The organism is Caulobacter sp. SRI_008 (assembly GCF_057586355.1).
In genome coordinates this window covers 1-187,087 of sequence record NZ_JBYCZS010000009.1, presented here as the reverse complement: position 1 = coordinate 187,087, position 187,087 = coordinate 1, and the positions used below count along the sequence as shown (strand labels likewise).

The 187,087-nt window shown below is 69.6% G+C and carries 159 protein-coding genes and 2 tRNA genes; 79 read left to right on the top strand and 82 right to left on the bottom strand.

Going from position 1 to position 187,087, the window contains the following annotated elements:
- Nucleotides 1-566: 566 nt before the first annotated feature.
- The 8 genes from AC2YHT_RS10420 to AC2YHT_RS10385 form a co-directional block, all read right to left on the bottom strand.
- Nucleotides 567-2,000, bottom strand: coding sequence for a GDL motif peptide-associated radical SAM/SPASM maturase (locus tag AC2YHT_RS10420; RefSeq protein WP_487289593.1), 1,434 nt, complete (start codon nt 1,998-2,000; stop codon nt 567-569).
- Nucleotides 2,001-2,203: 203 nt separating this feature from the next.
- Nucleotides 2,204-2,383 carry a DUF1843 domain-containing protein gene (locus tag AC2YHT_RS10415; protein WP_487289592.1) on the bottom strand — a complete coding sequence of 60 codons (180 nt, stop codon included), beginning with the start codon at nt 2,381-2,383 and terminating at the stop codon, nt 2,204-2,206.
- Nucleotides 2,384-2,389: 6 nt separating this feature from the next.
- Nucleotides 2,390-2,563, bottom strand: coding sequence for a DUF1843 domain-containing protein (locus AC2YHT_RS10410; RefSeq protein ID WP_487289591.1), 174 nt, complete (start codon nt 2,561-2,563; stop codon nt 2,390-2,392).
- 233 nt (nt 2,564-2,796) lie between these two features.
- Nucleotides 2,797-3,657: a 3-mercaptopyruvate sulfurtransferase gene (sseA, locus tag AC2YHT_RS10405; protein WP_487289590.1), complete on the bottom strand. Its 861-nt coding sequence runs from the start codon at nt 3,655-3,657 to the stop codon at nt 2,797-2,799.
- A 74-nt stretch (nt 3,658-3,731) separates the two neighbouring features.
- Nucleotides 3,732-4,730, bottom strand: a complete 999-nt coding sequence (locus AC2YHT_RS10400; protein ID WP_487289589.1) for a cysteine synthase A — start codon at nt 4,728-4,730, stop codon at nt 3,732-3,734.
- Between the two features lie 221 nt (nt 4,731-4,951).
- Nucleotides 4,952-5,236: a hypothetical protein gene (locus AC2YHT_RS10395; protein ID WP_487289588.1), complete on the bottom strand. Its 285-nt coding sequence runs from the start codon at nt 5,234-5,236 to the stop codon at nt 4,952-4,954.
- 10 nt (nt 5,237-5,246) lie between these two features.
- The gene (locus AC2YHT_RS10390) at nt 5,247-6,473 is read right to left on the bottom strand and encodes a class I SAM-dependent methyltransferase (RefSeq protein WP_487289587.1); all 1,227 of its coding nucleotides are present in this window, start codon (nt 6,471-6,473) and stop codon (nt 5,247-5,249) included.
- A gap of 89 nt (nt 6,474-6,562) precedes the next feature.
- Nucleotides 6,563-8,023, bottom strand: a complete 1,461-nt coding sequence (locus AC2YHT_RS10385; RefSeq protein ID WP_487289586.1) for a cryptochrome/photolyase family protein — start codon at nt 8,021-8,023, stop codon at nt 6,563-6,565.
- Between the two features lie 79 nt (nt 8,024-8,102).
- Here AC2YHT_RS10385 and kdsA point away from each other — a divergent pair, with 79 nt between their 5' ends.
- From kdsA to AC2YHT_RS10365, 4 genes are all read left to right on the top strand, one after another.
- Nucleotides 8,103-8,984 (top strand): 3-deoxy-8-phosphooctulonate synthase, encoded by an 882-nt coding sequence (gene kdsA, locus AC2YHT_RS10380; protein WP_487289585.1) that lies wholly within the window; start codon nt 8,103-8,105, stop codon nt 8,982-8,984.
- Between the two features lie 264 nt (nt 8,985-9,248).
- Entirely contained in the window at nt 9,249-10,250 is a 1,002-nt protein-coding gene (gene rfaD / locus AC2YHT_RS10375) for an ADP-glyceromanno-heptose 6-epimerase (RefSeq protein WP_487289584.1), read from the top strand.
- A 13-nt stretch (nt 10,251-10,263) separates the two neighbouring features.
- A complete protein-coding gene (locus AC2YHT_RS10370) occupies nt 10,264-11,502 on the top strand; it encodes an FAD-dependent oxidoreductase (RefSeq protein ID WP_487289583.1) in 1,239 nt (412 codons plus the stop codon).
- Nucleotides 11,503-11,589: 87 nt separating this feature from the next.
- Nucleotides 11,590-13,074, top strand: a complete 1,485-nt coding sequence (locus tag AC2YHT_RS10365) for a hydroxymethylglutaryl-CoA synthase family protein (protein WP_487289582.1) — start codon at nt 11,590-11,592, stop codon at nt 13,072-13,074.
- A gap of 7 nt (nt 13,075-13,081) precedes the next feature.
- Here AC2YHT_RS10365 and AC2YHT_RS10360 read toward each other — a convergent pair whose 3' ends face one another.
- Both AC2YHT_RS10360 and AC2YHT_RS10355 read right to left on the bottom strand, forming a co-directional pair.
- On the bottom strand, nt 13,082-13,468 hold the full coding sequence (locus AC2YHT_RS10360) for a type II toxin-antitoxin system VapC family toxin (RefSeq protein ID WP_487289581.1): 387 nt from the start codon (nt 13,466-13,468) through the stop codon (nt 13,082-13,084).
- Nucleotides 13,465-13,725: a type II toxin-antitoxin system VapB family antitoxin gene (locus tag AC2YHT_RS10355; protein WP_487289580.1), complete on the bottom strand. Its 261-nt coding sequence runs from the start codon at nt 13,723-13,725 to the stop codon at nt 13,465-13,467. The genes AC2YHT_RS10360 and AC2YHT_RS10355 overlap by 4 nt, the downstream gene beginning before the upstream one ends.
- Before the next feature lie 58 nt (nt 13,726-13,783).
- Between AC2YHT_RS10355 and AC2YHT_RS10350 the strand changes: the two genes are divergently transcribed.
- The gene (locus AC2YHT_RS10350) at nt 13,784-14,986 is read left to right on the top strand and encodes an acetyl-CoA acetyltransferase (RefSeq protein WP_487289578.1); all 1,203 of its coding nucleotides are present in this window, start codon (nt 13,784-13,786) and stop codon (nt 14,984-14,986) included.
- A 32-nt stretch (nt 14,987-15,018) separates the two neighbouring features.
- Nucleotides 15,019-16,164, top strand: a complete 1,146-nt coding sequence (locus tag AC2YHT_RS10345; RefSeq protein ID WP_487289576.1) for a DUF3089 domain-containing protein — start codon at nt 15,019-15,021, stop codon at nt 16,162-16,164.
- A 132-nt stretch (nt 16,165-16,296) separates the two neighbouring features.
- Here AC2YHT_RS10345 and recG read toward each other — a convergent pair whose 3' ends face one another.
- The gene (gene recG, locus AC2YHT_RS10340; RefSeq protein WP_487289594.1) at nt 16,297-18,372 is read right to left on the bottom strand and encodes an ATP-dependent DNA helicase RecG; all 2,076 of its coding nucleotides are present in this window, start codon (nt 18,370-18,372) and stop codon (nt 16,297-16,299) included.
- Between the two features lie 99 nt (nt 18,373-18,471).
- Between recG and AC2YHT_RS10335 the strand changes: the two genes are divergently transcribed.
- A complete protein-coding gene (locus AC2YHT_RS10335) occupies nt 18,472-19,206 on the top strand; it encodes an alpha/beta fold hydrolase (RefSeq protein WP_487289575.1) in 735 nt (244 codons plus the stop codon).
- Here the strand turns inward: AC2YHT_RS10335 and AC2YHT_RS10330 are convergent.
- Genes AC2YHT_RS10330 through tcyJ form a run of 4 tightly spaced genes read right to left on the bottom strand, consistent with a single transcriptional unit; the run spans nt 19,203 to nt 21,778 of the window.
- Nucleotides 19,203-19,526 (bottom strand): hypothetical protein, encoded by a 324-nt coding sequence (locus AC2YHT_RS10330; protein ID WP_487289574.1) that lies wholly within the window; start codon nt 19,524-19,526, stop codon nt 19,203-19,205. The two genes, AC2YHT_RS10335 and AC2YHT_RS10330, sit on opposite strands and share 4 nt — an antisense overlap.
- Before the next feature lie 60 nt (nt 19,527-19,586).
- A complete protein-coding gene (locus AC2YHT_RS10325) occupies nt 19,587-20,327 on the bottom strand; it encodes an amino acid ABC transporter ATP-binding protein (RefSeq protein WP_487289573.1) in 741 nt (246 codons plus the stop codon).
- The gene (gene tcyL / locus AC2YHT_RS10320; protein ID WP_487289572.1) at nt 20,324-20,977 is read right to left on the bottom strand and encodes a cystine ABC transporter permease; all 654 of its coding nucleotides are present in this window, start codon (nt 20,975-20,977) and stop codon (nt 20,324-20,326) included. Before tcyL ends, AC2YHT_RS10325 begins: the two co-directional genes overlap by 4 nt.
- Before the next feature lie 3 nt (nt 20,978-20,980).
- On the bottom strand, nt 20,981-21,778 hold the full coding sequence (tcyJ, locus tag AC2YHT_RS10315) for a cystine ABC transporter substrate-binding protein (RefSeq protein ID WP_487289571.1): 798 nt from the start codon (nt 21,776-21,778) through the stop codon (nt 20,981-20,983).
- Nucleotides 21,779-21,947: 169 nt separating this feature from the next.
- Here tcyJ and AC2YHT_RS10310 point away from each other — a divergent pair, with 169 nt between their 5' ends.
- Complete coding sequence (locus AC2YHT_RS10310) at nt 21,948-23,426, top strand: M48 family metallopeptidase (protein WP_487289570.1); 1,479 nt, start codon at nt 21,948-21,950, stop codon at nt 23,424-23,426.
- A 19-nt stretch (nt 23,427-23,445) separates the two neighbouring features.
- Here the strand turns inward: AC2YHT_RS10310 and AC2YHT_RS10305 are convergent, their stop codons facing one another.
- Nucleotides 23,446-24,561 carry a beta-ketoacyl-ACP synthase III gene (locus AC2YHT_RS10305; protein ID WP_487289569.1) on the bottom strand — a complete coding sequence of 372 codons (1,116 nt, stop codon included), beginning with the start codon at nt 24,559-24,561 and terminating at the stop codon, nt 23,446-23,448.
- 307 nt (nt 24,562-24,868) lie between these two features.
- Here AC2YHT_RS10305 and AC2YHT_RS10300 point away from each other — a divergent pair, with 307 nt between their 5' ends.
- Complete coding sequence (locus tag AC2YHT_RS10300) at nt 24,869-25,405, top strand: porin family protein (RefSeq protein ID WP_487289568.1); 537 nt, start codon at nt 24,869-24,871, stop codon at nt 25,403-25,405.
- Nucleotides 25,406-25,484: 79 nt separating this feature from the next.
- Here AC2YHT_RS10300 and AC2YHT_RS10295 read toward each other — a convergent pair whose 3' ends face one another.
- Entirely contained in the window at nt 25,485-25,967 is a 483-nt protein-coding gene (locus AC2YHT_RS10295; RefSeq protein ID WP_487289567.1) for a DUF805 domain-containing protein, read from the bottom strand.
- A 170-nt stretch (nt 25,968-26,137) separates the two neighbouring features.
- Between AC2YHT_RS10295 and AC2YHT_RS10290 the strand changes: the two genes are divergently transcribed.
- On the top strand, nt 26,138-26,512 hold the full coding sequence (locus AC2YHT_RS10290) for a hypothetical protein (protein ID WP_487289566.1): 375 nt from the start codon (nt 26,138-26,140) through the stop codon (nt 26,510-26,512).
- A complete protein-coding gene (locus AC2YHT_RS10285; protein ID WP_487289564.1) occupies nt 26,509-27,429 on the top strand; it encodes a sterol desaturase family protein in 921 nt (306 codons plus the stop codon). The genes AC2YHT_RS10290 and AC2YHT_RS10285 overlap by 4 nt, the downstream gene beginning before the upstream one ends.
- A 126-nt stretch (nt 27,430-27,555) precedes the next feature.
- Here AC2YHT_RS10285 and AC2YHT_RS10280 read toward each other — a convergent pair whose 3' ends face one another.
- Together AC2YHT_RS10280 and AC2YHT_RS10275 are read right to left on the bottom strand one after the other, a co-directional pair.
- Nucleotides 27,556-28,878: an oligogalacturonate lyase family protein gene (locus tag AC2YHT_RS10280; RefSeq protein WP_487289563.1), complete on the bottom strand. Its 1,323-nt coding sequence runs from the start codon at nt 28,876-28,878 to the stop codon at nt 27,556-27,558.
- The gene (locus tag AC2YHT_RS10275) at nt 28,875-30,839 is read right to left on the bottom strand and encodes a rhamnogalacturonan lyase (RefSeq protein ID WP_487289561.1); all 1,965 of its coding nucleotides are present in this window, start codon (nt 30,837-30,839) and stop codon (nt 28,875-28,877) included. Before AC2YHT_RS10275 ends, AC2YHT_RS10280 begins: the two co-directional genes overlap by 4 nt.
- A gap of 348 nt (nt 30,840-31,187) precedes the next feature.
- On the opposite strand from AC2YHT_RS10275, the gene cysT reads away from it, so the two are divergent.
- From cysT to AC2YHT_RS10260, 3 genes are read left to right on the top strand one after another with little or no spacing between them, the layout of a single operon-like run.
- Nucleotides 31,188-32,057 (top strand): sulfate ABC transporter permease subunit CysT, encoded by an 870-nt coding sequence (gene cysT / locus AC2YHT_RS10270; RefSeq protein ID WP_110118593.1) that lies wholly within the window; start codon nt 31,188-31,190, stop codon nt 32,055-32,057.
- The gene (gene cysW / locus AC2YHT_RS10265; protein WP_487289560.1) at nt 32,057-32,899 is read left to right on the top strand and encodes a sulfate ABC transporter permease subunit CysW; all 843 of its coding nucleotides are present in this window, start codon (nt 32,057-32,059) and stop codon (nt 32,897-32,899) included. Before cysT ends, cysW begins: the two co-directional genes overlap by 1 nt.
- A gap of 12 nt (nt 32,900-32,911) precedes the next feature.
- Nucleotides 32,912-33,931, top strand: a complete 1,020-nt coding sequence (locus tag AC2YHT_RS10260; RefSeq protein ID WP_487289559.1) for a sulfate/molybdate ABC transporter ATP-binding protein — start codon at nt 32,912-32,914, stop codon at nt 33,929-33,931.
- Between the two features lie 123 nt (nt 33,932-34,054).
- Here the strand turns inward: AC2YHT_RS10260 and AC2YHT_RS10255 are convergent, their stop codons facing one another.
- Genes AC2YHT_RS10255 through AC2YHT_RS10245 form a run of 3 tightly spaced genes read right to left on the bottom strand, consistent with a single transcriptional unit; the run spans nt 34,055 to nt 37,563 of the window.
- A complete protein-coding gene (locus AC2YHT_RS10255; RefSeq protein ID WP_487289558.1) occupies nt 34,055-35,041 on the bottom strand; it encodes a transglutaminase family protein in 987 nt (328 codons plus the stop codon).
- Between the two features lie 4 nt (nt 35,042-35,045).
- Complete coding sequence (locus AC2YHT_RS10250) at nt 35,046-35,987, bottom strand: alpha-E domain-containing protein (protein ID WP_487289556.1); 942 nt, start codon at nt 35,985-35,987, stop codon at nt 35,046-35,048.
- A 34-nt stretch (nt 35,988-36,021) separates the two neighbouring features.
- Entirely contained in the window at nt 36,022-37,563 is a 1,542-nt protein-coding gene (locus tag AC2YHT_RS10245; protein ID WP_110122104.1) for a circularly permuted type 2 ATP-grasp protein, read from the bottom strand.
- 261 nt (nt 37,564-37,824) lie between these two features.
- Here AC2YHT_RS10245 and AC2YHT_RS10240 point away from each other — a divergent pair, with 261 nt between their 5' ends.
- From AC2YHT_RS10240 to AC2YHT_RS10210, 7 genes are all read left to right on the top strand, one after another.
- Nucleotides 37,825-39,606, top strand: coding sequence for an autotransporter assembly complex protein TamA (locus AC2YHT_RS10240; protein WP_487289553.1), 1,782 nt, complete (start codon nt 37,825-37,827; stop codon nt 39,604-39,606).
- Entirely contained in the window at nt 39,603-43,775 is a 4,173-nt protein-coding gene (locus tag AC2YHT_RS10235) for a translocation/assembly module TamB domain-containing protein (protein ID WP_487289552.1), read from the top strand. Before AC2YHT_RS10240 ends, AC2YHT_RS10235 begins: the two co-directional genes overlap by 4 nt.
- 100 nt (nt 43,776-43,875) lie before the next feature.
- Nucleotides 43,876-45,135 (top strand): hydrolase, encoded by a 1,260-nt coding sequence (locus AC2YHT_RS10230; protein ID WP_487289550.1) that lies wholly within the window; start codon nt 43,876-43,878, stop codon nt 45,133-45,135.
- Nucleotides 45,136-46,140, top strand: a complete 1,005-nt coding sequence (locus AC2YHT_RS10225) for an arginine N-succinyltransferase (protein ID WP_487289549.1) — start codon at nt 45,136-45,138, stop codon at nt 46,138-46,140. It begins immediately after the preceding gene.
- Nucleotides 46,137-47,585, top strand: a complete 1,449-nt coding sequence (astD, locus tag AC2YHT_RS10220; protein ID WP_487289547.1) for a succinylglutamate-semialdehyde dehydrogenase — start codon at nt 46,137-46,139, stop codon at nt 47,583-47,585. Before AC2YHT_RS10225 ends, astD begins: the two co-directional genes overlap by 4 nt.
- Nucleotides 47,582-48,919 carry an N-succinylarginine dihydrolase gene (locus AC2YHT_RS10215; protein ID WP_487289546.1) on the top strand — a complete coding sequence of 446 codons (1,338 nt, stop codon included), beginning with the start codon at nt 47,582-47,584 and terminating at the stop codon, nt 48,917-48,919. Before astD ends, AC2YHT_RS10215 begins: the two co-directional genes overlap by 4 nt.
- Nucleotides 48,916-49,422 (top strand): N-acetyltransferase family protein, encoded by a 507-nt coding sequence (locus AC2YHT_RS10210; RefSeq protein ID WP_487289545.1) that lies wholly within the window; start codon nt 48,916-48,918, stop codon nt 49,420-49,422. The genes AC2YHT_RS10215 and AC2YHT_RS10210 overlap by 4 nt, the downstream gene beginning before the upstream one ends.
- Before the next feature lie 126 nt (nt 49,423-49,548).
- On the opposite strand, the gene AC2YHT_RS10205 is transcribed toward AC2YHT_RS10210, so the two are convergent.
- From AC2YHT_RS10205 to AC2YHT_RS10185, 5 genes are read right to left on the bottom strand one after another with little or no spacing between them, the layout of a single operon-like run.
- Nucleotides 49,549-50,448, bottom strand: coding sequence for a polysaccharide deacetylase family protein (locus AC2YHT_RS10205; RefSeq protein ID WP_487289544.1), 900 nt, complete (start codon nt 50,446-50,448; stop codon nt 49,549-49,551).
- Nucleotides 50,435-51,379 (bottom strand): polysaccharide deacetylase family protein, encoded by a 945-nt coding sequence (locus AC2YHT_RS10200; RefSeq protein WP_487289543.1) that lies wholly within the window; start codon nt 51,377-51,379, stop codon nt 50,435-50,437. The genes AC2YHT_RS10205 and AC2YHT_RS10200 overlap by 14 nt, the downstream gene beginning before the upstream one ends.
- Before the next feature lie 12 nt (nt 51,380-51,391).
- Nucleotides 51,392-52,252, bottom strand: a complete 861-nt coding sequence (locus AC2YHT_RS10195; RefSeq protein WP_487289541.1) for an isocitrate lyase/PEP mutase family protein — start codon at nt 52,250-52,252, stop codon at nt 51,392-51,394.
- Complete coding sequence (locus AC2YHT_RS10190; protein ID WP_487289540.1) at nt 52,249-52,737, bottom strand: LeuD/DmdB family oxidoreductase small subunit; 489 nt, start codon at nt 52,735-52,737, stop codon at nt 52,249-52,251. Before AC2YHT_RS10190 ends, AC2YHT_RS10195 begins: the two co-directional genes overlap by 4 nt.
- Entirely contained in the window at nt 52,737-54,032 is a 1,296-nt protein-coding gene (locus AC2YHT_RS10185) for an aconitase/3-isopropylmalate dehydratase large subunit family protein (protein WP_487289539.1), read from the bottom strand. Before AC2YHT_RS10185 ends, AC2YHT_RS10190 begins: the two co-directional genes overlap by 1 nt.
- Nucleotides 54,033-54,150: 118 nt before the next feature.
- Here AC2YHT_RS10185 and AC2YHT_RS10180 point away from each other — a divergent pair, with 118 nt between their 5' ends.
- Together AC2YHT_RS10180 and AC2YHT_RS10175 are read left to right on the top strand one after the other, a co-directional pair.
- Complete coding sequence (locus AC2YHT_RS10180; protein ID WP_487289538.1) at nt 54,151-55,341, top strand: acyl-CoA dehydrogenase; 1,191 nt, start codon at nt 54,151-54,153, stop codon at nt 55,339-55,341.
- 120 nt (nt 55,342-55,461) lie between these two features.
- Nucleotides 55,462-56,184, top strand: a complete 723-nt coding sequence (locus tag AC2YHT_RS10175; protein ID WP_487289537.1) for a hypothetical protein — start codon at nt 55,462-55,464, stop codon at nt 56,182-56,184.
- A 275-nt stretch (nt 56,185-56,459) separates the two neighbouring features.
- Here AC2YHT_RS10175 and AC2YHT_RS10170 read toward each other — a convergent pair whose 3' ends face one another.
- From AC2YHT_RS10170 to AC2YHT_RS10125, 10 genes are all read right to left on the bottom strand, one after another.
- Nucleotides 56,460-57,242: an enoyl-CoA hydratase/isomerase family protein gene (locus tag AC2YHT_RS10170; RefSeq protein WP_487289536.1), complete on the bottom strand. Its 783-nt coding sequence runs from the start codon at nt 57,240-57,242 to the stop codon at nt 56,460-56,462.
- Nucleotides 57,239-58,570, bottom strand: a complete 1,332-nt coding sequence (locus tag AC2YHT_RS10165; RefSeq protein ID WP_487289535.1) for an amidase — start codon at nt 58,568-58,570, stop codon at nt 57,239-57,241. Before AC2YHT_RS10165 ends, AC2YHT_RS10170 begins: the two co-directional genes overlap by 4 nt.
- A 1-nt stretch (nt 58,571) precedes the next feature.
- Nucleotides 58,572-59,969 (bottom strand): phenylacetate--CoA ligase family protein, encoded by a 1,398-nt coding sequence (locus AC2YHT_RS10160; protein WP_487289534.1) that lies wholly within the window; start codon nt 59,967-59,969, stop codon nt 58,572-58,574.
- A 20-nt stretch (nt 59,970-59,989) separates the two neighbouring features.
- On the bottom strand, nt 59,990-61,345 hold the full coding sequence (locus tag AC2YHT_RS10155) for an MmgE/PrpD family protein (protein WP_487289533.1): 1,356 nt from the start codon (nt 61,343-61,345) through the stop codon (nt 59,990-59,992).
- A 536-nt stretch (nt 61,346-61,881) separates the two neighbouring features.
- Nucleotides 61,882-62,991, bottom strand: a complete 1,110-nt coding sequence (locus AC2YHT_RS10150) for a CaiB/BaiF CoA transferase family protein (RefSeq protein ID WP_487289532.1) — start codon at nt 62,989-62,991, stop codon at nt 61,882-61,884.
- The gene (locus AC2YHT_RS10145; protein WP_487289531.1) at nt 62,988-64,148 is read right to left on the bottom strand and encodes a CaiB/BaiF CoA transferase family protein; all 1,161 of its coding nucleotides are present in this window, start codon (nt 64,146-64,148) and stop codon (nt 62,988-62,990) included. The genes AC2YHT_RS10150 and AC2YHT_RS10145 overlap by 4 nt, the downstream gene beginning before the upstream one ends.
- A complete protein-coding gene (locus AC2YHT_RS10140) occupies nt 64,148-65,329 on the bottom strand; it encodes an acyl-CoA dehydrogenase family protein (protein WP_487289530.1) in 1,182 nt (393 codons plus the stop codon). The genes AC2YHT_RS10145 and AC2YHT_RS10140 overlap by 1 nt, the downstream gene beginning before the upstream one ends.
- Nucleotide 65,330: 1 nt before the next feature.
- Entirely contained in the window at nt 65,331-65,852 is a 522-nt protein-coding gene (locus tag AC2YHT_RS10135; protein ID WP_101715660.1) for a MaoC family dehydratase, read from the bottom strand.
- Nucleotides 65,853-65,949: 97 nt separating this feature from the next.
- The gene (locus AC2YHT_RS10130; protein ID WP_487289529.1) at nt 65,950-66,753 is read right to left on the bottom strand and encodes an HpcH/HpaI aldolase/citrate lyase family protein; all 804 of its coding nucleotides are present in this window, start codon (nt 66,751-66,753) and stop codon (nt 65,950-65,952) included.
- Nucleotides 66,754-66,805: 52 nt separating this feature from the next.
- Nucleotides 66,806-67,690 carry a polysaccharide deacetylase family protein gene (locus AC2YHT_RS10125; protein WP_487289527.1) on the bottom strand — a complete coding sequence of 295 codons (885 nt, stop codon included), beginning with the start codon at nt 67,688-67,690 and terminating at the stop codon, nt 66,806-66,808.
- Between the two features lie 120 nt (nt 67,691-67,810).
- Here AC2YHT_RS10125 and AC2YHT_RS10120 point away from each other — a divergent pair, with 120 nt between their 5' ends.
- Both AC2YHT_RS10120 and AC2YHT_RS10115 read left to right on the top strand, forming a co-directional pair.
- Nucleotides 67,811-68,125: a hypothetical protein gene (locus AC2YHT_RS10120; RefSeq protein WP_487289525.1), complete on the top strand. Its 315-nt coding sequence runs from the start codon at nt 67,811-67,813 to the stop codon at nt 68,123-68,125.
- 2 nt (nt 68,126-68,127) lie between these two features.
- Nucleotides 68,128-68,967 carry an SDR family NAD(P)-dependent oxidoreductase gene (locus AC2YHT_RS10115; RefSeq protein ID WP_487289524.1) on the top strand — a complete coding sequence of 280 codons (840 nt, stop codon included), beginning with the start codon at nt 68,128-68,130 and terminating at the stop codon, nt 68,965-68,967.
- A gap of 162 nt (nt 68,968-69,129) precedes the next feature.
- Here the strand turns inward: AC2YHT_RS10115 and AC2YHT_RS10110 are convergent, their stop codons facing one another.
- Nucleotides 69,130-69,777, bottom strand: a complete 648-nt coding sequence (locus tag AC2YHT_RS10110) for a glutathione S-transferase family protein (RefSeq protein WP_487289523.1) — start codon at nt 69,775-69,777, stop codon at nt 69,130-69,132.
- Between the two features lie 180 nt (nt 69,778-69,957).
- Here AC2YHT_RS10110 and AC2YHT_RS10105 point away from each other — a divergent pair, with 180 nt between their 5' ends.
- Entirely contained in the window at nt 69,958-70,326 is a 369-nt protein-coding gene (locus AC2YHT_RS10105; protein WP_487289521.1) for a GNAT family N-acetyltransferase, read from the top strand.
- Here AC2YHT_RS10105 and AC2YHT_RS10100 read toward each other — a convergent pair.
- The 4 genes from AC2YHT_RS10100 to AC2YHT_RS10085 all read right to left on the bottom strand — a co-directional run bounded on the left by AC2YHT_RS10100 (nt 70,299) and on the right by AC2YHT_RS10085 (nt 73,617).
- Entirely contained in the window at nt 70,299-70,763 is a 465-nt protein-coding gene (locus AC2YHT_RS10100; RefSeq protein ID WP_487289520.1) for a hypothetical protein, read from the bottom strand. The genes AC2YHT_RS10105 and AC2YHT_RS10100 overlap by 28 nt on opposite strands.
- A gap of 30 nt (nt 70,764-70,793) precedes the next feature.
- On the bottom strand, nt 70,794-70,934 hold the full coding sequence (locus AC2YHT_RS10095) for a hypothetical protein (RefSeq protein ID WP_487289518.1): 141 nt from the start codon (nt 70,932-70,934) through the stop codon (nt 70,794-70,796).
- Between the two features lie 74 nt (nt 70,935-71,008).
- Nucleotides 71,009-72,010 carry a zinc-binding dehydrogenase gene (locus AC2YHT_RS10090; protein WP_487289516.1) on the bottom strand — a complete coding sequence of 334 codons (1,002 nt, stop codon included), beginning with the start codon at nt 72,008-72,010 and terminating at the stop codon, nt 71,009-71,011.
- Nucleotides 72,007-73,617: an FAD-binding oxidoreductase gene (locus tag AC2YHT_RS10085; RefSeq protein ID WP_487289515.1), complete on the bottom strand. Its 1,611-nt coding sequence runs from the start codon at nt 73,615-73,617 to the stop codon at nt 72,007-72,009. The genes AC2YHT_RS10090 and AC2YHT_RS10085 overlap by 4 nt, the downstream gene beginning before the upstream one ends.
- 113 nt (nt 73,618-73,730) lie before the next feature.
- Between AC2YHT_RS10085 and AC2YHT_RS10080 the strand changes: the two genes are divergently transcribed.
- Entirely contained in the window at nt 73,731-74,729 is a 999-nt protein-coding gene (locus tag AC2YHT_RS10080) for a zinc-binding dehydrogenase (protein ID WP_487289513.1), read from the top strand.
- A 196-nt stretch (nt 74,730-74,925) separates the two neighbouring features.
- On the opposite strand, the gene AC2YHT_RS10075 is transcribed toward AC2YHT_RS10080, so the two are convergent.
- From AC2YHT_RS10075 to AC2YHT_RS10065, 3 genes are all read right to left on the bottom strand, one after another.
- Nucleotides 74,926-76,254, bottom strand: coding sequence for an MFS transporter (locus tag AC2YHT_RS10075; RefSeq protein ID WP_487289512.1), 1,329 nt, complete (start codon nt 76,252-76,254; stop codon nt 74,926-74,928).
- 194 nt (nt 76,255-76,448) lie between these two features.
- Nucleotides 76,449-76,524 (bottom strand) — tRNA-Lys (locus AC2YHT_RS10070).
- 188 nt (nt 76,525-76,712) lie between these two features.
- Nucleotides 76,713-76,788 (bottom strand) — tRNA-Lys (locus tag AC2YHT_RS10065).
- 84 nt (nt 76,789-76,872) lie between these two features.
- Here AC2YHT_RS10065 and AC2YHT_RS10060 point away from each other — a divergent pair.
- The gene (locus tag AC2YHT_RS10060) at nt 76,873-77,211 is read left to right on the top strand and encodes an Hpt domain-containing protein (protein ID WP_487289511.1); all 339 of its coding nucleotides are present in this window, start codon (nt 76,873-76,875) and stop codon (nt 77,209-77,211) included.
- Nucleotides 77,212-77,218: 7 nt separating this feature from the next.
- On the opposite strand, the gene AC2YHT_RS10055 is transcribed toward AC2YHT_RS10060, so the two are convergent.
- From AC2YHT_RS10055 to gcvA, 5 genes are all read right to left on the bottom strand, one after another.
- Nucleotides 77,219-77,737 (bottom strand): flavin reductase family protein, encoded by a 519-nt coding sequence (locus AC2YHT_RS10055; protein WP_487289509.1) that lies wholly within the window; start codon nt 77,735-77,737, stop codon nt 77,219-77,221.
- Between the two features lie 29 nt (nt 77,738-77,766).
- Nucleotides 77,767-79,056 (bottom strand): cation:proton antiporter, encoded by a 1,290-nt coding sequence (locus tag AC2YHT_RS10050; protein WP_487289508.1) that lies wholly within the window; start codon nt 79,054-79,056, stop codon nt 77,767-77,769.
- A 404-nt stretch (nt 79,057-79,460) separates the two neighbouring features.
- Complete coding sequence (locus AC2YHT_RS10045) at nt 79,461-79,745, bottom strand: hypothetical protein (RefSeq protein ID WP_487289507.1); 285 nt, start codon at nt 79,743-79,745, stop codon at nt 79,461-79,463.
- On the bottom strand, nt 79,742-80,077 hold the full coding sequence (locus AC2YHT_RS10040) for a chorismate mutase (RefSeq protein ID WP_487289506.1): 336 nt from the start codon (nt 80,075-80,077) through the stop codon (nt 79,742-79,744). Before AC2YHT_RS10040 ends, AC2YHT_RS10045 begins: the two co-directional genes overlap by 4 nt.
- Before the next feature lie 37 nt (nt 80,078-80,114).
- Nucleotides 80,115-81,071 carry a transcriptional regulator GcvA gene (gene gcvA / locus AC2YHT_RS10035; RefSeq protein WP_110120251.1) on the bottom strand — a complete coding sequence of 319 codons (957 nt, stop codon included), beginning with the start codon at nt 81,069-81,071 and terminating at the stop codon, nt 80,115-80,117.
- Nucleotides 81,072-81,294: 223 nt separating this feature from the next.
- Between gcvA and cobA the strand changes: the two genes are divergently transcribed.
- The 5 genes from cobA to AC2YHT_RS10010 are packed head-to-tail and all read left to right on the top strand — an operon-like array spanning nt 81,295 to nt 85,442.
- Nucleotides 81,295-82,158, top strand: a complete 864-nt coding sequence (gene cobA / locus AC2YHT_RS10030; RefSeq protein WP_487289504.1) for a uroporphyrinogen-III C-methyltransferase — start codon at nt 81,295-81,297, stop codon at nt 82,156-82,158.
- Nucleotides 82,155-82,523: a DUF2849 domain-containing protein gene (locus AC2YHT_RS10025; protein ID WP_487289502.1), complete on the top strand. Its 369-nt coding sequence runs from the start codon at nt 82,155-82,157 to the stop codon at nt 82,521-82,523. The genes cobA and AC2YHT_RS10025 overlap by 4 nt, the downstream gene beginning before the upstream one ends.
- A gap of 9 nt (nt 82,524-82,532) precedes the next feature.
- The gene (locus AC2YHT_RS10020; protein ID WP_487289500.1) at nt 82,533-84,191 is read left to right on the top strand and encodes a nitrite/sulfite reductase; all 1,659 of its coding nucleotides are present in this window, start codon (nt 82,533-82,535) and stop codon (nt 84,189-84,191) included.
- Nucleotides 84,175-84,699: a DUF934 domain-containing protein gene (locus tag AC2YHT_RS10015; RefSeq protein WP_487289499.1), complete on the top strand. Its 525-nt coding sequence runs from the start codon at nt 84,175-84,177 to the stop codon at nt 84,697-84,699. Before AC2YHT_RS10020 ends, AC2YHT_RS10015 begins: the two co-directional genes overlap by 17 nt.
- Entirely contained in the window at nt 84,699-85,442 is a 744-nt protein-coding gene (locus AC2YHT_RS10010) for a phosphoadenylyl-sulfate reductase (RefSeq protein ID WP_487289497.1), read from the top strand. Before AC2YHT_RS10015 ends, AC2YHT_RS10010 begins: the two co-directional genes overlap by 1 nt.
- A 3-nt stretch (nt 85,443-85,445) precedes the next feature.
- On the opposite strand, the gene AC2YHT_RS10005 is transcribed toward AC2YHT_RS10010, so the two are convergent.
- From AC2YHT_RS10005 to AC2YHT_RS09985, 5 genes are all read right to left on the bottom strand, one after another.
- A complete protein-coding gene (locus AC2YHT_RS10005; protein ID WP_487289496.1) occupies nt 85,446-86,885 on the bottom strand; it encodes a glycosyltransferase family 2 protein in 1,440 nt (479 codons plus the stop codon).
- The gene (locus tag AC2YHT_RS10000) at nt 86,882-87,925 is read right to left on the bottom strand and encodes a HEAT repeat domain-containing protein (protein ID WP_487289495.1); all 1,044 of its coding nucleotides are present in this window, start codon (nt 87,923-87,925) and stop codon (nt 86,882-86,884) included. Before AC2YHT_RS10000 ends, AC2YHT_RS10005 begins: the two co-directional genes overlap by 4 nt.
- Complete coding sequence (locus AC2YHT_RS09995) at nt 87,926-89,005, bottom strand: YaiO family outer membrane beta-barrel protein (protein ID WP_487289493.1); 1,080 nt, start codon at nt 89,003-89,005, stop codon at nt 87,926-87,928.
- A complete protein-coding gene (locus AC2YHT_RS09990) occupies nt 89,002-89,409 on the bottom strand; it encodes a response regulator transcription factor (RefSeq protein WP_487289491.1) in 408 nt (135 codons plus the stop codon). The genes AC2YHT_RS09995 and AC2YHT_RS09990 overlap by 4 nt, the downstream gene beginning before the upstream one ends.
- Before the next feature lie 190 nt (nt 89,410-89,599).
- Entirely contained in the window at nt 89,600-90,091 is a 492-nt protein-coding gene (locus AC2YHT_RS09985) for a 3D domain-containing protein (protein ID WP_487289490.1), read from the bottom strand.
- A 189-nt stretch (nt 90,092-90,280) separates the two neighbouring features.
- Here AC2YHT_RS09985 and AC2YHT_RS09980 point away from each other — a divergent pair, with 189 nt between their 5' ends.
- The 3 genes from AC2YHT_RS09980 to AC2YHT_RS09970 are packed head-to-tail and all read left to right on the top strand — an operon-like array spanning nt 90,281 to nt 92,369.
- Nucleotides 90,281-90,868: a glutathione S-transferase family protein gene (locus tag AC2YHT_RS09980; RefSeq protein ID WP_110120262.1), complete on the top strand. Its 588-nt coding sequence runs from the start codon at nt 90,281-90,283 to the stop codon at nt 90,866-90,868.
- Between the two features lie 17 nt (nt 90,869-90,885).
- Nucleotides 90,886-91,917, top strand: a complete 1,032-nt coding sequence (locus AC2YHT_RS09975; protein WP_487289489.1) for a phospholipase C/P1 nuclease family protein — start codon at nt 90,886-90,888, stop codon at nt 91,915-91,917.
- Between the two features lie 5 nt (nt 91,918-91,922).
- Nucleotides 91,923-92,369, top strand: a complete 447-nt coding sequence (locus AC2YHT_RS09970; RefSeq protein WP_487289488.1) for an NUDIX domain-containing protein — start codon at nt 91,923-91,925, stop codon at nt 92,367-92,369.
- A 3-nt stretch (nt 92,370-92,372) separates the two neighbouring features.
- On the opposite strand, the gene AC2YHT_RS09965 is transcribed toward AC2YHT_RS09970, so the two are convergent.
- Both AC2YHT_RS09965 and AC2YHT_RS09960 read right to left on the bottom strand, forming a co-directional pair.
- Nucleotides 92,373-92,792 (bottom strand): hypothetical protein, encoded by a 420-nt coding sequence (locus AC2YHT_RS09965; RefSeq protein ID WP_487289487.1) that lies wholly within the window; start codon nt 92,790-92,792, stop codon nt 92,373-92,375.
- 3 nt (nt 92,793-92,795) lie between these two features.
- Complete coding sequence (locus AC2YHT_RS09960) at nt 92,796-93,125, bottom strand: hypothetical protein (protein ID WP_110120265.1); 330 nt, start codon at nt 93,123-93,125, stop codon at nt 92,796-92,798.
- 101 nt (nt 93,126-93,226) lie between these two features.
- Here AC2YHT_RS09960 and AC2YHT_RS09955 point away from each other — a divergent pair, with 101 nt between their 5' ends.
- Entirely contained in the window at nt 93,227-93,568 is a 342-nt protein-coding gene (locus AC2YHT_RS09955; protein WP_487289486.1) for a (2Fe-2S) ferredoxin domain-containing protein, read from the top strand.
- Between the two features lie 24 nt (nt 93,569-93,592).
- Complete coding sequence (locus AC2YHT_RS09950) at nt 93,593-94,324, top strand: TlyA family RNA methyltransferase (RefSeq protein ID WP_487289485.1); 732 nt, start codon at nt 93,593-93,595, stop codon at nt 94,322-94,324.
- On the opposite strand, the gene phhA is transcribed toward AC2YHT_RS09950, so the two are convergent.
- Together phhA and hspQ are read right to left on the bottom strand one after the other, a co-directional pair.
- Nucleotides 94,321-95,196, bottom strand: a complete 876-nt coding sequence (phhA, locus tag AC2YHT_RS09945) for a phenylalanine 4-monooxygenase (protein ID WP_487289484.1) — start codon at nt 95,194-95,196, stop codon at nt 94,321-94,323. The two genes, AC2YHT_RS09950 and phhA, sit on opposite strands and share 4 nt — an antisense overlap.
- Nucleotides 95,197-95,277: 81 nt before the next feature.
- Entirely contained in the window at nt 95,278-95,607 is a 330-nt protein-coding gene (gene hspQ / locus AC2YHT_RS09940; protein WP_110120268.1) for a heat shock protein HspQ, read from the bottom strand.
- Nucleotides 95,608-95,767: 160 nt separating this feature from the next.
- Here hspQ and AC2YHT_RS09935 point away from each other — a divergent pair, with 160 nt between their 5' ends.
- From AC2YHT_RS09935 to AC2YHT_RS09890, 10 genes are all read left to right on the top strand, one after another.
- A complete protein-coding gene (locus AC2YHT_RS09935) occupies nt 95,768-96,889 on the top strand; it encodes a Ppx/GppA phosphatase family protein (protein WP_487289483.1) in 1,122 nt (373 codons plus the stop codon).
- The gene (locus tag AC2YHT_RS09930; RefSeq protein ID WP_199228478.1) at nt 96,886-97,593 is read left to right on the top strand and encodes an RlmE family RNA methyltransferase; all 708 of its coding nucleotides are present in this window, start codon (nt 96,886-96,888) and stop codon (nt 97,591-97,593) included. Before AC2YHT_RS09935 ends, AC2YHT_RS09930 begins: the two co-directional genes overlap by 4 nt.
- A gap of 314 nt (nt 97,594-97,907) precedes the next feature.
- The gene (locus tag AC2YHT_RS09925; RefSeq protein WP_487289482.1) at nt 97,908-98,111 is read left to right on the top strand and encodes a hypothetical protein; all 204 of its coding nucleotides are present in this window, start codon (nt 97,908-97,910) and stop codon (nt 98,109-98,111) included.
- 132 nt (nt 98,112-98,243) lie between these two features.
- Nucleotides 98,244-99,707, top strand: a complete 1,464-nt coding sequence (guaB, locus tag AC2YHT_RS09920; RefSeq protein ID WP_487289480.1) for an IMP dehydrogenase — start codon at nt 98,244-98,246, stop codon at nt 99,705-99,707.
- A gap of 3 nt (nt 99,708-99,710) precedes the next feature.
- Nucleotides 99,711-100,106 carry an MAPEG family protein gene (locus AC2YHT_RS09915; RefSeq protein WP_487289479.1) on the top strand — a complete coding sequence of 132 codons (396 nt, stop codon included), beginning with the start codon at nt 99,711-99,713 and terminating at the stop codon, nt 100,104-100,106.
- Nucleotides 100,107-100,111: 5 nt separating this feature from the next.
- Entirely contained in the window at nt 100,112-101,389 is a 1,278-nt protein-coding gene (locus AC2YHT_RS09910) for an RsmB/NOP family class I SAM-dependent RNA methyltransferase (RefSeq protein ID WP_487289478.1), read from the top strand.
- Nucleotides 101,390-101,420: 31 nt separating this feature from the next.
- Nucleotides 101,421-102,980, top strand: coding sequence for a glutamine-hydrolyzing GMP synthase (gene guaA, locus AC2YHT_RS09905; RefSeq protein ID WP_487289477.1), 1,560 nt, complete (start codon nt 101,421-101,423; stop codon nt 102,978-102,980).
- Nucleotides 102,981-103,527: 547 nt separating this feature from the next.
- The gene (locus tag AC2YHT_RS09900; RefSeq protein WP_487289476.1) at nt 103,528-108,009 is read left to right on the top strand and encodes a DUF7507 domain-containing protein; all 4,482 of its coding nucleotides are present in this window, start codon (nt 103,528-103,530) and stop codon (nt 108,007-108,009) included.
- Nucleotides 108,006-109,805, top strand: coding sequence for a type I secretion system permease/ATPase (locus AC2YHT_RS09895; protein WP_487289475.1), 1,800 nt, complete (start codon nt 108,006-108,008; stop codon nt 109,803-109,805). The genes AC2YHT_RS09900 and AC2YHT_RS09895 overlap by 4 nt, the downstream gene beginning before the upstream one ends.
- The gene (locus AC2YHT_RS09890) at nt 109,802-111,178 is read left to right on the top strand and encodes an HlyD family type I secretion periplasmic adaptor subunit (protein ID WP_487289474.1); all 1,377 of its coding nucleotides are present in this window, start codon (nt 109,802-109,804) and stop codon (nt 111,176-111,178) included. Before AC2YHT_RS09895 ends, AC2YHT_RS09890 begins: the two co-directional genes overlap by 4 nt.
- A 21-nt stretch (nt 111,179-111,199) precedes the next feature.
- On the opposite strand, the gene AC2YHT_RS09885 is transcribed toward AC2YHT_RS09890, so the two are convergent.
- A complete protein-coding gene (locus AC2YHT_RS09885; RefSeq protein WP_487289472.1) occupies nt 111,200-111,835 on the bottom strand; it encodes a glutathione S-transferase family protein in 636 nt (211 codons plus the stop codon).
- Between the two features lie 99 nt (nt 111,836-111,934).
- Here AC2YHT_RS09885 and AC2YHT_RS09880 point away from each other — a divergent pair, with 99 nt between their 5' ends.
- The 13 genes from AC2YHT_RS09880 to AC2YHT_RS09820 all read left to right on the top strand — a co-directional run bounded on the left by AC2YHT_RS09880 (nt 111,935) and on the right by AC2YHT_RS09820 (nt 139,344).
- Nucleotides 111,935-112,927, top strand: coding sequence for an AraC family transcriptional regulator (locus AC2YHT_RS09880; protein ID WP_487289471.1), 993 nt, complete (start codon nt 111,935-111,937; stop codon nt 112,925-112,927).
- Between the two features lie 248 nt (nt 112,928-113,175).
- A complete protein-coding gene (locus AC2YHT_RS09875) occupies nt 113,176-119,088 on the top strand; it encodes an autotransporter domain-containing protein (protein ID WP_487289470.1) in 5,913 nt (1,970 codons plus the stop codon).
- 126 nt (nt 119,089-119,214) lie between these two features.
- Nucleotides 119,215-120,948, top strand: a complete 1,734-nt coding sequence (locus AC2YHT_RS09870; RefSeq protein WP_487289469.1) for a ShlB/FhaC/HecB family hemolysin secretion/activation protein — start codon at nt 119,215-119,217, stop codon at nt 120,946-120,948.
- Between the two features lie 26 nt (nt 120,949-120,974).
- A complete protein-coding gene (locus tag AC2YHT_RS09865; protein WP_487289468.1) occupies nt 120,975-127,442 on the top strand; it encodes a YDG domain-containing protein in 6,468 nt (2,155 codons plus the stop codon).
- 116 nt (nt 127,443-127,558) lie between these two features.
- A complete protein-coding gene (locus AC2YHT_RS09860) occupies nt 127,559-127,936 on the top strand; it encodes an MmcQ/YjbR family DNA-binding protein (protein ID WP_487289467.1) in 378 nt (125 codons plus the stop codon).
- A 4-nt stretch (nt 127,937-127,940) separates the two neighbouring features.
- Nucleotides 127,941-128,237, top strand: a complete 297-nt coding sequence (locus AC2YHT_RS09855) for a putative quinol monooxygenase (protein ID WP_487289466.1) — start codon at nt 127,941-127,943, stop codon at nt 128,235-128,237.
- 205 nt (nt 128,238-128,442) lie between these two features.
- Nucleotides 128,443-128,958 carry an RNA polymerase sigma factor gene (locus AC2YHT_RS09850; protein ID WP_487289465.1) on the top strand — a complete coding sequence of 172 codons (516 nt, stop codon included), beginning with the start codon at nt 128,443-128,445 and terminating at the stop codon, nt 128,956-128,958.
- Between the two features lie 63 nt (nt 128,959-129,021).
- On the top strand, nt 129,022-130,005 hold the full coding sequence (locus tag AC2YHT_RS09845) for a FecR family protein (protein WP_487289464.1): 984 nt from the start codon (nt 129,022-129,024) through the stop codon (nt 130,003-130,005).
- 141 nt (nt 130,006-130,146) lie between these two features.
- Nucleotides 130,147-132,486, top strand: a complete 2,340-nt coding sequence (locus AC2YHT_RS09840) for a TonB-dependent receptor (protein ID WP_487289463.1) — start codon at nt 130,147-130,149, stop codon at nt 132,484-132,486.
- A gap of 102 nt (nt 132,487-132,588) precedes the next feature.
- A complete protein-coding gene (locus AC2YHT_RS09835) occupies nt 132,589-133,419 on the top strand; it encodes a glycosyltransferase family 2 protein (RefSeq protein WP_487289461.1) in 831 nt (276 codons plus the stop codon).
- The gene (locus tag AC2YHT_RS09830) at nt 133,416-134,171 is read left to right on the top strand and encodes a polysaccharide deacetylase family protein (protein WP_487289460.1); all 756 of its coding nucleotides are present in this window, start codon (nt 133,416-133,418) and stop codon (nt 134,169-134,171) included. Before AC2YHT_RS09835 ends, AC2YHT_RS09830 begins: the two co-directional genes overlap by 4 nt.
- 122 nt (nt 134,172-134,293) lie before the next feature.
- Entirely contained in the window at nt 134,294-137,218 is a 2,925-nt protein-coding gene (locus AC2YHT_RS09825) for a M16 family metallopeptidase (RefSeq protein ID WP_487289459.1), read from the top strand.
- Nucleotides 137,215-139,344, top strand: a complete 2,130-nt coding sequence (locus tag AC2YHT_RS09820; RefSeq protein WP_487289458.1) for a tetratricopeptide repeat protein — start codon at nt 137,215-137,217, stop codon at nt 139,342-139,344. The genes AC2YHT_RS09825 and AC2YHT_RS09820 overlap by 4 nt, the downstream gene beginning before the upstream one ends.
- A gap of 94 nt (nt 139,345-139,438) precedes the next feature.
- Here AC2YHT_RS09820 and katG read toward each other — a convergent pair whose 3' ends face one another.
- The gene (gene katG, locus AC2YHT_RS09815) at nt 139,439-141,673 is read right to left on the bottom strand and encodes a catalase/peroxidase HPI (RefSeq protein ID WP_487289456.1); all 2,235 of its coding nucleotides are present in this window, start codon (nt 141,671-141,673) and stop codon (nt 139,439-139,441) included.
- 273 nt (nt 141,674-141,946) lie between these two features.
- Here katG and AC2YHT_RS09810 point away from each other — a divergent pair, with 273 nt between their 5' ends.
- The 4 genes from AC2YHT_RS09810 (at nt 141,947) to AC2YHT_RS09795 (ending at nt 148,488) form a co-directional block, all read left to right on the top strand.
- Nucleotides 141,947-142,549: an RNA polymerase sigma factor gene (locus tag AC2YHT_RS09810; RefSeq protein ID WP_487289455.1), complete on the top strand. Its 603-nt coding sequence runs from the start codon at nt 141,947-141,949 to the stop codon at nt 142,547-142,549.
- Nucleotides 142,518-143,492 (top strand): FecR family protein, encoded by a 975-nt coding sequence (locus AC2YHT_RS09805; RefSeq protein WP_487289454.1) that lies wholly within the window; start codon nt 142,518-142,520, stop codon nt 143,490-143,492. The genes AC2YHT_RS09810 and AC2YHT_RS09805 overlap by 32 nt, the downstream gene beginning before the upstream one ends.
- Before the next feature lie 105 nt (nt 143,493-143,597).
- On the top strand, nt 143,598-146,825 hold the full coding sequence (locus AC2YHT_RS09800) for an outer membrane beta-barrel protein (protein WP_487289453.1): 3,228 nt from the start codon (nt 143,598-143,600) through the stop codon (nt 146,823-146,825).
- Between the two features lie 40 nt (nt 146,826-146,865).
- Nucleotides 146,866-148,488, top strand: a complete 1,623-nt coding sequence (locus AC2YHT_RS09795; protein WP_487289452.1) for an alkaline phosphatase D family protein — start codon at nt 146,866-146,868, stop codon at nt 148,486-148,488.
- Between the two features lie 17 nt (nt 148,489-148,505).
- On the opposite strand, the gene AC2YHT_RS09790 is transcribed toward AC2YHT_RS09795, so the two are convergent.
- From AC2YHT_RS09790 to gltX, 9 genes are all read right to left on the bottom strand, one after another.
- On the bottom strand, nt 148,506-149,522 hold the full coding sequence (locus AC2YHT_RS09790) for a Rieske 2Fe-2S domain-containing protein (protein WP_487289451.1): 1,017 nt from the start codon (nt 149,520-149,522) through the stop codon (nt 148,506-148,508).
- Nucleotides 149,519-150,646 carry a hypothetical protein gene (locus tag AC2YHT_RS09785; protein ID WP_487289450.1) on the bottom strand — a complete coding sequence of 376 codons (1,128 nt, stop codon included), beginning with the start codon at nt 150,644-150,646 and terminating at the stop codon, nt 149,519-149,521. Before AC2YHT_RS09785 ends, AC2YHT_RS09790 begins: the two co-directional genes overlap by 4 nt.
- Nucleotides 150,643-151,818 (bottom strand): ATP-grasp domain-containing protein, encoded by a 1,176-nt coding sequence (locus tag AC2YHT_RS09780; protein ID WP_487289448.1) that lies wholly within the window; start codon nt 151,816-151,818, stop codon nt 150,643-150,645. The genes AC2YHT_RS09785 and AC2YHT_RS09780 overlap by 4 nt, the downstream gene beginning before the upstream one ends.
- Entirely contained in the window at nt 151,806-153,065 is a 1,260-nt protein-coding gene (locus tag AC2YHT_RS09775; protein WP_487289447.1) for a cell division protein FtsA, read from the bottom strand. The genes AC2YHT_RS09780 and AC2YHT_RS09775 overlap by 13 nt, the downstream gene beginning before the upstream one ends.
- A complete protein-coding gene (locus AC2YHT_RS09770; protein ID WP_487289446.1) occupies nt 153,062-153,907 on the bottom strand; it encodes an MBL fold metallo-hydrolase in 846 nt (281 codons plus the stop codon). The genes AC2YHT_RS09775 and AC2YHT_RS09770 overlap by 4 nt, the downstream gene beginning before the upstream one ends.
- Entirely contained in the window at nt 153,904-154,905 is a 1,002-nt protein-coding gene (locus AC2YHT_RS09765; RefSeq protein WP_487289445.1) for an NAD-dependent epimerase/dehydratase family protein, read from the bottom strand. Before AC2YHT_RS09765 ends, AC2YHT_RS09770 begins: the two co-directional genes overlap by 4 nt.
- Nucleotides 154,905-155,909, bottom strand: a complete 1,005-nt coding sequence (locus AC2YHT_RS09760; RefSeq protein WP_487289443.1) for a 3-oxoacyl-[acyl-carrier-protein] synthase III C-terminal domain-containing protein — start codon at nt 155,907-155,909, stop codon at nt 154,905-154,907. The genes AC2YHT_RS09765 and AC2YHT_RS09760 overlap by 1 nt, the downstream gene beginning before the upstream one ends.
- A 142-nt stretch (nt 155,910-156,051) precedes the next feature.
- The gene (gene gltA, locus AC2YHT_RS09755; RefSeq protein ID WP_487289442.1) at nt 156,052-157,332 is read right to left on the bottom strand and encodes a citrate synthase; all 1,281 of its coding nucleotides are present in this window, start codon (nt 157,330-157,332) and stop codon (nt 156,052-156,054) included.
- 67 nt (nt 157,333-157,399) lie between these two features.
- Nucleotides 157,400-158,821, bottom strand: a complete 1,422-nt coding sequence (gene gltX, locus AC2YHT_RS09750; RefSeq protein ID WP_487289441.1) for a glutamate--tRNA ligase — start codon at nt 158,819-158,821, stop codon at nt 157,400-157,402.
- Between the two features lie 178 nt (nt 158,822-158,999).
- On the opposite strand from gltX, the gene AC2YHT_RS09745 reads away from it, so the two are divergent.
- Both AC2YHT_RS09745 and AC2YHT_RS09740 read left to right on the top strand, forming a co-directional pair.
- Nucleotides 159,000-161,060, top strand: a complete 2,061-nt coding sequence (locus AC2YHT_RS09745) for a ComEC/Rec2 family competence protein (RefSeq protein ID WP_487289440.1) — start codon at nt 159,000-159,002, stop codon at nt 161,058-161,060.
- A 50-nt stretch (nt 161,061-161,110) separates the two neighbouring features.
- Nucleotides 161,111-161,881 carry an isocitrate lyase/PEP mutase family protein gene (locus AC2YHT_RS09740; protein WP_487289439.1) on the top strand — a complete coding sequence of 257 codons (771 nt, stop codon included), beginning with the start codon at nt 161,111-161,113 and terminating at the stop codon, nt 161,879-161,881.
- Here the strand turns inward: AC2YHT_RS09740 and AC2YHT_RS09735 are convergent, their stop codons facing one another.
- The 7 genes from AC2YHT_RS09735 to AC2YHT_RS09705 form a co-directional block, all read right to left on the bottom strand.
- Nucleotides 161,882-162,277, bottom strand: coding sequence for a TonB family protein (locus AC2YHT_RS09735; RefSeq protein WP_487289437.1), 396 nt, complete (start codon nt 162,275-162,277; stop codon nt 161,882-161,884). It abuts the gene before it with no gap.
- A 96-nt stretch (nt 162,278-162,373) separates the two neighbouring features.
- Nucleotides 162,374-163,321 carry a bifunctional helix-turn-helix transcriptional regulator/GNAT family N-acetyltransferase gene (locus tag AC2YHT_RS09730; RefSeq protein WP_487289435.1) on the bottom strand — a complete coding sequence of 316 codons (948 nt, stop codon included), beginning with the start codon at nt 163,319-163,321 and terminating at the stop codon, nt 162,374-162,376.
- Nucleotides 163,322-163,468: 147 nt separating this feature from the next.
- The gene (gene lexA / locus AC2YHT_RS09725; RefSeq protein WP_487289434.1) at nt 163,469-164,176 is read right to left on the bottom strand and encodes a transcriptional repressor LexA; all 708 of its coding nucleotides are present in this window, start codon (nt 164,174-164,176) and stop codon (nt 163,469-163,471) included.
- Between the two features lie 304 nt (nt 164,177-164,480).
- A complete protein-coding gene (gene lepB / locus AC2YHT_RS09720) occupies nt 164,481-165,278 on the bottom strand; it encodes a signal peptidase I (protein ID WP_487289433.1) in 798 nt (265 codons plus the stop codon).
- A 246-nt stretch (nt 165,279-165,524) separates the two neighbouring features.
- Nucleotides 165,525-166,313, bottom strand: a complete 789-nt coding sequence (gene trpC, locus AC2YHT_RS09715) for an indole-3-glycerol phosphate synthase TrpC (protein WP_487289432.1) — start codon at nt 166,311-166,313, stop codon at nt 165,525-165,527.
- Entirely contained in the window at nt 166,310-167,338 is a 1,029-nt protein-coding gene (gene trpD / locus AC2YHT_RS09710; protein WP_487289431.1) for an anthranilate phosphoribosyltransferase, read from the bottom strand. The genes trpC and trpD overlap by 4 nt, the downstream gene beginning before the upstream one ends.
- Before the next feature lie 15 nt (nt 167,339-167,353).
- Nucleotides 167,354-167,950: an anthranilate synthase component II gene (locus tag AC2YHT_RS09705; protein WP_110122092.1), complete on the bottom strand. Its 597-nt coding sequence runs from the start codon at nt 167,948-167,950 to the stop codon at nt 167,354-167,356.
- A 149-nt stretch (nt 167,951-168,099) separates the two neighbouring features.
- Here AC2YHT_RS09705 and AC2YHT_RS09700 point away from each other — a divergent pair, with 149 nt between their 5' ends.
- Both AC2YHT_RS09700 and AC2YHT_RS09695 read left to right on the top strand, forming a co-directional pair.
- Nucleotides 168,100-168,306 (top strand): hypothetical protein, encoded by a 207-nt coding sequence (locus AC2YHT_RS09700; protein WP_199228632.1) that lies wholly within the window; start codon nt 168,100-168,102, stop codon nt 168,304-168,306.
- Nucleotides 168,307-168,410: 104 nt separating this feature from the next.
- Nucleotides 168,411-170,522: a multicopper oxidase family protein gene (locus AC2YHT_RS09695; protein WP_487289429.1), complete on the top strand. Its 2,112-nt coding sequence runs from the start codon at nt 168,411-168,413 to the stop codon at nt 170,520-170,522.
- A 177-nt stretch (nt 170,523-170,699) separates the two neighbouring features.
- On the opposite strand, the gene trpE is transcribed toward AC2YHT_RS09695, so the two are convergent.
- Nucleotides 170,700-172,232, bottom strand: a complete 1,533-nt coding sequence (gene trpE / locus AC2YHT_RS09690; RefSeq protein WP_487289428.1) for an anthranilate synthase component I — start codon at nt 172,230-172,232, stop codon at nt 170,700-170,702.
- Nucleotides 172,229-174,205: a peptidylprolyl isomerase gene (locus AC2YHT_RS09685; protein ID WP_487289427.1), complete on the bottom strand. Its 1,977-nt coding sequence runs from the start codon at nt 174,203-174,205 to the stop codon at nt 172,229-172,231. Before AC2YHT_RS09685 ends, trpE begins: the two co-directional genes overlap by 4 nt.
- A gap of 163 nt (nt 174,206-174,368) precedes the next feature.
- On the opposite strand from AC2YHT_RS09685, the gene tpiA reads away from it, so the two are divergent.
- Nucleotides 174,369-175,130 (top strand): triose-phosphate isomerase, encoded by a 762-nt coding sequence (tpiA, locus tag AC2YHT_RS09680; protein ID WP_487289426.1) that lies wholly within the window; start codon nt 174,369-174,371, stop codon nt 175,128-175,130.
- 894 nt (nt 175,131-176,024) lie between these two features.
- Here the strand turns inward: tpiA and AC2YHT_RS09675 are convergent.
- Entirely contained in the window at nt 176,025-176,540 is a 516-nt protein-coding gene (locus AC2YHT_RS09675) for a GNAT family N-acetyltransferase (RefSeq protein ID WP_487289425.1), read from the bottom strand.
- Between the two features lie 144 nt (nt 176,541-176,684).
- Here AC2YHT_RS09675 and secG point away from each other — a divergent pair, with 144 nt between their 5' ends.
- The 5 genes from secG (at nt 176,685) to eno (ending at nt 181,763) form a co-directional block, all read left to right on the top strand.
- Complete coding sequence (gene secG / locus AC2YHT_RS09670; protein ID WP_487289424.1) at nt 176,685-177,110, top strand: preprotein translocase subunit SecG; 426 nt, start codon at nt 176,685-176,687, stop codon at nt 177,108-177,110.
- Between the two features lie 88 nt (nt 177,111-177,198).
- Nucleotides 177,199-178,851 carry a CTP synthase gene (pyrG, locus tag AC2YHT_RS09665; RefSeq protein WP_487289423.1) on the top strand — a complete coding sequence of 551 codons (1,653 nt, stop codon included), beginning with the start codon at nt 177,199-177,201 and terminating at the stop codon, nt 178,849-178,851.
- Nucleotides 178,852-178,966: 115 nt separating this feature from the next.
- Nucleotides 178,967-179,149, top strand: coding sequence for a 50S ribosomal protein L32 (gene rpmF / locus AC2YHT_RS09660; RefSeq protein ID WP_110122084.1), 183 nt, complete (start codon nt 178,967-178,969; stop codon nt 179,147-179,149).
- A gap of 223 nt (nt 179,150-179,372) precedes the next feature.
- A complete protein-coding gene (locus AC2YHT_RS09655) occupies nt 179,373-180,374 on the top strand; it encodes a retroviral-like aspartic protease family protein (RefSeq protein WP_487289422.1) in 1,002 nt (333 codons plus the stop codon).
- Between the two features lie 108 nt (nt 180,375-180,482).
- The gene (gene eno / locus AC2YHT_RS09650) at nt 180,483-181,763 is read left to right on the top strand and encodes a phosphopyruvate hydratase (RefSeq protein ID WP_487289421.1); all 1,281 of its coding nucleotides are present in this window, start codon (nt 180,483-180,485) and stop codon (nt 181,761-181,763) included.
- A 75-nt stretch (nt 181,764-181,838) separates the two neighbouring features.
- Here eno and AC2YHT_RS09645 read toward each other — a convergent pair whose 3' ends face one another.
- Nucleotides 181,839-182,729 carry an alpha/beta hydrolase gene (locus tag AC2YHT_RS09645; protein ID WP_487289420.1) on the bottom strand — a complete coding sequence of 297 codons (891 nt, stop codon included), beginning with the start codon at nt 182,727-182,729 and terminating at the stop codon, nt 181,839-181,841.
- Nucleotides 182,730-182,764: 35 nt separating this feature from the next.
- A complete protein-coding gene (locus tag AC2YHT_RS09640) occupies nt 182,765-183,346 on the bottom strand; it encodes a hypothetical protein (RefSeq protein WP_487289419.1) in 582 nt (193 codons plus the stop codon).
- 392 nt (nt 183,347-183,738) lie between these two features.
- Here AC2YHT_RS09640 and AC2YHT_RS09635 point away from each other — a divergent pair, with 392 nt between their 5' ends.
- The 4 genes from AC2YHT_RS09635 to AC2YHT_RS09620 form a co-directional block, all read left to right on the top strand.
- Entirely contained in the window at nt 183,739-184,035 is a 297-nt protein-coding gene (locus AC2YHT_RS09635; protein ID WP_058348879.1) for an FtsB family cell division protein, read from the top strand.
- A gap of 175 nt (nt 184,036-184,210) precedes the next feature.
- The gene (gene pdhA, locus AC2YHT_RS09630) at nt 184,211-185,242 is read left to right on the top strand and encodes a pyruvate dehydrogenase (acetyl-transferring) E1 component subunit alpha (protein WP_487289417.1); all 1,032 of its coding nucleotides are present in this window, start codon (nt 184,211-184,213) and stop codon (nt 185,240-185,242) included.
- Nucleotides 185,239-186,606, top strand: coding sequence for a pyruvate dehydrogenase complex E1 component subunit beta (locus tag AC2YHT_RS09625; protein ID WP_487289416.1), 1,368 nt, complete (start codon nt 185,239-185,241; stop codon nt 186,604-186,606). Before pdhA ends, AC2YHT_RS09625 begins: the two co-directional genes overlap by 4 nt.
- Before the next feature lie 147 nt (nt 186,607-186,753).
- The coding region (locus tag AC2YHT_RS09620) for a biotin/lipoyl-containing protein (protein WP_487289414.1) at nt 186,754-187,087 on the top strand (334 nt) is incomplete at its 3' end.

The window sequence follows — 187,087 nt, the reverse complement described above, 5'->3', positions numbered from 1 at the left end:
CCGCTCGATCGCATCCCGCCGCCGCATGGTCGCTGGCCGCGCGCCCCTTCGGTGCGGCGAGACGGGGTTATTATGCAGCGGTTCTGAGCGCGTCTGATCCAGGGCGGTGGGAAAGTTGTAAGGGTTTGGATTGGTTGGGTTTTGGTTTGCCCCGGGCGGGGATCCAGCTTCGTCTATCCCCGTCCGCGCCCCCCCAACCCGTAAAATCCCCGCGAAAGCGGGGACCCAGGCTTTTTCTGAAACGCGTGGCGCTCGACGATAAAACACCTGGGTCCCCGCTTTCGCGGGGATTTTACGGAGGAGGAGGGATGCGCTGAGCCCAGTCTCGCCCCCTCCGTCACGGCGCTGATAGCGCCGCGCCACCTCCCCCGTTTCACGGGGGAGGAGCGAAGTCGGCGTCCGCTTTCTGAGAGACCCCTCACCCGACCTCGCTCCGCGAGGCCACCCTCTCCCGCAAGGGGAGAGGGAACAGGCGGTGCGTTTCAGAAAAAGCCTGGGTCCCCGCTTTCGCGGGGATTTTACGGGGGAGGGGCGTTCGGCGCACCTCTCCCGTAAGGGGGGAGGGATCAGGCGCCTTCCCGGATCCCCGACAGCAGCCGCTGCGCCTGCTCGATCAGGGCCTGGCGGCGTTCGGCCGCTTCGGCGTGCTGGCGTTCGACCAGTGCGATGTCGGCGGCGCAGTGTGGGCAGTCGGTTTCGTGGGGCCAGACATACTGGTCGCAGGAGCGGCAGACGTTCAGCCGCGGCGGCAGGGCGCCGCCGGCTTCCGAGCGTTCGCGATGATGCACGTGCACGGCGGCCGGGTCGCGGATGGGCAGGGGGACGGTCTGGGCGCCGGGGATGGGTTCGCGCACCAGGGCGAACTCGCCGACGGCGAAGCTGTCGGGCGGGGCGTCCTTGACCTTGGTCACCCGCTCGCGCCAGCCATGCTTGGCCAAGTCGAGCACACGGTGATGGCAGTAGGGATTGTCGCCGCGCTTGCCCAGCAGGGATTCCGAGGTCCAGGTGCAGCCGGCCCGGCAGACGTCGGCGTAGTAGCAGGTGCGGCAGTAGCCGTAGAGCTCCTCGACGTCGCGCACGCGGCCGAAGGCCATCTTTTCGCTGTAGCGCCAGATGTCCTCGATGCTCATCTCGCGCACGTTGCCGGCGGCGTAGAGCGAGGTGGCCAGGGACGGGCAGCCCTTGATCGTGCCGTCGGCCTCGATGCCGATGCCGCCCTGGCCGGCGGCGCAGCCGGTCCAGTGGTCGGTGTCGTCGCCCAGCCCGCGCCACATCCGCTCGTAGGGGCCGAAATAGCCGACATTGTTGCCGACGATCATCAGCAGGCCGCGCTCCAGCCCCTCGCGGTACAGGCGCGCCAGCAGGGGCATGACGTCGAGCAGCTGGTAGGGCTGGAGCAGCAGGCCGGGATTGTCGACGGCGTTGCCCATGGCCACGGTCAGCTGGATCTGCCAGTGGGTGGCCCCCGCGGCGATGATCCGCTCCATCAGTTCGGGCAGGTGCTGGGCGGTCTCGGCGCCGATCTGGGTGTTGACCGAGACGGCCAGGCCCCGGGCCTTGGCCCGTTGCAGGGCGCTGATCGCCTGGTCGTAGGAGCCGGGCACGCCGCGCACCCGGTCGTGCAGCTCGGGCAGGCCGTCGATTGACACGCCGACGCCTTGCAGGCCCGCGTCGGCCGCCTCGTCCAGCCGCTTGTCGGTGAGATTGCGGGCGCCGGTCTGGATGGCGGTGCGGATGCCGTTCTGGCGGCTCCGGCGGATCAGCTCGATCCAGTCGCGGCGCAGATAGGCCTCGCCGCCGATCAGGGTGATCTCGCGCGTGCCCAGGGCCGCCAGGTGATCGATCAGGTCGAGAGCTTCTTCGGTGTTGAGCTCGTCCGGCCGGGGGCGCCCGGCCCGCGAGCCGCAGTGCTGGCACTTGAGATTGCAGGCCAGGGTGACTTCCCAGACCACGTGCACCGGCACCAGATCAACATGATCGCGATCCGTCCGGTAACGCACCGACTTGCCTTCCGGCGGCGCGTAGGGATCCCGCAGGAGCGCTCCATGCGTAGATGCTCCTTCTGCGGAGGCCTCTTGTACGGACGCCCCGTGCAAGGATGGAAGAGTGTCGGTCATGCGCGTTCCTTCCCCGAAACGCCCTGAGACGCGGGGATGCGGGCGCTTCCGCCGGCCCATCGAAGAGCGGCGGAAACGCCGCCCCGTCAGTAGCTCTTCTTGCCTTCCAGCTTGGCGATCTCGAGCTTGAGCAGCGCCAGCAGGGTGGGGATGTCGCCGTATTCGTCGAGGTGGGCCTGGGTCGCGGCTTCGGCTTCCTTCAGGCGCGACAGCTCGCCGGAGGCGATGGCGTCGGTCACGGCGACGCCGTAGGGTTTGATGCTCATGGTGCGTCAGGCCTCGAGCTTGGCGATTTCGAGTTTCAGGGCGGCCAGCAGGGTCGGCACGTCGCCGTACTGCAGGACGTGAGCCTCGGCCTCGGCGGCCAGCTTCTTCAGCGTGTCGAGGTCGCCGGAGGCGACGGCGTCGGTGATGGCGCCGCCATAGAGCGGTCGGAAGGACGACATGACGTTTTCTCCCCACGGGCGCGCCGGTCGGTCCGCCGGTCGCGCGGTTGCGTGCTCGGCGCGGTTGGCGCGCCGATGGTCCTTAAGCTGACGGGCACTTGTGGGGAGCGGCACGCGACTTGGCCGCGGTCCGACGCGGCGCAAGGCCGACCCCCAACGCTTCGAGGGTCAGCCAGCCGCTACGGAATGTCAATTTAAGATTGTATATAGAAAATGTGTAATCTTGGGTGTTTTTACACAGCCGGGCCGGTTTCCACCGGCGCGTCGTCGCGGCCGCCCCATTCGGTCCACGAGCCGTCGTAGACCGCCGCGCGCGGCTTGCCGAGGCGGTGCAGGGCCAGCGAGACCACCGAGGCGGTGATGCCCGAGCCGCAGGTCGTGGCGATCGGCTTTTCGATGTCGACGCCGGCGTCGGCGAAGACGGTCTTCAGCTGTTCGGCGGGCAGCATGGTCGCGTCGGCCGCCAGGATCGCCGCCAGCGGGATGTTGCGCGAGCCGGGAATGTGACCGCTCTTGAGGCCGGCGCGGGGCTCGGGAACCTCGCCGTTGAAGCGCGGCGCGGCGCGGGCGTCGATCACCTGTTCGCGGCCGGTTTCCAGGTTGCGCTTGATCTGGTCGAAGCTACGCACGAGGTCGGCCTGCAGGCGCGGGGTGAAGTGGCGCTCCTGCGGGGCGGCGGGACCGTCTTCCAGCGGACGGTCCTCGGCGATCCACTTGGGCAGGCCGCCGTCCAGCACCACGACATCCTCGTGGCCCATGACGCGAAAGTTCCACCACACGCGGGCGGCCGGCAGGATGCCGGTGCTGTCGTAGACGACGATGCGCGCGCCGTCGCCGAGGCCCAGCTTGCGCACCCGAGAAGCGAACTTCACGCCGCTGGCCAGCATGTGCGGCAGGGGCGAGGTCTCGTCGGCTATTTCGTCGATGTCGAAGAACACCGCGCCGGGGATGTGGCCGGCCTCGAATTCCTCTTTCGGGTCGCGCGGCGTGCCGGGCATGAACCACGAGGCGTCGACGATGCGCACGTCCGGGGCGTCGAGGTGGTCGGCCAGCCAGGCGGTCGAGACGAGCGGGTCGATGAGCGTGGCGGACATGACGGGCCTCTTGCGGGCTTGGGAACGCGAGGGCGGCAACTTCACGTGCGTCGCTCGCCCACGCAAGCGCGCCCTTACAGCCAGGGCGGCGTCGGCAGGCCTTTTTCGGCCAGGAAGGCGGGGTTGAAGAGCTTGCTCTGGTAGCGCGAGCCGTGGTCGCAGAGGATGGTCACGATGGTGTGGCCGGGGCCCAGGTCCCTGGCCAGGCGCACGGCGCCGGCGACGTTGATCCCCGTGGAGCCGCCCAGGCACAGGCCCTCGTGTTGCACCAGGTCGAAGATCTGCTCCATCATCTCCTCGTCGGAGACGCGGTAGGGATGGTCGATGGCCAGGCCTTCGAGGTTGGCGGTGATGCGGCCCTGGCCGATGCCCTCGCTGATCGAGTTGCCCTCGGCCTTCAGTTCGCCGTCGGCGTACCAGCTGTAGAGCGAGGCGCCGCCCGGGTCGGCCAGGCCGATCTTCACGCCCGGCTTGCGCTCGCGCAGGGCCTGGGCCACGCCCGCCAGGGTGCCGCCCGAGCCGACGGCGCAGATGAAGCCGTCGACCTTGCCGTCGGTCTGCTCCCAGATCTCCGGGCCGGTCGTCTGGTAGTGGGCCTGCCGGTTGGCGACGTTGTCGAACTGGTTGGCCCAGATCGCGCCGTTCGGCTCGGTCTTGGCCAGCTCCTCGGCCAGGCGGCCGGAATAGCGGACGTAGTTGTCGGGGTTGGAGTAGGGGACGGCGTCCACCTCGACCAGCTCGGCGCCGAGCAGGCGGATGGCGTCCTTTTTCTCCTGGCTCTGGGTGCGCGGGATGACGATCGTCGTCTTGTAGCCCAGGGCCGAGGCGACCATGGCCAGGCCGATGCCGGTGTTGCCGGCCGTGCCTTCGACCACCCGGCCGCCCGGGCGCAGCAGGCCCTTGGCTTCGGCGTCGCGGATGATGCTGAGCGCGGCGCGGTCCTTCACCGACTGGCCGGGGTTCATGAACTCGGCCTTGCCCAGGATCTCGCAGCCGGTGGCCTCGCTGGCGCGGTTCAGGCGGATCAGCGGCGTGTTGCCGATGGCTTCGAGAACGTTGGGCGTGACGGGCATGGTCGAAATCTTACGTCTTCGCGCGGGAAAGCGCCGTTAGGGCCAGGGTAGATCGCGATGCGGCCGCCCGGATCAATCCAGATTTCCTGAAAGCGCCGGTCCAGAGCCTGCCAATTTTGGATGAAGCATCCAAAATTGGCAGGCTCCAGTTTCAAAGATTTGGAGCGCGCCCGGGCGGGTTAGCCGCGCGCACCTAACCCTGGCGCGCTCCGGGCTCAGCATCAGTGCGTCGTCGGCTGGGTCTGGATGACGTTGAGCAGGGCGAGGCCCCCGGCCGTGGCCGTCGCCGCGCACCAGGCCCCGCACAGCCCTTCTATGCCCACGAGGCTGTTCTCAACCGCGTCGGCCATGATGCCCTCGGCCACCAGAGAGGAGGGCTCGCCCAGCAGCTGGTTGTCGTGCAGCTCGCGGCACCAGGCGCCGACCGCCTCGGTCGGCGTCTCGGCGTCGAACTGCGAGAGGTAGGTGCCGCCGTGATAGTCCAGGACCAGGGTGAAGAGCGACACTGCACGTCTCCTAGCTGCGACTTAGGCCCAATTGAATGACATTGGTCCGCTCCGTGCGGAAGCCCGCTTCGCAATAGGCCAGGTAGAACTTCCAGAGCCGGCGGAAGCGTTCGTCGAAGCCCAGCGGGCGGATGTCGTCCCAGGCCGCTTCGAACCGCTTGCTCCATTGCGACAGGGTGTCGGCGTAGTCCTGGCCAAAGCGCCGGACGTTTTCCCAGGCAAGGCCGGCCCTGTCGGTCTCCTGCTTCAGGCGCTGCTCGCTGGGCAGCATGCCGCCCGGGAACACGTAGCGCTGGATGAAGTCGGTCTGCCGACGGTAGTGGGCGAAGAGCTCGTCGCGGATGGTGATGATCTGCAGGCCGGCCAGGCCGCCGGGCGCCAGCAGATCATGGATCCTGCCGAAATAGGTCGGCCAGTATTCCTCGCCGACCGCCTCGAACATCTCGACCGAGACCACGCCGTCGAAGCGGCCCTGGACGTCGCGATAGTCCACCAGCTGGATGTCGACCTTGTCGGCCAGGCCCTGGGCGAAGAGGCGCTTGCGGGCGAACTCGTGCTGGGCCGGCGAGATGGTGATCGCCGTCACCTTGGCGCCGACCTCCCTGGCCGCGTACTCGGCGAAGCCGCCCCAGCCGCAGCCGATTTCCAGCACGTGCTTGTCGGGCGTCAGGGCGATCGACTGGGCCAGGGCCTCGTACTTGCGGGTCTGGGCGGCCTCCAGCGCGGCGTGGCGATCCTGGTCCCAGAGGGCCGACGAATAGGTCATCGTCGGGTCCAGCCACTGGGCATAGAAAGCGTTGCCCAGGTCGTAGTGGGCGTGGATGTTGCGCTTGGAGCCTTCGCGGTCGTTGCGCCGCGAGCGGTGGAACAGCAGGTTCATCAGCCGCGTCAGCGGATTGCCCTGCACCAGGGCGGCCAGCTTGTCGAAGTTTAGGGCGAAGGCGGTCAGCACGGCCGGAAGGTCGGGGGTGTCCCACTCGCCGGCCATGTAGCCCTCGGCGAAGCCGATGTCGCCCGAGGCGAAAGCCCGCCGGATGAAGCGGTAGTCGCGCACCCGCACCACGGCTTCGGGACCGGGCGTGCGGCCGTCGATGCGGATGGGCTGGCCCGTGGGCAGGACGAAGGTCAGGGACCCGATCGCCCAGTTCTCGCACGCGACCCGGATAGCCGCGCGGAAAGCCGCCGGGGCGGCGCGGAGGTGGTCGTTACGCCAAGAGGCGTGCAGGGTGTCGGTCATCGGCGCTCCCGTCCCGTACCTGGGACAAAATCAGACCCCCAAAAAACCGAGTCTTCAGATGGGAACGTGCGCGGCTGTTCGCCAGGGGATCACTCCCCGGAAGCGTCACCGCGCAATTGGCGATAGGCCTCGAGAGCCCGCGCCCGCGCCTGTCCGTGATCGACGATGGGTCTGGCGTAGCTACGCTTGGCCTCGACCGAAAGATGCGCGGGCGCTGTCCAAGGTTGATGGATGACGCTGTCGGGCAGGTTGGCCAGCTCCGGAACCCACTTGCGGACATAGGCGCCCCTGGGGTCGAACTTCTCGCCCTGGCCGATCGGGTTGAAGATCCGGAAGTAGGGCGAGGCGTCGGCGCCGCTGCCGGCCACCCACTGCCAGTTGCCGACATTGTTGGCGAGGTCGGCGTCGACCAGGGTGTCCCAGAACCAGGACTCGCCGTCGCGCCAGTCGACCAGCAGGTGCTTGATCAGGAACGAGGCGGTGATCATCCGCACCCGGTTGTGCATGAAGCCGGTGGCCCACAGCTCGCGCATGCCCGCATCGACCAGCGGATACCCGGTGCGGCCCTCGATCCAGGCCTCCCGGCCCTTGGGGTTCTCCGTCCAGGGAAAGGCGTCGAACTCGGGCCGGAAGTTGCGCTCCGGCAGCTGGGGCCAGTTGAACAGGATCGAATGGTTGAATTCGCGCCAGCCCACCTCGGACAGGAACTTCTCGATCTCGCCGTGGGGCGCGTCGCCGGCCTCGGCGGCGGTGCGGGCGGCGGCCCAGACCTGGCGCGGACCGATCTCGCCGAAGTGCAGGTGCGGCGACAGGCGCGAGGTGGCCTCCAGGCCCGGCACGTCGCGGCCCTCGCCATAGCCGTCGACGGCGCCTGACAGAAAGTCGTCCAGCCGTTGCAGGGCGCCGGCCTCGCCGGGCGTCCAGATGGAAAAGCCCTTCGACCAGTCGGGCTTGCGCGGATGCAGGCCCCAGCCGTCGAGGGCGTCGCTGTGGGGCCAGTGCTCGGGGGCTTCCAGGCGCTTGGGAGCGCGTTCGACCTCGACATGGGTCAGGTGCGCCCGGGCGGCGCGCCAATAGGGGGTGAAGACCTTGTAGGGCTGCTTGGAGCCGTTCTGCACGGTCCAGGGCTCGTTCAGCAGGCCGGCGATGCAGCTTTCCACCACGACGCCGTCGGCCTTCAGCGCGGTCTTGATCTCGGCGTCGCGGGCGATGGCGGCCGGTTCGTACAGGCGATTCCAGACCACGCCAGCGGCCTGGGCGTGGACGATCACGTCCTTCAGCACCTGCTGCGCCGGGCCACGCCGCAGCACCAGTTTCGAGCCGATCGCTTTCAGGCTTTCGGAGAGCGCCCGCAGCGACTTGTCGAGCCACCACAGGGAGGCCGCGCCCATCGGCCGCACGCCGGGCGTCTCGTCGAGTATGTAGAGCGGGATCACCGGCCGGCCCGTGTCGGCGGCGGCCTTGAGGGCGGGATTGTCGGCCAGGCGCAGGTCGTTGCGCAGCCACACGATGACGGGTCCGGGAACGCCTGGATCGATCCGCACTTGCACCTTTCCGCCGTTGAGGCCACCTGTGGGCCAAATTCAGCGCCTACGTCTGTCGGCCTCACCTTTATTCGGAAGTCCCGCCTTGAGTCAGCCCGTCGCCCCCAACGCCGTCGTCCCCAATTCGGTTGTGGAAGTGAAGACCGAGACCGGCAAGGCCGTTCGTATCGGCAACGCCGAGCGCCTGACCTTCATCGCCGGTCCGTGCCAGATGGAAAGCCGCCAGCATGCGCTGGAGACGGCTCACGCCCTCAAGGAGATCGGCGAGCGCCTGGGCGTCGGCCTGATCTACAAGACCAGCTACGACAAGGCCAACCGCACCTCGGCGACGGCGGCGCGCGGCATCGGCCTCTATGACAGCCTGCCGATCTTCCAGGAGATCCGCGAGGTCACCGGCCTGCCGACCCTGACCGACGTGCACGAGATCAGCCACTGCGCCCCGGTGGCCGAGGCCGTCGACGTCATCCAGATCCCGGCCTTCCTGTGCCGCCAGACCGACCTGCTGCTGGCCGCGGCCGCCACCGGCCGGGCGATCAACATCAAGAAGGGTCAGTTCCTGGCCCCCTGGGACATGAAGAATGTCATCGCCAAGGTCACCGGCGCGGGCAATCCCAACGTCCTGGCCTGCGAGCGCGGCGCCTCGTTCGGCTACAACACCCTGGTCTCCGACATGCGCAGCTTGCCGATCATGAAGGAGATCGGCTGCCCGGTGGTGTTCGACGCCACCCATAGCGTGCAACAGCCGGGCGGGCAGGGCACGTCGTCGGGCGGCCAGCGCGAGTTCGTGCCGGTGCTGGCCCGCGCCGCCGTCTCGATCGGCGTGGCCATGGTGTTCATGGAAACCCACCCCGACCCCGACCACGCTCCGTCGGACGGCCCCAACATGGTGCCGCTGAGCCAGTTCGAAGGCCTGGTGGCCGAACTGCTGGAGTTCGACGCCCTGGCCAAGCGCAAGCTGGCGGCTTGAGGCAGGGCTGTCGGGCGGCGCGTTGCCGCGCCGGTCGAGGGCTTATCATCTATCCAAAGAAGTTCGCCTCCCTCGCCCTCGTGGCGAGGGCCCATGCCGGCGTCTGCTCAGACCTCGGTCGTTCTGCCGAGATCTGAGTGGCGGAACCATGGATCCTGGGCACTAGGCCCAGGAAGGCGGGATTGGGTTGGCCGGGGAAGGTGACGGGTCTTCACGAGAAGCCCTCGCTATTGCCCCTCCATCCCCCTGTGCCATAACCCGCCCATGTCCAGACGCATCGTTCTCGTCACCGGCGGCGCCGGGTTCATCGGCTCCAACATCGTCGCCAAGCTCTGCGAGGATCCGGCGCTCGACGTCGTGGTCTGCGACTGGCTGGGCCAGGCCGCCGAAGGCAAGTGGCGCAACATCGCCAAGCACCCGATCGCCGACTTCGTCGCGCCCGAGCAGCTGTTCGACTGGCTGGCCGTGCGCGGCGACGAGGTCGAGCTGGTGATCCACATGGGCGCGATCTCCTCGACCACCGAGCCGGACGCCGACCTGATCGTGCAGTCCAACTTCGTGCTGTCGCGCGACCTGTGGCGGTGGTGCGCCAGGAACGGCACGCGCCTGATCTACGCCTCGTCGGCCGCCACCTATGGCGACGGCGACCAGGGCTTCGACGGCAAGGACGACATCGACAGCCTGATGGCTCTGCGCCCGCTGAACGCCTACGGCTGGTCCAAGGCGCTGTTCGACGTCTTCGCCGTGCGCGAGGCTGCCCGCGGTCACGCCCCGCCGCAGTGGGTGGGCTTGAAGTTCTTCAACGTCTACGGCCCCAACGAGGACCACAAGGGCGGCATGAAGTCGGTGGTCTGCCAGATCTGGCCGAAGATCCAGGCCGGCGAGGGTGTGCGCCTCTTCAAGTCGCACCATCCCGACTACGAGGACGGCGGCCAGTTGCGCGACTTCGTCTATGTGCGCGACGTCGCCGACGTCATCGCCTGGCTGGCCAAGAGCCCGCACGTCAACGGCGTCTACAATCTCGGCTCGGGCAAGGCCCGCTCGTTCAAGGACCTGGCCGAAGCCACCTTCAGCGCCGTCGCCCGCGAGCCCGAGATCACCTATTTCGACATGCCCGAGGTGCTGCGCGGCAAGTACCAGTACTTCACCCAGGCCGACATGAGCCGCCTGCGCGCGGCCGGCTACAACGCGCCGATGACCTCGCTGGAGGACGGCGTCGCCGACTACGTCGCCGGCTTCCTGAACACGGACGACCCCTACCGCTGACGAGAGGCCCGTCATGACCGCCGATCCCGCCGTTCTCGAAGTCGATTGCTGCGTGGTCGGGGGCGGTCCGGCGGGGATGATGGTCGGGCTGCTGTTGGCCCGGGCCGGGGTGAAGGTCGCGGTGCTTGAGAAGCACGGCGACTTCCTGCGCGATTTCCGGGGCGACACCGTCCATCCCTCGACCCTGCAGGCCGTGGCCGACCTGGGCTGGCTGGACGAGTTTCTGAAGCTGCCGCACACCGAGGTTCGCAGCCTGTCGGCGCAGATCGGCGACGAGACGATCCATCTGGCCGACTTCCATGGCCTGAAGACCGCCGCGCCGTTCGTCGCCCTGATGCCGCAATGGGACTTTCTCGACTTCCTGGCCGGCCAGGGGCGGCGCTATCCGACTTTCGACCTGCGGATGAACGCCGAGGCCCTGGGGGCGATCGAGCTTGGCGGCCGCATCGTCGGCGTGCAGGCGCGCACGCCCGACGGGCCGCTGGAGGTTCGCGCCCGGCTGGTGATCGCCGCCGACGGCCGCCGCTCGCTGTTGCGCGACGCCGCCGCCCTGCCGGTCGAGGACCTGGGCGCGCCGATGGACGTGCTGTGGATGCGGCTGTCCCGCAAGCCGACAGACGACCCGGAGGCGCCGCTGGGCCGCGCCAGCGCCGGGCGGCTGTTCGTCACCATTCCGCGCGAGGGCTACTATCAGTGCGGCTACGTCGCCGCGAAGGGTGGGTTCGACGCGATCAAGGCGGCCGGGATCGAGGCCTTCCGTCGGCAGGTGGCGCAGGCCGCGCCGGCATTGGCCGACCGCGTGGAGGAACTGGCCAGCTTCGACGACGTCCACCTGCTGACCGTCACCGTCGATCGCCTGACGCGGTGGTCCAAGCCGGGTTTGCTGTGCATCGGCGACGCCGCCCACGCCATGTCGCCGGTGGGCGGGGTGGGGATCAATCTGGCGGTCCAGGACGCGATCGCCGCCGCCAACCTCCTGCACGACGCCTTCGCGCTCGACGACGCTGCGCTGGAGGAGCGCGCCCAGGCCGTCCAGCGTCGCCGCCTGCCGCCGACCCGGGCCATGCAGTCGCTGCAGCTGCTGATCCAGAACCGCCTGGTCAGCGCCGCGCTCAGCGGCAGGCCCCTGAAGCCGCCGGCGGTGATGCGGCTCTTCGAGCGCTTCCCACGCCTGCGCCGCATCCCGGCCCGGGTGCTGGGTCTCGGCTTTCGCCTGGAGCGGGTGAGGTCGAAGAACGCCTTTCCCGGTTGACCAAGGGGCACGCTTGCGGAGCCTTGCCGCGCGCGTAACCTGAACCCTGATAAGTCGCCGGGACAGGCGTGCGTCAGGGAGTGGAACATGGTCGGCATCGCCGCCTGGGGCGCCTATGCGCCGCGCCTTCGCCTCAGCCGCAAGGCGGTGGTCGCCGCCAACGCCTGGATCGCGCCCGGCCTTGCCGGCAAGGCCAAGGGCGAGCGGTCGATGGCCAACTGGGACGAAGACGCCCTGACCATGGCCGTCGAGGCCGCCCGCGACGCCCTGGGGCCTGAAGACGAGGGCCGCGCCGCGATCGATGCGGCGATCTTCGCCTCCACGACCGCGCCCTTCGCCGATCGCCAGAACGCCGGGATCCTGGCCGCCGCCCTGACCCTGGAGCCCTCGATCGCCTCGGCCGACGTCACCGGCTCGCAGCGTTGCGGCCTGACGGCCCTGGGCCAGGCCCTGGACGCGGCCGCCGCCGGCAAGCGGGTGCTGGTCGCGGCCGGCGAGCACCGCCGGGCCCGCGCCGCTTCGCCCCAGGAGCTGGACTTCGGCGACGCCGCCGCCGCCTTCGTCGTCTCGCCCGACGGCGCCGCGGCGACGTTCCTCGGCCGGGGCACGGTCACCGACGACTTCGTCGATCACTTCCGGGGCTCGGACGCGCAGTTCGACTATGCCTGGGAGGAACGCTGGATCCGCGACGAGGGGATCGTCAAGCTGGTCCCGCCCGCCATCTGTGACGCGCTGGACGCGGCGGGCGTCTCGGCCGGCGAGGTGGACCACTTCTGCTTCCCTTCGGTCTTCCCCGGCATGGGCGCGACCCTGGCCAAGACGCTGGGCGTTCGCCCCGAAGCTGTCCGCGACACCCTGGCCGCTCAACTGGGCGAGGCCGGCGCCGCCCACGGCCCGCTGCTGCTGGCCCACGCGCTGGAGCAGGCCAAGCCGGGCGAGATCATCCTGGTCGCCCAGTTCGGCCAGGGCGCCGAGGCGCTGGTCTTCCGCGCCGGCGACGGGCCTGGAAACAGTGCGCCCGCCCGCGGGGTGACCGGCGCGCTCGCCGACCGCCAGGAAGAGACCAACTACCTGAAGTTCCTCGTCTTCAACGACCTCGTCGAATGGGACCGGGGCATGCGGGCCGAGAAGGACAACAAGACGGCCCTGACCACGCTCTATCGCAATCGCGACCAGATCCTGGGCCTGGTCGGCGGCCGCTGCCGCGAGACCGGCGTCGTCCAGTTTCCCCGCACCCGCATCTCGGTGGCCCCCAACAATCCGGCCGTCGACACCCAGGAACCGTACCGCTTCGCCGAGCGCCGGGCGCGGGTGCTGACCTATTCCGCCGACTACCTGACCTTCTCGATGAGCCCGCCCAATCACTACGGCATGATCGTCTTCGAGGGCGGCGGGCGGATCATGCTTGACATCACCGACGTGGCGCCGGGCGAGGTCGAGACCGGCCTGCCGGTGAAGATGGTCTTCCGCATCAAGGACCGCGACGAGAAGCGCGGTTTCGTCCGCTACTTCTGGAAGGCCGCGCCGGACCGGACAGCGGTGGCGGCGACCACGGCCCAGGCGGCGGAGTAGGCCGGTGTCAGAGCGCGCGCTTCACGTCGGTGGCGGCGAAGTCCTCGCCCTTGAACAGCAGAGGCAGGCCGCGCGCCTTGGCCAGGGCGTAGGCGAAGCAGTCGCCGAAGTTCAGGCCGTGGCGGCCGGAGCCGTACTTGGCGAAGGCCTGCTGCGCGAGCGCCAACTGCGGCGCGTCGAACGGCGCCAGGCCGACGTCGAATTCGTCGATGAAAAGGCTGATGTTCTCGACCTCGGGCTCGCCTTTTCGCCGCAGGCAGACGACCTGCAGTTCGAGGCGGGTCGCGGTCGACATCAGAAGAGCATCCGCGTCGGCGACGATCTTCATGAACGCGTCCGCCTCGGGCTCATCCCAGAGGATGGCCAGAACCGCGGACGTGTCGAGGATGATCACTTCGGCAGGCCGTCTTCGTCGTACAGCATCTCTTCTGGCGTTCGGGGATCGAGGATCGGAAGCGCGGCCGAACGCTTCTGCAGCTCGGCCATGAAAGCCAGCTTTTCCTCGCGTGTCTTGGCCTGCTGCGTAGGCGGCATGCGATCGCGTTCGGCTCGCACGGCGTGGGCGAACACGTCGCTCAGGCTCACGCCCTTACGATCCGCCAGTTCCTGCGCCAAGCGCAGCGTTTCCTCGTCGTGGATTACCATGCCCATGGGCGCGACGATACACCCGATCAATACGCCCGAGAAGGCGAGCTAAGGGAGACCCACGATGGCCAGCGGCATCCGCGACAAGGTCGCCATTCTCGGCATGGGCTGCAGCAAGTTCGGCGAGCGCTGGGACGCCGGGCCCGACGACCTGATGGTCGAGGCCTATGTCGAGGCGATGGCCGACGCCGGGATCGAGGCCAGCCAGCTCGACGCGGCCTGGTTCTCGACCCACATCGACGAGATCGGCACGGGCAAGGGCGGCACGCCGCTGTCGATCGCGCTGCGCCTGCCCAACATCGCCGTCACCCGGGTGGAGAATTTCTGCGCCTCGGGCTCGGAGGCCTTCCGCGGGGCGGTCTACGCCGTGGCGGCCGGGGCGGCCGACATCGCCCTGGCCGTCGGGGTCGAGAAGCTGAAGGACACCGGCTATGGGGGCCTGCCGTTCGGCGCGCCGGGCACGCTGACGCCGCAGGTCATGCCCAATGGCTCGGCCCCCGGCAACTTCGCCCAGCTGGCCAGCGCCTATCGCGCCAAGCACGGGGTCTCGAAGGAGGATCTGAAGCGGGCCATCGCCCACGTTTCGGTCAAGAGCCACGCCAACGGCGCCAAGAACCCCAAGGCTCACCTGCGCAAAGCCATCACCGCCGAGCAGGCCCTGAACGCGCCGATCATCGCCGAGCCGCTGGGCCTGTTCGACTGCTGCGGCGTCTCGGACGGCGCGGCCGCGGCGATCGTCACCACGCCGGAGATCGCCCGGGCCCTTGGCAAGCACGACCTAGTCACGGTCAAGGCGCTGCAGCTGTCGGTCTCCAACGGCTACGAGAGCCAGTACAACGGCTGGGACGGCAGCCACTTCCACACCGCCCGCATCGCCGCCGGCAAGGCCTACAAGGAGGCCGGCATCGAGCGCCCGCGCGAGCAGATCTCGATGATGGAGGTGCACGACTGCTTCTCGGTGACCGAGCTGGTCACCATGGAGGACCTCTTCATCTCGGCCGAGGGGCGAGGCTGGCGCGACGTGCTGGACGGCTTCTACGATGCCGACGGCGGGGTGCCGTGCCAGATCGACGGCGGCCTCAAGTGCTTCGGCCATCCGATCGGCGCGTCTGGCCTGCGCATGCTCTACGAGATGTACCTGCAGCTTCAGGGACGGGCCGGCGAGCGCCAGCTGCGTGATCCCCTTATCGGCATGACCCATAACCTCGGCGGCGCGCCGGCCAGCAATGTCTGCTCGGTGGCCATCATCGGACGGGAAGGGGCGTAGTGCGCCGCCGCGCTCTGGTGTAGTCGAGGGGCATGGCGGGACGCTTCAAGGGTTTCAAGCGCTGGATCTTCGTCGGATGCGTCCTCTTCCTGGGGACCGTCCTGACGGCGGCGTTCTATTGGCGCTACGACATCCTGCGCACCACCCTCGACCCGAAGGTGCCGTTCCAGACCTACGATCCGCCGCCGGCCCCCAACTACGCCGATCCGGCCGCCTGGGCGCTGCTGCCGAGGGGCGCGACCGGCATGGACCGCGCCGCCGACGTCTTCTTCGTGCACCCGACCACCTTCGACGGCGGGCGGGACTGGAACGCGCCCTACGACCAGCCCAAGGCCAGCCGCTATCTGAACCGCGTGGTGCTGCCCAACTACGCCGCGCCGTTCGCGCGGGTGGGGCGGATCTTCGCGCCGCACTACCGGCAGGCCAGCCTCTACACCTTCCTGACCTTGCGCGACGACGCCCGCGAGGCCCGCCGCTTCGCCTATGGCGACGTGCGCGAGGCCTTCCGCGCCTGGCGCGACCGCTACGACAAGGGCCGGCCGCTGGTGATCGTCGGGGTGGAGCAGGGCGGGAGCCTGGCCGCCCGGCTGGTCGCCGACGAGATCGCGCCCGACCCGGCGATGAAGGCCCGCCTGGCCGGGGTCTATCTGATCGAGACCGCCGTGCCCGCCGACGAATATGTCTCGACCTCGCCGGTCCCGGCCTGCGTGCGCCGCGATGAGGCCGGCTGCGCGGTGGCCTGGGCCTCGCTGACCGACGGCGACTTCCAGAAGGCCCAGGAGCTGCTCGCCCGCTCCCTGACCTGGATCGGCGGCGACCAGCTTGAGAACCTCAACGGCCGCCAGCCGCTGTGCGTCAACCCGGTGTTCGGGGCGCGCACCGACGAGCGCGCTCCGGCCCGCCTGAACCTGGGCGCCGTCAACGCCACGGGCCTGGAATGGGGCGCCCGCCCGGCCTTCCTCAAGCGCCAGGTCTGGGCCCAGTGCGAGAACGGCCTGCTGCACACCGGGAGGCCCAAGTCGCCGTCCCTGCGGGACACCGGCTCGTGGACGGATCGCCGCAAGGTGGACGGCTACAACCTGTTCTGGGCGGATATCGAGGCGGATGCGGCCGCGCGGGTGGCGGCGCTGGGAAAGCGGCCGACGGGCTTAGCTCCTAAGGGACCTCTCCTTCCGTAAAATCCCCGCGAAAGCGGGGACCCAGGCTTTTTCTGCAACCCACGGCGCTCGACGATAAAACACCTGGGTCCCCGCTTTCGCGGGGATTTTACGGGGTGGTGGACTGACGGGAGTGGGGCCGCCGTAGGCCGGCTACCCCGCGTCGTTGAGCCCCGACGCCGGCTTCCAGTCGAACAGCGCTTGCAGCGTGCGCACCGCCTCGCCGCGTGGCGAGGTCAGGCCGGGGTCGCGGGCCAGGATCAGGCGGGCGTCGTCGGCGGCGACGGCGATCAGGTCGCGGTGGGCGACGGGGTCGGCCAGGCGGTAGGCGGGGAAGCCGCTCTGCTTGAGGCCCAGCGGATCGCCGCCGCCGCGCAGCTCCAGGTCCTTCTCGGCGATCTCGAAGCCGTCGTCGGAGCGGCGCAGGATGTCGAGCCGCTGCTGGGCGACTTCCGACAGCGGTGGGTCGTAGAGCAGCACGCAGGAGCTTTCGCGCATGCCCCGTCCCACGCGCCCGCGAAGCTGGTGAAGCTGGGCCAGGCCAAAGCGGTCGGCGTGTTCGATGACCATGATGCTGGCGTTGGGCACGTTGACGCCGACCTCGACCACGGTGGTGGCGACCAGCACCCCGACCTCGCCGTCGACGAAGGCCTGCATGACCGCGTCCTTCTCGGCCGCCGGCATCTGGCCGTGCACCAGGCCGACGCGCGAGCCCAGGATCTTCTTCAGGTCCGCCGCGCGATCCTCGGCCGCCCGCAGGTCCACCTTCTCGGATTCCGAGACCAGCGGGCAGATCCAGAAGGCCTGGGCGCCGCCCTCGATGGCGACCCGCAGGCGATCGACGATCTCGGGCACGCGCGGCGTCGGCGCGGCGCGGGTGGCGACCGGCGTGCGGCCCGGCGGCTTTTCGTCGATGCGCGAGACGTCGAGATCGCCGAACACAGTCAGTTCCAGCGTTCGGGGGATGGGCGTCGCCGACATGGCCAGCAGGTGGACGCCGTCGCCCTTCTCCTGAAGCCGCCGGCGCTCGTTGACGCCGAAGCGGTGCTGCTCGTCGATGATGGTCAGGGCCAGGCTGTTGAAGGCCACATCGTCCTGGAAGAGGGCGTGGGTGCCCACGGCCACGGCGGCCGAGCCGTCGGCCAGCTTCTGGAGCTTGGCGGTTCGCGCCGCGCCCTTGTCGCGGCCGGTCAGCAGAACGACGGCCAGGCCCTGGGCCTCCAGCGGCGGGGCCAGGGTCTCGTAGTGCTGGCGGGCCAGGATCTCGGTCGGGGCCATCAGGGCCGACTGGAATCCGGCGCCGGCCGCGTCGGCCATGGCCAGCATGGCCACCACCGTCTTGCCCGAGCCGACGTCGCCTTGCAGCAGCCGGCTCATCCGCTCGCCGTGGGCGAGGTCGCCGCGCACTTCGGCCAGCGCCCGCACCTGGGCGCCGGTCAGGCGGAAGGGCAGGGCCTTTTCGGCCGCCTCGGCCAGGTCGCCGGAGACGATGCGCGGCCCCGGCTGGGCGCGTTTGCCGGCCTTGCGCTGGGCCAGGGCCAGCTGGTGGGCCAGCAGCTCGTCATAGGCCAGGCGCCGGCGGGCGCGCGACAGCGGCGAGAGGTCGGCTTCGCTTTCGGGGCCATGCAGCCGCTCGAAGGCCTCGCGCCAAGGCGGCAGGCCCTCGCGTTCCAGCCAGGCGGGATCCTGCCACTCGGGCAACTGCGGCGCGCGCGACAGGGCCTCCAGGGCGAACTTGCGGAAGGTGCGCGAAGGCAGGCCCGCCGTGGCGGGGTAGACCGGTTCCACGGGCGGGATCTCGTCGACCCGCTCGGCCTCGAGCATGTAGTCGGGGTGAGCGACCTGGATCTCCGAGCCGTAACGCTCGACCTTGCCGCTGACCGCGCGCCGCGCGCCCACCGGATGCTGGCGCTCCAGGTGCGGGCCGTGGCCCTTGAACCAGGTCAGGGTGACGAAGCCGGTGTCGTCCCAGCCGCGGATCCGCCAGGGCTGGCCGGCGCGCTGCGGCGGCAGGTGGGCGTCGATGGTGACGACGAAGGTCGCCACCTGACCGTCCTGGGCCAGGGCGGCCGTGGTCGGCGTGCGGCGGATCAGGGCCTGGGGCAGGCTGAACAGCACGTCGCGCACCAGCGACCCGGCCAGCCTCTCGACCAGGGGCGCGACGCGAGGCCCCACCCCCTTCAGGGTCGAGATCGCGGCGTACAGCGGAAAGAGCGACTCGGGGCGCATCGGCGGCAGGATAGCCAAGCCGCGCTGTTCCCGTCCCGTTCGCCTTGCGCGAATTTGTGGATCGGCTCGACTGGCGCGTCATTTCACCGAGAGTCGTGCATGCCCTTCGCCACCCATCGCGGCCAGAAGATCCACTACACGGTCGAGGGCCAGGGGCCGCTCGTGGTGCTGCAGCACGGTCTGTTCATGGACGCCGCCAGCTGGCGAGCCAACGGCTTTGTCGCCGCTCTGGCGAGGCGCTTCACGGTGGCCTGCATCGACTCCCTGGGCCATGGGCTCAGCGACAAGCCGTCGGAGCCCTCGCTCTACGACCAGGAACAGAGGGCGGGCGACATCGTGGCCGTGCTCGACGCCCTGGGCGCGGAGAAGGCCCATCTGGTCGGCTATTCGATGGGCGCCTGGATGGCGGTGGGGGTGGCCAAGCATCACCCCGAACGCCTGGCCTCGCTGACCGTCGGCGGCTGGGACTTGGTCAATGGCGTGCCCAAGGGACCGGCCGGACCGATCCGCTTCGACATCTTCTGGGGCTTCTCCCAGCAGGTCGCGCCGGCGCTGGTGGCCTGGGTCACGCCGGAGATCGTGCCGGCGATGCAGGCCTGCTTCGAAGCGCTGGGCCAATTGGACGGCGCGCCCGAGGCGGTGCTCGGGGCGGGCGTTCCGGTGCTGCTGTGGGACGGGATCGCCGATCCCTATCACGGGCCGTCCCAAGCCTTCGCGGCGGAGAACGGTCTGCCGTTCGTGTCGACGGCCGGCGATCACCTGGGGGCGATCATCACGCCGGCCTCTGACGTGGTCGAGCGGCTCGGCGAGTTCTTCGCCGAGGCTCGAGGTTAGTCTTTAGGCGCTTCGGGGGACGGTTCGGGGTTGCCGACCGGCGACAGCGCCGCCAGCAGATCGGCCAGTTCGTCGGCGCGGGCGGCGCCCGAGACGTTCAGGCGCACGTAGAGATATTCAGCCGCATGCTTCTCGACGGCTTCGGAAAAGCCGCGCGTGGAGTCATGCAGATTGTTGGCTTCGCCAGCGAACACCACGTCGCCTTCGGCGTTGAGATACAGGTAATTGCCAGCGATCGTGGTCCGCGGGTCGCGATCCTCGGCCAGCTTGTAGCGATAGACGGCGCCGGAGGCGCCTTTCAGGTCGATATAGGGTTTCACGAATCCTCGCCTCTAGACACACGGCGTAGCCCGGAGGCGTGCCGGGCGCCAGAGGCCAAATTATGGCTGCAAGCTTCGCAATTTACTGAGAAACCTTTGGGTACGTTCCTGACGGGGCGATGCGAAAAGCTCCGCCGACGGTCCCGCTTCGAGAATACGGCCCTCGTCCATGAAGATCGTGCGGTCGGCGACCTCGCGCGCGAACTCCATCTGATGGGTGACGATGACCATGGTTCGCTTCTCGGCGGCGAGGTCGCGGATCACCGCCAGCACCTCGCCCACCAGCTCCGGATCGAGGGCCGAGGTCGGCTCGTCGAACAGGATGACCTCGGGGTCCATGGCCAGGGCCCGGGCGATGGCGCAGCGCTGCTGCTGGCCGCCGGAGAGGGCGCGGGGATAGGCGTCGGCGCGATGGGCGAGGCCGACCTTGGTCAGCAGGGCCAGGGCCTTCTCGCGGGCCTTGGCGGGCGGATCGCCGCGCACCACGATCGGCGCCTCGGCGACGTTCTGCGCCGCGGTGCGATGCGGGAAGAGGTTGAAGCTCTGGAACACGAAGCCGACCCGGCCCTTCAGCGCCCGGGCCAGGGGAACCTTGCCGCCGGCCGCGACGCCGGCGATCGACAGCGTGCCGCCGTCCAGCGCCTCCAGTCCGGCCAGGCACCGCAGCAGGGTGCTCTTGCCCGAGCCGCTGGGACCGATGACGGCCACCACCTCGCCAGGGGCGACGTCGAGGTCGACGCCGTCCAGCACCGTGGTGTCGCCGAACCGCTTGACGAGGCCCTGGGCCAGGATGGCGCTCATCGGCGGGCCTCCGCACGGCGTTCCAGCCAGCCCTGGCCCAGGGCGAGCAGGCTGGAGACGATCCAGTAGATGGCCGCGGCGCTGAGATACATGGCGAAGATCTCGTAGGTGCGGGCGGTGATCAGCTGGGCCTGGCGGAACAGTTCGGGCACCTGGATGGTGGCGGCCAGGGAGGTGTCCTTCACCAGGCTGATGAAGCTGTTGGACAGCGGGGCCACGGCGGTGCGGGCCGCTTGGGGCAGGATGATGCGGCGCATGGCCTGGCCGCGGGTCAGGCCCAGCACGGCGGCGGCCTCCCATTGTCCCTTGTCGACGGCGGCGATGGCGCTGCGCAGGATCTCGCCGGCATAGGCTGCGACGTTCAGCGAAAAGCCGATGCCGGCCGCGACCAGCGGCGGCAGTTCCAGCCCCAGCTGCGGCAGGCCGTAGTAGATCAGGAACAGCTGCACCAGCAGCGGCGTCCCCCGGAAGGCCGAGACATAGATCGCCGCCGGCCAGCGCAGCAGCGGCGATCGCGACAGCCGCATCAAGGCCAGGCCAAAACCGAGCACGAGGCCCAGGCCCATGCCGATCAGGCTGAGCGCCACGGTGTAGACCGCGCCTTTCAGCAGCAGCGGGGTCGACTGGGCGATGAGCTCGGCGGCGGTCATCGGCTACAGCGTCACGTCCTGGGCGAACCATTTCTGCGAGATGGCGGCCAGCCGGCCGTCGGCGCGCAGGGCGTCGATGGCCTGGTCGATCAGCACCTTCAGGGCGGGATCGCGCTTCATGACCACGCCCTGGCTCTGCGGGGCGAAGGGCGGGCCTGCGGCGACGAGGTCGGGGGCGGTCTTCAGGAAGTCGGCGGCGACCAGGCGGTCGTTCAGCACCGCGTCGATGCGACCGGCCCGCAGGTCCTGGTACTTGGTCGGATCGTCGTCATAGGTGCGGATCTGCGCTTTCGGCTGGTTGTCGCGCAGCCACTGCTCGTAGTGGGTGCCCAGGCCCACGCCGACCTTCTTGCCGGCCAGGTCGGCGGGGCCGACGACGCCGCCCTTGCCCTTGGGCGTGATGATCAGGATGCCCGAGACCGTGTAGGGCTTGGAGAAGTCGTACTTGGCCTCGCGCTCGGGCGTGATGGTGATCTGGTTGATGACGACGTCGGTGCGGCCCGACTCGAGCGCGCCCAGCAGGCCGGCGAACGGCGCGGGGAAGAACTCGGGTTTCACCTTCATCTGCTCGGCCAGGGCCCTGGCGAAGTCGACGTCGAAGCCGGTCAGCTGGCCGTCGGCGCCCTGGAAATTGAACGGCGGATAGGTGCCTTCCAGGCCGATACGGAGGGTCTTGGTCGCCTCGACCCGCGCCGCGCCGCTCTGGCCCGCGCCGGCCTCCTTGCCGCCGCAGCCGGCCAAGGTGAGGGCGCTTCCGGCGCCCAGGCCCAGCAGGACGTCACGACGGGCAAGGAATCGCATGGCGGGCCTCGAAGCAAAGGTCATCAGCGCAGTTCTATACCGAGGCTTGGCCGCCGCCAGGGGGAAGACGCTTGTGTGACCGTCGATGCGCGACCTGACGGCGATTTAACCTGACGCGGAGCATCGGCTCTGGCTTGCTGCCGCCAGTTTCAGTTGGGGGACTTGAAAGATGGCCCAGAGCTTCGATCCGGCGGCGGCCACCGCCGCCTATCTGGCGCAGCTGCCGCCCGAGGCCCACGCCAAGGCGACGGCCTACACCCAGGGCGGCCACTGGCTGCTGCTGTGGGGCGCGCTGGTCGCCATCCTCGTCTCGTTCCTGATCGTCCGCAGCGGCCTGCTGACCGGGCTGCGGCGCAAGGTCGAGGGGCGGCGCACGCGGCCCGTGCTGGCCAGTTTCGTGGTCGGGGTCGTCTATCTGGTCGTCGACAGCGTGCTGTCGCTGCCGTGGGCGGTCTACAGCCAGTGGTGGCGGCAGAAGCAGTACGGCCTGACCAGCCAGGCCTTCAGCGGCTGGCTGATCGAGGGCGCGATCTCTCTGGCCATCACCGCCGTGATCGGCGGCCTGTTCTTCACGCTGCTCTACGCCCTGATCCGAAAGGCGCCGCGCACCTGGTGGGTGTGGAGCGGCGGCCTGACGGCGGTGTTTATCGCCGCCAGCCTCTTGCTGGCGCCGCTCTATATCGAGCCGATCTTCAACCACTACACGCCCGCGCCCGCCGGTCCGGTGCGCGACGAGGTCGCAGCCATGGCCAAGACCGTCGGCGTGCCGTCCGACAAGATCTTCGTCTATGACGGCTCAAAGCAGTCCAACGCCTATACCGCCAACGTCTCGGGCCTGTTCGGCTCGGCCCGCGTCGCCATGAGCGACACCATGTTCAAGAAGGGCGCGGACATCGCCGAGGTGCGCGGCGTAGTCGGCCACGAGATGGGCCACTACGCCCATCAGCATTCGATCTGGATCGCCGGGGTCATGAGCCTGCTGGCGATCGCCGCCTTCTTCCTGGTCGACCGCCTGTTCGCCCCGGCCGCGCGCCTGCTGGGCGCCGACCAGGTCAGGGGCGTGGCCGATCCGGCCGGCCTGCCGGTGCTGAGCGCCGTGCTGACCGTGCTGTTCCTGCTGGCGACGCCGGTGACCAGCAGCCTGATCCGCATCGCCGAAAGTGACGCCGACCGCTTCAGCCTGGTGCACTTCAACGAGCCGGACGGCCTGGCCAAGGCCCTGGTCAAGACCATCGAATACCGCGCCGCCACGCCGGGCCGGCTGGAGGAGATCATCTTCTACGACCATCCCGCCGTCGGCCGCCGGATCCAGCGGGCGATGGACTGGAAGGCGGCGCATCCGAAGGCTTCGCCGACCGCGGCGCTCGACGCGGCGGCCAGGGCGGCCTTCGTGGGCCGTACGGTGATGTTGCCGCCGCCCATGCCCGTGGGGACGGGCGGCGTCGTTCTAAAAGCCGACGGTTCGTGGTTTCAGCGGCACGACTTCGGTGTGGAGCAGGGGCGCTATGCGATCGACGGCGGCAGGCTGTGCCTGACTTCCGAGAAGGGCGCGCGCACCTGCTACGCGATGGGCCGCAACGGCCAGGGCTGGACCCTGGCCGCCGAGGGCGGAGCGCCGGTTTCGGTGACGCTGGAGCCGATCGCCTGACGGCGTTCCGGCCGAGGCGTCAGCGCTTCCTGACGAACACCGTGCCGGCCGAATAGCCGGCGCCGAAGCTGCAGATCAGGCCCGTGTCGCCGGCGGCGAAGTCGTCGTTGGCGGTGTGGAAGGCGATGATCGAGCCGGCCGAGGAGGTGTTGGCGTATTCGTCGAGAATAATGACGTTCTCGCCGGCCTCGGGATCGCGGCCCAGCACCTTGCGGGCGATCAGGTCGTTCATGTTGATGTTGGCCTGGTGCAGCCACAGGCGCTTCAGGGCCGTGGCGTCCAGGCCGATGTCGCCAGCGTGCTCGACGATCATCTCGCTGACCATCGGCACCACCTCGCGGAACACCTTGCGGCCTTCCTGCACGAACAGCTTGTCCTTGGCGCCGATCCCTTCCGGGGCGGCGTTGTTGAGGAAGCCGAAGTTGTTGCGGATGTTGTTGGAGAACTGGGTCTTCAGGCGCGTGCCCAGGATCTCCCAGCCGCCCGTGGCCTGCGAGGCCTCTTCGATGATCACGGCCGTGGCCACGTCGCCGAAGATGAAGTGGCTGTCGCGGTCCTTGAAGTTCAGGTGGCCCGAGCAGATCTCCGGATTGACCATCAGCACGGCCTTGGCGCTGCCGGTGGCGATGAAGTCGGCGGCGGTCTTGATGCCGAAGGTAGCCGACGAGCAGGCGACGTTCATGTCGAAGGCGAAGCCCTCGATGCCGAGGGCCTGCTGCACCTCGATGGCCATGGCCGGATAGGCGCGCTGCATGTTCGAGGCCGCGCAGATCACCGCGCCGATCTCCGACACCGGCTTGCCCCAGGCGGCGATCGCCTGCTGCGCGGCCTTCACCGCCATCTCGGCCAGGATCGAGATCTGGTCGTTGGGACGCTCGGGCAGGACCGGCCGCATGACCTCGGGGTCGATGATGCCGTCCTTGTTCATCACGAAGCGCGACTTGATGCCTGAGGCCTTCTCGATGAATTCGGGCGAGGAGGGGGCCAGGGCGACCACTTCGCCGGCTTCGATCGCCTCGGCGTTGGCGGCGTTGAAGCGTTCGACATAGGCGTTGAAGGCGTCGACCAGTTCGGTGTTCGAGATGCTGAACGGCGGGGTGAAGAGTCCCGTGGCGGCGATGACGGCTTGATGCAAGGCGACTGTCCCGATGGCCGGCGCGCGACATGGGCGCGCCGATCTGATCACTGTTTGGTCGGGATCAATAGCACGCCCCGCGCCCGCGTCACCTGCTGCCGACCGTGTCCCTGGCGCATCGGCCGCGGCTATTCGCCCTGCCGTTGGGGAACCTTCCGGGGCTGGCCACAATCCCCGGTGCAAATGTCGGAAACGACACGCAATGGCCCCAAACAAGTCCGCGGACGGTCAAATACGGGCCGCGTTGGCCCCATACCCAGAGGAGGCTGAGGGAGCACAAGAAATCCCAGTACCATGGAGTAAAAAAATGAAGGTTCTCATGTCTGCGGCCCTGGCCGCCGCGTCGGTCGCTGCTGTTCCGGTTCTGGCCCATGCTCAATCGACGTCGCCGGAGATCTACGGCAACCTCGGTTACAACAGCTCGCGCGCGGAAGGCGCCGACACCGGCGCCATCCAAGGCCGCCTGGGCGCGAAGCTGACCCCGCACTTCGGCGTCGAGGGCGAACTGTCCGGCGGCGTGAAGGACGACAACATCGACCGCGCCGGCGTCCGCTCCAACCTCGAGCAGACCCACTCGGCGGCCGTCTATGGCGTCGGCTTCCTGCCGGTGACCCCGAACATCGACCTGATCGGCCGCATCGGCTACGGCAACACCCAGTTCAAGCAGACCACGGCCGGCGTGCAGAGCAAGTACGACGCCGACAGCGTCAACTACGGCGTCGGCGCCCAGTACAAGTTCGACGACAAGAACGGCGTGCGCGTCGACTACACGCGCCAGCAGTTCCGCGACAACGACGCCGACGACGCCAACGTCGTCTCGGTCGGCTACGCCCGGAAGTTCTAAGCTCCAGGCCTGAAACGAAGAAAGGCGCGTCGCCCTCGCGGGCGGCGCGCCTTTTCGTGTTCGGCTTCCGAGCGCGCGGTCAGACCGCGGGCGGAGCCTGTTCGGCCGTCGGGTAGTGATAGTGGTGGTGAACGGTCCCGGGACCGCTGAAGCCGTCGCGACCCTTGGGGTCCGGCCCGTAGCGGTTCGGACCAGGCGTGCCGTCGAGCAGGTCGAAGATGAAGATCACGAAGCCGCCGAACGGGATGAAGCCCAGCAGCAGCCAGAAGCCCGACTTGTCGCTGTCGTGCAGGCGGCGCACGCTGACGGCTAGGTACGGAATGAACAGGGCGAGAGTCACGAGGCCGAAGAGGCTGATCAGCAGCACGGCGGCGACGCCCGCGGCGGCGTCCGGCTGCGTCGACCCGTTGGCGCCCAGGCCGGTGAGCAAGATGGCGACGACGCTCGCCACCGTCAGGGCCAGGTACACCAAGACGCGGAACAGGAAGAACAGCCAGTATTCCGAGCGCGTGGCCCGCCCCTCGAACTCGGCGTACTTGCGCAACGGCTCCAGCATCTGCATCGAAAAGGTCCAGGATTTCGCGCGGAACGCGCATGGTTCGGTTTCGTCAAGTCTATGGGGTTGTAAGCCTCGCCGTAAAGCCGCCTCCGCCGCCGAGGCTTGACCCGGCGGTTCCCGCGTCCGAACGTTCTTGGAAAACAAGAGCATCGGGGGGAACGTTGAGTTTGATCATGGTCATTCAGCTGGCCGGCTCGGCCGTGGCCGTCGCCGCCTTGGTGGCGCTGGCCGCCTGGGCGCGACTCGCCCGGCCGACGCCGCCGCTCGACGTCGACGCGGCCATGCGCCTGCTGGCCGAGGAGTTTCCGGATCACCGCATCGACAGCGTCTGGCTGGCCGGCGACGGCGCCGGTCTGGTCGCCCGCTCGGGCGCCGAGGCGCTGGTGCTGTGGCGGCGCGGCGACAGCTATGTCGCCCGCAGCGCGCCCTGGGCCGGGGTCGTCGCTAGCGGCGCGCAGGACGGCCGGATCAGGCTGCCCGGCGTCGACGGCGCGCCGCGCCTCGTTCTGGGCGACCGGCCCTGGCCGCCGGTGGAGACGGCCGCGTGAAGCCGGCCTTCGATCCCGTCCAACTGGCCATCCCGTTCTTCGTGGTCGCCATCGTGCTGGAGGTGCTGCTGGCCCGCTTCGGCAAGGCCAAGGCCAACTACGAGCCCCGCGACGCGGCGACCTCGCTGATGATGGGCCTGGGCAACAGCATCGTCGGCCTGCTGACCGGCGGCGCGGTCTTCGCCGCCAGCCTGTGGGTCTACGAACATCGGATCTTCACGATCCCGATGAACGCCGTCTGGGCCTGGGTCGTGCTCTTCTTCGCCGAGGACCTGACCTACTACTGGTTTCATCGCCTGAGCCACGAGCGGCGGTTCTGGTGGGCCAGCCACGTCAACCACCACAGCTCGACGCACTACAATCTGACCACAGCGCTGCGGCAGACTTGGACCGGCGGGGTGGCCGGGACATGGCTGCTGTGGCTGCCGCTGTCGTTCCTGGGCTTTCCGCCGGCCATGGTGGCGATCCAGAAGGGGATCAGTCTCGTCTACCAGTTCTGGATCCACACCGAGGCGGTGCGCCGCATGCCGGGCTGGTTCGAGGCGGTGTTCAACACGCCCTCGCACCACCGGGTGCACCACGCCCGCAACGCCCGCTATCTCGACGCCAACTACGCCGGCATCCTGATCATCTGGGACCGGATGTTCGGCACCTTCATCCCCGAGGACGACGCCGAGCCGTGTCGCTACGGGATCGTGCGGAACCTGCCGAACTTCAACCTCTTCACCAACGTCTTCCACGAGTGGATCGGCATCGGCAAGGATCTGGCGGGGGCGCGTTCGCCGCGTGAGGTGGCGGGCTATCTGTTCGGCCCGCCAGGGTGGAGCCCGGACGGGTCGCGCGAGACCTCGCATACGCTGAAGGCCCGGTGGCGGGCGCGGGAAGAGAAGGCGGCGGCTGCCGACAACCATCCGTGAAATCCCCGCGAAAGCGGGGACCCAGGCTTTTTCTGCAACCCGCCGTGCTTGACGATAAAACACCTGGGTCCCCGCTTTCGCGGGGATTTTACGGGAGGATATTCCCGTACCCGGAGGTCAAGGTCGCTATTTCGCCTTCGCCAGCTCCACCGCATAAACCTGCTGACCGCCGTGCATGTTGGAGCGGAACACCAGCCACTTGCCGTCGGGCGTGAAGTTGACGTTGGGCTCCAGGCGGTAATCGTGGCCGCTCATGTTGACCAGGCGCTCGGCGTCGATGACGCCCGGGCGGATCAGGTGCTCGGAGTCGGGGGCGTGGATGCCGGCGACGTCCGGGATGCCGCGCGGATGCATCAGGTAGAGCCACTTTCCGTCCGGCGCGTGGGCGACCATCTCGGCGTCGCCGCCGTCGCCGGCGAACAGCTTGCCGTCGGGGCTGGAGTTGAAGTGCACCGACCAGGCGTTGCGCTCGACGTGGTACCAGGTGCGCTTGCCGGTGGCGATCTCATAGCCGGCCACCCAGAAGTCTTCGCCGCGCGGGGTCTGCAGGTCGTACCAGACGGTCTTGCCGTCGGTGCTGAACCATTCGTGCCCGGCGATCTCCATGTTCATGGTGCGGGTGTGGATCTTCACCGGCTTGGCGTCGGCCTGATCCGTGCGCAGCAGCCACAGGCGGTCGACCTTGTGCCAGGGACCCTCGTGGCAGAACATCAGCAGGTTCGGGTCGGTCGGCGAGAACTGCAGGTGGTTCAACCAGTCGGTCGCCGCGTGCACCACGCGCTTCTGGCCGGTGCGCAGGTCGATGACGAACATCTCCATCGGGATCTTCGAGTCGAGCCGCTCGTTCAGCCGCACCTCCTTGGCCTCGGCGAAGGGCAGGGGCTTGCCGTCCGGACCGTTGGCGGCGTAGGCGGCCTGATCATAGCGGGTGTCGCGCTTGAGCACGCCGTCGGGGCGGGTCTCGATCTTAGGATCGCTCACCACCACCCCGCCCAGCAGGGTCTCGTCGGCGTTGATCGTCTGGATGTCGCCACGGTCGAACGTGGCGACGATCCGGACCTTCCTGCTGTCGATATCGACGGCCTTGACCACGCGGGTCTCGCCCTCGGTGACGATGAAATAGGCCGAGCGCGTCTTGCGGCCGACGAACAGGAACTTGCCGTTCTCCTCGACCAGCGGCGCCAGCTTGCGGGTGGCCAGATCGACCGTGCTCAGGCCCTTGGGCGTGGAGATCACCAGCTTGTCGCCCTGGGGCGTGTAGCCGTTGAAGTTGAAGTAGAGACTGCTCGAGCCCGGCTCGTCCGACAGGCGCACGACGCGGTGGCCGGTGTCCTTGTCGATCCATTCGCGCGGCGGCTCGGCGGCCGGCGTTTGGGCCAGCGCGGAGGGCGCGAAGGCGGGCAGGGCGATGGCGAAAGCGGTCGCCAGGCCGATCAGGGCGTTCTTCACGGCTTCACCTTCACGATGGCGATGTCCGGACGTTCCGGGTTCTTCATGCCGTTACCCAGGAAGAAGCTGGTGTGCGGCGGCTGGTTGTAGGCGGTGTTCTGCCAGGCGATCCCGGCGCGATAGACCGGGTCGTGCATCAGGGTCACCAGACGGCGGTCGGTCGGATAGGGCGTGACGTAGATCCGCAGGAAGGTGTTGTCCTCCGAGCGCAGGATCAGCTCCTCGCGCCAGTCGCCCAGGATGTCGGCCGACAGGGTGGGGGTGGCCTTGGTGCCGTTGTTCGACAGCATGCCCTCGGCGGTGAACAGCACCTTGGTCTGGCCCGTGGTCCAGTCCCACTTGCTGATCTGGTTGCGGTCGAGCAGTTCGCGCAGTTCGTCGCCGTCCCACCAGATGCCGAAATTGGTCTGGCGCGGGTGCTTCACGCCTTCGATCGGCTTGCCCTTCACGGTGTAGAGCACGTCGGAATTGCTGGCCCAGACCTCGGCGCCGGGGAAGCGCGGGTCGATGTCGAAGGCCACGCCCCGGCCGGTGTCGCTTTGCGTCGGCGTGGTCCACAGCACTTCGCCGGTCTTGGCGTCGACCATGGCCGAGCCGATGCCGCCGTTCATCTTCGGGCTCTCGTTGACGCCGAAGCGCTCCAGGCCCGGACGGGTCGGATCGAGATCGCCCAGGTGCAGGGTGTCGCCGTGATAGAGCTTGGCGGTCCACAGCGGCTTGCCGTCGTCGTCGATCGCCATCGAGCCGTAGACGACCTCGTCGCGGCCGTCGCCGTCGACGTCGGCCACCGCCAGCTGGTGGTTGCCCTGGCCGCCGAAGCCTTCCGGCACGCCGGGGGCGGCGCTGTCGAACACCCAGCGCTGGACGATCTTGCCATCGCGGAAGTCCCAGGCGCTGACCGTCGTGCGGGCGTAGTAGCCGCGGCCCATGACGATGCTGGGCCGCTGGCCGTCCAGATAGGCGGTGCCGGCAAGGAAGCGGTCGGAGCGGTTGGCGTAGCCGTCGCCCCAGAGCTTGGTCATCTGCTCGGCGGTCGGCTGGTCGGTGGTCGGGTCGCGCGGAGCGGCGAAGCGGACCGAATCGAGCGCCGCGCCCGTGCGACCGTCGAACACGGTCAGGAACTCGGGACCCTTGAGGATGCGCCCGGTCAGCTTGGCCACCTTCGTGCCGTCCGGCTTGATCTCGGCGCCGGTCTTGTCGTTGGTCGGCCGCTCCTCGGGGCCTTCGCGCCAGTCGGCGTTCGGGTCGCCCAGCACCTTGCCGGTCCCGTCCACCGTGCCGTCGGAGGTGCGCACGGCGATCTCGGCCCGGCCGTCGCCGTCATAGTCGAAGACCTGGAACTGGGTGTAGTGCGCGCCGGCGCGGATGTTGCGGCCCAGGTCGATGCGCCACAGGCGCTTGCCGTCCAGGGTGTAGGCGTCCAGCAGCACCGGGCCGGTGTAGCCGGCGAAGGCGTTGTCCTTGGAGTTGGTCGGGTCCCACTTGAGGACGATCTCGTAGCGGCCGTCGCCGTCCAGGTCGCCGACCGAGGCGTCATTGGCGGTGTACTCGTAGGCCTGACCGTCCGGGGTGACGCCGCCGGGCGGCTTCTGCAGCGGGATCGTCAGGAAGCCGTCCTTCAGGGCGGCGGTCTCGCCGGCCAGGGCGACTTCCTTGCCCTTGATCACGGTCTTGAGGCTGTAGCGCGAGCCGGCGACGCCGGTCTTGTCGACGAAGTTGGTGGCGAAGGCGAGCGGCTTGGCGTTCAGCTTCTTGCCGTCGCGATAGAGGTTGAAGGCCAGGCCCAGGGCGTCGTCGCCGCTGAGGCGCCAGGACACCAGCACGCCGCCGTCGATGGCGGGGGCGGCGACCAGGCCGCGGTCGAGGCGTTCGGCCTGGCGGGGCGCGGCGAGGACGGGAAGCGCCAGCAGCGAGGCGGCGGCGGACGCCAGCATGGCGGCCTTGCGGAAGCGACGAGGCATGATTTCCCCCCAAAGGGACCTTGAACTTTGTTGCCGCGATCTTCGCACGACGGCCAGAACGCGCAACACATTTCCCATAAATTGCGTTGTGACTTCACATTGTGAAACTCGCTTGGCGCCGGTTGAGCGAGCCGCCGATTTCGCTTCTCGGTTTCGAGGCGCGGGGGCAGGGTGCCGGCGAGACAGATTTTCTGCGGGGTTCGCCCGCTAAATCTCAATTGACCCCACAGAGGTGGTGGGGATTTAAGCGGTCCAGCTTGACGCCGCGCCGGCGCCGGGAGGATGGCTGGCGCATTCTTATCTTCCAAGGCCTTCGGCCGCAGACGGATCCAGGACGACGATCAGACGATGACCGCCGATTCCCCCGCCGCGCAACGCCCCGTCGCGGCGCGCCGTCCCTTGTTCCGCCGTCGTTCGGCCATTCCCGGTTTCGGCCTGACCCTGGGCGTGACCCTGTCGGTCCTGTCGCTGATCGTGCTGATTCCGCTTTCGGCCGTGGCCCTGAAGGCCGCCGAGCTGTCGCCGAGCGAGTTCCTGGCCGCCGCCTTCTCGCAACGGGCGCTCGCCGCCTACCGCCTGACCTTCGGCGCGGCCCTGGTCGCGGCCGTCGTCAACGGCGTGTTCGGCGTGCTGACCGCCTGGGCGATGGTGCGCTACGAGTTCCCGGGCAAGACCGTGCTCAACGCCCTGGTCGACCTGCCGTTCGCCCTGCCGACCGCCGTGGCCGGCATCGCTCTGGCCACCCTCTACGCCCCCAACGGCTGGGTCGGGCAGTTCTTGACGCCTCTGGGCATCAAGGCCGCCTACAACCCGATCGGCGTGACCATCGCCCTGGTGTTCATCGGCCTGCCGTTCGTGGTGCGCACCATCGAGCCGGTGATGCGCGACCTGTCGGCCGACGTCGAGGAAGCCGCCGCCAGCCTGGGCGCCGGCCGCTTGGCCACCATCTGGCGGGTGATCCTGCCGGCCCTGGGCCCGGCCTGGCTGACCGGCTTCGCCATGGCCTTTGCACGGGGCGTGGGCGAGTACGGCTCGGTGATCTTCATCGCCGGCAACATGCCCTACAAGTCCGAGATCGCGCCGCTGCTGATCATCATCCAGCTGGAGCAGTTCCAGTACGCCCAGGCCGCCACGATCGCCGTGGTCATGCTGGTGGTCTCGTTCCTGATGCTGCTGGTGATCAACGCCATCCAGGCCTACTCGCGGAGGTTCGTCTGATGGCCCGCGCCCGTCACCCCACCGAGGATCCGACCTGGGTCAAGGCGCTGGTCCTGGCCGTCGTCGCGGCCTTCCTGGCGCTCGTCCTGATCCTGCCGCTGGCCGCCGTCTTCGCCGAGGCCCTGCGCAAGGGCCTGGCCGTGGCCATCGAGGCCATCGCCCACGCGGACGCCCTGGCGGCGGTCAAGCTGACCCTGATCACGGCAGCGATCACCGTGCCGTTCAACGTCGTCTTCGGCCTTTGCGCCGCCTGGGCCGTGGCCAAGCACGACTTTCCGGGCAAGGCGTTCCTGATCACCCTGATCGACCTGCCGTTCTCGGTGTCGCCGGTCGTGGCCGGCCTGATCTACGTGCTGGTGTTCGGCCTGCAGGGGTGGTTTGGCGAATGGCTGCTGGACCACGACATGAAAGTGATCTTCGCGGTGCCCGGCATCGTGCTGGCCACGATCTTCGTGACCTTCCCGTTCGTCGCCCGCGAACTGATCCCGCTGATGCAGGAGCAGGGCGTCAGCGAGGAGGAGGCCGCCATCTCGATGGGCGCCTCGGGCCTCTACACCTTCTGGCGGATCACCACGCCCAACGTGCGCTGGGGCCTGCTGTACGGCGTGCTGCTGTGCAACGCCCGCGCCATGGGCGAGTTCGGCGCTGTGTCGGTGGTCAGCGGCCACATCCGCGGCCTGACCAACACCATGCCGCTGCACGTCGAGATCCTCTACAACGAGTACGACTTCGTCGGGGCCTTCGCGGTCGCCGCGCTGCTCTGCCTGCTGGCCATCGTCACCCTCGTGCTCAAGACCGCCCTCGAAGTCGCCCAACCGGCCGTGCGCCGGGGCGGCCACTAACGGAACGCCGCCATGACCATCTCCATCCGTTCCGTCCAGAAGCAGTTCGGCCGCTACCCGGCGCTGAACAATGTCGACCTGGAGATCGCCGACGGCGAACTGCTGGCGCTGCTGGGGCCGTCGGGCTCGGGCAAGACCACGCTGCTGCGCGCCATCGCTGGCCTGGAATTTCCCGACAGCGGCCAGGTGCTGTTCCACGACAACGACGTGACCTACGCCTCGGCCGCCGCGCGCCGGGTGGGCTTCGTCTTCCAGCAGTACGCGCTGTTCAAGCACATGACCGTGGCCAAGAACATCGCGTTCGGCCTCGACGTGCGCAAGGGCAAGGACAAGCCGCCGAAGGCCGAGATCGCCCGACGCGTTGATGAGCTGCTGAAGCTGGTCGAGCTGGACGGCCTGGGCGGCCGCTATCCGTCGCAGCTGTCTGGCGGTCAGCGCCAGCGCGTGGCCCTGTCGCGGGCGCTCGCGGTGCAGCCTAGCGTGCTGCTGCTCGACGAGCCGTTCGGGGCCCTCGATGCGACGGTCCGCAAGTCGCTGCGCAAGGAGCTGCGTCGTGTGCACGACGCCACCGGCGTCACCACCATCTTCGTCACCCACGACCAGGAAGAGGCCCTGGAGCTGGCCGACCGCGTCGCCATCCTCAACAAGGGCAAGATCGAGCAGATCGGCACCCCGCGCGAGGTGCACGACAATCCGGTCTCGGCCTTCGTCTGCGGCTTCGTCGGCGAGGCCAGCCGCTTCGAGGGCCAGGTCTCGGGCGGTCGCTTCACGGCCGGCCCGCTGGTCCTGCCGGCGCCCGGCGTCGCCGATGGCGCGGCCGTGGGCTTTGTCCGTCCGCATGATTTCGTGCTGGCCGACGACGGCGTCGAGGCCAAGGTCGAGCGCGTCAACGTCCAGGGCGCCCTGGTGCGCGTCGACGCCGTCCTGGCCAGCGGCGGGCGGATCGAGATCGCCGCCTCGCGCGCCGACGCCGACCGCTTCGTCGGCTCGGTGAAGGTTGCGGCGGCCAAGAGCCACGTCTACGCGGCTTAAGTCACCAGATGCTCCCCCTCTGGGGGAGCTGTCGCGAAGCGACTGAGGGGGTCTGGCGCTGGCGCCGGCCCCCTCCGGCCCTCTGGTCGCCTCCCCCTGAGGGGGAGGCTCTACGAAACCGACCTACTGCTGTTGTTGTTGCTGCTGCTGACGCTGCTGGTCCTGATGGACCGCGGCGGCGTCGCCGCGGCGGCGGCCGCCGAAGGCGGCGGGCTTGGCCAGGCGCAGGAACTCCGGCTCGGCCAGGGCCGCGCGAGCCCGGCGCACCGTCACACCGACGGCCAGGTGGCTCTCGGCGTCGCCCTTGTAGACCCCGCGCGAAGGCGTGACGTCGGCATAGTCGCGGCCGACGGCCACGGCCACGTGGCGCTCGCCCGTCAGGCAGTTGTTGGTCGGATCGAAGCCCACCCAGCGCAGGCTGGGTAGGAAGACCTCGATCCAGGCGTGGGTCGCGTCGGGATCGGAGCGGTCGCCGGCGTCGCGGTCGGTGAACAGGTAGCCCGAGACATAGCGCGCGGGCAGGCCCCAGCTGCGGCAGATGGCCAGCATGATGTGGGCGAAGTCTTGGCAGACGCCGCTGCCGGCCTCCAGGGCCAGGTCGATCGGGCTGTCGGCGTCGGTGACGCCGGGCTGGTAGCCGAACGACTGGTAGAGGGTCTCGTTCAGCCGCTTCAGCGCCGTCAGCGGATCCTGACGGCGCAGGTCTTCCAGGTCGTGCTTGGCGATGAACGCCAGCAGTGCGTCGGTCGTCTGCACGAAGCCGTGCGGCCGCAGGAAGTCGAAGCACTCGCCGCGCACGAATTCGCTGCGCAGGCGGTCCCACTCGCCGGTGTCGAGCCTGTCGGGCAGGTCGGCGGCGCGTTCGGTCTCCACCGCCGAGCGGGCGATGATGGTCAGGCGGTCGTGCGGCTGGGGCACGTCGAAGTGATAGACCGCGTTGCCGAAGCTGTCGGCGTAGGAGAACAGCTGGCCGGCCGGATCGATGTCCAGCTCGAAGCTGACCAGCCGCTGGCGCGCGCCCTTCTGGGGCTGCATCCACAGCTCCATCAGGCTTTCGCGGACCGGCCGCTCGTAGTGGTACTGGGTGACGTGGCGGATTTCGAGCAGCATGGGATCAGGCCGGCAGTCGCAGTTCGAGGGGATAGGAGACGAAGGTTTCGTAGATGGCTTCGTGGATGCGGGCGCACTCGTTGACCACGGCGGTCAGCAGCGAGCCGGCCCCGCCGGCCTCAAGCTCGTCGACGTCGGCGAACTGAAGGCGGGCCTTCAGCTTGCCGGCCAGGCGCTCGGGCGCGGCGCGGCCGGCGGCCTCGACGTGGCGGGCCAGGGTCGCCAGGTGCTCCTCGATGCGCGAGGTGGCGAACCGGATCGAGCGGGGGAAGTCCTCGTCGAAGACCAGGAACTCCAGAATGTGCCGGGGCTCGATCTCGGCGGTGTAGACCCGCAGGTACGGCTCCAGCGCGCAGGCCATGCGCAGCAGGCTGACCAGCGCCAGGTGGTCGTTGATCTCGCGGCCGGGCGAGGGCGCGAAGCACACCTCCAGCAGGCTGGAGACCAGCTGCGCCCGCTCCAGGTACATGCCCAGCATCATGAACCGCCAGCTTTCGCCGTGGCTCATGGTGGCGTCGGCCGCGCCCTTGAACAGGTGCACGTCAGCGATGACGTCGTGCAGGAAGGCCACCGAGTTGTCGGCGAACTCGGCCTCGGCATTGGGATCGGTGACCCGCAGATAAAGGACGTTCAGCCGCTCCCAGGTCTCTGTGGTGATCTGGTCGCGCACCTGGCGGGCGTTCTCGCGGGCCGTGGTCAGGGACGAGACCACCGAATTGGGGTCCGACCGGTCGAGCACCAGGGCCAGGGCGGCGTCATAGGGCGACACCTTGCCGGTCTCGCTGTCGCCGACGGCCGAGAGGGCGATCCACACCGCCTGGACGCCGGAATCGGTCTGGTCGAGCGTGGCGTTCAGCATCACGCTGGACAGCCGCGACAGGTGTTCGGCGCGCTCGATATAGCGGCCCAGCCAGTAGAGGCTGTCGGCGACCCGAGCGAGCATCATGCGAGCGAATCCTTAAACTTGGGGAGCGCCAGCATCATTGGCCGTTCCCCTTGTGACCGTTGGAGTGGCCATTGCCGTTGCCGTTGGAGTGGCCGTTCTCCTCGGCCAGCACCCAGGTGTCCTTGCTGCCGCCGCCCTGGCTGGAATTGACCACCAGCGAGCCGCGCTTCAGCGCCACGCGGGTGAGGGCGCCGGGGGTCACGATGGTCTTTTCGCCCGACAGGATGAAGGGCCGCAGGTCGACGTGGCGCGGTTCGATGCGGCCGTCCACGAGGCACGGCGCGGTCGACAGCTGGATGGTCGGCTGGGCGATGTAGTTGCCGGGATCGGCCTTCAGGGCTTCGGCGAACTCGGCGCGCTCCTGGGCGCTGGCGTGCGGCCCCACTAGCATGCCGTAGCCGCCCGAGGCTCCCACGGCCTTGACCACCAGCTTGTCGAGATTGGCCAGCACGTGGCTGAGCTGGCTCTTCTCGCGGCAGAGATAGGTCTCGATGTTGGGCAGGATCGGGTCTTCGCCCAGGTAGTAGCGGATGATGTCCGGCACGAAGGCGTAGACGGCCTTGTCGTCGGCCACGCCCGTGCCCGGGGCGTTGCAGATCACCACGTTGCCGGCGCGATAGGCGTTGAACAGGCCCGCGGCCCCCAGCGACGAATCCCGGCGGAAGGTGAGGGGGTCGATGAAGTCGTCGTCGACCCGGCGGTAGATCACGTCCACCCGGCGCAGGCCCGTGGTGGTGCGCATGTAGACCATGTTGTCGTGGACCACGAGGTCGCGGCCCTCGACCAGCGGCACGCCCATCAGGCGGGCCAGATAGGCGTGCTCGTAATAGGCGCTGTTGTAGACGCCGGGGGTCAGCACCACGACCTGCGGGTCCGAGCGCCAGTCGGCGCTCATGCTCTTGAGCGTGGCCAGCAGCAGGTCGGGATAGCGCTCGACGGGACGCACCCCGGCCTCGCGGTAGGTGCCCGGGAAGGTGCGCTTGGCCGCGTCGCGGTTGGCCAGCATGTAGGAGACGCCCGACGGGACGCGCAGATTGTCCTCCAGCACGGCGAACTGGCCGTCCTGGCCGCGGATCAGGTCGCTGCCGCAGACATTGGCGTACGACTTGTGCGGCACGTAGAGGTTCTGCATCTCGCGCCGGTACGAGGGCGCGCCCAGCACCAGGTCGCGGGGCACCACCCCGTCCATCAGGATCTTCTGCTCGCCGTAGATGTCGGCGAGGAACATGTTCAGCGCCAGCAGGCGCTGGGTCAGGCCCGACTCGATCTTGGCCCATTCGGCCGCCGGGATGATTCGCGGAAACAGGTCGGTGGGAATGATCCGCTCGGTCGCGCTGCCCGCGCCGTAGACGGTGAAGGTGATGCCCTGCAGCAGGAACGAGCGCTCGAGGGTCTTCTGGCGATCGGCCAGGGCCGAGGCGCCCAGGGTCGCCATCCGCGACTGCAGCGGGGCGTAGTGGCCGCGCACTTCGCCGCCCGGAGCGAACATTTCGTCGTAAGCCACGCCGGGCAGATAGGCCGCCCCCGTCATCGGCAGGTTGGGGGCTTCGTCCAGGCTCTGTATTTTCGCCGCCACGCCTGTGTCCACCTTGGTTGTCCGTCTCTTGGACCCGCGCCGAAGCGGCGCTGGTCGATGGAAACCTAGAACGCCTCGAAAAGGTTCGCGGCGGATTTCGCGCTCCGCCGCGCCAATGCGCACGACTGCTCATCATTTGGGCGCCAATTGCCGGGCCTGAGAAGGCGCCATCGTTCGCCCTCGCAGCATTTCGCGGCGTGACAGGCGTGAAGCGCCCGACTACACGAGGCCAGGGGGCGCTCCGCGCGGGGACGAAGCTTGGTGCGTAAGACGACAGTCCTGGGCCTGGCCGCCGTCATGGCGGCCTTCGCGGCTCAGGCGCATGCGGACGAACCATCGGCGACCATCACGGGCGTCGAGGATCGCGCCCTGCGCGAGGCGATTCAGCGCGCCTTGACCGAATCCGACGGCCCGCCCGGCAGCCGCTCCGAAGCCCGCCGCCGCGCCCGCGACGCCGCCGACGACGCCGTGGCCGTGCTGCGCGCCGAAGGCTACTACGCCTATGTCGTCGAGCCCGACGTCACCGAGGCTGATCCGCCGCGCGGCGTGGTCAAGGTCACGCCCGGTCCGCTGTTCGTCTTCGCCGATCCCCGCATCGACTGGTCGGGCGAGCCGCCGGACGAGGGCGTTCGCGAGCGCGCCTTCTCGGTGCTGGGCCTGACCGAGGGCTCGGCCGGCCGCGCCGCCGAGGTGCTGGGGGCCGAGGGGCGCGCGGTCGCCCAGGTCCAGAAGCTGGGCTATGCCGACGCCATGGCCGATCCGCGCCAGGTGATCGTCGACCATGCCGACCACACCGTGCGCCCGACCTTCGTCATCGCCTCGGGCGAACTGGTGAAGGTCGACGGCGTCGAGCTCTCGACCAAGGGCCGCACCAACATCGTCTGGCTGCGTCGCCTCGCGCCCTGGAAAGAGGGCGACGTCTACGATCCCGAGGACGTCGCCGAGCTGGAGCGCCGGCTGCGCGACACCGGCGTCTACGACACCGTCTCGGTGGCGCTGGCCCCCAAGGACAAGGCGCTGGAGAACGGCCTGCGTCCGATCCAGGTGACCCTGGCCGATCGGGCCTCGCGCACGCTGGAACTCGGCGCCGGCTATTCGACCAGCGAGGGCCCCGGCGTCGACGTCAAATGGATCCGCTACAATCGCCTGCGCCGGGCCGACACCACGACCATCACCACCCAGGTCGCCAAGCTGGAAAAGAGCCTGGAAGGTTCGGTCGCCCTGCCGCACTGGGGCCGGCCGCAGCAGACCCTGAAGCTGACCAGCAAGGTGTTCGGCGAGACGACCGACGCCTATGACGAAACCGGCGCCACCATCAGCGCCGACCTGACGCGCCGCCTGCAGGCCACGCGCTACCAGACCTACGGCGTGTCGCTGGACCTGTCGCAGACCACCGAACTGACCTCGGCCAGCGGCGGCACTGTGGGCCAGCGGCTGAACCTGGCGACCTTCACGACCCTGGCCGCCTACGCCTGGGACCATTCGGACAACATCCTCGATCCCAAGCAGGGCTGGCGGATCGAGGCCCGGGCCGAGCCGACGGCGATCACCGGCGACACCAGCCTCGTCTACATCCGCACCCAGGCGCAGGGCGCGGCCTATATCCCGTTCGGCGAGAACGCCAAGACGGTGCTGGCCGGTCGGCTGAAGCTGGGCGCCATGCTGGGCGGCACCATGCCCGAAGTGCCGGCCTCGCGGCGCTTCTATTCCGGCGGCGGCGGCTCGGTGCGCGGCTATTCCTACCAGGCCATCGGCCCGCGCCTGTCGGACAACACCCCGCAGGGCGGCCTGTCGCTGTTCGAGGCCTCCCTCGAAGTGCGCCATCGCTTCACCGAACGCTGGGGCGGGGTGTTCTTCCTCGACGCCGGCGCCGTGGGCGTCGAGCCCACGCCCAGCGCCGACGACTTCAGCGCCGGCGTCGGCTTCGGCGTCCGCTACGACCTGGGCTTTGGCCCGATCCGCGCCGACTTCGCCGTGCCGCTCGAAAAGCGCAAGGGCGACCCGGCCTTCCAGATCTATCTCAGCATCGGGCAGAGCTTTTGACCGACGCCGCACCGCCGCCAGAACCCGTCGAGCAGGTCGCAGAAGCAGCGGTCAAGGTCGCGCGCCGCATCGGCGGGCCCGGCTGGTTGATCATCGTCTCGGTGACCCTGGTGGCGATCGTCGCCCTGTTCCTGGGCGTGGTGCGCTACGGCGTGATCACGCCGCAGGGGCGGGCGTTCCTCGAAGCCCGCACCAGCGGCCTGAAGCTTGGCCGCATCGGCACGCTGAAGATCGAGGGCCTGTCGGGCGACATCTGGCGTGACTTCGGCGTGCGCCGGCTGACCATCTCCGACGAGAAGGGCGTCTGGCTGGAGGGCGCCGACCTTCACGTCGTCTGGCGGCCGCGCGAGCTTTGGTGGCGCCGCTTCCACGCCGACAACATCGAGGCCCGCCAGGTGACGCTTGTGCGCCGCCCGACGCTGGGTCCCAAGGGCAAGTCGAGCGCCGCGCCGGTGTCGGTCGATCTCGACGCCTTCAAGCTGCGCCTGGTCTCGCGGCCGGCGTTCAGCAACGTGTTGGGGGACTTCGACGTCTCCGGCGCCTTCGAGATGGCGCGCCTGGGAGGCCAGGCCGGCCGGCTGTCGGCCGCCAGCCGCCTGCACCCGGGCGATCACCTGGATCTCGTCTTCGACCTCGGCCGCGACCAGACCCTGCTGCTGACCGCCACGGGACGCGAGGCCAAGGGCGGCGCCCTGGCCGGGAGCCTGGGCCTGCCCGCGGACCGCCCGTTCCAGCTCGACGCCAAGGCCAACGGCACCACCCAGGCCGGCGCCTTCACCATCCGCGCCCAGACCGGCGACACCGTTCCCCTGCGGGCCGGCGGCGCCTGGACCGCCCAGGGCGGCTCGGCCAGCGGCCATGTCGACCTTTCGGCCTCCAGCCACACCGACCTGTACGAGCGGATGTTCGGCGCGGCGGTGGACGTCGATCTCGTCGGCCGCAAGGCCGGGTCCTCGACCGATCTTTCCCTGAAGCTGCGCGCGCCGAACCTCAGCCTGGACGCCAAGGGCCTGGCCGACATCAGCCAGCGCCGCACCGCGCCGGAAGGCGTGACCTTCTCGGCCTCTGTTCGCGATCTCTCCAAGATCACCCCGATCCCCAAGATGGGGGCTGCCAAGGCGCAGGGCGTCTTCAAGCTCGGCGCCGACGGCTTCTCGATCGAAGGGCCGGCCGACGTCGCCAATCTGGAGCTGCTCGGCTACCGCTTGGCGCGGGCCCGCGGTCCGGCCTTCGTCGGCTGGAAGAAGGGCGAGCTGACCATCCGCGCCTCGGCGACCACCGAGGGCGGGGCGGGCGAGGGCCTGCTGGCGCCGCTGGGGCGCTCGCCCAAGGCCGAGTTCGAGGGCGCGCGCCTGAAGGACGGCCGCTTCCTGATCAAGCACGCCAAGATCGTCGCTCCCAACATCGTCGTCGACGGCAAGGGCGAGCGCGGCCTGCTCGGCGGCCTGTCGTTCGACGGTTCGGCCAAGGTCGCTTCGCTGACGCCGATCCGTCCGGGCATGAAGGGCGCGGCCGACATCAAGTGGTCGGCCAGCCAGGCCCGCGACAAGCCTTGGAACTTCACCGCCGACGCCAAGGGCGCCGGCTTCGCCACGGGTCTTTCCGAGCTCGACCGCCTGCTCGGCGCCGCGCCCAAGCTCAGCGCCCGCGCGGCCTGGGACAACGGCAAGCTGTCGGTGGCCGACGCCAAGCTCGACGGCGCCTCGGCCCGCGCCAAGGCCTCGGGGGTCATGACGCCCGGCAACAACCTGGCCTTCAAGCTCGACTGGTCGGCCGAAGGGCCGTTCGGCGCCGGGCCGGTGGAGGTCAGCGGCAAGGCCTCGGGCGACGGCGCGATCACCGGGACGCTGACCGCGCCCCGCGCCGACCTCAAGGCCGCCTTCGACAGCATCGACCTGCCGCGCCTGCCGCTGAAGGACGCCAAGCTGGCTCTGACCTTCGCCAAGCTGCCTGACGGCGGCGACGGCACGGCGTCCCTGCAGGCGACCAGCCAGTACGGGCCGGCGCGCGGCAAGACGGCCTTCCGGTTCGCGCCGGGCGGGCTGGAGCTTTCCGATCTCGACATCGACGCCGGCGGCCTCAAGGCCCAGGGCGGCGCCTCCTTGCGCGACGGCCGTCCCGCGACCGCCGACCTGAGCGTGGCCGTCGGCCCCGGCGCCTTCCTGGCCCAGGGCTCGGTGAAGGGCGCGGTCAAGCTGGTCGACGCGCCCGGCGGTCCGAACGCCACGCTCGACCTCGTCGCCCAGGACGTCGCAGGCGGCGCCTGGAAGCTGCGCACCGCCACCATCAAGGCCAACGGCCCGATGAGCCGCCTGCCGCTGACCCTGGACGCTCGCGGCGAGGCGCCGGCCGGTCGCTGGAACCTGGCCGGAGCCGGGGTGCTGGCCCAGCAGACCGACGACTACCTGCTGACCCTCGACGCCAAGGGCCGCATGGCCCGGACCGACATCTCCACCCGCGAGTCCGCCCAGATCCGCTTTGGCGGCGCGCGCACGACCAGCAGCCTGCGCTTGAACCTCGGCGACGGCCGCGCCGACCTCGATCTCGACGTCGGCGGCGAGCTGGCCAATCTGCGCGCCGACCTGGTGGGCGTCAGCCTGACAGCCCTCAATCCCGATCTGGCCGGCCGCATCGACGCCCGGGTCTCGATGCGCGGCCAGGGCGAGGCGCTGGACGGCGAGCTCGACGCCAACCTGTCGGGCGCCCGCGAGCGCGGGGCCAAGGAGAACCAGTCGCTGGACGCCACGATCCACGGCGACCTGCGCGACCGGGTGATGACCATCAAGGCCAGCGGCTCCAACCCGCAGGGCCTCAAGGCCGAGGCCGACCTTACCCTGCCGACCGAAGCCTCGGCCAAGCCGTTCCGCCTCGCCATCGACCGCCGCCGCGCGGTGCAGGGCCGCTTCCTGGCCCAGGGCGAGATCAAGCCGCTATGGGACCTGCTGATCGGGCCCGAGCGCGGCCTGTCGGGCAAGATCGACGCCGAGGGCTCGCTGGCCGGCACCCTGGCCGACCCGCGCCTGATCGGCCGCGCCGCCCTGACCGGCGGCAAGTTCGAGGACGGCCAGTCGGGCCTGCGCCTGCAGGACGTCGCCATCACCCTGGCCCTGGCCGACAACGCCATCGACGTCAGCCAGGCCCAGGGCGCCGACGGCCGAGGCGGTACAGTGTCGGGCCAGGGGCGGATCAGCCTGGCGCGCGACGGCGTCGGCAGCTTCCGCCTCGACATGAAGAACTTCCAGGTCATCGACAACGAGCTGGCGAAAGCGTCCGCCACCGGACAGACGACGATTAACCGCGACGCCGCCGGCAAGGTGAAGCTGACCGGGGCCCTGACCATCGACCGCGCCGACGTTTCGGCCCAGTCCAAGACCCCGGCCGGCGTCGTCTCGATGGACGTCATCGAGCGCAATCGCCCGCAGGACCTGGTCCAGGGCGTCGAGGTTCGCCAGCGGCGGGCCGATTCCGGCATGGCGCTGGACGTCACCCTGAAGGCGCCGCGGCGGATCTTCGTGAAGGGCAGGGGCCTGGACGTCGAACTGTCGCTCGACGCCCATGTCGGCGGCACCACGGCAAGCCCCAGCCTCGACGGCGTGGCCCGCGTGGTGCGCGGCGAGTACGACTTCGCCGGCAAGCGCTTCGAGTTCGACGACGACGGCGTGGTGCGCCTGGCCACCCAACTGGAGCGGATCCGGCTGGACCTGACCGCCACCCGCGAGGACGACGCCTTGACCGCCGTCATCAAGATTTCGGGCACGGCCGCCAAGCCCGAGATCACCCTGACCTCGACCCCGGAACTGCCGCAGGACGAGGTGCTGTCGCAGGTGCTGTTCGGATCGTCGGCCGCCCAGCTGTCGCCGATCGAGGCCGCCCAGCTGGCCTCGGCCCTGGCGTCGCTGGCCGGCGGCGGCGGCTTCGACGTCATCGGCAACCTGCGCAGCTTCGCCCGCCTCGACCGCCTGGCCTTCGCCGAGGGCACGACGGGCATGACCGTGTCGGGCGGCAAGTACGTCACCGACGACGTCTATGTGGAGATCATCGGCGGCGGCCGCGAAGGGCCGGCGGCGCAGGTCGAATGGCGCATTCGCCGGGCGCTGTCGCTGGTCTCGCGCCTGGGCGGCGACGGCGACGCCAAGCTTTCGGTGAAATGGCGAAAGAACTATAGGTAGCGCAAGGCTGTTGCGCGGGCCTGCGGTTTCCTCGCCAAAGGAAACAACGTTTTGCCCGCGGCCCTTGGACTAGGCTCTGGTCAAGGGAGACAGCGAATCCATGCGGATCGACGACGAAGATCGGGCTGTCCTGGGGAGTTTGGCGGCCGACGGCCCCCGGATCATCGACCGGGCCGTGGCTTGGTGCGCCATCAACTCGGGAAGCCGTCACATCGCGGGCCTGGAGCGGCAGCGGCAGGTTCTTGCCGAAGCCTTCTCGGTGCTGCCCGCCGCCCCGACCGATATCCCGCTGACCGCCTCGCCCGAGATCGCCGCCGACGGGCGGGAGATCGCGCAGCTTCATCCGCCGGCCATCGCCGTCGTCGTGCGCCCGGAGGCGACGGTCCAGGTCGTGCTGACCGGCCACTACGACACCGTCTACCCCGAGACCTCGGCCTTCCAGACAGTCTCCACCCGTCCGGACGGCGCGCTGCACGGGCCTGGGATCGCCGACATGAAGGGCGGGATCTCGGTGATGCTGGCGGCTCTGGAGGCATTCGAGCGCCACCCCAAGGCAGCCAATCTGGGCTACCGCGTGCTGCTGTCGCCCGACGAGGAGATCGGCTCGATCGCCTCGGCCCCGGTGCTGGCCGACTTCGCGCGGCTGGGCCATGTGGGCCTGACCTACGAGCCGGCCCTGGCCGACGGGGCGCTGGCCAGCGTGCGCAAGGGCTCGGGCAATTTCCACGTCGTGGTCCACGGCCGCGCCGCCCACGCCGGCCGCGACTTCGCCTCGGGCCGCAACGCGGTGATGGAGGCCGCGCGTCTGGCCCAGGCCCTGCACGCCTTGAACGGCCGCCGCGAGGGGGTCACGCTCAACATCGCCAAGATCGACGGCGGCTCGCCGCTCAACATGGTGCCCGACATCGCCGTGCTGCGGTTCAACGTCCGCTTCCCCTCGGCCGTCGACGCCGCCTGGCTGGAGGGCGAGATCGCCGACATCGTCGCCTCCACCTCGGCCGACGGCCTGCACGCCCACCTGCACGGCCGCATCACCCGCGGCGCCAAGCCGTTCAACGCCGCTCAGGAGCGGCTGTTCGGCGCGGTGAAGGAGGTCGGCGCGCTGCTGGGCCAGGACATCGCCTGGAAGCCGTCCGGCGGCGTCTGCGAGGGCAACAACCTCTTCGCCTCGGGCCTGCCCAACATCGACAGCCTGGGCGTGCGCGGCGGCGACATCCACAGCGAGGCCGAGCACGCCTGGCCGGCCAGCTTCGTCGAGCGCGCCCAGCTCTCGGCGCTCACCCTGATCAAGCTCGCGAACGGCGATATCGACGCCCACGCGATCCGCGCGGCCATGGCCGCCGTACCGGAGATCCTCTGAATGCTCGTCGTCCGTCCCGCCGGTTCGGCGGATTTCGACTCCCTGATGGAGTTGGCCGTGCTGTCGGGGCGGGGCTTCACCAGCCTGCCCGAGGACGAGCCGACCCTGCGCGAACGCCTGGCCCTGTCGGAAGCCAGCTTCCAGGCCGGGGTCGCCCCGCCCGAGGCCTGGTACACCCTGATGCTGGAAGACCTGGAGACCGGCGTCATCGACGGCGTCGCAGGCGTCAAGGCCAGCGTCGGCCTCAAGCGGCCGTTCTTCTCGTTCCGCGTGGTGACCCTGGCCCAGTCGTCGCCGGTGCTGGAGATGCGCTTCGACCACAAGGCCCTCGTCCTGGTGAACGAATGCGCCGGCTGGTCGGAGGTCGGGTCGCTGTTCCTGCGACCGGAAAAGCGCAAGGGCGGGGCCGGGCGCCTGCTGGCTCAATCGCGCTACATGCTGATCGGCATCGAGCCGCAGCGCTTCGCCGAGATGGTGCTGGCCGAGCTGCGCGGCTGGTTCGACGAGGACGGCTCGTGCCCGTTCTGGGAGCACGCGGCCAGCAAGTTCTTCCGGCTGGATTTCGACCAGGCCGATCTGATGAGCGCCTCGACCAACGGCCAGTTCATCCTCGACCTGGCGCCGCGCCACCCGATCTACACCGAGTTGCTGGCCCCCGCCGCCCGCGATGTGATCGGCAAGGTGCACCGCGACGGCGAGGCCGCCCGGGCGATGCTGGAGCGCGAGGGCTTCCGCTACCAGGGTCTGGTCGACCTGTTCGACGCTGGCCCGACCGTCGCCGCGCCGCGCGACGACATTCGTACCGTGCGTGACGCCCGCCGCCTGCGGGTGAAGATCGGCGAGGATGCGTTCGGCGAGGAGGCCCTGATCTCGACCACCGACGTCGCCCGCTTCCGGGCGGTGCGGGCCGCCGTGCTGATCGACGGCGAGGCGGCGATCCTCGATCGCGAGGCGGCCGATGCTCTCGGCGTCGGCGAAGGCGACCATGTGCGGGTGAAGGCATGAGCGGCGTATATATCGACGGCGTCTGGAAGAGCGGGCAGGGGCCCGAGGCCGTCTCCACCGACCCGGCGACCGGCGAGGTCGTCTGGCGCGAGGCCACGGCCTCGTCCGTTGATGTCGAGGCTGCCGTGGCGGCGGCTCGCAAGGCCTTCCATCCCTGGGCCGACCTGCCGCGCGAGGAGCGGATCGCCATCCTGCGCCGCTACAAGGATGTGCTGCTCGAACGCGCTGCACCCTACGCCGAGACCCTGAGCCGCGAGACCGGCAAGGCGCTGTGGGAGACCAAGGCCGAGATCGGTTCGATGGCCGGCAAGGTCGACGCCTCGATCAAGGCCTATGACGAGCGGACGGGCGTCGCGGAAAACGCCATGCCCTTCGGCCGCGCCGTGCTGCGCCACCGGCCGCATGGCGTGATGGCGGTGTTGGGGCCGTTCAACTTCCCGGGCCATCTGCCCAACGGCCACATCGTGCCGGCCCTGCTGGCTGGCGACACCGTGGTCTTCAAGCCGTCGGAAGAGACGCCCCTGGCCGGCCAGTTGCTGGTCGAGGCGCTGGAGGCGGCAGGCGTGCCCGCCGGCGTCGTCAACCTGGTGCAGGGCGGACGCGAGGTCGGCCAGGCGCTGATCGATCAGGAGATCGACGGCCTGCTGTTCACCGGCTCGGCCCAGGCCGGGACCTTCTTCCGCCGCCACTTCGCCGACCGGCCCGACGTGATCCTGGCCCTGGAGCTGGGCGGCAACAATCCGCTGGTGGCCTGGCAGGCCGGCGACCCGGCCGCCGTCGCGGCCCTGGTGGCGCAGTCGGCCTTCATCACCACCGGCCAGCGCTGCTCGTGCGCCCGCCGCCTGATTGTGCCGGACGGTTCGGAGGGAGAGGCGATCGTCGAGGCCGTGCTGGCCCTGGTTCCAAAGCTGTCGATCGGTCCCTGGAACGGCGAGGAGCCCTTCATGGGCCCGCTGATTTCCGAACGCGCCGCCGGCCACGCCCTGGCCGCCGCCGGCCGCATCGAGGGCAAGCGTCTGCTGGAACCGGGACGTGTCGAGGGCCTGTCGGGCGCCTTCGTCTCGCCGGGCCTGATCGACGTTACCGGCGTCGATGTGCCCGACGACGAGATCTTCGCGCCGGTCCTGCAGGTGCGCCGCGTCGCCTCGTTCGACGAGGCGCTCGTTGCGGCCAACGCCACACGCTACGGCCTGTCGGCCGGGCTCGTGACCGAGAACCCGGCTCTCTGGGACCGATTCCTGGCGCGGATTCGGGCCGGGGTCGTCAACCTCAACCGTCCGACCACCGGCGCGGCCGGGACCATGCCGTTCGGCGGGCTGGGGGCTTCGGGCAACCACCGGCCCAGCGCCTTTTACGCCGCCGACTATTGCGCCTATCCGGTCGCCAGTTTCGAGGCCGGCGCGGTGCTCGACACGACCGGCGACATCAAGGGCCTTCGCCCGTGACGGCCGTCGAGGCCAATTGCGACGGCCTGGTCGGCCCGACCCACTCCTATGTCGGCCTGTCACCCGGCAACATCGCCAGCCAGGTCAACGCCGGCCAGGTCTCCGACCCGCGCGCGGCGGTGCTGGAGGGGCTCGACAAGATGCGCCGCCTGGCCGACTGGGGCGTGCCGCAGTTCGTGCTGCCGCCCCACGAGCGTCCGGACGTCGGTTTTCTTAAGGCGATCGGGTTCACGGGCTCCGACGCCGCCGTCATCGAGACCGCCTGGAAGACCGCCCCGGCCCTGGCCGCCGCCGCCTGCTCGGCCTCGCCGATGTGGGCCGCCAACGCCGCCACCGTGACGCCCAGCGCCGATGCGGCCGACGGCCGGGTGCACTTCACGCCCGCCAACCTGCTGACCAACCTGCACCGCAGCCTGGAAGGGCCGCAGACCGCCAGGGCTCTGCGCCGGCTGTTCCCGGACGAGGCCCGCTTCGCCGTCCACGACCCGCTGCCGACCCAGCCGCACTTCGCCGACGAGGGCGCGGCCAACCACGTGCGGCTCTGCGCCGAGCACGGCGCGAGCGGCGTCAACCTGTTCGTCTGGGGCCGCGAGGCCTGGGAGCACTGGAGCGGTGCCTATCCGGCCCGCCAGACCCGCGAGGCCTTCGAGGCGATCCAGCGCCGCCACGCCGCCGCCCGCGCCGTCTTCCCCCGCCAGGGCCGCCGCGCCATCGCCGGCGGGGCCTTCCACAATGACGTCGTCTGCGTCGGCACGCGCGAGACCCTGTTCTTCCACGAGGCCGCCTTCGAGGATCGCGCCGCCATGGAAGCGCAGGTCCGCCGCGCCGCCGAGGGCCTGTTCGAGCCGGTGTTCGTCGAGGTCTCCGAGGTCGACCTGCCGATCGAGGACCTGGTGAAGAGCTATCTCTTCAACTCGCAGCTTCTCGTCCTGCCTGGCGAGGACCGCCTGGTGCTGCTGGCGCCCGGCGAGACCCGCGACAATCCCCGCGCCCGCGCGGTCGCTGAGGGGCTGCTGGCCTCCAACGGCCCGATCGGTCGGGTGGAATACGCCGACGTCCGCCAGAGCATGCGTAATGGCGGCGGTCCCGCCTGCCTGCGGCTGCGGGTGGTGCTGACCGACGAGGAACTGGCCGCCGCCAATCCCGCCCAGCGGTTCGACGCGGCCCTACACGCGCGCCTGGCCGACTGGGGCGCTCGACGCTACCGCGACCGCCTGGCGCCGGCCGATCTGGCCGATCCGTCGCTGTTGATCGAAAGCCGCGAGGCCCTGGACGAGCTGACCGCGATCCTAGATCTCGGCGGCGGCTTCTATCCCTTCCAGAGAGACGCATGAGCTTCTCTATCCGCCCGACCCGCGCTTACGACGCGATCCCGGTCGCCGCCGTCCATCGCGCCACGGCCGCGATGCCAGGCGGCATCGCGCGCCAGCCGGAGGAGATCACCGACGGCTATATCGACCGGATTCTGCACGAAGCCCTGGCCGACGGCGTGGGCTTGGTGGCTGTGGACGAAGGCGGCGTCGTCATCGGCGAGATCCACGCCGTACGCATTCCGGTGAAGCTGTTCTCGCACGTGCTGTCGGACCTGACCGTGGCCGTGCATCCGGACTGGCGGGGCAGGGGCGTCGGCTCGGCCCTGTTCCAGGCGTTGTTTGCGGCCGCGCGGGCGATGGATCCGCCGATCGTGCGGGTGGAGCTGGGGACCGGCGCCGGGAACGCGGGCGCGATCCGGCTCTATGAGCGGCTGGGGTTTCGCATCGAGGGCCGGCTGGAGAAGCGCGGCCGGTTCCCGGACGGGACGTTCGAGGACGACATCGCGATGGGGCTGATCCTCTGATCCCTCTCCCCTTGCGGGAGAGGGTGGCCTCGCGGAGCGAGGTCGGGTGAGGGGTCTCTCAGAACGTTCCGCGCGACCCCTCATCCGTCGGCTTCGCCGCCACCTTCTCCCGCAAGGGGAGAAGGGTCAGGAGGCGATCTCGCTCGCCGTCATCGCCTTGACGCCGATCTCCTCAAGCCCCGCCAGCAACCGCCGCAAGGCCGAAATCCGGAACGGTTGCCCGGTCACGTACGGCGTCAGGGTGAAGCCCAGCACCCGCCCGCCGAACCGCTCGGCGCCGTCGGCCAGATAGCTGGCCGCCTCCAGCACCTGGCCCGCCCACTCGTCCTCGGTCTGGCGGCGGTCGATCATCAGCGACCGGTCGTCGAGTTCGTTGGACAGCGGCAGGCCGATCACCTCGCCGGCGTCGGTGGTCATGGCCACCGGAACCTCGTCCTGCTCCCAGTCCAGGCAGATGTCGAAGCCCGCCGCGCTGATCAGGTCGAGCGTCGCGAACGACTGCTGCCGGGCCGGGCTCAGCCACGCGCGGGGTTTGAGCCCCGCCGCGTCGAACCGCGCCCGCACCTCAGCCACCCAGGCGGCCTCCGTCTCGCGATCGAGGCCCCCCCAATGAATGTGGGTGGTCGACAGGCCATAGGCGGCGATCTCGTGGCCGTCGGCCAGGATCGCCTCGACCAGGGGCTTCAGCCGCTCCAGCTGGTCGGCGTTGATCGGGAAGGTCGCCTTCAGCCCAGCGGCCTTCAGGGCGTCGAGGATGCGGTAGACGCCCACCCGGTTGCCGTAGTCGCGCGTCGTGTAGTGGCGCAGGTCCGGATAAGGGGTGACCATAGCGCCGGGGTGCTTGAACGGCTTGCCCGGTGGATTGAGCGGATGGTGCTCGATCGGCACGACGATCATCGCCGCCACGGCCGAGCCGCCCGGCCAGGCGATCGGGGGGCGCACCGTCGAGGGCCGCCAAGCGTAGCGGTCCTGGTCCATGCCGTAGGACCTGTGCGGATAGATCAGATGCTCGTCAGGCAGTGGCATGGTCGAACCCCGTTCCTGGCGTGGCCAGGCCGCGCGCGGCGATGTCGGCCACGGTCTGGTCGAAGTAGTTTTCGCGATAGTGCTGCGCGATCTCGCGAGCCGTGGTGATCCACACCTCGTCGTGGCCGGCGATGTGGCGCAGGGCCTCCTCGAACGGCCGAATGCGGTGCGGCTGGCTGACGAGATAGGCGTGCAGCGGGATGCACATCACCGTGCCCGACTTTTCGCCCTCTTCCAGCAGTTGGTCGAAGTGGCGCTTGAGCACGTCGGCGTAGCGCCAGGGGCTCATCGACAGCGCGCCGTAGGTGATGACGTCGTTGACCTCGAGCGAATAGGGCATCGAGATCAGCTTGCCGGTCTTGGTCTTCACCGGCTGGGGCTGGTCGTCCTGGAAGAGGTCGCAGGTGTACCAGAAGTCGTTTTCGGCCAGCAGGTCGAAGGTCTTTTCGGTGTGGGTCAGGGCCGGGGCCAGGTAGCCGCGGATGCGCTGGCCGGTGGCGGCCTCGACCGAGCGGATCGAGTCCTCGATCACCGCCCGCTCCTGAGCCTCGTCCATGCCGTAGGAGAAGCGGGTGTTGTAGATGCCGTGGCTGAAGAACTCCCAGTTCCGCGCCACGCAGGCCTCGATGATCTCAGCGTGATGGTCGAGCAGGCCCACCGACAGCGAGATCGAGCCGCGCATGCCGTACTTGTCGAGCAGCTCCATCAGCCGCCAGTGGCCGACCCGGTTGCCCCAGTCGCGCTGCGAATAGCCCACCACGTCCGGCGACGGCTTGGGCCAGCCCGGACGCTGCGGGTTCTTGGGCGGATCGAACTCGTAATATTCGATGTTGGGCGCGATCCAGAAGGCCAGCTTCTTGCCGTCCGGCCAGACGATCTTGGGCCGGTCTCTGTAGGGCCAATGGTCGTAGAGGTTGGGATCGGCCTGCATCTGACGCTCCACTCAGCCGGCGGCGTAGGCCGCGCCGGTCGTGACCATTTCAGCAAGGCCGATGCGGTCGTTCACCCCGCCCATGTCGATCATCCGCTCTGCGAACGGACGCGTCGCGCCATTGGCCTTCAGGCTAGCCAGGAAGGCCTCGGCCGTCGGCACCAGGGCGCGCACCAGGGCGCCGGGCGAGATCACCAGCTTGAAGCCGATATTGCCCAGCTCCGTCACGTCGAGCAGCGGGGTCTTGCCGCCCTCGACCATGTTGGCCAGTAGCGGCACGCGCCCGGCGAAGGCATGGGCGATGGCGCTCATCTCGCCCAGAGACCGAGGGGCCTCGACGAACAGCACGTCGGCGCCGGCCTCGACATAGGCGTGGGCGCGGTCGAGCGCGGCTTCGAAGCCCTCGACGCCGATCGCATCGGTGCGGGCGATGATCAGGGTCTGGTCGCTGGCGCGGGCGTCGAGCGCCGCGCGGATCTTGCCCGACATCTCCTGGGTCGAGACCAGGCCCTTGTCCGACAGGTGGCCGCACTTCTTGGGGAAGGTCTGGTCCTCGAGCTGGATGGCCGAGGCCCCCATGCGCTCGAAGATCCGCACCGTGCGCTGCACGTTGACGGCGTTGCCGAAGCCGGTGTCGCCGTCGACGATCAGGGGCAGGTTCACCCGCTCGGACACTCGGCCGACCACGTCGGCCACGTGGTCGAACGACACCAGGCCGATGTCGGGCCGGCCCAGCTGCGTATAGGCGATCGAGGCGCCGGAGAGGTAGACGGCCTCGAACCCGGCCTGCTCGATCAGCAGGGCCGAGAGGGCGTCATAGGCGCCGGGGGCCAGCAGCGGCGTGTCTTGGGCGAGGCGGTCGCGCAGGCTCATGCGGCGGCTCCCTTCAGGCGTCGTTTCAGGTGGGGGATCAGGCCGCCGTCGTCGATCATCGCCATCAGGTGCGGCGGGATCGGCGTCAGGGCGTAGGTCTTGCCCGTGGTGATGTTCTCGAGGCGTCCAGCGACCGGATCCAGGAGGATCCGATCGCCGTCCGTCATCTCGCCGACCTGGGGAAACACGAAGGCCGGCAAGCCGAGGTTGATGGCGTTGCGGTAGAAGATGCGGGCGAACGAAGTCGCAAGCACCGCAGAGACGCCAAGGAGTCGAAGGGAGACGGCCGCCTGCTCGCGCGACGAGCCGAGGCCGAAGTTTGCACCGGCGAACACCACGTCACCGGGCCGCACAGTGCTGGCGAAGTCCGGGGCGATGGCGCGCAGGCAATGCTGCGCCAGCTCGGTCGGCGGCAGCTTCATCAGGTTGCCCGGGGCGAGCAGGTCGGTGTCGATGGCGTCGCCGAAGACGAAGGCGCGGGACATCAGGCGGCTCCCGTCAGATAGGGGCGGGGATCGACGATGCGGCCGGCCGTGGCGGCGGCGGCCACGGCGTAGGGCGAGCCGAGATAGACGTTCGCCCCCGCGTGGCCCATCCGGCCCTGGAAGTTGCGGTTGGTCGAGGAGATGCAGGTCTCGCCCTCGGCGAGGATCCCCGCGCCCATGCCGGCGCAGGCGCCGCAGCCCGACGGCATCAGCACCGCGCCGGCCGCCAGCAGGGTCTCCATCACACCCTCGCGGGCAGCCAGTTCGGCGGTGCGGGCCGAGCCCGGGGCCACCAGCAGCCGCACGCCCGCCGCCACGCGGCGCCCCCGCAGCACGGCGGCGGCCATCCGCAGGTCCTCGATCTTGGCCCCGACGCAGGCGCCGATATAGGCTTGGTCGATGCGGACCTCGGTAAACTCGGTCGCGTCGCGGGTGTTGGCCGGGGAGTGCGGCGCGGCGATCTGCGGCGCAAGGTCCGAGGCGTCGAAGCGATGGACGGCGGCGTAGGTCGCGTCGGCATCCGAATGCAGGGCCAGGGCCGCCGCCTCGTCCGTCACCGGCGCGCCGCGCGCGGCCAGATAGGCGAAGGTCACGGCGTCCGCCGCCACGACCCCGGTCTCGGCGCCCAGCTCGGCGGCCATGTTGGCCAGCACCATGCGCTCGGCCATCGGCATGGCCTCGACCAGCGGGCCGGCGAATTCCACCGCCTTGAAGGCGTTGTCCATGCCCAGTTCCCGGCACAGGAACAGCATGACGTCCTTGGCCGTCACGCCCGGCTGGAAGGCGCCGGTCCACTCGACGCGGATCGTCTCCGGAACGGCCAGCCAGGTCTCGCCCGTGGCGGCGATGGCGGCCATGTCGGTGGCACCATAACCGGCGGCATAGGCCCCGAAGGCCCCGGCCGTCGGCGTATGGCTGTCGCCGCCGGCGATGAAGGCGCCCGGACGGATCAGGCCGTGCTCGGGCAAAACAAGGTGGCAGATGCCGACCATGTCGAAGAAGGCCGAGACGCCATAGTCGCGGGCGAAGTCGCGCGTGCCTTTGAGGATCGCCGCCGATTCCGCATCGACGGCCGGCACGTAGTGGTCGGAGACGATGGCCACCTTGGACGGGTCCCACAGGCCCACGCCCAGCTCTTCCAGCAGGGGACGCCAGCGGCGCGGGCCGCTGCTGTCGTGCGCGAAGGCCAGATCCACCTTGGCCGTCACGAGGTCGCCGGCGCGCACGCTCGGCAGGCCCGCGGCCTTGGCGATCACCTTCTCGACGAGCGTCTTGCCGCCCACTTGGCCAACCAACCTAATCGCCTCCCGGTCAAATCCAGCGGCGACCGGGGTAGGCGCGGGGCCCCCGGCTAGAAAGGCGGAAGTTCAGATCAATTGCTGTGCGGTCATTTCCGGCCGCCGGAGGACTACGATGCCCCTCGACGCCGCTCGCACCATTCCCGCCTTCGACTGGAAGGACCCGCTCGCCCTCGACGCCCGCCTGACCGAGGACGAGCGCCTGATCCGCGACGCCGCTCGCGCCTATGCGCAAGAGCAACTGCTGCCGCGTGTGGTCAGCGCCTATGCCGACGGCCGCTTCGATCGCCAGATCATGACCGAGATGGGCGAGCTTGGCCTGCTCGGCTCGACCCTGCCGGAAGAATACGGCGGCGCGGGCGTCAGCCACGTGGCCTACGGCCTGGCCGCCGCCGAGATCGAGGCCGTCGACAGCGGCTATCGTTCGGCCATGAGCGTGCAGTCCTCGCTGGTCATGTACCCGATCTACGCATTCGGTTCGGAAGAGCAGAAGCGGAAGTGGCTGCCGGGCATGGCGCGCGGCGAGCTGATCGGCTGTTTCGGCCTGACCGAAGCCGACGGTGGCTCCGATCCCGGCTCGATGCGCACCGTGGCCCGCGAGGTCGACGGCGGCTACGTGCTCAACGGCGCCAAGATGTGGATCACCAACAGCCCGATCTCCGACGTCGCCCTGGTCTGGGCCAAGCTCGACGGCGAGATCCGCGGCTTCCTTGTCGAGCGCGGGACCGAAGGCTTCACCACCCCGAAGATCGACGACAAGCTGTCTTTGCGCGCCTCGATCACCGGCGAGATCGTCCTGCAGGACGTGCTGGTGCCCGACGACGCCATCCTGCCGAACGTCAAGGGTCTGCGCGGACCGTTCTCGTGCCTCAACAAGGCCCGCTACGGCATCGCCTGGGGCGCGATGGGCGCGGCGCGTTTCTGCCTGGAGACCAGCGCCGCCTATGTCGCCGACCGCGTCGTCTTCGGCCGTCCGCTGGCCGCCCGCCAGCTGATCCAGAAGAAGCTGGCCGACATGCAGACCGAGATCGCCCTCGGCTTCGAAGGCGCCCTGGCCCTGGGCCGCCGCCTCGACGCCGGCGACTGGGTGCCGGAAGCCATCAGCCTCTTGAAGCGCAACAACTGCGGCAAGGCCCTGATCATCGCCCGCGAGGCCCGCGACATCCACGGCGGGGCCGGCATCTCCGGCGCCAGCCACGTGATGCGCCACGCGGCCAACCTCGAGACGGTCAACACCTACGAAGGCGCGGCCGACGTCCACGCCCTGATCCTGGGCCGGGCGATCACGGGGATCGCCGCTTTCTGATCGCGCGAGATCCTCGTCCTTCGACAAGCTCAGGATGAGGATCTCGACTGAACCGCCGTTTCCGTAGCCCTCATCCTGAGCCTGTCGAAGGACGAGGGCGGTTCCACAATCGAGACCGCCATGAAGCACCAGACCATCCGCGGCAAGATCCTCTACACTTCGCGCAAGCCGGGCCGCGAAGGCCAGGAGCGGGGCCGCGAGCACTTCTCCATGACCCGCCACACCGACGGCAAGGTCACCATCCGCGCCCAATGCGAGATCGAGGAGCCGGATCCCACCGTCCTGCGCGACGCCGTCTACTCCCTCGACGAGAACAATCGCCCGATGGACTTCCACCTGCGCCTGACGGTCGGCGACAAGTTCATGGGCTCGGGCTGGTTCCGCTTCGGCGACGACTTCATCGAGTGCGAGAGCTATGGCCCGTCGATCGGCCGCCTGTCGCAGCGCGTGCCGATGAACGGCCATTTCGACGGCTTCGGCACCCATCCGATCATCGGCGACGCCTACATGTGCAAGGTGATGGACGTCGCCAAGGGGCCGCACAAGCGCAAGCTTCGCGTCTTCCTGCCCTCGGTCGACCATCGTGGTGCGACCCCGCCGCAGATCGTCGAGAGCGGCATCACGCTCGAATATGTCGGCGACGAAGAGGCGACCACGCCGGCCGGAACCTTCGCCTGCCGCCACTTCCGCTTCCTCGGCGAGGACGGCGGCATGGTCAGCAAGGACGGCGAGCATCCGACCTACGACATGTGGGTCACGGCCGATGAGGACTCGCTGTTCGTGAAGGGCGGCGTCGGGGGGTACATGCAGACCTGGTACGAACTGGTGGAGTTGGAGCGGTAGGGGCGCAGTCGCAAATTCCTCTCTCTTAGAGAGAGGGAGGGGCCCGCCGCGAAGCGGTGGGAGGGTGAGAGGTTTCACCGCTTGCCGGCAAATCCCGGCTGGTGGTGGAAACCTTCAACAGACCGCGACATTGCCTTGAAGTGGCGAAGCTTTTCGCCAACCAAACATGCGCGGAACAACCGCGCTCGATCCTGAGAGATTATAACCGCTCACCCTCCCACGCCTGCGGCGCGGGCCCCTCCCTCTCTCGATGAGAGAGGGGCGAAAAAGGGAGCTCACCGCTCCGGAAACACCGGCTTCCGCTTGGCCAGGAACGCCGTCCGGCCCTCGATGAAATCCGGCCCCGACACCGAGGCCACGAACGCCGCCCGCGTCGCTACGTCGTCCTCGACCGCGCCGGCCAGGATCGCCCGGATCGTCGCCTTGATCGCCCGCACCGAGCGCTGCGACGCCGCCGCGATCTCGGCCGCCTTGGTCGCAACGGCGGCCGGAACATCCGCTTCAATCGCGTCGATCAGGCCCAGCCGCAGCGCCTCCTCGGCCCCGAGCAGGCGTCCGGTGAACAGGATGTCCCTGGCCGCCGACGCCCCGACGGCGTCGACCAGGCGCTTGGTGTCTTCCAGGCTGTAGGTCAGGCCCAGCTTGGCCGGGGTGATCGCCAGCCGCGCGTCCGGCGCGGCGATCCGCAGGTCGCAGGCCAGGGCCACGGCCAGGCCGCCGCCGACGCATGCGCCTTCGATGGCGGCCAGCACCGGCTTTTCCAAGCCAGCGATCGCCCCGATCCCGGCCGCGATGGCGGCGTTGTAGTCGGCCGCGCTCTGCGGCGTGGCATAGACCGCCTCGAACTCGCCGATGTCGGCCCCGGCCGCGAAATGGCCGCCACGGCCGGTGATGACCAGCACCTTGGCCTCTGAGGCGGCGAAGGCCGCGCAGGCGTCGGGCAGGGCGCGCCACATGGCCAGGGCGATGGCGTTGCGCTTGGCCGGCCGGTCGAAGGCCAGGGTCGCGACGTCGCCGTCGATGGTCAGGGTCAGCGCCCCGTCGGCGAAAGCGGTCATCGGAAGGCCTCCGGAACGGCGGCTGAGGGCAGGGCTTCGGAGAGCCGTGCGGCCAGCGCTTGGGTAGCGCCGTCGGTCATACCGATCACCTGCAGCGACAGCGGCAGGCCGTCGGCCTCGCCGGCCGGCAGGGCGAAGGCCGGGGCGCCCAGCACGTTGCCGAGCGCCGTGAGGTCGGCCTGGCTGGCTGGAACCGCGTTGCTGAAAGCGAAAGCCTGATGCGGTGTTGTCGCCGTCAAAAGTCCGGTATAGGGCGCTGTCGCAGCGAGGATTTTCCGTCTGCTTTCAGTCAGAAGTCGATAGGCCTCGGCCAGCTTGGCCGGCGTCTGGCGCGCGCCCCAAGCCAGCAGTGATCGCAGCTCCGGCGTGAAGCCTTCCGGGTCCAGAGCCAGGGCGCGGCGATGCTCGACGCCGCCCTCGACCTCGCTGATCAGCAGACCGGCGCGGCGCAGGGCGCCCAGGTCCAGATCGTCGATTCGCAGCTTCTCCAACCGCCAGCCGGCGGCCGTAAGGGCTTCCAGCGTGCGGGCGAAATTCTCCGCCACCGCCGGTTCCAGCTGCACCAGGCCGTCGAGGTCGAGCACCGCCAGAGGCCGGCCGTCCGGCGCGGTCGTGGTCGCCACGCCGCAGGCCTGGGCGATCAAGGCCGCGTCCGCCGCCGAGCGGGCGTGGACGCCCACGTGGTCCAGCGTCCAGGACAAGGCGGTTACCCCGCCTGTCGCGATCGCGCCCAGGGCCGGCTTGTAGCCCACGACGCCGCAATAGGACGACGGCAGGCGCACGCTGCCCATGGTGTCGGTGCCCAGGGCCGCCGCGCACAGCCCGGCCGCCACGGCGGCCGCCGAGCCGCCCGACGAGCCGCCGGGGGTGAAGCCGGCGCGATGTGGGTTCTCGCAGCGCCCCAGGAAGACGTTGTCGTTGGTCGCGCCCAGCGCGGCCTCGTGCATGTTCAACGTGCCGAGGATCACCGCCCCGGCCGCCCGTAATTGGGCCACGCAGGCGGCGTCGGTCGGCGCGACATTGCGGGCGTAGGCTTTGATCCCCGCGCTGTGGACCAGACCTTCGACGGCGATGTTGGCCTTCACGGCGATCGGCGCGCCGTCGATCGGCGACAGCGGCGTTCCGGCCGCCCAGCGCTGGGCGCTGGCTCGGGCCTCGGCGCGCGCGCCGGCCGCGTCCAGTTCGACCACGGCGTTGATCGCCGGGTTCAGCCGCTCGATCCGCGCCAGATAGGTCTCGGTCACGTCGACGGGGCTGAGGCCCGCCGCGTAGAGCGCCGGCAGGCCGGCGACGCCGGCCGCGACGATGGGGTCGGAGAAGCTCGCCACCTCAGTAGCGCTCGTCGATCAGGCGGATCGGCTTCTGGCGCACGTCGATCTGGGTCAGGCCGGCCGTGGCGCCCTTAGGGGCCAGCTCGATCTCGACCTCGATGCCGATCTTGCGCTTGAGGATCTCGCCGTAGAAGCTTGCGATATCTCGCCATTCGGACGTGTCGGCCGTGGTCTCGGCGGTCACGGCGAAGCTGTCGCGGCCGGTGGCGTCGCGACGCGCGCGGCAGATGAACTCGCCCGCGAAGGCCGGCGCGTGCTCCAGCATCGCCCCCACGCCCTGCGGGAAGATGTTGATCCCGCGGATCTTGACCATGTTGTCCGATCGCCCGAGGAAGCCCTCGATGCGCTGGAACACCACGTCGATCGACGACGGTTTCGGGATCGCCCGGGTCACGTCGTGGGTGTTGAAGCGGATCAGCGGATAGAGGTCGTCCTTGAACAGGCAGGTGACGACCATGTCGCCCAGCTCGCACGGGGCCACGGCCGCGCCGGTGTCGATGTCGCAGATCTCCAGATAGTGGGCGTCTTCATGGACGTAGAGGCCGTCGCGGTCGGGGCCTTCGCCGGCGATCAGGCCGGTGTCGCCGACGCCGTACCAGTCGAAGCACTTGGCGCCGCCCCAGGCCTTCTCCATCGCCGCCCGGTCCTCGCGGCCCAGGTGCGCCGAGATCAGCCGCACGGGGATATCGCGCCCGGGCTCGATGCCCATCTCCAGCGCCGTGTCGGCCAGCTTCTTCAGATAGTCGCCGAAGCCCACCAGCACGGTGGCCCCGAAGCGCTTCATCACCTCGACCTGCTGGGCCGAGCGGGTCTCGACCCCGGTGCCGGCCGACAGGAAGGTCGCGCTGGTCCAGCGGGTCACGGCCTCGCGCACATAGTGGCCGCCGTTGATCATGCCGTGGCCGTAGACCGAGTGGATCACGTCGTCCGGCCGCAGGCCCTGGAACTGGTAGTTGCGGGCCAGCAGCAGGTTCTGCACCTCGCGGCTCTTGGGCCCGAACAGCAGCACTTGCGGCGATCCCGTGGTGCCGGAGGTGGTGTGCAGCATCACCGGCGGCCGCTGGCCTTCGGGGTAGCCCTCGAAGCCGGCGAAGTCGCCGAACGGGGGCTTGCGCTCCAGCGAGTCCATGATGTCGGACTTGTCGAAGCTGGGCAGGCCCGGCAGGTCGTCCAGCGAGCGGATGTCGCCGGGCTGGACGCCCGCCGCGCCCCACAGGCGCTGATAGAAGGGCGTCTTCCAGGCGCGATCGACGCAGCGCAGGAACAGGCGGTTCTGCCGCCAGCGCAGCTCGTCGCGGCTGGTGGTGGTGGCGAACTGGGTGAAGGCCTCGCCGATCGGGTGGTCGGCGACGAGGGCGGGGTAGTCGAGCGACTGCCAGTAGGTCTGGTGAGACATGAGAACCTTGGGGGAGAAAGCTAGCCGCCGCTGGCGAGGAGGAAGACCTCGCGGGCGTCGGCCAGGGTGTCGAAGCGGTCGAAGAGGTCGGTCAGCGGGGCGTGGGCGGCCTCCATGCCAACGAAGGCCAGGCATGAGCGGGACTTTTCCAGGTGCTCGTCGCGGCTCATCGGGAAGTCGGGCGAACCGAGCTGGGCGGTGACGTCGAGCACGATCTCGCGGCCGTCCTTCAGGCGGGCCACGGCGCGGGCCGGCACGAAGGCGGCGGGATCGGGATTGCCGTCGCTCTCGACGACGATGCGAGCGGCCAGGGCCAGGACGTCCGGCTCGTTCAGGCGCTGCGGCGTGTAGTCGTCCAGGCCCACGCGGCCGCGGGTCAGCATGACGGCGGCCAGATAGGGCAGGCAGAGGCGGGCGTAGGCGGTGTCCATCTCCGGCTTGGCGATGCGGCCCACCAGGTGGCGGATCAGCGGCGGGGCCGAGTAGGTCAGGCTCTCCAGATCGTCCGGACCGACGCCGTGCTCGGTCGCCAGCTTGCGCACGGCCACCAGCCCGCCATGGCAGGCGCGGCCGGTGGGGAAAGGCTTGCAAGACACCTCGGCGATCCGGCGGCGGCTCGGCAGGTCGGCCAGCACCGGCCCGAGGTCGAAGCCGGCCTCGAACAGCGGCAGGTAGCCGAACGGACCCTCCAGCCAGTCGCGCGGACCGGGCAGGCCGGCCTGCGCGACGTCGATGGCCTGTAGCGCTGAGCGGGCCGCCGCAGCGATCTGGACGGGCAGGGCGGGCTTGCCCTCGGTGTGGGCCTGCATGGTGCCGCTGCTGAAGGCCAGGGCGTAGCCCATGGCGTCCATCGCCGTCTCGCGCGGCAGGCGCTTCAGCCGCGCCAGCGCCGCTGTCGCCCCGAACACCCCCGCCGTCGCCGGCCGGAAGAAGCGCAGGGCGGTCGTGGCGGCCACGCCCAGGGCGATGGCGACGTCGACGCCCGCGACCATGGCCGCCAGCACCTCTTCGCCGCTGTAGGGACCCGAGCGGTCGAGTTCGGCCATCAGGGCCGGCACGATGGTCGGCAGCGGATGCAGCACGGCCTTCTCGTGGACGGAGTCGTACTCCTGGCCGTGCAGTTGGAAAGCGTTGACGAAGGCGGCCTGGGCTGGCGGGATGCGCACGCCGGGCCTTCCGAGCACGAGGCCCGCGCCTTCACCGCCCCAGCCGCGCGCAGCCGCCAGGATGGCGTCCGAATAGGCAGCGCCCGCGCCGGCCGCGCACACCGCCACGGCGTCGTGCAGCAGCCGGCGGGCGTCGGCCTGGACGGCGTCCGGCAGGGCCTCCCAGCGTAGGGACAGGGCGTGGTCGACGAGGGCTTCGGCGGCGATCATGCGGCGACGCTAGCAGCGGCGCCGGTCGCCTTCGGACGCGGCGTTCGGGTTTGCGCGCACAGCGGACAACGGCGCGGCTGTCCGCCAGACGGCCAAATGCGAAATCCCCATCGCGCGCGGGCGGGACGGGTTCAGCCTTCCTTCTGCGGACTATCGGGGGATCGTCCGCAAGCCGGGAGAGCCGCCATGCTGATGCGTGTTCTGTTGCTGTTGACCAGCGCGTTTCTGCTGATGGAAGCCGGACCGATGCTGCTCGACCAGATGGAACGCGAGCGGACGGAATCCTGACGTCTTCCTCTTCCAACTTGCCCGTCGTCCCGGCGCTCTGGTCGGGACGGCGGGCTTTTGGAAGGGGGAGGCCCGGCAAACGTCTGCCACCACCCCCTCAATCCGACTTTCCCCGCGAAGGCGGGGATCCAAGCAGACGTTCAGGATGGGGCGAGGCCGTGGACGAGCCGCAAGCTCGGCTTGGATCCCCGCCTTCGCGGGGATGCTCGGTGAAAAAGTAGCCGAGAGTTTCTGAAGTCCGGATCAGTCTAGCGTTCCAGCCACCCCGCCGGACCGGCGCCCAGCGCGGGCGGGACCGGGTCGATCACCGCCGGCTCGTTGCCGAACAGGATCGGCGTGCCGACGATCTCGTTGCCGTCGGCGTCGCGCGACAGCATGCCCCGCGTGGCCAGGGCCGGATCGTCGAAGGCCTCCTTCAGGGTCCGAACCGGCGCGAAACAAACGTCGCGGCCGTCAAACCAAGTTTCCCACTCGACTCGCGTCCTGGTGATGAAAGCCTCGCGCAGGAAGGCCCGCAGGGGCTCCTGGCCGGGGCCGGGCTGAAGCTCGGCATAGGGCAGCAGGTCGAGGCGCTCCAGGCCCGCCAGCAGGTTGCGGGCGAACTTCACCTCCGAGCCGCCCAGGCAGATCCACTGGCCGTCGGCGCATTCGTAGAGGCCGTACATGGCGTTGCCGCCCCACGAGCGCTCGTCCTTGGGAACATGGGCCTCGCCCGTGGCGAAGATCTTGCCGGTGACGTTGGGCGTCCAGGCCAGCACGCTGTCGTACATGGCCACGTCGACATAGTCGCCCAGGCCGGTCTTCTCCCGCCGCAGCAGGGCCATCAGCACGCCCGAGAGCGCGGTGAGGCTGGCCAGGGCGTCGGCGGCCGGCATGTTCGGCGGGGTCGGCTTGCCGTCGAAGCCTTCGCTCAACGACACCATGCCGGCCAGGGCCTGCACCGCGATGTCGTGGGCCGGCTTGTCGCGATAGGGGCCGGTCTGGCCGAAGGCCGAGATCGCCACATAGACGATGCCCGGATTGCGCGCCTTCACGGCCTCGTAGTCGAAACCCAGCCGCTGGATGACGCCGGGCCGGAAGGCCTCGACCACGACATCCGCTTCGGCGGCGAGGTCGAGCAGCAGGGCGCGGCCCTCGGCGGACTTCAGATCAACTTGGAGGCTGCGCTTGCCGCGGCTTGTGTTGCGGAACCAGACGCTCGTCCCGTTCTTGCGATAGCCGATCTCGCGGGCCGGATCGCCTTCGCCGGGCGGTTCGATCTTCAGCACGTCGGCGCCGTGGTCGGCCATCATCAGGGTCAGCATCGGCCCCGGCAGGAAGAGCGACAGGTCGAGGACGCGGACGCCTTCCAGCTTCACGAGGCAGCTCCCAGCACTTCGTCAGTATGTTCGCCGAGCTTCGGCGCGCGGACGCCAGGCATCCGCTCGCCGTCGATCTTCACGGGGCAGGCCAGCATCGCCAAGCCTTCCGCGCGGTCAGGATGGGCGACCACGTCGCGCATGCCGACCTCGGCCACGAACGGGTTGTCCAGCGCGTCCATCATTTCCAGGATCGGCGCGAACGGGACCTTGCCGCCGAGCAGGGTTGTCCACTCGGCCGTGGTCTTGGTCCCGAACAGGACGTCCATCGCCTCGCTCAGCGCCGGACGGTTGGCGTGGCGGCTGGGGATGTCGGCGAAGCGCGGATCGGCCTTCAGCTCGGCGGCGCCGGCCAGGTCGCACAGCGCCTCCCAGAACTTCGGGGTCTGGCACATGACCAGGCCCCAGCCGTCGGCGGTCTTCACCGCCTGCGACGGTGCGATCGACGGGTGGGCGCCGCGCGGCAGGCGCTGGACCTTGTAGCCCTCGTTCATCGCCCAGACGGCGGGATAGGAGAGCTGGTGCAAGGCCACGTCGAACAGCGAGACGTCGACGTCGCAGCCTTCGCCCGTCGTGCGGGCCGAAAGCAGGGCGCTGACCACGCCGAAGGCCAGCATGGTCCCGGTCATGAAGTCGACCATCGACACGCCCAGCCGCGCCGGCGGCGCGTCGGGCTCGCCGGTCAGGCTCATGAGCCCGGCCTCGGCCTGCATCAGGTAGTCGTAGCCCGGCCAGCCGGCCCGGCTGTTGCCGCGTCCGTAAGCGGAAAGGTGGCCGCAGACGATGGCGGGGTTCACCCCCTTCAGGTCGTCATAGGTCAGCTTCATCTTGCCCGGCTGGTCGCCGCGCAGGTTGTCGACCACCATGTCGGCGGCCGCCACCAGACGCTCGAAGGCCGCGCGGCCGTCGGGGGTCTTGATGTCCACGGCGATGGACTTCTTCGACCGTGAGAAGGTCTGGAAGAACTGGCTGTCGGCCGTTCCCAGAAAGAACGGGCCGGTGGCGCGGCTGACGTCGCCGCCCATGGCCGGGGCCTCGATCTTGACGACCTCGGCGCCCAGTTCGGCCATCAGCTGGGTGGCGTAGGGGCCGGCGCCGTACTGCTCGACGGCCAGCACCTTGATCCCGGCCAGGGGGCGACGCACTTGACCAGCCATCAGACCGGGTTCCGAGCCACGAGCTGGCGGGCGATGATGATCCGCTGCATCTCGTTGGTGCCTTCGCCGATGCACATCAGCGGGGCGTCGCGGAACAGCCGCTCGATCGGATATTCCTTCGAGTAGCCATAGGCGCCGTGGATGCGCATGGCCTCGGTGGCCACCTCCAGCGCCGTCTCCGAGGCGAAGTACTTGGCCATGCCGGCTTCCATGTCGACGCGCTCGCCGCGGTCGTAGGCCTTGGCGGCGTCTTCCACGAGCAGCTCCGAAGCGCGGGTCTTGGCCCCCATCTCGCCGAGCTTCAGCTGGATGGCCTGGTGCTGGGCGATCGGCTTGCCCATGGTCTTGCGCAGCTGGGCGTACTTGACGCTTTCCATCAGCGCGCGCTTGGCGATGCCGACCGAGCGGGCCGCGACGTTGATGCGGCCAATCTCCAGGCCCCCGGTGGCCATGACGAAGCCCTGGCCTTCCTCGCCGCCGACCAGGCACAGCTCGGCGTCGCAGCGATAGTCCTCGAAGATGAACTCGCCGCTGTCGATGCCCTTGTAGCCCAGCTTCTCCAGCTTGCGGCCGTTCGTGACGCCGGCGATGGGGGCGCGGGTCTCCGGATCGATCTTCGGGGTGATGAGCATGCTCATCCCCTTGTGGCGCGGCTGGGCTTCCGGATCGGTCTTCACCAGCAGGGCCGAGACGTGGCCCTCGATGGCGTTGGTGATCCAGGTCTTGGTCCCATTAACCACGTAATCGCCGCCGTCGCGCTTGGCGACGGTGCGGATGCCCTGCAGGTCGGTGCCGGCGTCCGGCTCGGTCAGGCCCAGGCAGCCGCGCATCTCGCCGCTGGCGAAGCGGGGCAGCCAGAAGTCCTTCTGCTTCTGCGTGCCGAACTTCTGCACCACCATGGCCATCATCAGGTGCGAGTTGAAGACGCCCGTCAGGCTCATCCACTCGGCGCTGATCTTGGTGACGATCCGCGAATAGGTCAGGGCCGACAGCCCCAGGCCGCCGTATTCCGGGTCGATCAGGGCCCCGAAGAGACCCAGTTCCTTCATGTCCTCGACCAGGGCATGGGGATACTCGTCGTCGTGCTCGAGCTGCATCGCCACGGGGGCGACCTTCTTTTCGAGCCACTTGTCGATGGCGTCGAGGATGGCGCGTTCGTCGGCTTCCGAGATCTCGCTCATCCTAGTAGTTCCCGACCTTGTCCTCGACGGCGTGGCCGCGCGCCGGGATCAGCATGTTGCGCTTGAAGGTGCAGACGACCGTGCCGTCCTGGTTGATGCCCGTGGTCAGGATCGTGACGATGCCCTGGCCGGGGCGCGACTTGCTCTCGCGCTTGGCCAGCACCTCGCTCTCGCCATAGATCGTGTCGCCGGCGAACACCGGGGCGCTGAACTTCACTTCGTCCATGCCGAGGTTGGCGATGGCCTTCTGCGAGACGTCGGTCACGCTCATGCCGATCAGCAGGGCCAGGGTGTAGGGGCTGACCACCAGGTTCTTCTTGAACTCCGAGGCCTTGGCGAACTCGGCGTCGAAGTGCATCGGGTGGGTGTTCAGCGTCAGCAGCGTGAACAGGTGGTTGTCGTACTCGGTCACCGTCTTACCGGGGCGGTGCTCGTAGACGTCGCCGACGATGAAGTCCTCGAAATAGCGGCCGAAGGTCTCGCGGTAGCGCTGCGGACCGACCTCTTTCCAGTTCTGCGACATGGGGGAGTCTCCTAGGTCTAAGCGCGGCAGGAATTTCCCGAAGGGAAATTCCCACCTAAAAATTGAGCGTGGCGGACGCTGAAACCGGCATCCACTTTCAGCTGCCACGCTCCAGAACGCGCCGTGCGGCGCGGATGACCGGCAGTTCGATCAGCTTGCCGTCCAGCAGGGCGGCGGCCCCGCCGGCGGCGTCGAAGGCCTCGACCACGCGTCGGGCGCGCTGGATCTCGGCGGGCGAAGGGGTGTAGGCGGCGTTCACCGCGGCCACCTGGGCCGGGTGGATGCAGGACCGGCCGGTGAAGCCCAGGGCCTTGGCCCGCAGGGTCGAGGCGGTCAGGTCGTTCGGATCGGCGATGTTCAGGTGCGGCACGTCCAGCGAGGCGACGCCGGCGCGGCCGCAGGCGGCGATCAGCGTGCCGCGGCCCAGCAGCAGGGCGTCCCAGTCCATGGTCGAGCCGAGGTCGGCCGACAGGTCCGCGCCGCCGAACAGGGCGCCGGCCACGCTGGGCGCGGCGCAGATCTCGAAGGCCCGGCGCAGGCCCTCGGCCGACTCGACCACAGGCCACAGCGGCAGGCCCGGCAGGATCTCGCCGGCGGTCAGCAGGTCTTCGGGGGCTGCGACCTTGGGGATCATCAGGAAGTCGAGTCGGGCGCCGCTGTCGGCCAGGGCCACGAGGTCCTTCAGGCCCTCCAGCGTGCGCACGCCGTTGATCCGCAGGCCGACCACGGCGGTGTGCGGCTCAGCGAGAAAGGCGAGGGCGGCGGCCCGCGCCTGCGCCTTGCCGGCCGGCGGCACGGCGTCCTCCAGGTCGATGCAGACCGCGTCGGCGCCGGCGTCCAGCGCCTTGCCGAAGCGGTCCGGGCGCGTGCCGGGCACGAAGAGCAGCGAGCGATAGGTCATGATCGGCTGAGCCGCCCGTGTCGTTGAAATGTCAGGACAATCGCCCTGGCCGTCAATCGCCGATCAGGACCCCTCGCGCGAACGCCTCGGCGATCTTTCTCCGACAGGCGATCCAAACGCCGTCGTGGGCGCGGACGTGTTCGAGGAACTTGCGGAAGGCGCCGATGCGGCCCGGACGGCCGATGATCCGCAGGTGCAGCCCCAGGCTCATCATCCGCGCCCCGACCTCCTGGCTCTCGGCGTGCAGCTCGTCGAAGGTCGCCACGGCGTAGTCCAGCCAGTCCTTGGCGGTCAGCGACGGGGCCAGCCAGAACTTCATGTCGTTGGAGTCCATGGCGTAGGGCAGGATGACCATCGGCTTGCTCTGGCCGTCCGAGGTCTCCACGCGGTCCCAGAACGGGAAGTCGTCGGAATAGTCGTCCATGTGATAGCTGAACCCGGCCTCGGCCAGCAGCCGGCGGGTGTGGTCGGTGTGCAGGTAGCGCGACAGCCAGCCGGACGGGCGCGTGCCGATCGTCTGCTCGATCGAGGCGGCGGCCTTGGTGATGAACTCCCGCTCCTTGGCCTCGTCCATCCAGAACTGGTGGGTCCAGCGATAGCCGTGGGCGGCCACCTCGTCGCCTCGGGCGCGGATGGCGGCGGCCAGGTCCGGGGCGCGCTCCAGGGCAAGGGCCGCGGCCGTCCAGGTGGCCTCGATCCCGTGCTGGTCGAGGATCCGCAGGATGCGTGGCGCGCCGGCCTTGATCCCGTAGAGATAGTTGCTCTCGCTGCCGTGCATGCGCATCGGCTTCTTGGGAACCGCGCCCAGCTCGTCGACCGGCTCGGGGCCCTTGTCGCCGTCGCGGATGTTGTGCTCGGCGCCTTCCTCGACATTGACGACGATCGACAGCGCCAGGGAGGAGCCGTCCGGCCAGCGGAAATCGTCAGGTGCGGGCATGGGGGCTTTCTCCAAGAGGCGAACAGTCTGAGCGCGGCGCTCGCGCCCATCGGGGCGGCGATCCAGCATGCGGCTTCAATCTTCACGGCGGCGCTGGAGCCGCAACGGAGGGAGCGCCCGATGGCCGTCACGCGGATTGTCGCCCTGTTCAACCTGAAGCCCGGCGTCTCGGCCGCCGACTACGAGGCCTGGGCCAAGGAACGTGACCTGCCCACCGTCAACGGCCTGGCGTCGATCGACAAGTTCGAGGTCTTCCGCTCGGCCGCCCTGCTCGGGACCGAGGCGCCGCCGCCCTACCAATATGTCGAGATCATCGACGTCGCCGACATGGACGCCTTCGGGGCCGAAGTGGCGAGCGAAACGATGCAGGCGATCGCCGCCGAATTCCAGGCCCTGGCCGACCCGATCTTCATCGTCACCGACAAGGTGGGCTGAGCATGACGGGACGTTTTGAGGGCAAGACGGCGGTCGTCACCGGGTCCGGTCGGCGCGGAGGCCTGGGGGAGGCCATCGCACGACGCCTGGCGCAGGAGGGAGCGGCGGTTGTCGTTTCCGATCTTGGTCGCCCCGTCGATCCTTCCACGCCAGCCGGGATGATCGGCGGGACCGAGGAGATGGAGGCGATCGCCGCCGATCTGCGCCAGTACGGCGGGTCGGCCAGCACCCAGCCCTGCGACGTGCGTCGCTGGGAGGAGGTCCGGGCGCTGGCCGACCATGCCAAGGAAACCCACGGCTCGCTCGACATCTGGGTCAACAACGCCGGCATCGGCTACATCATGAAGCCGCTGATGGATGTGAGGCCGGAGGACTGGTCGGCGGTCATCGACGTCAACCTGACGGGCGCCTTCTTCGGCCTCAAGGCCGCTGCGGAAGTAATGATCGGCCAGGGCAAGGGCGGGCGCATCGTCAACATCGCCAGCCAGGCCGCCAAGTCCGGCTTTCCGCACGCCCAGGCCTACACTGCCTCCAAGCACGGCCTGGTCGGCCTGACCCGCTCGGCCGCGATCGAACTGGGCGCGCACCAGATCACCGTCAACAACGTCTGCCCCAACCACGTGACCACGGGGCTGGGCGCCTGGCAGAACGAATACTTCGCCAAGGTCACCGGCGCGGCCTCGGTCGAGGCCTACCTCGCCGCCATGGCCGCCCGCATCCCGCTCGGCCGCCCCGGCAAGGCCGAAGACACCGCCGACGCGGTGGCCTTCCTCTGCTCCGACGACGCCAAGTACATCACCGCCGAGAGCTTGAATGTCTCGGGCGGCGAGGAGCCGCATTGAGGGGCCTGGCCCTCATCCGTAAAATCCCCGCGAAAGCGGGGACCCAGGCTTTTTCTGAAACCCGCGGCGCTCGACGATAAAACACCTGGGTCCCCGCTTTCGCGGGGATTTTACGGGGTGGGGTCGCGGGCAAACGGAAACCCTGCCGCCGATTGACGGCTCTCAATACGCCAGCCGCCCTTCGAGCTCTCCGAACGGAACCATCACGTTCGCCCGATACCCCGGCCGCGCCTGCAGCCGCTCGTACCAGGCGACGACGTTCGGAACCTCCGGCCGCGCGATCTCCAGCTCGAAGTAACGATAGAGCGCCGTCCCCGCAGGAATGTCGGCCAGGCCGATCGTCTCGCCGCCGAGCCAGGGCTGCTCAGCCAGCACCTGGTCCAACAGCCGGAAATATCCCGCGCACCGGGCGATCGCCGCCTCGACGCGTGGCAGGTCCCGCTGCGCAGACGGCGTGCGATAGAAGCCCCAGAACACGCCGTTGAGGAAGTCTGGCTGCAGGCTGGCCTGCGACCAGTCCATCCAGCGATCCTGCTGCGACCGCGCGGCCGGTTCGTTCGACCACCAGCGCTCGCCGCCATGACGGGCCGCGAGATAACGCAGGATGGCGTGCGACTCCCAGACCACGACGCCGCCGTCGTCGATCACCGGCACCCGGCCGTGCGGATTGCGCGCCCTGAAGTCGGCATCATCCAGCCCGCCGAAGCCGCCGCCGGCCGGAACGTGCTCGTAGGCCAGCCCCAACTCGTCGGCCAGCCACAGCACCTTCTGCACGTTGAACGAGTTGCGGCGGCCCCAGATGGTCAGCATGGTTCACTCCCCCCTGTGCATCAGGTCACGGGGGCGTTGAGCTTGGCAATGGGGGAGGCATGAGCGATCCGGGCCTGCGACGGGCGACGGGCGACGGCGGCCGACGCCGAGGCGATCACCCGCCTGACCCGCGCCGCTTACGCGCCTTGGGTCACGCTGATCGGCCGCGAACCGCTGCCGATGACCGTCGACTACGCCCAGGCCCTTGCGGTCAACCGTTTCGATTTGCTGGGGGAAAGCGACGTACTGGTCGCCCTGGTCGAGACCGTGCTGGCGGCCGATCACCTGCTGGTCGTCAACCTGGCGGTCGATCCAGCTCGCCATGGCCGAGGCCTTGGCCGCCGCCTGCTGGCTCATGCGGAAGCGTTGGCGGTCGAGGCGGGGCTCTCGACCGTGCGGCTCTACACCAACCAGCGCTTCGAGCGGAACATCGCCCTCTACCGCCAGGCCGGCTATGTCGTGGATCGCGAAGAGGCCCTGGCCAACGGCGTCGTGGTTCACATGCGCAAGGCGCTGGATTCTCAAGAGTTCGCCGGCGGGGCCTTGTAGCGCTCGGGCACGAAGCTCTTCTGCAGGGACTGAGCGTCGAACATGTCGGCGGCCGGCAGCATGCTTTCCACGGCCACGGCGCGAGCTTCCAAAACCAGCCTCTTGTTCTCGTCGTTCACGCGATAGGTTCCGCCGACGATGACGCCCTGGGACGTGATGTCGTAGCTGCGGATGACCTCGGCGTCGGTGACCGTGATGCGATCGGCCTTGCCGAACGGGGTCTGGATCGAGCCGAGATAGGCAGACGCCCTGGTCTTTGGATTGGTGTTCACGCCGCAGGCGGCGACGGCGACCTTGGGGTCGTCGTAGATCTCGCCGGTCGCCACCGTCAGCGCCTTGCCCACGCCCGCGACGCAGTCGGCGATCAGGCGATGGCTCGGCGTCTCGACACGGTGCTTGGTGCCGTCGTGGAACTCCGCCGACCACTCCTCCACCATGCGGCCATCCCGCTCGACCTTGGTCCAGGCTTAGGCGGCGTAGGTGGCTTGCGTCGTCTTGGAGCGGGCGACGACCGCCTCCGCCTTGCTCGACAGCTTGGGCGCAGGATCACCGGCGCCGCAGGAGGCCAGGGCGATCGAGGCGAAAAGCAGGGCTGTCGTAGGGCGCAAGACTTGGCTCCATCAGGCAAGGCCAAGCTTGTCGCACGCGGTCGCCGCAATGCTCAAGGTTGAGCGCCGTGGCGCTAGAGTTTTACCGTCACCTTGCCCATCGACTTGCCTGAGTTGAGCCAGTCCACCGCGTCGTAGATCGCGGCGACGCCTTCGAAGGGCGTGTCGTCGCCCACGGCCTTCAGCTTGCCGGCCGCCTTCAGCGCCGCCAGGTCCGCCCGGGCCGCCGGCCAGTGCTCGGTCAGCAGGCCGTTCATGAAGCCGCGGATCGAGGCGGCCTTGTAGTAGAGCTTGTGGGCTATGCGCGGGGCGCTGACGATCTCGGCGCCGCCGTCCATGTCCTGGGCGACGCCGGCCACCACCAGGCGACCGTGGCGGGCCAGGTTGTCGGCGAAGGCGTCGAAGATCTCGCCGCCCACGGTGTCGATGGCGACGTCCAGGGCCTCGGGGAAGTCGCGGGCCAGGGCGGCGGCGACCGGCTCGGCGCGGTAGTCGATCACCGCGTCGGCGCCGAGGCTTCGCACGAAGTCAGCCTTCCTCGGGCCGCCGCAGACGGCGATGACCTTGCAGCCGTGGGCCTTGGCGATCTGCACCAGGATGTGGCCCAGGCCGCCGGCCGCCGCCGAGATCGCCACGGTCTCGCCGGGTTTGGCCTGGCCGATCTGGTGGAAGGCGACATGGGCCGAGACGCCGGTCGAGGCCAGGATCAGCGACTCCTCGTCGGCCGCCGGAACCTTCACGAAGGTGCTGGCCGCCGCGATGTTCATCTCGCGATAGCCGCCGCCGAAGCGGACGCTGGCCACCGCGTCGCCGACCGCCAGATCCGTGACGCCTTCGCCGACGGCCTCGACGATTCCGACCGCTTCGACGCCCATCGGCATCGGCGGGGAGACCTTGACGTAGCTGACGGCGTTGCGGGCGATCTGTACGTCGAACAGGCCGTTGATCCCGCACCAGGCGTTGCGCACCGCCACCTCGCCGGGGCCGGGCGCGCGCATCGAGATCTCCACCACGTCGGTGGCCTCGCGCAGGGTGCGGGCGAAGCGGCGCAGTTCGAGGGCGCGGTAGGTGCTCATTTCGGGGCTCCGAGGCCGAGGACGCCGGGATTGACCAGGCCTTGCGGGTCGAGCGCGGCCTTCACCGCCTCCAGCAGCGCCCGGGAGGCTTCGTCGAGGCTGTCGGCATAGGGATAGACGCGGCCGATCTGCAGGTGACCGGCGCCTTCGGCCTGGAAGATCGCCATCACCCGCGCGCGGGCCTGGCTGACCACGGCGAAGGCGGTCGGGTCGTGCGGCAGGGCGGGCAGCTTGGCCAGCAGGTGCGGCTCGATCGTCGCCTCGTGCAGGGCGTGGCGGGCGCCGGGCCAGTAGAAGGTCGGCTCGATGACGAAGGCGTTGGTCGACAGCGCCGTGAACATGAAGGCCGTGTCGATCCCGTGCTCGGCGAAGGCGCCCGCCATCTCGGCATAGACCGCCTCGATCGCCGCGTGGATCGCGACGGCGCGCGACAGCGGCGCGACGCATTGCAGGGTCGCCCATCGCTCGCCGCCGGGGCCAAGGATGCTGTTGGCCGCCGGGAAGGGCTGGGCGCGGATGATGCGGGGGATGCTGTTCTCGATCTCGCGGCCGGCGAAGCGTTTGGCGATCGCTTTCGCTTCGGCGAGATCGGCCTCGACGCCGGCCTTGCTGCGGCCTTCGCAGATCACGTGCAGCGGATAGTCGTCGGCGCCGACGAAATCGCGGCCGGCCAGGGCCACCTTGGCGGCGGCGACGGCGCCCTTCAGCAATGAGCCTTGCTTGGCGGCCACGTCCTTCAGCACCTTGACGTCGCTCAGTAGCGACGAGCGGCGCAGGCGCACCTTGGTGAGGTTCGGATCGAAGCCGCAGAGTTCGCTGGCGATCCCGGCCCGGGTCATCTCGGCCATCGCCTCGATGATCGAGGCGGCGTCAGTGAAGGCGAAGGAGGCGTAGGCCTCGTGCGCGGGGCGGCGGATCAGGCGCAGCGTCACCTCGGCCTTGATGCCCAGCGCCCCGCAGTCGCCGCCGAACAGACCCGTCAGGTCGGGGCCGTAGAACCGCCAGAACGGATGCTCGCCGTCCTTGCCGCGCGCGCCGGTGCGCAGGATGCGGCCCTCGCCCGTCACCACGGTCAGGGCCACGACGCTCTCGCTGGTGGTGCCGTAGTGGCCCGCGCCGAAGAAGGCGTTCTGCTGCGACAGGCCCCCGCCGATGGTCGAGGTCAGGCCCGACATCGGCCCCCAGAACGGCGCGCGCAGGCCCAGCGGCGCCAGGGCGTCGTCCAGTGTCTTCCAGGTGCAGCCGGCCTGGACGGTGGCGACCATGTCGGCCGCGTCGATACGCACGATCTGGTCGAGCCTGGAGAGATCCAGGCTCAGCGTGCCGGCGCGGGTGGGGATGTAGCCCTTGGTGTAGCTCATGCCGCCGCCGCGCGGGGCCAGGGCCAGGCCTTCGCGCGCGGCCAGGGCGGCCACGGCGGCCAGCTGCTCCACGCTGGTCGGGGCGACCACGGCCAGCACCGTCTCGTCGGCGATGGCGAAGATGTCCTGGCTGAAGAGGACGCGGGCCGCCTCGTCGTCGCGGACGCCGGTTTCGCCGACGATCTCCCGCAGGGCGGCGAGCGCGGAAGTTCGGCTGGCGGATGGATCGGATTTGGCGGCGGCCACGGGCAGGTCCGGAAAGCTAGGGTCGCCCCATCGATAGTCCCAACCGCGGGGCGGCCGGGCAGGGGGCGCAGGCTCTCTCCGACAGGCGGCGCCCGCCGGAGCGAAAGCCGACCATGAGCAAGACCCTGGAAGTCGTCCTCAAGCGCACGATCGAGGACGTGCCCGTCGCCGCCGATTTCGAGGTGATCGAGCGGGCCGCCCCGACCGAAGCCCCGGCCGGCCAGCTGCTGGTGCGGGTGCTCTACCTGTCGCTCGACCCCTATCTCGGCTCGCGCTTTCGCGGCCGGCACATGGGCGAGCCGCGCCCGGCGCCGGGTGAGACCCTGCCGGGCTCGTCGGTGGCCGAGGTCATCGCCTCGGGCCATCCAGACTTCGCGCCCGGCGACCACGTGGTCGGCGACGCCGGCTGGACGCAGGTCGGCCTGATGGACGCCAAGTTCGCCCGCAAGGTCGACGCCTCGCTGGGCGTTTCCAACCACCTGGGCGTGCTGGGCATGCCAGGCCTGACCGCCTGGGCCGGCGTCACCCAGCTGGCCAAGGTCGGCGCGGGCGACGTCTTCACGGTCGACGCGGCCGCCGGCAGCGTCGGCGGCACCGCCGGCCAGATCGCCAAGATCCTCGGCGCCAAGGCCGTCGGCATCGCCGGCGGGGCCGACAAGGTCGCCCAGGTGATCGAGCGCTACGGTTTCGACGGCGCCGTCGACTACCGCAACGAAGGCTGGGTCGACGAGCTGAAGGCCCTGACCGACGGCGGTCCCACCGTTCACTTCGAGAACGTCGGCCTGCCGATCCTCAACCCGGTGTTCGGTCTGCTGAAGACCTACGGCCGCGTGGTGATCTGCGGCCTGTCGGCCCACTACCACGCCGACGGCCCGCCGCCGCAGTTCGGCCTGGGTCCCATCGTCGGCAAGCGCGCCGCCGTCATGGGCCTGGTGGTCTACGATTTCTATCCGCGCTGGAACGAGTGGGTGAAGACCGCCGAGCCCTGGCTCAAGGAAGGCCGCCTGGTGCAGGTCGAGGACTTGGGCGAGGGCATCGAGTCGGCCCCGGCGCAGTTCGAGCGCCTGATGAAGGGCGCCAACGCCGGCAAGACGCTGGTGAAGGTGGGCTGAGGCCGACCTTCCGCCAACGATTTCAAACAGTCGTCATCCCGGAAAGCCCGCAGGGCTTATCCGGGACCCAGAGGCCGGCGCACTGCGTCGGCCCCTGTTCGTTTGCGAGCCCTAGCGCCGCCGCGCCCAGTCGCCTGGGTCCCGGCTCTGCGCTTCGCTTCGGCCGGGATGACGAGCTGGGAGGGGCGCGGAGAGCCTAGGCCTTCCCGAACCGCGCATAGAGCGCCGCCGCCGCCAGGTTGAACGCCGCCGGGGCATAGGCGAAGGCCACCGCCACCCCGACCAGCGCCGAGCCCGGCTGGGCGGCGCCGGTCACCGCCAGGGCGCTGGAGAAGCCGAAGGCCGACAGGATGAGGCCCGTCAGCAGGGTGCCGCCCAGGGCGAAGCCGATCTTGTCGGCGCCGGTCCACAGGGCCGAGAACACGCCGGCCCGGCTTTCGCCATGCTCGGCCTCGTCCTTGGCGATGACGTCCGACAGCAGGCTGTAGCCCATCAGGCTCCAGCCCGAATTGAACAGGGCGAACAGCACCACCACGGCGTAGATCGCCGGCAGCGGCGCGCCGGCCATCACGCCCCAGGCGGCCTGGACCACGGCATGGCCCAAAGCGGCGGCGATATAGACGCGCTTGCGGCCGAAGGCGGTCGACAGCCTGATCCACAGCGGCTGGGCGGCGATGACCACGGCGCTCATCACCAGCACGATCATGCCGATCTGGGTCAGGGCGTCCGCGCGGCCCATGTTGTAGCTGAGGAAGTAGACCATGGCCGCATAGCCCAGGCCTGAGCCGACCAGCTGCAGAACATAGGCGCCCAGCAGCGGCCGGAAGGTCGGGTCGGCCACGGCGCTGAGAATCGCCTTCAGCCGCATGGCCGGGGCGCCAGCCGCCTGCACCACGGGGCGCGGCGAGGCCAGGAAGGCGATCAGCAGGCTGATCGAGCACACCGCCGCCAGCACCAGCGACATCTGCGAATAGGCCGGCCGTCCGCCGCCCCAGGTCTGCACCAGCACCGGCGCCAGGGCGTTGCCGACCAGCAGGCCGATGGCCGAGAAGCCCATCCGCCAGGCCATGACCACCGTCCGCTCCTTGGGATCGTCGGAAAGTTCCGTGCCGATCGCCAGGTAGGGCACCGAGAAGGCCCCGAACACGATCATGTAGACGCTGAAGGCGGCGGCCACGTAGCCGGCCTTCAGCGCGGGGCTCCCTTCCGGCACGTGGAACAGCAGGATCAGCGCGGCCGGCGCCAGCAGCGCCCCGACCAGCAGCCACAGCCGGCGCGGAACCCGGGCCTTCCAGCGGTCCGACACCAGGCCCACCGTCAGGTCCGAGATCAGGCCCCAGAACAGCTTGGGAAAGAAGATCGCGGCCCCGGCCAGCGCCGGCTCGACTCCAAGCGCATTGGTCATGAAGAACAGCAGCAGCAGCGAGGGGGCGTCGCGGAACACCTGGCCGGCGATCTGGCCCGCGCCGTAGCCGGCGTGGACGAGCAGGGGCAGGCGGGGCGAGGGCGGCTTGGCGGCGGTCATGGCGCGGATCCGATGATAGGGATCGGCGACGCTAGGCGCGAAACGAAGGTTCAAGGGGGCGCGAGAGCCGGCGCCCGACTGTCGGACACTGACAGGTCAAAACAGCGTGCGGCTGCGCGAAGCCTCGGCGCCAGCCGCCTTCGCGGCCGTCTGGCGCGGCCATCCGGTTTCAGATCACGAGTTCTGAGAGAGAATGGTGGGTGTAGTAGGATTCGAACCTACGACCCGCTGATTAAGAGTCAGCTGCTCTACCAACTGAGCTATACACCCGTTCGCGTTTCGAAGTCGCTTTCGCGTCCCCGACGGCGAGGCGCGATACATACGCCAAGGCGCGGTAAGTGCAATCCACTTCAGAACATTAGGTGTGGATATATTCGTCGCATCTGAAGCCAGACGTACGGGCGTAGCAAGGGGACCCCGGAGGGGGAATTCTTTACTGGATCAAGTTTTGCGGAGAATGGTGGGTGTAGTAGGATTCGAACCTACGACCCGCTGATTAAGAGTCAGCTGCTCTACCAACTGAGCTATACACCCATTCGCGATTCCGAAGCGCTGAAGCGTCCCGGCGGCGAGGCGCGGAACATACGCAATGAATTTGAGAGCGCAAGGACTTTTTCGATGGCCAGGCGAGATATCAGCGGAGCCGTGGATTTCGCCTATCTGGAAGGGTTCGCGGCCGGCGACGCCACGGTGATCGAGGAGGTGCTGGCCCTGTTCCGCGAACAGGCCGCGCTGTGGACTCCGATGCTGTCGCCCGACCACCCCGGCTGGCGCGACGCGGTCCATACGGTCAAGGGCGCGGCGCGCGGCGTCGGGGCCAATGCGCTGGGCGACGTCTGCCAGCGCGCCGAGGCCGGCGAGGCCGGCTTGGACGAGGTGATCACGGCCCTCGATGCGGTGCTGCTCGACATCGCCGCCTATGTCCACGAGCAGGCGCTGCGGTCGCTGAAGGGGTAGCGCCCCCTCAGCCGACCGCGATCAACGACCGGTTCCAGGCGATCAGCGGCGAGGCCGGTGTGAGCTGGTGCTGCGTGGCGGTCACGATGAACACCGAATGGGTCTGGGCTTCGACGATGCTGTCGATCTCGCAGACCGCGACGGCCAGGCCCCGCTGATAGGTCGGCGGCGTGTCCGGCGTCAGTCGCCAGCGTTCGGGCGCGAAGCGTTCGTGGGCCAGGCTCGGGCCGCCGAACCGCAGGGCCTCGTCCTTGTCGGCCGCGCCCAGCAGGGCGATCGACAGAGCCGGGCGGCGCAGGAACACCTCGTGACAGCCGGCTTCCTTCCGCACGCAGAACAGGAAGCGCGGCGGCTCGACCGACAGTCCGGTGATCGAACTGACCAACAGGCCTCGCGGCGTGTCGCCATCCCAGCAGGAAACGATGGCGACGCCGCTGGCCAGGTGGGCCAGCACGTCCTTGAAGTCGGCGCTGGCAGCATAGGAGGTCTGGACGGAAGCGGCCAGCGCCGCGGCCTGAGCGGTCATTTCGGCGGCCCCCGTCCCTGGCGTCCGGATCAGCGGGCCGGCGCGCCGGCCGGGGCGAGGTCGTCTTCCTCGTCCTCGTTCAGCGCCCCCAGCTCGCCCCGCTCGCGGGCCTTCTTGCCGTAGACCTGCTCGAACAGCGGCGAGGTCATCAGCGTGGTGACCAGGGCCATGACCACCAGCATCGAGAACAGCGCCGGCCCGATGATGCCCTTCTGCAGGCCGATGTTGATGATGATCAGCTCCATCAGGCCGCGGGCGTTCATCAGCGCGCCGATGCCCATGGCCGTGGCGTTGTCCTGGCCGGTCAGGCGCGCGGCGGCCCAGCAGGCGCCGCCCTTGGCCAGGATCGAGCCGACCAGGATGACCATGGCAACCGCCGCCAGCGACCAGCTGTTCAGCAGGTTCATCTGGGTGTTGAGGCCCGAGAAGGTGAAGAACATTGGCACCAGCAGGGCGACCGTCAGGGGCTCCAGCGACTTCTTCAGCTCGCGGGTCAGGACGCCGCGCGGCATGGCCGTGCCCAGCAGGAAGCCGCCGAACACCGAGTGCAGGCCGGCCGCGTCCATGGCCCAGGCGCTGAGCATGAACAGCATGATGACCACGCCCAGCTGGGGCGGCGTGATCTTGCCCTCGCGCTCGGCCCAGCGACCCAGCGGCGCCAGCAGCTTGGGTCCCAGGGTCAGCATGAACAGGGCGAAGGCGCCGCCGCCGATCGCCGCCTTCATCGCCACGGCGGGGCCGCCGCCGAAGCTGGCCAGGACGATGGCCAGAACCGTCCAGGCGCCGGCGTCGTCGATGGCGCCCGACGACAGGGCCAGCGAGCCCAGCCGGGTCTTGGTCAGGCCGCGCTCCTGGATGATGCGGGCCAGCACCGGAAAGGCGGTGATCGAGATGGCCGCGCCCATGAACAGCATGGCCTGGAACGACTGCACGCCCTTGCCGAACAGGTTCAGGCTCATCAGCCACGGCGTCAGGGCGATCGCCACCAGGAACGGCGCGATCATGCCCGACAGCGACACCGTCACCGCGCTCTTGGCGTTGGCCTTGAAGTGATCGGCGCGGAAGCCGACACCGACCAGGAACATGTAGAGGCCCACGCCCAGCTGCGCGCCGACGAACAGGACCGACTTGGTCTCCTTGGGGAAGATCATGTGCTGGATGTCGGGGGCCAACAGGCCGAACAGCGACGGACCCAGTATGATGCCGGCGATCATCTCGCCGATCACCTGGGGCTGGTCGAAGAACCGCTTCATGACCCAGCCGCTCGCGCGGCAAGCCGCCACGATGACGAACATCTGCAGGAAAAAGGCTACGCTCAATTCAGCCGGCGTCACGGCGTCCCCCTGTGATTTTCGCCGCTTGGAAGCGGTCGCGTTTCATCCCTGGAGGGAACGCTAACAACGCGAAAACTCGGCTGGCAACAGGTTTTGGACAACGTTGTCACTGTAGGTACGTGCCTACAGATAATCGCGGTCGGCGTGATGCCGGACGCGCGCGCCGCCACGCCGCCGAACGACGCTGGGGGCGGAGGCCGCGTCCGAGGTCGGATCGACATTCATCTGATGGTTGCCCCAAGATCCGTCTTTCCCCGCGAAGGCGGGGATCCAGGCTGACGTTCAGGGGGAGGCGCGGCCGTGATCCATTCGCGGACTCGGCTTGGGTCCCCGCCTTCGCGGGGATGCTCGGTGAAAAATTAGCGCGAGCCCGTGGAGAAGGATCCGTCCTAGACCGGGTTCGGAATCGAGTCCGTCAGATCCTCGAACTCGCCGACCTCCAGGCCGGCCGTTTCCTTGCGGGTGATGATCTTGGTGTCGTAGCTGCGCGAGACGAACACCCGCACGCCGCGATAGCGCTGGCCGCGCTTGGCCGAGACGGTCTCGGTGCGGATCTCCGTGCCGTACGCCCGGTCGCTCAGATAGATCAGGCCGGGACGCAGGTCGTCGTCGCCCTTGGCGAGCGCTTCGGCGGCCATCTCGTCCAGCTGCTGGTCGATCTCTTCCTTGGTCACGCGGCGCCCTTGGTCCGGTCCCAGCTGTCGTGCTCGTAGGCGATGCAGCGGTCGATCAGGGTGCGCCACACCGGCTCGGCGATGGCCTCGGAAAGGCCCGCGTCGCGCGCGGCGGCCTTGACCTTGTCGACCACGTCCTCGATGCGGGCGCGGTCGAACACCTTGCTGCGGTCGGTCTTGATGCGGGCGGCGGCGTCCATATAGCCCTGGCGCTCGGTGAGCAGGGCCACCAGGGCCCGGTCCAGGGCGTCGACGCCCTGGCGCACGTCGACCATGGTCTGGCAGTCGGCCGGCGCGAGGCGCTCGTCGACGTTGAGAGTCGTCTTGATCATGCGCCCCTTTAAGCCGGTTTGAGCGCGGCCTTCCAGCCTAGATGCCGGCGCCGTTGTCGATGGTCAGCAGGGCCGCTTCGTGGGCGGCCGCCTCGTCCTTCAGCCAGCCGACGAAGGCCTTCACCTGCGGCAGGCGGCCCTTGGCCTTGGGGTGGACCACGTAATAGGCGAAGTCGACCGAGGTCGCGATGTCGAACGGGATCACCAGGCGGCCGGCGTCGAGATCGGCCTGGGCCAGGGTGCGCTTGGCCAGGGCGATGCCGCGGCCGTTGGCGGCGGCCTCGATCACCAGGCTCGATTGGTTGAAGCGCGGGCCGCGGGCGCCGTCGACGCCCTTGATGCCGCGCGCCGCCAGCCACATGGCCCAGTCCGGGCACGAATCGTCGGCGTCGGGCGAGCCGTCGTGCAGCAGGATGTGGCGCGACAGGTCTTCGGGGCTTTCCAGCGGCGTCTCGGCCAGCAGTTCGGGGCTGGCGACCGGCACGACCGTCTCGTTGAGCAGGCGGATGACTTCCAGGCCTGGATAGCGGCCCGAGCCGTAGCGGATGGCCAAGTCCACCTCGCCGGCGGCGAAGTCCACGACCTCCATGCCGGCCGACAGCCAGACGTCGACCTGCGGCTGGGCCTGCTCGAACTTGCCCAGGCGCGGCACCAGCCACTTGGCGGCGAAGGACGGGGCGGCCGTCAGCGTCAGGCGGCGGCCGTCGACGGCGGCGGTCAGCAGGGACGCGGCTTCGGCCAGGCGGTCGAAGGCCTCGCGCAAGGCGGGCAGGGCGGTCTGGGCCGCGTCGGTCAGCAGCAGGCCCTTGGGCGTGCGCTTGAACAGGGCCGCGCCGACATAGTCTTCCAGGTTCTGGATCTGCTGGCTCACGGCGCCGGGAGTCACCGACAGTTCGTCGGCGGCGCGGCTGAAGTTCAGATGGCGCGCCGCGGCCTCGAAAGCCCGCAGGGCGTTGAGAGGCGGAAGGCGGCGCCGTTCGTTCTGTCGTTCCATGAGTTTTACTGAACGCCCCGGCAGAAGTCCTTGTTTGCGAATTGGCCTGCCCGCGCCCAGTTTGCAAGCGTTCGCTGACGGATTGGCCCTTTTCGTCGGCGAGCAAGAGCGGGGCGAGCTTTCGGGTTCGCCCCGTATTTCATTGGGTTTGGACGGCGAGGGTCGATCGGCTCGCGCCGCTTTCGCGCGTCCATGGACGCTTTTAGAGGACCTGGGATCGCGCATGGCGTCGCCCTCGGATGGCAAGGCTGAACCCCGTCTGGTCGCGCTTCGCGGCGGCGAGGGCGTGCGGCCGGCTCCGGGACGGGTGACGCTGGTCGGCGCTGGTCCCGGCGATCCCGACCTGTTGACCATCAAGGCGCTGAAGGCCCTGCAGGCCGCCGACGTGCTGGTGCATGACGGCCTGGTCTCGGCCGAGATTCTCGACCTCGCGCCCCAGGCCCGCCGCATCGACGTGGCCAAGCGCAAGTCGCGCCACACCCTGCCGCAGGATGACATCAACCAGCTGTTGGTCGCCCTGGCCCGTGAAGGCCTGGAGGTCGTGCGGCTGAAGGGCGGCGATCCCTTCCTGTTCGGCCGTGGCGGTGAGGAGCTTTCCGCCTGCCGCGAGGCCGGCGTCGACTGCACCGTGGTGCCCGGCGTCACCGCGGCCCTGGCCGCCAGCGCCGGCGCCGGCGCGCCCCTGACCCATCGCGGCAGCGCCCAGGCCGTCACCTTCGTCACCGGCCACGCCGCCCACGGCGAGCCGGATCTGGACTGGACCGCCTTGGCGCGTCCCAACCAGACCGTCGTCGTTTATATGGGCGTCTCGACCGCCGGCTTCATCGCAGAGCGCCTGACCGCCGCCGGCCGCGCCGGCTCGACGCCGGCCCTGGTCGTCGAGAACGCCAGCCGTTCCGACGAGCGCCGCATCCTTACCACCCTGGCCGGTCTGGCGACCGCGACCGAGGGGCTGAAGGGGCCGGCCCTGCTGATGGTCGGCGAGGCCATGGCAATGGCCGACATCCCCCATATATCGGGGCAATCTCCCGGCAGCGTCGCAACCGCCGCCGTCTTCGAAGTTCAAAACGTGAGTTCGGGCCAATGAAAGCCGTGACCGCCAATCGCCTGATCGACGGGGAGGTCGTCTTCTGGAAGGAAGGCGCGTGGGTGGACGGCTTCGGCGACGCCCAGCTGTTCGACGATGAACAAGGCGAGCAGGTCGAGGCCGCCGTCGCCGCCGGCAAGGCCGCTCCGACCGTGATCGTCGATCCCTATCCGATCGACCTGATCACCGTCGAAGGCCTGGGCCTGGCTCCGGTCAGCTACCGCGAGCGCATCCGCGCCCTGGGGCCCACCAACGAACTTCTCCACGGCAAGCAGGCTGAAGGCGGCGCCGTCGTTGAGGCCATCCGCCACGCTTCCGGCGCCGCCCGCTCGACGGGCCGCGTCGACCTGATCCGCCGCAAGTAGGCCGACCCTATGTATCAGTACGACGTCATCGACCGTGAATTCCTGACGGACCGCTCCAACGAGTTCCGTCACCAGGTGGCCCGCCGCCTGGCCGGCGACCTCACCGAGGACCAGTTCAAGCCGCTGCGCCTGATGAACGGCCTCTATCTGCAGCTCCACGCCTACATGCTGCGGGTCGCCATCCCGTACGGCTCGCTCAACGCCCGCCAGGCCCGCCGCCTGGCCTGGATCGCCCGCACCTACGACAAGGGCTACGGGCACATGACCACGCGTCAGAACGTCCAGTTCAACTGGATCAAGCTGAAGGACGCGCCGGACATCCTGGACGCTCTGGCCGAGGTCGATCTGCACGCCATCCAGACCAGCGGCAACTGCATCCGCAACACCACGGCCGATCCCTATGCCGGCGCCACCGCCGAGGAGATCGACGATCCGCGCGTGTGGTCCGAAGTGATCCGCCAGTGGTCGACCCTGCATCCGGAATTCAGCTACCTGCCGCGCAAGTTCAAGATCGCCATCACCGGCGCCCTGACCGATCGCGCGGCGGTGAAGGTGCACGACATCGGCCTGATCCTGCGCCGGGCCCGCGACGGCTCGCTGGGCTTCGAGGTGATCGTCGGCGGCGGGCAGGGGCGTACGCCCTATGTCGGCCCGACCATCAAGCAGCACCTGCCGGCCTCGAGCCTGCTGAGTTATCTGGAAGCCGTTCTGCGCGTCTACAACCGCCACGGCCGCCGCGACAACATCTACAAGGCCCGGATCAAGATCCTGGTCGCCGCCCTCGGCGCCGAGGAGTTCGGCCGCCAGGTCGAGGAAGAGTGGGCCAAGATCGACCATGATCGGGCCGACCTCGGCGACCTGGAACTGGCCCGCATCCGCGGCGCCTTCGCCCAGACCCCGTTCGAGACCTTGCCGGCCCGCTCGGAAGTCTTCGAGGCCGCCAAGGCGGCCAGCCCGTCGCTGGCGCGCTTCGCGCGCAACAACGTCAAGCCGCACAAGAAGCCGGGCTACGCCATCGTCGAGGTCTCGCTGAAGGCCATCGGCCAGACGCCGGGCGACGCCACCGCCGACCAGCTGGACGTCGTGGCCGATCTCGCCGAGCGCTACGGCCTGGACGACCTGCGCGTGACCCACGCCCAGAACCTCGTCCTGCCGCACATCAAGCTCGACGACCTGCCGGCGGTTCACGCCATCCTCGAGGCCAACGGCCTGGCCACGGCCAATATCGACCTGGTCAGCGACATCATCGCCTGCCCGGGCCTCGACTACTGCGCCCTGGCCAATGCGCGCGCGATCCCGATCGCCCAGGATATCGCCAAGACCTTCGCCGACCCCGACCGGGCCGAGACGATCGGCGAGCTGAAGATCAAGATCAGCGGCTGCATCAACGCCTGCGGCCACCACCACGTGGCCCACATCGGCATCCTGGGCGTCGACAAGAAGGGCGAGGAATTCTACCAGCTCTCGCTCGGCGGCTCCGGCGCGGAAGACGCCACGATCGGCAAGATCCTCGGCCCGGCCCTGCCGGCCGACAAGGTCGCCCCTGCCATCGACACCCTGGTCGACACCTATCTGGCCGCGCGCCAGGGCGAGGAACGCTTCCTCGACACCTATCGCCGCGTCGGCCTCGAGCCCTTCAAGGAAGCGGTCTATGCCCAAGCTGATTAAGCTGATCGACGGCTCGGCCCAATCGGCTGAGAACGCCTTCGTCAACGTCGCCGACGAGGACGCCATCCCGGACGCCGGCGACGTCATCCTGTCGCTGACCCGCTTCCAGGCCGAGGGCGACGCGCTGCTGTCGTCCAACAGCCGCCGCGTCGGCGTGCGCATCGAGCCAGCCGAGGAGGTCGAGGCCCTGGCCTACGACCTGCCGCGCCTGTCGGTGGTGGCCCTGGCCTTCCCGAAGTACCGCGACGGCCGCGCCTACACCTCGGCCCGCCTGCTGCGCGAGCGCTTCAAGTACCAGGGCGAGATCCGCGCCGTGGGCGATGTGCTGCAGGAGCAGGCCGGCTTCATGGTCCGAGTCGGCTTCGACGCCTTCGAGCCCAACGACGGCGCCACGCCCGAGGCCTGGACCAAGGCCGCGGGCCGCTTCCGCCACGTCTATCAGCGCGCCGTCGACGCCCGCCCGATCGCGGCGGACGAGCGGGCCCAAGCCAAGGAAGGCGCCCTCTGATGGCCTACGACCAGACCGACGCCGCGCCGACCCTGGCGGCGCGGCTGGACGCCGAACTGCGCGACGCCCATCCGCTGACTATCCTGCGCAAGGCCTACGAGACCTTCGGCGACAAGCTGGCCCTGGTCAGCTCGTTCGGCGCGGAGTCGGCGGTGCTGCTGCACCTGGCCTCGCAGGTCTCCAAGGACATCCCGGTGCTGTTCCTCGACACCGGCATGCTGTTCGGCCAGACCCTGGACTATCGCAAGAGCCTGGCCGCCAAGCTCGGCCTGACCGACGTGCGCGACCTGCGTCCGGCCTTCGCGGATCTCGCGGTCACCGATCCCAAGTCGGACCTCTGGCGCACCGACACCGACGCCTGCTGCCACATCCGCAAGGTGCTGCCGCTGGACCGCGCCATCGAGGGCTTCTCGGCCTGGTGCACCGGCCGCAAGCGTTTCCATGGCGGCGACCGCCTGCGCCTGGCCGTGGTCGAGGACGCCGACGGAAAGCTGAAGTTCAATCCGCTGGCCAACTGGAGCAAGGCCGAGCTCGACGCCTATGTCGCCGAGCATCAGCTGCCGACCCACCCGCTGGTCGCCCAGGGGTTCCCGTCGATCGGCTGCTGGCCGTGCACCAAGCCGGTGGACGACCCCAACGCCGACGTCCGCGCCGGCCGCTGGCAGGGCCAGGACAAGACCGAGTGCGGCATCCACGTCGCCCGCGCCCCGGGCGTGGCCCCCAACGTCGGCGGCGACATCTGAGGCTCAGGTCTGCGACGAGAAGCCCTTGCGGGTCATCTTGCCCCAGCCCTGGGCGCCGGTCAGGAACTGCCAGGTGCCGCGCAGCCGCCAGAAATTGTTGATCTGGCGGTAGCCGAAGTTCTCCAGGATCGCCGCGCCCATCAGCACGGCGAGGCTGCGAGCGTTGGGAAAGCGCCGCAGCTCGGTCTCCTCCAGCGCCAGGGCGCCGACGCTGATGACGATGCCGAAGCCGAAGGTCACCGCCAGCAGCGCCCACAGATAGTCGATGTCCAGCACGCCCAGCAGCCAGAAGGCCGGGATCAGCACATAGCCGAAGATCTCGATCAGCGGCCCCAGCACGTCGACCACCAGGATGTGGCCGAAACCGATCAGCCCGATCCGGCCGTAACGCGGGTTCAGGATCATGTCCCGGTGCCGGAAGAAGGTCTCCAGCGCCCCGCGATGCCAGCGCGCCCTCTGTCGGGACAGCACGGCCATGGTCTCCGGCGCTTCGGTCCAGCACACCGGCTCGGGCGTGAAGGCCACGCGATAGGGCTTCCCGAGGCGCCGGTAGTGCTTGTGCAGCTTGACCACCAGCTCCATGTCCTCGCCGACCGTGCCGTGGCTGTAGCCGCCGACGTCGAGCACGGCCTGGCGGCGGAACAGGCCGAAGGCGCCGGAGATGATGGTCAGGGCCGAGATGCGGCTCCAGGCCAGGCGCGCCATCAGGAAGGCGCGCAAATATTCGACGGTCTGCAAGCGGGCCAGCAGGTTCTTCGGGACCCCCACCTCGACCACCCGTCCGAACGAGATCTTGCAGCCGTTGGCGATGCGGATCGTGCCGCCCACGGCCACCGTGCGATCGGGATCCTCGACGAACGGCGCCACCGCCCGCAGCAGGGCGTCCACCTCCAGCAGGGAGTCGGCGTCCATTGAGCAGACGATCGGCGAGCGCGACAGGTTGATGGCCGCGTTCAGGGCGTCGGCCTTGCCGCCATTGTCCTTGTCGACCACCAGCAGCCGCGGCTGGTTGGCGCCGGCGTAGAGGCCGCGAATACGCTGGCACGAGGCGGCCAGGTCATAGTGGCGCTCGACGGGATGCAGCTCGAAGGCGTCGATCAGCACCTGCAGTGTCTCGTCCTTGGAGCCGTCATTGACCACCACCACCTCGAAGTGGGGGTATTGCAGGGCCAGTAGCGAGCGCACGCTCTCGACGATGGTCAGGGCCTCGTTATAGGCCGGCGCCATCAGGGTGATCGGCGGGGCGGCCTCGGCGTAGCGCCGCCAGAGCAGGGCGGCCTGGTTGACCGGCGGGGCCTGAGACAGCGCGCGGGCCGCCAGGATCAGCTGGTAGAGATAGAGCGCGTTCTGCAGCAGGCCGGTGGCGATCACCGCCCAGGCGATGGTCTCGGCGAAGCGGACGACCACGAGGGCCAGGACCTCCAGTTCGGGCAACATGGTCATGCGCCCTCCGCCAGGGCGCGCTCGGCCGCGCGTTGGGCCACGGGACGGGTGTCGTCGCCGGCGGCGGCCTCCAGCAGGGCGCGGCCGGTCTTGCCCAGCTTTCCCAGGGCGTCGCCGGCCCGGAAGCGCACCCACCATTCCGGATCGTCCAGCAGCGCGGCCATCGGGGCGGCGAGCTTGGCCAGCCCCGCGGCGCCGACGGCCTCGGCGGCGGCCGAGCGTACGGTCCAGGCCTCGTCGGTGAGCGCGGCGGTCAGGGGCGCGGCGGCGGCGGGATGTTGCAGCCGGCCAAGGCCCCGCACCGCCGCCGTCCGCACGTCCAGGTCGGGATCGCTGGCCGCAGCCGACAGCGCCGGCACCGCCTCGTAGGCGCCCGAGCGGCCCAGGGCGTCGAGCAGCAGCGCCCGCATCAGCGGCGTCAGGCCCTGGCGGTCGAGCGCCAGCAGGCCGTCGGCCGGCCGCGCCGCCACCGCCTGGCGCATCAGTTCGGCATAGACCCGTGACGGGGTCAGCTCGCCCGAGCCGGCATAGTCGAGCAGGCGCGAGGCCGAGGGCGGCGCTCCAACCGCCGCCAGGCCCTTCACGGCGGCCATACGCACGTTTGGGTCCTTGGAGCCGATGGCGCGGCGCAGGGCGGCCTTGGCTTCCTCGCCGCCCAGCGCGGCCAGGGCTTCGACGCTGGTCAGGCGCTCGTCGCGCGATCCGCGGGTGGCGCGCTTTTCCAGGGCCGCGACGAGGCCCAGCCGCTTGAGGGCGGCCATGGCGCGATCCTGGTCGGCGCCGCGGATCATGCCCTGGAAGTCGAGTATGGCCTCGGCCAGCACTTCGGGCCGTCTCAGGAAACGGCCCAGGTCGTCCGCCGCCTCCGTCTGACCGCGCAGCAGACCGGAGAGGGCCTGGATGATGATCCGGCGTTCGCTGGCGCGATCGGCCGCGCCGGCCTCCTTGAACAGGCGTGCGACGATCAGCGCGCTCATCCAGGTCAGCGCCCCGGCGATCAGGACGAGAGCGATGACCCAGATCAGCGTCAGCGACGACATCTAGAACCGTCGGGTGACGGCGACGCCGATCTCGTCGCGGTCATAGGCCGTGCGCTTCTCATGGGCGCCGGCGACCTGCACCGTCCAGCGCGGCGCAAGATCGAAGGCGACCCCCGCCGACACCGCCTCGACGGGCACGGTGGCGCCGTCGGCGCTTTCCGGCGCGTCGGCCCAGCCCAGCCGCAGGCGCAGGCGCTCGGTCGCCGACCACTCACTGTTCAGGGTGTAGCCGGACTGATGCTTGCCGCGTTCATCCTCGGTGTTGATCGAGCGGGCCGTCAGCGACACCGGCCCGGCCGCCAGCACCAGATAGGGCTGCAGGCTCTTGACCTCGCCGACCGCGTAGCGCGACCAGACGCCGTCGAGGCCCAGTCGCGCCCGGAAGCTTCCGGTCGTCCGCAGCCCAGCCGAGCCGCCGGCCCGCACGGTGAACTCCGGCCGATAGTCGGCGTCTGGCGCGCCGCCAACGGCGATGAAGCCGTCCCAGCGGGGCGAGAAGGTTCGCGCCGCCAGCACCTCGCCATAGGTGTCGGCAACGCCGAACCGCTCGGTGTGCTCGATCGAGCCGCCGATCGTCATGTGCGGATCGATGCGGCGGGACAGGGCGAGGGTGGCCGAACTCCAGTGGCCCAGGTCCTGGCTGAGTTCGCTGCGGGCGTAGGCGATGTCCAGCCGCCAGCTCGGCTCGCCCGGCATGGCCAGGGTGGCCGAGATCTGCTGGTCGAGCGCGCGGGCCTCCGCATCAGCGGATCCGCCGGCCAGCAGGGGCGCGAGCCGGCGCCTGGCTAGTTCGGGGCGTCCGGCGAACAGGGCCGAGCGGGCATAGGCGATGCGGGCGTCGCGATAGTCGGGAGCTAGCGCCAGGGTGGTCTCGAAGGCCCGGTCGGCTTCGGCGTAGCGCTGGGCGGCCATCCGCGAGAGGCCGAGGTTCAGCCAGACGTCGGGATCCTTGGGCCGCTGCTTGGACAGCAGGTCGAAGGCGGCGATCGCTTCGCCCGTGCGTCCGGCCTGGCGCGCCGCCACCGCCGCTGCGTAGGCCGGGTCGGCCGCCTGGGTTTCCTGGATTGGCGCTTCGATCACGCAGCCACCGGGGCGATGCGGAACAGCCGCGCCAGCAACTCGTCCGGATCGAACGGCTTGGGCAGGTAGTCGGCGGCCCCGAGGTTGAGGGCGGTGACGATGTCGTTGCGACCCTTGAGGGCCGTCAGCATGACCACGGGGATGTCGCGCAGGGCGTTGTCGCCCTTCATGCGCCGCAGCACCTCGAAGCCGTCGATGATCGGCATCATGCCGTCCAGAACCACGACCTGCGGCCGCGCGGTCCGGGCCGCCTCGAGCACGGCGCGGCCGTCCTCGAAGACGCTCACCTCGTAGCCGGCCATGCTGAGCTTGTGCTCCAGGATCTCCCGGAGCAGGGCGTCGTCGTCCGCTATCAGGACCGAAGGCGAGGACGCTTGGTTACTATCGGATCGCCTCGATGCCATGCCATGCCTGCAAGCTTAGCTATAGGGGAGTCGAAGAGCACCTATCCAGAGTGGTTCAGAACCGCGCGCTAGGCCAGCGCGAACATCGCGCATTTGGTTAACCGGGGCGGCGTTGCACGCCAGGCGCGCAAGCGAAAGCCGGCGCGTAAAGCGCCGGCGTCATCGAGGAATTGTCGGAAAAGGCCGAAGCCTATTCGGGCGGGCAGCCCTTGAACTCGCCGACCTTGGTCACCGAGAGGCTGGAGAGGTTCAGGTCCGCCAGCGGCTTCATCGAGCCGGGGCCCTGGCCGCTGAACATGTCGATCTTGTTGCCCTTGATCGCCCCGCCGATGTCGGAGGCGTACCAGTAGCCGTCGTGCTTTTCGCCGTTGGGCATCGGCAGGCCGACGGTTTCCTTGATGAAAACCACGGTGCGGCGCGGGATCACCTTGGTGTCGACGGCCAGGGTGCGCATGGCCACCACCTTGCAGCCGAGGCTGTCGAGGGCGCGGATGCCCCGGGCGCCGGCGTGGTAGAGCGTCGCCTTCATCTTGTATTCGATAGAGCCGGGCAGGCTGCCGGTGAGGGCGCCGGCGATCAGTTCGCCCAGGGGGTCCTTGCGCTCGGAGTCAGGACCCGCGGCGGCGGGGAGGGCGGCGAACATGGCCATGAAGGCCAAAATTCCGGCGAGCGTGCGTCGCATCGAGGTTGTCCTCTTATCGGCGTATCTGTCGGTTCGGCGGTCTCCTTAAGCCGATCACGGCTCCGTGACAACCCGCTTAAAACCGCCCAAATGGGCCGGAATCGGATGAAAACTTCTGGTCAAGCTCGGAACTCGGTTGAAAATTCAATCGTTTAGCGCGCCGTTTGAAAAGTGAGGGAGGGCGACGGAATGACGCTGCGGATCTTCGGCGACGGCAAGTCGGGCAACTGCCTCAAGGTGAAGTGGACCGCCGAGCGCCTGCGTCTTCCCTACGAATGGATCGAGGTCGACATCCTCAAGGGCGAGTCGCGAACCGCCGACTTCCTGGCCATGAACCCGGCCGGACAGGTGCCCGCCGTGGTGCTGGAGGACGGTCGTTTCCTGGCCCAGTCCAACGCCATCATGCTGCACCTGGCCGAGGGTTCGGTGCTGATCCCGGCCGATCCCTACCTCAAGGCCAAGATGTACGAGTGGCTGTTCTGGGAGCAGTACAGCCACGAGCCCTATGTCGCCGTGGCGAGGTTCCAAGTCGCCTACATGGGCAAGCCGGTCGAGTCGCTGGACGGAAAGATCGTCGAGCGCGGCCATGCGGCGTTGGCGCGCCTGGAAAACGGCCTTTCCGGCAGCGGTTTCCTGGTCGGCGACCGCCTGACCCTGGCGGACATCGCGCTGGTGGCCTACACCCGTGTCGCCCACGAGGGCGGTTTCGATCTGTCGCGCTATCCGGCCGTCAAGGCCTGGGTGGGCCGCGTCGAGACGGCCCTCGGCATAGATTGAAACGCCTCGGAGCGCGCATGACGTCGCCGTCTTCCACCGTCAAGATTCTCGTCCTCGCCGCCGCCCTGGCCGCGCCCGCCCAGTCGGCCCTGGCCTGGGGCGCCTCGGGCCACCGCATGGTCGGCGTGCTCGGCGCCTCGACCCTGCCGGACGACGTGCCGGCCTTCGTGCGCAGCCCCTACGGCGTGGCCGCCATCGGCGAATACGCCCGCGAGCCGGACCGCTGGAAGGGCTCGGGCAAGGTGCACGACACCGATCGCGACGCCGCCCACTTCCTGGATCTCGACGACGAGGGCCGGATGTTCGGCGGGCCGAAGTTCACGGTCGAGACCCTGCCGGCCACCCGCGCCGACTACGAGACCGCCCTGCGCGCCGCCGGCCAGGACAGCTGGAAGGCCGGCTACCTGCCGTACGCCATCATCGACGGCTACCAGCAGCTGGTGAAGGACTTCACCTACTGGCGCGTGCTGGTCGCGGCCGAGAAGAACACCACCGACGCCCAGAAGAAGGCCTGGTACGCCGCCGACCTCAAGCGCCGCGAGGAGCTGCTGCTGCGCGACCTGGGCGTCTGGGCCCACTACATCGGCGACGGCAGCCAGCCGCTGCACATGAGCGTGCACTACAACGGCTGGGGCGACTATCCGAACCCCAACAACTACACCCAGAGCAAGGGCACCCACGGCGCCTTCGAGGGGCCGCTGGTCAAGGCCGTGGCCAAGGACGACGAGGTCAAGGCGCTGATGCCGGCCCCGGTCGACTGCGCCTGCAGCATCGAGACCCGCATGGTCGGCTACCTGACCACGACCTGGAAGCAGACCGAGCCGCTGTACCAGCTGGAAAAGGCCGGCGGCATGGTCGAGACCGATCCGCGCGCCAAGGCCTTCGTCGACGCCCGCCTGGCCGCCGGCGCCGCCGAGCTGCGCGACGTCGTGACCATGGCCTGGAAGGCCAGCGCCAACGGCAAGATCGGCTACCGTCCGGAGATCAGCGTCGCCGACGTCGAGTCCGGCAAGGCCGATCCGTGGAACGACCTGTTCGGCAAGGACTGACATCCTTGATCGCGTTCTACGCCCCTGACGCGTCCCTGGCCTACCAGGACCGTCACGCCGCCTTCGGCATCGCCGAGGACACGCAGGGGCGGATCGCCCTGGTCGAAGTGACCAAGCCCGGCAAGGCGCCCTATTTCGATCTGCCGGGCGGCGCCGTCGATGGTGACGAGAGCGAAGGCGAGGCCCTGGTCCGCGAGTTCGGCGAGGAGACGGGCCTCGTCGTCGAGGTCGGCGCGCGCGTGGTCGACGTTTCGCAGCCGTTCCTGAAGTCCGACGGCCAGCCGGTGCGCAACTACGGCGGCATCTACGCCGTGAAGGCGATCGGCGAGCGGCCCGAACTCAAGGTCGAGGAAGACCACAAGCTGGTCTGGCTCGACCCCCGCGACGCCGTCGTCGCCCTGCGCCACGACGCCCACTCCTGGGCGGTCGCGGCGTGGATGCGCAAGGGCTGACGTTCAGTTGGCCGAAGCCGCGCGGGCGATCAGGTCTTGAGCGGACTTGTCGCCCAACCGGCGGTCGGCGGGGCGAGCGCCCTCGCAGGCGATCTTCATTTCCAGGGCCTGGGGCGAACCGGCCTTGGGCCGTCGCGCCGGAAAGCCCGACGTGGTCGTCTGTTCGTCCGTCGGACCGGACAGGCGCCAGACGAGTTCGTAAAGCCCGGCGCGGCAATGGAAGCGGACCTTCTCCGTCGTCGTTCCCGCCGGGCCGAAGCCGCGCACCTCGCCCAGGCGGGCGCCTTCGCCGTCACCGACCAGGGCCTCGACGTCGATGACCCGAATGCGGCCGCCGCCGCTGTCCGTCAGATAGAAGTCGGCCGCCGAGGCCTGAGCCGGCGCCAGCGCCGCGAGGCCGAAGGCGATCAGCAGCGCCCGCATCGCCTAGTTCGCCTTCTTCTTCAGCAGCGCCTTGGCCTCGGCCGGGGCGACCTGGTCGAACAGCATGGACAGGTGCTGGTCCTTGGCGTGGTCGTTGTGCAGGTCCCAGGCCAGGGAGATCGGCAGGCGCAGACGGCCGCCGTCGGGCAGGCGGGCCACCAGCACGCGCCAGCTGAAGCCGTCGCCCGGATCGCCCAGCGGGCCGAACTCCAGCGGGGCCGGGTCGCGCAGGCGGAAGGCGCGGTCGGCCTTGGCGGCGAACCAGGCCAGGTCCTCGGCGGCGGTCGGGTCGGCGGCGGGCGGCGCGAGCTTGCCCTTGAGATTGCGGACCATGACGGCCTCCGAAGCGTTGAAGCGGGCGTCTCTAGCACTTCGCGAGGCGACTTCCCATGTCCAAGCCTCGGGCTGGGCAGTCCGAACGCAACGAGGCTCAGGTGAGCAAAGATAGGCCGATCAAGCGCGTGCGCGCCGACTGGAACGAAGTGGTCCTCGTCTGCCGCAAGTGCTCGCGCAAGCTGGACGGCGGGTTCGGCAAAGGCGGCGAGCAGAGCTTCTCCAAGGCCCTGCGCAAGGCCTCCGGTGGCGGCAAGGGCAAGGACCGCAAGGCGCCGCTGGCGGTGATCGAGGTCGATTGCTTCGACGTCTGTCCCAAGGACGCTGTCGTCGCGGTCAACGCTTCGAGGCCTCGCGAATGGGTCGTCGTTCCGCGTGGCGCGCCGATGGAGGCGGTGAGCGCGCGGCTGGGCCTGGCCGCCAACGACGCCGAAGCGGCTTAAGTGCGAGTCTGCTATCAGCGCGCCATGAGCCGCAAACGCGCCGACATCCTTCTGGTCGAGAAAGGCCTGTTCGACAGCCGCGCCAAGGCGCGCGCCGCCATCGAGGCCGGCCGCGTCACGGCCGACGGCAAGGTCGTCGCCAAGGCCTCGGAAGCCATCGACGAGGCCGCCGACATCGTCGCCGAGGCCGCCCATCCCTGGGTCGGCCGTGGCGCGTTGAAGCTTGTACGCGCTTTGGAGCTATGGCCGGTCGCCGTCGAAGGCCGGATCGCCATCGATGTCGGCGCCTCGACCGGCGGCTTCACCGAGGTGCTGCTGTCGAAGGGCGCAGCTTGCGTCCTGGCCGTCGATGTCGGCCGCGACCAGCTGCATGCCAGCCTCAAGGCCGATCCCCGTGTCGAGGATCTGTCACCGCTGGACGCGCGCGCCCTGACCGCCGAGCACGCGCCGGACGGCGTCGGCCTCGTCGTCACCGACGTCAGCTTCATCTCGCTGGAAAAGGCGCTGCCGGCGGCGCTGGTCCTGGCCAAGCCCGGCGCGGACCTCGTCGCTCTGGTCAAGCCGCAGTTCGAGGCCGGCCGCGAGAACGTCGGCAAGGGCGGCCTGGTCAAGGATCCCGAGATCATCGCCGCCTGCGTCGAGCGGGTGTCGGCCTTCCTGGAGGCTTCGGGCTGGACGGTCCGCGAGCACGCCGACAGCCCCATCGCCGGCGGCGGGGGGCAGGTCGAGAAGCTGCTCTGGGCGGTAAAGCGCTAGGCCGAAGCCAGTCTTCCGCCGGCAGTCGCATAGGCTTGGCTGCCCCGCGTCAGCACCTGGTCGCCGCCGACGATCTCGGCGATGCCGATGTCGCGCGCGCCGGCCAGCCGCTCGTACAGCGCGCCGAAGTCGCGCAGGGTCACTTCCTGCAGCGTCTGGATCGACGGGATGACGAAATAGACCTGCTGGAAGTCGTCGATGCGGTAGGGCGTGCGCATCACCCGCTCCAGGTCGAAGCCGATGCGGTTGGGGGAGGGGTCTTCGAGGGCGAAGATCGACTCCGTGCGCGACGAGACGATGCCCGCCCCGTAGATGCGCAGCCCCGCCGGCGTCGCCATCAGTCCGAACTCGACGGTGTACCAGTAGAGCCGCGCCAGATTGGCCAGCCGCCCCAGGCCCAGCGCCCGCTGCCCGCCCTGGCCATAGGCCTGCATGTAGTCGGCGAAGACCGGATCGGTCAGCATCGGCACGTGGCCGAACACGTCGTGGAAGACGTCCGGCTCCTGCAGGTAGTCCAGTTCGTGCGGCTTGCGGATGAACTGGCCGGCCGGGAAGCGGCGATTGGCCAGGTGGTCGAAGAATACGTCGTCGGGCACCAGGCCCGGCACGGCCACCACGCTCCAGCCGGTCAGGCGCTGGAGCTCCTCGTTGATGCGGTTGAAGTCCGGAATGCCGGTGCGGTGCAGGTCCAGCGCGTCGAGCCCGCGCAGGAACTCGTCGCAGGCGCGGCCTTGCAGCACCTTGGCCTGGCGTTCGTAGAGGGTGATCCAGACGTCGTGCTCGGCCTGGCCGTAGCTTTCCCAGCCCTGGTCGATCGTCCAATCGGGCCGCGCCCCTGGGGGCGGCCCGCCGCTGAAACCGTCTGCGCTCATGAAACGACGTTACGCCCGCCTAGCGGCAAGTTCCGTTCGATTTTTGCGCGCAACCGCCATTCGGGCGGATAGGCATGCCCGTCAGTGTGAGATCCGGGGGCGAAGCTTGTAGGCGCCGTGATCGAACGACTCGAAGATCAGCGCGGCTTGCGGATGCTGCACGGGCTCGCCGGTCTCGTCGGCCAGCAGGTTCTGCTCGGAGACGTAGGCCACGTAGGTGTTGTCGTCGTTCTCGGCCAGCAGGTGGTAGAACGGCTGGTCCTTGGACGGCCGGATGTCCTCGGGGATAGACTCCCACCACTCGTCCGTATTGGCGAATACGGGGTCGACGTCGAACACCACACCCCGGAAAGGGAAGATGCGGTGCTTGACGATCTGGCCGATCGCGAATTTGGCGAGTCTCTCGTTCATGATGAAGAGATTACGACGAGTCTCCTGACTGAATCCTGAACGTAAACGACGCCCATTGTCGCGCAACGCCATGCTTCCGAGAGGCGAACTCGATTGCTATGGTCGGCGACGAAGTGAGGCGGTTCGTCACGAATCGCCTGCGAGACAAGGTGGAAAGACCATGTCGGAGGCGCCGAGAGCGCCCGGCGCATCCCAGGCCCAGGACGGCCGGGAACGACGCCGGCCTCCGGGCGAGCAGCCGTGCTACGCGGCGCTCGATCTCGGAACCAACAACTGCCGCCTGCTGGTGGCGACGCCTTCGCCGCGCGGTTTCCGCGTCGTCGAGGCCTATTCCCGCATCGTCCGGCTGGGCGAGGGGCTTTCCCAGACAGGCCAGCTGTCCGACGCGGCGATGGAGCGGTCGATGGCCGCCCTCAAGGTCTGCGCCGAGAAGATCCGCCGCCGCAAGGCCATCCGGGTCAAGGCCGTGGCCACGCAGGCCTGTCGGGGCGCGACCAACGGCACCGAGTTCGTCCGCCGCGTGGCCGAGGAGACCGGCCTGCGGCTCCAGATCATCACCCCGCGCGAAGAGGCGCAGCTGTCGGTCGCCGGCTGCATGAGCCTGTTCGACCGCCAGGCCGACGCGGCGCTGGTCGTCGATGTCGGCGGCGGCTCGACCGAGCTGTCGTGGGTCGATCTGAAGGCCGGCGGGCTCGACGCCAAGCCGCGCCAGTTCGAGGCCTGGAAGCTGCCGATCCGCGCCTGGCTGTCGATCCCGATCGGCGTCGTCACCCTGGCCGAGCGCTTCCCCGAGGGCGAGCGGGCCGACGACGGCTGGTTCCGGGCTATGGTCGAGGAAGTGAAGTCCAAGATCGCGGCCTTTCCGCACGCCGCCCCGATGCGCAAGACCTTCGACGCGGGCCGGGCCCACCTAGTCGGCACCTCCGGCGCAATCACCAGCCTGGCCGGCCTGCACCTTGGTTTGCCGCGCTACGACCGCAACGTCGTCGACGGGCTGTGGATGCAGCGCGCCGACTGTGAGGCCGCCGCCGACCGTCTGCTGCAACTGACCGCCAAGGAGCGGGCGCTGGAGCCCTGCATCGGCGCCGACCGGGCCGACCTCGTCCTGGCCGGCGCGGCCATTCTTCAAGCCGTTCAAGAGCTTTGGCCATGTTCGCGCGTGCGAGTCGCCGATCGAGGGCTTAGAGAGGGGCTCCTGATGTCTCTGATGTCGGATCGGCAGAAGCGCCCCCGCCGTCGGCGGCGCGGCGGGGCCGGTTCGGCCCGAACGGTGAACGCATGAACGACGAGCCCCCCAGACGCCGGATGGTCAAGCCGCCCACGGGCGGCAACGCCGACGGTCGCGCCAAGCCCGCGCGCCTGAAGACCGCCGACGGTCGCACGCCCAGCCAGCAGGCCTGGCTGGAGCGCCAGATCAACGATCCGTTCTCGGCCAAGGCCCGGGCGCTCGGCTATCGCAGCCGCGCCGCCTTCAAGATCAGCGAGATCGACGAGAAGTTCCGCTTCTTCAAGAAGGGGGCGCGCGTCATCGACCTCGGCTGCGCCCCCGGCGGCTGGCTGCAGATCGCGGTCGAGCGAGGCGTGACCCAACTGGTCGGCGTCGACCTGCTACACGTCGATCCGGTCGAGCCGGCTCACATCATCGAGATGGACTTCACGGATCCTGCCTGTCCGCCCAAGCTGCTCGAGCTGCTGGGCGGCGCGCCGGACCTCGTCATGTCGGACATGGCTCCGAACACCGTCGGCCATCGCGAGACCGACCACCTGCGCATCGTCGGCCTGATCGAGATCGGGGCGGAATTCGCCATCGAGACCCTGCGTCCCGGCGGCGCCTTCGTCGCCAAGGCCTTCCAGGGCGGCGAGACCTCCGAGGTCATCGCCCGGCTGAAGAAGAACTTCGAGAAGGTCCAGCACTTCAAGCCCAAGGCCAGCCGCCAGGACAGTTCCGAGGTCTTCCTCGTGGCGACGGGCTTCAAGGGACGCTGATCAGCAGACGGCGGCGCGATCGCGTGAGTCGCCCCGCCGCCTGACCAAGACTCTGAGTTCAGCAGGCTTCGGCGCCGTACTTTGCGTCGATCGGTGAGAACGTTCCGGCGAATGGACTGGAGTATTGCGCCGCCGCGATGTCCGTGACGCGTCTTTCGGGAATATTTATCGAGACTTGCCCATGGGTTGTGTTTTCGAGGTTTGCTTCGAAAATACTGTAGCTTGCAGCCTTGGGTGATCTTGCTCTGGCTTTCGCGCGGGTGTGATCTCGGCGTGAGCGTATCCCCCGCGCTCGCCAGACTGGATATCCCCCAATGACCCGTTCGCTCGTCACCGCGCTCGCCGTCGCCTTCGCTGTTTCCGCGGCCGGCGGCGCCATGGCCGCTCCCTGCAAGGATGCGAAGGGCAAGTTCATCAAGTGCCCGGCCGCCGCCGCGCCGGCCAAGCCGGTCAAGTGCAAGGACGCCAAGGGCAAGTTCGCCAAGTGCGGCACGCCGGGCGCCAAGCCGGTGAAGTGACCCGGCGGCCGGGGAGGGGCGAGCCGCTCCTTCCCGGCTTCCATTCCGGAAAATCATCTCCATTTCCGGCTCCGGGCGGGTCGACAAACGCCCGCCTCGCGACTATACCCGCGCCGCAAAATGGAGAATCCGATGGAGATTCGCGAAGGGCTCACCTTCGACGACGTTTTGCTCGAACCTGGTCCGTCCGACGTCATGCCGACGCAAGTGACGACCGAGACCAAGTTCACGCGTGAAATCAGTCTGAACATCCCGCTCGTGTCCGCCGCCATGGACACGGTCACCGAAAGCCGCCTCGCCATCGCCATGGCGCAGGCCGGCGGCATGGGCATCCTGCACCGCAACCTCACCAACGAGGAGCAGGCAGACCACGTGCGCGAAGTGAAGCGCTACGAAAGCGGCATGGTCATCAACCCGCTGACCATCAATCCCGACACCACCCTGGCCGAGGTCCGCGAGATCACGGCCCGCCGCAAGATCTCGGGCTTCCCGGTGGTCGAGCGCGAGACGGGCAAGCTGGTCGGCATTCTGACCAACCGCGACATGCGCTTCGAGGGCGACGCCAGCGTCCCGGCCTCGGCGCTGATGACCCGCGAGAACCTGATCACGGTGGGCGAGGGCGTCGATAGCCGCGAAGCTCGCGAGCTGCTGCGCAAGCACAAGATCGAACGCCTGATCGTCGTCGACGACGCCTACCGCGCCGTCGGCCTGATCACGGTGAAGGACATCGAGAAGGCCCAGGCTCACCCCCTGGCCGCCAAAGACGACAAGGGCCGCCTGCTGGTCGGCGCGGCCTCGACCGTCGGCGACGCAGGCTTCGAGCGCTCGATGGGCCTGGTGGACGCCGGCGTCGACGTCGTCGTCATCGACACCGCCCACGGCCACTCCAGCCAGGTCGCCGCGGCGGTCTCGCGTCTGAAGCGCGAAGCCAACCGCGTCCAGATCGTGGCCGGCAACATCGCCACCTACGACGCCGCCCGCGCCCTGATCGACGCCGGCGCCGACGCGGTGAAGGTGGGCATCGGCCCGGGCTCGATCTGCACCACCCGCATCGTCGCGGGCGTGGGCGTGCCGCAGCTGACCGCGATCATGGAAGCCGTCCGCGCCGGTCGCGAGAGCGGCGTGCCGGTGATCGCCGACGGCGGCATCAAGTTCTCGGGCGACCTGGCCAAGGCCATCGCCGCGGGCGCTTCGACCGCCATGATGGGCTCGATGTTCGCCGGCACCGAAGAGGCGCCGGGCGAGGTGTTCCTGTACCAGGGCCGCTCGTACAAGAGCTATCGCGGCATGGGCTCGGTGGGCGCCATGGCCCGCGGCTCGGCCGACCGCTACTTCCAGAAGGAAGTGACCGACAGCTTCAAGCTCGTGCCGGAAGGCATCGAGGGCCAGACCCCGTTCAAGGGTCCGATCGCCCCGGTGCTGCACCAGCTGGTCGGCGGCCTGCGGGCGGCCATGGGCTATGTCGGCGCTCCCACGATCGCGGAACTGCAGGAGCGCGCGCGCTTCGTGCGGATCACGGGCGCCGGCCTGCGTGAAAGCCACGTCCACGACGTGATGATCACGCGCGAGGCTCCGAACTATCCGAGCGCGGTCTAGGCCATGCAGATGGCCTTCGAGCTGCAGATGCTGGCGGCGGCGGTCGTCATCGGGCTGGTCCACCTTCTGTGGGCCAGCGCGGCGGCCCAGCCCCAGCGCGGCTTGAAGTGGAACGTCGGCTCCCGCGAGACCCCCGTCGTGCTGACCGGCATGGCGGGCCGTCTCGAACGGGCCTTCGCCAACTTCCGCGAGACCTTCGCGTTCTTCGTCGCCGCCGTGCTGGTCGCCTATCTGGGCGGCCGGCTCGGCGCGCTGACCGTCGCCGGAACCGCGCTCTATGTCGGCGCCCGGGCGGTCTATGTCTTTCTCTATGCGTTCGGCGTGCCGGTCGTTCGCAGCCTGGTCTGGGTCGCCTCGATGGCGGGCCTGGGCCTCGTTCTCCTGGCCTTGGTGATATAGCTCACATGCGTGACGGAGGGCGGGTTTCCGCGGCGATCGAGGTTCTGACCGAGATCGAGACGCGGCATTTTCCGGTGAAAATGGCGCTCAAGCGCTGGGGCGAGGCCGCGCGCTACGCCGGCTCCAAGGACCGGGCCTTCGTCTCGGGCCTGGTGCTCGACGCCCTGCGCCGCAAGCGTTCTCTGGGCTGGGCGATGGGCGATCCCGCCGCGCGCGGCGTCGTGCTCGGCGTGCTGGCCTTCGTCTGGAAATGGCCGGCCGAGCGCATCGCAGAAGCCGCTTCGGAAGAGCACGGCTTCGGCGCGCTCTCCGAGACCGAACAGGCCCGCCTGAAGGATCCCGTCTCGCTGGACGGCGCGCCCGCGCCGGTGGCCGGCGATTATCCCGACTGGCTCGAACCGCATCTGGCCCGCGCGCTGGGCGCCGACCAGGTCGCCGAGATGGCGGCCCTGTCGGAACGCGCCCCGGTCGATCTGCGCATCAACACCCTGAAGACCGACGCCGAGCGCGGCGCCAAGGCCCTGGCCCCGATCAACGCCGCCCCGGCAGGGATCCTGCCCACGGCCTTCCGCATCCCCGCGCCCGCCGCCGCCGATCGCACCCCGTCCGTCGAAGCCGTCCCGGCCTTCTCCAAGGGCTGGTTCGAGGTCCAGGACCTGGGCTCGCAGATCGCCGCCGCCGTGGCCGGCGAGGTCAAGGGCAAGCAGGTGCTCGACTTCTGCGCCGGGGGCGGGGGCAAGACGCTCGCGCTCGCCGCCGCCATGGGCAACAGCGGCCAGATCTTCGCCCACGACAGCGACGCCCGCCGCCTGGCCGACACCATCCGTCGCGGCCAGAGGGCAGGGGTCCGCAACCTGCAGATCCGCTCGCCGATCGAGGCCCAGCCGCTGAAGGGCCTGGAAGGCAAGATCGACGTCGTCTTCGTCGACGCCCCCTGCACCGGCGCCGGTACCTGGCGCCGCCACCCCGATGCGAAATGGCGTTTGTCGCCCGACCAGCTGGCCAAGCGCCAGATCGAGCAGGACAGCGTCATCGAGGACGCCTCGACCTTCGTGAAGGCCGGCGGCCGCATGGTCTACGTCACCTGCTCGCTGCTGACCGAGGAGAACGAGGACCGCGTCGCGGCCTTCCTCGAGCGCCACCCCGAATTCACCGTCAAGCCGATCGCCCTGGACGGCGTCACTCACGTGACCCCGGAAGGCTATCTGCGCCTCACCCCGCACCGCGCCGGTACGGACGGCTTCTTCGCCGCCGTGCTGCAGCGCTCCACCTACGCCCCCTGATCGACGCATACGACCGCTGGAGACCCGCCCGATGACCACCGAAACCCACCACCAGCGCGTCCTGATCGTCGACTTCGGCAGCCAGGTGACCCAGCTGATCGCGCGCCGGGTGCGCGAGGCCGGCGTCTATTGCGAGATCCATCCGTTCGACAAGGCCGAAGCGCTGGTCGACGAGTACAAGCCCTCGGCCATCATCCTGTCGGGCGGCCCGGCCAGCGTGCTGGAGGCCGACAGCCCCCGCATCGGCCGCAAGCTGTTTGATCTGGGCCTGCCGCTGCTGGCCATCTGCTACGGCCAGCAACTGCTGTGCGACGTGCTGGGCGGCAAGGTCGAGGGCGGCCACGCCGGCGAGTTCGGTCGCGCCGAGCTGACCATCGGCAAGACAAGCCCGCTGTTCCAGGGCCTGGCCGGCGTCGGCGAGCTGGAAACCGTCTGGATGAGCCACGGCGATCGCGTCACCGCCATCCCGGAAGGCTTCGAGGTGGTGGGCACCTCGAACGGCGCGCCCTTCGCCGCCATCGCCAATGACGCCAAGAAGATCTACGCGCTGCAGTTCCACCCCGAGGTCTACCACACGGTCAACGGCCCCCAGATCTACAAGAACTTCCTGGCCCTGGCCGGCCTGAAGGGCGACTGGACCATGGCGGCCTTCCGCCAGGAGATGGTCCAGAAGATCCGCGACCAGGTCGGCGACGGCAAGGTGATCTGCGGCCTGTCGGGCGGCGTCGACAGCTCGGTGGCCGCCGTGCTGATCCACGAGGCCATCGGCGACCAGCTGACCTGCGTCTTCGTCGACACGGGTCTTCTTCGTAAGAACGAGGCCGACCAGGTCGTCACCCTGTTCCGCGACCACTACAACATCCCGCTGGTCCACGTGGACGCCGGCGACCTGTTCCTGGGCGAGCTGGCCGGCGTTTCCGACCCCGAGACCAAGCGCAAGACCATCGGCCGCCTGTTCATCGAGGTCTTCGACAAGGAAGCCGCCAAGATCGACGGCGCGCAGTTCCTGGCGCAAGGGACCCTCTATCCCGACGTCGTCGAGAGCGTCTCGGCCCGCGGCGGTCCGTCGGCGGTGATCAAGAGCCACCACAACGTGGGCGGCCTGCCCGACTACATGAAGCTGAAGCTGGTCGAGCCGCTGCGCGAGCTTTTCAAGGACGAGGTTCGCGCCCTGGGCGTCGAGCTGGGCCTGGCTCCGGCCTTCGTCGGCCGCCACCCGTTCCCCGGCCCGGGCCTGGCCATCCGCATCCCCGGCGAGATCACGCCCGAGAAGGTCAAGGTCCTGCAGGACGCCGACGCCATCTACCTCGAAGAGATCCGCAACGCCGGCCTCTACGACAAGATCTGGCAGGCCTTCGCCGTGCTGCTTCCCGTCAAGACCGTCGGCGTCATGGGCGACGCCCGCACCTACGAAAACGTCCTGGCCCTGCGCGCGGTCACCTCGACCGACGGCATGACCGCCGACTTCTTCGAATTCCCCTGGGAAATCCTCGGCAAGACCGCCACCCGGATCATCAACGAGGTCCGAGGCGTCAACCGCGTCGTCTACGACGTGACCAGCAAGCCGCCCGGCACGATCGAGTGGGAGTGATCAAGGAAGGCGCCTTCGGGCGCCTTCTTTTTTGCCTCCGATAAGCATGCTGGCTTGGTGCATGGCCTCGGAGCTCTAGGTCCAGCGGCCCGCCTCGCGGACTGTACGGCGGCGGCGGATCCACGCTGCGTTATTTGGCGAGTTTTCGGACGCCTCCACCCTGGCGAAAGTCTAATATATTTCAATCACTGATTTCTGAATGCGCAATTGAGGCGAAATCTGAGGCTTTCACCGTAGTGCATTCTGCATGACGCCTTTGCATTGCTAAGGTCGAGTTATTGACGTGGAGCCGAACTAGGCAGATCGCTAGCCGCTGTTTCGCCTCGCGTAGGCGTTTCGCGTTGCATGAATGTCTTGAACGGCGACAAGGGGGCGGATGACCGCATCCCAGAAAGCCGCCGCGAACTTCAGGTATCCGCGCGAACGCTTTCATGCGCCGACCCTGGACGCGCCATTCGTCTCCCCCGTCGACTTGTGATCGAGGACTTCCTTTGGGTCGCGCGGACGAGCCCTTCGGGCCGGCGCGCGAAGCGTTCAGGAGCCAGTCATGGCCGACATAGACATCACCGCACCAGGCAGCAGCACCACCGTCAACGGCGTGATCATCACACGCGGCGACGCCATAGGCTCCGGCACGGGCAACTACGCGCCCTTTCTGGCCATCGGCGACAACGACGGCGAGGAGGAGGGATTCAACACCGACGCCAACGGCGTGCTCGACACCGACCAGAGCAAGACCAGCAGCCTGACCTTCAACCAGATCCCGATCCGGGTGATCGACGGCGTGCAGTACCTGGAATTCCGGCTGGACCTGAACGAGACCAACGCCAATCCGCTGACCGCGCTCAACGCGATGAAGATCTACTATTCGTCGGCGCCGGCGACCGGCGCCGACTACGTGGCGGCCACGCACGAACTGGACGCCGACTTCACCAAGATCTTCGACCTCGACGCGGGCGGCGACAAGACCCTGCTTATGGACGCCTTCTCGTCGGGCAGCGGCAATGACGACTACATCTTCTACGTGCCGGTCTCGCTGTTCGGCGGCGCGGACCTGAGCAGCGCCTACATCACGATGTACGCCGATTTTGGCCGCCCCGGCACGGCCTACGGCGCCGACGACGGCTTTGAGGAATTCAATACCGAGCAGGCCGCCATCATCAGCGGCGTCAAGTTCCTCGACACCGACGGCGACGGGGTCAAGGACGCCGGCGAGGCGGGCCTGGCGGGCTGGACGATCTTCATCGACGACAACAAGAACGGCGTGCTGGACGCGGGCGAACGCTCGACGGTCACCGGCGCCGACGGCTCGTTCCAGTTCGGCGGCCTGCCGCTGACCCTGGGCTCGGTCCAGGTCGACGAGGTGCTGCAGGACGGCTGGACCCAGACCACCGGCGCCTTCGAGACCGTCACCCTGAGCGCGGCCACCACCTACAACGTCGAGATCGGCAACCAGCCGATCCCGCCGCATATCGACGTGGTCAAGACGGCCGGAACCCGCACGGACGGCGACGCCAATGGCGACGACGCGGGCGACACCCAGCTCTTCAATTTCACGGTCACCAACACCGGCACGATCAATCTGCTGAACGTCACCCTGATGGATGACAACGGCACCCCTGGAAACACGGCCGACGACATCCCCGTGACCCTGACGGGCCTCACCGACCGTGACGGCGACGGCCAGGCCGACGACCTCGCGCCCGGAGCGTCGGCCACGGGCAGCCTGCTCCACGTGTTCAGCCAGGCCGAGATCGAGGCCGCCGGCTACACCAACACCGGCACGGCCACGGGCGTTTCGGCCAGCGGCCTGACGGCGTCGGACACCGACCCCGAGACCGTGGCCCTGACCCGCAATCCAGCCCTCAACATCACCAAGGACGCCAGCGTCCCCGGCGGCACGGCCGACGCGGCCGGTGAGCAGATCAGCTACGTCATCACCGTCGCCAACACCGGCAACGTGATGCTGGACGGCGTCACCGTCACCGACCCTTACGCCGACGCCGGCTCGATCGTGCGCGGCGCCGACGTGGTTGGCGACAATGACGGCCTGCTGGAGGTTGGCGAAACCTGGGGCTACACGGCCAAGCACACGGTCACCCAGGCCGAGATCGACTCCAACGGCGGCGGCGACGGCGCCCTGGAGAACACGGCCACGGCCGACTCCAACCAGACCGGCCCCGACACCGACGACGCCAGCGTGCCGGTCGATCGCCGGCCCAGCCTCAACATCGTCAAGGACGCGACGGTGCCCGGAGGCACGGCCGATGCGGCCGGTGAGCAGATCAGCTACGTCATCACGGTCGCCAACACCGGCAACACCACGCTGGACGGCGTGACTGTCACCGACCCCTACGCCGACGTGGGCTCGATCGTGCGCGGCGCCGACGTGGTTGGCGACAATGACGGCCTGCTCGAGGTCGGTGAGACCTGGGGCTACACGGCCAAGCACACCGTGACCCAGGCCGAGATCGACTCCAACGGCGGCGGAGACGGCGCCCTGGAGAACACGGCGACCGGCGACTCCAATCAAACGGACCCGGACACCGACGACGCCAGCGTGCCCGTCGATCGCCGACCGAGCCTGAACATCACCAAGGACGCCACCGTTCCCGGCGGCACGGCCGACGCGGCCGGTGAACAGATCAGCTACGTCATCACGGTCGCCAACACCGGCAACACCACGCTGGATGGCGTCACCGTCACCGATCCCTACGCCGACGCCGGATCCATCATCCGCGGCGCCGACGTGGTTGGCGACAACGACGGCCTCCTGGAGGTCGGCGAAACCTGGGGCTACACGGCCAAGCACACGGTCACCCAGGCTGAGCTGGACTCCAACGGCGGCGGCGACGGGCAGTTGGAGAACACGGCCACGGCCGACTCCAACCAGACCGGCCCCGACACCGATGACGCCAGCGTCCCAGTCGCCCCCCGACCGAGCCTGAACATCACCAAGGATGCGACCGTGCCTGGAGGCACGGCCGACGCGGCCGGTGAGCAAATCAGCTACGTCATCACGGTCGCGAACACCGGCAACACCACGCTGGATGGCGTCACCGTCACTGATCCCTACGCCGACGCCGGATCCATCATCCGCGGCGCCGACGTCTCGGGCGACAATGACGGCCTGCTGGAGGTCGGCGAAACCTGGGGCTACACGGCCAAGCACACCGTGACCCAGGCCGAGATCGACTCCAACGGCGGCGGAGACGGCGCGCTGGAGAACACGGCCACCGCCGACTCCAACCAGACTGGCCCGGACACCGACGACGCCAGCGTGCCCGTCGATCGCCGGCCGAGCCTGAACATCGTCAAGGATGCGACGGTGCCTGGAGGCACGGCCGACGCGGCCGGTGAGCAGATCAGCTACGTCATCACCGTCGCCAACACCGGCAACACCACGCTGGATGGGGTGACGGTCACCGACCCCTACGCCGATGTCGGATCCCTGGTCCGCGGCGCTGATGTCGTGGGCGACAACGACGGCCTCCTGGAGGTCGGTGAAACCTGGGGCTACACGGCCAAGCACACCGTGACCCAGGCCGAGATCGACTCCAACGGCGGCGGCGACGGACAGCTGGAGAATACGGCGACCGCCGACTCCAACCAGACCGGGCCTGACACCGACGACGCCACCGTGCCTGTCGATCGCCGGCCGAGTCTCAACATCGTCAAGGACGCCACCGTCCCCGGCGGCACGGCCGATGCGGCCGGCGAGCAGATCAGCTACGTCATCACCGTCGCCAACACCGGCAACACGACGCTCGACGGCGTGACGGTGACGGACCCCTACGCCGATGTCGGATCGCTGGTCCGCGGCGCCGACGTCTCGGGCGACAATGACGGCCTCCTGGAGGTCGGCGAAACCTGGGGCTACACGGCCAAGCACACCGTCACCCAGGCTGAGCTGGACTCCAACGGCGGCGGAGACGGGCAACTGGAGAACACGGCCACGGCCGACTCCAACCAGACCGGGCCCGACACCGACGACGCCACCGTGCCCGTGCTGCAGAGGGCTAGCATCGACATCGAGAAGTACGTCTCGATCGATGGCGGCGCGACCTGGAACGACGCGGACGACCCGATGGGGCCGATCGCCACCTCCGGCGCCAACATCATGTTCAAGTTCGTGGTGGCCAACACCGGCAACGTCACCCTGACCAACGCCTCGGTGACCGACTCCGTGTTCGATCTGAACGGCGCGGCGGCAGGCACGGCGCGCGATCTGGGAACCTTGGGGGTCGGCGCCAGCACGGAGTTCCAGATCTCCGCGCCCTGGACCGCCGGCCAGCACGTCAACGACGCCACCGCGTCGGGCAGCTATTCCGGCGGTCCGGTCAGCGACCATGACCTGGCCTACTACTACGGCCTGATCGACTGCGTCGGCACGCGCACCCCGGGCTTCTGGCTGTCGCCCAACGGCCTGACCTTCTGGGACGGCACGGTGGGCAACGAAACCAAGTCCGGTCCTGACTTCCCGAACGGCGAACTGCTGGCCTTCAACAACAGCATCACCGACGGCCCCGACCCGGGCAGCAGCAACAAGGAAGAGCGCTACATCCTGCTGGGCGACTACAACGGCAACGGCGTCACCGACGCCGGCGAGGACACCCTGAAGATGTCCCTGGCGATGGCCCTCAAGGTCATCGACGCCTCGCAGAAGCCGTCGCAGGACGCCCGCTACGTCTTGGGTCGCGACGTCATCGCCACCTGGCTGAACTTCGAGGCCGGCAACGGGGCTGGCGGGGCGCTTGATCCCAACAGCCCGACCTACAAGATGAACCAGGCCATCGACTGGCTGCAGCAATACGCCGACGCCAACCATGACGGCGTGGCCGACTTCAACGGTCCGGCGATCAAGCAGAGCAGCGCGGCCTGGCAGGGCTCCGGCTCGGGGTTGCACACGGCGCTCGACGAGTACAACAACTACGGCACGATCAACGGCGTGGCCTATTCCTGCAGCGCCGACGACCATCTGTTCGTGACCATGCTGACCCGCTACCACGCCGAGGACGTCCTCGCATGAGCGGCCGGGGCGGCGCGGGCAGGGCGAGAGGCTCGGGGCGGCGCGCCCTTCCCGAGCCGCTGGCCGGCGCCTTGAAAACCTGCCGGCGGCACCTGCTGATCGCCGCCGGCTTCAGCGCCCTGGTCAACATCCTCTACCTGGCGCCGACCCTCTACATGCTGCAGATCTACGACAGGGTCCTGCCCACCGGCGGGCTCCTGTCGTTGGCGTTTCTGACCGTGGCGGTCGTCTTCGCCCTGGCCACCCTGGCCCTGCTCGACAGCCTCCGCCAGCGCATCCTGGTGCGTCTTGGCCTGCGCCTCGACCGCCAGCTGGCTCCCGAAGTGTTGACCCGACTGACTGGCGGCCTTGGTCCCGACTCCGGGCCGCGGCTGCGCCAGGCCATGCGGGAGTTCGACGCCTTCCGCAATGTCGTCTCGGGTCCCGCGGCCACGGCGATGCTCGACGCCCCCTGGACCCCGATCTACCTGGCGCTCTGCTTCATCCTGCACCCGCTGCTGGGCGTCATCTCGGTGATCGGGGCAGGGATCCTGCTGATCCTCGCCATCCTCAACGAGCAGGCCACGCGCACCAAGCTCGAGGCCTTGAACCAGGCCTCGGCGGAGGCCTACGCCACGCAGGAGGCGATCGCCAGCCAGGGCGGGCTGGTGAAGGCCCTGGGCATGCGCGAGCCTCTGATCGTGCGCCAGCTGCTCGACCGCCGCGCCGCCGTCGGCCTGCAGGCCGACGCCCAGTTCACCGGCGGGGTCTATACCGGCCTGATCCGCTTCCTGAGGCTGACGCTGCAATCCCTGGCGCTTGGCACCGGCGCCTGGCTGGCCGTGCGCCACGAGATCTCGGCCGGCGGCGTGATCGCCGCCTCGATCCTGCTGAGCCGCAGCCTGGCGCCCGTCGAGCAGATCGTCGGGGCCTGGAAGAGCGTGATCCAGGCGCGCGACGGCCTGCGCACCCTGGTCGACCTGTTCGAGCGCTCGCCGGCCGCGCCGGTCCGCACGCGCCTGCCCGAGCCCAAGGGCCGGCTGCGGGCCGAGCAGGCCGGCGTCCGCGCCGCCGATGGCGCGGGCATGATCCTGCGCGGCGTTTCCTTCGACCTCAATCCCGGCGAGATCATCGGCGTCGTCGGTCCCAGCGGCGCGGGTAAGACCACCCTGGCCAGGGTGCTGGTCGGCGCCCTGACGCCCGACCAGGGCTGCGTGCGCATCGACGGCGCGGACCTTTCCGACTGGCAGTCAGAGCGCCTGGCCGCCCACATTGGCTACCTGCCGCAGAACTGCGGCCTGTTCGCCGGCACGGTGAAGGAGAACATCGCCCGCTTCGCCAGCATCACCGAGAGCGACCCCCGGGAGATCGACGAGCGGGCGGTGGCGGCGGCGACCGCGGCCGGCGCGCACGAGATGATCCTGCGCCTGCCCCAGGCCTATGACACGCCGCTGGGGCCGGGCGGGGCGGGGGTGTCGGCCGGCCAGGCCCAGCGCCTGGCCCTGGCCCGGGCCCTCTACGGCGGACCCCAGGTGTTCGTCCTCGACGAGCCCAACTCCAATCTCGACTTCGAGGGCGAGACGGCGCTGGAGCATGCGATCGCGGCCCAGAAGGCGAGGGGGGCGGCCCTGGTGGTCATCGCCCATCGCCTCAACATCCTGGGCGTGGCCGACAAGCTGCTGGTGCTGCGCGAGGGCGCCATGGACCTCTACGGCCCGCGCCGCGAGGTGCTGCAGGCCCTTGAGGCCCGGGTCGCCGGACTGCCCCGGCCGGCCAACGCGCCGCCCGACCTGCGGGTCACCGGGGGCGCGCCATGACCGCCTCGCTCGCCGTCAGAAAGACCGGGGCCCTGACCACGGTCGACGCCTACAAGGAGGACGGCCCCACCGACGGACCCCATTGGGAGCTCCGCGTCGGCCTCGCCGCCGCCGGCCTGTTCTTCGTCGGCTTCATGGGCTGGGCCGCCTTCGCGCCGCTCGACGCGGGGGCCTATGCGCAAGGCGTCGTCGTGGTCTCCGGCAGCCGCCAGGCGGTGCAGCATCGCGAAGGCGGGGTGATCTCGGCCCTGCGGGTGCAGGAGGGCGACAAGGTCAGCCAGGGCCAGGTGCTGCTGGAGCTGAACGTCCAGGAGGTCCGGGCCCAGGAACGGGCGCTGGCCGCCCGGGTGTTCGCGGTCGAGGCGCGCCGGGCCCGGCTGGTCGCCGAGCGCGACGGCCTCGCCGAGCCGGTCATGCCGGTCGCCTTCGCCGGCCTGCCCGCCGAGGACCGGACGCTGGCCGACGAGGCCATGGGCCTGGAGCGCCGCCAGCTCGCCGCCCAGCGCGCGGCCCTGGCCTCTCGGCGCGGCGTGCTGGGCGAGCGGGCCAGTCAGCTGGCCGAGCAGATCAACGGCTACAACCGCCAGCTCGCCGCGAACCGCGAGCAGCAGCGGCTGATCGGCGAGGAGCTGGACGGCATGCGCAAGCTGGCCGCCCAGGGCTATGCGCCGCTGACGCGGGTGAGGGCGCTCGAACGGGCCGCGGCCGACCTCGTCGGAACCGACGGCGCCTATCGCGCCCAGGCCGCCAGCGCCCGCGAGGGCATCGGCGAAACCCGCATGCAAGCCCTGCAAGGCGACCGCGAGCACATGGACGAGGTGATCACCGACCTGCGCCAGTCTGAGATCGAGCTCAACGACCTCAAGCCCAGGCTCGCCGCGGCGCGCGATCAGCTGTCGCGCGGCATGGTCCGGGCGCCGGCCTCGGGCCAGGTGGTCGGGCTCAAGGTGTTCACGGTCGGCGGCGTCGCCGCGCCGGGCGATGTCCTGATGGAGATCGTGCCGCAGCGCGCGCCGCTGGTCATCGAGGCCCGGGTGTCGCCGAACGACGCCGACGACGTCCATGTCGGCCAGGCCGCCGACGTGCGGCTGACGGCGTTCCACGATCGCCATCTGCCGCTGCTGCAAGGCACGGTGACCAAGCTCTCGGCCGACGGCTTCACCGACGACAAGACCGGCGCGCGCTACTTCCGGGCCGAGGTCGCGGTGCCGCCCGAAGAACTGGCCGCGCTAAGGCAGCCGGGCCGGGAGCCGCCGGCGCTGAAGGCGGGCTTGCCGGTCGAGGTCGTGGCGCCGCTGCGCAAGCGCACGGCGCTGCAGTACCTGCTGGAGCCGTTGCAACAGCGGCTTTTCCGGAGCTTCCGCGAGCAGTGACGCCGTCCCCCAGGGCCCTCGCTAGCCGACCTGCACGAGGTGGCGCAGGCCCTCTTCCATCTCGTCGATCACGCGTTCGACGTGCGGGTCCCGCCGCAGGAAGTGGGCGTAGGCCTCGGTGATCGAGGCGGGCGCGATCAGGTCCATGCCGAGGCGTTCGGCCGTCACGCCGATCGCGAAGAGGGCGGGGGCCAGGGCGCAGTCGGCGATCGTGAGGCGGTCGCACAGGGCGTAGCCCGGTCCCTGCAAGAGGTCTTCGAGCATCGTGACGCCGTTCAGCAGTTCCTCGACCGCCCGGCGGGCGCTCGCGGCGTCTGTGCGCGGTTTTGCCAGAGCGACCATCGACGGCATCAGATAGAGATCCACGTGCCGCACGAGGATCCGCGCCATCGCCCGGTCGAAGACATCGACAGGCATCAGGGACGGCGCCTCCGGAAACCGCTCTTCCAGATATTCGAGCAGGACGGCCGACTCCCAGAGGGGGCCGCGATCTTCGAGCAGGACGGGGATGCGCCCGGTCGGGCTGAGGTCGCGAAAGTGGCGGTTGTCGCGCCAGCCCGCTGGCGGCGGGATCAGGTCGATGGGCAGGCCCTTGGCGTAGATCGCGATGCGGACGCGCGCCGCGAACGGCGACACGGGAAGACTGATCAGGTCCATCTAGGTTCCAGCGGGCTCCGGTTGTCCTTTGCCGAGTCTTGGCATACCGGTTGGAGATTGTCGCTAAGCCGACACAGTTCGCGACCTCTCCGCATCACGATGACACCCGACCCGTCCAGCGTACCTTCCGCCTCGAGCGCCTTCGCCAGGTTCACCGACGCCGAGACGATGGCGCTGGCGATCGGCGACATCAATTCGGGCGCCAAGCCGCTTCCTCTCGAACGGGCCAGCCGGCGCTTCGACGGCATGTTGGCGCGGGCGAGCTTCGGCGGACTGAACCTGGGCATGGGCCGCTTCGCCCAGGGCATCGCCCAGACCGCGGCCATTCCCGGCGTCCACACCTTCATGTTCGCCACCGAGCCGGGGATCATGCGGCGCGTCTCGGGGCGCAAGCTGTTCGGCCGGCACATCTTCCACTTCCGGCCCAACGAGCGGACCGTCACGGGCTCTCCGCCCGACATGCCGTGGGCCTTCGGCATCGTGACCATGCCGTTCGAGCGGCTGACCGAGCATGCGCCCAACCTGATGGGCGCGGGCCATGCGACGCCGCTGGACGATGACCGCATGTTCGTCGCGCCGTCGGCGGCGATGAATGAACTCATCGGGCTGATGAGCGACATCTCAGGCGTGATCCAGAGCACGCCCGAAGTCCTGGCGCAGCCGCAGCCGTCAAAGGCCCTGGCGGGAGCGGTCGTGGACAGGCTGATGGCCTGTCTCTCGGAGGGGCTGGTCAAGCCGGACAGGGCCGCCCTGGGGCGCCATCGCCAGATCGTCGCCCGCTTCGAGCGCGCCCTGGAGGAGCGCCCGGAGGAGATGCTGTCGCTGGGCGACATCTGCAGGGTCGTGGGCGCGGCCGAGCGGACGCTCAACCTGGCCTGCCAGGAATTTCTTGGGGAAGGCGCGGTGCGCTACGCCCGCAATCGCCGGCTGGACCTCGTCCATGCCAGGCTGCGGGCTTCGGATCCCGCCACCACCCTGGTGACCAAGGTCGCCATGGATCACGGCTTCTGGGAGCTGGGCCGCTTCGCCCAGGCCTATCGCCTCCGCTTCGGCGAGCGTCCTTCGGACACCCTGCGCCGCAACGCGCACTGACCTTTCTCCAAACTCCGCTGTTCATGCCGGGATCGCATAGTCCGGCGCCCGCCTCGCTGGCAGGGACGGGCTGACGCGCGTCATGCGGATCCTCGACCTGGCTGGCCTGAAGCGTCGCCGTCGATCCCTGTTTGCACGTGCGTTTCAGGGGGATCGGGCCTGGGCCCAGGCCAGCGCGTCGCGTGACGCGATCTGACGTCCCTGCGGTTCAAGAACGGCCCGCCAAGACGGGCCTGGCAGGTGTCAAAGTGCGGCAGTCGATCAACACGGTTCGGGCGTTCAACAACACGCGGGCTATCCGCAATTCGGTCTCGCTCACGGTGCTAGCGCTGGCGGTCAGCCTTGCAGCCCCGATGGCTCAGGCCCGCCAGATCACCCAGGGCGGCGGCGCTGGCGCCGGCTTCGGCTCCTATACGCCCCAGGGCGGCATCGCCGGCGGCGCCGGCGGCGCCTCCGGCGCTGGAAACTATGGCGGGGCGGCGGCCGCCACGCCGACCGGCTCGGCCGAGGCCGGGGCCAACGGCAGCCAGGCCGGAGGGCAGCCCGGGGCGCTGAACGACCTCTCGGCCGGCGGCGGCGGCGGCGGCTCCACCGGCCTTGGCGGCGACGGCGGCCTGGGCTGGCAGGTCGCTTCGACCGGAACCATCTCGCTGGTCGTCGACTTCGCCGGGACGGACGGCGCCAACGGCGGCGCCAACGCGGCCGGCGGCGGCGGTGGCGGCGGGCTCGTGCTGACGGGCGCGAACGTGCGGCTGTCGACCGCGGGCTATGACATCACGGGGGGCGACGGCGGCGAGGGCAACGCTGGCGGCGGCGGCGGCGGTGGCGGCGGCGGCGTCGGGCTGGTGCTGCTGAACGGCGGCTCGGTGACCGTGGGCGGCGGCGCGGGCGGTGCGGCCAGCGCCATCACGGGCGGTGCGGGCAGTTCGCTCGGCAACGGTGGCGCGGGCCTCTTCCTCTACAACGGCGGTTCGCTGAACGTCCAAAGCGGCACGATCACAGGCGGGGCCGGGGGCACTTTCGCCAGTTGGGGCGGGGCCGGCGCGGCCGGCGTGCTCAGCAATCTTGGAACCATCGTCAACGCGGGGACGATCACCGGCGGCGAGGGCGGTTACGGCTACTCGAACGGCGGGGCGGCCGGCATCGGCGTGATCGCCTGGGGCGGCACGATCGAGAACAGCGCGACCGGCGTCATCGCCGGCGGCGTCGGCGGGGAAGGGAACGGCAACTTCAGCGGGATGTATTCCGGCGCCGGCGGGGCGGGCATCGTCTTCACCGGCGGCCAGCCGGGGCTGCTGATCAATGACGGGACGATCCGGGGCGGGGCGGGCGGCCCGGCCTCCAACGCGATCCGGCGGGGCGCCGGCGGCAGGGGCGTGGTCGGCGCCAGCACCGGCTCCACCACGATCATCAATTCGGGCACGATCATCGGCGGCGTCAGCGTAAGCTCCCAGCGCGCCTATGCGATCGAGCTGTTCGGCAGCGACAACCGCCTGGAGCTTCACGCCGGCTCGTGGATCCGTGACATCGTGGCAGTGACCGGCGGCGGCTCCAACAACGTGCTGGCCCTGGGCGGCGCCGACGACGACACGTTCGACGCCACGCATATCGGATCGGACGGGTCCTATGACGGCTACGGCTACATGGGCTTCGACACCTTCGAGAAGCTGGGCGCCAGCACCTGGACCCTGACCGGCACGGGCGCCCAGACCTGGTCGCTGCTGGAAGGCGTGTTGAAGGGCGACAGCAACAGCCTGGCCGGCAGCGTGGTCTTCGGGACCGGCGCCGGCAGCCGTGGCGTCGTCTTCGACCAGGCGTTCGACGGGGTCTACCGCGGCCAGATGTCCAGCGGCGGCGCAGTGACCAAGACGGGAGCAGGAACCCTGACGCTGACCGGCGAGTCCGCCTCGAACTGGACGATCTCGGGCGGCGGGGTGATCGCCCAGGCCGGTCTGTTCGGCAACGATGCGACGATCGACGCCGGCGCGTTCCTGACCCTCGATCAGAGCACGGACGGAACCTATGGCTTCGTGCTTTCGGGCGCTGGCGAGTTCCGCAAGGCCGGCTCGGGCAAGCTGGTCCTGACCGAGGACTCTTCGGCCTTCACCGGTGCGACCACGGTCGGGTTCGGGATCCTGTCGGTCAACGGCTCCCTGGCAGGTTCGACGGTCACCGTCGCCTCCGGCGCGACGCTGGGCGGCACCGGCACGGTGGGCGACACCCTGGTCCAGAGCGGCGGCCATCTGGCCGCCGGCAACTCCGTTGGAACGCTGTCGATCGCCGGCGACCTGACCCTCGCGTCAGGCTCCAGCCTCGACATCGAACTGGGCGCGCCGGGCGCGTCTTCGGCCTCGCCCGGCGTCAGCGACCGTCTGGTCGTCAGCGGCGACCTGGCGCTGAACGGCGTGGTCAATCTCTCGCAGAGCGCCGCCTCGGCCGACGGCGTCGCCGGCATCGGCTACTATCGCCTGATCACCTATGGCGGGGCCCTGACCGCCAATACCGCGACGATCAACTCCACGCTCTCGCTGAGCAACGTGAACTACGCGCTGCAGGCCGGCAGCGGCCGGGTCGATCTCTACATCAGCAACGCCCTCATTCCCGGCGACAACACCCTGCAGCACTGGCAGGGCGGCGACGGCGTCTGGAGTGCGACGAGCACCCAATGGCTGAACGACGGCGGCAACACCCCGGCGGCCTGGGCGAGCAAGTACGCCATCTTCAAGGACGCCGGCGCCTTCACGGGCGGCACGGTCACGGTGGACGGCGCGCAGAGCTTCATCGGCCTGCAGTTCGTCGACGAGGGCTATGAGCTGACAGGGACTGGCCAGCTGGCCACCGTCTCGGGCGGAAGCGAGATCCGCGTGCTGGCCGACGTCGCCAAGATCGGCGTGGCGATCACCGGCGCCGGCCTCGTCACCAAGACCCAGGCCGGCACGCTGATCCTGACGGGCGCCAACACCTATACCGGCGGGACGTTGATCGATGCGGGCACGCTGCAGATCGGCGACGGCGGGACTTCGGGCTCGATCGTCGGCAATGTCGGTAACCGTGGCGTGCTGGTCTTCAACCGTTCCGACGCCATCACCTTCGCCGGTCGGATCTCCGGCTCGGGCGCGGTGCGCATCCTGGACGGCGGCGTGACCTTCACCGCCGACAACATCTATGCCGGCGGCACGACCATCGCCTCGGGCGCGCAGCTGAACCTCGGCGCCGGCGGCACGAGCGGCTTGATCGGCGACGTGGTCGCCAACGGCGCCTTGCTGTTCGATCGCTCCGACAGCTTCGACTTCGACGGCCTGATCAGCGGCTCGGGCGTGGTCCGCCAGGTCGGTTCGGGCAAGCTGGTCCTCACCGGCGACTCTTCGGCGTTCACCGGTGCGACGTCCGTCGAGGCGGGAACCCTGACGGTCAACGGTTCCCTGGCCGGTTCGACGGTCACCGTCGCTTCTGGTGCGACGCTGGGCGGCAGGGGCACGGTGGGCGACACCACCATTCAGAGCGGCGGCCATCTGGCTCCCGGCTCCGGCGGATCTATCGGAGCTGTCGCAACCCTGTCGATCGCGGGTGACCTGACCCTGGCGTCCGGCTCGAACCTGGACATCGAGCTGGTCGCGCCGGGCGCGTCGTCGGCCTCGCCCGGAGTCAGCGACCGTCTGGTCGTCAGCGGCGACCTGGCGCTGAACGGCGTGGTCAATCTCGCGCAGACCCCCGCCATGGCGGCGGGCCTGGGATACTATCGCCTGATCACCTACGGCGGCGCCCTGACCGCCAACACGGCGACGATCAACTCCACCCTGTCGCTGAGCAATGTGGACTACACGCTGGAAGCGGGCGGCGGCCGGGTCGACCTGCTCATCATCAGCACGCTCATTCCTGGCGACGACACCCTTCAGCACTGGCAGGGCGGCGACGGCGTCTGGAGCGCCGCCAGCACCCAATGGCTGAACCAGGGTGGCAACACCCCGGCCGCCTGGGCGGGCAACTACGCCGTCTTCAAGGACGCCGGCGCGTTTGTCGGCGGCGAGATCACGGTGGAGGGCGCGCAGAGCTTCCTGGGCCTGCAGTTCGTGGACGAGGGCTATGAGCTGACCGGAACCGGCCAGCTGACCACCGTCGCGACGGGCAGCGAGATCCGCGTCCTGGCCGACGTCGCCAGGATCGGCGCGGCGATCACCGGCGTGGGCAAGATCGTCAAGACCGAGGCCGGCACGCTGGTCCTGACCGGCACCAACACCTATGCTGGCGGCACCTCCATCCAGGCGGGTACGCTCCAGATCGGCGATGGCGGGACTTCGGGTTCGATCGTCGGCGACGTCGCCAATAGCGGCGTGCTGGCCTTCGACCGGTCGGACGCCATCACCTTCGGCGGGCTGATCTCGGGTTCGGGCGCGGTGCGCATCCTGGCCGGCGGCGTGACGTTCACGGTGAACAACACCTATGCCGGCGGAACGACTATCGCCTCGGGCGCGCAGCTGAAGCTTGGCGCAGGCGGCACGACGGGCTCGATCGGCGGCGACGTCGTCGCCAATGGCGCGCTGGTGTTCGACCGGTCCGACAGCCTCACCTTCGCTGGCGTCGTCACCGGCTCGGGCGCCCTCCGCCAGGTCGGCGCGGGCAAGACGGAGCTGACCGGCGCCTCCAGCGGCTTCACCGGTTCGACCACGGTCGAGCAGGGCACGCTGGCGGTGAACGGCCTGCTCGGCGGAACGCTGGACGTCTGGTCCGGTGCTCGCCTGCAAGGCGTCGGCACGGTGGGGACCACCGTCGTGTCGGGCACGATCGCGCCCGGCAATTCGATCGGCACGCTGAACATCGCCGGCGGCGTCACCTTCAAGCCGGGCTCGATCTTCGAGGTCGAGGCGAACGCGGCTGGGCAGTCGGACAAGATCCTCGCCTCCGGCGCGGCCACGATCCAGGGCGGGACTGTCAAGGTCCTGGCGGGCGCGGGAACCTACAAGCCCCAGACCAGCTACCTGATCCTGCATGCCGACGGCGGCCTGACGGCCGGCGGCAAGTTCGACGGCGTCACCTCGAACCTGGCCTTCCTCGACCCCTCGCTCAGCTATGACGGCTCGAACGTCTATCTGCGGCTGCGCCGCAACGACATCAGCTTCACCGACATCGGCGTGACCCCGAACCAGGTCGCGGCGGGGGCGGGCGCCGAGAGCCTGGGCTGGGACAACCCGGTCTTCGACGCCGTGGTCAACCTCTCGGCCGATCAGGCGCGCGACGCCTTCGACCAGCTGGCCGGTTCGGACCACGCCAGCCTGCGCGGCTCGCTGATCCAGGACAGCCGCTTCGTGCGCGACGCGATCCTGGCGCGCGGCGACCTAGCCGGCGCCGACGGAACCTCGGCGTGGGGGCAGATCTTCGGCGGCTGGGGCTCCATGAAGGGCGACGGCAACGCACAGAGCTACGACCGCGACATCCAGGGGCTGCTGACCGGCTACGACGGCTCGCTGGGCCGCGATATCCGCGCCGGCGTCGCCGCGGGCTACAGCACCAGCGACCTGAAGACCTCGCGCGCTAAGCACGACGTCGAGACCTATCACCTCGGCGGCTATGTCCTGGCGGAGCGCGGCGGGGTGTCGTTCCAGCTCGGCGGCGCCTATGCGTGGCATGAGGTCGAGGCCTCGCGCCGGGTCGCGTTCGGGACGTTCGGCGAGACCCTGTCGAGCGACTATTCGGCCCACACCTATCAGGCCTTCGGCGAAGTCGCCCTGAAGCGTGAGGTGGCCGGCACGACGCTGCAGCCGTTCGCCGGCCTGGCCTATGTCGCGCTGACCGACTCCGATGTCAGCGAGCAAGGCGGCGCCGCCGCGCTGCGGGGCGGCGGCGACGAACACCTGACCTACGGTTCGGTGGGCGTGCGCCTGAAGAGCGACCTGAACGCCGGGGAGCTTCACCTGCGCCTTACCGGTTCGGCCGCGCTGCGCCATGCGTTCGGCGATCGCGCGCCGACCATCGACCTGGCCTTCAGCGGCGCGCCGTCGTTCAGGATCGTCGGCGCCCCGATCGACAAGGACAGCCTCGCCGTCAATCTGGGCCTGGAAGCCGACCTCGGCCGGAGCGCCGTGCTGGGCGTCAGCTACGCCGGGGACTATGGCGACCGCTCGACCGACCACGGCGCTCGCGCCCAGCTCAGCTGGAGATTCTGATCGGAGGCGGCGGCGCGGCTCAAGATTGCTCGTTGCAGAACCGTGTTATACTAAACCGGCGCGAGTCATGACGTAACGGCGTTGTGACAACGCCGCGTTCGGTGGCAAGGGGGCTTGCAAGTGCTGATGAGGATGCGTCGCGCCATCGTGGGCGCCGCTGCGACGGCGTGCATGGGCGCGGTCCTGGCCGCCGCCGTTTCCTTCGCCACGCCCGCCGCGGCCCAGGTGACGCTGCCGTCGCGCCAGGAACTGGACCCCGCCAACGCCGCCCCGATCGCGGCCGCGCCGCGCGGCGACCTTTTCAAGGGCGTGGAGGCCGGTCCCTGCGCCTTCCGCGACAGTCCGGTCAAGGTCACCCTGAAGGCGGTGGAGTTCCAGGGCGCGAGGTCCGGACCGCTGGCGCTCTCGGACCAGGCCCTGGCCTCGACCTACGCCGAGTTCATCGGCCGCGAGGCGCCGATCAGCGTGGTCTGCGACATCCGCGACCGCGCCGCGACGCTCTATCTGCGGCGCGGCGTGCTGGCCAGCGTGCTCATTCCCGAGCAGCGGATCGTCGAGGGCAAGCTGGTCCTGACGGTCGTCGAGGCGCGGATCGCGGCGGTGAACTATCACGGCGACGCCGGCCCGGCCCAGAAGCAGGTTGTCCGCTTCCTGGATCACCTGCGCGGCCTGACCCCGTTCGACCTGGACGTCGCCCAGCGCTACCTGCTGCTGGCCTCCGACGTGCCCGGCGCGCGCATCCAGTCGGTGCTGAAGGCCTCGCCGCAGGGGCAGGGCGCGCTGGATCTCGAGATCGCCATCACCCGCGACGCTGTCGATGGCTCGGTGGTGGCCCAGAACTACGGCTCCAAGACCGTGGGCCGGGACCTGACCCTGGCGCGCGTGGACCTCAACAGCTTCACGCCGCTGGGCGAGCGCACCTCGATCCTCGGCTACGGCACGCTGTCCAGCGACGAGCAGCGGGTGATCCAGGTTGCCGAGCGCTTCTACATCGGCGGCGATGGCCTGGTGGCCGATCTTTCCGGCGCGTGGGGCTGGACCCGCCCCGGCGACGTGCTCAAGCCGCTGGACCTGGAGGGCGAGTCCTTCGCCGGCAGCTTCCGCCTGACCTACCCGCTGGTCCGTCACCGCCGCCACAACCTCAACATCGGGGTCGGGCTGGACTGGGTGGACCAGAAGGTCGAGTTCGGCGGCGGCGCGGCCGTGCTGACCGAAGACAAGCTGCGGGTGTTCTTCCTGCGGCTGGACGGCCACTACGCCCCAGCCAGTCTGGCTTCGCATTCGGTGGCCATGACCGGCCTGGTCGAGCTGCGCCAGGGAAGCCGCGGCCTGGGCGCCAGCAAGTACGGCGACCTCTCGGCCTCGCGCTTCCTGGGCAAGCCCGAGGCCACGGTCGTGCGGGCCGAGGGCGAGTTCGGCGGCCGGCTGGCCGGACCGCTGATCGGCAAGCTGAACGTCGCCTGGCAGCATACGGACGATCCCCTGCTGTCCTACGAGGAGTACGGGGTCGGAAACCTGACCATCGGCCGCGGCTACGACCCGTCGGCGGCGTCCGGCGACCGCGCGATCTCGGGCTCGCTCGAGATCAGCACCACGCCGCTGGCCCTGCCGTTTGCTCTCAAGGGCGGGGGGAGGGCGGCCTGGCGGCCCTACGCCTTCTATGACGTCGCCGAGCTGACCAATCTGGGCCTGGACGGCGGCAAGCTGGACCTGACCTCGGCCGGGGTGGGGCTGCGCGCTCAGATCACCTCGCGCGTGGCGCTGGACCTGACCTGGGCCAAGCCCTTCGACAGCCCGTTCGGGGTCGGCGACGAGCCGCCCTCGCGCGTCCTGATCTCGCTGTCCGCCGCCCTGTTCTAGACCGTCGAAGACCCGGAGCGTCCATCATGACCCCGTCGCCGATCCGCCCGACCTTCTCTCGTACGCCCTCGCGCCCGGCGCACCGAACCAAGTTGCTGGCGGCCTCCGCCCTCGTCAGCTCCCTGATGGGTGGCGTGGCGGCGATGCTGGCTCAGCCGGCGGTGGCTGGAACCCTGCCGGGCATTCCTAGCGCCGCCAACATCACGGTCTCGACCGGCGGCTCGCAGCCGGTGATCAGCTTTCCCGACGCCATCACGCTGCAGATCGAGCTGAACGCGCCCCGGACGGTCATCAACTGGACCGACCTGCACCTCAGCAGCGGCGACGCGATGAACTTCCTGTTCGACTCCGCCAGCGACATCGTCCTGAACAAGACCACCAGCCAGATCCGGTTCGACAACGGCAGCGTGGTGACCGGCAAGGTCGGGGCGGCGACGGCCGGCAATGTCTGGTTCTATTCGCCCCAGGGCGTGATCATTTCGCCGGGCGCGACCATGACCGCCGGCGGCTTCCTGTTCAGCAAGGGCTCGGGGCTGGTCGACGCCAGCTTCGTCGATTCCGCCGCGCCGCTGACCTTCCTGCGCTCGACCGCCGACGCGCTGATCCAGATGACCACGATCAGCTCGGCGACCAGCGCCTCGATCAACAGCAGCGGCGACGTCGTGCTCAGCGCCTCCAGCGGCGCCCTCAACGTCTCCACCGCGGTGGGCGCCACGGTGGACATCTCCACCACCTCGGGTTCGATCACCGCCAGCGAGGTCGTCGCCACCAGCGGCGCGGCCAGCGTCGCCGCCGGCGGCCCCGGCGCGACCGTCACCCAGATCACCGGCGCCACCGGCGTCACGGTCTCGTCGAGCGCCAACACCTCGGTCGGCGCGGCCACGACCACGACCTCGGGCGACATCCTGCTCACCAGCAACGGTTCGGCGTCGCTGACCCTGGGCAATTCGGCGCGCGACGTCACCATCAGCGCTCCGCAGGTCTTCGTGAGCACGATCGACGCGGCGCGCGACGTGTTCGTGACCGGTTCGACGACCGCCTATGTGACCAACCGCATCTTCGCCGGGGACGACATCGAGATCACGGCTTCGGCCGGCGACGTCTCGGCCGGCGGCGCCTATCTGAAATCGACCGGCCTTGGCGCCAGCGACGACGCGCACATCCTGCTGCGCTCCGACACCGGCTCGGTCAACGCCGGCAACACCTTGCTGACCCAGGGAACCGGCGCGCAGGCCGGCGACATCACCATCCAGGCGGCGACGACCGCGAGCCTGGGCACGGCCAGTTCCACCCGCGACATCAAGGTCAGCGGAACCTCCGCCAGCCTGAGCAACGGCTCGGCGGCGCGCGATATCACCATCACCGCCACCAGCGGCAACGCCACCGTCGTCACTGCGGCCACGGCCGGCGACGACGTCGAGGTCACGACCACCTCGGGCGACGTCCTGGCCAGCGGCGCGACGCTGAAGTCGACCGGCGCCGGGGCGGCCGACGACGCCCACGTGCTGGCCAGGTCGAGCGACGGCGCGGTCAATGTCGGTGCGGCCATAACCCAGGGCGCGGGCGCGACGGCGGGCGACGTCACCCTTGACGCGGGCGGAACGATCACCGCCGGTTCGCTGACGGCGACGCGCGACGTGAAGGCGGTCGCGGCGGGCGATATCGACGTGACTTCGGCCACGTCCGCCCGCGACATCACCATCACCTCCAATGGCGGCCAGGCGATCCTGCGCGCCGCGACGCTGACGGGTTCAGGCTCCGGCCACGATCTATCGATCACGGCGGTCGGCAATGCGGTGCTGGGCGATCCGGACTACACGGCGATCACGACGGCCAACCTCTTCAGCCGCACCGGCGGCAACACCGGCACGGCCAGCGTCAAGTCGACGGGCGGCGTCGCCATGGTCCACCTCGACACCAGCGCCCTGATCGACACCCTGGAGGGGGCCGATGTCGACGTAACCGTCGCTAGCGGCCTGGCGAGCTTCGGTACGATCACCGCCCTGACCGGCAACCTTTACGCCGAGACCTACGACGGCGGCCTGACCGTCGGTTCGGCCACGGCCAACAGCGGCACGTTGGACCTCTATGTCGCCGGCGGCGACCTGACGATCACCGGTTCGGTCCATGGCGGCGGCGCCACCCATCTGGAGACGGACGGCCTGCTGGACGGGACGGCGGCGACGCTGATCTCCAGCGGCGACGACCTGACCCTGATCGGCGGCAGCGTCGACGTGGGCGAGGTGACGGCTGCTCTGGCGCTGGACGCCACCGCCGCGACCGGAAACATTGTCGTCCAGAAGGCCGTGGCGGGCGAGACCGTCGTGGTGGCCGCGATCAATGGCGACGCGACGCTGCGCGGCGCCGAGGGGCCAGACGGCGTCACGGTGCTGGCCATGAACAAGGCCACCTTCGGGGCCGACGACAAGGCCTCGATCACCACCGCCAACTACGCGATCACCAATCCCAGCTGCGGTTGCGGCACGGACGGCCTGCAGGTCATGTCGTATGACGGCGACGTCGTGGTCAACATCAACTCGGCCAGCAACGGGATCGCCTTGGTCGGGGCGGCGATCGACGGCAGCGCGACCGTCGTCCAGAAGACCGGCGACCTGGTGATCGGCGAGCTGGCGGCCTACGACATCACGATCGAGGCGATGGCTGGCACGCTGGACGTCAGCGCCATCAGCAGCGGCGGCGACTACACGGTCACCGCCCAGGGCTTCGTGGGCGATGCGCTGACGCCGTATCCGTTCTTCGGCGACCTGCGCGACGTCACCATCACCGACACCCTGGGCGACCTCGACCTGGGAACCCTGAGCCTCCATGCCGGCCGCAAGCTGACCATCACGGCCCAGGACGGCGCGGTGAAGGGTCTGGCTCTGCTGGACGCGGGCACGGGAGCCGGGGACGGCGAGGTCAAGGTGACCGGCGCCGGGATCGCGCTCGACACGGTGCAAAGCGACGGCGACGTCACCCTGGACGCCGGGACAGCCCTCGTGAACGTGGCGACCAGCGTCAGTGTCGATGGAGCCTATAGCCTGACCGGTGGCTCCTTCTCGGCCGGGGCGCTGGCGCCGCTCGGCGTCAAGGCGGGATCCTGGACCATCATCGACAAGGCCGGCAGCTTCGATTTCAGCGCCAGTCCCCTGCAGTACGGCGGTGGGATCAGCGTCACCGTGAACGCGGGCGCCATCATCGGCGGCGACATCACCAGCGACACCGGCGACATCTATGTCGAAGCCGACAGCGGTCAGTTGGGGGCGTTGGACGGGGCGGCGGGCCAGGTCAGGGCGATCGCCAATGTCGGCGGCATGTCGGTGGCGTCGGCCACGGGCGCGGACCTGATCCAGGTTTCGGCGACCAACGGCGCGGCCAGCCTGGGAGCGGCGGTCCTTACGGGAACCAGCGCCAACAGCCTGAAGGTGCACGCCGCCAGTGGCGACGTGGTGCTGGGCGCGGCGACGCCGGGCGCGATCACCGCGGCCAACATCGTAACGTCAGCGGGCGCCAGCACGATCGTCGAAGCTTCCGCCCCGGCCGGCTCTGTCGACGTCAACCTGGACCACACGACCACAGCTGACCTGACCACGATCGAGGGGCTGGGCCCGGTCAACATCAAGGTGCTCAACGGCTCGCAACGCATCGTCGCCGCGCGCTCGACGACCGGCTCGGTCCAGATCGACGGCCCCAGCGGCGGCCTGACGGTGGACGAACTGAGCGCGGGCGCTGACTCCCGGGTGAACGGCGGCGGCGACACGCGGCTGGTCTCGGCCCTCGTCGATGGCGACCTGACGGTAACCTCTGCGACGGGCGCTCTGCGCTTCGGCGACGCGACGCCCGGCCGGGTGATCGACGTCAGCGGCGCGCTGACCCTGGATGCGGCGACCGACGTCGCCCAGCAGGGCGTGCTGAAGGCCAACGCGCTGGGCGTGACCTCGGGAACGGGCGTCGTCCTGCTGGGTGCCAACGAGGTCTCCTACCTGGACACGGTCAGCGTCACGGCCGGCGGTTTCGCCTTCAACGACACCCTGGCCTTCGACCTCTACGGTCCGATCACCGCGATCGGCCAGACGGTGGACCTGCGTTCGGCCCACGCCATCGGCCAGGTCTCGACCGGGATTATTACCGCCCAGACCCTGACCGGGTCGTCGGTCGGTGGCGCGAACTTCGGCGCCGCCAATCAGGTGGCGCAACTGGGCGACTTCACCAATACCGGCGGCCTGCTGAAGCTGGTCGACGGCCGCTCGCTGACCATCACCGGAACCGTGCTGAGCACGGGGACGTTGGCCCTGACCTCGCATGCCGGCATGACCTTCGCCAGCACCGGCAAGGTGACGGCCGACGGGGCGGGCGACGCGATCGTGTTGGCCTCGGACGGAACCTTCACCAATGCGCGCGGCGCCGACGCGGTGACCGCAAGCAACGCCGCCGGCCGCTGGCTGATCTACACCCAGGCGGTCGGTGACGCGTCCGGCTCGACGGCGGCCAACAGCTTCAACGGCCTGGCGGGCAAGAGCTTCTACGGCTCGGCCTATGACTTCTCCAACGAAACCCTCGCCGTCGCCCCCAACGCCGGCAACCGCTTCGTCTACGCCTACCAGCCGACCCTGACGGTGACGCCGGTCAGCCAGACCGTGACCTACAACGGCGCGGTTCCGACCACCTCGGCGACGATCACCGGCCTGGTCAACGGCGACCTTGCGGCCGACGCCTGGTCGGGCGCGGCCACGGTTTCAGGCGCGACCAGCAGGAATGTCGGGACCTATGTCCTGACCGCCGGCGCGGGGACCCTGGCTTCGGACCTCAACTACGCCTTCGCGTACGGGACGGGTTCGCTGCGCATCGATCCCAAGGTTCTGACCGGCGTCCTGACGGCTGACGACAAGACCTATGACCGCAGCACCGCCGCCACGGGCGTGGTGGCCCTGGCCGGGGTGATCTCGGGCGACACGGTCGGGGCGGCCGGAGCCTATGCGTTCGACGACTGGAACGCCGGAACGGGCAAGACCGTGACCGCCTCGGCCGTGACCCTGTCGGGCGGCGACGCCGGCAACTACAGCTTGGGCGTGGTGTCGTCCGACACGGCCGACATCTTCAAGAAGGCGATCTCCGGGGCCCTGTCAGCCGACGACAAGACCTATGACCGCAGCACCAGCGCCACCGGCGTGGTGACTCTGGCAGGCGTGATCTCGGGCGACACGGTCGGGGCCGGCGGGACCTATGCCTTCGGCGACTGGAACGCCGGAACGGGCAAGACCGTCACCGCCTCGGGCGTGACCCTGTCGGGCGGCGACGCCGGTAACTACAGCCTGGGCGCGGTGTCGTCCGACACGGCCGACATCTTCAAGAAGGCGATCACCGGCGCCCTGACGGCGAACGACAAGACCTATGACCGCAGCACCGCCGCCACGGGCGTAGTGACCCTGTCCGGGGTGATCTCGGGCGACACGGTCGGGGCGGCTGGGACCTACGCGTTCGGCGACTGGAACGCCGGAACGGGCAAGACCGTCACCGCCTCGGGCGTGACCCTGTCGGGCGGCGATGCGGGTAACTACAGCCTGGGCGTGGTGTCGTCCGACACGGCCGACATCTTCAAGAAGACCATCACCGGCGCCCTGACGGCGAACGACAAGACCTATGACCGCAGTACCGCCGCCACGGGCGTAGTGACCCTGTCCGGGGTGATCTCGGGCGACACGGTCGGGGCAGCTGGGACCTACGCGTTCGGCGACTGGAACGCCGGAACGGGCAAGACCGTCACCGCCTCGGGCGTGACCCTGTCGGGCGGCGATGCGGGTAACTACAGCCTGGGCGTGGTGTCGTCCGACACGGCCGACATCTTCAAGAAGACCATCACCGGCGCCCTGACCGCCAGCAACAAGACCTATGACGGCGCGACGACCGCCAGCGGCGTGATCGGCCTGACCGGCGTCGTGACCGGCGACACCGTCTCGGCCGCCGGCGTATACGCCTTCGCCGACAGGAACGCGGGCGCGGGCAAGACCGTGACGGTGTCTGGCGCGACCCTGGCCGGGCTCGACGCGGCCAACTACAGCCTGAGCGGCGTCAGCACCGGCCTGGCCGACATCCTGCGCCGGTCGGTGACGGTGTCCGCGGACGATACGTTCAAGGTTCAGGGCCATTTCGACCCGACCCTGACCTATCGCATCACGGTGGGCGACCTGGTGGCGGGCGACGCCTTCTCGGGCGGCCTGACCCGAGGCGCCGGCGAGACGGCCGGCGCCTATGCGATCACGCGCGGAACCCTGGGTTTGTCGGCCAACTACGACCTGACCTTTACGGGCGCGGTGTTCACGATCGATCCGCTGCCGCCCGCCGAGCAGAACGCCTCGACGACGCTCAAGCATCTCAACGCCTCGCCGGACTTCACCCTGGACTGGGATCCCGAGCTCAAGCTGGAAACCCAGGGGGCGGGCTGCCCGGGCGAAGGCTGTCCGCCGCAGCCCGCGACGGTGGCTTTGCTGCATTAGCGCCGCCGCGCGGCGGCCGCCCGCAGTACGACCGATCCTGACGTCGATCGACGGCATCTTTGCCACCGAGCGGCGACTCGCGATCTGTAGGGCGTCGCATCGCGCGAGGATTCATCATGACCCCTGAGGCCTTTTCGACCCTGGCCGCCCGTCTGGGCGCGGCCGTGCAGGTGCGGCCCGTGCTCGACACCGTCCAGTTCCGGGTGGGCGGCCGCGCGTTCGCGACCCTGGGCTGGCCGGAAGCCGGCTGGGCCGTGGTCAAGCTGAGCCTGAAGGATCAGGCCGCGGCCCTGGCGATGAGCGATGCGGTGGCGATCGAGCCGAAGCGCCCGCGCGGCTCCGGCGTCACCCTGGTCTGGCTCAAGGGGATCGACGAGGACACGATGGCCTACATCCTGGCCGCCGCCTTCGGCGTGGCCTACGCCAAGGCCGCGCGCTCGCGAGCGGGCAGGGGGCGCGGCGCCATGCTCGGCGCGGCCAAGGGAGCGGCGTGAGGTCATGAGCGCAGGCGTGAAGATCGTGGCCGTGCTGGCCGCCCGCGAGGGCAAGGGCGCGGCTTTGGAGGCGCTGTTGCTGGGCATGGCCGGGGCCTGCCGGGCCGAGCCGGGCAATCTGCGCTGGGACGTCTGGCGCGACCAGGCTGATCCGACGCGGTTCGTGCTCGACGAACTCTATGTCGACAACGCAGCGGTGGCGGCTCACCGGGCCAGTCCGCACTTCGCGGCCTATCTGGCGAGAATCGGCGATCTGGCCGAGCGCACGTCCCTGGTGCTCGATCCGGCCGACCTGGGGTAAGGCTCAGACGCGAGATACGCGCGTGTCAGGCGAAATTCCCCAGGTTCCTGGCGCCTGACGGCAATATCGTATTTGCGTCCGTCGCCGGGATATGGTGGTGACAAAGCAGGTCCGCCGGCCAAGTCCAGCGGATCAGCGCCAGTCGGGCGCGTCCGGTAATGCGTAGGGGAGGTCGAGGCTGTCGGGGGTCCAGCAAGCGCCGTCTTTGCTGGCGCTTTATGAAGAAAAGCGCCTGAGCCTCGTACGCCTGTTCACCGCGCGGCTGCGTTCGCGCGCCGAGGCCGAAGATCTCGTCCAGGAACTCTATTTCAAGGTCACGGCCATCGAGGGTGACGCCGCGTCGGCCGGCGGCGGCGCGGCCCTGCTTTATCGCATGGCCGAGAACCTGATGCTGGATCGCCTGCGCAGCGCCCAGCGCGGCCAGGCGCGCGATGAGCACTGGCGGCGCACCCAGGGCGGCGAAGGCCTGGTGGACGGCGACCAGCCCGCCGACGCGCCGTCGGCCGAGGCCGTGGTCGAGAGCCGCCAGCGGCTGGCCATCGTGCTGAACGTGCTCGAAGAGCTGTCGCCACCGGTCGCGCGCGCCTTCCGCCTGCACAAGCTGGAGGGGCTCAGCCATTCGGAAACCGCCACGGCCATGGGCGTGAGCCGCAGTTCGGTGGAAAAGTACGTAAGCTCGGCCTTGAAAGCCGTCGCCAGGAGGCTGCATGAGGAGTCGTGACGCGGCCTGCGGGTTTTTTGACGAACTTTCTGGAGGGGATCGTTCGTCGGCGACGTCTACTGTATGGGCGAGCGTCGATGGGCGCGGGGACAGGGTGGCATGAGCCTTTCGCGAAGGAACATGGATGAAGCCGTCGATTGGCTGGTTCGCCTGCAAGGCGAAACGGTCGACGCCGACGACTGGCTTGCCTTCGACGCCTGGTTGAACGCCGCGCCGGAGCACGGCGAGGCCTATGACGTCGTCGCCGCCCAGGATGAGGAACTCAAGCGTCTGTCGGCCGTCTCGCCGTCGGCCGTGGTCACCCCGCTTCGTCCGCGGCCGTCGCGCCGTGCGTGGCTGTGGAGCGGTGGCGCGGCGCTGGCCGCCGCCTTCGTCGCGGCGGCGGTGCTGGGTCCGGGCCTGCTGAATTCGCCGGCCGAGACGATCTATTCCACGGGCAAGGGCGAGCGCCGGACGATCGCGCTCGAAGACGGCTCGCATGTCGATCTCGCGCCGGGCTCGCGCATGGTCGTGCGGTTCACGCACGGCGAGCGCCACGTCGACCTGGGCGACGCCCAGGCGATCTTCGACGTCACCAAGGATCCGTCGCGGCCCTTCGTCATCGCGGCCGGCGACACGCGAGTGCGGGTGGTCGGCACCCGATTCGACGTGCGTCATCGCGACGGACGGGTCTCGGTGGGCGTCGAACGCGGCCTAGTCGAGGTGTCGCCGGGCGACTCGAAGACCTATCGTCTGCCGCCCGGACGCGGCCTGACGCATGTCGAAGGCGCCAATGACGCCAAGCTCGCCGATCTGGCGCCGGGCGAGGCCACGGCCTGGCGGAACGGGCGATTGATCTATCGCGACAGGCCTTTGACCGAGGTGGCGGGCGATCTGAATCGCCTGTTCGACAAGCCCGTGCGCATCGTGGACGGGAAAGCCGGGGGGATGCGACTTTCCGGCGTGTTGATCGTTGATGGCCAGGATGCGATGGTCTCGCGCTTGGCTAAGCTCTTGCCGTTGGAAGTGGCGGTCGCGGATGACGCGATCGAACTCCGCGCGCGCTAGCGCCGCCAGAATTTTCTAGGCGGGCCTTTGCGGGCCAGGGGTGCGGCGGGGGCCATGCAGCGGGCAGGGGGACGAATGGCGCGGCCGCCCTGGCCGTCGCGACTCGCTCGCGTCCTGCTGGCGTCGGCCGCTGTCGCTGGCTTGGCCGCCGGTTCCGCCGCGGCCGCCGACATTACGCTCCACATCCCCGCCAAGAGCCGCAAGGACGCGCTGATCGACCTGGGTGTCCAGGCCGGGGTCAGCCTGGGCGGCGCTTCCAACTGCGGCGGCCGCGCGCCGGCCCTCGACGGCCGCATGTCGCTGCGCAAGGCGCTCGAAAGCCTGACGGCCGGCGGCGGCTGCGATTTCCAGATCATCGACGCGGTCACGGTCAAGATCGTAGCCCGAGCTGCGCCGCCTCCGCCCGCCGCGCCGCGCCCCTCGGCGCCGACCGAAGCCTCCACTCAGGTCGACAGCGTCCTCGTCAGCGCCACCAAGCGCGGCGCGCCGCTGAACGCCGCGCCCGGCGGGGTCAGCGTCGTGCGAGGCGAGCGCCTGCGGGAGCTCGACGCGGTCGACACCACCGGCGTTTCCCTGCGCACGGCCGGCTTCCTGACCACCAATCTCGGCGCGGCCCGCAACAAGATCATGCTGCGCGGCTTGTCGGACGGCGCCTTCACCGGGCGCACCCAGCAGACGGTGGGCACCTATCTCGACGACGTTCCTCTGACCTACAACGCGCCGGACCCCGACCTGCGGCTGATCGATGTCGAGCGGGTCGAGGTGCTGCGCGGGCCGCAGGGCGCGCTCTACGGCGGCGGTTCGCTGAGCGGCATCTACCGCATCGTCACGCGCCGGCCCGAGCTGAACCAGTGGTCGCTCGAGGCGCGGGCGGTCGGGGCCTCGACCGAATCCGGCTCGGCCAGCGGCAAGATCGAGGGCGTGCTCAACGTTCCGCTGGTCGCCGACCGCGCCGCCATGCGCCTGGCGCTCTTCGACGATGTCGACGGCGGCTATGTCGATGACGTGAACTTGCGTCTGTCGAACGTCGACCGCACCACCCGCAAGGGTGGACGCCTGGCGATGACGACAAGGCTCAGCGACAACTGGACGCTCGACCTGTCGACCGCCGCCCAGGACCTGGCCTCGAACGACACCCAGTACACGACCCCGGATCTGGGCGGCCATCGCCGCGCCAACCAGGTGCGCGAAACCCACGGCAACCGCTTCCGCGAAGCCGCCGCCACCGTGACGGGATCGGGCTCCTGGGGGCAGTTCGAGTCGTCGACCGGTTTCGTGCGCCACCGCTACGCCAGCCGCTACGACGCCACCGCCGCCGTCGAGCAGATGAGCGACACGGCCGTGGACCTGGGCCTGTTCGACGAGGGCAGCGACGTGCGCCTGTGGGTCGAGGACATGACCTGGACCTCGCCGTCCGACCGGCGGCTGACCTGGCTGCTGGGCATCTACGGCCTGGTCGGCGAGGAGCGCAGCCGGGGCGAACTGCGCGGCAGCACCTCGCGCCAGAGCCTGCGGCTGTACTACGACGAGACCCGCGTCGATCGCCGCCGCGAAGGCGCGCTCTACGGCGAGACGACCTGGGCCATCGGCGCCGGCTGGTCGGCCAGCGCCGGCGCGCGGGCCTCCGACAGCCGCGTGCGGACCGTCTCGTCGATCATCGCGCCGTCGCCGGGGCGGTCACGCGACTTCGACAAGGAAACCAGCTTCTCGGGCGTCTCGACCAAGCTCTCGATCCAGAAGAGCCTGAGCGGGGGAGGGATGATCTATGCCCTGACCTCCGAGGGCTACCGTTCGGGCGGGTTCAACTCCGGCGGCCTGACCCCGCCGTCGTCGAGCCTCGACCATTTCTCGCCCGATCACCTGCGCAACTACGAGATCGGCGCTAGCCTGCGCCCCCTGGCCGGCAGGCTGACTCTGCGGGCGGCGCTGTTCCACGACGTCTGGCGCGACATCCAGACCGACCAGTACCTGAGCTCGGGTCTGTCCTACACCGCCAATGTCGGCGACGCCCGCAACACCGGCCTGGAGCTGGAAGGTCTAGTGCGGTTGGGCCCGCGCTGGCAGCTGCAGGGCAACGCCCTGCTCAATCGGCCGCGGATGGTGCGGATCGCGCCCAGCTTCGCCTCGGTCAATGACGCGGCCCTGCCGGGTGTGCCCGACCTGTCGGCGGGCGCCACCCTTCGCTACGAGCGGCCGTGGGGAACACGGCGGATCGTGCTGACGACCGACGTCAACTATGTTGGCCGATCGCGCATGACCTTCGATCCGCGCTATTCGCCCGAGATGGGCGGTTACGTCACCGGCCGGCTGAGCGGCCAGCTGCGCGGCGACGACTGGAGCCTGGGCCTGGCGGTGACCAATCCGGCCAACACCTCGGGCGACACCTTCGCCTACGGCAATCCCTTCTATTTCGGCCAGGTGCGCCAGGTCACGCCGCTGCGTCCGCGCACATGGACCGTGGAACTCGCCAAGGCCTTCTGACGTTGTGTCGGGTTATCGTGCGTTTTCCTTGAGGGGGCGCCTTTCCGGCGCCGTCTGACCCATGACGGATCTGCGACACGCGGGTCCTCGGGGGAACTGCCGATGACCATACTCTCGGGCCTGGTCTGCGCTCACAACGAGGAAGCGCGCCTGGCCGACTGCCTGGCCGCCTTGTCGTTCTGCGACGAGATCGTCGTGGTGGCGGACCGCTGCTCGGACCGCACCGAAGCCATCGCCCGCCGCATGGGCGCGCGGGTGGTGTCGGGCATCTTCCCGGTGGAAGGCGTGCGCAAGACGGCCGGCGTTGCGGCTTGCCGTGGTCAATGGGTGTTCGAGCTGGACGCCGACGAGGGCGTGCCGCCCGAGCTGGCCCGCGAAATCCGCACCCTGGTCAATGCCGCCGACAGCGCTGACTGGTACCAGGTGCCGGTCGACAACTACATCGGCGAGCGCCTGGTCCGCCGTGGCTGGGGCGGCTCGTTCGGCGCCTCGTCGGTGGCGCGCCTGTTCCGCAACGGCGTCAAGACCTGGAAGAACGACCGCGTGCACCCCGGCACCGTGTTCACCGGCGAATGCGGCGGTCGCCTGCACGCCGCCATCGTCCACAAGGTCGACGACGACCTTCCCGACATGATCCAGCGCCTGAACCGCTACACCGACTTGCGCGCCCAGGACCTAGCCGACAAGGGCAAGGTCAAGGGCTTGGCCGACGACGCCTTCCGCGGCGTGCGCCGGTTCTTCAAGTGCTACGTCTCGCGCCAGGGCTACAAGGAAGGCGACTACGGTTTTGCGATCGCCGTGATGGCCGGCCTCTATCCGCTGCTGTCGAACCTGAAGGCGCGCGAACTGATGGCTTCCCGCCGCACCGTGGTGATCAGCGCCGAATCCGCGGGCGCCTCGGCGTCCGAACTGGTTCTCGGCCAGGCCGGATGATCGATCGCCTGCTCATCCTGGCCATGCTCGGCCCGGAGCTGGCGCTGTGGCGCCGCGCCGGACGCCGGCCCGTGGTCTGGTGGCGCGACGACGACGCCCGCCATACCGGGCCTGCGCTGACGCTGCTGCTGGGTATGTCGGCCCGCTATTCGGCGCCCCTGACCGTGGCGGCGATCCCCGACGGCGACCTTCCGGCCCTGGCCGGGGCCTGCGGCGTGACGCCGGGCGTCGAGCTGGCCATCCACGGCTTCCGGCACGAGAACCGCGCCCCGCCGGGACGGCCTTCGGGCGAGGTGATCGACGGCGACAGCCTCGCCGATGTACTAGCGTCGCTCGATACAGCGCTGGCCGCCTTCGCGCGCGCCGGGGTCAGGCCCTCGCTGTTCGTGCCGCCCTGGAACAACGTCCACCGCACCCTGGAGACGGCCCTGGCCGTCCGTGGCGTCGGCCTGTCGGGCTATGACGGGATGCTGGCGCCCGAGGCGCTGCCGCCGCGTATCGACGCCCACCTGGACATCATGCGCTGGAAACCGACGGCCCGGTTCAGGGGCGCGCGCCGGTTCCTGGATCGCGCGCGCCGCCTGCTGGCCGAGCGCCGTCGCAAGCGCGCCTGGAACGAACCCATCGGGCTGCTGACCCACCATCTTGATCACGACGAGGCCGCTTGGCGGTTCCTCGCCCTGATCCTGCCGGTTCTTCAGCCGCAAGCCAGGCCCTTGCTCTCGGCCGAGGTCGCTTCGCAGGCGGCCTGAGCGGCGCGAGATCCGCCGCGCAAGTGGCGGCTAGCCGAAACCTCCCACAACCGATAAGCACGCAGAGTTGCGTGAGCGTGTATGCTCTCGTGAGCGTTTCGGGGCGTCTTGGGGGCGTGAAAGTGTCGAGATACAGAGGCGTCGCGGGGGCGGCGTTGGTGATGGGGGCTGCTCTGCTGGGCGGTCCGGCCATCGGCGAGGAGCCGGCCAAGGCTCAGATCGTCCAGGCGGACGTGAACAAGGCTGACGTCAGCAAGGCCAAGCCGGCGCAGAAGGCGGTCGACCCGACCATCGCGCCCGATCCCGCCGTCCGCCAGGGCGTGCTGCCCAACGGCCTGCGCTACATGGTCATGCGCAACGCCGTGCCGAGCGGGGCGGTGTCGCTGCGCCTGGCCGTCGACGTCGGCAGCCTGGAAGAGAGCGACGCCGAGCGCGGCACGGCCCACTTCGTCGAGCACATGGCCTTCCGTTCGACCCGCCGCTATCCGGAAGGCGGTCCTGACCGGGTGTTCGCGCCGTGGGGCGTGGTGTTCGGCCGCGACCAGAACGCGGTCACCGACTACTTCTCGACCTCCTACATGCTCGACATGCCCAAGCCGGACGACGCCCAGCTGAAGACGGGTCTGGGCTGGCTGCGCGACGTGGCCGACGGCGTGATCTTCACCACCGACGGCGTGACCCGCGAGCGCGGCGTGGTGCTGGCCGAGATGGAGACGCGCGGCGGGCCGCAGATGGACGCGCAGCAGGCGATCTCGCGCTTTCAGGCCCCGGAGTCGCGCTCGGTGCAGCGGATGCCGATCGGCACGCGCAAGACGCTGGACGCGGCCACGCCCGTCAGCCTCAAGAAATTCTACGACGCCTGGTACCGGCCCGAGCACGCCGTGGTCACGGTGGTCGGCGACCGGCCGGTCGAGGCGCTGGAGGCGCTGGTCCGCGAGACCTTCTCCGACTGGAGCGGGCGCGGGCCCAAGCCGGTCCGGGCCCCGGTGACGATCACGCCCGCCAAGCGTGACCTGGACGCCTTCGCCATCGGCCACGAAAGCCTGCCGACGGCGATCAGCGTCTGCCGCCTGCGACCGGGCGTTCCGCCGCAGATCGACACGGTCGAGTTCCAGCGGCGCGAGATCATGTCCCAGGTCTGGCAGACGATCTTCAACCTGCGCCTGGCCCGCCGGGTCTCCGGCGGCGAGACCCACCTGCTGGGCGCCCTCGCGTTCGGGGCCCAGACCCGCGAAATGTCGGCGACCTGCATGGTCGCCATGCCCACCAACGACTCCTGGGAGGCCGCCCTGGCCGAGAGCCAGGCCGAGTTCAACCGCCTGGCCAAGACGCCGCCGACCGACATCGAGTTCGAAACCGCCGTCGAGAAGATCCGCTCGCTGGTGCGCGGCGCCAGCACCAACGCCGCTTCGCGCAAGTCGCCGGACCTGGCGTCCGGACTGCTGAGCAAGGCCCTGGCCGGGCAGGTCGCCCGCTCGCCGGCCGACTCCCTCTACGTCTTCGACCGCGCGGTCGAGGACGCCACGGTCGATGACATGCGCGCCGCCATGGCCGAGGACTGGTCGGGAACCGGGCCGCTGCTGTCGGTCACCGGCGCCAAGCCGCCGACCCGCGAGGCCCTGCTGGCCGCCTGGACCCGCAACGGCGACGCGGTCAGCGACGCGCCGCTCGTCAAGCCGGCCTCCAACGCCGTCTGGGCCTATGGCGACTTCGGTCCGGCGGGGCAGGTCGTCCGGCGCGAGACCATCGCCGATCCGGGCTTCGTGCGGCTGACCTTCGCCAACGGGCTCGTGCTGAACTTCAAGCAGACCGACGTCCAGCCCCACAAGATCGAGGTGCGCCTCAATTTCGGTGCGGGCCGCCGCGAGATCGCCGACAAGGACAACACCATCGCCGAGTTCGGCCTGGCGATGATGAGCAGCGGGGGTCTCGGCAAGCACAGCGCCGAGGACCTGGAGACGCTGTTCCCGACCGGCGGCCTGGTGAACTTCGACACCAATCTCGGGGTCACGACCTTCTCGATCGACACCTCGATCTTCGGCGACTCGCTGGGCCGGGAACTGGAGATCCTGGCTGCGTTCGTGACCGATCCGGGCTTCCGCAGCACGCTCGACGCGCGCCTGCCGACGGCGGCCGACCTGGCCTATCGTTCGATGCGCAGCATGCCGCCGTCCACGTTGTCGGACGCCATCGCCAAGCGGTTCGATCCCACCGGCGCCAGCAGCCTGCCGTCGCAATCCGAGCTCCTGGCGATCCGCTCGTCCGACTTCGCCCGCGTGCTGCGTCCGATCCTGACCACCGCGCCGCTGGAGCTGACCATCGCCGGCGACGTCGACGAGGCCACCGCCATCCGCGCCGCCGCCCGCACCTTCGGCGCCTTGCCGGCCCGCCCGGTGACCGATCGCGCGCGTCCGGACGTCCACTTCCTGAGCTATCCGGACGATCCCGTGCCGCCGATCCGCGTCGAGCACGGCGGCTCGGCCGACAAGGCCGCCGCGGCGCTGATCTGGCCGCTCTACGTCGCCTCGCCCGAGCGCCGGAAGGAGGAATACGCCCTGAAGCTCCTGGCCTCGGTGTTCGACACCGCGCTGCGCCGGCGCATCCGCGAGGAACTGGGCAAGACCTACGCCCCGGTCGTCTCGACCGCCACGCCCGACCATGGCGACCAGGGCGTGCTGGAAGTCTCGATCGAGGCCGATCCGAAGGACCTGGCCAATCTGGCGACCGAAGCCGAAGCCGTGGCGGCCCGCCTGCGCAACGGCGAGATCACCGAGCAGATGCTGACAGACGCCCGCCAGCCGATCCTGGCCACCATCCGCGCCAATCGCGAGACCACCGCCTGGTGGGCCGGCGCCATGGCCGGTTCGGCGACCGATCCGGCCGTTCTGCAGGAGGCCCTGCTGGTCGAGCCCCTGGTCACCTCCCTGACGGTCGAGGATCTGCGCGCGGCCGCGCGAACCTGGCTCAAGCGGCCGCCGATCGTCGGCTTCGCCTATCCCGCCGCCAACGCCAAGACCGCCGAAGTCTCGAAGGGAGCCGCCCGATGATCCGCCGCGCCCTTCACCCCGCCGTCCTGCTGATCGCCCTGGCCGCGACCGATGTGGCCCACGCCGCCGCCGATCCGCGCGAGGCGTGCCTGGCGGCCGACACCTCCAAGCGCCTCGTCGACCGCGAGGTCGTGGCGGCCGACTGCACCACGGCGCTGGACGCCGGCGTCCAGGACGTGTCGGTCAAGACCCGCCTGCTGGTGGCCCGCAGCAAGGCCCGCTGGCGGCTCGACCACGACGCCGATGCGCTGGCCGACGCCGACGCCGCGCTGAAGCTGTCGCCGGGCGATGTCGAGGCCCAGGTGGCGCGGGGCGCTGCCCTGTTCCATCTTGATCGCGACGACGAGGCCCTGGCCATTTTCGACGCCGTGCTGAAGGCCCATCCGGCGCATACCGACGCGCTGCTGTATCGCGGCCGCGTCAAGCAGTGGACCAAGCACGACGCGGCCGGCGCCCGCGCAGACTACGACGCCGCCATCGCCGCCGATCCCCGGTTCTACCGCGCCTATCTGCAGCGCGCCGACCTGCTGGAAAGCACGGACCCGGCCGCCGCCGAGCGCGACCTAAAGACGGCCATCGGCGTGACCGACGATCCGTACGGCGCCCAGCTGCGCCTGGGCGAACTCTACGAAGGCCAGGAACGCTACGCCGAGGCGCGCAAGCTCTACGACGTCATGGTCAAGGCCGATCCCCAGGACGGCTACGCGTTGAGCTACCGCTCGATCCTGCGGGGATCGACGGGCGACAAGTCCGGCGCCTTGCGCGACGCCAAGGAGGCCGTGCGGGTGGATCCCAAGGAGTCCCGCGGCTTCTACGCCCTCGGGGTCGCCTACGATCAGCTGGACCAGTTCGAGCCCGCCCGCGACGCCTATCGCGAGGCGCTGAAGATCGATCCCGACTATGCGCGGGTGCTGCGGGCTCTGGGCGAGCTGCTGCGTCGGAACAAGGTCTATGACGAGGGTCTGGTCGTGCTGAACAAGGCGCTCGAGCTGGACGCCAAGGACGCCGACGCCCGCTTCCAGCGCGCGCTGCTGCTGAACGCCAAGGGCGAGCCCGCCAAGGCGATGGCCGACTACGACGTGCTGATCGCCGACAAGGTCGAACACGCCGCCACTTACTACAACCGCGCCCTGCTGCTGAAGGATCAGGGCAAGTGGGAGGCGGCCCTGGCCGACTACCGCAAGGCCGCCGAGCTGGACCCGAAGGACCCCGACGCCCCCAACGGCGCCGGTGAGGCCCTGGGCGAGCTGAAGCGCGGCGACGAGGAACTGGCCGCCTACGCCGCCGCCCTGCGCATCGATCCGGCCAACGTCCAGGCCTATGTCAACATGGGCGTCGCCTATAACCAGCGGCAGGACTGGCCGCGGTCGCTGGACGCCTATCGCAACGCCGCCAAGCTGGCGCCCAAGCGGCCGGACCTGCAGATCGCGATCGCCGAACTGCTGGCGTGGCAGGGCGACGACAAGGGCGCCCGCAAGCTCTACGATAAGGCCATCGCCCTGAACCCCGACCGGGCCGCGAGCTGGGCCGCGCGGGCCGACTATCACCGTGACCAGGGACGCCCGAGCGACGCCCTGGCGGACTATGCCCGGGCGCTGAAGCTGGACCCGAACGACATCGACCTGCGGGTGACCCGCGCCAGCCTGCTGCGAAACCAGGACGACTTCGCCGGCGCCATGGCCGATCTCGACGCGGCCCTGGCCGTCGATCCGAAGTCGGCCTACGTGCACAACAACCGCGGCCTGGCCTATTTCGCCGCCAAGGACGACGCGGCGGCCCTGGCGGCCTATGAGGCGGCCATCGCGGCCAAGCCCGACTACGAGCCGGCCTACTACAACCGCGCCGACGTCTTCATCCGGCAGGACCGCTACGACCGCGCCATCCGCGATCTCAACGTCTCGCTGAAGCTGTCGCCGGGCGACGTCATGACCCTGACCCGCAAGGGCGCGGTCTACTGGTACCTGTCGGACTACCGCCGGGCGACCGAGGAACTGGACGCGGCCATCGCGGGCGATGCGACCTACGCCGACGCCTGGGAGTGGCGGTCCAAGGTCAAGGCCAGCCTGGGCGACACGGCCGGCGCGGCGCGCGACCTCGCGGAATCCAAGCGACTCTCCGGCGGCTGAAAAGGCCGGAAGCTAAAAGGCCCGAAGCCAGAAAAGGGAAGGGCGCCGTCCGCGAGGACGGCGCCCTTCTGTCGTCTAGAGCCGTTTTACAGGATCAGTTCAGGTCCAGGCGGTCGGCGTTCATCACCTTGTTCCAGGCCGCCACGAAGTCCTTGACGAACTTGCCCTGCGCATCGGCGCTGCCATAGACCTCGGCCAGGGCCCGAAGCTCGGCGTGGGAACCGAAGATCAGGTCGACGCGGGTCGCGGTCCAGCGCGGCTGGCTGTCCTTGCGGCCGTGCCCGGCGAAGGCGTTGACCGCCGTCGGGCTCCAGGTCGTGCCCATGTCCAGCAGGTTTACGAAGAAGTCGTTCGTCAGCTGGCCCGGACGGTTGGTGAAGACCCCGGCCTTCGAGCCGCCGGCGTTGGCGCCCAGCACCCGCAGCCCGCCGACCAGCGCCGTCAGCTCCGGTCCCGAAAGGCGCAGCAACTGCGCCCGGTCGACCAGGGCCTCTTCCGGGGCCATGAACTGCTCGCCTGCGCGGCGATAGTTGCGGAAGCCGTCCGACAGCGGCTCCAGCGGGGCGAAGGAGTCGGCGTCGGTCTGCTCGGCGCTGGCGTCGCCGCGCCCGGGGGCGAACGGCACCTCGACCGGCGTACCGGCGTCCTTGGCGGCCTTCTCGACCGCCGCCGCGCCGCCCAGCACGATCAGGTCGGCCAGCGAGATCTTCCTGCCGCCGGAGCCGTCGAACTCGTTCTTGATCCCTTCGAGCACGCCGAGAACCTTGGCCAGGACAGGCGGATCATTGACCTCCCAGTCCTTCTGCGGCGCCAGGCGGATGCGGGCGCCGTTGGCTCCGCCGCGCTTGTCCGAGCCCCGATAGGTCGAGGCCGAGGCCCAGGCCGTCGAGACCAGTTCGCCCACCGACAGGCCAGAGGCGAGGATCTTCTGCTTCAGCGCCGCGACGTCCGAGGCGTCGACCAGCGGATGGTCGGGCGCCGGAATCGGGTCCTGCCAGATCAGCGTCTCTTCCGGCACGAGCTTGCCGAGGTAGCGGGGCTTGGGGCCCATGTCGCGGTGGGTCAGCTTGAACCAGGCGCGGGCGAAGGCGTCGGCGAACTGGTCGGGGTTCTCCAGGAACCGGCGCGAGATCTTCTCGTATTCCGGGTCGAAGCGCAGGGCCAGGTCCGTGGTCAACATCCGCGGGACGTGGGTCTTGGACCCGTCGTAGGCGTCGGGGATGTCTGCCGGGGCGTCCTTGGCCCGCCATTGCTTGGCGCCGGCCGGGCTTTGGTGCAGCTCCCACTCGAACTTGAAGAGGTTCTCGAAGAAGTGGTTGCTCCACTTGGTCGGGGTCTGGGTCCAGATCACTTCCGGACCGCCGGTGATGGCGTCGGCGCCGATGCCGGTGCCGTGCTTGCTGGCCCAACCCAACCCTTGCGCCTCGATCTCGCCGCCCTCGGGCTCGACGCCGACGAAGGACGGGTCGCCCGCGCCGTGGGTCTTGCCGAAGCTGTGGCCGCCGGCGATCAGGGCGACGGTCTCCTCGTCGTTCATGGCCATGCGGGCGAAGGTGTCGCGGATGTCGCGCGCCGCCGCCTTCGGGTCGGGATTGCCGTTCGGGCCTTCCGGATTGACGTAGATCAGGCCCATCTGCACCGCGCCCAGGGCCGAGTGCAGCTGCCGCTCGCCACTGTAGCGCTCGTCGCCCAGCCACGAGCCTTCCGGACCCCAATAGAGCTCCTCGGGCTCCCACTGGTCGGCGCGACCGCCGCCGAAGCCGAAGGTCTTGAAGCCCATCGACTCCAGCGCGACGTTGCCGACCAGCACGTAGAGGTCGGCCCAGGAAAGCTTGGCGCCGTATTTCTGCTTGATCGGCCACAGCAGGCGCCGGGCCTTGTCGAGATTGGCGTTGTCCGGCCAGCTGTTGAGCGGGGCGAACCGCTGCTGGCCGCCGCCGGCGCCGCCGCGTCCGTCGGTGATCCGGTAGGTGCCGGCGCTGTGCCAGGCCAGGCGGATGAACAGGCCGCCATAGTGCCCGAAGTCCGCCGGCCACCAGTCCTGGCTGTCGGTCATCAGGGCGTGGAGGTCGGCGACCACCGCGTCGAGGTCCAGGCTCTTGAAGGCCTCGGCGTAGTCGAAGGACTCGCCCAGGGGATTGGACCGCGGCGAATGCTGATTTAGGCCTTCGAGGCGAAGGCTCTGGGGCCACCAGTCACGATTGCCGTGGCCGCGGCCGTGTCCGACGGGGCATTGGCCCTTCGCGCCGGTCTCGACATTCCCATCCATCGTCGCCTTCCTCCCTGGCTTATGTCTGCTGCTTGCCCCCGGCGCGTAGTCAACGCGCATCCGCCGATAGGTAAAATTGATTGTTCCTATCATCGCGATAGACGCCGCCAACTGAAGCGGGGTCGAGCTCCAGATATTGCTGCAAGTAAATCGCAAGAGCATTTGAGCGCGGTGCGACGATTACGCCGGGCGCGGAGGAACTGCTCCAATCGCGTCACCGCAGCGGGACTGTCATGAAATCGGTCTAGGCATGCCGGCCAACCGAGGCGTCGGCCGGTCTTCGAACCGGTCGCGCCGTCCAACCTCCAGCGAGCGGATCAGGCCAGTCAGCGGATGAGCGACGCCGACAGGGAAAGAACACGGTGGTTCCTGCGGACCATCCTGCCCCACGAGCCGGCGCTCAGGGGCTGGCTGTCGCGCGCCGCCCCGTCCGGCATGGACCCGGAAGACGTGATCCAGGAGGCCTACACCATCCTGGCCGAGCTCGAGACGGTGGAGGGCATCCGTCACCCCAAGGCCTATCTCTTCCAGGTGGCGCGCTCGGTGATCATGCGGCATGTCCGCCGGGCCCGCATCGTTTCCATCCACGCCGTCGACGATCTGGAGCGGCTCGATCACCCCGACGACGACGCTTCGCCCGAGCAGCGGACCATCGATCGGGACGAGCTTCGCCAGCTGGCCCGGGCCATAGCGGCCATGCCGCTCAAGACCCGCGAGGCCTTCGTGCTCAGGCGGGTGAGGGGGCTTCCGCAACGCGAGATCGCGGCGCGGATGCGCATTTCGGAGAATACGGTCGAAACCCACATTTCCCGGGGCGTCCTGTTCTTGATTGATTGGTTCGGTCGTGGCGGAAACAGGCGGGCCCAAACCTCTAAGTACGCGGAACCGGAGATTGCCCCGCGAGATGGCGAAACGAGACACCAGTCGCGACATTGACCAGGCGGCGTCGCAATGGACGGCGCGACTGGACCGCGGTCCGCTGACTGCGGAGGAAGAGGCGGGTCTGCAAGCCTGGCTGGGCGGGGATCCGCGGGCCAAGGGCGCGCTGCTGCGCGCCCGGGCGCTGTCGATGATGAGCGAGTCCGCCCAGGCCCTGGGCGAGCGCTTCGACCCCGTCGCGTTCGAGGCGATCGCGGCTCCGCCGCCGGGCCGGTCCCGTCGTCAGGTCCTGCTGTGGGCCGGAGGCGCGACCGCCGCGGCGGCGCTGGGGGCCCTGGGCGTCGGCGTGGCGACCGCCGGAACCGTGGTCCGCACCCGCCGGGGCGAGATCCGCCTGACGCCTCTGGAGGACGGCTCCAGCGTGCTGCTCAACACCGACAGCCGCATCCGCATCCGCTACGACCGGGGCGAGCGGCGCGTGGCCCTGCTGGAGGGCGAGGCCTATTTCTCGGTGGCGCGCGACGACGACCGCCCCTTCGTGGTCGAGGTCGACGGCTGCCGGCTGACGACGTCCCAGGCCGGCTTCAGGGTGCGCAGGCTCGACCGCGCGCCGGTCGAGGTGCTGGTCAACCAGGGCCGGGTGGACGTCGCGGGCGGATCGGGCCTGGCCCTGGCCGCCAACAGCCGCATGGCCCTTTCCGGCCCCGCCGCCGGGCGGCCTCAGCGCCTGGCGCCCGAGACGGTGACGCGCGAGCTTGCCTGGCGCGACGGCAAGCTGGCCTTCGAGGGCGAGCCCCTCGCCGAGGCCGCGGCGGCTTTCGCCCGCTACAGCGACACGACGATCGAGGTGCGCGATCCCGTCCTGGCCCGCGAGCCGGTGACCGGCCTCTTCGCCGCCAACGACCCGGTCGGTTTCTCCCGCGCGGTGGCCCGTGTGTTCGACGCCCGGATCGAGGTCGAGTGTCGCGGCGTCGTCCTCACCCGCGCCCCGGCCTCCTGACGGCTCATTCCGCGAAAGTTTTGTGAACGATAGCGGAAGCCCCCGGGCCGGCGGCTCTCAACGGCGAACGTCGCGAGCCGAGCGACGATTGGGGGCTACCAGCCGATGCGTTCTCTTCACTCCGTCCTGACCTGCGGCGCCGCCGTCTGCGCGCTGTCGATCGCCATGCCCGCCCAGGCGCAGGAGCGCGTGTTCGATATTCCGGCCCAGCCGGCGGTGCGCGCCATCCCCGAGCTCGCCCGCCAGGGCCAGGTGCAGATCATCGCTCCGGCTCGCGGCCTGGAAGGCGTCCGCACCCCGGCCGTGAAGGGCAGGATGGATGTCCGCACCGCCCTGGCCCGCCTGATCGCCGGTACGCCGCTGCGCATCGACTCCGACGACGGCCAGATCATCACCCTGCGCGCCGAAGGGCAGGGCGGGGCGCGTCCCTCGGCCGGCGCCGGCGTGGTGCGCGGCCGCGTGCTCAACACCGTGACCGGCGAGTTCGTACGCAACGCCGAGGTCCGCGTCGTGGGCACGCCGATCGTGGCCTACACCGAAGCCGGCGGCGACTTTCGCCTGGTCGGCGTTCCGGCCGGCGATCTCACCGTCGTGGTGAAATACGCGGGCCTGCAGGAGGCCCGCGCGGCGGTCAGTGTCGCGCCCGGCCAGATCTCGGCCCTGAACTTCGAGCTCGCGGCCTACGCCGCGGCCGGCGACGAGGTCGAGGCGATCACGATCACCGCCAAGCGCGACGGCGTCGCCAGCGCCATCATGGAGCGCCGGGCCTCGACCAACGCCAAGAACGTCGTCGCCGCCGACAATTTCGGCGCCCTGACCATGGGCGACGTGGGCGAGTTCATGAAGAACATGCCGGGCCTGTCGCTCGACTACACCGAGGTGGACGCCTCCGCCGTGCGCATCGGGGGCCTTGATCCCAAGTACTCGACCTTCACGACCGACGGCGCGCGGATGGCCACGGCCACCTCCAACAACAACGCCGGCCGGCAGAACTCCTTCGAGCAGATGTCGATCACCGGCGTCGACTCGATCGAGCTCAACAACACCCTGACCGCCAGCATGGACGCCGACTCCCCCGGCGGCGCCATCAACCTGCGCTCCAAGTACGCCTTCCAGCGCAACGGCCGCCTGCTGCGCTTCCAGGTCGGCGGCGTCGGCACGTCCGACTCCGGAACCACGCGGATCTATTTCCCCGACGACGAGAAGCACGCCCGCATCTTCCCCTCGGCCCAGATCGGCTATGGCGACGTGTTTCTGGATGGCCGCCTGGGGATCGCGTTCAACGCCAGCTACAACGCCAACTACGTCCAGCAGGACCGCATCCAGACCGACTGGTCCTATCTCGCCAACGGCCGGGTCATGCCCTACCAGGTGATGTGGCGCCCGGGCCCGAAACTGACCCACCGCCAGGCCGCCAATCTCAGCGTCGACTACAAGATCACCGATAAGCTGGCCTTCAGCCTGCGCAGCAACTACTCGTTCTATGACGTCGAGTATTTCAACCAGTACACCTACCTTATCTTCGGAACCTCGACGACGTCGCAGACCTCCGCGGACTCCACGCCGACCCACATCGTCGTCAATCCGAACGGGACCAACACCCGGCTGCACACCCAGTATTCGCACCGCTACGCCGGCACGCCGTCGTGGCTGGTCGCGCCCAAGCTGGAATATCGCGGCGACACCTGGGAGGCCGTGCTGCGCGGCAGCTACGCCGCCTCGGAGTTCAATTTTCGCGACAACAGCAAGGGCTTCTTCCAGCGCACCGACAGCTATCTGACGCGGATCGGCTTCACGCTGGACCGCGCCTCGGAGGACTCCAACGTCTGGACGCTGAAGCAGACCGCGGGCCGCTCCTGGAGCGACCCGACCAGCTTCAACCGCGACGACGACATTGGCAACAACATCCGCACCGCCGAGTCCGACGCCAAGAACAACATGTACGGCGCCTATTTCGACGTGAAGAAGCGGCTCGAGGTCGGCGTCGTTCCGGTCACGCTGCTGGCCGGCTTCGGCGGTCGCAGCAACGACTGGCGCACCAACGAGGGCTCCTACCAGCAGTTCCAGTATGTCGGCCCGACCGGCGACCTGACCCAGAAGTCGCCCGAGGCGGTCATCCCCTGGACCCAGGGTTACCAGTTCAAGATCCTCGGCTTCGACGCCGGGAACATGAACGCCCAGGGCTGGCGCGCCGACAGCAACTACGGCGTCTACGACATCTACCAGGCCCACCCCGAGTACTTCGTCGCCGACACGGTGGGGAACCTCAAGCGCCGGCTCGACAACAACAAGCGCATCCAGGAGGACATCACCTCGGCCTATTTCGAGGTCCAGCCGCGCTACGGCCGCGCCAAGTTCGATCTGGGCCTGCGCTATGAGAAGACCGAGACCACCGCGCGCATCGCCGACATCCGTCCGGCCAAGGAAGTCACCGCCGCCGGTCTGTCGACCAGCACGGTCGCGGGCCTGCTCTACCAGTACCACAACGGCGTCTACACCACCCGCCACGGCGAGTACGACGACTGGTTCCTCAGCGGCGGGGCCAAGTACGAGTTCACCAAGCGGCTGGTGGGCCAGCTGGCCTTCAGCCAGTCGATCCTGCGTCCGGACTACGCCAACCTCGGCGGCGTGGTGGCCGTCGACGACAACAACCTGATCGTCACCGTGCCCAACCCGCTGCTCAAGCCCGAGCACTCGACGAAGTACTATGCGGGCCTGCAGTACTTCCTCGAACCGTCCGGCGTCGTCGGCGTGTCGGTCTACCAGCTCGACATCCAGGACATGCAGGTCACCGGCATGACGGTCGATCCCGAGGACGTCGGCTACAGCGCCGGCGACTATGTCGGCTACACCTTCCGCAGCGCCCAGAACCTGCCGGGGACCAGCACCAACAAGGGCCTGACCCTCGAATATGACCAGCAGCTGACCTTCCTGCCGGGCATGCTGCGGGGCTTTGGCCTGCGCGGTTCGGTCACCCGCGTCGATCCCGACGGCGAGCGGGTGAACATGCCCAAGGTCTCGGCCAACTGGGGCCTGCGCTACAGCTACGGGCCGTTCGACTTCCAGCTGACCGGTAACTCGCAGTCGAAGTACCGGACCAGCGCGCTCAGCAACACCCCGACCACAGCCGCCAACGGCATTCTCTACCACGCGCCGCGCGAGCTCTGGAACATCAGCGCCAGCTACAAGATCAACAAGCAGTTCGAGGTGATGCTGGCCGGCCGCAACATCTTCAATGCGCCCGACGTCGTCTATTCGAACATTCCCAGCCGCGTGCAGCAGTACAGCATCTACGGCTCGATGTGGAACATCGGGGTCAAGGGCTCCTTCTGATCCGCCGCCTCAAGTCATCACGTTCTTCGGAGGACCGGACATGGTTCTGAACATCGATCGCCGCAGCCTCGTGCTCGGCGCGGGTCTGGGTCTCGGCGCCTTGCTGCTGCCCGCGGGCGCGGCCCTGGCCGCCGGTCTCGCCGGCGCGACCGGCTTCACCCACAACGTCGCCAGCGGCGAGCCCGCGGCCGACTCCATGCTGCTGTGGACGCGCTACGTTCCCGATGCCGCCGCCGACGTCGTGCGCCTGCAGGTCGAGGTGGCGCGCGACCAGGGCTTCGCCCGCATCGTCTCGGGCGCCGTGGTCCGCACCGGCGCCTATCGCGACTGGACCGCCAAGGTCACGGTCGACGGCCTCGAGCCTGGAACCGTCTACTGGTACCGCTTCGTGGCGCCGGACGGGACGCGCTCGCCGGTCGGCCGCACCAAGACCCTGCCGGAGGGGCAGGTCTCGCGCTTCAACCTGGCGGTCTTCTCCTGCTCGAACCTGCCGTACGGCTACTTCAACGCCTATGGCCACGCCGCGGCGCGGACGGATCTCGATCTGTGGCTGCACGTCGGCGACTACATCTACGAGGGCCCCGGCGTGCTGCGCGAGGGTTTCGAGCCCGACCGCGTGCCGCTGCCGGCCAACGAGATCCTGGCCATCGCCGACTATCGCCTGCGCTACGCCAGCTACCGCGCCGATCCCGACCTTCAGCGCCTGCACCAGATGGCCCCGATGGTCGCCCTCTGGGACGATCACGAGTCGTCCAACGACAGCTGGGAGGGCGGGGCCCAGAACCACCAGCCGGCGGAAGGCGACTGGAACCTGCGCCGGGCCGCGGCCATGCAGGTCTATCGCGAGTGGATGCCGGTCTCGGACGAGCCGTGGAAGGCCTATCCGATCGGCGCCCTGGCCACCCTCTACCGCACGGAATCGCGCCTGCTGGCCCGCACCCAGCCGGCCGACATCGGCGCGACCTTCAAGGCGACCGATCCCGACGCGGCCCTGAAGTCGTTCCGCGACGGGCCCTGGCGCGATCCCTCCGCCACCATGCTGGGCACGACCCAGGAAAGCTGGCTGGCTCACGCCTTCAAGGCCAACGCCAGGACCACGGCCTGGCAGTTGGTCGGCATGGGCACGATCATCGGCCGCACCATCATGCCCGCCGACGCCGTCGACTGGCTGAAGCCGGACACCAGCGAGCGCAAGGTCGCCGGCTACCGCAACAACATCCGCGCCGCCAGACAGGGCCTGCCGATGTGGATGGACCGCTGGGACGGTTATCCCGAGGCTCGCGCGCGGCTCTTGAAGGCGGCCCAGGCCGCCGACGCCGACCTCGTCATGCTGGCCGGCGACAGCCACAACGCCTGGGCCTTCTCCCTGGTCGAGGACGGCCGTCCCGCCGGCGTGGAGTTCGCCGGCCACAGCGTCACCTCGAACGGCCTGGAGGGCGACATGGGCGCCGATCCGGCCGTGGTGGCGCGGGGCTTCATGGCCGCCAATCCGGAGATGAAGTGGGCCGACACCAGCCGCCGCGGCTACATGATGATCGAGGTCACGCCCCGTCGCGTGACCGGCGAATGGCTGTTCATGAAGACCATCAAGACCCGCGATGCGGAGGTGGCGGGCTCGCACCGCATGTCGGTCGAGCGCGGCCGGCGGATCCTGGCGGCCTGATCTTGGCGGCCTGATCCTCAGAGCCAGATGGTGTTGGGGCCGTCCACCGACGGCTCCAGCGCCTCGCCCTGGTAGAGGCGCGTCAGGGGCGTGGTCACGCGGTCGGTGGGCCCGGACTTGAACCGAGGGCCTCCGAAGGCGGCGATGGTCGCGTACTGCCGCTCCAGCGCGCGGCGGTCCTGGACCGCGACCGGGCGCACGAAGGCCATGATCGCCTGCCGCTTCAGCCAGGCCGGCGCGCGGCCCTTCGGCGTCGTCCAGCAGCCGAAGCCCCGGAAGCGGTCCTGCGTCTCGGGCACGAAGAAGGCCGTGGCGCACAGGGTCAGGCTGTCCTTCTTCTCCCAGCGTCCCTGGAACGTCACCGGCGGATAGTAGCGGCCGACGCTGCGCTGGCGATCGCCCTCCAGCAGCCGCGACATCCAGCCTCGGTCGGGCTCGTCCTGCTCGTAGACCACCTCCACGCCGTCGGTGTGCTGGATCACCGTCTGGCGCACGGCCTGCCGCTTGCCGCTGACCCGGATCAGGCCGTCGTGGACGAAGTTGGTGTGGAACGGGTCGAGGATGTTCTCCAGCGCGTCGAGGGCGCGGGCCTTCCACGGCGGCTGGCTCCACCAGAAATGATCGTGGTCGGGGTCGCCCAGCAGCGGCGGCAGCACGAGGTCCGGTTGCTCCGGATCCGGCTCCAGCCGCACGAACACCGCCCCGTGCCGCTCGACCAGCTCGATCCGCCGCGCGCTCAGGCGGTCGGCATTCACCGCCTCGCTGGTCCCGGGGATCTCGACGCAGCCGCCCGAACCGTCGAACCGCCACCCGTGATAGGGGCAGCGGATCGCGCCATCGACTACCTTGCCGTCCGACAGCGGATAGTTGCGGTGCGGGCAGCGATCCTCCAGCGCCGCGGCCGCGCCCAGGGCGTCGCGGAACAGCACCAGCGGCACGCCGGCCAGCTGGCGCGCCAGGGGCTTTGCCGTCAGCTCGCGGGACAGACAGACGGGCAGCCAGGTTCGGGTCAGGCCGGCGGGGAAGGGCGTCATCCGGCGGCGATCCTTTCCAGGGTCGGGGTCAGGGCGTCGAGGGCCTTGGCCAGCAAGGCGTAGCCCGCCCGCCGCCAGGGGGGAAGGTGCTCGTCGAACACCATCTGGTGCTCCAGCGCCGGCGTCGCGCCCCGGTGGCGCTTGAAGGCCGCCGCGCCGGCCGAACCGTTGACCGCCAGGCCTTGCTCGACGGCGTGCTGGACCGACAGCGCCATGGCGATCCGGAACAGGCCCTCGACCTCGGGCCGCGTCCGGTCGTGGCCCAGCATCGGCGTGGCCAGTTCGCCGCCGCAGGTCTGGTCGGCGGCGAAGGCGACGATCTGGCCCGACGTCGCGCGCACCAGCGACAGGCGCAGCACCCCGGACGTGATGGCGGTCGCCAGCGCCGCCGCCGTGTAGCGTGGATTGGCGCCGGAATACTTGGCGATATAGACGCCGGTATAGAGCGCCAGCAGCCGCTCGATCTCCTCCGGCGTCGGCCTGGCGTCGGTCTCGACCGTGAACCCGCCGGCCGCCGTCAGAGCCAGGTCACGCCGGACGTCGCGGCGCGGCGCCCATTGCCGCTCCGGATCGGGCAGGCGCCAGATCAGCCGGCTCAGCAGCGGCCGCCCGCCGGCCGCCTGCATCCGCGCCAGCAGGCCGGCGTGATCGACGGCGTTCAGGCTGCGCCAGACGATCGTCCGGTCGGGATAGGCCGTCCGCAGCGCCGCCAGCGCCTCGCCCAGTTCCGCGCCGTCCCAGCCGCCGTGCAGGCTGGTCGAGAACAGCAGGTGGTTCACATAGACCGCGTCGTCGGCCCGGGTGACCCGCAGCAGGCCCTCGGCCAGCCATGACGCGGCCTTGGCCGCCAAGGCCTCGCCGCCCTTCAGTTCGCGGTCGACCTCCTCGCGCAGCGTCTGGCCGTAGGTGACGCTCGGCGCGGTCAGCCAGCAGGCCTGCCGCCCTTGCGGGACGACCAGCGTCAGCGCCCGGTCGCGCAACTGCAGCGCCGCCAGGTCGAACCGAGCGTTCTCCAGCGCGCCGGCCGGCCCAAGAGCCGCCAGGGCGCGGGCATAGACGCCGACCGCCGGATCGCCCCAATCCAACGCCGGATCGTCCACGGTCGCGACCCGCACCGCGCTCACGCCGGGTCTCCGTTCCACTCGATGTCGGCCGTCATGGCGGCGGCCAGCGTGCGGCCGGTCGCCAGCGCCTTCAGGCCGAAGGCCGCGCTGTCGGCCAGAGCGCCCAGCAGCGGCGCCCGGTCGCCCGGCGCGGTCAGCACGTCGCGACCGTCGCGCCGCAGGGCGTTCCATTCGGTCAGACGTCGTTCCCGCAGCGCTGCCGGCAAACCCAGCAGCCACAGGGCCGGCGCGACATGCAGCGGCGGCGGATCGCTCGGCTCGACGAGCGGCCCGTCCGCCAGGAAGGCCTGGCCGAACGCGGCGCTTCGCTGGAACAGGTGCACGCCGCTGGTCGCCCGCGGATTGCACTCCAGCAGCCACGGCCGTCCCTCGGCGTCGAGGATGACGTCGCAGGCGAACTGTCCGTCACCCACGATCCGCTCGGCCAGCCGGGCGGCGAGGTCCCGCAGCACCGTCACCGTCTCGGCCGGCGGCGCGACGAACGCATAGCTGGCGCCGCCCCGGTCGCGCCAGGCCGAGCCGTAGGTGCTGAACGCCGTCAGCCGCCCCTTCCGCGCCACGGCGTAGAACGACACCTCGGTCCCGACCAAGCAGGTCTGCGCCACCCACGGCCGCTCGGGCGAGATCGGCAGGGCCGCGACCTGCTCGGCCGTTGGCCGGATCATGGCATGGACGCCGAAGCGGGAATATTCCGGCTTGAACACCAGCTCGCTCGCCGGCGGCAGGCCGGCCAGATCGGCCGGGCTGGTCAGGCTCCAGGTCTGTGGAACCGGCAAGTCTTCGGAGACGCAGGCCTCCGCGAACAGCCGCTTGGAATGCAGCCTTCGCAGCACCGCGAACGACGGCGCGAACAGCGTCGCCGCCAGGGTCGGCCGCCGCTCGGCCAGCGCCGCCAGATGGAACACCTCCTCGCAGGTCGGCACGACCAGGGTCGGCGTCAGCGTGTCGATCAGGTCCTCGACGTCGTGGGCGAAGGCCTCGGGCCGCGTCACCGGCGAGGCGTAGGCGTGCACCGCCTCGGGCGCCTTCGACAGCCGCGCGGCCCGTGATGGGCTGCAATCGGCCATGCGCACGCGGGCACCAGCCGCCCGGAACGCGCGGGCCAGGTCCAGCGCCGCCGGCGCTCGCGCGCCGGTGATCAGGACCAGCGGCGCGCCGCTCACGCCCGCCACCGCACGCGCCGCCGCTTGGGCCGCGTCTCGACCTCGGCCGAGATTTCCGCCGCCACGGGCCAGTCCACGCCATGCGTCGCCAGCAGCGCCTCGATCGCCGCGCGGGCCGGCGCGACGTGCGCGGCCTCTTCGACCAGCGCCCGAACCCCGCCCGTCGAAGCCTCCGCCCGCCACGGCGCCAGCGGCGGCAGAGCGGCCTCCAGCGCCGCTTCGACCTCGCGCGGAAAGATCATCGTTTGGCCCGACCGCCAGACGTCGCCGACGCGGCCCTCCACCGGCCGGATCGCCAGCCGCGGCGAGCCGCAGGGGCAGGGCGGGGCCGGCTCGATCAGGTCGTCCAGCCGCACCCGCACCATCGGCTGGGCCGTGCGGCGCAGGTCGGTGACGATCGGCCGAAAGCGCGTCCCGCCCGGCAGGGGATCGCGCTCGACGATCAGGTTCTCCTCGTTGAGGTGCAGGGTCCCCAGGCGGCACGGCGCGCCGAGAAAGCCCTCGGTGGCCTGATAGAGCGGCGCGGGCCGGCGGCCGAAGGCTCTGGCCAGGACCTCGCCCTCGCGCTCGCCCATCGGCTCGGCCCCGTAATAGAGGCCCTCCAGCCGATCGACCCAGCCTCCCGTCTCGCTCAGCCACGCCAGTCCAGCCAGCACGTGCGGCGGGGCCACCAGATGCGTCGGCGCGAAGGCCCGCAGGGCGGCGGCCTGGGCCTGCGGGCTCTCGTCCAGACCGATGAAGGCGAAGGCCGCGCCGGCGCCGCCGATATCCTCGTAGAGGCTGTTGTTGGCCCGCAGGATCAGGGCGGCGCGGATCGGGGCCAGCAGCCGTGTCGGCGCGATCAGCTTGCCCAGCAGGGTCCCGATGTAGTGGTCACGCTCGGCCGGAGTGGTCAGGAACACCCCACGCGCGCCCTCGCTGCCGGTCGAGAACCCGGCTTGCGCTCCGCCGGGCAGGGCGATCTCGCCCCCATCCTCCGCCGCCTGCGCCGCCGCAAGGATCGAGGCTGTGTCGAGCCTCAGGCTGTTCCAGGCCGAAAGGTCGCCGCGTAGTTCCGCCGGCTCGCGCACCGGAAAGTCTTCCAGCGGCCGCCCGGCCAGGGACGTCAGCGCGGGCGTGCGGGCCAGGGCCGGGGTGAGCCGCCGCCACAGCCGGGCCTGCCGCCGCTCAAGCGCCACCCGGTCGCGCAACGACCGCTCGGCCAGCCGCGCGTCCAGATAGGCGGCGGCGATCCGACCGGCGCGGGCCAGGCTCAAGGGGCCTCCGCGGTCGCCGCCGCCTCCCGGCAGTGCGACGGGGTCAGCACCACTTCGGGCGCCCGCGCGTGCAGGGCGTGCAGGTCGCTCAGGGTCGCGCGATAGCGGTCGGTGCGGCCCAGCAGGGCGGTCGTGAAGGCCGGGGGCGGCCGGTTCTCGCGGATCGCCTTCAGCGACCAGGCCGCGTCGCCGACGAAGAACCACAGCCGATCATCGCTCCCCCGCGCCGCCAGCCCCCAGTGGCCGGGGCAATGGCCGGGCAGTTCGACGGCGATCAGGCTGCCGTCGCCCAGCAGGTCGGCGCCGGTCTCGAACGGCGCGAGCTCGGCGGGCAGGGCGCAACGCGGCCGGTCCTCGAAGAACACCGCCCGCGCCTGGACATCGGCCGGCAGCAGCCCGGCCAGCAGTCCCCGCCGCACGCCGGCGAACCGGCCCAGGCCCTGGATCTGCTCCAGCCCCGCGCGGGCGCAGAGGATCTTCGCCTTCGGAAAAGCCGGCAGGCCCGCGATGTGGTCGCCGTGGAAGTGCGAGACGATGACGCCCTGGATGTCGTCCGGCGTCAGGCCGAAGCGCCCGATCTGACGGGCGACCGGTTCGTCCTCGCCAAGGGTCACGGGCGTGGCCAGCGCATAGAGCTTTTCGGGCCAGCGGCGGGTGGCGCGAAAGAAGGCCGGGTCGTAGCCGGTGTCCCACAGCAGCGGCCCCGCCGTCGGGTGCAGGATCAGGGCGGTCAGGGCCGGGAAGTCGACGGGGCACAGGCTGCCGCCGCGCAGGGCCGCGGCCTCCGGATGCACGCAGGCGCCGGCCTTCAGCAGGTGGATCTCGCAGCGCACGGCGGTCATGCCCGCGATCCTTCGGCCCAGCGGCGGGCCAGTTCAAGGGCGGCGGCGTGGGCGTCGTGGCGGGGCGCCCAGCCGAGGTCACGCCGGGCGGCGGTCAGGTCGAAGGTCTGGGAGAAGGCCAGGGTCGCCGCGCCGTAGCGGGTGATCGGCGGCTCGGGCCGGCCGGGCAGAATGGCCGCGACGCCCTCGGCCAGGGTCGCGCCGGCGTAAAGCAGCGGCCAGGGCGCGGACACCAGCCTCAGCGATCGTCCGGTCGCCGCCGCCAGGTCGAGGGCGAAATCCCGCACGCTGACTGCCGTTCCGCCCGAGACGTTGAACGCCCGTCCGCCGATCGCCGCGCGCCGCTGGTCGGCCAGCACCAGCGCCTGGGCCGCGTCGCGCACGTCGGTCAGCTCGACCAGCGCCAGCCCGCCGCGCGGCAGCGGCGCGCGGCCCCGAGCGACCAGCGCCAGCAGGCGCGGCAGCAGCACCTTGTCGTCCGGCCCCACCAGGGCGCGCGGCCGCACCGAAACCGTGAAGAAGTCCGGCCCGTTGGCCGCGAGCACCAGCCGCTCGGCCGCCAGCTTGGTGCGGGCATAGGCGTTCATCGGCCGCGCGGCCGGGGCGTCGGCCTCGGTCAGGTTCAGCCGGTCGCGCGGCTCGGTGTAGATCGACGGCGAGGAGACGAAGACCAGCCCCTCGCAGCCGGCGGCGCGGGCGGCGGCCAGCAGGTCGCGGGTCATGCCCACATTGGCCCGTTCGAAGGCCTCGTCCGGTCCCCAGGGGCTGGACAGGGCCGCCGCGTGGAAGACCACGTCGATGTCCCGGCAAAGCTCGGCGGCGCGACCCGGATCGGCGACCAGGTCGGCCTCGATCGTCTCGACGCCCATGGCGCGCAGGCGGGCGACAGCGCCGGCGTCGCGCCCCGTCGCCCGCACGGCGTAGCCCTCCGCCAGCAGGGCGGCGGTCAGGGCCAGGCCCAGGCCGCCCGTGGCGCCGGTGACGAGCGCCAGGCGCATCAGACCCGCAGGACCATCGCGCCGATGCTGATGCCGGCGGCCGTGCCGACCAGCAGCACGCTCGAGCCCGGCGTCAGCCGCCCGTCGCGCCAGGCGCTGTGCAGGGCGGTGGGAATGGAGGCGGCGATCTGGTTGCCGTGCTCGCCGAACACGTCGACCACCCGGGCCGGATCCCCGCCGACCAGCTTGCGCAGGTGATCCAGGCCCGGCCGGCTGGCCTGGTGCGGCACGATCAGGTCGACGCCTTCACGGTCGAGGCCGGCGTCCTCCAGCACCTTGTCGATCACCGGCGGCAGCCGCTTGGCGGCGGCCTTGAAGATGCCGAACGGGTCCATGTGGAACTTGGCGGCGTCCTCGAAGGCCTCCAGCCCGTCCTCCAGCCGCACGCGCGAGCCGCCGGCCTTCAGGGTGGCCAGGTCCCGGCCCTCGCCATAGCTCTCGAACCGGCGGGCCAGCAGGGCCGGACCGTTCGCGTCGTCGCCGGCCTCCAGGCAGGCCGCCGCGGCGCCGTCGCCGAAGATCGCGCTGGCCGTCGGCTGGCGCCAGTCCAGCCCCGCCGAGGCGATGTCGCTGGAGACCACCAGGGCCCGGCGCCAGCGCCTGGTGGCGAACCCCATGGCCGCCACGTCCAGCGCCGCCAGGAACGACAGGCAGCTCTGGTTGACGTCGAAGGCGCTGATGCCCGAGCGGCCCAGGCCCAGGGCCTGCTGCACCAGGATCGAGGTGCCGGGGATCGGCTGCTCCATCACCCCGCCGGCCCCGATCAGCACGTCGAACTCGCCATCGGCCCAGCCGGCGGCGGCCAGGGCGTCGCGCGCCGCCGCAGCCCCCATCATCGAGGCGGTCTCGTCGGGCGAGGCGAAGCGGCGCGAGGTGAGGCCGAACTGGGATTGGGTGAAGCCGGCCTCACGCCCGTAGCGGGCGTCCAGCTCGTCGGAGGCCAGGGCCAGTCGGGGTTCGTAGACGCCCAGGCCGCACAGCCGCAGCGGCGTGAAACCAGACATTACGCGACCCTTCCAAAGCGCTACAACAATCAACGCTTAGTCGCATGCACTCGCGTCCGCAACGCGGCGCAATGCAGGCGCGCAAACAAAAAGGCCTCGCTTTCGCGAGGCCTTTCCGTAATTCCGAAGCCGGAAGAAGCGCTTAGCCGCGGTTCTCGACGTCGATGTAGTCGCGCTGAGTCGAGCCCGTGTAGAGCTGACGCGGACGACCGATCTTGCGGGTCGGATCCTCGAACATTTCCTTCCACTGGCTGATCCAGCCGACGGTGCGGGCCAGGGCGAACAGCACGGTGAACATGTTGGTCGGGAAGCCCATCGCGCGCAGGGTGATGCCCGAATAGAAGTCGATGTTCGGGTACAGCTTGCGCTCGATGAAGAACGGATCGCTGAGCGCGATCTTTTCCAGCTCCATGGCCACTTCGAGCAGCGGGTCGTTGATGCCCAGCTGGCCGAGGACCTCGTGGCAGGTCTTCTGCATGACCTTTGCGCGCGGGTCGAAGTTCTTGTACACGCGGTGGCCGAAGCCCATCAGCTTGTGCTTGCGCGCCTTCACGCCCTCGATGAACTCGGGGATCTTGTCGACCGTGCCGATCTGCTCGAGCATCTCCAGGGCTTCCTGGTTGGCGCCGCCGTGCGACGGGCCCCACAGGCAGGCGATGCCGGCGGCGATGCAGGCGAACGGGTGAGCGCCCGACGAACCGGCCAGACGGACGGTCGAGGTCGAGGCGTTCTGCTCGTGGTCGGCGTGCAGGATGAAGATGCGGTCCATGGCGCGGGTCAGGACCGGGTTCGGCTTCCAGTCCTCGGCCGGGACCGAGAAGCACATGCGCAGGAAGTTTTCCGAGTACGACAGGTCGTTGCGCGGCGACACGAACGGCTGGCCGATCGTGTACTTGTAGGCGCGGGCGGCGATCGTCGGCATCTTGGCGATCAGGCGATGAGCGCTGATCTCACGCTCGCGGGCGTCGTCGACGTTCATGCTGTCGGCGTAGAAGGCCGACAGGGCGCCCACGGCGCCGGTCATGACGGCCATCGGGTGGGCGTCGCGACGGAAGCCTTCGAAGAACCGGTCGAACTGCGCGTGCAGCATCGTGTGGTAGGTGATGTTGTTCTCGAACTTGGCCAGTTCGGCGGCCGTCGGCAGTTCGCCGTTCAGCAGCAGGTGGCAGACTTCGAGGAACGACGACTTCTCGGCCAGCTGGTCGATCGGATAGCCGCGGTGCAGCAAAACGCCGGCGTCGCCGTCGATATAGGTGATCTTGCTCTCGCACGACGCGGTCGAGGTGAAGCCCGGATCGAAGGTGAAGTGGTCGCTTTCGCCATAGACCTTGCGGATGTCCAGAACGTCCGGACCCGTGCTGCCCTTGAGGATCGGCAGGTCGTAGCTCTTATCGCCGATCGTCAGCGTGGCTTTGTCGGTCATGCGAGAGACCCTTTCAATAATGGAACGATCAGTCCAGTTTTGTATTTCGCGGCTGCGTTATAGCGCCTCATGCGCGCGACGCCAGCGCGTCGTCAAGACGCCCCAGCGACTCGTCACGACCAAGGGCGGTCATGATCTTGTTCAGGTCAGGCGCCTGGGCCCCGCCGGTGAGGATTCCGCGCAGCGGCGGGCCGAACTTGCCGAAGCCGACAGCCTCCGATTCCGCGAACGATTTCAACAGCGTCTCCAGCTCCGAAACGCCCCAGGCCGAGGCGGCGGCCAACTGGTCACGAAGTCGTGCGAGGCGCGCGACCGTTTCCTCGGAAAGCTGCTTGGCGGTTTTTTCTTCGAGGGCCAGCGGGCGCACCTTGAGCGCGAACGCCACGTGTTCGCCCAACTCCAGGATGGTCTTGGCGCCTTCCTTGACCTGCGGAACGGCGCCGGCGATGCGGGCTTCCGCGTCGGCCGGCAGGTCCGTCCCGGCGGCGGTCAGGGCCTTCAGCGTCAGGGCGGTCAGGCGGGCGTCGTCGGCCTGGCGCAGGTGCTGGCCGTTGATGAAGTTCAGCTTGGCCCAGTCCAGGCGGGCAGGGGCCTTGACCACGTCCTTGACGTCGAACCAGCTGATCGCCTGCTCGTCGTTGAACACCTCGTCGTCGCCGTGGCCCCAGCCCAGGCGCGCCAGGTAATTGCGCATGCCCTCGGGGATGTAGCCCATGTCGGCGAACTCGCCGACGGCTTGCGCGCCATGGCGCTTGCTGAGCTTGGCGCCGTCGGGGCCGTGAATCAGCGGGATGTGGCCGAAGGCCGGCACGGTCCAGCCATTGGCCTGATAGATCAGGGTCTGGCGGGCGGCGTTGTTCAGGTGGTCGTCGCCGCGGATCACGTGGGTGACGCCCATGTCGTGGTCGTCGACCACGACGGCGAGGTTGTAGGTCGGTGCGCCGTCAGCGCGCAGCAGGACCAGGTCGTCCAGGTCGGCGTTGTTGAAGGTCACCGGACCCTTGACCTGATCGTCGACCAGGGTCGTGCCCTCGGTCGGACCCTTGAAGCGGATGACGTGCGGCAGGGTGGGATCGTTGGGCGGCGGGGCGTCGCGCCAGGGCGAGCGCAGGGCCGGCCCGCCGGCTCGGGCCAGTTCGCGCGCGGCGGCCAGCTCCTCGACGGTCATCCAGCAGCGATAGGCGCGGCCGGCCGCCAGCATCTCCTCGACGACGGCCCGATGGCGGTCGGCGCGGCTGTACTGGAAGACGACTTCCTCGTCGGACTTCATGCCCAGCCAGTCGAGGCCTTCGAAGATCGCGGCCACGGCCGCTTCGGTCGAACGCTCGCGGTCGGTGTCCTCGACGCGAATAAGGAACTTCCCACCCGTATGGCGTGCATATAACCAGTTGAACAGCGCCGTTCGGGCGCCGCCGATATGCAGGAAGCCGGTCGGCGACGGGGCGAAGCGGGTGACGACGCCGCTGGGGGCGGGGGAGGAACTGGACATAGGCTTCGAAGCTGACGGTCTGGAGGCCGCGGGGGCGGCGGGAGGCTCGGCGGCTGCGCGCGACGCAGGCGCCGGCCGCTGGGCGGCGCGTCTTAGCACGGCCGTTCGAAGGTGTCCTAGTCCCGCAGCGCTCGCTTCACAGGCGATCGATGAGGCAAGGCTCAACGCGGGCCGCTGGATGCTGTGGGCGCCGGTCGCCTTCGGCCTGGGCGCGGCCGGCTATCTGGAGCTGAAGGTCGAGCCTTCGTGGTCGCTGCTGGCCCTGGTCGCGCTCGCCTTGGCCGTGCTCGCGGTCTGGAGCCGCGGCTGGCCGCGCTGGAGCGGCCTGGCGATTCCCCTGACCCTGGCCGTCTTCGCGGCTTCGGGCGCCTTGGCCGGCAAGGTCCGCTGTGACCGGGTCGCCGCGCCGGTCATGCCGGTCGAGCGGAGCGTGCGGGTCATCGACGGCTTCGTCGTCGACGTGGTCTCGCCCGGCGCGGCCGGACCGCGCCTGCTGGTCGCGCCGGTGTCGATCTCACGGCTGTCGCCGGAGGCGACGCCCACCCGAATCCGCGTCAGCCTGGCCGAAGGCGAGGTCGCGCCGCCGCCCGGTTCGGCCCTGCGCCTGAAGGCCATGCTGTCGGCCCCGCCGCCGCCAGCCGCGCCCGGGGCCTACGACTTCGCCCGCGACGCCTGGTTCAACGGCGTGGGCGGCGTCGGCTTCGTGGTCGGCCAGATCGAGGAGACCGCGCTCGACCCGCCGCCCTGGCGGCTGCGCCTTTCCATGGCCATCAACGCCGTGCGCTGGGATCTGGCCTCCCGCATCGTCGAGCGGCTGGGGTCCGACAGCGGCGGCATCGCCGCGGCCATGGTCACCGGCCACGAGGCCTGGGTGACGCCCGAGCAGACCGAGGCCATGCGCGCCTCGGGCCTGGCGCACATCCTCTCCATATCCGGCCTGCACATGGCCATCGTCGGCGGTTTCGTGTTCGCGGCCGTGCGGCTGCTGATCGCCGCCTGGCCGTGGGTGGCCCTGCGGGTGTCGGGTAAGAAGATCGCGGCCGTCGCCGGTCTCGCGGCCGTCGGGGCTTACCTGATCATCTCCGGCGCGCCGCCGCCGGCGCTGCGCGCGGCGATCACGGCGGCCGTGGCCTTCCTGGCGATCCTGGCCGACCGCCAGGCCGTCAGCCTGCACGGCCTGGCCCTGGCGGCCCTGATCATCCTGGTCGCCCAGCCCGAGTCGGCCGGCGCGCCCGGCTTCCAGATGTCGTTCGCCGCCACCGCCGCCCTTGTGGCCCTCGCCGAGGCCTGGCCGCGCCAGCCGCGCGAGATCTCCGTGCCCTGGCCGATCCGCTTCACCCAGGCCGCCATGGGCTGGCTCGCCATCAGCGTCGGCGCCAGCTTCGTGGCGGGCATGGCCACCGGCCCGTTCGCCATGCAGCACTTCAACCGCGTCGCCGTCTGGGGGCTGCCGGCCAATCTGGCCGTGTCGCCGCTGTCGTCCTTCGTGATCATGCCGTTCCTGGCGGTCGGCGCCGTGCTGGAGCCGCTGGGACTGGGCGCGCCGTTCCTGGCCGTGGCCGGCTGGGGCATCGACGCCATGACCGCCATCGCCCGCTGGTTCGCCGGCGCGCACGGCGCCCAGCAGGTCGTGGCGAGCGGCCCGCCGTTCACCCTGGCCCTGTCGTTCCTGGGGATCATGCTGCTGTGCCTGTGGAAGGGCCGGTTGCGCTGGCTGGGCGCACCGCTGGCCCTGGCTGTCGCCCTTTGGCCGCGCCCGGCGCCGCCCGACCTGTGGATTTCGGCAGACGGCGCCACGGCCGCCGCGCGCCGGGGCGGGGAGGCGGTGCTGCTGCGCCCGGACGCCCGCCGCTTCGGCGCCGATCTCTGGGCCCGCCGCCGGGGTCTGACGCCCATCGCCGGCAAGGACTTCGCCTGCGACCGCGTCTCCTGCGCGCCGCTCGCGTCGGCCCCGGTCGCCGTCGGCCTGTCCTGGACCCGCCGCGCGCCCGATTTCGCGGGCTTGCAGCGCCTTTGCGCCGGCGCCCAGGTGGTGGTGGTGCGCGGACCCCGTCCTGCCGTCCTGCCGGCGACTTGTCACGACGCCGTCGTGCTGGCGGGCGAGGATTTCGCGGCCGGCGGTTCGGCCGAGCTCTGGCGTCGCCGCGACGGCTGGTGGATCGTCTGGGCCCAGCCCCTGCGCGGCGCGCGACCCTGGGTGGCGACTGCTGACAGGAATGCGCAAGAACCGGGCGGATAGTCGCGGCCGGCAGCCGTAAGGACTCGCGCCCCGTACTGAAGGAAGACCCGATGACCGACGCCTCGCTGTTCGCCGCCAAGTTCGCTGGAAGGCGAGCCGCTTTCCGCGCCCTGCACGCCGACGGCTTCTTCGTGCTGCCCAATCCGTGGGACGCCGGCGGCGCGGTCCGGCTGCAGAAGCTGGGCTTCAAGGCCCTGGCCTCGACCAGCGCCGGCATGGCCTGGTCCTGGGGCCGCGCCGACGGCGAGGTCACGGTCGATGAGGTGCTCGAGCACCTGCGCGCGCTGGTCGCCGCAACCGACCTGCCGGTCAACGCCGACTTCGAGGCCGGTTTCGCCGACAGCCCCGAAGGCGTCGCCGCCAATGTCGCCCGCGCCGTCGAGACCGGCGTCTCCGGCCTCTCGATCGAGGACCGCACCGGCAAGGATCTCTACGACCTGCCTGACGCCGTCGCCCGCATCGCCGCCGCCCGCGCCGCCATCGACGCCTCCGGCCAGGACGTGATCCTGGTCGGCCGCACCGAAGGCTTCCTGATCGGCCGCGACGACCTCGCCCCGACCATCGAGCGCCTGGTCGCCTATGCGCAGGCCGGCGCCGACTGCCTCTATGCGCCGGGCGTGACGAAGTACGACGACATCGCCGCCATCGTCGCGGCCGTGGCGCCAAAGCCGGTCAACGTGCTGCTGTGGGGACCGGACATGAAGCTCGCCGACCTGCCGGGCCTGGGCGTGCGCCGCGCCAGCACCGGCGCGGCCCTGGCCGCGGCGGCCTGGGCCGGCTTCGACGCGGCGGTCAAGGCGCTGGCCGGTCTGGATCGCTGATCAGCGGACAGTGATGTCCGGAGCGCCGCGACGGATGCGGTATTCGAGCGTGATCAGCAGATCGCGGCCGGCGGTCGGCCGTCCGTCCCGCGTGACGGCGTCCACGTCGTGCCTGGCCAGCAGCTTGAGGGCGGCCAGACCAAATTCGGGGCTGTTTGACGGCGTCACGTTCAGCACGGTGCAGTTCGTCAACACGCCCTTGCCGGCGATCGTGCAACGCGCCTGGACGTCTCCAGTCCTTCCGACCCGCATGGCGCGATCGGGATAGAAGCCGCCGAGCGGGCTGGAGGCGTGGAACCCGATGTCCGCCAGCGTCAGCGGCGGCTCGGCCGCCGAATTTTCGGCCGCCGGCGCTTGCAACGCCAAGGCCAGCATCACTGCGATCAACGCGATCATCCCCTCTGGCATCCCCTCTGGTTGTCGATCTTGGCTAGGACGCTTTGGGGGCGAAGTTCAAGGGCGCGGACCTGCCAGGTTCGCGCTCCTGCGCCGTCATCGGTGCGGTTCGGCGGGCTGGCCGGCGAGGTCCAGCGACCAGATCTGGTCGACCAGGTCGTGGCCGAACTGGCGGCCGGGCGCCTCGTGGGTCAGGGTGAAGCCGGCCTGCTCGTAGAGCCGGCGCGCGGCGGTCAGGACGCTGACGGTCCAGAGGTCCAGCCGCGCATAGCCCAGCGCCCGGGCGCGTTCGACGCAGGTCTCGACCAGCCGCCGGCCGACGCCCAGTCCGCGGGCCTGCGCCTCCACATAGAGCAGACGCAGCTTGGCCACGCCGGGCGCATCGCCGCGCACCAGGAAGATCGAGCCGACCATCCGGCCGCCGGCCTCCGCGATCCACGCGTCGTCCCGGGCGGGATCGAACTTGTGGTGGAAGTCGGCCAGGATGCCGGCCACCAGGGCCTCGTAGTCGCCGTTCCAGCCGTGTTCGCTGGCATAGAGCACCGCCTGGCGCGAGGCGACCAGGCCCAGGTCGCCGGGCCGCAAGGCCCGCAGCACGACCTCGGGCGCGCCGCTCTCGAACACCTCGTTGATGGCGCCGGCAGCCTCGAGCAGGCGCGCCCGCTGCAGCGGATGCAGCCCCTCGATCAGGGCGCCGACGCTGGCGCGGGTGTTGGCCTCCAGGGCGGCGAAGGTCGCGCGGCCTTCATCGGTCAGGCTCAGCAGCTGGTGGCGGCCGTGGGCCGGGTTCTCGCGCGCCGTGACCAGGCCCCGTTCGGAAAAGCGCTTGATCGTACGGCTGACCTGGGCGGGATCCAGGCGCAGGGCGCGGGCGATGTCGGCGGCCATCGGGTCGGTCCGGTTGGCCAGCTCGTAGAGAACCCGCGCCTCGCTCAGCGTGAACGGGCTGCCGTCATAGCTGGCGTCCAGCAGGCCCAGGCGGCTGGTGTAGACGCGGTTGAAGGCCCGCAGGGTGGCGACGTCGATGTCGTGCTGATCGGTCATGCGGCCTCCAATGTTGATTGCGTCAATATTGGAGTTTTGTTGACTGAGTCAACACTGGCCGGTCGGGCGGCCATCGCCGCGCCCGCTAAACGGAAAAGAGCGCGACCTTGCGATCGCGCCCTCGAACCGTCGTGCCGGCCCAAGCCGTCAGTGATAGCGGCGGATCAGGCCCACCAGCTTGCCCTGCACCTCAACTTGGTCGGGGCCGAAGATGCGGGTCTCGTACTTCGGGTTGGCCGCTTCCAGGGCGATCGAGCCGCCCTTCTTGCGCAGGCGCTTGAGGGTGGCTTCCTCGCCGACCAGGGCGACGACGATCTCGCCGCTGTTGGCCGTGTCGCCCTTCCGGATGATCACATAGTCGCCGTCGAGGATGCCGGCCTCGATCATCGAGTCGCCCTGCACCTCGAGGACGTAGTGCTCGCCGCCGCCCAGCATGCTCTCGGGCACCGGCAGGCGGTCGCGCTCGTGCTGGATGGCGTCGATCGGCGTGCCGGCGGCGATGCGGCCCAGGATCGGCAGCTCGCGGCTGTCATTGGCGATCGGCAGGGAGGGGGCGGGGGCCGAAGGGGCGGGGCCGCCGCCTTCCAGCACCTGCGGCCGGAACGCGCCGCGGCCCTTGGGCGGGGCGGCCGTGGTTGCCTGCTGCGGCAGCTTCACCACCTCCAGCGCCCGGGCCCGGTGGGCCAGGCGGCGGATGAAGCCGCGCTCTTCCAGGGCGGTGATCAGCCGGTGGATGCCCGACTTCGACGCAAGGTCCAGGGCCTCCTTCATCTCGTCGAAGGAGGGGGAGACGCCGGTCTCCTTGATCCGTTCGTGGATGAACATCAGCAGCTCGTGCTGCTTGCGGGTGAGCATGACGGCCTCGCAAGTCGTCGCGGAACAAACCGCAAACCTTGCGAATGTTCTCTAGGTGTTCTTGGTTAAGGTCAAGTGAATTACGGCGACCGGCGTTCTGCCAATTCGCTTGCGCCGCGCGTATCAGGACCCGGGTCCTAAATGACTGATTTTACGCCGGATAAGTCCGCCGTTCTCAGTCGGCCTTATCGGGCCGCGACGGCGAACCGAGCCGCGATTTTCCGTAGACGGTGCGATCGCGTCGCGCCCCGGCCCGCGAGAATATCGCCGCCGAGACCGCGATTCCCGGCGCGCGCAGACCGATTCACAGCCGCTGGAACGACCGATTCCATCGCGGGCCGGCGCCGCTTTCCCACGAGAACACCACCATCTCGGCCCGGCCGACCAGATTCTCGAACGGCACGAAGCCCATGCCGATCTGCGACGGCAGATTGGCGTCCACCGCCGGGTTCCAGGCGCAGCGGGCCTGGCCGGCCGGGATCGGGCCGGGGTCGAAGCGGCTGTCGAGCGAGTTGTCGCGGTTGTCGCCCATCATGAAGTAGCAGCCCTCGGGCACGCGATAGACGGCGGTGTTGCCGGCCGCCGTGCGCGGGCCGTAGCTGTTGGCCAGATGCGTCTTGCCGCCCGGCAGGGTCTCGACGAAGCGTTCGGCGGGCAGCACGCCGAACGGGGTGTCCTCCATGCGCGTCCCCAGAGGCTGCTGGACGACCGGCGCGCCGTTGATGCGCAGCACCCCGTCCACCACTTGCAGCTCGTCGCCCGGCAGGCCGACCAGGCGCTTGATGACATCGGTGCGGCCGTCGCCCGGTTTCTTGAACACCACCACGTCGCCGCGCCGGGGCTCGCGCCCCATCAGCCGGCCATGGCCGATCTGCGGGCTGAACGGCGCCGAATGGCGGCTCCAGCCATAGGCGAACTTGTTGACCAGGATGCGGTCGCCGACCAGCAGGGTCGGCTCCATCGAGCCGGACGGGATCACGAACGGCTGGCACAGCACCGTGCGCGGCACCAGCACGATGGCCGCCGTCAGCGCCAGGGTCCTGGCCCAGTCGATCAGATGCGCGCCCAGTTTCGAGCGAAGCGACGTCTTGCCGGTGGTCATGCGAAAAGCCCCTCGATCGGTGTTCAGGGGTGATGATCCGCGACAGCTTGGCCGAAACGTGGCCGAGCGGCGTTATGTGAGTGCCGGGCCGTGATCTCTGATCTGCGCTCTCAATTCCGTTCTTCCCCGCGAAGGCGGGGATCCAAGCTGAGGCGGCGGGCCAATCGACGAGCGCGCCCCAGCATGAGAGTCTGCTTGGATCCCCGCCTTCGCGGGGAAGAACGGATCTACTAGTCTCTGACGGCCCTAGCCGATCAGCTCGCGCGTGGCGGCCGTGACGTCGGCCTGGCGCATCAGGCTTTCGCCCACCAGCATGGCGGTGGCCCCGCAGGCCTCCATCCGCACCACGTCGGCATGGGTGAAGAGGCCGCTCTCGGTGACCAGCAGCGAGCCGGCCGGGGCCAGCTTGGCCAGGCGCTCGGTGACGGCCAGGTCGACGACGAAGCTCTTGAGGTCGCGGTTGTTGACCCCGAACAGCGTCGCGCCCAGCTTGCCGGCCCGCTCGGTCTCGGCCTCGTCGTGCACCTCGACCAGGGCGTCCATCCCCAGGCGCGCGGCCTCGGCCATCAGTTCGGCGGCCAGCGTGTCGTCGATCATCGCCAGGATCACCAGTATGGCGTCGGCGCCCAGGGCGCGGCTCTCGGCCACCTGCCAGGGATCGACCAGGAAATCCTTGCGGATGCAGGGCAGGGCGGTCGCCGCGCGGGCGGCCACGAGGTATTCGTCCGCGCCCTGGAAGCTCGGGCCGTCGGTCAGCACGGAAAGACAGGCCGCGCCGCCGTCCTCATAGGCTTTCGCCAGCACGGGCGGATCGAAGTCGGCGCGGATCAGGCCCTTGGACGGCGAGGCCTTCTTGATCTCGGCGATCAGGGAAAGCTTGCCGGGCGCGTGCTTGGCCTCCAGCGCCGCCTTGAAGCCGCGCGGCGCCGAAGCGGTCTTGGCGGCGGCCTCGACCTCGGCCTGCGAGCGCACGGCCTTCCGACCGGCGACGTCCTCGCGCTTGTAGTCGGCGATCTTGGCGAGAATGTCGGTCATGCGGTCACAGGTTCGGCGTTGGTGGCGGCCACGAGGCCGGCGAGGGCGGCCTTGGCGCGGCCGTCGTCGAGCACGGCGCCGGCCAACTCAACGCCTTCGCGCAGGGTCTCGACCTTGTCGGCCACCAGGAAGGCAGCGGCGGCGTTGAGGAGCACGATGTCGCGATAGGCGCCGGTCTCGCCGTCGAGCAGGCGAGTCAGGGCCGCGGCGTTGAAGGCCGGATCGCCGCCGGTGATCTCGGCCAGCGAGGCGCGCTGCAGGCCCACGGCCTCGGGCGTGATGGTGAAGAGGCGGATCGCCCCCTCGCGCCATTCGGCCACCTCGGTCTCGCCGGTGATGGTCAGCTCGTCCATTCCGCCGCCGTGCACCGACCAGGCGCGCTCAGCGCCCAGGGCTCCGAGCGCGCGGGCGATCGGCTCGACGAAGCGCGGGGCCGAAACCCCCACCACCTGCCGCTTGGCGCCGGCCGGATTGGTCAGCGGACCCAAGAGGTTGAAGATGGTGCGGAAGCCCAGCTGCTGGCGGATCGGGGCCACGTGCTTCATCGCCCCGTGGTGCGACTGGGCGAACAGGAAGCAGATGCCGGCGCTGTCGAGCGCGGCGCGCTGCTGGACCAGCGTCGCGTCGATATTGACGCCCAGGGCCGCCAGAACGTCGGCGGTGCCCGACTTGGACGTCACCGCGCGGTTGCCGTGCTTGGCCACCTTCAGGCCCCCGCCAGCGGCGACGAAGCCCACGGCGGTGGAGATGTTCAGGGTGTGGAGGCCGTCGCCGCCGGTGCCGCAGACGTCGACCACGTCATAGGGGTGTTCCAGGTGCACGGCGGCGCGGCGCATGGCGCGGGCGCAGGCGGCGATCTCGCCCACGGTCTCGCCGCGCAGGCGCATGGCGGTGACCGCCGCGGCCACCTGGGCCGGGGTCGGTTCGCCGCGCAGGCAGGCGCTGAAGAAGACCTCGGCGTCGTCTTCCGAAAGGGTCTGGCCGTCGGCCAGCTTGGCCAGCAGGGGCTTGAAGGCGTCGGACATGTGCTTGGCCCCGTCCTAGACCCAGATCTGGGCGTCGCGGCGCACGCCGGCCAGGTCGAGGAAGTTGGCCAGCAACTGGTGGCCGCCCTCGGTGGCGATGGATTCGGGGTGGAACTGCACGCCATGCACCGGGCGGGTGCGGTGCTGCACGCCCATGATCTCGCCGTCGGCGGTCCAGGCGGTGACCTCCAGCTCGGCCGGCAGGTCTTCGCGGCGCACGGCCAGGCTGTGATAGCGGGTGGCGGTGAACGGGTCGGGCAGGTCCTTGAAGATGCCCTTGTTGGCGTGGCGGATCGGGCTGGTCTTGCCGTGCATGACCTCCTTGGCCCGCACCACTTCGCCGCCGTAGGCCTGGCCAATGGCCTGGTGGCCCAGGCAGACGCCCAGGATCGCCAGATCGTCGGGCGCGCCGCGCAGCAGCGGCAGGCAGATGCCCGCCTGATCGGGGGCCTTGGGACCCGGCGACAGCAGAACCGCCTGCGGCTTCAGGCCCAGGGCCTCCTGCACCGTCAGGTCGTCGTTGCGATGGACGACGGTCTCGGCCCCCAGCTCGTTCAGGTAATGCACGAGGTTGTAGGTGAAGCTGTCGTAGTTATCGATGACCAGGATCATGACGCCGCCTTTCAGGCCTCGCTTCTAGTCCGGGCAGGGGCGGCGCGTCATCCCTTTACGGAGAGAGTTTTTCTGTTTCGGGGCCTAGCGGCGAACAGCCGCGCCGCCGGGCCGTTGCCACCGGGGCGCGATCGGGCATGATTTCCCGCATGTCCGTCGCTGATTCCGCCCTCGACACCGCCGCCCTGTCCTACGCTCGCGCCCTGCTGCGCGCGCCGCGCCGGCGTCAGCGGATCATGCCGGTGCTGATGGCCGCCGCCTTCGCGGCCAGCGCCGCCGTCAGCTTCGCGGCCGTGATGGTCCTGGCCCCGCCGGCCGTCACCCAGCACCTGCCCAAGGAGCGCTTGGGCGACTAAAGGCCTCGGCTGCTCAAAATGGGTTCCCAAGGTTGTGAATCCGACTTGATCTACCGAAGCGATGCGCCCAGCCTCCCGCATCTTTGGGATGCACGGGGGTGCACATGCGACAACTCGGACTCTTGGGCGGAGCGGCGCTTGCCCTCGCCCTGCCGGCCGGAGCGGCCTGGGCGCAGGCCGCCCCCGTCTCCGATCCGCCGATCCTCACCATGGTCGCGCCGGGCGAAGCCCCGCCCGAGTCGCCGCTGAAGCAGTTCGGCGCCGTGCCGGCCCCGCCGCCCAAGGGCGACGAGGTCGAGGCCAATCTCGACATCGTCCTGCTGAAGGCCAAGATTTGGAACCCCAACAGCGGCAAGCAGGTCGGCAAGGACAAGTACGAGGGCGCCTTCGACGACGTCGAGCTGCGGGCCTATCAGGACCGCCTGCATCCGTCGCAGCCCGGCCGGCCCTATGTGGCGCCGGCCCTGGTGTCGCGTCCGGGCCAGACGGTGCGGGTCAAGATCCGCAACCTGCTGCCGGCCGAGGCCAACTGCCCCGGCCACCCCGAGGATATCAACGAGCCGCACTGCTTCAACACCACCAACCTTCACAGCCACGGCCTGTGGGTGAGCCCGGCGGGGATCAGCGACAACGTCCTGCGCCAGCTGCCGCCCAATCCGACCTTCACCTACGAGTACGAGTACAACATCCCGGGCGACCACCCGGCCGGCACCTTCTGGTACCACCCGCACGTCCACGGCTCGACGGCGATCCAGGTCTCCAGCGGCCTGGTCGGCGCGCTGGTGATCAAGGGCGACCGGCTGCCGCGCGTGGTCGAGGCCGGCGGCGACATGCCGGCCCGCAAGGTGGTGCCGGGCGACGTCGACGTGCTGCTGGCCAAGTCGCCCGACCACGTCTTCGTGCTGCAGCAGATCCAGTACGCTTGCCGTGACGCCGAGGGCAAACCCAAGGCCCGCATCCTCGCGCCGTCGCGTAAGAACTGGTACTGCGACGCAGGCGAGACCGGCGTGCTCGACAGCTACGACATCATCGGCGGTGGCAACTGGTCCAACTCCGGCCGCTTCACCACCGTCAACGGCGCCACGCTGGAGACCCTGAACCAGAAGGCCGTCGCCGGCGCGCCGGAACGCTGGCGGTTCATCCACGGCGGGGTGTCCGACACGGTCAAGATCTCGATCCGCAAGCGCATCGGAACCAGCCCGCTGGCCGCCCTGGCCAAGGTCGGGCCGCTGGGCCAGGACGCGCTGATCGCCAAGGAATGCGCGCCCTCCAGCGAGGCGGTGTCGCAGTTCGAGATCGCCGCCGACGGCCTGACCCGCCAGAAGGTGCTGGAGCGCAAGTCCACGGTCATGCAGCCTGGCTATCGCAGCGACCTGCTGGTGGCCTTCGCCGAGCCCGGCTCCTACTGCGTTATCGACGAGCTGGTGAACGTCCAGCAGTCGGGCGTCGAGGGCAGCGCCGAGCGTCGTCAGCTGCTGTTCGTGGTCGAGGTCGCGCCCGGCGCCGGCCCGGTCGCGCCGCCGGCCGACCAGGTCAGGACGCTGCTGGTCAACGCCGCCAGCAACCTGCCGATCACCGACGCGACACTGAAGGAGCAGGTCGTCGCGGACCTGCGCCGCGACCTGACCCTGGCGTCGTTCTCGCCGCACCCGACCCTGCTGGCCGACAAGATCGACAACGAGCAGACCCTGGTCTTCTCGCTGCAGGCGCCGCCGTCCAAGCCGGGCGGCAAGTCGGGGCCGGGCATCGGCCGCACCGACACCGACGTCAAGCGCTTCGATCCCAACGACTTTTCGCGCACCCTGGTGCTGGGCGACACCGACCGCTGGACGCTGTCGGTGCAGAAGACCGACTTCAAGGTCGGCCACCCGTTCCACATCCACGTCAATCCGTTCGAGCTGGAATCGGCCACCAAGGACGGCGTCGACCTGACCAAGGATCCGAACTCGGAATATTTCGGCCTGACGGGCGTCTTCAAGGACACCCTGTTCGTCGAGCCGGGCGTCGTGGTGAAGGTGCGCAGCCACTACGCCCGCTACATCGGCGACTTCGTCCTGCACTGCCACATCCTCAACCACGAGGACAAAGGCATGATGGAGATGGTCCGCGTGGCCGATCGCGGTCCCGACGGCAAGCCGATCGCCCTGGGCCATGGCCTGACCGACGTCGCCGGGCCGGAAGGCGCGGCCCGTCCCCCGGGGCATATGGACCACTAAGGAAAGAGCCCCTCGTTCTTCGACAGGCTCAGGATGAGGGTTTCTACTGCGCGGCCTACGAAATGGTCCTCACCCTGAGCTTGTCGAAGGGCGAGGACCACGCACGCGAGAAAAAGGCGGCGACCCGCGAGGATCGCCGCCTTCGTCTTTTCCGAACGCCAGAAAGCCAGGAGGAGGTCAGGCGAAGCGCCAGGCTTCCTCGGCGGCGCGCTTGAGGGCGCGGGACTTGTGCAGGGTCTCGTCGTACTCGGCGTCGGCGTCGCTGTCGGCGACCACCCCGCCGCCGGCCTGGACGTACATCATGCCGTCCTTGACCAGGGCCGTGCGCAGCACGATGCAGGTGTCCACCGAGCCGTCGGCGCCGATGTAGCCCACGGCGCCGGCGTAGCCGATGCCGCGCTTCTCGACCTCCAGTTCGTCGATGATCTCCATCGCCCGCACCTTGGGCGCGCCCGACAGGGTGCCGGCGGGCAGGGCGGCCATCAGCACGTCCACCGGATCGACGTTCTCGGGCGCATTGCCCTCGACGTTCGAGACGATGTGCATCACGTGGCTGTAGCGCTCGATCGTGAAGCTGTCGGTGACGCGCACGTTGGCGTGCTTGCCCTTGGAACTGCTGTTGCTGCCGGCCTGGCCGAGCATGGCCACGCGGCCCACGTCGTTACGGCCCAGGTCCAGCAGCATCAGGTGCTCGGACCGCTCCTTGGGATCGGCCAGCAGCTCCTGCTCGAGCCGAAGGTCTTCTTCCGGCGTGGCGCCGCGGGGGCGGGTGCCGGCGATCGGGCGGATGGTGATCTTGCCGTCGCGCAGGCGGACCAGGATCTCCGGGCTGGAGCCCACCAGGTTGAAGCCGTCCAGGTCCAGGAAGAACAGGAACGGCGACGGGTTGGTCCGGCGCAGCGAGCGGTAGAGCGCGAAGGCGTCCAGGCCGAAGGGCGCGCGGAAGCGGTGGCTGGGCACCACCTGGAAGATGTCGCCGGCCCGGATGTACTCCTTGGCCTTCTCGACCACCTCGCGATAGTCCTCGCGGCTGACCGGGGTGGTGAACTCCATCGGACCCTGCGGCGCGCGCGGGGCGTCGTGGGCCAGCGGACGGCGCAGATCGGCCATCACCGTCTCGATACGCTCGCGGGCCGCCGCATAGGCGTCCTTGGCCGACACGCCGGGGGTCGGACGCGCCGTCGTGGTCAGCACGATCTCCTGGGCGATGGCGTCGAACACGGCCACGATCGAGGGCCGGGTCATGATGCCGTCGGGCAGGCCCAGGCTGTCGGGATTGATGTCCGGCAGCTTCTCGACCAGGCGCACCGTATCGTAGCCCAGCGCGCCGAAGATCCCCGCCGCCATCGGCGGCAGGCCGGCCGGCAGCTCCATCTTCGACTGGGCGATCAGGTCGCGCAGGCTGTCCAGCGCGCCGCCTTCCAGCGGCGTGAAGCGGCCGGCGGCGATGTCGCCGTCGCGGGCGATCTCGGCCTGATCGCCGCGGCAGCGCCACACCACGTCCGGCTTCATCGCCACGATCGAATAGCGGCCGCGCCAGGCGCCGCCCTCGACGCTCTCGAACAGGAAGGCGTAGGGCCGGCCGTGGCCGATCTTCAGATAGGCCGAGACCGGGGTCTCCAGATCGTCGATCAGCCGCGTCCAGACCAGCTGCGGGAGGCCGGCGTCGTAGCCGGCCGCGAAGGCGTCGAAGCCCGGCTCGAGGCTCATTGAGCCGCGCCCGGCTTCGTGGCCGTGTCCTTGCCGCTCTTGGCCAAGGCGTCGGTGTCGACGCCGAGGGCCTGGCGGGCCAGGGTCAGGTTGGTCTTCGGCTTCAGCTTGGCCATGGCGGCCACGCGGCTGGCCTGACCCACGTCGCGCATGTAGGCCATGCTGGTCTGCGGACGCAGGGTCTCGGTGGCGCGGGCGATCTCGGCGGCGTCGCCGGTGTGTACGCCCTCGATGCGGCCGACCACATAGGTCAGCTGCGGCGCGTTCGGCGCGGCCGGGGCGCGGGCGGTGAACACCTCGCCCGGCTTGGCGTTGAAGGCGCCGATCAGCAGGTCGCGGCCCAGGGCTTGGTACTGGCGGGCGTTCTCGCGCGACAGGCCGGCCACCTTCTGCACCTTCGAGCCGGCGGCGGCGGCGACGCTGTCCAGCGACTCGCCCTTGCGGACGCGCGCGGCCAGTTCGTCGGCCTTGGCCTTCAGGCGCTTGGACAGCTCCTGCAGCATCCACTGGTTGGCCAGCGGACCCTTGATCTCGGCCAGCGGGGGCAGGGCGGCGGGGATCACCTTCTCGACTCGGACGGCGAAGTACTCGCCCTTCTCGGCCTCGATCAGGTCGCTTTCGCCGCCGTTCGGCAGAGCGAAGGCGGTCTTCAGCACGTCCGGCGTCAGGCCGGCGAAGGGCTGGCCGGCCAGGTCCGTGCCCTGGGCCGTGATCGGGGGGCTGGTGACCACCAGGGCGGCGGCCTTGCCGGCGGCGTCGATGACGTTGGCGCCGGCGTCGCGGGCGTCCTGATAGGTCTGGGTCTGCTCATAGGCCTTGGCCTGGGCGTTCTGGACGCGCAGGTCGGCCTCGATCTTCGGACGGGCGGCTTCCAGCGAAGCGGCCTTGGCCGGGGTGATCTTGGTCAGCTTGATCACCGACTGGCCCAGCTCGCCCGCGATCGGCGGGCTGACCTGGCCCTCGGCCAGCGAGAAGGCGGCGTCGGCGACCTTGCGGTCGGGCAGGGCGGTCTTGGGCTTGTCGGCGATGACCACCGGGGTCTTGCCATAGGCCTTGGCGACGGCGGCCGGATCCTCGCCCTTGCGCAAGCGCTCGGCGATGGCGGCGGCGGCCTTGGCGTCCGGGGCGACGATCTGGATCAGCGAGCGGGTTTCCGGCGCGGCCAGGGTGTCCTTGCGGAAGTCGAAGGTCTTCTGAACCTCGGCCGGGTCGACGCTCACGGTCGGCTCCAGGGCCTTGGCGCTGAAGCGCACGATCGCCAGCTGGCGCGTCTCGGGACGCGTCAGGGCGGCGGCGTTTTCCTTCATGAAGGCCTGCAGCTGGGCGTCGGTCGGCGCGGCCGGCTGCGGCACGCTGGCCGGGTTGATCGCGAAGGCGGCCAGGTCGCGGCTTTCCAGGCCGTAGACGGCCTGCAGGGCCGAATAGATGCGCGGCGTGCGCAGGCCGTTGGCGACGCTGGCGTAGAACTGCGACTGGGCGATGTCGTCGCGCAGCGAGGCCTCGAAGCGGGTCGGGGTCAGGTTGTTCTCGGCCAGCAGGCGCTGATAGGCGTCCTTGTCGAACTGGCCGGTGATCGGGTTGAATGGGCGCTGGCCGGCCGGCAGCTCGCTCATCTGCTTGTGCAGGGTGGTGGCGATCAGCGTCTCGGACGGGCGCACGCCCATCTTGGCGATCAGCTCGGCCATCGATTCCTGCAGCGCCAGCTCCTGGACCATCTGGCGGTCCACGCCGCGCGCGACGGCCTCGTCGGGCGTCAGGCTCTGGCCCTGGCTCTCGAGCTGGCGGCGATAGGTGTCGAAGCGGCTCTTGAAGTCCTCGGGCGTGACCTTGCGCGCGCCGACGTCGACCACGTCGGCGGCGGGCGAGCGCTTGAAGACGTCGCTGATGCCGAAGACGGCGAAGCTGACGATCAGCAGGCCGAACAGGACGACCGCGAAGGGCGATTTAGCGAGGGAGCGAAAACCGGCGAGCATGACGTTGGAACTACCTTCTGAGTTTCGCCCGATGTCGTTCGCACGGACGGCCGCCACGGCGACGCACTCGATGCGAGCAAGCGGGTATAGTAGAGGCCAAGGCGAGTGAGCAAGCCGAAGCGGACTTGACTTCCGAAGGGACCACGTCCCCAAAGCCACTCTCATGACCGTTTCTCTGACGACGCCCCGGCCGTTGATCGCCGGAAATTGGAAGATGTTCGGCCTCGAGGCCTCGCTGGACGAGGCCAGGGCCGTCGCCGCGGCGGTCGCCGAGGCCCCTCCGGCCGCCCGAGTCGCCATTTGTCCGCCCGCCACCTTGCTGCACCGCATGGCCGAAACGCTTTCGGGCGAAACGGTGATCGTCGGCGGCCAGGACTGCCATCCCGCCCCGCAGGGCGCCTACACTGGCGATGTCTCGGCCGCGATGCTGGTCGACGCCGGCGCCCGGCTGGTGATTCTCGGCCACTCCGAGCGGCGCGGCGGCTACGGCGAAACCTGTGAACTGGTCTCGGCCAAGGTCGAGGCCGCCCTGGCGGCCGGGTTGGAGCCGATCATCTGCTGCGGCGAGACCCTGGCCCAGCGCGAGGCCGGCGACGCCGAGTCGATCGTCACCGGCCAGATTCGCAACTCGCTGCCGGCCGGCCTGGCGGGCCAGGCCTTCGCCGTCGCCTACGAGCCCGTCTGGGCCATCGGCTCGGGCCTGACCCCGACCCCGGCCGACATCACCGCCATCCACAAGGCCATCCGCGCCATCCTGGTCGAGCGCTTCGGCGACCAGGGCGCGGCCGTGCCGATCCTCTACGGCGGCTCGGTGAAGCCCGACAACGCCGCCGAAATCCTGGCCACCGAGGAAGTCGGCGGCGCCCTGGTCGGCGGCGCCTCGCTGAAGGCCGCGGACTTCCTGGCGATCATCCGGGCGGCCTGATTTCGGTTTCCGGTTGAGGGGGGGAGGGGAGGCCGGGTTCTGCGCATCCCCCTTCCGTAAAATCCCCGCGAAAGCGGGGACCCAGGCTTTTCACCGCCCCACTCCGCCTCCCTCGCCCCCTGTGGCGAGGGCCCATGCCGGCGACCGCTCAAACCTCGGCCGTCCTCGACAGGTCTGAGCAGTTGAACGATGGATCCTGGGCACAAGGCCCAGGAAGGCGGTGTTGGGTTGGGCTGATGGGGATTGGCGAGCGTCTATCCCCGACGATCGCGTCATGAATCCCAATTAATCCAACCCCTTGCAACTTTCTCACCGCTCTGGATCAGACGCGCTCAAACCACCCGCATAATCACTGGGTCTCGCCGCACCGAAGGGGCGCGCGGCCAGCGACCATGCGGCGGCGGGATGCGATCGAGCGGGACTGGGGCGGATTGGGAAGATCCGTCGCGTCCGGGGACCTGGCGCTGGCCAGGCCCGCCCGCCGTCGGCTTGGGCGAGGATTACAGAGCACCCCTCTCCTCGTCGCCGCTTGAAAGGGAAACCTCGAAGGCGGTCCTGGTAAGGCGTTAAGAGCGCCGCCGCCCGGGAAGCCGGCAGTCCAACGACCGCGCGGAGCGCAAGGGCTTCGTCGAAACGGTATCTGTCTACACACCTCCGGGCGTCGCCCGGGCGCTCCGCTCCCCTTTATCCACTCGCAGCGAAAGCGCGGGGCCATAAACCCGTTCCCTCTCCCCTTGCGGGAGAGGGTGGCCCTGCGGAGCAGGGTCGGGTGAGGGGTCTCTCAGAACCCAACGCTGCGTGCGGCGGTCAGGCCGGGTGATGCGTCTCAAGTTTGAGAGACCCCTCATCCGACGGCCTTCGGCCGCCACCTTCTCCCGCAAGGGGAGAAGGATCCTACAGCTCCAACCCGTACAGCCGCCCGTCCCGGCGCTCGCCGTCCCGATCCACCTGGCCCTTCAGATAGGCCGCGCCCTTGAAGCCCAGGCGTTCCAGCAGCTTCTCGGCCCGGGCGTCGCCGACCTGGGTGCGGGCGACCACGTGCTTGAGGTCGCTGGCGGCGGCGTGGGCGAGGAGGGCGCTGACCGCCTCCTGGGCGTAGCCGTTGCCCCAGGCCTCGCGGGCCACGATGAAGCGCAGTTCGGCCCGGTGGCGGCGCTCGTCGATCTCGACGAACTCGCAGGCGCCGACGAAGGCGCCGGTCGCGGTCAGGCGGATGGTCCAGTAGAGCGCGGTCCCGGCCTGCATGTCCTCGACCTGGCCGACCACGCAGGCGGCGACCTCGTCGGGATCCTCCAGCGGCGCCCGGTCCCAGTGCGCCATCAGTTCCGGATCGCTGAGGAACGGATAGATCAGCGGGGCGTCTTCGGCGACCAGGGGCTTCAGGGTGAGGCGTTCGGTCTCGAGAATCATGCGCGCCCTAAAACTGGATTGGGGGAACTTGAGTTGGCAGGCCGTCGCCCCACCTATGGCGTGCGCGCGCCGGTAGTGGTAGAGGGGCCGCTTCGTTTTTCGCAGCCGGTCCTCTGACTGCACTGAATCGAGAACTGTTTCGTCATGCTCATCGCCATCCTGCTGGCCATCAACATCATCGTCTGCATCGCGCTGATCGGCTTCGTGCTGCTCCAGCGTTCGGAAGGCGGCGCGCTCGGCATGGGCGGCGGTGGGGCGGGCAGCTTCATGACCGCCCGCGGCGCCGGCGACTTCATGACCCGGATGACCTGGATCCTGTTCTCGGTGTTCCTGGTCATCAGCCTGGTGCTGACCATTCTGACGGGTCGCATCGGCAGCGCTGATTCGGTCGTCGATAAGCTGAAGATCGATAATCTCGACACCAAGACCCTGAACGCGCCCGCGACCCCGGCCGCTCCCGCCACGACCGCGCCGGCGCCGATCCAGGCCCCGACCCCGCAGCTCGGCGCTCCGGCGCCCGCGGCTCCGGTCACGACTGCTCCGGCTCCGGCTCAGACCCCCGCCCAATAAGGGCGGGGGTCAGGCTCGGAAGCGAAACTTGTTTATGAACGTCGGTCTTTTCGCCGCGATCGCCGAATCGCGGGTAATCTGAGCGCCCATGACGCGGTACATTTTCATCACCGGCGGCGTGGTTTCCTCCCTTGGAAAAGGCCTCGCCTCCGCAGCGCTCGGCGCTCTCCTGCAGGCTCGCGGTTACACCGTCCGCCTGCGCAAGCTCGACCCCTATCTGAACGTCGATCCGGGCACCATGAGCCCGTATCAGCACGGCGAGGTGTTCGTCACCGACGACGGGGCCGAGACGGACCTGGATCTGGGGCACTACGAGCGCTTCACCGGCGTGTCGGCCAAGAAGGCCGACAACATCACGACCGGCCAGATCTACAAGACGATCATCGAGAAGGAGCGCCGCGGCGACTATCTGGGCGCGACCGTCCAGGTGATTCCGCACGTCACCAACGAGATCAAGGACTTCGTCCTCTCGCCCGCCATGGACGAGACCGGCAAGAAGGCCGTCGACTTCGTGCTCGTCGAGATCGGCGGCACGGTCGGCGACATCGAGGGCCTGCCGTTCTTCGAGGCCATCCGCCAACTTCGCCAGGACCTGCCGCGCGGCCAGAGCTGCTACGTGCACCTCACCCTGCTGCCGTTCATCAAGACGGCCGGCGAGATGAAGACCAAGCCGACCCAGCACTCGGTCAAGGAACTGCGCTCGATCGGCATCCAGCCGGACATCCTGCTCTGCCGCTGCGAGCAGGACATTCCGGTCGAGGAAAAGCGCAAGATCGCCCAGTTCTGCAACGTGCGCCCCAGCGCCGTGATCCAGGCCATGGACAGCGCCTCGATCTACGCGGTGCCGATCGACTATCACAAGGAAGGCCTCGACGCCGAAGTGCTCGACGTCTTCGGCATGCACGACGCGCCCAAGCCCGACCTGTCGCGCTGGGAGGCCATCGACCACACCGTCCAGCATCCGGACGGCGAGGTGACCATCGCCGTCGTCGGCAAGTACACCGTGCTGAAGGACGCCTATAAGTCCCTCATCGAGGCCCTGCACCACGGCGGTCTCGCCAACAAGGTCAAGGTCAACCTCGACTGGGTCGAGAGCGAGACCTTCGAGGGCGACGAGAACGCGGCCGCGGCCCGTCTCGAGAACGCCCACGCCATCATGGTGCCCGGCGGCTTCGGCGAGCGCGGCGCGGAAGGCAAGATTCGGGCGGCCCAGTTCGCCCGCGAGCGCAAGGTGCCGTACTTCGGCATCTGCTTCGGCATGCAGATGGCCGTCATCGAGACCCTGCGCAACGTCGCGGGCATCACCGACGCCAGCTCCAGCGAATTCGGTCCCACCGAGCGCCCGGTCGTCGGCCTGATGACCGAGTGGATCAAGGGCAACGAGATGGTCTCGCGCAAGGCCGGTGACGACCTGGGCGGCACCATGCGCCTGGGCGCCTATGACGCCGTCCTGCAGCAGGGCTCCAAGGTCGCCGAGATCTATGGCGAGACCGACATCGTCGAGCGCCATCGTCACCGCTACGAGGTCAACATCGGCTACAGCCACAAGATGGAGGAGGCGGGGCTCAAGCTCACCGGCCGTTCTCCGGACGGCGTGCTGCCCGAGATCGTCGAGCGCGACGACCATCCGTGGTTCATCGGCGTTCAGTTCCACCCGGAACTGAAGAGCCGTCCGTTCGCCCCGCACCCCCTGTTCGCCAGCTTCATCGCGGCGGCCAAGGAGCACGGTCGACTGGTCTGAACTGGCGAGTTGCATGTCTGGAGAGATTCAGGCATAAGCGCGCCCTCACGCGGCGACCTGGGCTTTCCCGAGTCGCCGCTTCCGATTTTCACGCTCAGCGAGCAGAGTCACTTCGATGGCCGTTCCCAAAAGAAAAACTTCGCCTTCTCGCCGGAACATGCGCCGGTCGCACCACGCCCTGGGCGCTAACTCGTTCATCGAGGACAAGGACACTGGCGAGCTGCGCCGTCCGCACCACGTCGATCTGAAGACCGGCCTGTACAACGGCAAGCAGATCCTGACCCCGAAGGAAGACTAAGGTCTTTCTCGGACGCGCCCGCCGAATCGGCGAGCGCTCCAGGATTTAGCGTCTGACGCTTCGAAAGCGCCGCCCAGCTCGCCTGGGCGGCGCTTTTCGTCGTGGGTTGGTCCAAGCGGTGCTAGAGTGGCCACCGGGTCGCCATAGGGACGATCCCAACAAAGCCAGGAGCGCGGTCAGCGCCAAAGGCGCGATCTGACTCCGGCGGACTGGGAGGTTCGCCATGTTCACGCGTCGCACCCTCGCGTGCGGCCTCGGCGCATCGTTCGCCGCCGCGCCCTCGCTCGTCCACGCCTTCTCCCCCGGCCAGGCGCCGCAGGCCGTTTCGCTGGCTTCTCCGACCGTCGTCCCGCCCCCGGCGACGCCCGCCTTGCCGCTCTACGTCATCGACACCGGCATCGACGAATCGGAACGGATGACCGTCGAGACCCAGATCAACGGTCAGGGCCAGTACCGCTTCGTGGTCGATTCCGGCGCCGACCGCTCGGTGATCTCCGAAACGCTCGCCGCCCGCCTGGACCTGCCGCGTGGTCGCGACGTCATCGTCCACGGCATCGGCGGCTCGGCGATCACCCCGACGGCCCGCATCGCCCACCTGTCCACCGGCGACGCGCGCCTGGCCGATGTCGAACTGCCGGTGCTGGCGGCCGAGCGGGTCGGCGGCGACGGCCTGCTGGGGATCGACATCCTGCAGGACCGCTCGGTGGTCATGGACTTCAAGCGAAAGCGTCTGGAGGTCCGTCACAGCACGCCGGAGTATCGGTTCTCCAGACGGAACCAGGAGGTGCAGATCGAGGCCGACCAGCGCTTCGGGCGGCTCACCGTGGTCAACTGCCGGGTCAACAACATCCGCACCCTGGCCTTCATCGATTCCGGCGCCGGCTCGTCGATCGGCAACATGGCGCTGTCCAAGGCCATCCAGGCCAAGGCCCGCAAGGGCGCCGATCCGGCCCTGGCCGTGCGCCTGCTGGGCGTGGCGGGCGGCGAGACGATCGGCGAGTACCGGGTCCTGCGGTCGATGAACATGGGCGACCTGCGGATGACCAACCTAGCCGTGGTCTTCGCCGACCTGCACATCTTCGATCACTGGAAGATCAACGAGAAGCCGGCGCTGCTGCTGGGCGTGGACGTGCTGAAGCTGTTCGCCCGGGTCGAGCTCGACTTCGGCGCCGAGCAACTGCTGTTCCGCCTCGGTTCGGGCGGGCCGCCGGTCCTGCAGGCGTGACGACAAAGCGCTGACGCAACGGAACTTCGGTCCTGCCGAACGCCGGTCTTGGTTGCGGCGAAGCGGCGTCGCGGCTAAGGGGAAGCGCCTTTTCTTTCGGGAGCTCCCATGACCGAGATCGTCGACATCATCGCCCGCGAAATCCTCGATAGCCGCGGCAATCCGACGGTCGAGGTCGACGTCGTCCTCGAAGACGGCGCCTTTGGTCGCGCCGCGGTGCCGTCGGGCGCCTCGACCGGCGCCCACGAAGCCGTCGAAAAGCGTGACGGCGACAAGTCGCGCTACCTCGGCAAGGGCGTCCGCCAGGCCGTGGAAGCCGTCAACGGCGAGATCTTCGACGCCCTGTCGGGCGTCGACGCCGAAGACCAGCGTCGCATCGACAGCCTGCTGATCGGCCTGGACGGCACGCCGAACAAGGCCCGCCTGGGCGCCAACGCCATCCTCGGCGTCTCGCTCGCCGTGGCCAAGGCCGCCGCCGAGTCGGCCGGCCTGCCGCTGCACCGCTACATCGGCGGCGTGAACGCCCGCGTCCTGCCGACCCCGATGATGAACATCATCAACGGCGGCGCCCACGCCGACAATCCGATCGATATCCAGGAATTCATGATCCTGCCGACCGGCGCGGCCAGCTTCTCCGAAGCCCTGCGTATGGGCGCCGAGATCTTCCACGGCCTGAAGAAGGCCCTGAAGGACGCCGGTCACAACACCAACGTCGGCGACGAAGGCGGCTTTGCTCCCAACCTCGCCTCGGCCGAAGCCGCGCTCGACTTCATCGTCAAGGCCGGTGAAGCCGCGGGCTACAAGGCCGGCGACGACTTCCTGCTGGGCCTCGACGTCGCCTCCACCGAGTTCTTCAAGAACGGCAAGTACGAGCTGGAAGGCGAGGGCAAGTCGCTCGACCCGGCCCAGATGGTCGACTACCTGGCCGACTTGGTCTCCAAGTTCCCGATCGCCTCGATCGAGGACGGCATGGCCGAAGACGATTTCGCCGGCTGGAAGCTGCTGACCGACACCCTGGGCAAGAAGGTCCAGCTGGTCGGCGACGACCTGTTCGTGACCAACCCCAAGCGCCTGCAGATCGGCCTCGACCAGGGCCTGGCCAACTCGATCCTGGTCAAGGTCAACCAGATCGGCACGCTGTCGGAAACCATCGACGCCGTCGATCTGGCGCACCGCCACGGCTACACCAGCGTCATGAGCCACCGCTCGGGCGAGACCGAGGACAGCACCATCGCCGACCTGGCCGTGGCCCTGAACTGCGGTCAGATCAAGACCGGCTCGCTGGCCCGTTCGGACCGGCTGGCCAAGTACAACCAGCTCCTGCGCATCGAGCAGCAGCTGGAAGACCAAGGCGTCTACGCCGGTCGCGCCGCCCTCAAGGGCCGCTGATCGGGCGGACCGCGGTCCAAGCTGAACGAGAAGAGCGCGCCGGGTCCGCCCGGCGCGCTTTTTCGTGTCCGATCCTCAGCCGGGCAGGCGGCCCAGCCAGGCCAGGAACAGCCCGCCCCAGGCGGTCTCCGGCGCCGGCGGGCGCGAGCGCAGGGCGAAGCCGTGGCCGCCGGTCGGGAAGACGTGCAGCTCGGCGGTCCCGCCCAGGGCGACGATGTCGCGCGCCGCGTCCCGGCTGTTGTCGGCCGAGACCTTGGGATCGTCCTCGGCGTGGAACAGGAAGGCCCTCGTGGGGCCGTCGAAGCCGTGAAAGGGCGTCGCCTGCGGCGGGGCCTTGGGCCGGGTCAGCCACGGATAGCCCAGGCCGATGAAGTCGGGCAGGGAAGGGGCCGCGTCCAGGCCATCGACCGGCGGATAGAGCGCGGCGGCTCCCCGCGAAGCCAGGGCAGCGGCCAGGGTTCCGCCGGCCGAGAAGCCCAGCGCGCCGACCATGGGAGCGCTGGTCCGGCTTCTCAGCAGGCGCAGCGCGCGCTGGGCGTCCTGCAACGGGGCGTCGAAGCGGGCCGCCCAAGGTTCCTTCGGCAGTCGGTAGACCAGCACGCCGGCGTAAACGCCGTTGGCGGCCAGCCAGCGGGCGACCTCGTGCCCTTCCTTGTCGGCCACCACCTTGCTGAACCCGCCGCCGGGAATGACCAGCACCGCCGCCCTCGGCTTGGCGGTCCCTGCCGGCGGATAGAGCGTCAGCGTCGGGTGCGTGACGCCCTCGATGCTGTAGTCGACGCGGCCGTCGGGCCAGTTGTAGGCCACGCGCCGCTCTTCGCCCGTCACGCGCTCTCCACCCGGCGCGGGGCCGGGCCATAGGGGCAGGACTTCCGGGGCGGTCTCGGCTCTGGCCGCGGCTGCCGCGCCGAAGGCCAGCGCGCCGCCGGCCGCCATCAACCGGCGGCGATTCCAGTCGCGGTCCATCGATGCGTCTCCAACCATGGAATAGAGCGAGCGTCTCAGCCCTCGATCAGCTGCGCCCGGGCCTTCACATCGGCCAGGGTGACGTCCTTCTTCATGACCATGTAGCCGGTCACCGCGTGCCAGGCGTCCTCGCCCAGGCCGTCGGTCTCCGCGCCGGTCGCCGCGCCGCTGACGCGGTCGGTGGTCGGCATCACCGGGCGGCCGGGCAGGGCGATCTCGCCCAGCACCAGGTCCTTGGCGTCGCCCGTCTTGCCGCGCCAGCCGCAGGTCTCGAACCGCACCAGGCGTTCGGGCGCGAAGGCCTGGGTCAGCAGCATCAGCTTCATCGTGCCGGTGGCGGCGACTTCGGCCTGCTGCATGGCCCGTGTTTCCTGGCGAGCCACCGATCGGCCGTAGGTCACCCAGCGGTCCTCGCCCTCCCACAGGGTCTTGAAGATCGAGGCGTTCATCGGGATCAACAGTCCGCCGCCGAAGTCGAGTCTGGGCGGGTCGCCCTTGATCATGTTCGGCCCGCCCTTGCGGCCCTTCACGACGCCGTCGTCGCTGCGCTGTCGGGCCGCCGCCGGCAGCGCCAGGGCGGTGATGGCGAGGCCCGCCAGAGCGTGTCTGCGAAGCATGTCGTTTCTCTCCCCCTCGAGGCGCATTGCCGACGCTGATTTCACACGCGGCGCGCGCGGCGGATCAATCTTAAGTGGCAAGTCAAAAGCGTCACAGCGGCGATTCTGAGGCGAGAGCGCCCTCAAAACAGGCGTGACCGGTGTTCGATCAAAAAAGACCGACCACATTTTTTCTAAAAGCTCGGCCGCCTTTAGAAAAACAGAGGTTTTAACCGTTCTCGCGGCTGCGAACGAAATGCCGCGATGCGGTATCTCGATGCCCCTGAAACGGTCTCATTTGAAAGTATTTTGAGCCTGCTCGCGAGCTATTTGCAAGCCCCTTGCAGGGTTGGGGATTTAGACCGTGTTAAGCACGTTCTGGCAGCCTGAACCTCCCTGTCCGGGATTCGCCGATGTTCGCTCGACTGCAACCCTACCTGCCGACCGCGGCGCTCCTTCTCCTGATCACGTACTTCGTCTTTCACGCTCTGACGGGCGAGAGAGGCCTGCTTTCCTCGTCTCAACGCAACGCGGACTTGGCCGCCAAGACGATGGAACTTAAGAAGATCCGCGCTGAGAGGATGGACCTGGAGGCTCGGGCTCGTCTATTACGCAGCGGCAGCCTGTCGGCCGATCTCCTGGAGGAACGTGCGCGTTCCCTCCTTGGATACGCCGATCCCAAGGACTACGTGATCCGCACCAAGCGCTGAGCTGGGTCGGTTCACACCGGTCCGAGGCTGTCTTGTAGACCACACTTCAGGTTGCGGCCTGGAGGGCGGTCTCGGCGTCAACATGAGCGCTATCCTGCGCCGGAAAGCCGCACAGCGGCGGCGACGGAAGCCTCTGAGATGAAGGCCGTTATGGTGATTGGCCAGGGAGAGTTTAATGGCGCGAACGCGCAAGGGTGAAGCCTCGACGGAGAAGGGCGCCGACACCGGTGTCAACGCCTTCGTCGGCAAGGAAGAGCTTCTCAAATTCTATCAGGACATGCTGCTGATCCGCCGCTTTGAAGAGCGCGCCGGCCAGCTGTACGGCATGGGCCTGATCGGCGGGTTCTGCCACCTCTACATCGGTCAGGAAGCCATCGCGGTCGGCATGCAGTCGATCCAGCACAAGGGCGACCAGATCATCACGGGTTACCGTGACCACGGCCACATGCTGGCCGCCGGCATGGATCCCAAGGAAGTCATGGCCGAGCTCACCGGTCGCGCTGGCGGTTCGTCGCGCGGCAAGGGCGGCTCGATGCACATGTTCGACATCGAGACAGGCTTCTACGGCGGCCACGGCATCGTCGGCGCCCAGGTGGCGCTCGGCACCGGCCTGGCGCTGGCCAACCACTACAAGGGCAACGGCAACGTCTCCTACGCCTACTTCGGCGACGGCGCGGCCAACCAAGGCCAGGTCTACGAGAGCTTCAACATGGCCCAGCTGTGGAAGCTGCCGGTCGTGTACGTGATCGAGAACAACCAGTACGCCATGGGCACCAGCGTCGAGCGTTCGGCGTCGGAAACCGCCTTCCACAAGCGCGGCGTCTCGTTCCGGATCCCGGGCGAGGAAGTCGACGGCATGGACGTGGTGGCCGTGCGTGAAGCCGGCGCCCGCGCCAGCGAGCACGCCCGCAGCGGCCAGGGTCCCTACATCCTCGAGATGAAGACCTACCGCTACCGCGGCCACTCGATGTCCGACCCGGCCAAGTACCGCACCAAGGAAGAGGTCGACGAGGTCAAGACGACCCGCGATCCGATCGACCACATCAAGGAACGCCTGGCCGCGGCCGGCGTCACCGAGGACGATCTGAAGACCGTCGACGGCGAAGTGAAGCGCATCGTGGCCGAAGCGGCCGAGTTCGCCCGCACCAGCCCCGAGCCGGATCCCTCCGAACTCTACACCGACGTATACCTGGAGGCCGCCGAGTGACGGACATCCTGATGCCCGCGCTTTCCCCCACCATGGAGGAAGGCACCCTGGCCAAATGGCTCGTCAAGGAAGGCGACACCATCAAGGCCGGCGACGTGATCGCCGAGATCGAAACCGACAAGGCGACGATGGAAGTCGAAGCCGTCGACGAAGGCGTGATCGAGGCCATCCTCGTTCCGGCCGGCTCGGAGAACGTCAAGGTCAACACCCTGATCGCCAAGCTGGCGGGTGAAGACGGCGCCTCGGCGTCGGCCGCTCCCGCCGCCGCCCCGGTCGTCGCCGAAGCCGCCCCGGTGGCCTCGACGGCTCCGGTCGCCGCGGCTCCGGCCCCGATCGCCGCCGCTTCGAACTTCGCGGACCCGGAACTGCCGGAAGGTACGCCGACCAAGAAGATCACCGTGCGCGACGCCCTGCGCGACGCCATGGCCGAAGAGATGCGCCGCGACGACCGCGTGTTCCTGATGGGCGAGGAAGTCGCTCAGTATCAGGGCGCCTACAAGGTCAGCCGCGAGCTGCTGCAGGAGTTCGGCGACAAGCGCGTCATCGACACCCCGATCACCGAGCACGGCTTCGCCGGCATGGGCGTCGGCGCGGCGATGGCGGGCCTGAAGCCCATCGTCGAGTTCATGACCTGGAACTTCGCCATGCAGGCGATCGACCACATCATCAACTCGGCGGCCAAGACGCTGTACATGTCGGGCGGCCAGATCAAGTCGTCGATCGTGTTCCGCGGCCCCAACGGCGCGGCCTCGCGCGTCGGCGCCCAGCACAGCCAGGACTACGCGGCCTGGTACGGCAACATCCCGGGCCTGAAGGTCATCGCGCCGTACGACGCGGCCGACGCCAAGGGCCTGCTGAAAGCGGCCATCCGCGACCCGAACCCGATCGTCTTCCTCGAACACGAGATGATGTACGGGCACGAGTTCGACATCCCGGACGTCGAGGACTACGTCGTGCCGATCGGCAAGGCCAAGGTCCGCCGTCAGGGCACGGACGTGACCCTGGTCGCCTATAGCCGCATGGTGGGCTTCGCCCTGCAGGCCGCTGAAGCGCTGGCCGCCGAAGGCATCTCGGCCGAGGTCGTCGACCTGCGGACGATCCGCCCGATGGACCACGCCACGGTCCTGGAAAGCGTCAAGAAGACCAACCGCCTGGTCACGGTCGAGGAAGGCTGGGGCCCGATGGGCGTCGGCGCCGAGATCGTCGCCCGCATCACGGAGTTCGGCTTCGACTACCTGGACGCCCCGCCGCTGCGGGTGCACCAGGAAGACGTGCCGCTGCCCTATGCGGCCAACCTGGAAGCCCTGTCGCTGCCGTCGGTCGACAAGATCGTCAAGGCGGCCAAGACGGTCTGCTACCGCTGAGACCGGCGCGGCCCCCGCTCCTGACGGGCGGGGGCCGCATCGTCTCGGTCAACGAATTCATCCCGCCCCAGGGCGGGGTATCGAGGACGACGGCCCGGCACACCATCGGGGCCGACATCGTTCCGAACGCTTGAGGAAAGAGCTCAAATGTCGATCGACATCCTGATGCCCGCCCTGTCGCCCACCATGGAAGAGGGCACCCTCGCCAAGTGGCACGTCAAGGTCGGCGACACCGTCAAGGCCGGCGACGTCATCGCCGAGATCGAGACCGACAAGGCGACCATGGAAGTCGAAGCCGTCGATGAGGGCGTGATCGAAGCCATCCTGGTCGACGCCGGGACCGAGAACGTCAAGGTCAACGCGCTGATCGCCAAGCTGGCGGGCGAGGGCGAGAGCCCCGCGCCGGCTCCGACCGCCGCGCCCGCCGCCGCTGTCGCCGAGGCCCCGAAGGCCGCTGCTGCTGCGGTTCCCGCCGCCGCGC

Excerpts from the sequence above, each read along its gene's own strand:
- AC2YHT_RS09740 (WP_487289439.1), top strand. The coding sequence starts at position 161,111 with ATGACCGACGCCTCGCTGTTCGCCGCCAAGTTCGCTGGAAGGCGAGCC.
- AC2YHT_RS10205 (WP_487289544.1), bottom strand. The coding sequence starts at position 50,448 with ATGCCACTGCCTGACGAGCATCTGATCTATCCGCACAGGTCCTACGGC.
- AC2YHT_RS10335 (WP_487289575.1), top strand. The coding sequence starts at position 18,472 with ATGCCCTTCGCCACCCATCGCGGCCAGAAGATCCACTACACGGTCGAG.
- AC2YHT_RS09935 (WP_487289483.1), top strand. The coding sequence starts at position 95,768 with ATGTCGGAGGCGCCGAGAGCGCCCGGCGCATCCCAGGCCCAGGACGGC.
- AC2YHT_RS09770 (WP_487289446.1), bottom strand. The coding sequence starts at position 153,907 with ATGACCGCCGTGCGCTGCGAGATCCACCTGCTGAAGGCCGGCGCCTGC.
- AC2YHT_RS09980 (WP_110120262.1), top strand. The coding sequence starts at position 90,281 with ATGACGCTGCGGATCTTCGGCGACGGCAAGTCGGGCAACTGCCTCAAG.
- eno (WP_487289421.1), top strand. The coding sequence starts at position 180,483 with ATGACCGAGATCGTCGACATCATCGCCCGCGAAATCCTCGATAGCCGC.
- AC2YHT_RS09900 (WP_487289476.1), top strand. The coding sequence starts at position 103,528 with ATGGCCGACATAGACATCACCGCACCAGGCAGCAGCACCACCGTCAAC.
- AC2YHT_RS10210 (WP_487289545.1), top strand. The coding sequence starts at position 48,916 with ATGAGCTTCTCTATCCGCCCGACCCGCGCTTACGACGCGATCCCGGTC.
- phhA (WP_487289484.1), bottom strand. The coding sequence starts at position 95,196 with ATGAGCGCAGACGGTTTCAGCGGCGGGCCGCCCCCAGGGGCGCGGCCC.
- AC2YHT_RS09910 (WP_487289478.1), top strand. The coding sequence starts at position 100,112 with ATGCGTGACGGAGGGCGGGTTTCCGCGGCGATCGAGGTTCTGACCGAG.
- AC2YHT_RS10125 (WP_487289527.1), bottom strand. The coding sequence starts at position 67,690 with ATGCCCGCACCTGACGATTTCCGCTGGCCGGACGGCTCCTCCCTGGCG.
- cysW (WP_487289560.1), top strand. The coding sequence starts at position 32,057 with ATGGCCCGCGCCCGTCACCCCACCGAGGATCCGACCTGGGTCAAGGCG.
- AC2YHT_RS10110 (WP_487289523.1), bottom strand. The coding sequence starts at position 69,777 with ATGCTGACCATCTGGGGCCGCCGCAACTCGTTCAACGTGCAGAAGGTG.
- AC2YHT_RS09765 (WP_487289445.1), bottom strand. The coding sequence starts at position 154,905 with ATGCGCCTGGCGCTCGTCACCGGCGCCACGGGCGGCCTGGGCCTGGCC.
- AC2YHT_RS10090 (WP_487289516.1), bottom strand. The coding sequence starts at position 72,010 with ATGAGCACCTACCGCGCCCTCGAACTGCGCCGCTTCGCCCGCACCCTG.
- AC2YHT_RS09635 (WP_058348879.1), top strand. The coding sequence starts at position 183,739 with ATGTTCGCTCGACTGCAACCCTACCTGCCGACCGCGGCGCTCCTTCTC.
- pyrG (WP_487289423.1), top strand. The coding sequence starts at position 177,199 with ATGACGCGGTACATTTTCATCACCGGCGGCGTGGTTTCCTCCCTTGGA.
- gltA (WP_487289442.1), bottom strand. The coding sequence starts at position 157,332 with ATGACCGACAAAGCCACGCTGACGATCGGCGATAAGAGCTACGACCTG.
- rpmF (WP_110122084.1), top strand. The coding sequence starts at position 178,967 with ATGGCCGTTCCCAAAAGAAAAACTTCGCCTTCTCGCCGGAACATGCGC.
- AC2YHT_RS10020 (WP_487289500.1), top strand. The coding sequence starts at position 82,533 with ATGTATCAGTACGACGTCATCGACCGTGAATTCCTGACGGACCGCTCC.
- AC2YHT_RS09735 (WP_487289437.1), bottom strand. The coding sequence starts at position 162,277 with ATGATCGCGTTGATCGCAGTGATGCTGGCCTTGGCGTTGCAAGCGCCG.
- AC2YHT_RS10310 (WP_487289570.1), top strand. The coding sequence starts at position 21,948 with ATGGCCCAGAGCTTCGATCCGGCGGCGGCCACCGCCGCCTATCTGGCG.
- AC2YHT_RS10140 (WP_487289530.1), bottom strand. The coding sequence starts at position 65,329 with ATGAGCGAGATCTCGGAAGCCGACGAACGCGCCATCCTCGACGCCATC.
- cobA (WP_487289504.1), top strand. The coding sequence starts at position 81,295 with ATGGCGTCGCCCTCGGATGGCAAGGCTGAACCCCGTCTGGTCGCGCTT.
- AC2YHT_RS09685 (WP_487289427.1), bottom strand. The coding sequence starts at position 174,205 with ATGCTCGCCGGTTTTCGCTCCCTCGCTAAATCGCCCTTCGCGGTCGTC.
- AC2YHT_RS09760 (WP_487289443.1), bottom strand. The coding sequence starts at position 155,909 with ATGTCTGGTTTCACGCCGCTGCGGCTGTGCGGCCTGGGCGTCTACGAA.
- lepB (WP_487289433.1), bottom strand. The coding sequence starts at position 165,278 with ATGACCACCGGCAAGACGTCGCTTCGCTCGAAACTGGGCGCGCATCTG.
- AC2YHT_RS10190 (WP_487289540.1), bottom strand. The coding sequence starts at position 52,737 with ATGTCCCGCGCCTTCGTCTTCGGCGACGCCATCGACACCGACCTGCTC.
- AC2YHT_RS09990 (WP_487289491.1), bottom strand. The coding sequence starts at position 89,409 with ATGGCATCGAGGCGATCCGATAGTAACCAAGCGTCCTCGCCTTCGGTC.
- trpE (WP_487289428.1), bottom strand. The coding sequence starts at position 172,232 with ATGAGCCTCGAGCCGGGCTTCGACGCCTTCGCGGCCGGCTACGACGCC.
- AC2YHT_RS10025 (WP_487289502.1), top strand. The coding sequence starts at position 82,155 with ATGAAAGCCGTGACCGCCAATCGCCTGATCGACGGGGAGGTCGTCTTC.
- AC2YHT_RS10040 (WP_487289506.1), bottom strand. The coding sequence starts at position 80,077 with ATGATCAAGACGACTCTCAACGTCGACGAGCGCCTCGCGCCGGCCGAC.
- AC2YHT_RS10010 (WP_487289497.1), top strand. The coding sequence starts at position 84,699 with ATGGCCTACGACCAGACCGACGCCGCGCCGACCCTGGCGGCGCGGCTG.
- AC2YHT_RS09745 (WP_487289440.1), top strand. The coding sequence starts at position 159,000 with ATGCTGTGGGCGCCGGTCGCCTTCGGCCTGGGCGCGGCCGGCTATCTG.
- tcyL (WP_487289572.1), bottom strand. The coding sequence starts at position 20,977 with ATGACCGCCGCCGAGCTCATCGCCCAGTCGACCCCGCTGCTGCTGAAA.
- AC2YHT_RS09705 (WP_110122092.1), bottom strand. The coding sequence starts at position 167,950 with ATGATCCTGGTCATCGATAACTACGACAGCTTCACCTACAACCTCGTG.
- AC2YHT_RS10415 (WP_487289592.1), bottom strand. The coding sequence starts at position 2,383 with ATGAGCATCAAACCCTACGGCGTCGCCGTGACCGACGCCATCGCCTCC.
- AC2YHT_RS09790 (WP_487289451.1), bottom strand. The coding sequence starts at position 149,522 with ATGACGCCCTTCCCCGCCGGCCTGACCCGAACCTGGCTGCCCGTCTGT.
- AC2YHT_RS09925 (WP_487289482.1), top strand. The coding sequence starts at position 97,908 with ATGACCCGTTCGCTCGTCACCGCGCTCGCCGTCGCCTTCGCTGTTTCC.
- AC2YHT_RS10130 (WP_487289529.1), bottom strand. The coding sequence starts at position 66,753 with ATGACCTATCGCTCGCTGCTCTTCGTGCCCGGCACGCGCCCGGACCGC.
- AC2YHT_RS10355 (WP_487289580.1), bottom strand. The coding sequence starts at position 13,725 with ATGGGCATGGTAATCCACGACGAGGAAACGCTGCGCTTGGCGCAGGAA.
- AC2YHT_RS09985 (WP_487289490.1), bottom strand. The coding sequence starts at position 90,091 with ATGCGACGCACGCTCGCCGGAATTTTGGCCTTCATGGCCATGTTCGCC.
- tcyJ (WP_487289571.1), bottom strand. The coding sequence starts at position 21,778 with ATGCGATTCCTTGCCCGTCGTGACGTCCTGCTGGGCCTGGGCGCCGGA.
- AC2YHT_RS10135 (WP_101715660.1), bottom strand. The coding sequence starts at position 65,852 with ATGTCGCAGAACTGGAAAGAGGTCGGTCCGCAGCGCTACCGCGAGACC.
- AC2YHT_RS09835 (WP_487289461.1), top strand. The coding sequence starts at position 132,589 with ATGACCATACTCTCGGGCCTGGTCTGCGCTCACAACGAGGAAGCGCGC.
- AC2YHT_RS10325 (WP_487289573.1), bottom strand. The coding sequence starts at position 20,327 with ATGAGCGCCATCCTGGCCCAGGGCCTCGTCAAGCGGTTCGGCGACACC.
- guaB (WP_487289480.1), top strand. The coding sequence starts at position 98,244 with ATGGAGATTCGCGAAGGGCTCACCTTCGACGACGTTTTGCTCGAACCT.
- AC2YHT_RS10080 (WP_487289513.1), top strand. The coding sequence starts at position 73,731 with ATGAGCAAGACCCTGGAAGTCGTCCTCAAGCGCACGATCGAGGACGTG.
- rfaD (WP_487289584.1), top strand. The coding sequence starts at position 9,249 with ATGTCCAGACGCATCGTTCTCGTCACCGGCGGCGCCGGGTTCATCGGC.
- AC2YHT_RS10075 (WP_487289512.1), bottom strand. The coding sequence starts at position 76,254 with ATGACCGCCGCCAAGCCGCCCTCGCCCCGCCTGCCCCTGCTCGTCCAC.
- AC2YHT_RS10300 (WP_487289568.1), top strand. The coding sequence starts at position 24,869 with ATGAAGGTTCTCATGTCTGCGGCCCTGGCCGCCGCGTCGGTCGCTGCT.
- AC2YHT_RS09965 (WP_487289487.1), bottom strand. The coding sequence starts at position 92,792 with ATGCGGGCGCTGCTGATCGCCTTCGGCCTCGCGGCGCTGGCGCCGGCT.
- AC2YHT_RS09880 (WP_487289471.1), top strand. The coding sequence starts at position 111,935 with ATGACACCCGACCCGTCCAGCGTACCTTCCGCCTCGAGCGCCTTCGCC.
- recG (WP_487289594.1), bottom strand. The coding sequence starts at position 18,372 with ATGCGCCCCGAGTCGCTCTTTCCGCTGTACGCCGCGATCTCGACCCTG.
- AC2YHT_RS10230 (WP_487289550.1), top strand. The coding sequence starts at position 43,876 with ATGCGGATCGACGACGAAGATCGGGCTGTCCTGGGGAGTTTGGCGGCC.
- AC2YHT_RS10275 (WP_487289561.1), bottom strand. The coding sequence starts at position 30,839 with ATGCCTCGTCGCTTCCGCAAGGCCGCCATGCTGGCGTCCGCCGCCGCC.
- AC2YHT_RS09975 (WP_487289489.1), top strand. The coding sequence starts at position 90,886 with ATGACGTCGCCGTCTTCCACCGTCAAGATTCTCGTCCTCGCCGCCGCC.
- trpD (WP_487289431.1), bottom strand. The coding sequence starts at position 167,338 with ATGTCCGACGCCTTCAAGCCCCTGCTGGCCAAGCTGGCCGACGGCCAG.
- secG (WP_487289424.1), top strand. The coding sequence starts at position 176,685 with ATGCTCATCGCCATCCTGCTGGCCATCAACATCATCGTCTGCATCGCG.
- guaA (WP_487289477.1), top strand. The coding sequence starts at position 101,421 with ATGACCACCGAAACCCACCACCAGCGCGTCCTGATCGTCGACTTCGGC.
- astD (WP_487289547.1), top strand. The coding sequence starts at position 46,137 with ATGAGCGGCGTATATATCGACGGCGTCTGGAAGAGCGGGCAGGGGCCC.
- tpiA (WP_487289426.1), top strand. The coding sequence starts at position 174,369 with ATGACCGTTTCTCTGACGACGCCCCGGCCGTTGATCGCCGGAAATTGG.
- AC2YHT_RS09895 (WP_487289475.1), top strand. The coding sequence starts at position 108,006 with ATGAGCGGCCGGGGCGGCGCGGGCAGGGCGAGAGGCTCGGGGCGGCGC.
- AC2YHT_RS10365 (WP_487289582.1), top strand. The coding sequence starts at position 11,590 with ATGGTCGGCATCGCCGCCTGGGGCGCCTATGCGCCGCGCCTTCGCCTC.
- AC2YHT_RS09675 (WP_487289425.1), bottom strand. The coding sequence starts at position 176,540 with ATGATTCTCGAGACCGAACGCCTCACCCTGAAGCCCCTGGTCGCCGAA.
- AC2YHT_RS09700 (WP_199228632.1), top strand. The coding sequence starts at position 168,100 with ATGTCCGTCGCTGATTCCGCCCTCGACACCGCCGCCCTGTCCTACGCT.
- sseA (WP_487289590.1), bottom strand. The coding sequence starts at position 3,657 with ATGTCCGCCACGCTCATCGACCCGCTCGTCTCGACCGCCTGGCTGGCC.
- AC2YHT_RS10055 (WP_487289509.1), bottom strand. The coding sequence starts at position 77,737 with ATGACCGCTCAGGCCGCGGCGCTGGCCGCTTCCGTCCAGACCTCCTAT.
- pdhA (WP_487289417.1), top strand. The coding sequence starts at position 184,211 with ATGGCGCGAACGCGCAAGGGTGAAGCCTCGACGGAGAAGGGCGCCGAC.
- AC2YHT_RS09805 (WP_487289454.1), top strand. The coding sequence starts at position 142,518 with ATGGCGAAACGAGACACCAGTCGCGACATTGACCAGGCGGCGTCGCAA.
- AC2YHT_RS10115 (WP_487289524.1), top strand. The coding sequence starts at position 68,128 with ATGACGGGACGTTTTGAGGGCAAGACGGCGGTCGTCACCGGGTCCGGT.
- AC2YHT_RS09640 (WP_487289419.1), bottom strand. The coding sequence starts at position 183,346 with ATGCTTCGCAGACACGCTCTGGCGGGCCTCGCCATCACCGCCCTGGCG.
- AC2YHT_RS09855 (WP_487289466.1), top strand. The coding sequence starts at position 127,941 with ATGAGCGCAGGCGTGAAGATCGTGGCCGTGCTGGCCGCCCGCGAGGGC.
- AC2YHT_RS09655 (WP_487289422.1), top strand. The coding sequence starts at position 179,373 with ATGTTCACGCGTCGCACCCTCGCGTGCGGCCTCGGCGCATCGTTCGCC.
- AC2YHT_RS09845 (WP_487289464.1), top strand. The coding sequence starts at position 129,022 with ATGGGCGAGCGTCGATGGGCGCGGGGACAGGGTGGCATGAGCCTTTCG.
- AC2YHT_RS10250 (WP_487289556.1), bottom strand. The coding sequence starts at position 35,987 with ATGATGCTCGCTCGGGTCGCCGACAGCCTCTACTGGCTGGGCCGCTAT.
- AC2YHT_RS10290 (WP_487289566.1), top strand. The coding sequence starts at position 26,138 with ATGGTCATTCAGCTGGCCGGCTCGGCCGTGGCCGTCGCCGCCTTGGTG.
- AC2YHT_RS09800 (WP_487289453.1), top strand. The coding sequence starts at position 143,598 with ATGCGTTCTCTTCACTCCGTCCTGACCTGCGGCGCCGCCGTCTGCGCG.
- gltX (WP_487289441.1), bottom strand. The coding sequence starts at position 158,821 with ATGTCCAGTTCCTCCCCCGCCCCCAGCGGCGTCGTCACCCGCTTCGCC.
- hspQ (WP_110120268.1), bottom strand. The coding sequence starts at position 95,607 with ATGAACGAGAGACTCGCCAAATTCGCGATCGGCCAGATCGTCAAGCAC.
- AC2YHT_RS10005 (WP_487289496.1), bottom strand. The coding sequence starts at position 86,885 with ATGACCATGTTGCCCGAACTGGAGGTCCTGGCCCTCGTGGTCGTCCGC.
- AC2YHT_RS10155 (WP_487289533.1), bottom strand. The coding sequence starts at position 61,345 with ATGATCGCCGCCGAAGCCCTCGTCGACCACGCCCTGTCCCTACGCTGG.
- AC2YHT_RS09795 (WP_487289452.1), top strand. The coding sequence starts at position 146,866 with ATGGTTCTGAACATCGATCGCCGCAGCCTCGTGCTCGGCGCGGGTCTG.
- lexA (WP_487289434.1), bottom strand. The coding sequence starts at position 164,176 with ATGCTCACCCGCAAGCAGCACGAGCTGCTGATGTTCATCCACGAACGG.
- AC2YHT_RS09950 (WP_487289485.1), top strand. The coding sequence starts at position 93,593 with ATGAGCCGCAAACGCGCCGACATCCTTCTGGTCGAGAAAGGCCTGTTC.
- AC2YHT_RS10345 (WP_487289576.1), top strand. The coding sequence starts at position 15,019 with ATGGCGGGACGCTTCAAGGGTTTCAAGCGCTGGATCTTCGTCGGATGC.
- AC2YHT_RS10060 (WP_487289511.1), top strand. The coding sequence starts at position 76,873 with ATGGCCAGGCGAGATATCAGCGGAGCCGTGGATTTCGCCTATCTGGAA.
- AC2YHT_RS10120 (WP_487289525.1), top strand. The coding sequence starts at position 67,811 with ATGGCCGTCACGCGGATTGTCGCCCTGTTCAACCTGAAGCCCGGCGTC.
- AC2YHT_RS10260 (WP_487289559.1), top strand. The coding sequence starts at position 32,912 with ATGACCATCTCCATCCGTTCCGTCCAGAAGCAGTTCGGCCGCTACCCG.
- AC2YHT_RS10350 (WP_487289578.1), top strand. The coding sequence starts at position 13,784 with ATGGCCAGCGGCATCCGCGACAAGGTCGCCATTCTCGGCATGGGCTGC.
- AC2YHT_RS09915 (WP_487289479.1), top strand. The coding sequence starts at position 99,711 with ATGCAGATGGCCTTCGAGCTGCAGATGCTGGCGGCGGCGGTCGTCATC.
- AC2YHT_RS10100 (WP_487289520.1), bottom strand. The coding sequence starts at position 70,763 with ATGGTGGAGGAGTGGTCGGCGGAGTTCCACGACGGCACCAAGCACCGT.
- AC2YHT_RS10390 (WP_487289587.1), bottom strand. The coding sequence starts at position 6,473 with ATGACCGACACCCTGCACGCCTCTTGGCGTAACGACCACCTCCGCGCC.
- AC2YHT_RS09960 (WP_110120265.1), bottom strand. The coding sequence starts at position 93,125 with ATGGTCCGCAATCTCAAGGGCAAGCTCGCGCCGCCCGCCGCCGACCCG.
- AC2YHT_RS10255 (WP_487289558.1), bottom strand. The coding sequence starts at position 35,041 with ATGCTGCTCGAAATCCGCCACGTCACCCAGTACCACTACGAGCGGCCG.
- cysT (WP_110118593.1), top strand. The coding sequence starts at position 31,188 with ATGACCGCCGATTCCCCCGCCGCGCAACGCCCCGTCGCGGCGCGCCGT.
- AC2YHT_RS09730 (WP_487289435.1), bottom strand. The coding sequence starts at position 163,321 with ATGACCGATCAGCACGACATCGACGTCGCCACCCTGCGGGCCTTCAAC.
- AC2YHT_RS10195 (WP_487289541.1), bottom strand. The coding sequence starts at position 52,252 with ATGAGCCTGCGCGACCGCCTCGCCCAAGACACGCCGCTGCTGGCCCCC.
- AC2YHT_RS09645 (WP_487289420.1), bottom strand. The coding sequence starts at position 182,729 with ATGGACCGCGACTGGAATCGCCGCCGGTTGATGGCGGCCGGCGGCGCG.
- AC2YHT_RS10105 (WP_487289521.1), top strand. The coding sequence starts at position 69,958 with ATGACCGTCGACTACGCCCAGGCCCTTGCGGTCAACCGTTTCGATTTG.
- AC2YHT_RS10170 (WP_487289536.1), bottom strand. The coding sequence starts at position 57,242 with ATGACCGCTTTCGCCGACGGGGCGCTGACCCTGACCATCGACGGCGAC.
- AC2YHT_RS10225 (WP_487289549.1), top strand. The coding sequence starts at position 45,136 with ATGCTCGTCGTCCGTCCCGCCGGTTCGGCGGATTTCGACTCCCTGATG.
- AC2YHT_RS09885 (WP_487289472.1), bottom strand. The coding sequence starts at position 111,835 with ATGGACCTGATCAGTCTTCCCGTGTCGCCGTTCGCGGCGCGCGTCCGC.
- AC2YHT_RS09865 (WP_487289468.1), top strand. The coding sequence starts at position 120,975 with ATGACCCCGTCGCCGATCCGCCCGACCTTCTCTCGTACGCCCTCGCGC.
- AC2YHT_RS10295 (WP_487289567.1), bottom strand. The coding sequence starts at position 25,967 with ATGCAGATGCTGGAGCCGTTGCGCAAGTACGCCGAGTTCGAGGGGCGG.
- AC2YHT_RS09860 (WP_487289467.1), top strand. The coding sequence starts at position 127,559 with ATGACCCCTGAGGCCTTTTCGACCCTGGCCGCCCGTCTGGGCGCGGCC.
- AC2YHT_RS10175 (WP_487289537.1), top strand. The coding sequence starts at position 55,462 with ATGAAGCACCAGACCATCCGCGGCAAGATCCTCTACACTTCGCGCAAG.
- AC2YHT_RS09870 (WP_487289469.1), top strand. The coding sequence starts at position 119,215 with ATGAGGATGCGTCGCGCCATCGTGGGCGCCGCTGCGACGGCGTGCATG.
- AC2YHT_RS10180 (WP_487289538.1), top strand. The coding sequence starts at position 54,151 with ATGCCCCTCGACGCCGCTCGCACCATTCCCGCCTTCGACTGGAAGGAC.
- AC2YHT_RS10410 (WP_487289591.1), bottom strand. The coding sequence starts at position 2,563 with ATGTCGTCCTTCCGACCGCTCTATGGCGGCGCCATCACCGACGCCGTC.
- gcvA (WP_110120251.1), bottom strand. The coding sequence starts at position 81,071 with ATGGAACGACAGAACGAACGGCGCCGCCTTCCGCCTCTCAACGCCCTG.
- AC2YHT_RS10370 (WP_487289583.1), top strand. The coding sequence starts at position 10,264 with ATGACCGCCGATCCCGCCGTTCTCGAAGTCGATTGCTGCGTGGTCGGG.
- AC2YHT_RS09890 (WP_487289474.1), top strand. The coding sequence starts at position 109,802 with ATGACCGCCTCGCTCGCCGTCAGAAAGACCGGGGCCCTGACCACGGTC.
- AC2YHT_RS10000 (WP_487289495.1), bottom strand. The coding sequence starts at position 87,925 with ATGTCGTCGCTGACGCTGATCTGGGTCATCGCTCTCGTCCTGATCGCC.
- AC2YHT_RS09830 (WP_487289460.1), top strand. The coding sequence starts at position 133,416 with ATGATCGATCGCCTGCTCATCCTGGCCATGCTCGGCCCGGAGCTGGCG.
- AC2YHT_RS09930 (WP_199228478.1), top strand. The coding sequence starts at position 96,886 with ATGAACGACGAGCCCCCCAGACGCCGGATGGTCAAGCCGCCCACGGGC.
- AC2YHT_RS10160 (WP_487289534.1), bottom strand. The coding sequence starts at position 59,969 with ATGTCTCACCAGACCTACTGGCAGTCGCTCGACTACCCCGCCCTCGTC.
- AC2YHT_RS09820 (WP_487289458.1), top strand. The coding sequence starts at position 137,215 with ATGATCCGCCGCGCCCTTCACCCCGCCGTCCTGCTGATCGCCCTGGCC.
- AC2YHT_RS09810 (WP_487289455.1), top strand. The coding sequence starts at position 141,947 with ATGAGCGACGCCGACAGGGAAAGAACACGGTGGTTCCTGCGGACCATC.
- trpC (WP_487289432.1), bottom strand. The coding sequence starts at position 166,313 with ATGACCGACATTCTCGCCAAGATCGCCGACTACAAGCGCGAGGACGTC.
- AC2YHT_RS10015 (WP_487289499.1), top strand. The coding sequence starts at position 84,175 with ATGCCCAAGCTGATTAAGCTGATCGACGGCTCGGCCCAATCGGCTGAG.
- AC2YHT_RS10400 (WP_487289589.1), bottom strand. The coding sequence starts at position 4,730 with ATGCCCGTCACGCCCAACGTTCTCGAAGCCATCGGCAACACGCCGCTG.
- katG (WP_487289456.1), bottom strand. The coding sequence starts at position 141,673 with ATGCGCGTTGACTACGCGCCGGGGGCAAGCAGCAGACATAAGCCAGGG.
- AC2YHT_RS10145 (WP_487289531.1), bottom strand. The coding sequence starts at position 64,148 with ATGGCTGGTCAAGTGCGTCGCCCCCTGGCCGGGATCAAGGTGCTGGCC.
- AC2YHT_RS10200 (WP_487289543.1), bottom strand. The coding sequence starts at position 51,379 with ATGCAGGCCGATCCCAACCTCTACGACCATTGGCCCTACAGAGACCGG.
- AC2YHT_RS09695 (WP_487289429.1), top strand. The coding sequence starts at position 168,411 with ATGCGACAACTCGGACTCTTGGGCGGAGCGGCGCTTGCCCTCGCCCTG.